We start from the raw sequence: 224,658 nt of genomic DNA, 5'->3' as shown, positions 1-224,658 counted from the left end.
TTCGACGATAACACCGTCTCGACACAGTTTGTCGACGTACCCAGTGACTTCCCGACCGAATGGGATATTACTGGATGTAATAGCTGTTATGAGATAGCGCGACTGACTTGTCGCTACCTTTGTGGTGCAGCCGGTGGTTTCGCCTGTGGTGTCCTGGGGATTACGGTCGTCGGTGGAATCGGCTGTGCAACATTCGTGGCTGGCGTCTGCAGAATTGCCGACGCTGCAAGCGGTTGCGGTGATGACCTCGCAAAAACAATTTGTACTCACGATGCTATCGGCGCGTGTGATGACGATGCACCGGGGCGGATTATAAATGTTGACATTCCTGATTTTGATGATATTGTTTAGTTACAGTTGACGTCGTAGTCCACAGACGCTCAATTCACACTACCTTATATTATTTAAAAGACATTATCTCTGTAGTGAGGCGGGATCTATCGCCAATGAATACAAACCCCAAATCCCTTAGCGGTGCCACACATATCCCCGCGCAATGGCCACGTGCGACGTGTGTGGGAAAGACGAAAGCATGCCCTACAACTGTCGGCACTGCGGGGGGACGTACTGTGGGGAACACAGACTCCCGGAGAACCACGACTGTACGGGGCTGCAGAACTGGAACGACCCGAACGCCGTCTTCGACAGCGGGTTCGACGAGAGCGTCAACGGCGGGGGAAGTACATCGCGGGCCTCGAGTGTGATGGAGAAGATCCCCATCGACACGGGAGTCGGCGGGCCACTCGCCTACTTCCGCGGGAACATGACCTACACGTTCCTCGCGATAATGTGGATCACGTTCCTCCTGCAGTACATTTCGTTGTTGATCGGTGGGCCGGCACTCCATAACGCGCTCTTTACGCTCTCACCGCTCAACCCGGAGTACGTCTGGACGTGGGTAACCTCGATTTTCGCTCACAGCACCGCCAACTTCTTCCACATCATCTTCAATAGCATCGTGATTTTCTTCTTCGGACCGCTCGTCGAACGGTACGTCGGTTCGAAGTCGTTCGCAGTACTGTTCATCGGTGCAGGCGCACTCGCCGGACTCAGCCAGATCGGTCTCACCGCAGTAGAGGGCGGAGTGACCCCCGTTCTCGGTGCCAGCGGTGCCGCACTCGCGATCATGGGCGTCATTACGGTACTGAACCCGAACCTGACGGTCTACCTCATGTTCATGATCCCGATGCCGATCTGGATCCTGACCGGATTGACGGCGCTCATCAGCGTGTTGTTCATCGGAACTGGCGCAGGAGGCGGCGGCGGAATCGCGCACATGGCTCACCTCGTCGGACTCGTCATCGGCCTCGCCTACGGCGAGTACGTCAAGCGAACGCAGAACATTCGGGCTCCGAGCCAACTGCAACTCGGCGGTGGCGGCCCCGGCGGTCCGGGTGGCCCCGGTGGCCCCGGCGGACGCCGTCGATTCTGAGGCTGCGTTTCCCACCACAATCCGACCACTGATTTTCGTCCCGACCCAACGCTCGAGCACCCATGCCTCCCACTCGCCCCGACCTCGCACCCGACAGCTCCCTCGAGCGCGAGGAGATGGAAGCGATGCAACGTGAAATCGGCGACGCTGCGGTGTTCGACGACGAGTTCGCGTTCGATCCGTCGACGCTCGGGGATCCGCTCGCGACGGCCGCAGGCGGGGCGGAACCACCGATCGTCGTCGGCGTGGACCAATCCTTTTTGCGCGACGAAGACGGCGAGTTTGACCGTGCGCTGAGTGCCGTGGTCGCGATGCGAGGCGGCGAAGTGATCGAACGCGTACACGCCGTGACACCCCTCGAGATCCCCTATATTCCGGGATTGCTCGCATTTCGAGAGGGTGGGCCGATTCTCGAGGCGCTCGAGGTCCTCTCCGTCGATCCTGATCTCGCGTTGTTCGACGGCAGCGGCCGCATTCACTTTCGGCAGGCCGGAATCGCGACGCACGTCGGCGTCGTCCGCGACCTGCCGAGTATCGGCGTCGCGAAGAGCCTCCTCTGTGGGACGCCCCGCGAATCCACCGAAAATCTGCCGGCTGGAACTCGAGTGCCGATCGAGGCCGACTCGAGCGTCGACGCGCCCGACGGCGACCTGATCGGCTACGCCGTTCAGACCCGACAGTACGAGTCCCCGGATCGCTACATCAACCCACTCTACGTGAGTCCGGGCCACCGCGTCGGTCCCGAAACGGCGGCCGATGTCGCGCTGGCACTCGCGTCGTCGTATAAACTCCCCGAACCGGTGAGGCTGGCCGATAACTACGCCGAAACGGCGAAACAGGAGATCGGCGACTGACCAGAACGAGTGCGGACCGTCAGCCGCGTCGTCAGTGACGGCACCTCAATTCGGCGCTAGGTGAGTGCCGGCCACTGCTCGAGTAGGGTTCGGAGAGTGTACTCAGTGAGAGTTCACCCGCAATTGAATTTACGAGCAGCGCGACAAACCGTCGATACTTAGGTATCGTCTCTCGAACATCGCACGTATGGCCACTGCTGAGGATCTCGAGGGAGCCGACGACGAGCCGGCTGGCACCGGCGAGGGAGACCGTGAGAGCGAATCGACGACGACCGAGACGGACGCACCGGGTGACGCCGATGATCGCTACACGCGAAAGCGATCCGTCCTGATCACCGGCTGTTCGTCCGGCATCGGCCACGCGACAGCCGCCGCGTTCCTCTCCGACGGCTGGCAGGTGTTCGCGACCGCACGCAACGCTGACGATATCACGGAACTCGAGGAAGCAGGGTGTACCACGTTCGAACTCGACGTGACCGACCCCGACCAGGTCTCGCGAGCGGTCGAACGCGTCGTCGAAGTCGCCGGCGCGATCGACTGTCTCGTCAACAACGCCGGTTATGCCCAGATGGGGCCGCTCGAGGACGTGCCGACGGCAGACCTCCACCGTCAGTTCGACGTCAACGTCTACGGACCACATCGTCTCGCTCGGGCCGCACTGCCCCACATGCGCGCACAGGGTGCCGGCCGGATCATCAACGTCTCGAGCGTCATCGGTCGCATTTCGGTGCCGGGGTCGGGTGCCTACGCCGGTTCGAAACACGCACTCGAGGCGATGAGCGACTCGCTGCGCGCGGAAGTCGACGAGTTCGACATCGACGTCACCGTCATCGAACCCGGCCCGGTCGAGACGAATTTCACCAACCGCGTCGACGAGGAGCTACCCGAAAACGAACGCACGCCAGCGTACGAGACGCTCTACGAACTCTACGACGAGATGCAACTGATCGGCGGCGGGAGCGGCGGCCCGTTTGCATCGGAACCCAAAGACGTCGCGCGGGCGATTCTCGAGAGCGCGACGACACCCGAGCCGCCAGCCCGCTATCCAGTCGGTCCGCTCGCTCAGTACGGCGTCTATGCTCGATTCCTACCGGATACGCTTCGCGATGCCGGCTATCGGCTGCTCCGAAAACTGGTCTAACTCTCTCGTAGACGACCTCGCCTCCAGCACGCTCGTACCGCAGCCGATTCGACTCTACGAGACGTACCATAGTGTTTCTCGAGACGTTTTTGGCAGTAGATAGTAGCACCATTTCGGTATTCAGAATTGAACCCGAAACCGAATCGCGGTAATTCGGTCACTCCACTAGCCAACCTTTTGCGCTGCGCTCCCTCGCTGGCACTCGGTCGCTCGGCAAAACGTTGATGAAAAGCACTCCTTCCTCCCCGACGGGTCGGTCGTCGGCCCGCTCGCTCACTCCGTTCGCTCGCGGTGAGTGCACACGTCTCCGCCTGTACTGACCGTGGCATTCTACTCAAGACCAGCTACAAAGACGGGTGCTGATTTGCTCAGTACACGTGCGAATCGAACACGAGCATTCGCGCGAACGAGCGGTCCGAAGGACCCGGTAGTGAGCGCGATTCGCCGGTCGAGCGAAGCGAGACCGGCTTTTTGGCATGAACGGGTTTTCGTCGAGCGGTGCGCCAAGCGCACCCGAGGCGAAAAGAGGTTCGCCTGTACTGCCCGCGAGTTTCACAAGCTACCCTGAATAACGAAACCGGATTCCCGACTACTGGTACTGATTCGACGCCTGACGTGGTGGCGGCTCTCGAGGAAGCTATTTCGAAGTACGATATGAGTCGGCAGCCAGCAGTGGAAACCGGATCGATTGCGCCGTCCGGCTTCGCGGTCGCGTTCTCGAGCGTCGGAACCGGAGATCGTTGCTATGGGACGACCGATTCGCTGACGCCTCGAGGGACGACCTCAGTCGGCAGGGTTGGTCGCGGTCGCGTGGCTGTCGGCGAGACTGGTTGCCGGAGCGTCTTCGCCGCGTTCGGCGAGCGTGTACATGCCGCCGGTACACTGGCGAATGGAACCGTTTCGCTGCAGCGTTTGGCAGTGACGTTCGATGGTCGCGGGGTGAGAGTCGAGGGCGGTCGCCAGTTCGACGACGGTCGTCGGACTGGACGTCTCGAGCGCCTCGAAAACGTCGCGCGCTCGGGGTGGATCTGTGTGCTCGTGGTCTGGCATACCGTCTCATTCAGTACAAGCCAACTTGGATATATCAACCACTCCGCCGGTTCCCAGCGAGTTAGAAAGCGATTACCAACGGTCATACTGGACGGGCAATACGCGAGTTCGAACGGTGTGAGTGGCGTTCTCAGCTAACAGCGATGGCCACGGTCGGTGTGGCCCGCGAAGAATAGTGAACGAGAGACGGGGTTAGTCCCAGGCCTCTGCGAACTCGGTCGGGAGCGTTCCGATGTCGATCCCCCACGCGATCGGTAACCACGCGAGGGCGACGACCGTAATCAGGATGATCCCGATGACGTTGAGCCCGAACCCGACGCGGACCATCTGTGGCAGCGTGATGTATCCGCTGCCGAAGACGATCGCGTTCGGCGGCGTCGCGACGGGGAGCATGAACGCGAAGGACGCTGCGGTCGCGCCGGCGATCATGAGGCCGTAGGGATGGACGCCGATTCCGACCGCGACGCTCGCGAGGATCGGCATGAGCATCGCCGTCGTTCCGGTGTTCGACGTAACCTCGGTGAGCAAGACGGTCAGGACGACGACGGCGAGTAAGATGACGACCATCGAGACGCCCTCGAGCAACTGGAGTTGCTCGGCGAGCCAGGCCGCGAGGCCCGACTGATCGAATCCGGCGGCGATCGCGAGGCCGCCGCCGAACAGGAGGATGACACCCCACGGAATTTTGACGCCGTTGGTCCAGTCGAGCAGGAAGGTATGTTCGCCGTCTTCCGTTTTCGTCGGCAACGTAAAGAGGACGAGCGCACCGGCGATTGCGACCACCGTATCAGGGTCCGAGAGGCCGATGTATTCGAATTGCTCGAGGAGGCTGGCGGAGATCCAGGCGAGTGCCATTCCGACGAAGACGACGAGCACCATGCGTTCTTGCTTGCTCATCGCGCCGAGTTGCTCGAGTTGTCGATCGATCGTGTCGTCGCCGATCGGGAGCTGGTCGAACTCGGGTGAGATGGCGAGACGCGTCACGTAGAAGTAGACGGTTGCGAGTCCGATGAGTGCGATCGGGACGCCGTAGAACATCCACTCGGCGAAGCCGATCGATTGGCCGAAGAGTTCCCCTGCTTGCCCGGCGAAGAGGATGTTCGGCGGCGTACCGATGAGTGTCGCGACGCCGCCGACCGACGCCCCGTAGGCGATACACAGCATGAGCGCGACGCCGAAGGAGAAGTTTCCTTCACCGGTTTCGATGTCGAGTCCGGCGTCGTCGATGAGGTCGCTCGTTTTGTAGATGACCGCTAGCGCGATGGGCACCATCATCATGACCGTCGCGCTGTTCGAGACCCACATCGAGAGGAACGCGGTCGCCAGCATGAACCCGAGGATCAGTCTCGAGGGCTCGGTACCGACGGCTTTGATCGTCCGCAACGCGATGCGCCGGTGGAGTCCCCACCGTTGCATCGCCATCGCGAGGAAGAATCCACCCATGAAGAGGAAGATGAGGGGATCGCCGTACGACGGTGTCGTCTCGTCGGCCCCGAGTGCGCCAGTCATCGGAAACAGCGGAATCGGCAGCAAGGAGGTCGCGGGAATCGGAATCGCTTCGGACATCCACCAGACGGCGACCCACGCCGTCACGGCGGCGACCGCTTGCCCTTCGGGGGCGAGTCCCTCCGGCGTCGGAGAGAACATGATGAGGCCGAACAGGATCGGGCCGAGAACGAATCCGATCTTCTGTCGAAGCCCGTAGGACCCGCCGACGTCGAACGGGTTCTGGTCGTCGTCTCGCCCGTCGCCGTTGCCAGATCCGCCGTTCGACCCGTTGCCGTTCGGGTCGGCACCACCGTCGGTGAACGCCTCGCGCGCCACCTGCTTTTCTTCCTCCGAGACGGAGTCCATGTCCTCGACGATCTTCGCCCCATCGAGACGGACATACGCTTTCGTCTGCTCGTTGAGCCGCCAGAGATACGTCCAGAATCTTCTAATAAACTTTTGATAGGTTTCCAGGCGGTTATTCACCATTTTTCCCTCTGTTTTGAATCCAGGATATAAATGGTAACGATCCGTTAGTCCACGATTTTAGTTAATGATGTTTTCTCGCTGCAGTATCCGGTTTTGTAAACTCGTAAACTGTTCCTATCACCATACTGATATTCATAAAGACCATCGACCATGTTCGGTAGGCCCATTGATATCACCCATCATCACCGCGAGAAATTCAGTGGCGTCGACGACAGAACTAGTCCTTCCCAAGACACAATACCCAACTCAGCGGACACTCGAGAAGAACACATGCCGTTACTCCAATTCGAGACGACGTGCACGCTCTCGGCCGACGAAAAGCGCGCCATCGCCGACCGAGTTACCGATCTGTACACGACGACGATGGCGACGACAGCCGGTCACGTCGCGATTTCGATTCGCGAACGAGAGCCGACAGCGCTTCACCTCGGACGGAGCGTGGAGGGGCCGCTGGTCTTTCTCGACGCCGAAATCCGACAGGGCCGGTCGCTCGAGCGAAAACGTACCTTCGCGCTCGAGACGTTCTCGTACTTCGGCGAGACGTTCGACGTCCCCGACGAGAACATGAAGGTCGTGTTCACGGAACACCCCGGCGAGCACATGATGGGCGTCGACCGAGTCGGCGGTGAGTGGGACGGATCGGACCCTGACGAGGCCGATGAGTAAGACGGCGGCGGGACTCGAGGTCTCAGGTTGCGAAACCGGACGCTGAGGAATGACTCGCCGACGGTCGACGATGACCCGTCGTCGACTCCGGCTAACTCACCGGTGGCGAACCCGAAGAGGGTACCACCTGCTGGCGATTTTGTACCGACCCCGACCCGGAACGTGTCTCCGGCATCGGGACAGTAAAGCCCACCCTCGAGAAAGACCGCGACGTTCGATGGATCGGTCGTACTGGCGGACTGTTTCGCTCGTCTCACTGTGGCAAGTGTCGGCAAGTATCTGTTATTACGCCGTTTTCGCGGCGACGCCGTTCTTCCGGGACGAGTTCGGGCTCTCTCGGTTTTCCGTCGGCTTCGTCGTGACGGCGTTGACGCTCGGCTACGCGCTCTGTTTGTTGCCCGTGGGCGCGTTGATCGATCGCTTCGGCGAGAAGCGCTCGCTGACGCTCGGTCTCATCGGCTTAGCGTCCGGGGCACTACTGGTTGCCGGCGCGCCGACGTTCGCGTTGTTGCTCGCCGCGGCCTTCTTCCTCGGGTCGATGTACGCGTCGGCGATTCCTGGGACGAACAAGGCGATTTACGACGGAATCGAGGCGGGTCGACAGAACTTCGCGCTCGGAATCAAGCAAGTCGGCGTCACCGCGGGCAGCGGGATTAGCTCGTTGCTCGTCACCGGACTCGCGGGAATCCTCTTCTGGCAGGCCGGTTTTCTCATCGCCGCCGGCTTCGGGATACTCGTCGCGGTCGTCTTTGCGATATTCTACAGCGGTGTCGGCGACGGCGGAACCGCAGAGTATCCCGACTTTCGGGCGCTGTCGGAAAACCGGCCGTACCGCGTCCTCGTTCTCGCGGGTTTCTTCCTCGGAGCGGCGTTCTTTACGACGACCGGCTACACGGTTCTCTACGTCGAGGAAAGTATCGGGGCCTCAGTCGCGTTCGGCGGCGTCGTCCTCGCACTCGTGCAGTTGTTCGGGAGCATCGGTCGAATCGTCACGGGCTGGCTCAGCGACGCACTTCCCGGCGATCCGCAGGTTCGAATCGGCTCGATCCTGATCGTGCAGGCGTTCGTCGGTGCCGTGCTCTTCGTGATCGTCGCCGCGACCGACACCCCCGTGAACGCGGCGATCGCCTTCTCCGTTCTCGGCTTCTTCATCCTCGGTAACACCGGCGTCTACTACTCCTATATGGCCACGCTAGTCTCCTCCGACGAGATGGGCGGGGCAACCGCAGGCGGGCAACTGTCGCTCGTCCTCGGCTCCGTCGTGGCCCCGCCTGCGTTCGGCTTCCTCGCTGACAACGTCGGCTATCAGGGCTCGTGGTGGCTCCTCGCCGGCGGGACGCTCGTCGCCGTCGCCCTCCTGTTGTACGCGATTCGCCTCGAGCCGCCGACCGACGAGCCAGCGATGCAAGAGTAACCCCGGTTTGCGCCCCGTCGGCTGGTGTGTGGGTCATTTTTAGCCTCCGAGCCCGAAGCTTCGACTATGTACCGCGTTCTACTCCCGATCGACGAGAACGAGGCTCGAGCGCGCACGCAGGCAGAATCGATTCTCGATCAGCCGGGATCGAGCGAGTTCGCCGTCGATATCTGTCACGTCCACGACGACGTCTCCGCCCCCGATGCCGAGTGGGCCGCGGGCGGCTTCTCTGAAACCTACGCTGAGGAGATGGCCGAACAGGTCGGCGAGGCAGACCGACTTCCCAAGTCGGTCGCGGCCGCAGTCGACGTTCTCGAGGCGAGCGACGTCGAGTGTACGCTCTACGAGGAGAGCGGTGACCCCGCCGAGACGATCCTCGAGCGAGCCGAAGACCTCGACAGCGACGTGATCGTCCTCGGCGTCGGCAAGCACTCCCCGGTCGGCAAGGTCCTCTTCGGGAGCGTCGTCCAGGCTGTGATCCTCGAGAGCGATCGACCCGTCACGGTCGTTCCAGCCGCTTCCGAGTGAGAAACGAGTGGCGGCTGACCCCCAACGGCCGCCGACGGAGGGTGTCCACAACACTCAGCGCAAACAGGCGGCGACGACCCCGAGCATCGCTTCACCCCGGACTTCTTTCGCGAAAAGCGGCACGCGCCTCACGTCGGGGCCGCGAAAGAGATCCTGTGCTTCAGCGAGCGCGTCCTGTTGGACGTCCCAGCGTCGCTGGCAGAACTGACACTCCTCTAAATTCGGCTGCAGGAACTCCCCCTCGACGTCGTCGGTTACGTCTGAGAGTGGCTCCATGACGCGGTTGACGACGACCGTGCCGACCGGAATCTCGAACTCCTCGAGTTGTGAGCGCAGGCGCTTGGACTCGAGGACGCTCATCTCCTCGGGGACCATGACGATGCGAAAGTCCGTCCGAGTGGGATCACGAAGGAGCCCTCGAAGGCGTTCGATTCGGTCGCGAAGCTCGTTCAGATCCTCGAGGTCGTCTTCTTCTGGTTGTTCCTGCCCGCCGAACATGCCTTTCATTCCCTCGAGCATCCCGCTTATTCGCTGACGAAATTTGAGGATGCGCCCCATCATCGTATCCATCAGTTCGGGCAACTTGAGGAGCCTGAGGGTGTGTCCCGTCGGTGCCGTGTCGACCACGACGCGCTCGAATCGCGGATCGTCGATGTACTCGAGGAGGAGTTGCATCGCGGCGGCTTCGTCGGCACCGGGCATCTCGCCGCCGAAAAGGGCCTCCATCGGCGACTCACCGCCGAGCATTCCGCCCAACCCGCCGAGGTCACCCATCGGACCGCCTGCGGCGCCCTCGCCAAGTCCCGACCCTTCGGACGCGTCGTCGAATCCGCCTTTCCCGCCGGATCCGTCAGCGGCGCTTCCCCCGAGAAACGCGGCCTGTCCGCGTTCCATCGCGGCCTCCGGGTCGATCTCGGCTGCGTAGAGCGGGATATCCTCTCGGAGTCGGGCCGGCTCGGTTGGAACGTCAGTCTCGAACGTATCGGAGAGTGAGTGTGCCGGATCCGTCGAGACGACGAGCGTACTCGTTCCGGCGCGGGCGCTGTCGAGTGCGGTCGCCGCAGCCATCGTCGTCTTGCCGACGCCGCCCTTGCCGCCGTAGAGGATGTAGTCGGGGCCGCCGATCGGCCCGTCCGCAGGCTCCACGTCGATCGTTTCGCGGCCTTCCTCCGAGACGGAGTCGGTCGGCGTCACTTCGATCGTGTGCTCGTCCTCGTCGCCCTCTGGCGCGTCCGAATCCGCGTCCTCGACGGGATCGACGTCTATTCCACTCATACGGACCGATTCTGCGCCATCACACGAGTACCCGTCGGTCTCGAGTGACTACACGAGAAGGGGATCGCCGGGCAACCGCCAGCACCGAGGGTGAATGCCCAGAATTGACCCTCGCTCGTGCGCGGGGTTCCGTCCTTAATCGCGTCGAACACGATTTCGCCGGTCAACAGCCCGAGGAGTACCGTCACCGTTCCTCAGATAGCCTCTCGACGACGCCAACGATTGCACCTACCAGAGGGCCGCTGCGAGAACCCAACGACCAGTCCAAGCAGTTTCCATGGAGTGACTGGACACCCTTTCGCTGCGAGTGCTGGGAAGACGGGCCGAAGTCCCCTCAGATTGTCCGAGGGGTGACGACAGACGCCGTCACTCGAAAAACGCTGCCAGTCGGGACGCTGCTTCTGTTACCTGTGGCGTGACGAGCGCGAACCGGAACCAGTCGTCGCGAGAGTCGCCGAAGGCTTCCCCGGGCATCCCGGCGACGCCCGCCTCGTCGATGAGTCGCTCGACGTTCTCGAGGCTGCCGTCGAATCCCTCGAATCTGGCCATCACGTAGAACGAGCCCTCCGGGGTTGTGTACTCGGCACCCGCCGCGTCCAGCGCGTCGGTAAACGCCGTGATGCGGTCGCGAAGCAACTCGCGGTTCGCTTCGTGATACGCTGGATCGGTCTCCCGAAGCGATCTGAGCGCCGCGTACTGTCCCGGCCGAGTCGTCGCGACGTTGACGAGCATGTGACGGCTTCGCGCGTTCTCGATCAGGTGTTCCGGGAAGACGGCGTAGCCGACGCGCAACCCGGTGCTCGCCATCGACTTCGAGAAGCCGTTCGTGACGATGCAGTGGTCAGACTCGTAGCGCAACGCACTCGAGAACGTTCCCGAGAGGTCGAAGTGATCGTACACCTCGTCGCTGACGAGTATCGCGTCGTTTGCCTCCGCAACGTCGACGAGCGCTTCCATCGTCTCCGCTTGATACACCGCTCCGGTCGGGTTGTTCGGCGTGTTGACGACGATTACGCCGGTCTCCTCGCTCGCCGCCTCGCGGACGACAGCAGGGTCGAGTTGGCCGTCCTCGTCGGTCTCGACGAAGCGCTGGGTTCCGCCGAGCATCGTCGTCTTCCCCGGATAGTAGGGATAGACCGGATCGGTCAGGATGACCTCGTCACCTCGTTCGCGCTCGAGCGCGCGGGCCATCGCGAGGTAGTTCGCCTCGCCCGTCCCGTTCGTGACGATCACCTGCTCCGTGTCGACGCCGCGTCGCGCGGCGATCTCTTCGCGTAGTTCGCGCAGGCCGTCACTTGGCGGATACTCGAATCGATCCGGCTCGAGGTCGGCGTACTCGCGAAGACCGTCGCGAAGCGCTTCGGGTGGCTCCCAGTCTGGGTTGCCACTGACCATGTCGATGACGTCGCGATCCGCACGGTCTGCGTACTCCATCACGTGAAAGAACAACGGCGTCTCGTACTCCATGGCGGATAGACGGGAGTCCACACCGACGTGTGTTTCGTTCCGCGTGTCCTTCTCGGTCACCTCCGCTATCCTGTCAGCCGGTATCGAACCCGTCCATTGACGGGTTCGCGTCCACTAGCTGGACATGATGAACGACGATATCGACCGTGAGCTACCGATGGCGATTGCCGACACGCTCCGGGACCGCGAGCAGACCCTCGCCGTCGCCGAATCCTGTACGGGCGGCCTGATTGGGGCCGCGATCACGGCCGTCCCCGGGGCGAGCGATTACTTCGATTCGGGGCTGACGACGTACGCCTACGACGCCAAACGTCGCCACCTCGGCGTCTCTCGAGAAGCACTCGACGAACACGGGGCCGTCTCCGAACCCGTCGCGCTCGAGATGGCACGCGGCGTTCGCGACGTCACGGACACAACGTGGGGAGTTGCGACGACCGGCATCGCAGGACCGACCGGCGGAACCGAGCAAAATCCCGTCGGGACGGTCTACATCGCCGTCTCCTACGCCGGTCCCTGGGGCAGCGAAACCTCGTTCTCGTCGGCCTCTCGCTACGTCTTCGACGGCGACCGAGCAACCGTGCGCGCACGGACGGTCGATCAGGCGTTCGAGGACCTCCTCGAGGCAATCGACGGTCAGCCACTGCGCGAATCGACCGAGCCGTGAGTAGGGACGACTCGAGAGAGATTCCAGTCAGTAACTCAGGCGGTAGCGAACGGCTGGAGGCGTACACTCGCCGCATCGCCAGATCGACCACCGCCGGCGGATCGACTTTCGACTACTGAACCAGAACCGGCTTTTGATCATGTTCGGCTAGTACCCCTATGAACCGACAACACGCTGTCTTTCTCGCCGGTGGACTCGCACTGTTCACCGCGATCGTTCATCTGCTCTTTGGCGTTCTCGACCTCCTCGATTGGGCCGTCAACGGCGGGTCCGTCTCGATTATGCCGTTTGCCTTCGTGGCGTTCTCGCTGGTCGTCTTCTTGCTGATCTACACCTACTCGAAGGGGCTGCTCAGAGAGGCACAGGCGTACGCGACTGGCGCGTTCGTCATGTTTCTTCCAATCGTCGGCTATGCAGACTGGCACGCCGCAGGCTACACTGAGTCCGCGTTGAACCTCGACGAGTACGGCCTGGGTCATGAACACGATCACGATCATAACGGGGACGGTCACGACCACAACGGAGACGACGACCACGCACACGGCGACGATGATCATAGCCACGATCACAATGGAGACGACGACCATTCACACAACGGTGATGACGATCATAGCCACGACCACAATGGCGATGACGAACACGCACACGGCGACGACCACGACCACAACGGTGACGACGACCACGCACACGGAGACGACGACCACAGCCACGATCACGACCACGACGGCGGCGTGATCGAGGTGACCGTCGACCACCTTCGCGACGACGTAATCGCCCTGACGACTAAACTCGCGGAGCTCGGTGCCGGCTTGCTCTTCACGGGGCTCGCACTCACCGAACGATAATGTCCAAAAGAAAGCTATTCATCACTCGATCGGTCAGTGATGAATAGATGAACAAAAAGGGACACGTTCTCAATGCGGTTCTTCTGAGTCTCGGAATTGGCTACCTGCTCGAGCCGGCAGGCGACCTCGAGACGTTTCGAACGATCATCATGATCGGCGTCCCGGTCACGCTCGGTGCTCTCTTTCCCGACGTCGACACGGCGTTTGGCAAACACCGCAAAACGTTGCACAACCTCCCGATTCTCGCGGCATTTCTCCTCTTTCCGTTTTACTTCGGGAACCTCGAGTACGTCTGGATCGGCATCGCGACCCACTACGTCCTCGACGTTGCGGGGAGCAAACGCGGCATCGCGCTCTTTTACCCCCTCTGGAAGCGGGAGTTCGGACTCCCGATCGGCGTCGCCGTGAGCAGCAATTACGCGACGCTCGTGACGATCGGCGTTACCATCCTCGAGTTGTTCCTCATCGGACTGGTCATCTACCAAGTGCCACAACTGGGACTCGAGTTTGGCCAACAGGCGTTCGGGCTGTGACCTGCTCGTCGGCGACATCGCGAAATCCGTGAAAAGACGACAAAGACTCCTGAACGGTGCTCGAACGCGATTTCCTTAGCGATTCACCGTCCACTCCTCGCAGGCGTCCATGTCGTCCATGGCCCCGTCGTGGTACCCACAGTAGGGGACCATGCCGTTCGACGAACGAACGTACTCGAAGTGCGTGCAGTTGCCACAGTAGCGATCCGTCGGCTTCGACGGTTCCGGCTCCGGCGAATCGACGATTTCTGCGTCGTGTCCATCCTCCTCGAGTGGCGAGGAGAGATCCGACGCGGCCGTCCCGCCGTCGCTCGTCGGCGTTCCGGGGGTCGCTCTCCGACCCCGACTCGACGCGGTGGATCGCTCTCGTGACAGCGACCGAGACGTCGACCCGCCGGATCGAGACGTGGTCCTCGAGTTCTCAGCGCTCGAGGATTCGGCGTCGTTCGTCTGCGTTTCGACCTCGCCGTCCGGGGTGCCACCGAGGAAGCCGACGCCACCGAGGCTGCCCGACTCCTCCGATTCGGTGACCTCGAGGACGGTCTGATTGTGCCGGGTGACGTTCATCTCGAGTGCGCCGCCCGGATCGTTTCGGACCTTGAAGTTGACGACGGCCGTGAACAGGCTCCAGAGTGCGATGAACAGGCCGAGCAAGTAGACCGCGGAGACCGGGAGCGTGTGATCGGCACCGTGGGCTCGCCAGTCGTGGGGATACGCGCTCCAGAACAGGATCACGCCTAGAACACACAGGCTCACGCTGATCGCGGCGGCAGCCTGAATGCGTCTGTCTGCCGGCAACACGAGAAAGACGCCGACGAGTGCGATTGGCACGCCGAGTCCGGCCAGCACGCCGGCGACGCGAATGGACGCATAGTGTGCGTCGATACCCTGGGAGAACGAGGCTGCGACACCACTGAAGAGATCAGTCGTCGCCATGAGGACGGCGACGACCGCCAAAATCGCGCCACACAGAACGAGTGTCGTTCCCGTGTAGAGGCGCTGGGGGCTCGCTACCTCCCCCGTGCTCCCGTCGTAGGCCTCCGTCAGGCTTGTCATGCACAGCGCTTGGGCCTCCCACCACAAAACGATACGTCAGACACATTTCTGGAAAGAGAAAGGTTTCCGCACTCGGTTCTCGCGACACCCCACACCGCATGGAGACGACCTCGAGAAGCGAAAGCTTGAATCGATGGGCTTGCAAACGCCCTGCTATGAGCGACGAGGACGACGAGGAGCCAGCCGTGACGCTCGGAACGCACACGCCCGTCGAGGGCGCACCCCTCGCCCGCGTGACGTCCCGCCTGACCTGGCCCATCGAAGCGAGCGAGATCGACCGCCTCGAGGGCGAGAGCACGATTCGGACGGGTGACGGCCCCCGGGAGCTCTCGAGTGTCATCGACGCCGTCGACGAGACGTACTTCGAGCGCCGTCAGGAGTTCGAAGCCCACGTCAGGTCGGTTATCGACACCGGGCCCGTTCCCACGGCGGACGAGTAACGAGCCGTGGCGACTGAGGATGCCCGACACGGCGGTCGCTGGCTTCGCGAGCAGTTCGATCGTCTTTCGTGGGTCCAGAAGTCGCTGCTGGCCGGCGCACTCCTAACGATTCTCTGGATGCAGTTCGTCCCCAGCGAACTCGAGCGACGGGTCTGGGTCGATTCGGCGATTCTGATCGGCGGGCCCCTCGCACTCGGCCTCACCCACGGCAGGCACATCGGCTGGAACGTCAATCGCGTCGCGATTCGAAACGCCGTCTTGCTCTCGCTGTTCGTCTTGCCCTTCTACCTCGTCGGATCGACGCTACCGACGATCAGGGAGTTCTACCCCATGTGGCATACCTCGAGTGCCCTGAGCGAGTTTATCCCCCACGCGGTTCAGTTGTTCATCCTCGCGCTGGCGGCTGAAACGTACTACCGGGGCCTGCTCTGTGTCGGCGTCAAAGAGATCGGATTCAAGGCCGTGCTCATCAGCCCCGTCGTCTACATGATCCACCACGCGGGGAAGCCGCCGATCGAGTTCCTCTTGTCGGGACCCACGGACATCCTCTTCGGAGCCGTCGACTACCAGTCGAACTCGATTCTCCCCTCCGTGATCGCCCACGGTGCCGGGTTGGTCCTCCTCGATTGGCTCGTCGTTCACGATCCGTTGTTCGATCCGACCAGCATTTTGCAGTCTCTCGAGTGGCTGCCGGTTCCGCTGTGAGGAGTGGCCACGTCCCGGGGTGTCGGAGAATTGCTCTCGTTCCTATTACGGCGATTCGACGACCGGACGGGACAGACCAGACGGCTATCTGTGGAGTGATTTTCACGCTGATAGTTGCTAAGAACAGTGCTCTGGCAAGAAGGCATCCGTTCACCCGTTGTTTTCGAAAGCCCCGAGCGTAGTAGTCGAATCTATCAGTTAGTCCGCGAAAAACACCGGTGGTTGTTTCCGTCCGTTCAGTCAGTTGGCGAAAGTAGCCAGCTCTTCGTTGATTTTCTCCGTTTCGTCGGCGACGAGGCCGTGACCGCTATTTTCGAATCGCACCAGTTCGGCATTCTGGATCCCCTCTGTGAGTATCTCTCCGGTGGTCTCGATAGGGGTGACTTCGTCGTGGACGCCGTGATACACCTTCGTCGGGACGGTGATGTCGTTCATGTCTGGCCGGAGGTCAGCATCACGCCAGGTCTTGGCGGAGGCGACCGTCGCCTGCCCGGACGCCTTCATTCCGAGGCTCCAGATCCAGTTCATCATTTCCTCACTCTGGTCCGTGTAGAACAGCATTTCGTCGAAGTCGGCGTTCATCTTTGCTCGGTCGGTCCGTGCACCCTCGATAAGCGGGTTCACCTCTGCTTCGTCGAGGCCCTCGGGGAAGTCCGGTTTCTCGGTGATAACCGGACTTGCAGCACCCAACAATGCGAGTTTATCGACGTAGGCCTCGTCGTGGCGACTCATGTAGTGAGTCGCAGTAGCGCCGCCCATCGAGAACCCCGCTAGCGTCACTCCCTCGACGTCTAGTTCGTCGAGAACCGCGCGCACGTCGTCGGCGAAGCGGTCGTAGCTGTAGTCGCCGTACGGTTTATCTGACTCGCCGAAACCTCGAAGGTCGATACCGATACAGCGAAAGCCCTCGTCGAGGAGGTACTGGTACTGGTACTCGAACATTCGGTGGTCGAGCGGCCATCCGTGCAGGAAGACGATTGGGTCGCCCATACCCATATCACGCACGAACACCTCGACGCCGTCTTCTACTTCGATGGAAGTCATACACCGATCGGACCCCGTCTAACGGCATCAAGGTGGGCCTTTCATTACTCGTCTCCACTCGACAACGGAATACTGGCGGGACGGAGGTTCGAAGACGATTCCTCTTCGTCTCTACTCGCGGATAACACAGGGCGAGGTGATGTCGCTGTGGTCGAGTCACGAGCGCTGTACCCGCAAGCGACCGAACGGAGCGAGCAGTCTTTGTAGCGTTGGTTTTTGCCTCGATCTTCCCCGAACTGCTCGGAACCGCTCGGAACTGCTCGGAACCGCTCGGAACTGCTCGGACTGCTCAGAACTGCTCGGCGCAAAAAGGGACGCACACTGTTTCAGTTGTTACTAGCGACGGCAGAGAGGTTGGTGTCGAACCGATGACGCTGGGGCTTTAGTACGTTCGCGTTGATGAGTGTCGTATGAGCCTTCCAATCGACCCGGCAGCGATCGATCCGGACGACTTCGGCGAGAAACAGGCCGTTCTCGAGATGGACCACGAGGAGGCGATCGAACACGTTCGCGAGGTCTGTGAGGACGTGGGATTCGGCATTCCTGTCGAATTCTCGCCCTCGGAACTACTCAACGAGAAGGTCGACGCCGACCGAGACCCATACTACGTCCTCGGTGCCTGTAACCCCGAAATTGCGAATCAAGCGCTCGACGAGACGATGAAAATCGGCGGCCTCTTCCCCTGCAACGTGATCGTCTGGGAGGAAAAACCGGGGCGTCAACGCGTCTACCACGTCTCGATCATGAAAATCGCGCAGTTGCTCGGCACGGCACCGGAGAACGACGCGTGGGACGACATCCTCGAGACGACGGGAGAACTCACCGAGGAGGCGTTCGAGCGCTTCGACGCGGTCGAAACGACAGTTTCGGACTGAGACGTACCGCGATCAGCCTTCCTGCTCCGGCAGTCTTCGCGAAACCCCAGCGCTTTCGCCAACCCAGTTATTCATCGTAGCACCCCATCGGATCTCCCCAATAAGTCAAAATTTTGTACTGTCTATATTTATATACTGTCAGTGCCACTGTCCGGTATGGACGTTCGAACTGCGTTCTTCGCCCTCCTCCTCGTCGTTCTCGGGGCAATCGCGACGTTGATGATCGCGCCGCTCCTCCAGTACGTGCTCGCTGCTGCGCTTCTCGCATTCGTTCTCCATCCGGCCTACGAGCGATTAGCGGAGCGAATGGGCCCACGACCCGCCGCACTTTCGTTGACAATCTTCGCGATCGTCGCTGCCGTCGTCCCGCTCCTCATTATCTCCATCATCGTCCTCGACACGGTGCTCTCGTTTTTGGACGGCTTCGACGAAGAACAGGCGATCGAATCCGTCTTCGCCTTCCTCGTCGACGACCTCGGCGTCGAAGACGGTCAACTCGAGGCGATCGAGACCGCCGTCTTGACCGAAGTCGAAGCGTCGCTCTCCCAGGCCGTCGAGTTCGTCCTGCTCGAGGTCATCGGCTTGCTGAACGCGAGCATCGAAATGGGGCTCGGACTGATCGTCTTCGTGTTCCTCCTGTACTACCTGCTCGTCGACGGCGACAGACTCGTCGCGTGGCTCTCCGACGTCGCCCCGATCGATCCGTCCGTGCGCGAAGAACTGTTCGACGAGGTCAGCACCGTGACGTGGGCCGTCATTTACAGTCACGTGCTGGTCGCACTCGTCGAAGGTGTCCTCGGCGGACTCGGGCTCTACTTACTCGGCGTCCCGAACGTCGCCTTCTGGACCGTGATCATGATCGTGGTCGCCTTCCTCCCCGCCGTTGGCGTCTGGCTCGTCTGGGCACCCGCCGTCGGCTACCTCGCGATGACGAGCGGACCACTTCCAGCCGTGTTGCTCTTGCTCTACGGAATTACCGTTCTCTCGCTGGTCGACAACTACCTGCGCGCGGTTTTCGTCGACCGCGGATCGGGCCTCCACCCGGCGGTCGTCATCGTCGGTGTCATCGGGGGGATCTACCTCCTCGGCATCATGGGCCTGTTCCTCGGTCCCGTCTTACTCGCGGTCTTCAAAGCTGGACTGAACGTCTTCAACCGTCTGTCGCTCGAGGGCGAGGCCCGAGCCTCATCGACCGATAGCGAACCGAGCGCCCCACCGAAACCACAGGCGGGTGTCGAACGAGGCGTCGCCGATTCGGACGGCGCTGACTGAGCACTCGAGTTTCTTCCGTGACTTTCGGCCTCTCGAGACGTCGGAGTTCAAAAATTGTCGTCACGTTCAGCGTCGGCCTTCTCGAACGACTCGCCTCCCTCACCTTCCTCGGGTTCCTCGAGTTCCTCGAGACGACGCTCGGCGTCGAAGCGAATGTAGCCGGAGGCGACCGCGATGACGGCGACGACGAACAGTGGGACGCCTATGAGTAAAACGAAGATCGAGACGAGAGAGAGCGCTTCGGTGCTGAGAACTGCGAGCGCCATAGCCGACTGGAGGGGGCCGAGTGGTTTGAACGCTCGGGTTCTCGCCGGTAGCCACGCCCGCTGGAACAGTTATTCGCCGCTCGAGAAGGCGCTAAGGTTCGCCTGAAGGCCCGCAGCGAGTTCCGATTTTCGTCTGAGTCTGGCATGGGAGACGGGAAGCTGGGTCGAAATTTCCCCGATTGCGTCGTGGAAGGTTTCGGCTTCGCCGTAGGCTCCGTCGAACGCGTTCCGGACGCTTTCGCGGACTTGCCAGACGCCGACGGGTGCCCAGTAGTCGTCGGAGACCTCCCGGAGGACCAGACACTTGGCCTGGCGACCGATCGACTCGAGGTGTTCTAAAGCGGCGAGACGTGCGGCGTAGTACGCGCCGGCGGTTTCCTCGACGTAACTCGTCCGCCCGTCGTAACCCTCGCTCGCACTCTGAAGCCAGATGTCGTCGTTCGGGTTGGGGTTCCAGATGCTGCCCGGCGCTTTCATCTCGACGAGTTCGAACTCCCAGTTTCCGGGAGCCAGGACGATCCAGTAGCGATTCCCCATGTACTCGTTCGCCCAGACCTGCACCTCGTCGATGCTCGGTTCGCTCTTGATCCGGCCGCGCAGGTACTGACCGACGGTGTCGTCGACGGCCGTGATCGACCACCGGGTCGGCACGAGACGCCGCTGTTTCGCTTCGCCGAGCGCACCAGCCGAGAGGATCGAGTTGATGTCGTAGACGTCGAAGCCGCGACGATAGAGGTATGTCATCGCCCCCTGTGCCTGCCAGTCGTCGTCCTCTAAGGTCTTCTTGACCTGTTTTGGAACGTAGGGGTTCTCGCGCAACTCTGCGTTGCGTGCGTTGGCGCGCGGTCCACGCGGCGTGGCGACGTCCGTTCCGGCGTCGAGGCCGAGGTCGGGCGTACCGTCGAGTCCGATCTCGAGGTCGACGGGCCGGCCGGCGATGGCGACCTCGCGTTGGACACCGACGAAGCCGTCCCAGGTGTCGTGAACCGAGGGTGCGAGTCGACTCGCGATACTCGGCGAGTCCACGTTCGCCCGCTTGTTCGAGTTCAACAGGTTGGTTCGACGCTGGAGGACGTCCGTGATTCCGTACCCTTCTTGGTACCAGTTTCCGTCGGTGACGTACTCCTCGGCAGCGTCCTCGTCGCCGACGGGAGAGAGCAAGCCGACCGGTATATCGGGGTAGTTGGACCGACCGACGAAGATAGAGGGGGCCGTCGAGCCGACGAGAGAGTCGCCGCTCAGCGACTGATCGAAGCGCTGCTCGAACTCCTCGAGGTGGTCCGTAATCGCGTAGGACTTCTCTTTCGCGAGTCGGCGTCGCTTGGCTTCTTCGTCGGGCTCTAAGTCCTCGATGTAGTCGTCGAGGCGCATTCACTTTCGGTAGGTGCCCAACCGCTTTGAATGTTGCATGTTGCCGGCAGAATGTCAGAGGCAGAGGTCCGGTCTGGCGTTCACCAACCGAACCTCACTCACTCGTTTCGACCCGTATGTAAAGTAACTTGAAGCGCGTTCTCTGAGCGAGAAAACACTACCGGGAGCCCGCGGAGGGCTGGCAGACGCACGACGTGTGTCTGGCTATCACACACTGGCTTCCGACCACGCGACGGTCTCGAGGTGATCACGGGACTCCTCAAAAGAAACCGTTAAAACCGGTGGGCGGAAAGGAAGGGGTATGAGTACGACGGACGAAACGCGAGCACGATCCTGCGTCTCCTGTGGGATCAACATCTCGGGCACGAACGCTGCTGCCTTCAAGTGTCCGGACTGTGGGGTACAGATCTTCCGCTGTGCGAAATGCCGAAAGCAGAGCAACCTCTATGAGTGTCCCGACTGCGGATTCACCGGACCATAAGGTGTTACAATGGGGAAAGTAGCTGCCAAAATCAAGGTCATGCCGGACAGCCCAGAAATCGACCTGGACGCCCTCCAGGAGCGCCTCGAGAGCGCCCTCCCTGAAGGCGCGAAGATCAACGGTGTCGAGCGCGAAGACGTCGCGTTCGGCCTGATTGCACTCTACCCAACCGTTATCGTTCCCGACGGCTCGGGTGGAACGGAAACCGTCGAAGAGAACTTTGCAGACGTCGACGGCGTCGAAAGCGTCGACGTCGCCAACGTCGGTCGCATCTAACGCGAACGACGGCTGATTCTCCTGTCCGTTCGCTTCGCTCTCGCTGAGCTACTGCGTTCGCATTTGTCATCTGAGGGTTCCTCGATGAGAGTTGTCCATCTGAGTAACTCCCCTTCACGCGTGCACTGACACTCGTTCTCGTCTCGCAAATCTTACCATCACCCTCGAGAAACGGCATACGCGTGAACGTTCTGTCGGACCCGAGAAAACGACGGTGGCTGGCCTGGGGAGCGCTCGTGGTCGTCTTCTTACTCGTCAACTTACACCGGTTGTCGACGGCCGTCTTGTCAGAGGAGTTGACCAGCGATTTCGAGACGACGGCCGCCCAACTGGGTACGTTACACGCCTCGTTTTTCCTCATTTACGCCGCGATACAGATTCCGACCGGGATACTCGCCGATCGAGTCGGACCCCGGTACGTCGGTTCCATCGGGGGGCTCACACTCAGTATCGGCGCAGTCGGCTTCGCCCTCAGTGACGGGTACTTGGGCGCGTTCGCCGCCCGCGGGCTCATCGGCCTGGGGAGTGGCGTAATCTTCGTCTCGATACTCCGATTCTGTGCGAACTGGTATCGCGCCGACGAGTTCGCGACGATGACCGGGCTTACGGGAAGCGTCGCCGGACTCGGGGCGATTCTCTCGACGACGCCCCTCGCCGTCTCCGTGGACGTCTTCGGCTGGCGCGAAACTATCTTCGGCCTCGCACTCGTCGGATTTATCGCCGCGGCGTCCGTCTACGTGCTGGTTCGACAATCACCGAGTGACGCCGGACTCGAGCCGATTTCGGGCGTCCCGGAGCAACCGATGGTGACGTTCGATCAGACGAAAGACCACCTGCGGACCCTCGTCGGTGACGTGGATCAGTGGCTCTTGTCCACCATCTTCTTCGCCGGAAACGGGGCGGTGCTGACGTTGGTCGGACTGTGGGGCATTCCGTATCTCGTCGTCGTGTACGAACTCGACGTGACGACGGCGTCGTACTTCACGCTCCTCGGTTCGGTCGGGTTGCTCGTCGGCCCGCCGGCAATCGGCTGGATCTCGGATGCTCGCGGGCAACGACTCTTGCCGATGACCGTCGGAACCGGGTTACTGACGGTCGCGTTCAGCACGATCCCGATTTTCGGAGAGCCCCCGCTCGCCGTCATCGCGTTCTCGTATCTCACCTGTGGATTCCTCTTCGGGGCAGCCATGCTCTCGCTGTCGGTCATCAAGGATCGCTACCCCTCCGGTGCCAGCGGCGTTGCGACGGCCACGGTCAACACCGCGGGATTCGTCGGCGCGACGGTCCTCCCGGCCATCATGGGCGTCGCACTCGATGCGTACCAGATGGACGAAACCGTCGAGGGAACTGTTGCGTACTCCGAATTCGGGTACCGAATGGCGTTCGGTATTCTCACCTGTGCCGTCGCAGTGGCGTTTCTGTGTTCGCTCTGGTTGCTCGTGCGCGACCGTCGAAACGGCTACGGCGCGAGGTGAGAGCTTCGGCGGGGCAACGGTTCTCGAGGGATATTCTGGCTCGAGGAGCCGTCTACGACGTTCGAAAAAGAGGTGTACAGCTAGAACGACGCAAAATCAGGGCTGTTTCTCGGGGTCGGCACCGAGACCGGCGGCGGAGATGATCTCTGCGCCTTTCGAGGAGAGGTCGACGGTGACGTCGCCGGGTACGGCCTTGCTGATCTCGTCGACGTTCCCCGCGAGCACCGTCAGAATGTCGTCCGGATTCGCGTAGAGGAGCATGTTTCTGTCCTGGCCTTCGGCGACGAGTTGCGTGTCGTTCAACACGATCTGATCGTTCTGAATCGTCGCCGCGACGACGGGCAACGCCTCGGGTTTGCCCTGCTCGTCGTCTCTGACTTTTCGGATGTGGACGGCCTCGAGGTCGAGGGCGTCCTTGTGTTCTTGGATCACTTCGGCACAGCCGACCATGTCCTGTAGGAGTGCCGCCTTCTGTTGGCCGCCGTGGCCGTCGTCGCCGTCGAGACAGTGCTGACAGACGCGAAGTTCGAGTCGCATTGTCCGTCGATTGGCACTCGAGCCCGATGAGAATTCCGTTTCGCACACCTACGAAGAGGACACTGATTTCAGTCGTCTCAGCGGTCGTGGCCGGTGTGACTGTCGACGATCTCTCGTATTTGTGCAGAACCGTGATCGACGTATCCACCGTGATAGCACACGACGTGATCGATCTCGAGCGCTGCGAGCTGTGACACGGACTCGAGCGCTCGGTCCATATCGGGGGTGAACTCGGGCTTCGGACCGGAAAGTGGGTCGTCACCGTCTGCGACGAGCGCATCGCCGGCGATGAGGAGGTTCCCCTCCGGCAGGTGGATCGAGAGGTGGCCCGGCGTGTGGCCGGGTGTCGCGAGACACTCCATCGGGCCCGCGAGCGTCGGGATCCGGACGCTGTCCGTCAACTCGAGGTCGACTGGCACCGGTGGGTAGCGATCGCCGTCGCTCTTGATCGGCATCCGGTCGCCGCGGACGTACGGCGCTTCTTCGCGGTGGGTCGCGACGACCGCGTCGACGCGCTCGAGGAGTTCTGCGAGTCCGCCGGCGTGATCGCCGTCGTGGTGCGTGAGGAGGACGAGCCAGATGTCCGTGAGGTCGTAACCGAGCGAGGTGAGGTGGGTCCGGAGCCCCTCGAGTGCGCCACTCGGTCCGACGTCGATCAGGACGAGGCCGCGCTCGGTTTCGACGACCGTCGGTGTGATCGTGATGGTTCGACCACCGTACTCGACCGTAAGCGGCAGCGTGTGAACGCCAGCGTCGCGATCTTCGTTCGTTCCCATGCCATCCACGTTCACCGCGAGAACGAAAGGATTGTCCGTTTGGTCGGGCTCGAACCGCTGCTCACCAGCGAGTACATCTTTGTGAGTAAACTGGAGTAGTGAAAGATATATATTCAAGTGGAAAGTACATTCATATAATGAATAACGAGACTGGTTCTGTCACACTCGGGGTCGAGACTGATCCGTTCGCTGACGCTGGAACGCAGCCCCTATCGCCTCGCGTAAAGCCACTCGCAGACGCCTACGACGAACGAATCGGTGACCGAGATCGTTCGCTCTGGCGGTGGTTCACCCGGTCAACGGCCGAATTTCAACTCTCGTGTGTCGATCCAGAACAGGCACAGGTTGCTCGAGACGCGAAAGTGCTCGCGACGATGTTCATCACGGTTATCGACGATGTTGCTGAGTGTCACGGCGACCGAGAGACGGTCGCAGAACTCCTGAAAGTGCCGTTCGAGCACCAACGGGCGGATCCCACACGGGCGGGCGTTGCAAGCGAGTACGTCGAATACCAACAAGAGTTGTGGTCAGCGTTGCTGGACGCCTACTCCGACGGCCCGCGCGCGGAGGAATTCGTCGAACTGTTCTTGTTCGATATTCGACAGGCGTTTCAGGCGGTCGAGTACTCCGCGTTGATGGCGCAGTATCCAACACTCGCTACGGAACGCGAACTCTGGACGTACGACGCTCACAACATGATGGTGTGTTGTTTCGCCGATATCGACCTCGCGAACGCCTCGTCGTTCGACATCGACGACCTCTCGATCGTGAGGCGCGTCGTGTTTCGCACCCAGCGACTAGCGCGCATCGGCAACTGGATCGCGACGTGGGAACGCGAACTCACAGAAGGTGACTGTAGCTCCGCGGTCGTCGTCCGCGCCCTCGAGACGGGTGTCATCGACGCCGCACAGCTACGAGCGATTCAGGAACGTCCGAGCGAGGCATCCGTCGATTCGGTCGTCGCAGCGATTCGTGAGTCCGCCGTCGAGGAACACTTCGTCGATCGCTGGGACGACGAGTACGCCGCGGCAGCCACGTTCGCGTCGGCCGCAAAAAGTGTCGACCTTCGGGCATACCTCGAGGGATTCGAGACGATCTTCCGCGCCCAACTCGCAAACCGATCGTCGTCGTAGCGATTGCGAACCGAGTCGAGGCTGTCGCCGTCGGTTCGAGGATTCACTCGCGTGAGCGATCCGCGTGAATGTGGTGTCCAGATTCTGGGCGAAAGACGTGCGTTTTATAACCGTCACCGATCAAGAGCGTCGTACGACTATGCCGAACTCTAATGGCCCTCGTCAGGGAACTCGGAGAAAACTCGCAAACGATCCTCGAGACCGCGGAACGTCCCCGCCACAGCGAGCGATTCAGGAGTACGAAGAAGGCGAAAAAGTGCATCTGAAGATCGACCCGAGCGTGGCAGACGGTCGATTCCACCCTCGCTTCGACGGACAGACCGGCGAAGTCATCGGGAAGCAAGGCGCTGCGTTCAAGGTTCAGATCGACGATCGCGGCAAAGAGAAGACGCTGATCGTCACCGCAGCCCACATGCGCGCTCAGAACCAAGAGAAGAACCGGATCTGAGCCAGGAATGACGATCTTCAAAGAGATCGTCGACGAGGAGTTCCTGACGGTCTCGGAAACGAAGGAACTGCTCGCCGACATCGAAGCCGAACGCGCACTCGACGAGGACCGCGAGCTTCGCTACGAACTCGCGCGAGCGATCGAACACGTCAACCGATTCGCCGTCTTGGATCCCGAAGACGCACAGGCGCTCGTCGACGACCTCGAGGACCTCGAGAAGGTCGACGAGGCGACGGCGTACAAGATCGCGAACCTCCTCCCACGAAACCGAGACGAACTCCGCTCGGTGTACGCACAGCAACGCTACTCGCTGTCGGGAGACGAACTCGACGAGATTCTCAACGTCGTCGCGCAGTACGAATAAGTCGACACTGTTCGGCGCTGTTCTTCGGTCCGTGGCTTTGTGGTCGAACTGGCGGAGTGACGACCTCGAGCGGCCGGCTACTTCGCCTGGTTGGAATACTCATCGAAGACCGCATCGGCGAGCGTATTCCGGTGGACGTCGTTCGGTCCGCCAGCGATCGTCAACAACTGTGCATCTCGGAGGTAGCGTTCGACGTGGTGGTCCGTCGTATAGCCGCGGCCGCCGAGGAATCTGATCGCGTCGTTCGCGTTTTCGATCGCCGCGTCGCTCGCGTTGAGCTTTGCCATCGCGAACGCTTTCGTCACGTCCTCGCCAGCGTCGGCTTTCGCGGCGGCCCGGTACGTGTGGAATCGCGCCGTTTCGACTCGCTCGGCCATCTCTCCGACAGCCCATCGGACCCCCTGGAAATCCCCGACCGGCTGTTGGTACTGCTCTCGCTCTTGAAGGTACGCGACCGTATCCTCGAGGGCGGCACGGGCGATGCCCACGCCGCGGGCCGGCACGTTCACGCCGTTGTGGAGCGTTCCCCGCTGGACGTAGGCTTCGCCGACGGCCCCGACTCGAGCGTCGTCGTCGACACGAACGTCCTCGAGACGGACGCGCGGCGATTTGACGCTCCACGCGCCGAGGGTCCCCCAGACCTCCTCGACGTCGAACGCCTCGGTGGGTACGAGAAACGCCGAAATGTTGTGCGGGGCATCCTCGTCGGGACCCGTCTTCGCATACGTGAGCACGTAGTCGGCATCGAAGTAGTTCGTCACCCACTGTTTGTGTCCCTCGAGGACCCACTCGTTGCCCTCGCGGGTCGCGGTCGTCTCCATCTCGAGTTTGTTCGCCCCGGCCCCGGCCTCGCTGAGGCCGAGCGCGCCGACGGTGTCGAACGTCGCCATCTCGGGGAGGTACGTCTCGCGTTGGTCGTCCGTTCCGAACTGTTCGATCACGCCTGCGACGCCGAGGTGGAGTGCGAGCGAACTCGAGACGGACATGAGCGCCGTCGAGAACTCCTCGATGAGCACGACCAACTCGAGGTGCCCCTCGCCCATTCCGCCGTAGGCCTCGGGAATCGTCAGCCCGGTGAGGCGGCGGTCTCCGAGTTCTGCGAGGATGTCCGCCGGATACGTCTCCGTCTGGTCCAGTTCGATGGCGTTCGGTCGGATTTCCTCCGCGACGAACGTTCGGACGTCGTCGCGAAAGGCCAATTGGTCTTCGGTCAGGTCGAGCATTATCGACTCTCTCTCTCTCATCCGAGGCGATAAACACTGTTACCGGATCACACGGTGAAGGGGGAGAGCACCGACCACTCGAAACTGACGGCAACCGTCCGCTTGGTAATCTGGGAGTCGACGGGGCGAGTAGGCCACTGGTGTGCCTTCCGTTCGTGACGCAGGGCCGACTCTTTAAGTGTTCCCTCGCCGTACCATCCCGCAATGAGCGAAGCCGACAACGATGGGACGGACACTCGCCGCGCAGTCGTGTTGGACTATCTCGCACACGGGCTCTCCGGCGATGGTCGTCCCCAGTACGAGAAGTCCCCGGCAGGCTACGCCCTCGGGGTCGACGACTTTCAACTCTATCAGGTCGCCTTCGACGAGGACGAACGTCTGACCATCGGTAGCGAGGTCGTCGTCGAGCCATCTGACGAGCGCGACATCGTCACCCAGTCCCACCGAGTTGAATACTCCGACCTCTCTTCAGGTGCGCAGTCAGAACTCGAGTACGTGGTCGCCGACCTCGTCGAGGAAAACGAACAGCGCTTCGTCGACTTCTACAACGACGCCCAGCCGATTACGCTGCGACTCCACCAGTTGAATCTCCTGCCGGGAATTGGAAAGAAACTGCGAAACGGTATCCTCGATGAACGCAAGCGAAAGCCCTTCGAGAGTTTCGAGGAACTCTCCGAACGCGTCTCGGGTCTGCACGACCCCGACGAGATCCTGGTCGAACGCATCATCGAGGAACTGCGCGACGACGACCTGAAGTATCAGACGTTCGTCGGCCGGACCGAGCAAGAGCAAAATCAATAGCACCCCCCTCGTCGCTTCTGAGACGGTGCGTTTACACCTGCCCCCACCAAAACGCCGGCAATGAGAGATCCAGACGGGCTGATCGCGCGGGCAGGCGTCCGCGGTGACCCCAATCGCGACCAGCACTTTCTCGTCGACGATCGCGTGCTCGACAGACTACCGACGTACCTCACGGAACTCGAGGCCGACACCTCCCACCTCCTCGAGATCGGTGGCGGAACGGGTGCGCTGACGGATCGATTGCTGGCGGTGGGGGAGGCGGACGAGGAAGTTACCGTCGTCGAACGAGACCCCGACCTCGCCGACTTTCTGCGTGAGGAGTTCGCCGACGAAATCGCAACAGAGCGACTGACCGTGATCGAGGGCGACGCTCTCGAGGTCGATCTGCCAGACTTCACGGCTTCGGTCTCCAATCTTCCCTACGGTGTCTCGAGCGAGATTACCTTCCGACTCCTCCCCGAACAGCGTCCGCTCGTCTTGATGTTCCAACAAGAATTCGCCGAGCGAATGGTCGCCGAACCCGGCACCTCGGAGTACGGTCGCCTCTCCGTCTCGACCCAACACTACGCCGAACCCGAACTCGTCGAATCGATTCCGAAAGAGGCGTTCTCGCCTCCACCGGCGGTCCAGAGCGCTGTCGTGAGCCTCGAGCCTCGAGAACCCGACTACGAGGTCGACGACGAGGCGTTCTTCCTCCGATTCGTGAAGGCGCTGTTCACCCAGCGACGGAAGACGATCCGGAACGCGATTCGGAACACGGCACACATCTCGGGACTCGAGCAACCGGATGCGGTCGTCGAGGCGGCCGAAGAAGAAATTCTTCGAAAGCGTGCGGACGCGATGGCACCGGCGGAGTTCGCCGCGCTGGCGACGCTCGCACAGTCGGTCGGTGAGCCAGGGCCTGGCCAGTAAGTGCGGTCAGTCGACGGATCGCTCGAGAACGCCGGGAGCGAACCATTCACAGGGTCGCGAACGACCGACGGATACTCGTAGTTGCAGCGTCCACTCGCTCAAGAGACGCACCTTCACTATGTTCCCACTGACCGTCCTCGAGCGGCTGTCGGAAGCCACTGGGTTCAACGCTCAGATTGGCGCGACGATCGCAGCCATCGGGTTCCTCGTGGCTATCCTCCTCTCGTATCGAAAGATAAAGGGATGGTTCAGCAACCGGACGAAACCGCTCTACGGGGATATCCTCGCGACAACGGTTCTCATCGGCTCGTGTTTCCTCACTCTCGCGATTATCCTGGGTGTGTGGGACCTTACAGACGACGTGCAGACGCTCTATACCGAAGACCTCGGACTCAGTGACGATGTTGTCTTGCAAGCGTCAGTCACGTTCGTTATCGCCGTCGGGACCCTCATCTTCACGCGATTCGTCAAGCGACTCATCGACGAAGTGTTCGGATCGGCATCGGCCGTCACGGACCACCAGCGGGAGATCACACAGCGAATTTCGCAGGTCGTCGTCTGGGCAGTGGCGATCGTCGTGATCCTCGGCGTCTGGACCGACGACCTCGCCAGCCTGCTCGCTGGTGCCGGTTTCCTCGGGATCGTCGTCGGCATCGCTGCCCAGCAGACCCTGGGGACGGTCCTCGCTGGGTTCGTTTTGATGTTCGATCGGCCGTTCGAGATCGGCGACTGGGTCGAAATAGAGGACGAAGAGGGCATTGTCACCGACATCTCGATCGTCAACACCCGAATCCAGTCGTTCGACGGGGAGTACATCATGATCCCGAACGACGTCGTCTCCTCCGAGATGGTGACGAACCGGTCGAAACGGGGTCGCCTCCGCGTCGAAGTCGACGTCGGTGTGGACTACGAGGCAGACCTCGAGCGAGCATCAACGCTGGCAAAGGATACGGTCGAGGACCTCGAGAAGTCGCTCAACGCTCCATCGCCCCAGGTCGTCACCAAATCCTTAGACGACTCGGCGGTCACGCTCGGCGTCCGATTCTGGATCGACAACCCGAGTTCGCGACGGTTCGTTCAGGCCCGGACGACTGCCATCCACGAGATCAAACGGGCGTTCGACGACGAGGGGATCAAGATTCCGTACCCACAACAGGAGCTCTCCGGTCGGGCCGAAACGGGTGGCTTTCAGGTGACTGGCGAGGGGCCTCGAGCGACTGATTCGTCGTCAGCGGACGATTCGTCGACGGATGCACCGGAATCGGCGTCGTCAGCAGACGGATCGGAGTTGGATTCCGGAGGGGAGACGAACGCGGACTCAGCGCCCGCAGACGCGGCGACCGACGATGCAGACGACGACCCAACCGAACAACCCCACCAAACGACGCACAACCTACCATCGGAGGACGACTGATGGGGCTCGAAGACAGACGCGACCTCGAAACCGAGGTCTACCAGCCCGCGGAGGACTCCCACCTGCTGGCCGAAACCGTCCTCGAGCACCTGCCAGTCGACGAAAACGATCTCGTCCTCGAGGTCGGCACGGGCTCTGGATACGTCGCGGGGCGAATCGACGCCGAAACGGACGCACGCGTCGTCGCCGCGGATCTGAATCCACACGCCGTTCGACAGGCTCGAGCGGACGGACTCGAGGGGGTTCGTGCCGACCTCGTGTCGCCCTTCGCGGACGAGACGTTCGACGCCGTCGTCTTCAACCCGCCGTACCTGCCGACGGACCCGGACAACGAGTGGGACGACTGGATGGAACGCGCGCTCTCGGGCGGCGAGGACGGCCGCGCCGTTATCGATCCGTTTCTCGATCGAGTTGGTCGCGTGCTCGCGCCTGGCGGCGTGGTCTATCTGCTCGTCAGTAGCCTGACCGGCGTCGACGAGGTCGCAGCGCAAGCCGGCGAGGCTGGGTTCAGCGCGGTTAGTGTTGCGGACGAGTCGTTTCCCTTCGAGACGTTGACGATCCTCGCGCTCTATCGCTAAGAGTGGTCGCGGCCCAAGACTTTTCAGATGTCTTATCGAACGATTGGTAATGAATCCAACACGCCGAACACTCCTCGCGAGTGCGGCGGTCGGCAGCGCTGGTCTCGCCGGGTGTGGAGCGTATCAGTCCGCTTCGCCGGACGAGCCGCCGGACGCTGGTGTCGACGAACTGCCGAATCCCGACGACCACGTCTTCGGCGCAGACGGGAGCTGGTCGAGTTTTGGTTGCAACGCGTCGAACACCCGGGCCGTCGCCGACGGGGAAGCTCCGGTCGACGGCGTCTCCGAACGCTGGCGCGTCGAGGTCGGCGAACTTTCCAGGGGAACCCCGGTCGTCGCCGACGGCCGAGTCTACCACCCCGATCACGGCAAGTTGCAGGTAGTAGACGCCGACGACGGGTCAGAGCTGTGGACGCTCGAGGACGCACGACGGGCACCGATCTGTCGGGGTGACGTCGTCTACGCCGCAGTCGACAGCACGATTTACGCGCTCGAGCCCGATACCGGTGACGTGCTGTGGGAACACGAGTTCGACGCGTCGGGAACGGTGATGGTACTCGCACACACCAGAACGGGCGTGGTCTGTGGGATCCGCGAGGAAGTCGTTTGTCTCGAGCCCGACGACGGGTCAGTGGAGTGGCGACGGGACGTGTTCGGAAACGTGCTCGAACACGGGGCGACGTTCGGACCGTCGGGACTCGTCGTCGCGACGGCAGCCGGTATGGTGTACGTCTTCGACGAGGTGACCGGCACTGGCTGGTGGCGCTGGCAGCTCCCGACGGAACTGACGTGCCCGCCGACTGCCGGTCGCGACGCGATCTACGTCGCCTGTCGCGACGGAACGACGTACGCCCTGACTCTACAGGAGCGGGATCCGGTCTGGTCGGCGGAGACCGGCGTGGTCAATCACGGAATCGGGTACGTCGACGACCTCGTTCTCGCTACCGACGGACAGGAGTTGCACGCGGTAGATGCGGAAACCGGGGCGCACCACTGGGACCACGAGATCGGCGACTGGAACCACACTGCGCCCGCGTACGGTCGAGAAACGGTTTTCGTCGGTGGCGATCGGCTCTGGGCGTTCGATCCCACGCCGGGGGACAGCCCAGAGGGTGGCCCAGCCGTTCGGTTCGATCGAGAATTTGCGGGTCGCGTCGGCGCTGGGCCGGTACTCGACGACGGCAGCATCTACGTCGTTGCAGAAGTCGAGGACGACGAGCACGCGCTGCTCGCACTCGAGTGATATCGTGTCGTCGAAATCGTCGGAGAACGGTCAGTACGACGGCGTTCGGTCTTCGAGAAAGGCGGCGACGCTCTCGGCGAAATCGGGGTGGCGAACGCACTGTTCGTCCAGCGCGTGGCGGTAGGCGGAGGATCGACCGATCGCCTCCGATCGGTGTGCGACCATCGCGCGTTTCGTCTGGGCGACGGCGTTCGGACTGCGCGCTTCGACCTGCCGAGCGAACTCCTCGATCACGGCGTCGAGTTCCTCGGGCGCGACCACGCGAGCGAACAGATCCGTATCGGCGACGTCTTCGGCGGAAAGCACTCCACCCGTCAAACACACCTCTCGAGCGAGTCCGTCGCCGAGTTCTAACACGAGTCGCTCGAACGGCGGGACGATCCCCATCCTGAGTTCGGCGGGACAGAGTTCCGCGGTCGTCGACGCGAACCGAACGTCACACGCCATCGCGAGTTCGTACCCACCGCCGTAGGCGGGGCCGTTCACGCGGGCGACGACGGGTTTCGAAGCCGCCTCGATCCGCTCGTACAGCGCCGTGAACGCATCGAGGTACTCGAGTACCGCGTCGGGGTCGTCGGCCCGGTCGGCGAATACGTCGACGTCTGCCCCCGCGGAGAACGTGCCGTCTGCGCCGGTGATCACGATCGTTCGGCACCCGTCAGAATCTGCGAGGTCGTCGATCGCATCGCCGAGTTCGGCGATCACACCGGGCGACATGGCGTTGCCGGACCCGGGTCTATCGATCCTAACCGTGGCGTAGTCGGGGTTCTGGGCTCGTTCGATGACAACATCCGTCATAGAGGCACGCTCAACGGGGGGCCGTAAATATTCGAGGCTGCGGGCATCTCAGGCAGATATCACTCGGAACCGAGACGACGGAAAATTACTACTGGGAATTAATGGAGATGGAAAATATTAAGCGTCGGTATAGCCTAGCCGCGAGTACGATGACTGAGTACGTTTCGACCACGCCGGGGCTCTTTCCGCTCCCCGACTGGGCGAAAGACGACCTCTCGGATCTGAAGGGACACCAGAAACACGACCTCATCAGCGGTGAGGAAGGTGGGGAGATTGCGACGGCCTACCAGGAAGCCCGCGAAGAAGTGCTCGAGGGCCAACAGGAGGCCGGACTCGACCGGATCGTCGAGGGCCAACTTCGCTGGGACGACATGCTTGCACACCCCCTCGCCGTCCACGACGCCGTCGAGACGGAGGGTATCGTCCGCTACTACGACAACAACAACTTCTATCGCGACCCCGTTGTGAGCGGCGACCTCGACTTCTCCGGCGACGTCGCGAACGAACTCGAGGCCGCGAGCGAACTCGTCGACGGCGACGACCTGCAGGCCGTCCTCCCCGGCCCGTACTCGCTCGCCGACCTCGCCACCGACGACCACTACGGCGACGACGCCGAGTTCCTCGGTGCGGTCGCTGACTTCCTCGAGGGCGAAGTCGACGCCTTCCCGGACCACGAGACGCTGTTCTTGCTCGAGCCGTCGCTCGTCGAGAACGCGCCAGACGATGGCGAGGACGAACGCGCAAGCGAAGCGATCGATCAGGTCGCGAGCGCCACGGACGCCGACGTCGTCGTCCAGCCCTACTGGGGCGCACTCGAGGAGAAGGTCTACGCCCATCTGCTCGACGCCGATATCGACGCGGTCGGCTTCGACTTCGTCGCGAACCAAGACGACAACATCTACAACATTCAGGAGTACGGCGCGACCGACGACATCTCGCTCGGCCTCGCAGACGGGCAGAGTACGCTCGTCGAGGATGCCGAAGCGATTCGCGAGCGCGTCCAGTGGGTCGAAGACCAACTGCAGGTCACCGACTTCGAGACGGTCTACCTGACAACGAACACGGAGACGTTCTACCTGCCCTACGCCAAGTATGCAGAGAAACTCGCCGTCCTTGCAGAAGCCGCGGACCTCGCGGAGGTGAAAGCACTATGAGCAACGAGAACAAGAACCAATTCCGACCCGACGATCACGACAACGACCACTTCCTGCTGACGACCGTCGTCGGCAGCTATCCGAAGCCAAAGTGGCTCAACCGCGCGAAAGAACTCTACGAAGACCCAGACCACGGTTTCGACGACGGGGACTACGACGAGGCCAAAGACGACGCTGCCCGTCTTATCACGCAAGAACACGAGCGTGCAGGTCTCGACGTCGTCGTCGACGGCGAGATGCGCCGTAACGAGATGGTCGAGTTCTTCGCCCACCGCATCGAGGGCTACGAGTTCAACGGCCCGGTCAAAGTCTGGGGCCACAACTACTTCGACAAGCCAAGCGTCGTCAGCGAGGTCGAGTACGACGAGAACTGGCTCGTCGACGAGTACAAGTTCACCGCGAGCGCGACCGATCGCCCCGTCAAGGTCCCGATCACCGGCCCGTACACGCTCGCGAGCTGGTCGTTCAACGAGGCCTACGAGGACGACGCCGAACTCGCCTACGCGCTGGCTGACCTCGTCAACGAAGAGATCGAGAAACTCGTCGACGCTGGCGCACGCTACATCCAGATCGACGAGCCGGCACTCGCGACCACGCCGGACGACCACGCCATCGTCGGCGAGGCACTCGAGCACATCGTCGAGGACATCCCCGAGGACGTCCGTATCGGCCTGCACGTCTGTTACGGCGACTACTCGCGAATCTACCCCGAGATCCTCGAGTTCCCGGTCGACGAGTTCGACCTCGAACTCGCCAACGGCGACTACGACCAACTCGACGTCTTCAAAGACCCCGAGTTCACGAAGGATCTCGCGCTGGGTGTCACCGACGTGCACGTCGGCGAAGCCGAATCCGTCGAGCAGATCGAGGAGAACATCCTGAAAGGACTCGAGATCGTTCCGCCGGAACAACTCGTGCTCTCGCCGGACTGTGGTGTGAAATTGCTCCCACGCGAGGTCGCCTACGGCAAGATGGCGAACATGGTCGAAGCCGCGCGAAACGTTGAGGAGCAACTCGACGCGGGCGAAATCGACGTCGAGCGCGGTGCGCCGACACCCGCCGACGACTGATTTCGAAACCGTCCACTGGTTCTTTTTCCGCTGACGACGTAGTATGAAGGCGTAGCGGTGTGAACTATGACGCTCGAGTTCCAGCGGGGTGCGTAGCGGATGGTCGTCGACACCTTCACAGAGCTATTCGGTACCGATCCCGTCGTCCACGCCCTCATCGGCGGCCTCGTCATCGCCTCGCTCAACCTGCTGGGTGCGTCGCTGATCTTCGTTTGGCGCAACCCCTCCGACCGGGCGATGAACGCTTCGCTCGGCTTCGCCGCGGGGATCATGCTCGCCGCGAGCTTTACGAGTCTCATCATCCCCGGCATCGAGACCTACTCGGACGGGAATCCGATTCCGGTTCTCGTCGGCGTCGCGCTCGGAGCCCTGTTTCTGGACCGTTCCGACGTGCTCGTCCCGCACGCTCACTTCCTGCTCACGGGCCGGCGACGGCGGGACGCGGCGGATCCCGGCACCGACCTCCCGGTCGACGACGAGCGACTCGCGGCCGTCGTCCTCTTCATCCTCGCGATCACCCTTCACAACATGCCCGAAGGGCTCGCCGTCGGCGTCGGCTTCGGCAGCGGCGACCTCGAGACGGCGATTCCGCTAATGCTCGCGATCGGTATCCAGAACGTTCCCGAGGGGTTTGCGGTGTCGCTGGCGGCCGTCAACGCCGGCCTGGACAAGCGATTCTACGCGGTGTTAGCTGGGATCCGGGCTGGTGTCGTCGAAATTCCAATGGCCGTACTCGGCGCGTACGCAGTGCATTCGATCTCCGCACTGCTGCCGTACGCGATGGGGTTCGCCGCAGGTGCGATGTTGTTCGTCATCAGCGACGAGATCATCCCGGAAACGCACACGAAAGGGTACGAACGCGTTGCCACTCTGGGAACGATTCTCGGGGTGATCGTGATGCTCTTCCTCGACATCTCGCTCGGGTGAGACACCACGGCAAGTCAAGCGTGAACACGAGACGACGACGTGACTGTTACCAGGTAACTGGTCTGTCCGGAAACATACTGGTGTCTCGAGTACGTTCGACCAAACAATGCAAGAAACTGTCCAGAACCGCGAACTCGACGAGGAAGTCGCCGAACACCGCGACCCCGGTCACGAAATCGACCCGCTGTTCGTTAACCGCTGGTCGCCACGCGCGATGACCGGTGAGACCCTTGCGGACGACGAGTTCCTCCCACTCTTCGAAGCCGCTCGCTGGGCACCCTCCGCGTACAACAATCAACACTGGCGGTTTCTCTACGCGACGCCCGATGACGACGAGTGGGAGACGTTCGTCGACTTGCTCTTCGAGGGCAACCAGTGGGCGACCGACGCCGGCGTGCTCGTCGTAATCGTCTCGAAGACGACGTTCGATCACAACGACGAACCCGCACCGGTCCACTCCTTCGACACCGGTGCAGCCTGGCAGAACCTCGCGCTTGAGGGCGCGCGTCGCGGACTCGTCGTCCACGGAATGGCCGGATTCGACTACGAGCGCGCGGCCGAGGAACTCGCGGTTCCCGAGGAGTACGAGGTCGAAGCGATGGCGGCGATCGGCGAGCGCGCACCGCCCGAGTCGCTTCCGAGCGATCAGCAAGAGCGCGAGGTGCCGAGCGGCCGGAAACCCCTCGAGGAGATCGTCCACCGCGGCGGCTTCGAGTAACTCACTCGTCGGTTGCAGGCCCCATTCGAGACGCCGACTGCGATAATCGGAAGCTTTCTCACCTGTGCGAGGGAGTACCAACCGTATGGCTGAAGAGCCCACAGTCTCGAATCGGTGGGACGCCGACGAGTACGACGGAAATCACTCGTTCGTCCACGAGTACGGATCTGACGTCCTCGAGCTTCTCGAGCCGAAGGCGGACGAACGAATCCTCGACCTCGGGTGTGGAACGGGCCACCTGAGCGCCCGAATTGCGTCGACCGGAGCCGAGGTGGTCGGCGTCGACGCTGCACCCGAGATGATCGAACGAGCCCGCGACACGCACTCGAGTCCGACGTTCCGACGGGTCGACGCGCGAGAGTTAACGGTCGAGGACCCCTTCGAGGCGGTCTTCTCGAACGCGGCCTTACACTGGATCGACGACGAGGACCAGGACGACGTGCTCGCGTCCGTTCGAGATGCGCTCCGACCCGGTGGCCGGTTCGTCGCCGAACTCGGCGGGACGGGTAACGTCGAGCGAATCGTCGAGGCGACGATGGCCGCCCTCGAGGAGCGTGGGTACGACATCGACCACCCGTGGTACTTTCCGAGCGTCGGCGAGTACGCCAGTCGCCTCGAGTCACACGGCTTCGAGGTCCGGTTCGCACGGCTGTTCGATCGACCGACGGAACTCGAGGACGGTGAAGATGGACTCCGAAACTGGCTCGGGATGTTCGGTGATAGCTTCTTCGCGGACCTCTCGGATGACGAGCAAGAGTCGGTAATCGCCGACGTCGAGCGCGACCTCGAGTCGACTCTCTACGACCACGACGACGAGACGTGGACGGCAGACTACCGACGGCTGCGGTTTCGAGCGGTTCGTGTGTGACTCGGGTCTCGGACGGGCCGACGCCTCTGCCACACCCTCGTCGGGCCAACGCCTAACTTTCTGCCCGGCGTTCGTCCTCCCATGACGCTTGAGGTCGGCGTGCTCGGCTATCGGTTTATGGGTAATGCACACGCGAACGCCATGGCGCGGCTGCCGATGTTCTTCCCGGACGCGCCAGCGATCGAACGTAGCGTCCTGGTCGGACGGGACGAAACCGCGCTCTCGGAGGCTGCAGACCGGTTCGGGTTTTCCTCGACGGCGACCGATTGGGCCGACGTCGTCGACGAGGTCGACGTCTTCTACAATCTCGGTCCGAACCACGTCCACGCGGAGCCATCGATTGCGGCGCTCGAGGCCGGGACGCCAGTCTTTTGTGAAAAGCCACTAGCACCGACGCTCGAGCGAGCGGAGTCGATGGCCGACGCGGCACGCAAGGCGGGCGAGGACGTCCCCGCCGGCTGTGCGTTCAACTACCGATTCGTGCCGGCGATCCAGTACGCGAAGGGCCTGCTCGAGGCGGGCGAACTCGGCGAGATTCGACACGTCCGGGGGCGATATCTTCAGGACTGGCTGGTCGACCCCGACGCGCCGTGGTCGTGGCGAAACGACGAGGAACTGGCGGGGTCAGGCGCGCTCGGTGATCTCGGCTCGCACACGGTCGATCTCCTCCGGTTTCTGGTCGGTGGCGACGACCTCGCAGGGAAGATCGAACGGGTGAGCGGGCAGTTGCAAACGTTCGTCGACGAACGGCCCGTTCCCGGTGAGGAAGAGGAGATGCGCTCGGTGACCGTCGACGACGCCTACACCGGCCAACTCGAGTTCGCTAACGGGGCGACGGGCGTCCTCGAGGGCACCCGCGTCGCGGCCGGCCACAAGAACGATCACACGGTCGAAATTCACGGCTCTGAGGGGAGTCTCCGGTTCTCGCTCGAGCGGCTGAACGAACTCGAGATTCTCCGGACCGACGAGAATCGAGGGTACGAGACGGTGTTGGTCACCGACGAGGACGATCCCTACGTCGACCACTGGTGGCCACCGGGGCACGTCCTCGGCTGGGAGCACACCTTCGTCCACGAAAATTACGAGTTCTTACGCGCTGTTGCGGAGGGGAGAGCGTTCGAACCTAGCTTCGAGGACGGACTCACAGCCCAGCGCGTCCTCGACGCAATCGAACGAAGCGACGAACACGGCGAGTGGATCACGCTCGAGTGATCACAGGATTAAGGGCCACTATCCGGCGTCTCGTCGTCCGTCTGGGCGCGAATGACGGTGTCGATTTCGTCGTAGCGAACGCTCTTTTCCTCGGGTGAGTCCCCCTCGAGTTCGAGGTAGCCCGTCTCGAATCCCGTCACCACACCCGAATGTTCGGGATCGTCGGCGTCCGTTCGTTCTCGCCCCCAAATTTCGACGGTGTCTCCGACCGAGACGTGTTCGCGGACGAGGTCGGCGGTGCGCTCTTCGTCGGCATCCGGCGGGACGGTAAGTTCAGTCATTCCGAGCCAACCTGACGAGACCAGTGAGGGTAAGTTTCGACGCGTCAGGTGACGGCAGCTTTTACGTCGACGACGGTCGCTCGCTGCCTGCCGTCTGCCAGTAGCGTCTCGACTCGAAAGTGCCGACGTATTCTGCACACGATACTTTTTGTGCGAGAGGGCCAAAGACGGGCTATGACGACGATCAAGGACAGTGTCCACGATCACATTCAGATTGACGGCGTGGCGCGCGATCTCCTCGATACGCCAGCCCTCCAGCGCCTGCGGAATATTCGCCAACTAGGGACGGTTTCGCTCGTCTACCCTTCCGCGAATCACACGCGCTTCGAGCACAGCCTCGGCGTCTATCACCTCGCCTGCGAGGCCCTCGAGCAACTCGGTGTCGACGGAACGCAGGCCGAGCGCGTTCACGCCGCAGCACTCCTCCACGACGTCGGCCACGGGCCGTTCAGCCACAACCTCGAGTCGCTCACCCACCGCCGGACGGGACGCTATCACGACGACGTCCACGACGTGCTTTCGAATGGGGGGGTCGGGGAGGTGCTTCGCGAGCACGACCTCGAGCCGGACGCCGTCGCGGACCTCGTCGCGGGGGACGGCAGGTTCGGCCAACTCGTCTCGGGTGAACTCGACGTCGATCGGATGGACTACCTGGTCCGGGACGCCCACCACACGGGCGTTCCCTACGGAACGATCGACCACGGTCGCCTCGTTCGCGAACTCACCTTTACCGATGAGGAACTCGTCCTCGACGAGGGGAACGTTCAGGCCGCAGAGAGCCTGCTCGTCGCCCGGGCACTGATGAATCCGACCGTCTACAGCCACAGCGTCGCCCGGATCAGCAAGGCGATGCTCCGACGGGCGGCCGAGCGCCTCCTCGAGTCGCCCGAAAACGCGACCGACGGCGAGGCCCTCCAGCGGATGGACGACCACGACCTGATCGTCGCGCTTCGCTCGTGTGAGGCGACGAGTACGTTCTCGAGGCGACTCGACCAGCGCGATCTGTACAAACGTGCGGTGTGGGCCGAAATCGACGACGTTCCCGGCGGGATCATCGAGGCCGACCACGACGAGATTCGCTCGTTCGAACGCGAAATCGCGGCATCCGCAGCCGTCGATCCCGAGTGCGTCATCCTCGACGTTCCGGGTCGACCATCGATGACGGAGTCCACGACGCGCGTGCTGGTCAACGGCGACGTTCGCCAACTCGGCCAACAGTCGCCACTCGTCGACGCGCTTCGGGGCGCTCAATATTCTCAGTGGCGACTCGGCGTCTACTCGCCGCCGGAAATGCGCGATCGAATTGGCCGGGCAGCCGTCGACGTACTCGGATTAGACATCGAGGGCGCACTGGTGCGCGAGGTTCGAAACGGAATGGATACGACGCTCGATCAGTTCCTCGAGTGATCGTCTGCCCGAATGTATTGTGACGTGCCTGTCACGATCGGTTGAACCCGGTGTCGCGTATTGATCTGATAATTTCCCGAGGCGTTCGCGAGAGCGGAACGCGGTGGCAAGGAAATGCCGACGATTGGCGTGTGGGTTCGAAAACACTCGTCTCGAGTGTTGATATCGTCTCACATAGCACTGTTCACCAGTAACCTGTTCTGCGTAGTGGAACACCAGAGAAGAGAAGTGCGACTACTGAGAGCTCATCTACGAACGGTTTGAGCGTATTGTTCCCAATTCGTCCAAATTCGCGACGACGGGATGGAAATATTCGAATTCTCATGGAAGCATTTATGATGGATAGATTGTATGCTAAAAACCACCATGTTAGAAACCTACTTGTGGGTCGGACTCGGGCTCTTCTTGCTCGTGGTCCTCGGACTCGCATACCTCGGATGGACACAGACGCACAACATGTCCGATTTCGCAATTGCAAGTGAAACACTCGGACCGTACACGCTCGGTGCTGCGTTCGCAGCGACCTTTTTCAGTGCGGCAACGTTCGTCGGCTACGTCGCTTGGTCGTACGACTACGGCCTCGCGAATCTGTGGCTGTTCCTGACGCTGATCGGCGCGTCGCCGATTGCACTGGTCCTCTTCGCCAAACGCGTTCGTGAGATCAACGTCGAGCAGGGCTCGCTCTCCTTGCCAGACTGGCTCGGCGCATTCTACGGCAGCCAGTTCGTCCGCGTCTGGGCAGGCATCGCGGTTATGTTCAACGTCTTCTACATCGCGGCGCAACTCGACGCCGGGGCGTTGTTCTTCACCGTGTTACTCGGCTTCGATCAGACAACTGCACTGGTAATCATCACGTCCCTCGTCGTCTTTTACGTAATCGCAGGGGCGACGTACGCCGACGTCTACACCGACGCCATTCAGGCGGTTCTGATGGCCATCATGGGCCTCATCGTCTTCTTCTCGGCGTTCTGGATATTCGGAACCGGGCCGCTCGAGACGTTTGACTTCCTCGGCACCGAACTCGAGTCCCACGATCAGACGCTCGTCGAACCGATTAACGAGAATTCGCCGATCTACTACAGCGGGTTCGCGATCCTCTCGATATTCATCCTGCAGTTTGCCTTCTCGGCTCAGCCGCAGTTGTTCAACAAGGTGCTAGCACTCGACGATCCGCGGAACCTCCGCAAGATGATCGGCACGTACCTTGTGTTGACTATCTGTTTCCTGTTGACGTTCTTCGGCGGTTACTACATGTTCGCGTTAGATCCGGGCCTCGAGGTCGCGGACGAAGCGATCTTCATCTACACGATGGAGTACATGCCAGCGATCATCGCCGCGTTCCTCGGGCTGGTTATTCTGGCTGCGGCGCTGTCGACGACCGACGGCCTCTTCATCGTCCTGTCGACGGCGATCGCGAACGACATCTTCCTCAAGTATCTCGTCGCGGAGGACTACGTCGATATGGACGAAGACCGTGCAGATGTCTTCTCGCGATATCTTGCTCAAGTAACGGTGTTCGGGATCGGTGTCGTCTCGTTCGCCATCGCGCTCACGGCTCCCTGGAACATCGGCGAACTCATCTGGATCGGAATCTCCGGCGTCGCCGCGGCGACCGTTCCGCCGGTGATGCTCGGCATCTACTTCCCGAACTTCGTGACCCGAATCGCCGCGCAGGTGTCGATGGTGGTCGGCGTCTTCGGCTACATCGTCATTCACTTTACGGCCAGCACCCCGAGCGTCTTCGTTCGCGGGACCTACGCGTTGTTACTGGCGACGGCGGTGATGATCGTCGTCAGCGCACTCACGGAACAAGAAGACGGCGTCGCACAGATGGACGATCCAGCGGTTACAGACGAACGCGGTGCACAACTCGAGGACCAAACTGACGCCCCCCTCGGAGGTGACTAACCATGGCAACACTCATGTGGACGATCTGGCTCGTCGGCACGCTGCTCTCGCTGAGCACGATCTACGTGCTATTGCGGGTACTGTACGATGCGGACAACTTCGACGACGACTCAGCGGCCGGAGGGCAATCGTGAGCGACGATATCGAAACGATCGCCGAGTCGCTGGCGTTCGATCTGAACGACGACGATATCGCGGACTGTCGTGAGTCGGCCGACCGACTCGCTGACATCGCTGCGGGCGTGAGCGACGACTCCGAACGCACCGTCGAGCGGACGGGGTCACTCCTCGAGGACGAGTACGGAGCGCTCCTCGACGGCTTCGAGACACCACGAACGCGCGAGACGGGTGGCCCACTCGCCGATCAACGGATCGTCGTCAAGGACAACATCGCCGTCGAGCACCTCGGTCTTACCTGTGGCTCCGCGGGCTTCGAGTACGTTCCCGGATTCGATGCGACCGTCGTCGAACGACTGCTCGAGGCCGGCGGCGAACTCCTCGGGAAGGCTAATATGGACGCCTTCGCGTTCGGGCCGACCGGCGAGTTTAGTGGCCGAGCAGACGTGGTGAATCCGATCGCGGCCGATCGCGTTCCGGGTGGCTCCTCGAGTGGCAGCGGCGTCGCCGTCGCGACAGGATTGGCGGACGTGGCACTTGGGACGGACACTGGCGGCAGCGTTCGCATTCCGGCCGCCTGCTGTGGCGTGGTCGGCGTCAAGCCGACGTTCGGGCACGTCTCGACGCACGGCGTGGTCCCGTTCGCACCATCGCTCGACACCGTCGGCCCACTCGCTCGCTCCGTCGAAACGGCTGCCGATGCACTCTCCGCGATCAGCGACGAGAGGACTGCCGATTCGTTCGGACAAACCTCGAGCCCGAGCGAATCGCAGGCAGTCGCCGCTGACTCGGACGAGACGTTCACCGTTGGCGTCGTAACGGAATTTCTCGAGGAGTGTTCGGAGACCGTTACACGTGGCGTTCGCTCGTTGTGTGGCGAAGTCGAGTCCGCTTCCGAACTCGAACTCGAGGAGGTCTCCGTCGACCTCGGCTCCATCGAAGACGCCTACCTGCTCGTCGGGGCCACGGAGTTCGCGTGGTACCTTCGACAACGTGGGCTCGTTCGCGGAAACGGGTCGACGTACGCACGTCGCTGGTCGCGTGCGCTCCGGGAATTCGTCGACGACGACGGGTTCAGCGATCACGTGGCAAAACGGGTGCTCCCCTCCGCGACGCTCGATGCGGAGACCGACGGCGACTCGTACGTCGCGGGTCGTCTCGAGGCAGAGGCCTTTGGACGCCGTCTCGAGGCTGCGTTCGATCGCGTCGACGTGCTTCTCGTCCCGACGCTTCGCACACTTCCGCCCGAGCGGGGGGACGTATCCGCGCACGATCGATTGTTCGACGTACTCGGTAATACGGCACCGTTCAACCTGACCGGAAACCCGGCCGTCACGCTCCCCGTCGACGGGGCCGACGGACTGCCGATTAGCGTGCAGGTCGTCGCGCCGCGTCACGACGATGGGGTTGCGATCGATTGTGCAAGGGTATTCGAAGAAATCGTCGCGGAGTCTGCGTCACTCGAGCCGCCAGCACTACCCGCATAGCCTACGACCGAACGGTATTTTCTGCTCAGGAATCCACCGCATCGCCGTATCGAATGTTCAACTCGAGTTCGTTCGTCGTCCCTTGCAGGATGGTGATGATTTCGTCCTCTTTCCCGCCGTCGTAGCGGTGTGTCGGCCCGGAGATACTGAACGAGCCGATAATCTCGTCGCCGGGGCCACGAACCGGTGCGCCGAACGCGGTCAACCCGTCGATGTGTTCGTTCCGGTTGATCGCGTACCCACGTTCTTTCGTTTCCTCGAGTTCGGTTCGGAGCGTCGCTTCGTCGGTGATCGTCTCTCCGGTGTAGGCGGGGAGTCCCTGTCGCTCGAGTACTCGCTCGAGTGCGCCGTCCGTATCGAATGCGAGGATCGCTCGACCGGCAGCCGTGGCGTGTAGGGGCATTCGCGAACCGACGCGTGGTTCGGTATCGACGGCCTGATCGCCTGACGCTCTGAAAACGCAGATACCGTACCCTCCCTCTTCGACGATGAACTGGGCTCGTTCGTTCGTCTTGCGTGCGAACTCGTCGACTTTCTCCGCGGCGAGTTGGTACTCGTCCTCGCGAGTTCGTGCCGTCTCGCCGAGTTTCAAGAAGCGAAGCCCGACGTGCAACTCGTCGCCAGTCCGCGTGAGATACCCCAGTTCCTCGAGGGTTCTCACGTGTCGGTGGACGGTGCTCTTTGCCTTCCCGAGGTCGTTTGCGACCGTCGACAACGTTGCACCCTGATGGGCCTGAACACAGTTGATTACCTCGAAAGACGTTTCGGTCGCGCGGACGGTTTCAGGATCCCGACCATCACCAGGGGGCATGCGTACGTAGTGGTGAACCATGGGTCAAGTAGGTTTGGGACCGTTGTCTTCGACGTGTCACGGGCGTGAAAGGGTCGTATCTTCATTCCCAGAACGCGCCGGCCCGACCTATTTCAACCCACTCCGTGTCTATTTCGGTAATGACGACTATCGCCATCACTGGTGCATCAGGTCGGGTCGGCCGAGAGACCATCGAGGCCTTCGAAGACACGGACGTCGAACTCAGCCTGTTTTCACACAGCGAAAGTGAGGACCTCGAAACGACCCCGATCGACGTCGCGAACCGCGAGGCGTTCGTCGGCGCCCTCGAGGACGAGGACGTGTTGATCCACCTCGCGGCGAATCCGGATCCGCGGGCCGAGTGGGACGCACTCTCCGGGCCGAACATCGAGGGAGTGTACAACGCCTTCGAAGCCGCCGTCCAGAACGACGTCCAGCGAGTCGTCTTCGCGAGTTCGAACCACGCGGTGAACATGCAGAACACGGTGTCGTCCGTCCGTCCGGAGTCCACCGTGGGTTCGCCACGAACCGTCCGACCAGCGGAAGCGATGGATCCCGATACGTACTACGGCGTCACGAAGGTTTTCGGCGAGGCAATGGGCCACTACTACGCGAACTGCCACGGACTCGACGTGATCAACCTGCGAATTGGCTGGTTGCTCTCCGAAGACGAACTCGAGGACGAACTCGCCGACCGGGACGCCTCGGGCGAACGCTACGCGCGAGCGATGTGGCTCAGCCCCGACGACTGTCAACGGCTGATGGACGCCGCGGCGACGACGACCCTCGAGTCCTCGCCCCTGACCGCACACGGAATCTCGAACAACGCCGAGCGGTTCCTCTCGCTGACGGAGACAATGCTCGAGTTGAACTATCGACCACAGGACGATTCGGCTACAGTGCTCGAGGATTGAACGAAGTGAGCAGAGTGTGCGGAGAGAGCGGAGTGTGTGGGGAGAGCGGAGTACGCGAACGGGAGGCTTCGGTAGGTTCCCGGTCGATAGCACGGGGTCTCGAGACCGCAAGACCGAATAGCGACTGGTTCGAACTGTAACGTATGTCTACACGAGTCGGCGAGTCGACGGGCTACGGGCCGAACTTCCAGATGTCGGCGTTCGGGTACATCATGGCCGCGATTCTCGTTATCCTTGCACTGCCGCTCTTGCCGGTGATCGTGCCCGCCTATCTCGTCTGGCGCATTTTCTTCCGCGAGGACGAAACACACAGTTTCGAATCGTGGCGTGAGGAGTCCGGCCGACCGCCGAGTGACCCGTAAGCACTCGGATTCGATGGTCGACTCGAGGCTTTCCCATTCTCGCTGAACCCACTGTTTCTGACGCACTCGAAATTTGGTTCTTTGGATGCATTCGCTTTTGGGACTACCGTTCATTTAAAACACATACCGTTCAACGTTGTAACGATCTTACGTCCCGAAATCGCCATCGAACGGTTCTTCGATGAGGATAATCGATGGCTCTGCTCACACCCGTCAATTCGACGCCAAATAAAAAGCTCACCCGGATTCAAATTTTATATCCTAACGCCTCAAGCCGGTCATTTATGGTTTCTTGACCCAATCTCTCTGTTTTAACAGGATCATCATTAGATATCTTCCTCCGAATGTCTCCCTCAATGATATGCCATGGTACAGTTTGAAGTTCTCTCATTTGGATACCGTGTGGGTGTGAAAATTGTCGGACAGTGAATGGATGAAGACGTTCACCTAGCAATTCACCATGATCTGCGGTGATTACACTCCGGCCATCAATCGAATTGATTAACCTATCAGCCTCTCCTAATACAATATCTAATGTTTCAGAGTATGCTTGGCGTAGTTCACTAAGACTTACTTTACCACTTTTCACAGCACGCCACATATGGACGCCTGTACGCTCATAATCTTGTCCGTCTAATCCTCGGTCGCGATCATATCCTCTTAGGTTTACGCGTTCACGCAATTGGTCTGCAGTTGGTCCCAGATAGGGGCGATGAGGCTGCATGAAATGTACAATCAGGCGCTTTTCGGGGAACTCATTGTTAGCCTCTATAGCCGCATCCACAACTTCTTTAGGTCGAACTGTCCCAATTTCACTGTCCCATTGGTCAAGAACGGTCTTTATTGAATAGAACGTATCACTATGCAGTTTTCGAGCATGAGGATTAGCAGTCACGTAGACAGTGTCATGAAATTGACTTCCTTCAAAGTTTGATTTCATAAATTCCCAACTGTGTCCTCCTTTAGAGATAACTGGTTCAAGACTACCATCGATGTTGTTTTGTTCCTCAAAGAACCCATACCTACACGCATCTAAAATAATCAAGTTATCCCAATCTCTCTCCATCACATCTATTCCTTCACCATTTTCTTCGAAAAATTGTTCGTTATGTCGTTTATGGAATGGTGAACTTAAAATTCGGTGGATTTCCCATAGCATTAATCTAGGGTTTTTGAAACCGAACTTCAAATCATCAATAGAATATGGAAATGTCATGGTATTCTATTAATGGTTCTATTACTTAACAGTCTCGAAAGGAATAATGTAGTGGAACTGAACGAGACGATTTACTGCCACTTTTCACCTAATTTTGTGGTGTTTTGGTGCTGAGAAAGCCAAAAACATCTACTATATATGACCGTCGTTATTGTGTGGACTGTCCTCGTTCCGTCAACCTCTGCTTTGCGAGTGGCATCTCTGTTCTCAGTCGGGGTAATTACGACACTTGCTTCCCCGTACACTGCTTTGGCAGTCAATGAGTCAATCACCCGCGAGCTGTTCCTCGACTGCCTCGAGGAACGCTTCGGCGGTCATCTCGTATACCGTGTTCCCGCTTTCGTCGCGATGCCGTCCGATCTCGAGAACGAGAGTTCCGTCGACACGGACCTCCCAGTCGTCGGGATAACGGGTGTCCACGCCGACGAACTGGATTCGACAGTCGTGGGCCTCCTCGAGCGGGTCGATGACCTCGTAGGTGTACACCCCGTCGGCGAACCGTGGGGGTTGGTACTCCGCAAGCCCCATCTCCTCCCGGAGTCGATCGTTATCGCGCCACCACGGTGGTTTGTCGGCCCCGGTCACAGTTCGACGACGATCTTTCCGTCCTCGATTTCGACCTGGTACGACGGGAGCGTTATTCCGTTCCTGGAGAGGCAGTCGCCGCTGGTCAGGTCGTACTCCCAGCCGTGCCACGGGCAGTTGAGAATCTCGCCCTCGCGCTCCCAACTGCGCTCGACGTCGCCGCTCTCCCGGTCGTAGGAGGCGATTTCGGTCCCGGTGAGCGGGCCTTCGCCGCAGGGCCCTCCCTGATGGGCACACCAGTTCAGGTAGGCGTAGTACTCCCCGTCCTGGTGGAAGACGGCGATCTCTCGTCCCTCGAGTTGCGTCACGACTCGCTCACCGTCGGCGATTTCGTCCGCTTCGGCGACGACGTGGCGCTTGGTTGGTGTCCCCGACATCTTAGATCGAGAGGTCGAACGCCTCGATTGCGGTTCCCGAGAGAATGCGTTCTCTCGTCTCCTCGTCACCATATCGGCGAATCTGCCTGTCGAGAGCGTCGGGATGATCGAAGTCCCAGTGAGGGTAGTCCGTCGAGAGCATGAGCGACTCGGGACCGAGCACGTCGATGATCTGCTGGAGGTGTGACGGGTCGTTCGGCTCTCCGACTGGCTGGGTCGAGAAGTAGAACTGGTCTCGGATGTACTCCTCGGGGCTCTTCTCCAGGAGCGGCGCCTCGCTGCGTCGCATCGAGTACTCCTTGTTGAATCGGAACATCATGTAGGGAACCCAGCTAACCCCCGCCTCGAGGAACGAGAAGTTGAGGTCGGGAAACTTCGCCGGAGTGCCGTTGACGATGAGACTGGACATCGTCATCATGTGCGCCCAGGGGTGGGCGAGCATGTGGTTCTCGAGGAATCGATTGAACTGCGTGTCCTGCACCGGGAAGTCCTTCGCGAAGGGCGCGCCGGCGGAGGCGTGGTAGGCTACGTGGAGGTCGTTATCCGCGGCGGCCCGATAGATCGGGTCGTACACGGGATCGCCCAGTGGTGGCTGGGCCCCGCTGTTGAGCAGGTACAGTCCTTCGATACTCTGTTCCGATCCCATTCGGTCGATCTCTTCGGCTGCGGCCGCCGGGTCCTGCGTCGCGACGGTACAGAGCCCGAGGAACTGCTCGTACTCGTCGAGATAGTTCTCGAGCAAGTAGTCGTTGTAGGCGGACATCAATTCGACCGCCCGGTCGTCTTCGGGGACCGAATTCAGTACGGGAAAGGCGTTGATGAGCGGGAAATCGATTCCGAACTCGACGCAAATCTTCTCGTACAACGCGTCCGCGCTCCGGACGTTCTCCTTTTCGGTTTCGATCTTCCCACCCATGTAGCGGTTCCACCCGCCTCTGTGAACGGGTGTGTAAGTCGGGTGCTTCGTGATCGACCGGTACGGTTCCTCGCAGTACTCCGCTAACTCGTCGAACGGAATCGAGAGGTGAACGTCCGTATCGACGACCGTCGTCTCCTCGAACGCACCACGCTCGTCGGCCGTGCTAGTCATACACACCCAGGTCACTCGAAATCAGAAATACCTTCGGCTCGGGTGCAACGTCTCCCAACTGTCTCTCACCCTCGAGTGAGTACTCGGCCTCGAGTGTCCGTGAGTTTCCTCACCGACTCCGCGAGTCGTTCCCGCTACTCGAGTCGACGTCCTCGGGCGGGTTCCCCGGTAAGTCATCCCGGTCGTGCGGTGCCTCGAAGTCGAGATCCGGGCCTCGAGCGACGATTCGGTGGGGGTTCACGTCGGGGTGGGTCGTGTAGTAGTGTTCTGTGATGTGGTCCATCTCGACCGTCTGTGCGAACTCGGTCTGATACAGATCACGGAGATACGGCCAGAGATTGTCGTATTCGCGGATGTACTGGACGTTGCACATGAAGTGGGTGTGGTAGACGGAGTCGAATCGGACCAGCGTCGTGAACATCGCGATGTCGGCTTCCGTCAGTCGGTCACCCGCGAGATACCGCTGGTCGGCCAGCACCTCGTCCCAGTGATCGAGCGCGCCGAAGAGGTCGTCGACGGCCTCGTCGTAGGGTTCCTGTTTCGTCGCGAAACCGGCCCGGTAGACGCCGTTGTTGATCGGCTGGTAAATTTCATCGATGATCCGATCGATCTCGTCTCGATAGCCCTCCGGGTAAAGATCGATGTCTCGCGAAGCGACGTCGTCGAACTCGGTGTCGAGCATCCGCATGATCTCCGCGGATTCGTTGTTGACGATCGTCTCCTCCTGACGATCCCACAACACCGGTACCGTCACGCGACAGGTGGCCTCCGGGTCGGCCTGCACGTATTGCTCTCGGAGGTACTCTGCGTCGATGATCGGATCGTCCGTACAGCCCTCCTTTTCCGGCGTAAACTGCCAGCCGTCTTCGTCTCGATACGGATCGACCACCGAGACAGAAATCGCGTCCTCGAGTCCCTTCAGCGCCCGAACGAGGAGCGTTCGGTGGGCCCACGGACACGCGTAGGAGACGTAGAGGTGGTAGCGACCGGCTTCTGGCTGGTGAGTCGCATCGGAGTCGTCGCGGACCCGGTCGCGAAACGTCGTCTCCTGGCGCTCGAAGGAGCCGTCGTCGGTGGCGTCGTCTCCGTCAATTATCCATTCGCCGTCGACGAGTTTGTTCATAGTTCCACAACGGACTCGAGACTGAAAGCACCCCGCTAACACTCGTGTTACTTCCGTCGGCGACTGAGATGGTCGTCTATCAACTATCGCCGGTCACACCGAGTCGTCGTTCGGTAGCTGATGAATATCAAACAGATTAGGGTCGGTAGACGGCATGGCGTACAGTCGTTCTAACCCACATAATTGACACTGAGAGTCCGTCTCCTCGGTAAGACTTATCAGTCACGGTTTGATTATACAGGTCGTGCAATTACGATGAGTGAGGTCAACGATAATTCAACGGATGGGGATCCGACGGATTCGTTCGTTCAGGGAGGTGACGACGACCCGCGAATAACGTTTTACGGCGGTCGTGGGATGAGCGCACTCCCGATCGTATTCTTCATCGTCTGGGCGATCGTCCAGACTGCGCTGTGGCGAGTCTCAGATGAAGGCGGATTGATCGTTGGGATTCTGATCGGTCTGATTCTCGGGATGTTCTTCGTTCGCGGCGACTGGGCGACGTATGCGAACACGATCTTCGAGGGGATGACCCAGCCTGTCGCCGTGACGGCGATCGTCGCCTGGATCTGGGCCGGCATGTTCGCCGAGTTGCTCCAGGACGGCGGATTCGTCGACGGACTGGTCTGGCTCGCCGACGCCGCGGGTATCGGCGCGACACTGTTCCCCGCCGTCACGTTCGTTCTCGCCGCACTGTTCACGACTGGAATCGGAACCGGGTACGGGGCGGCAGTCGCGTTCGTCGTCCTCTTCTTCCCGGCAGGAATCTTGCTCGGGGCAAACCCCGTCCTCATGTTCGGCGCGATTCTCTCCGGGGCGATCTTCGGCGACAATCTCGCACCCGTCAGTGACACGACGATCGTCAGCGCCGTCACGCAGGACTCCGACATCGGGGGCGTCGTTGCCTCCCGTTTCAAGTACGTGATTATCGCCGCAATCTTCGCGTTCGTCGGCTACCTCGTCGCCGGCTCGATGCTGTCCTCGCCACTCGACATTGGCGTCGACGGGCAAGCGATGCTCGCCGAGGAGAGCAATCCGATCGGACTCGTTCACTTGCTCTCGATGGGTGTCGTTATCGGGACTGCCGTCGCCGGCCGCCACATCGTCGAAGCGATTTCGTGGGGGATCGTGACCGCGATCGTCGCGAACCTCGCACTCGGGTTGATGACGCTCGGCGACATCGTCGTGTTCAACGCGCCGTCGGACGCGCCGGTCGCCGAACCGCTCGAGTTCCTGCCCATCCTCACGATCGTCGAAGACCCCGACGCCGTCAGCGTCGGCGGGAGCCTGATCAACGGCGCGGCAGGCTTCTTCGAACTCGCGATTCTCGTCTTGTTGATCATCGCCGCGGCACAAATCATGATCCGCGGCGGCGCGTTCGAGGCGATCCTCGAGTGGTCGATCGAGAATCTCGCGACGAACGTTCGCAACGCCGAACTGACGATGGTCGGTTCCGCGGCGCTGATCAACGGCGTGATCACCATCAACACGGCTGCAGAGGTCGCAATCGGGCCGTACATCTCGAAGATCGGCGAACGGTTCAATCTGAACGGCTACCGCCGGGCGAACATTCTGGACGGCCAGACCGCCGCACTCGGCTACATCTTCCCGTGGTCCGGAGGTGTCCTCGCGGGCTACACGGCGATGCAGGACTTACCCGAGGCTCACGACTGGCTCGAGTCTGGCATGCTCGTGACGCCCATCGACGTCGTTCCGTTTGTCTTCCAGGGCTGGTTGCTGGTGGCGGTGTTCGTCCTCGCGGCGATCACCGGATTCGGACGCGAGTACGTAACTGACCGCGAAAGCGAGGAGGTGGCACGACTATGAGTCTCTTCAGTAAGTACCTCAAAGGCTGGACGTTCCGGAGTACCACGCCGTCGTTCGACGTGAACGACGAAATCGACGTTTTCGTCGCCGAATCGAACAGCGACGGAAACGGCCACGCCTACATCGGCGACACGCACCTGATCGTCGAGGACGCGGGGCCAGAAACGGTCGAAAAACGCGTTCGGGTCCGAATCACCGAGTTTGACGAGTCGAACGCGACCGGTCGAGGCGAGTTCCTCGAGGTCGTCGGCGAGAGTTCCTACTCCCAGTAGAGCTCTCCGTTCGATTTCTGTCGGTACGTGCGTCGAGACGAGCGCCGAGAGCCACGCCTTTATGCGATCAGAGGACACACCCGAGGGTATGACAGACGACGGGGATCGACACCGACAGAGTCGGTTGGTGACGGACGACGACGGCGAATTCGATGCCGACCGGGCTCGAGACGAGTCGCTTCCGGTCGAAGACGGCGAGGTGATCGACACCGACGAACTGGCCGACCACCAACACTACGTCGAGGGGCGCGGGATCTACGACGAACGAAATCGAGTCAACGACCTCACCGGCAAGGAGTGGAAGTTCGCGACGAAGTCGGTGATCGCGGAGAGCTACCCGCCGGACGTCCAACACGACCTGCGAAGCGAACACGGCGGGCAGAAGCCTCCCAGACTCTGTGCGGAACTAATCGGCCGTTTTTCCAAAGCTGGTGACACCGTCCTTGACCCCTTCGCCGGCGTCGGCGGCACCTTACTCGGCGCGAGTTTCTGCGAGCACGAACACTCGGGACTCCGCGAGGCCATTGGATTCGAACGAACCGAACGTTGGATCGAGGTCTACGAAGAAACGCTCGAGCGCGAGAACAAGGAGCGACTCGCTTGCGGGGAGCCCCCACTCGCCGAACAGGACCTCCGCCACGGCGACTGCGCCGAGTTGATCGCGGACGTGCCCGACGACTCGGTGGACCTCCTGTTGACCGACGTTCCCTACTGGCACATGGACGAACTCGAGCAGACGCGAAACGAACGGGCGACCCGGGAGAGCAAACTCGGTTCGTTCGACGCGAACGACGGAACGGACGGAACGGACGGAACGGCCGACAGCGATGCGGGGAGCGAGGCCGCCACTGAAACGGACGGTGGGGACGCTGACGTAGCCGCGACGCCGTCGAAAGCCGACTGGCTGGCCGACATGGGCGAGAAGTTCGATCGATTCAGCGACGCGGTCGCTTCGGACGGCCACGTCGTCGTCTTCATCGGCGACATGTACCGCGAGCGCTCCTACGAGTTCCTGTCGGCCGACCTCGCTCGAGCGATCGAGTCGAGTGCGCCGCTCACGCTCGTCGCGAACCTGATCTGGTACGATCCGACGAAAGACCTCCACGTCTACGGCTACCCGTTCTCGTTCGTTCCGTCGATGGTCCACCAGAACGTCCTCGTCTTCCGGCCCGACACGCCAGCGTGATTTGGGTCTGACCAGCGTCTTTCAGGCGTCTGACGCGGTTTTATTGACTCTCATCACGATTGGTACAACTGGCGCGCACTGGCGGAATCGCTCCCCAATCCACTCCACTCCACCCCACCCCATCCGCGCGCCAGCATTCCTCTCCCCCCTCGCTTTCGTACGCCGGTTACTCGAGACGAGTCGATCGACCTCTCGCGACGACAGCCCTCCGATCCGGTCCTCACAGCGTGTGACCGTTCGCGACGCACGCTCACGTTAGGAACTGGCCGTCTGCAACGACGCCCGCACGTCGTCCGCCCGATCAGTTTCCGTGATGATCGCGACCTCGTCGCCGGCCTCGAGTTCGATTCCCGGTAGTGGGATCGTCAGCGATCCACGCTCGCGCCCGTGGGCGTAGATCCGTGCGTCCGCAGGCAACTCGATTTCGCTGATCCGCTTGCCGATGGCCGGCGAGTCGCTTGCAATCTCGAGGACGGTGAGTTGTAAGTTCGCAGCGAGATCGGCGACGACGTTGAAATCCCCACCCAGCATGGCCGTCTTGGCACCGGCGGCCCCGAGTCGCTCGGGGTAGATGATCTCGTCGACGTCCGCGGCGTACTTCTCGTAGATGTCCTCGCGGTAGTCCTCGTCAATTCGCAAGACCGTTCGACAGCCGTGGTGCTCGCCGACCATGCAGGCGGCGAAGTTGACGTTGAGGTCGGGGGTGAACGCGCCGACGGCGTCTGCTCCGTCGATGCCAGCGTCGAGTAAGACCTCCTCGTCAGCGCCGCTCCCCCGAACCGTCTCGAACCCGTCGCTTTCGGCTCGTTCACACCGGTCGGCGTCGTCGTCGACGACGACGACCTCGTGACCCTCCTCGGCTAAGATCCGGACCGTTCTCGAGCCGACGCGGCCGTACCCTACGATAACGAACATCATGGTACAAATGGACGTGCTCCGGGGTGAAATACGTTCCCTCGAGTCACCCGTCGACGCGAGGCTCGCTCACTCGAGGACGATAACGCGGAGGTCGTTGAGGTTCGTCCCGGTTGGTCCCGTGTGAATCACCGCGTCGCACTCTGCGAGATACGGCGAGACGTCGTTGGCCTCGAGTGCGTTCGCTGCGAGCGTTCGATCCTCGACGGTCGTCGCGTCGACGAGTGCCCCCGCCGCGGCGCTGGTCCCGTCGACACCGTCCGTATCGATCGCGGCGACGGCGGTAGTGGTGGCGCTAGTGGGTGCGTTTAGCGGACCCGTCGCGAGTTCGATTGCTGCACGCGTCGCGAACTCCTGGTTCGGCCCGCCGCGACCGTCACCGTCGACCGTCACGGTCGTTTCGCCACCCGAGAGGATCACTGCCGGGGCCGACACCGGCGTCCCCGTCGCACGGGCTTCTTCGGCGATTGCGACGTGCGTGGTCGCCGCCGCTCGAGCCTCCCCGCGGATGCGCGAGGAGAGGACGAGCGTCTCGTAGCCCCGTGCCGTTGCAGCGTCTCGAGCAGCCTCGAGGACAGTCATTCCGTCGGCGACTACGTGGGTTGAAACGGCGTCGAACACCGACGCTTCGGGGCCGGGCGTTTCGGGCTGTGCTCCGGATTCCCCGGCCTCGAGTCGGTCCGTGACGGATAGGGGAACCTCGAGGCCGTATCGCTCGAGGACGGCGAGTGCGTCGGCGTACGTCGACTCGTCGGGAACGAAGGGGCCGCTCGCGACGACGCTCAGGTCGTTGCCGACGACGTCGCTGCAGACCAGCGAGACGGTGGTCGCCGGGTCGATCCGGCGCGCTAACTGGCCGCCTTTGAGCGCCGAGAGGTGCTTTCTGACGGCGTTTATCTCGTGGATGTCGGCTCCGCTCTCGAGTAACGCGGTGGTCGTCCGCTCGAGGTCCTCGAGCGAAATACCGTCTGCGGGGGCAGCCATAAGCGAACTCCCGCCGCCGGTGATCGCCGCGAGAACGAGCGTTCGGTCCCCGCAGGCGTCCGCTGTCGCGAGGAGTCCTCGCGTGTGCTCGACCCCACGTTCGCTCGGGACCGGGTGATCCCCCTCGAGCACCTCGACACGACTCGTCTCGGCCGGATCGTCGGTGACGACGACGCCACCGTCGATTCGCTCGCCGAGAATGCCCTCGAGCGCGCTCGCGACGTGTGCCGCTGCGTTTCCGCCGCCGAGGACCAGGATCTCCTCGTACGCTGTGAGGTCGTACGTCGCGTCCTCGACGCGGAGCGTTTCTCCCTCGAGTGTGACCGCGTCCCGTATCACTCGCCTGGGATGGCCCGCCGCGAGTCCGGCTTCGAGGCACTCGAGTGCCGTCTCTCGTGCGTCGCTCGTCGCCAACCGCGTCCGGTTGTCGATCATGCCCGCTCACCACTCGATACCGGTTCCGCTCGAACCATCGAGGATTCGGAGTCAAAACTCGCCGTCCTCGAGCCAACTACGGACGTTCCGCCGTTCATAGTCAACCATTCGCGTCGGTCCGTGTAAAATTCGAGGGCCACATACAGGATGTCGCGCGGGTTTCCTCACATTCGTCCGGGGTGAGGAACGCTCGAGCGGGTAGATATTATGCAAGAACGTGGTTACTTCGGCGACGAACTCGGACGGGAAGTTTTAACTAACCGCTGTTGTTATGCTCGATCGTCCAAAATGGGGGCTTCCGATACACTCGCGGACTACTTCGGATTCGACGAACACGAGACTGACTATCGAACGGAAACGCTCGCCGGCGTGACGACGTTCCTGGCGATGGCGTACATTATTCTGGTCAACCCGGTGATCCTGAGCGACGCGATCGTCATCGACGGCTACTCGGAGGAGGCCGTAATGCAGATGATCGCCGTTTCGACCATCCTCTCGGGCATCGCGGCGATCCTCGTCATGTCGCTGTACGCCAATCGACCGTTCGCACTCGCCTCGGGAATGGGATTGAACGCCTTCTTCGCGTTCACCGTGGTTCTTGGCCTCGGCGTGCCGTGGGAACTCGCGCTTGTCGCGGTGTTCGTCGAAGGAATCATCTTCATCGCGCTCACCGCGGTCGGGGCGCGAAAGTACATTATCCAACTGTTCCCCGAACCCGTCAAGTACGCCGTCGGGGCCGGTATCGGTGTCTTCTTACTCTTCATCGGATTGGAACAGATGGGAATCGTCGTTCCGGGGCCTGAAGACGGAGACATCGTCGAGTTAGCGAATCTCTTCACGAGTCCGGCTGCCACGCTCGGAATCGTCGGACTCGTCGTCACGTTCATGCTCTACGCTCGCGGCATCACAGGCGGGATCGTACTCGGCATTCTGGGGACCGCAGTCAGCGGCTGGCTGTTGACCATCGCCGGTCTCGTCACACCCGACGTGCTCACACCCGAAGGCGCGTACGACGACGTGACGAACGACGGACTCGCGTCGGTCGTCGGCGGCACGCACTACGACATCACGCCGCTGATCAGCGGCTTTTTCGACGGCTTCGGCATGGTCGCCGAAGATCCCCTCGTCTTCTTACTCGTCGTCTTCACGTTCTTCTTCGTCGACTTCTTCGACACCGCGGGCACCCTGATCGGCGTCTCACAGGTCGGGGGCTTTCTCGACGAAGACGGTGACCTCCCCGAGATGGAGAAGCCGCTGATGGCCGACGCAGTCGGGACGACCGTCGGTTCGATGATCGGAACCTCGACCGTGACCACGTATATCGAGTCTTCGACCGGGATCGAAGAGGGCGGCCGAACCGGATTCACCGCACTCGTCGTCGGTGGCCTCTTCGCCGTCTCCTTGCTCTTCGTTCCGTTGCTCGAGCTCATCCCTGGCTACGCGACGTACGTCGCGCTCGTCGTCGTGGGAATCATCATGCTCCAGGGCGTCGTCGACATCGACTGGAACCACCCCGCGTGGGCAATTGCCGGCGGGTTGACCATCACGATCATGCCGCTGACGATGTCGATTGCGAACGGCCTCGCCGCGGGGATCATCAGCTACCCGCTGATCAAAGCCGCGATGGGCGAACGCCGAGACGTCTCGCTCGGCCAGTGGGCACTCGCCGTCTCGTTCATCGTCTACTTCGTCGTCTACTTCGCCGTCGAAGCCGGCGAAGTTGCGTTCTGACGCGCGCAAACATCGCTTTCTCGTTTTTCGCGCCCACTGTCGTCACCGGACTGCCGAAACCAGTGTTCTCTTGAGCCTGTGCCCGCTACACACACGTATGGCAGACATTACGATGTACGAACTCCCCGGCTGCCCGTTCTGTGCGAAAGTGCGAAGCAAACTCGACGAACTCGAACTCGAGTACGACGTCATCGAAGTGCCTCGGTCCCACGACGACCGAACCGAAGTCGAACGAGTGAGCGGTCAGACCGGCGTTCCGGTCATCACCGACGAGGCCAACGGCGTCGAGGGAATGCACGAGAGCGACGACATCGTCGAGTACGTAGAAGAGACGTACGCCTGATTTCCGACGGCCCGGTAGGGACGTCGCTCCGCGTCCTCGAATCGCCGAGTGCCACGCGAACACGAGAGTTGGAACTCGTCGTGGTGCAGTAAATAATAGTCGCGCCGATCACGTACTGCCGTCGATTCAGGCCGCTTCTTCGTGTTCGGCACGCTCGCGGATGACCTTCTGGAGTTCGGCGACGTCGCCGAGTTCCGCGAGTTCCTCGCGTTCGACCAGTGCGGTGCCGTCGACGGACTCCTGTTTCGCTCGCTCGACGACGTACACCGACCGCGTGTGGGTGACGCGACCGATCGAACTCATGATTCGAGCGCGCTTCTTCGCTGCCTTCGTGAACTTCGAGTGGCCGGTGAGCACGACGTCGTTGTTGCCGTCGTCTTCGTCACGACTAACGGCTTTAAACGGCGATCGAAGCGTCGGGTGGACGCTGTAGCCTGCTTTCGTCAGGACGGCGACGACCTGTTCGTCGTCCGGATCGGCGTCCGGATCGTCCGGCGTCGTCTCCGTCTCGTGAACGTCGTCTGCGCCCTCGAGAACGTCGACCGGGCTCGTCAGGGGTGTCTCGAACAGTTCCTGAAGTGCCATCGCCACCTCGACGGAGGCGTTCATGCCGTCTTCGTACTTCGAGACGGTGCGACGGGAGACGCCGAGTTCGCTGGCGAGTTGCCCGAGACTCCACTCCCTGTCTTCGCGCTCGTCGGCGAGCAAGTCGCCGTCGATATTGACGTAGAGGCCGCCGGGTGCGGCGTAAATTAGCGGCGGCACGTCCTCGATGAACAAGTTGTACGCCGTATCGGGGCTCAAGACCGGGACGCCGTGACGGAAGTACGTCACGTCGGGTTTGAGATCCTCGTCGCGACTGCGCAGGCCGATGACCAGCGGCGTCGCCTCGAGGTAGGTGCCGAGACGACGCATCTCGTGGCCCGTGGCCTCATTGAACGCGTCGATGTTGCCGAGGATCTTGACCAAAATTAGATCGTCGCCACGGCGGGCGGCGATATCGAAACTCTTCGGCCGAATCGCACACCGGTCACTGACCACGAACCCCGCGTCCTCTAGCATCGCGGTCACGTTGCCGACCAGTGCCGAGCGGGACATAGAGGGATATAAGCGATTCCTCGTATAAGACGTTTTCCCCGATGCCTGTCCGCCGTGTCGCGGTTCGATCGGAGGCGGGAGTAGCCTTATGTAGCACACCTCTTTACCAGCGGTAACCACGCTGCCACGGTGATATTTTTGGCGACGGTAGACATTGGAGGCCACTGATGGGGAGGACGGGGGTGAGCATTAGAAGCCACTGATGGGGAGGACGGGGGGTGGACACTCGAGGCCGCTCCGAAAGCGGTTACTCGCCTCCATCCTAACGCTCTCCCGATGACCGTCGTCGGCCTCGACGATACCGACTCGAGAGAGCGCGGCATGTGCACAACGTACGTCGCCGCCCAGATCGCGGAGCGGTTGGCTCGCGAACCGGCGAGCGACAGTTCCCCTTCAGGTCCGGTCTCACGCGTCTGTCTCGTCAGACTCAACCCCGCCGTTCCGTACAAGACGAGAGGCAATGCTGCACTCGCCATCCACGCGGACGTCGACCCCAATCGAGCGTTCGCTATCGCACGAGACCGACTCGAGTCGCTCGCGGAGACGGCCGACGACCGGACGAATCCCGGACTTGTCGTCACCGGGGACGAACCCGAAACCGTTCCGTCGGATGTGAGCGCGTTCGCCAGCCGAGCGATCCGCGAGCACCTCGAGATCGCCGACGCGACGGCCCTGATCGACAAACACGACTATCGGTCGTGGTCGGCGGGGAACGGCCGTGGACAGATCGGTGCGCTTGCTGCCATCGGAAGCTGGCGGGCACGCTCGACGTGGACCTACGAGTACATCTCCTATCGTGACTCGAGTCGCTGTGGCGACCCGCGCGAGGTCGACCACGAGAGCGTCTTCGACGCGGCGGCGTGGGGCTACCCCGACGTCTGGGACACGGTCGACCGCGGTGAGGACGAAACAGTGTGTGTTCCACACACACCCGGCCCGATTCTGTACGGGATTCGGGGCGACGATCCGGATACTGTCCGGGAGGTTGCAAAGCGAATCGACAGCGAACCCGTCGCCTCGAGCCACCTCTTCGTGACGAATCAGGGAACCGACGCCCACCTGCGGGACGGAACAATCGAGCGCGTTTCGGACGGCCGCGCCTACCGTCTCGACGGGCGGGTCGCGAGCGAACCGGAAACACGTCGCGGCGGCCACGTCTTTTTCACCCTCGAGAGCGAGCCAGCGGGCGAGTCACGACTCGAGTGCGCTGCCTTCGAGCCGACGAAGCGCTTTCGTGAGCACGTCCGAGCGCTTCGCGCAGGCGACCGACTCACCGTCTGCGGCGAAGTCGCTGACGGGACGCTCAAACTCGAGAAGTTCGCGGTTCGAGACCTCGTGCGGACGGAGCGAACCACGCCGACGTGTCCCGACTGCGAGCGGACGATGAAGAGTGCTGGGCGGAATCAGGGCTATCGCTGTCGTGAGTGTGCAACGAGTGCCGAGGGAAAGGTCGAACGAGCACTCGAGCGTGACCTCGAAAAAGGGTGGTACGAGGTGCCGCCGTGTGCGAGACGACACATCGCGAAGCCGCTGATTCGCGGTGGCTTCGACGCGCCGACGCAGTGTGAACGGTAGTCTCTACGTGGATTACTCGAGGGCGATTCCGCGACGCGCGAGGTAGTCGCTTGCGTCGTTGATTTCGACCGGGCTGCCGATGACTCGGTAGTAGTCATCGCCCTCGGGAACGATCGTCACGGTAAACGCCTCGTCCAACGGCGGCTCGAGGGCGTCGACGATCGATCGAGTGAGCACGAGTTGCGTGCTGTCGCGCAGCTGCGCCGCGTTCGACATACGTACTCGAAGCCGTGCATCCGATTTATGGGTGTCGTATTACGTTTTCACGGCGTGACGGCGGAAGAAACGAGTCGCTTGCGTCGCGTTCTCCGCGTCGATTGCCGTTCGCGTTACGTGCCGATGATGGCCGACTAAGTCGCTCATAGCCACGGTTTTCGTGCGTGCAACGATCGCGGGACGATCGATTTTCGACGAACGATCACCGGCGATTAATAGCGACGTGGTGGTCGCGAGACGTATGGCCGAAGTACTCGCGAAATCGCTGACGACGAAATCCGTCGTCGGCGTCGACGGCATCGAGTTCGGAACCGTTCACAACATCACGCTGAGTCCGAAATCCGGCACGCTACACGACCTCGTCGTCACGCCAGCCGAGAAGATCAAATCGCGATCGATCGACTTCGAGACCAACGGTGAGGGACGGCTCCTGATTCCGATCGACCGGATCAAGGTCGTCAAAGACACGATCATCGTTCAGTAGTGGGTTCGACCGGGGCGGGTTGTCGCCCGCTCGCGGAGGGGTCGAAAGGGTTTTTCGGCACGGACGGTAGAGTACAGACAAATGGGGCTCGAGGAGGAAATCGAGGACATCGAAGAGGAAATCGCCAACACGCCCTACAACAAGTCGACTGAGGCCCACATCGGCCGGCTAAAGTCGAAACTCGCGGAGAAAAAAGAGAAGCTGCAGAACCAGTCGTCTGCCGGTGGAGGGACCGGCTACGACGTCGAGAAGACGGGCGACGCGACCGTCGCGCTGGTCGGCTTTCCGAGCGTCGGGAAGTCCTCGCTGTTGAACTCGTTGACCAACGCCGACAGCGAGACTGGTTCCTACGAGTTCACGACGCTGGACGTCAACCCCGGAATGTGCAAACACCGCGGGGCGAACATGCAACTGCTCGATGTCCCCGGATTGATTCAGGGGGCAGCGACGGGCAAGGGTGACGGCAAACAGGTCCTCTCGGTCGTGCGAAACGCGGACCTCATCCTCTTCGTCCTCTCGGTGTTTGAGATCGAACAGTACGAGCGACTCCAGGAGGAACTGTACAACATCAACATCCGCGTCGATCAGGACCCGCCGCGGGTGACGGTTCGACCGAAGATCAAAGACGGGATCAAGATCACCTCGAGTGCGGATCAGGATCTCGACGAGGAGACGATCTCGGACGTGTTGCGCGAACACGGCTACGTCAACGCCGACGTGAACCTCGGCGAGCAAGTCGACATCGATCGGTTGATCGACGGGCTGATGGAAAATCGCGAGTACATTCCTTCGATCACCTGCGTGAACAAGGTCGACCTGATCGAACCCGACTACAAGGAAACCGTCGACGAGCAACTCCGCGAGCGAGGGCTCGACCCGGAGGAAGTCACCTTCATCAGCGCCGAGGCGGAGCGAGGGCTCGAGTCGCTCAAGGATGATCTCTGGGATAACTTGGACCTCATCCGGGTCTACATGGACAAGCCGGGCCGTGGCGTCGACTACGAGGAACCGCTCATGTTAGAGCGCGGGTCGACCATCGAGGACGCCGTCGACAAACTCGGCGGCGAGATGAAAGAGCGATTTCGGTTCGCCCGCGTGTCGGGGCCGAGCGCGACCCACGACGAACAGCAAGTCGGTGACCAACACGTGCTCGAGGACGAAGACGTGTTGAAACTCATTTTACGGCGGTAAGACGGGTTTTCGGATCGGGTCGGAGCGGCCGGCGTGGAGCGTTCTCGAGGGTGCTCGAGAGCGTGTCGGCTTCGGTCGGTTTTGCTTCATCGTCCGATAGCGGGTTATTCCTCGAGGAGGCGGCGAACACCCATCCTCTCAGATCAGCGGCGACTCCAGCATCGGTTAGATTTCCACACTTTCCCACTCGTATTGTTCTATCAACAGCATTATCAGCGCGTTCGACGAGTGAATAGCTATGTCGGACTTTGGAATACTCTCGGTCGTTCCGCCATTGCTCGCAATCGCGCTCGCGATCGTGACGCGGCGACCGATGCTCTCGTTGTTCCTTGGCATCTGGTCGGGGGCGATCATTTACACGGAGAGTCTCGGACTCGGACAGACGTTCGAGTGGATCACCACCGCGATCATCTACGACGAAGGCTTTCACGTCCAAATCCTGTTGTTTACGATCTTACTCGGCTCCGGCGTCGCGTTGATCTGGCGACTCGGTGGAGCTCTCGCCGTCAGGAACTGGGCGACGAATCGCCTCGAGACCCAGCGAAACGTCGGGCTGACGACGTGGATCCTCGGGATGCTCATGTTCTTCGACGACTACGCCAACACGGCCATCGTCGGCTCGACGATGCGCGAGATTTCGGACCAACTGCGCATCTCCCGTGAGAAGCTCTCCTACATCGTCGACTCGACGGCCGCCCCCGTCGCGACGATCGGACTCTCGAGTTGGGTCGCGTTCCAGCTCTCGTTGATCGCGGGTGCGTACGAGGACCTCGGTGCGGACGGCGAGGCACCGACGGCGTTCGAGACGTTCGTCTGGTCGATTCCGTACAACACCTACGCGCTGTTGGCGATCGTGATGGTCGGAATCATCGTCTACACGGGTCGGGACTTCGGTGAGATGCTCGACGCCGAACACCGGGCCTGGCAGACCGGGAAGGTCAACCGTGAGGACGCCCAGCCGTTACAGGAAGTCGAGAAGGATCTCGGTCAGCCGATCGAGAAGCAGCCGATGCTGCGGACGTTCTTCGCCCCCGTCGTTGTCCTGGTCGCGGTCACCTTGGCGGGCGCGTTCTGGACGGGCTACGACGCGTGGGTCGACGAACAAGCCGAGGAGGGTGCGCCGACGGCACTCGACGCTGCTGTCGCCGAAGATGGGACACTGCAGGTACTCGTCGACATCGTCGGGGCTGGCGACTTCGCCGGGGCACTCGTCTGGGGGTCGTTCGCGATGGTCGCCACGGCAATCGCCATCGGCGTGGTCTACGACCTCTTTGATCTCGGTGACGGCGTCGATACCGTCCTCGACGGCTTCCGTCTGATGATCACCGCCGTGACGATTCTTGTCCTCGCGTGGACGATCACCGAGGTCGCCGAGGTCCTCGAGACGGGCGAGTTCGTCGCCGGCTTCGTGGGCGAGGCGATCCCGCTCGAACTCTTGCCGATCGCCGTGTTGTTCGTCGCCGCCTTCGTCGCGTTCACCATGGGGTCGTCGTGGGCGACGATGGGGATCGTGACGCCCATCGCGATTCAGGTGACCTACGAACTCACCGGGACGTTCGACATGATGCCCGTCATCGTCGGCGCGGTGTTCTCGGGGGCTATCTTCGGCGATCACACCTCGCCGATCTCCGACACCTCGGTGCTGTCATCGACGTTCACCGGGGCCGACCTGATTGACCACGTGCGCACGCAGTTGTACTACGCGGGAACGGTCATGCTCGTGGTCGTGGGCTGTTACCTGCTCTATGGCTACCTGAGCGTCCCGCCGATCGTCTTCGTACCGATGGGCGCACTCGCGCTGGTCGGCCTCGTCTACGGCCTCTCAGAATTCGACGCTCGTCGCCGAGGCGTCGAGCCGAAGGCGTCCTCCGTCGACTCCCCGCTCGAGGACGGCGACTCGAGTTCCCGCTCGGATTCAGGGACGGATCTCGACGAGTAACGAACGCCCGCGTGGCTCGACTTTGACTGCGGTTTTCGACTCGGTGAGCTGATTCAGAGGTCGCTATTCCGGAGTACCAACGCTTATAGTCGACGTGTCGAAACGGTTTCACGATGCAGGGGCTTCCCTCGTTGACGCCGTTCCGTCGTGACCTGTCGCTCGCGCTTCTCGCAGTTGCGCTCCTGACGGTCCCCCTCTGGGGAGCCTCCTACATTCCGCCGACCACGTCCTATCAGTACGATCACACAGAAGTCGTCGCGACCGAGACGTCCATCGAGTACGTCGACAGCGCCATGCCGTCCACCGTTCCCATCAGCGACGAAATCGCCTGTGCGGACCCCTGGGAGATTCGAACGTGCACGCTCGAGGGCCAACTCGAGAACGAGACCGTGACCACCGAGTATACATCGACTAATCCCGACTCCGACGCCGAGACGCTCTCCGATTGGGATCGCTACGGGTACGTCCTCCTCGATGAGACGCTCTACGAGACGACCCACGCGGCCAACGAGTCCGCACCGTCCGACGACGGCGGGTACCGAATCGATATCGGCCTCGAGCCCGCCTCGACGGACGCCGCGCTCGCGGACGTCGCGGTCGACAGCACGGAGGTCTCCTCGGAGGCCGCGACGGTCGCGAACGAGGGCCACCTCGAGACCGACGAGGAAATCGACGTTCCCGAGACGCCGATCGAAACCGACGACGGGAGCTACTATCGCGTCTACGAGAGTGGCTCGACCAGTCGTTCGGTCCTCGTGACGCCAGTAATCGACGCGTTGCTCCCCTTCGTTCCCGCGGGAGTCGGACTGTTCTTACTGATCGGACTTTCGCGGCAGGTCGAGGTCGCTTACACCGGGTCGGACGCCGAGGACTGACCGGTTTCGTGTGTTCGCGGCGTCGTCGATGGGCTCACGGAACGCGAGCAAACCACCGGCTTCGCCACGCTTTTTGAGTCTCTGCCCGTTGTGTCGCGTATGGACGGCACTGTCGACCACACGATGATCCGCGTCTCGGATCTCGAGGAATCGCTCGAGTGGTACCAGACCCATCTCGCGTACGAGGAGAAAGATCGCTTCGAGGGTGACGACTTCACCATCGTCTATCTCGGGCCCGAGCAGCTACACGAGGACGGCGCACTGCTCGAGCTTACGCACAACGAGGGCGAGGACATCGAAATCGGCGACGCGTGGGGGCACGTCGCGGTTCGGGTTCCTGACGGCGAACTCGAGGAACACTACGAGCAACTGATGGACCAGGGCGTCGAGGACTACCGTGATCCCGAGAGCTGTAACGGTCGGTACGCGTTCGTCAAGGACCCGGACGGCCACGAGATCGAAATCGTCCAGCGGGACCCGGAGGAGGGTGCACTGTGGTCGCTCGACCACACCATGATCCGCGTCGAGGACGCCGACGAGGCGCTTGGCTTCTGGACTCGGAAGTTCGAATACGACGAGGTCGGGCGCTGGGAGTCGGACTCGTTCGCGAACTACTTCGTCGAACCGAGCGACGCCGCGCCGGAGGCGATGTCGGTCGAGTTGACCTACAACTACGACGGTCGGAGTTACACCCAGGAAAACGGCTGGGGTCACCTCTGCGTGCGCGTGGACGACCTCGAGGAGGACTGGGAGCAACTGCTGGTTCGGGAGGCCCCCGACTACCGCGACCCCGAGAGCAACGACGACATGTACGCCTTTACGAAAGATCAAGACGGCCACGAAATCGAGTTACTCGAGCGGGATCCGGACGCCGACTCGCTGTTCCCGTTCTGAGCGTTTTTGGTCCAGATTTTTCGAGCGAGAGCCGCGGACGCGGCGCGAGCGAAGAAAAAGGTGGCAGCCGACGGCTACGAGATCGAGTTACTCGAGCGAGATTTCGAGACTGACTCGCTGGTCTCGTTCTGCGTGGGCGATACCCGTGCGTTTCGTGGCTGTTCGCCGTCGACACAGACTCGCCGACGCGACCTCGAGCGGCCGGTCAGAGTTACTCGAGGGTCTCGTTGTCGGCGTCCCACGTCGCCGAGGCCGACACCCGTCCGGCGTCCCTATCGATATCGAGCGTGACGTCGTCAGCTGAGGAGCCGACGTCGGCTTCGAGTTCGGACTCCGTCTTGTCGTCGATCGAGTCGAAGGTCGCTGCGAAGTCTCCGTTCGCACTCTCGTCTTCCTCGAGCGAGAGCGAGGCGACGAGGCCGGTGGAATCGTCGAATTCTTCGTCGCCTGCCGCGTCCGGTTCCTCGAGGTCTTCGTCGTCGGGGGCCGTCGTCTCGTCGTCTTCGTCCTCGCCGTAGCCGCCGAAGACGATGTGTCCCTCGCCCGCCGTCTCGAGGAGCCACTCGAGGTCCGCTTCCGCGTCGCTCGCGCGCTCACCATCGCCCTCGACGCCCTCGAGAACGGGGGTGAGGCTGTCGATGCCGTCGTCGGTCTCGCTGCCGGGTGCGAGGACGATCGCCTCGGCACTGACGGCGACGGCGTCGCTCGTCGCCGTGGAATCTGCGTCGTCTTCCGGTTCCGATTCGTAGACGGTGAACTCGCCGTGCTCGTCGGTCTGCTCGAACGTGGCCGCGTCCATCAGCGGGTCGTCGTGTTCCTCGAGGAGTGCCGTTTCGACCTCCTCGACGTCGACGTCACCCGTGAACACGTACGCGTCGTTGACGAGGAGGAGTTCCTCGAGCGTGGTATCGGCGTCGTCGGCTGCCAGGGCGTCGCCTTCCATGTCGATCACGGTATCCAATCCGGTGCCCACGGTTCCGAACGATGCGCCCATCGCGACCGCGAGCATGCCCGCCATCGGGACGGCAATCATCGGATCTTCGTCCTCGTATTCGTCGGGCGCGTCGTCTTCCTCGGGGTCCGTCGGATCCGCTTCGTCATCGTCGGCGTCGTCCTCGAGTTCCTCGAGGCCAGCCCAGTCGATGTACGCGAAGGTTGCGCGTTCGTCGTCCATGACTACCCACGACTCGTACGCGGGGAGCGCGTCGGACTCGGAGCCATCGTCGTCATCGTCGCCGTTTCCACCCACACAGCCAGCGAGTCCCGTCGTCGAGAGCACCGCTGCCGTTCCCGCCGCCTTCAACATCGTTCGCCTGTCGACTATCATCGAGTGCTGTATTGACAACCACTCTTCAAATTAGTTCCGGAGTGCTGAGGCGAGGATTCACGGCTTTCGAGCAGGTAGAAGCGTCAGCGGCGACGTTCACGAAATACAGATTCTGTATTTTGATTGAATGTATGGGGAGATGGTAGGTCTCGAGTTTCACTGGTGAGCTGTCGCAGTCCAGTGGTGCTCGAGTAGGGCCAGCCAACGGGTCCGGTCGGTTGCTGTAAGTGGCACGTACTCGAGGGAGTCCCTAAGCGGTCTCGAGGCGTATTTCTATATCCGTAAACAGATTTGTCGGAGCGAATTTCTCGAGATAGTACGACTCGCCCGAGACATTCACTCCTGCTTGAACGGAGAATTCGGCGCCATTAGCCCATTCTACCCTCTCTTTCACTATATCGATTATTCAGCCTACAGTGAATAAATAGCTGAATGAAGTATCCAGAAAACTTATTACGGGATGCTTTATAGTTTCTCTTACCCCTACCCGGTGCGGGTCAGTGCAATCGTTGCGCTGTACACATACTCGCACTCCTGGTGAATCGCGCGCAAATCAACAATCAACACAAACACAAACACAACACAAATGACAAACGAAACAACCTACCGCGAAAAGGGACGCGCACTGTTCCTTGCCGCGATGATGGTTCTCTCCGTTGTTGCCATGTCCGCAGCGTTTGCGGGGGCGGCGGCGGCGGATACCAATTCCGACCTTGCAGAGGAAACCGGTGCGGACGTAGCGTATGATGATTACTCTGCCCTTAGTGATGCTTGGATTGGCCAAGAAATCACTGTTGCAGGATTTGATGATGACTCGGTCAATGGCAATGGAGAGTTAGGTGACGATGCTGACGGTGAATATATTGAAATCCGTGAAGGTGCTGACACCTCTGATGGCGATGCAGAGACCATCACGAGTCAGCAAATTGAGGAATACGAAGATGTCGATGGTGAGGACCACTACGCTGCCACCTTCAATACAGACGAGCTTGAAGATGGTGAGCCATACCACATCGTAAACCTTGGCCTGTCCGGCGAGGACCGTGAAAACCACGCTGAAGTCTTTAACGCTGAAACAGAAGATCTCGAAGTTACACTAGACTCGGCCACTGTTCAGCAAGAAAATAATGAGGATCTGATCGAAATTGAATCCGATCGTTCTGAACAAGACCTCAATGTGACTGCTGAAGACTTCGACGCAGATGACCTCGAAGATATCTTCGATGCTGATGATGAGAATGTCGATGACGATAACGATGTCGTCACAATCGAAGATGTAACTGATGATGACTCCCTGGATGCTGATTTCTCTGATGTCGACACTGGGGAATACGAGTTTACCTTTGAAGTAACTGACACCGGAACGTCAGATGATGTAGTCATTCCAGTTACTGATGAGGAGGCATCGTGGAGCTTCGACGATATTGAACACGTCGAGCAGGGTGAAATCGCTGAAATCCCTATTGAAACTGAAAACACCGACGAAGCTATCGTCGAACTTGGTGAAGACACGGACTCGATAAATTGGACTGTCCCCGTAGAGAATATCGAAGATAACAATGCCACCCTCGAGTTCAACACAGCAGATGTTGATAGCAATGACAACGGTTGGAGTGTTGCCGATGACGACGCAGATATTGGCAACGTAGAGACAGAAGGTGTCGGTAGCCTCGACGATGACCGACTACCGGTCTACACGTGGGAACTCGCAATTGGTCAGACTGCTGCTGACGACGACGAAGTGTTCCTTGCCGACGACTTCAGCACCCTCGAAGTGGGTGAAACCGAACCTACCGGAAACATCTCGCTCCAAACCGCACCAAGTGGTGAGGTAGAGTCCTACGAGGACTACAACGATTCGGATGACATCACGGAGACTGATACCCTCGCAAACGAGGATCAGCTCTTCATCAGCATCGATGACTACGGCATCGAGGGTGAAGTAGAGTCACTGCTCGACGGTGAAGTTACTGATGCTGGAGACCTTGAAGAAGAATTAGGAATCAACATTGAATTGAGCGAAGAATCGTCGGGTCCTGTTGACTCGTCTACCACTTGGTTCTCCAATGATAGTGCAGATGGTGACGATGACCAGGAACAAAGCCTCGACCTAGAACTCCTCAATACAGAAGCTGAGGACTACGATGGCGAGTTCATCCTCAAAGTCAATGTTGATGATACTACTGACTTTGGTGATGAAGAAAACGAGGGTACCAGCTACGATGGTGAGATGACCATCGACGATGGACACCCTTACATCGAGGATGAAGACGATTCCTTCTCGGAATCGTTCTCCCTTGACTTCGTTGAGCGGACCCTCGAATTCGATGATATCGATACGATGGCCGCAGAAGATGATGCAACATTGACCGGCACGTCATCCGTTGCACCTGGAACTAACCTAGATGCTACCGCACAATCGCCCGGCGAAGAAGGTGGCTTCTACGTGGTTGGTGACGGAGAAGTAGTCGCTAGCGACGAAGATGACCACACAGCCGAAATTAAATTTGATCTCGAAGGAGAGGATGTTGGAGCTCTCTTCGACATTCAGGACATAGAAGCCGATGATGGTCCTGAAGCAGATGATATCGAGGATATCGAACTGACTGAAGGCGACGAAGAGCCTGAACAAGACCTCGATGTCGACGTTGACACGCCAACCCTCACCGACGAGGAATCCGGCGCTGTTGACGTGACGGTCTCCAATAACCTCGACGACGATGTCGGTGCAGACGTTACCTTCACCCTCGACGGTGAAGATCACAGCGAGGAACTCAGCATTGACGCCGAAGGCGACGATGTCGCGTCCTTCGACGTTGACGGTGAAGACCTCGGTGCTGGCGATCACGACATCAGCATTAACGTGACCTCCGACGATGCCGAGGACCCAGGGGAGGAAGAGGGTACCCTGAGTATCTCCGAAGCCGGAGATGACGACGATGACGATTCGGACGACTCCGATGACTCTGACGACGACGGCGACGACGACACGCCTGGCTTTGGCGTTGCCGTCGCCGTTGTCGCCCTGCTCGGAGCCGCCATGCTGGCACTCCGACAGCAGAACTAACGTCAGCTAACTAACCCACCGGAACGCTTCCGGTTTCGCAGCACTTTCCATTTCTTTCGCGCGCTACACCACCCAGCGACAGCACTACCGCGACGATTCTGCTATTCGAACTGTCGTACAACGGTGGTTCCGAGCCGCCTCCTGAATAGTCTCAGCAACACTGATTCGCTGAATACGTCTCGAGGCCGATTTCCCGACCGACGATACGCTCGTCACTCCGGGAGATTACCGCCGTCGATACAAAAACCGGTTTAGTCTTACTCTTGCTCGAGGTCGCTCGCGTCGACGTCACCCTCGAGATACGCTTCTCCAGTCTCACTGAGTTGATACAGGCCGGTATCGACGGACTCCAACAGTCCTGCTTCTGTCAACGCACTGCACCGCCGACTCACGTATTGGCGGTCGTATTCGATATTGACCGCGAGTATCCTCGGAGAGAGCAGGATTGGATGGTCCTCGAAGAAGAGGAGAATCTCGTAGTCTACAGGTGCCATCCAGGGAACTCGCTCGACCATCTGTGAGTGAGTGACCACCATCAGGACGGAAAAGTTAGCACTATCTGTCAAAGACTCGTATACGGACATTGCTCTATTTAGACAACGTACGTTGTCAATATTTATGTCACTCGAGCGTATCGTTCCTACTGCGGAAGCTCGAGAGCGACTCACAGAAAACCCAAGCTGGTGTCACAACCACCAGCTCGGACGACGCTTCCGTCTTTCCCAACAGAAGCATGCCCACCGACGAGACACACCGTACTAAACCCCTCGACAGCCAGACCGAATCGCTACGTCGACCAGCCTATTGTCGGATGCTCGAGACGCTCGAGACACAGATCACCGTCCTTCTCGAGGCCGTCACCGACGACGAAACGCTTGAGGCGGACGCTCGATCGACCGCCACGCGCCACTGCCGGGAGTTGCACGCGGAACTCGAGTGCGTCCGGCGTGCCCTCCCCAAGACAGCGACGAACGACCGATGGAACGTGCCCCCGGAGCCGCCGAACGAGAACCAAGAGCTGGCTGCTGACAGGCTCTCGAGCACCCACCGTCTCACCGGAGTGACGACAGTCACTGACCCGATGGCGGCCCGTTACGAGGCTGCACGCCACAGCCGAGATGGTCGGAGATAACTGGTGTAAACGCTTTTGCGTATGGGTACCCATACGATACGTATGAGCAAGAATATCGCGATCTCGGACGACGTGTACCGAGATCTCAAACGCGAAAAAGGGGATCGAAGCTTCAGCGATGTCATTCGCGACCACCTCGAAGATCGCCGGGAACTCGCAGACGTTACTGGAACGGGGATTCTCGATCACGACGTACACGACGATGTCAAAGACGATATTGAACAGTTGAGTCGGGGAACGATGACGAGGCTCGACGATGAAACTCTGTGACACGTCGGTGCTGGTCGATATCGACCGGGGTGGTGTCACAGAGCGCGTCCGAAAACTCGACGACGAAGGACGCCACGCGATTAGCGCCGTCACGGTCACTGAACTCCGCCACGGTGTCAACAAGCGATACGAAGATGAAGCGTCTCGGCAGGATGCACTCGAGGAACTCGAGCGACTGTTGGCCCGATTCGACCTCGTCGATATCGATAGAGCTGTGAGCACCGCAGCGGCGGACATCATCACGTCGTTGCAACGACAGGGGAAGCCACTCCACGACCTCCACGATGTGTACGTCGGTGCGACAGCAACGGTCGAACAAGTACCGGTCCTTACCGCGAACGTCGATCACTTCGAACGGATGGATGCCGTATCCGTCGCCGATTGGACGACCTACTGAATAGGAGGGCTGATTCCTGCCGGGGAGTAACGTGCGCTTTCCGAGTGCCACTCGTGTCGAGCGATCAGGTGTCGACGACTGTGCCCTCTCGGACAACGTCTGCAGACACGTCGGCAGTGCCGTCGCCAACGCGTCACTCGCCAATGGAGGGAACTGTCGCCGTACCAGAATCGTCGGGACCGCCACCGAAACCGTCGCATGTGATACTACTAGCGACGGAGAGAGTAAACGAGCGCGTCATCAGCACTGCAGTGCCAGTACCGTGCTCAAAGTGTCCCTGTCTCTTTGGCGTCGGCGAGGTCGTGACGCGAGCGGACGAGCCTCCGCGATTAACTACTCGACGGTCACGCTCTTCGCCAGGTGCCGTGGCTTGTCGATCGATCGACCTAACTCGTGGGCGATCCAGTACGCGACGAGTTGTAACTGGACGTTCGCCGTGATCGCGGTCCCGATGTCGGTCGACGGCGGCACCTCGAGGACGTGATCGGCGTACCGGTCCACGTCGCTGCGCCCGTCGGTCACCGCGACGACGGGTGCACCGCGGGCTTTGACCTCTTTAACGTTGCTCACAGTCTTGCGGGCCTGTTCGTCGTCGCCGGTGACGAGTGCAAAGACCGGCGTCTCCGCGGTGACGAGCGCCAGCGGCCCGTGTTTCAACTCGCCCGCGGCGAACCCTTCGGCGTGCTCGTAGGAGATCTCCTTGAGTTTGAGTGCGCCCTCGAGTGCGACGGGATACTGGGAGCCACGACCGATGAAGAAAAACGCGTCCGAGTCGACGTACGTCTGTGCAATTGAGGTGGCTTGGGAGGTGTCGAGGATCGTCTGAATCTGGTCGGGGACGTCTCGCAGCGCGCGAACCAGTTCGTGAGTAGCTTCGCCGCCGAGGTGACAGGCGAGCAACGTCAGGGCGACTTGCTGGCTCGCGAACGTCTTCGTCGCTGCGACGCCGATCTCCGGGCCAGCGCGGATGTACAGCGCGTGGTCGCACTCGCGAGCGGCCGAGCTGCCGACGGTGTTCGTCACGGCGACGGTCTCCCCACCGGCCTTGTTTGCCTCCCGAAGTGCCCGCATCGTGTCGGCGGTCTCACCGCTCTGGGTGACGCCGACGACGAGCGTCGAAGAATCGACCGGCACCCGTTCGCTCGAGTACTCGCTGGCCAGCATTGCCGTCGCGTGAACGCCGCGATCGCAGAGCAACGACGCGCCGAAGACGGCGGCGTGATACGACGTTCCACACGCCACGAGTTGAACGTCTGAAACCGACCCAACGGAGTCGAGTTCCTCGAGCGTGACCGTCCCGTTCAGTTCGTCGACGCGCCCGCGTAGACACTGGCGAAGGGCCGTCGGCTGCTCGTGAATCTCCTTGTGCATGTAGTGGTCGTACCCGCTCTTACCGGCGTCCTCGGCGTCCCACTCGAGCGTTTCGACCGTCGTCTCGACGGGGGAGCCGTTCGCGTCCGTGACGGCGATTCCGTCGGCCTCGAGGCGAACGAACTGTCCGTCCTCGAGGTAGCACACGCGGTCCGTGTACTCGACGAACGCCGGTGCATCGCTCGCGAGGTGGTAGCCCTCGTCGCCGATCCCGAGGACGAGCGGCGACGCTTTCCGGGTCGCGTAGATGGCGTCCGAATCGGCGAAGACGGCCGCGATAGCGTAGCTCCCCTCGATGCGATCGATCGCGGCACGAAACGCGGCTTCGGGTGAGCGTCCCGCCTCCAGCGCGCGACCAATCAAGTGGGGGACGACCTCCGTGTCCGTCTCGCTCGTGAATGTCACGCCGTCGGCCGAGAGCTCGTCGCGAAGCGACTGGTAGTTCTCGATAATTCCGTTGTGGACGACGGCAACCCGATCCGACTCGTCTGCGTGTGGGTGCGCGTTCCGGTCCGATGGCGGTCCGTGCGTGCTCCAGCGCGTGTGACCGATGCCACAGGCTGGCCCGCGGAGATCCGCCGTCGGAACCGCGGACTCGAGGGCCGAGAGCTCTCCCTGTCGTTTGTAGATGTCGAGTGGATCGCTCGCCAGCGCGACTCCCGCCGAGTCGTAGCCCCGATACTCGAGGCAGGAGAGGCCGTCGAGTAGGACGTCGATGGCGTCGCGTTTCGTCCCGACGTAGCCGACGATTCCACACATCAGGATCGAACCTCCGTCTCGGAGTCGATCGTCCCCCTCACAGTAGTGCCTGCCTCGAGTATCGCGTTCGAGCCGACGATCGTTCCCGGCTGGTACGTGACGCCGCCGCCGTCGCGAACGCGATCGGCGAGTAACGCACCGAGGCCTTCGTTTCGGTGGATACGATCCTCGACGTGAACGTCGCCAGGCCCGCCGACGACGGTCGACCCCGGGCCGACCCGGACGCCGCGACCGCTCACGCAGTCGATCAGCGTCGCGTTCGGACCGATTCGCGTGTCGGCGTCGATGACGCTGTGCTCGCAGACGACGTTCGACCCGACGGTGACGTTTTCCCCGAGACAGACGTTGGGTCCGACGACGGCACCCGGCCCGACGACGCAGTCCTCGGCGATCACGACTGGACCACGAATCGTCGCACTGTCGTGTATCCTGGCGGACGACGCGATTCGGTGGTCGACACCACCCGCACTTGCCTCGAGCAACGCGTCGGCGACCTCGAGGAGATCCCACGGGTAGGTCGCGTCGATCCAGAGACCACTCGAGCGGACGCCGCGAACGGTCTCGTCGCCCTCGATCAACGTCGCGAGGCCGTCGACGAGCGAGTGCTCACCGGGTCGCGAGTTCGCCCCGCAGATCGCGTCGATCGCCCGTTGCTCGAGGACGTAGACGCCGGCGTTGAGGAGGTACCCGCGGTCGTCGCGCGGATTCTCGACGATTTCGCGGACGAGCGGCGATCCGCCCGTTTCGTCGCGCTCGAGGAGGACGCCGCCGTAGTCGGTCACGTCGCCGTGTTGGATTGCGCCGATCGTCGCCACAGAATCGTCGTGTCCGTCGACGACGTCACGCAGAATTTGCGTGTCGACGAGTTGATCGCCGTTGACGACGAGGCAGGGCGAGGGCGTCGCCGAATCGGCAACGCGCAGGGCGTGACCGCTTCCGAGTTGTTTGTCCTGCGTGACGTACGTTATCGGAACTTCGCGATAGGTCGACCCGAACGCAGATTGCACTCGGTTGCGTCCGTAGCCGACGACCACGACGATCTCCGTGATCCCGCTTTCGACCAACGCGTCGAAGACGTGCGCCAGAATCGGTCTGGTGGCGGCGGGAAGCATCGGCTTCGGCCGGTGTTCCGTCATCGGTCGAAGCCGTTTTCCTTCCCCTGCGGCGAGGACGATTGCAGATCGAACAGCCATTGCACAGGTGTCGTGACACAGTCGGTGTATGTCTTCCGGTCCGAAAGTATTTGTTGTCGAACAGGGATGGACGTGTCACAGTCATCTTCAGCCCACTGATTAATGGCAAAAATGATCGACGAGAGATTTTCTGGTAGCTACGTATGTACGACGGTTCGGCAGAAAGTCCAATAATGTGATATTCGTTCGCAGGGTTCGACTCTCGAAAGCGGTTGCACGCCGATTACGTCCACCGAAACAGCGCTCACTCGAGGGTCGTGAACCGAGAGCGTGCACCCTCGAGAGGCAGTCGGTGTGCGAGACGTGGACGTCGTGAGCAGCCAGTTAGTCGTCCGCGGCGACGGCATCAGCCTCGCCGGCGGCCTCCGCTCGCTCGAGATCCTCGAGGTACTCATCGGCGTCGAGTGCGGCTTTCGAGCCCATGCCGGCGGCGGTCACGGCCTGCTGGTAGTGGTAGTCGACCACGTCGCCGGCGCCGAAGATGCCGGGCACGTCGGTCTCGGTCTGGCCGCCGCCGTCGCCGCCTTGCGTTCGGAGGTAACCGTCGTCGTCCATCTCGACGCCCGTTCCCTCGAGGTAAGACGTGTTCGGCGTGTGGCCGATGGCGAAGAAGACGGCACCGACGTCGAACTCGAACTCGTCCGTTTCGGGGTCGTCAAGTCGGTCGGTTGGGTGGCCCTTGTCGTTTTCGACGAGGGTGACGTGATCGACGCCCTCGGCCTGCGAGCCGTGGATCTCGGTCACTTCGGTGTTCTTCATGATTTCGATCTCGCCGTCTTCGACCTTCTCGTGGACGCGATTGACCCAGTACTGTTCGGCGCGGAACTCCTCGCGACGGTGGGCGATGTAGACCGTGTCGGCGAACTTGGTCAGGAACGTCGCCTCTTCCATCGCGGCGTCGCCGCCGCCGACGACGAGCATGTCCTCGTCGCGGAAGAACGCGCCGTCGCAGGTGGCACACGTCGAGAGGCCGTAGCCCATGAGTTCGTCCTCGCCGGGAATGCCGAGCGTTCGCGCGCTCGCGCCGGAGGCGGCGATGACGGCGTCTGCGGTGTAGACGTCACCGTTGGTCAGTTCGACGCGGAACGGGCGCTGGTCCGCGTCGACGGACTCGATGATTCCGTTTTTCAATTCGGCGCCGAACTGCGTGGCCTGCTCTTTCATGTTGTTGACCAGTTCGGGGCCGCCGATCCCCTCGGGGAAGCCGGGGTAGTTCGCGACGTCGGTGGTCAGGGTGAGCTGGCCGCCGGGTTCGTCGCCTTCGATGACTAACGGCTCGTTGTCGCCGCGGCCGGCGTAGATTGCCGCTGTGAGGCCGGCGATTCCGGTTCCGGCGATAATCAGTTGACGGTGTTCGAGCACCTCGCCAGCCTCGGTGTCGCTTTCGATGCCGAGTTTCGCGTCCAGTTCACCCGTTTCGTCGAGTGCGCTGGTCTCGTCCCAGCCGCCGATGAGTTCGTCGTCGATGAAGACCTCTGGCGCGGTCTTGCGACCCTCAGCTCGCTCGACCATCTCCTCGAAGCGGTCCTCGTCACCAGTCACGTTGTACGTTTCGTACTCGACTTCCTTCGCGTCGAAGAGGTCCTTGGCCTTGTCGCAGTACGGACAGTCCTCTTTGGTATAGATCTCGACTCGAGGCTGCTCGCTCATGATCCCAAGTTTGGGACACAGCGCCTAAACCCCTTGCGTTCTCTGCCACCCATCCGCCTCCACACGACCTGCCCACATCGATAGTTACGTCCTCGGTAGACCCCACACGATGGCGACGGACTTAGGGTACGGACGCCAAAGGACAACCCATGACTGCAGACCTCGAGGAGAAGACGAATCGCTACGGGGAGTTACTCGCGGAGGCACTCGAGGCGGCGTCGGTTGCGCCGCCAGCCGGGACGCCGATGGAGAGGGCTGCCGAGGAGTGTTATGAAATGGCGTCGTCGTACCTCGAAGACGGCCGTCACTTCCGCGAGGAAGACGACCTGGTCAACGCGTTGGCGTCGTTTTCCTACGGCCACGCGTGGCTCGACGCGGGTGCACGCGTCGGGTTATTCGACGTCCCGACTGACGGGCATTTGTTCACCGTGTGAGTATCCGCCGACGAGTTGTCGATCGGCTCTCCGTCTAGCGATCGGCGAGAGAATACCAACGTATGTGGCCACAACTATTCTAACGCCTCCGTCCCATGGGTACGATGGTTCGGTTGCGTTCAATCCCAGAAGTCGAACCACGACCACCGGAGATCGGTCGAGTACCCGGCCACTACCCGGATGATTAATCAGCATATATTCGAAACATATATAAAAGAAAATCCAGTTAGTTTATACCGTAGGCGAAATCTTTATATGGCTTACGGCCTAACTATATGTTAGCCGAGGCGACCGGGTTTCTTCTGGTTACCCCACCCGGGAGCCCCGAGTAACCATCCCGATACACCATGACAGATACCACAATTAGAAGCTATACGGGCGAGACGGAAGAGGAAGAATCGACAGAAACGTCGGGTGAGAAAGAACAGTGTCCGGAGTGTGGCGGCCGACTCATCTCCGACGCCGAACACGCCGAGACCGTCTGTAGTGACTGTGGCCTCGTCGTCGAGGAAGACGAGATCGACCGCGGCCCCGAGTGGCGCGCGTTCGACGCCGCCGAGAAGGACAAGAAGTCCCGCGTCGGTGCACCGACGACGAACATGATGCACGACCAGGGCCTCTCGACGAACATCGGCTGGCAGGACAAAGACGCCTACGGCCGTTCGCTCTCGAGTCGCCAGCGCCAGAAGATGCAGCGCCTGCGCACCTGGAACGAGCGCTTCCGAACGCGTGACAGTAAGGAGCGCAACCTCAAGCAGGCGCTGGGCGAAATCGACCGAATGGCCTCCGCGCTCGGTCTCCCCGAGAACGTCCGCGAGACGGCCAGCGTTATCTACCGTCGCGCACTCGAGGAAGACCTCCTCCCCGGCCGCTCGATCGAGGGTGTCGCGACGGCCTCGCTGTACGCGTCGGCTCGCCAGGCCGGTACGCCCCGCAGCCTCGACGAGATCTCGGCCGTCAGCCGCGTCGAGAAGATGGAACTGACCCGCACGTACCGCTACATCATTCGGGAACTCGGTCTCGAGGTCAAGCCTGCTGACCCGGAACACTACGTGCCACGCTTCGTCAGCGACCTCGATCTCTCGGACGAAACCGAGCGCATGGCTCGAGAACTCCTCGAGTCGGCCCGTCAGGAAGGCGTTCACAGCGGCAAGTCGCCAGTCGGCCTCGCGGCCGCAGCCGTCTACGCTGCGGCACTCTTGACGAACGAGAAGGTCACCCAGAACGACGTCAGCGAAGTCGCGAGCATCTCCGAGGTTACCATCCGCAACCGCTACAAGGAACTGCTCGAGGCGTCCGACACGGCGGCACCGGCGTAAATGTCACTTTTCGACCGTCGCCAGCGAACGGTGTGACGTCCTGTCGGGATGTGCGATTCGACTCGGTTTTTGCGTTCCCAGGCGACAACACTTTTGAGGTATGGTGTGTAATGGCGTAGCATGGATCAGACGACCGTGCAACTATTGTGTCCCGAATGTACCAAAGAGTGGCAGATTACTCCTAACGACCTACCGGCCCCCGCATCGATGTTTCACTGCCCAAACTGCCACGCGTCGCGTCGCCTCTCGGAATTCATGCGAACGGACCGGGACCTCCAGACGCTCAAACAGCTCGGATAACAGATACTTACCGTGGTGGTCTCCGTTCTTCCCTCCGGTAGGGGCTGTGTAGGCATCGATTGGACTGTGCGTACAATTCGAATTTGTGAATTCACAACCGATAGTAACCCACTCTTGATCGGGGTTTCGTCGGGTGGTTTTCACTCGGTAGGGAGAGCCTTCGTTTCCTGACAGGCCGTGACATAGTCTGTTTCAGCCTCAGGGCGCGTGTTAACGCGACTCAAGATAATAATATAACCCTGCAGTGGGTAGGATTGGATGGTTATGAAGAAGCAGGAGCTCATTCACCTTCACGGCCTTCTTGCGGAGGTATCGAACCAGTGTGCAGCTTGGGAAGACTGTCAGATCAACCTCGACGAGTACGAGTCGCGCGGTATTCGACCAACATCGATCCACAAATCGAAAACGGACCACAAGGCCGCTGTTTTTGCACTCGCTGGCGGAATCACGATGAATATGCGTGAGGGAGAGCAAGAAGCAGTCGCCGCTACCGCAGACTGAAAGAGTACGTCGCTTCCTTCGAGTACAACGCTTCACACTGGCGAGACTCGAGAATTCGCCCCCGGCCGTGGGGCAGACTCCTGTCACTTTCCCGATTACAGTACCACAATGTGGTCGTATTTACGCTCGTAATCGCTCGATAGTAAACGCAATCTCCAGTTTCAGTTACTCGACGAGGTCTTCGAACTCGGGGAGAATTTCGTCGTCGCTGTTTGCGTCTTCGTCGGATTCGGCGCTGTCTTCCCTGCTCGAGTCGCTATTGTTCTCGCTCGTCTCCGTCCCGTTGTCGTCATCGTCAGCGTCGGCGTCGTCTGCCGTGTCTTCGTCGGCTTCTCCGTCTTCCTCGTCTTCATCTTCGTCTTCGAACTCTTCGATTTGGATCACTTCGAGTGGGATGTTCTCGAGGCGTTGGCCGATTTCCTTGCGCGCGATCCGCGAGGCGTGTTCCTCGCGCTCGACGTTGAAGACGGTCATCTCCAACTCGAGTGCGACGAGTGCTTCGTCGGCGGCGATAAACGCGGGTGGGAGTTCCTCGCCTGATGGAGAGGTTCGCTCACCCATGTTGATCTCGACGTAGTTCAAATCAGGGTTCAACATCTCGCCCGTCTTCGAGATGGCGATCCGGATGGCTTCGTCTTCCGTCTCGACGTCGAACACCGGCACCGCGGCTTCGACAACAACCCTGCAGTGCATACCATGGTATTGTGTCGCCTGCGGTATGAAGGTTCGCCTCGTTCGAACGCCCACCTCGAGAGACTGTCTCGTACGGGGTAAGAGGCGAGAACGGGACGCGTGTCGAAAGGCACACGGCGTCGCGTCTCGAGGGATCGATCAGATGGAGACAGGCACGATTCCGATCGACGAGCTTTCAGGCGGACTCGACCTGTATCGAACGCTCGAGAGCGGCCAAACCTACTGCTGGCGACGCAGTGACGGTGCCATGTACACCGAGACGCCACCGGGCGAGGCGTGGTACTACACCGTCGTCGACGGGAGCCCGATTCGCGTCCGAACGACTGACCGAACCCTCGAGTGGCAATCGCCAATCGACGCCGAGTCGCTCGTCCGGCGACTGCTGCGATTGGACGACGACCTCGAGGCGATCGAAGCGGCGTCGCCGGACGATCCGCTCCTGACCGAAGCCTACGAGGCACACTCGGGCATGCGACTGGTCGAAGATCCCCCCTTTGAGTGTCTCGTCTCTTTTATCTGTTCGGCACAGATGCGCGTCAGCCGAATCCACTCGATGGTGTCGACGCTGGCTCGCGAGTACGGCACGCCACTCGAGTGGAACGACGAGACGTACCACTCGTTTCCGACGCCAGCTCAACTCGCGACGGCAACGGAAGCCGAGTTGCGCGACCTGGGCCTTGGCTACCGAGCCCCCTACGTTGTTCGAACGGCCGAGATGGTCGCCGACGGCGAGGCCCATCCGGCCGACGCTCGCGACCTCGAGTACGAATCCGCTCGAGAGTACCTGACGCGCTTCGTCGGCGTCGGCGACAAGGTAGCCGACTGCGTCCTCTTGTTCTCGCTCGACTTCGACGAAGCCGTACCACTCGATACGTGGATCAAGTCGGCGATCGAAGAGCACTATCCCGAATGCTCTCAGAACGGATACGCGGCTACCTCGAGAGCCATCCGTGAGGAACTCGGCGGACAGCACGCGGGGTACGCACAGACGTACCTCTTCCATCACCTTCGGACCGGCGCGTAACCCAGATTTTTGCCGCCGGCGCTCGAGTGACCAGCTATGGCAGAACGGACTCGCGTACACGTCTTCGTCACCGGCACCGTCCAGGGCGTCTACTACCGTGCGAACACCCGCGACACGGCTCGCGAGAAGGGAGTCGACGGCTGGGTGAAAAATCTCGAGGACGGGCGCGTCGAAGCGGTTTTCGAAGGCGACGAGAGCACCGTCGAGGAGATGGTCGAGTGGTGTCACACGGGTAGCCCGGCGGCTGCGGTCGACGATGTCGACGCGACGTACGAAGAACCACAGGGAGCGGACGGATTCGAGATTCGCTACTGACTGGCCGGGAGTCCTCGAGTGGTTTCGAGTCGACCGACACTGCGCTCCGTGCAGTTCGGTGAAAACAGATCGTGAGAATTGGGGATTCTAGACGAAGTGGCAGCCGTTTTCAGCGTGTGAGCGTCTTGATCGCGACTTCGATGTACTCGAGGAACGACGCGGTCGGCGTTCCGGGGAGATAGACAGACGGGTCGGGCTGTTCGGCGGGTAGCTGGGGGTGGTCAGCGTGGGTCGATTCGGCAGTTGGCTCAACAGTTGGTTCGGCGTCGATTGCGTCCATGATCGTTGTATGGGCCGCGAGGATTTAGGTATTTGCAAATATAGTTCTCGTATCCAAAACCAACAATCGTTATTGAGTAACTTTCGCACGGCATACGGACTCACTGAGCAGTGCTCACCGACCGCTGAATGCACGCGGGATTCGACCTGTCGCGTCTACTCGACGTCGCTGGTGTTTACTCGAGTTCTCGTCACTGCGTCTCCAGCCACGGCGGTTTTTCGGTGTACTTCCACTCGGCCCACTCGGCCTTTTCGCCGGCGTAGTAGGCTCGATAGGCGCTGACGGGATCGTCGGGACAGCAATACTCGTCGGGCATCGCTTGGGGCTTTGGCGTGGGCTCTGCGGACGGAAACTCGATTTCGCTGGGATCGATGCGCTCGATTACCTGCCAGGATGCGTGTGGCTCGTCCTTCTCGTATCGTTCGACGAACTCCTCGTTGAGCGCCTGTGCGTGCTCTCGCAACTGACGCCAGTTCGCTCGAGACTCGCGTGCCCAGATCGTTACGGGATGGTCAGCGTGCGTCGACTGGTAGAGAAAATCCGCCTCGTACCCGTTCTCTCGAGCCGCCGTACAGAGGACCTGCGCGGCCTCGAGCAGGAGCTTGTTGACGTGCTGGTCGCAGTGATAGCGAGCTGCGAGCCGTGGGTCGTCGTCGAGCCAGAAGACGTTCACACGGCAATTTGGGGCCGAGGAAGATTGAGTATGTTGGTCCGTCGAAGCGGAGATCCACACCCAACCGTCCACATCGATCGTCTCCGCTCCTGCCGTCTACATTCCCGATGTCCATACACCCCGGCATTCTCATCCCCAGTGTCCACACACACCGACATCCTCATCCCCGATGTCCACACCCCGACGTCCGCAATCTTCAACGGTCGTCCCGTCGAACGCTCGCGTATGATTACTGGCGAGCGAATGGCTGTCGTCGACGAGAACGCCGCGGCGCTCGGCGTCTCACAGAAACAGCTCATGGAGTCGAGCGGACACGCACTCGCCCGCACGATCCGAGCGGTCGCGGACACTGGCTCGACCATTGCCGTCGTCGCCGGTCGCGGAAACAACGGCGGCGACGCGTTCGTCGCCGCTCGATTCCTCGAGGACTACGACCTCACGATTAGCTTGCTCGGCCGCGCCGAACGCATCGGCACCGACATCGCTCGAGAAAACTGGGACGCCCTCCAGCGCGCCGGCTTTGACACGCAAGAAGTGACGGACTCGAGTGAGTTCGACCTCCCGGAGTGCGACGTTGTTGTCGACGCGATGCTCGGGACGGGAATCAGTGGCGACCTTCGGGAACCCGCCGCGAGCGCCGCCGCGGCGATCAACGCGAGCGATGCCACCGTCGTTTCGGTCGACGTTCCCTCGGGATTCGACGCGAACGATGGCGACCACGGGGACGACGGCGTCGACGCCGACCACGTCGTTACCTTCCACGACACGAAGCCCGGTCTCGCGGACCTCGCGGCCGACGTGACCGTCGCGGATATCGGGATTCCTGCCGCGGCCGAGCGATTCGTCGGCCCCGGTGACGTTCGACTCGCGCGACCGGACGGGCGCGAAGGGAGACCCTACATTATCGGCGGCGGCCCCTACACCGGTGCGCCCGCACTCGCCGCACAGGCCGCGTTGCGCGGCGGTAGCGAACTCTCCTTCGTCGCGGCACCCGACGCCGTCGCCGGTGAGATTCAGGGCTACAGCGAGGACCTCATCGTCCAACCCTACGAGCGCGACGACGACGTGCTCACGCCCGAGACGGCTCAGGATCTCCTCGAGACGGCCCAGGAATACGACAACGTCGTCGTGTTGGGGCCGGGACTTGGCACCGCAGACGAGACCCTCGAGGCGGCTCGGCAGTTCCTCGAGTCCTTCGAAGGCCGTGTCGTCGTCGACGCGGACGCCCTGCGAGTCGTCCCCAACCTCGAGACAGATGCGACGCTGGTTTGTACGCCGAACCGTCGCGAACTGGCGGGGATGGGCGGCCCAGATGTCGACGACCTCGAAGCGGCGGCGGACGAGGTCGAAGCCTTCGCGGCCGATCTCGGCCACCTCGTGCTGGCGAAGGGGGCGACGGACGTGATCACGGACGGCGAGCGGACCAGAATCAGTCGCTCTGGGACCGCTGGCATGAAAGTCGGCGGCACCGGCGACACGCTCGCGGGCATCGTCGCCGCGCTGATGACCTACGCGGACCCGCTCGAGGCCGCGGCGGCGGCGGCACACGTCAACGGACTCGCGGGCGAGCGACTGGCCGAAACCGAGGCGTTCGGCTTCCTCGCATCCGACATGCTCAAGGAGATACCCGCAGCACTCTGGAACGAAACCGATGAGTGACACACCCGAGGAGCGCTCGGCCGAGGACCGGGAGGCGAACGCCGGCGACCTCACGCACACGACGGACGACGGTGACGTGCAGATGGTCGATGTCGGCGACAAACCGGACAGTGAGCGTCGCGCGGTCGCCGTCGGCGAGATTTATCTTCAGTCCTCGACCGTCGAGGCGATCCGCGAGGACGAGATCGGCAAGGGGGACGTGCTCGCGACGGCCCGAATCGGTGCCGTCCAGGCCGTCAAACACACCTGGGAGACGATCCCCATGTGCCACCAGATCCCGATCACGAACGTCGACACCGAGTTCGACCTCGCCGATGATCACCTCGAACTCGAGGTCGGCGTCGAAACGACGGGCAAAACGGGCTGTGAGATGGAGGCCCTCGAGGGCGTCACGACCGGCCTGAACGTCGTCTGGGACATGGTCAAGGCCGTCGAGAAAGACGACGACGGTCAGTATCCCGACACGGGAATCGAGAACGTGCGGGTGCTCGCGAAGGAGAAACGACAGGCGTAACGACGAACCGGTGCGTCGGTTCGGGACCCGATTTTGACTGATATTCGACGGGCGGGAAGGTACCGACTCGAGTATGCAGTTCGAAAGCGAGGCGAGTCGCTTTGGGGCCGTCTCCGCCGATCAATCCAGATACTCGAGTAACTCGATTCGCTCGCCTGCGGGTCCCTCGATGAAGGCAATTTTCATATCGCCGAAGACGGTCGGTTCCATGACGAAGGAGACGTCTCCCTCGAGGTCGGCCGCGGCGGCCCCGACGTCGGGGACGACGTAGCCGAAGTGGAGGAAGCCGTAGGGGAGCTCCTCGACGAGGCCGGCAGCCTCGTAGGGTGCCCGATCGAAGACGTAGAGACGCTTATCGCCGACCTGTAACGCGGCGTGTGAGACGTTTTCCGCACCCGTCGCGTCTTCGTCGGGTCGCTTTCGTTTGATGACCTCACCTGCGAGATGGTTCCGATAGAACGCGACGGCTGCGTCGACGTCCGGCACTTTCAGTGCAACATGGTAGAACGATTCCGGCGTGACCATACCGATCGATTCACTTCGTGCATGATAATTCCTAACGTTCGAGTGAAATCGAGACGATGACACGAGCCGAGATGGGATCACGAGGCGACTCGAGCGCGTCGGCCGTCCGGTGAACGGAGCCTCTATAGGTCCATTCCGCCGTTGACGTCGATCACTTCGCCCGTCACGTACGACGAGTCCTCGCTCGCCAGAAAGCGCACGACTGCGGCGATGTCTTCGACTTCGGCCAATCGCTCGAGCGGGATGCCCGAGATGACGCGCTCTAAGACCGTCTCGGGAACGCTCTCGAGCATGTCCGTGCGGGTGAAGCCGGGGGCGACGCAGTTTGCCGTCGACCCACCCTTGGCCAACTCGAGCGCGATCGTTCGCGTGAAGCCGAACATGCCGCTCTTCGCCGCAGCGTAGTTCGCCTGTCCGAAGTTCCCCTGCTTGCCGACGACGCTCGAGATGTTGATCAATCGACCTTCCTCTGCGTTCCAGATGTCGTCGAAGAACGTCTGGGTGCAGTTGAACATCCCGCCTAAGTTGACGTCCATGACTCGATCCCACTCCTCGCGGGTCATCTCCATGAACTGGTCGTCGGCGGTGATCCCCGCGTTGTTGACCAGCACGTCAGCCGGCCCGAACGCCTCGTGGCAGACCTCGTGCATGTGTTCGACCTCGTCTCGGATGGCGACATCGGCCTTCGCGGTGACCGCGTTTCCACCTGCGGCTTCGATTATTTCAACGGCCTCGAGTGCGGGTTGCTCCGACGTCCGGTAGTTGACGACGACGTTTGCACCCTCGTCCCCGAGGTGTTCTGCGATTCCGCGACCGATACCCCGTGCTGACCCGGTGATAACGCACGTCCGCCCTTCCATCGTCATAGTCGCCCGTTCAACGAGCGGGATTAAATAACGGCGTGTCCATCATCAAAAGATACAATTCGGGGGCGAGACGGGTCAAGATACGGAAGGACGGACGTCGCGGAAACAAGTTCGGCGATCTGGCCGGATCGACGGTGCGGGTCCGACCGTTCGTTCGAGGCGGGCTAACGGGATCGTGCCTGTTCGATCCAGTTCTCGAGACGCCCGGGTGAAAGTCCCGTCTCTGTGGCGAGTTCGGTGACAGTCGCGTTCGCGAGTTGACCCGCGGTTTCGATCCCCGTTTCGCGGAGTTGCTCCGCGTACGCCGGGCCGATACCGTCGATTTCCGTCAGGTCGGTCGGACCGGACTCGTCGCCGGCGGTGTCTTCTGCGAGGGCCGCGTCGTCTTCGGCCGGAGCAGGCGCTTCGGGTTCTGCCTCGAGCGAAGCGTCGGCCGACCGCGCTTCGAACCACTCACAGACCTGCGGCCAGAGTTCGGCGTGGCTTCGAGAGGAGACCGACATCCCGATGTGGCCCGTCGCGAACTCGAGGATCTCGGTGTCGTCGGAGGAGACGAGTTCGTTGAACGGCTTCGAGGCTTCCGGCGGGATGAGGTGGTCGTACTCCGCGACGATCTGGAGGACGGGCATGTCGATGTTCGAGAGGTCGACGTGCTCGCCGTTCAGGTGGAGGTCGTTCTCGGCGAGAGCGTTCTCCTGATAGATGTCGCGGATGAACTCCTCGTAGGCGCGTCCGGCCACGTCGATGCCTTCGTCGAGCCAGCGTTCCATCCGCGCGAAGTTCTCGACGAACTCCTCGTCTTCCATGTTGTCGTAGAATCGGACGTACTTCGTGACGTTGTTCGCGACGGGATCCATCAACGCGAAGCCGACGTCCAGAAACTCCGCGGGGACGTTGTCGAACGTGTCGGTGATCGTCTCGGGACTGTAGTACTCCTCGCTCCCCCAGAGTTCGAGCACGCCCCCCTCGCCGTCGAAGCAGAGCCCGGCGGCCATCAACGCGAGATTTTCGACCTTCTCGGGGTAGAGCGAGGCGTACATCGCCGACTTCGTACCGCCCATGCAGTAGCCGAGGATGTTGATCGATTCCTGGCCCGACCGCTCGCGAACTTCGTCGACGCAGTTGTCGATGTAACGATTGACGTAGTCGTCGAGGCCCAGCGATCGATCGAGTTTCGAGGGCTCTCCCCAGTCGATCAGATACACGTCGAAGCCGGCCTCGAGCAGCGTCTGGACGACGGAGCGATCCGGCTGCAAGTCGAGGATGTAGGGTTTGTTGATCAGCGCGTACACGACGAGAATGGGAACGTCGTGTTGGGTCTCTGTGCGTGGCTCGTAGTGGAGCAACTCGAGTTTGTTCTCGGTGTAGACGACCTCACTCGGCGTTGCTCCGACCTCGACAGAGTCGACCGTCTGCGCGCGCTCGGGGGCGACGCCGCTCTTTTCGGCCAGTTCGGCGGAAACCTCCCAGGCCTGTCGTTGCATGTCCAGAACGGTCGCGTATGGGTTATTCATTCGTCTAGGTGTTCGAGGATACGATCGAGTTTCGTTTCGACGGCGTGTTGACGACGCTCGAGTTCGACGAGTCGGTCGCCGACTTCGACGACGTCGTCTTCGGTCGCGAAGCCGAGCGTTCGAAGGGTCTCCTGGGACGCCTCGTCGGCTTGCTGTTGGAGTTCGAAGACGTCACCGACGGTTTCGCCGGTCGCCTGCGCGAACGCCGTCGTCGACATGACCTCTTTGAACGCTTCGTTGGCCGTATCGAGCCAGATGTCGCGAAACGCCTCGACGTCGAGATCCTCGCCGTCGAGCGTCTCGGTTAGCTGTTCGACCATCCGCTGGGACGCGCTCATCCACGTCTCGTAGGCTCGAGCGTAGCCCTGGACGCCCTCGGAGAGTTCCTCGCCCTCGGTGACGTCGTCGACGCTACCGGACCAACTCTCGACGAACTGGGCCTGGGCTTCGACGTTTTGCTCGAGGGCATCGAGGAACTGTTCGTTCCACTGTTCGACGACGCTGTTCCACTGCTGAGCGGGAGGCTGTGAATCGGACATGAGTAGTAACTACGGTAGTCGGCGTGAAAAGACTGCAACCCGTCTTTCAACTAGGCAGAAACGTCAAATTCCGTGGTTGCGTCGTCGACGGTGTCGGCCACGGCAGCGACGTTGCGTTCGACCTGTTCGTGTGCGTCGAGGAACGCGTCGAAGGAGGTGTCGACGACCTCTGCGTAGCTGGCCGAGACCTCTTCGGAGGCGGCTTCGGCTTCCGAAAGTGTCTCGCTGATCGCCTCGAGGGTGGCGAGTTGTGCCTCGGTTCCCGATTCGAAGCCGTCGTCGACGAGTTCGCGGAGGTCGTCGAAGTCGGCAGCCTCCTCGGGCATCGAGGCCTCGAGCGCGTCGAGGGACGCGTGAATCGTTCCCTGGGACAGTTCGGCGTTCGACTCGGTCAACTCCTTCGTTCGGTCGAGGAACTCGCCGAAGGCGCGAATCGTGGACTGCTGGGCCTCGAGACTGTCGTGAGTGAGTGTCTGGGTTCGTTCGAGTGCGTTTCGCTGGGCGGTAAGCATCGCGGTGAATGGATTCTGGGTCATGGGTGGGTAGTGGTTCGTGAGTCAGTCGTCTTCCTCGCGGTCGCGTTTGACGGGGACCACGATCGTCTGAACGATGTCGCCCTCTTCGATGTCGAGGGCGTCTCGTTCCGGTTCGGGAACGCTGATTCGGCCGCCGCTCTGGACGCGAGCCTTGAACGTCGCCGTACCGAGCGTCATCGGTCCGATCGCCGAGGACGCGTCGAACGGTGTCGACTGACTGCTAGCCATCATCGTCTCGAGCAACTCCTGTTGGGACTCGGCCCACTGTTCTCCAGTTTCTTGCATCTGCTCAGCGAACAGTGCGGGCGGGAACCAGCGCGATGGATCGGGGTCGTCCGTCATCACCAGAGTCAACGAGCACAGTCGTGATAAGGGTTTCCGAAGAAAACCATCAAATACCATCTGATGGTATCTAATGGTGCGGGAACGATCTCGACTCACTGACTAGGTGGGTGTGGAGAATGTCCGTTTTCCGTGCATACTGCGTTCGGGGGTGACCGAACAGATAACGTTCAGTTGTGTTCGGTGTAAACGTAGATTGGTGCAGCCAAAGAAGTCATAACCACGTCAGGCTTACCAACCAGTAGATGTCCGACCAGAACACCGCGGCACGAAACGTAACTGCCGTTACCGAGGCGTGGACGTCGATGGCACGGACGTTCGTCGAGAGCGCAACGGCCCTCAACCGATCGATGGCCTCGAGTTTCCTGACGCCGCAGTTTGCGAACGGCACCGACAGCGAGTCCGTTGGCGCGTCCATTTCGTCGGTCGAACACTCGGACCTCGAGTGGCACTTCGAGCGAACGGTCGACGATCCGGACGAGATCGAAGTCGGAGACACCGTCACGTTCGAGAAGACCATCACCGAAGACGACGTTCGCGAGTTCGCCCGCATCAGCGGCGATACCAATCGGCTGCACTTAGACGAGGCGTTCGCCGCGGACACGCGCTTTGGCGAGCGAATCGTCCACGGGACGCTCGTCTCCGGGCTCATCAGTGCCGCGCTGGCCCGCCTTCCCGGGCTCACGGTCTATCTCTCTCAGGACCTCGAGTTCAGCGGACCAGTCGCCATCGGTGACCGCGTCTCCGCCCGCGTCGAAGTCGCCGAGGACCTTGGCAACCGTCAGTACCGCCTCGAGACGGTCGTCCGGAACGAAGCGGAGGACGTCACCGTTATCGACGGCGAAGCCGTCGTTCTGATCGACGAACTCCCTGAGGAATAGGTTCCTTCGATGGGGCGTTTTCGCCCGTTTTCACGCGTTGCTCGCTCGCTTTCACCGTTCGCTCACGGTTCGTACTCGTGTTTCGTGCCCGACCATCAGGTCAGTCCAGGATCGATCTATCCCACCGCTGCTAAGTAGTTCCTCGCGGAACGCCCAGCTATGACGCTCTTTGGAACAGCGGGGATTCGTGGTCCAGTCGAGGCGGTCTCTCCGTCGCGTGCGCTCGCAGTCGGCCAGGCCGCCGGCGATCCCGACACGGCGTTCGTCGTCGGGCGCGACGGCAGAGAGACCGGCCCAGCACTCGCCGCAGCGATCGAAGCCGGCCTCGAGAGCGCCGGCTCTGACGTCTATCGACTCGGAGAGGTTCCGACGCCGACACTCGCGTACGCCTCACGGGGGCGCAAGGGAGTCATGCTCACCGCGAGTCACAATCCGCCCGAAGACAACGGCATCAAACTCTTCACGGACGGCGTCGAGTTCGACCAGACCGCAGAACACGCCATCGAGTCGCTCGTCGTCGGAGAGGAGCCACGCGAACCAGCCGAGTGGGACGAGTGGGGCAAATCGGGCTCGTTCGACGTACTCGAGGAGTATCGCGACGCCGTCGTCGAGTACGTCGTAGATCAGGCGGCCTCCGGGTCGGGTGACGAAACGCCGAGTGACGACTCGCCGCTCGAGGGGCTCTCCGTCGCCGTCGACTGTGGCAATGGGGTGGCCGCCCACGCGACGCCACACGTCCTCTCCCGCCTGGGTGCCGACGTGGTCGCGCTCAACGCGAACGTCGACGGTCACTTCGGCGCTCGCCCGAGCAAGCCGACGCCGGAGACGCTCACCGACTTCGCCGCCTTCCTCGAGTCCGCTTCCGTCGACGTCGGAGTGGCACACGACGGCGACGCCGACCGACTGGTCGTTCTCGGACCCGACGGCGACGTGATTCACGAGGATACGATCCTCGCGGTCGTCGCGGCCCACTACACCGCTGAAAGCGACGCGGACGACCCGGTCGTCGTCACGACGCCGAACGCCTCCGCGCGGATCGACGAACGAGTCCGCGAGGCTGGCGGTCGCGTCGAACGCGTCCGACTCGGCGCGCTTCACGAGGGAATCGCTCGAGAGCGCGAACGGGCGGCCGAAACCGCCGGTGAGACGGCCGTCGTCTTCGCCGCCGAACCCTGGAAGCACATCCACACGCACTTCGGCGGCTGGATCGACGGTGTCGCCAGCGCGGCCATCGTCGCCACGCTCGTCGCCGAAGCTGGCGATACCGAAACCCTTCGCGAACCGGTCACCGAACGGCCGTACCGAAAAGTCAGCGTCGACTGTCCCGATCACGCCAAAGCGGAGACGATGGCCGCCCTCGAGCGAGAACTCCCCGAAGCCTTCGCCGGGGCGTCGGTCGACACCGACTACGGCGTCCGCCTCGAGTTCGAGGACGCCTCCTGGATTCTCGTGCGACCGAGTGGCACCGAGCCGTACGTGCGGATCTACGCCGAGAGCGATACCGTCGACGAACTCGTGGCGGACGCGCGGTCGGTCGTCGAAGCGACGATCGGAACACATCGATAGGGATTCGCGTCGGTCCCGGTAGATTGGCGAAACCGCAGTTGTCCGCTATTTGAACGAGCGGAGAGAGGTGTAATTTAGTACTAGTTATTTGGGATGGGACTGGTTGCCCAGTACACGTTCTCTTACTATTACATTCGTCGATTCCGACGAGTATAAACCGGAGGTCTACGCTAATCTGGTTCATGGCGCAGAATCGACGGCGGTTCCTTGCGGGTGCAAGTATTGCAGGATTGACCACTGTCGCCGGTTGCGTTGGTGGATTCGGTGACGAAGACGAATCCGAGTACCAGGTTGGGATGGTGTACTCCACCGGCGGCCTCGGTGACAACTCGTTCAACGACATGGCGAGCCAGGGCATCAACGACGCGGCGGACGAGTTCGACGTCGGGTACAACGAGTCCGAACCCAGCGAACAAAGCGAGTTCGACAACATGCAACGCGACTACGCCGAACCCGGCGACTACGACCTCGTCACCTGCGTCGGCTACGAGCAAGAAGACGCACTCGAGGACAACGCCGAGGAGTACGACGACCAGAGTTTCATTATCATCGACACCGTCGTCGAAGCGGACAACGTCCGCAGCTACACGTTCGACGAACCCGGCGGCTCGTTTCAGGTCGGCCACCTCGCGGGTCTTTTGACGACCGAAGAGTTCTCCGCTGGGGACAGCGAGACGGACCCGGACGAAACAGTCGTCGGCTTCGTCGGCGGCGACGAATCGCCGCTGATCGAATCCTTCGAGGCCGGTTTCACCGCCGGCGTCGAGTACGCGAACGACGACGTCGACGTCGAGAGTATCTACGTCGACTCCTTCGACGACACGTCCGGCGGCCGTGAAGCAGCCTCGACGCTGTACGAAGATCAAGGCGCGGACATCATCTTCCACGCGGCTGGCGGTGCCGGGATCGGCGTCTTCCAGGTCGCAGAAGAAGAAGGCCGATTCGCGATCGGCGTCGACGCCGATCAATCGGTTCAGGAAGAAGACTATGCGGACGTTATCCTCGCGAGTATGGTCAAGCGCGTCGACGAGGCAGTCCTCACGGCGGTCGAATCGGTCGTCAACGACGAGTTCGAGGGCGGCGAAATCGAAGAACTCGGACTCGAGGACGACGGCGTCGAGGTTGTCCTCGGCGAGACGATCGGCGACGAGATTCCGGACGATATCCTCGACGAACTCGAGGAGTCCGAAGAAGAAATCATCGACGGCGATATCGACGTTCCAGACGATCCAGACGACGTCTAATAGCGTATGAGCGAGCCGGGACCGGGACAAACCGACGATGCGGGTGTGGGTGGCACAGCGTCTGCAAGCGACCTCGCAGTACATCTCGACGGTATCACGAAGCGCTTTCCGGGGGTTATCGCGAACGACGACGTCGACTTGCGCGTCGAACGGGGAACCGTTCACGCGCTGCTCGGTGAGAACGGAGCCGGAAAGACGACCCTGATGAACGTTCTCTACGGGCTCTACGAGCCCAACGAGGGCGACGTCGTCGTCGACGGAACGACGCGATCGTTTTCGTCTCCTCGAGACGCGATCGACGCGGGGGTCGGCATGATCCACCAGCACTTCATGTTGGTCGACACGATGACCGTCGCGGAGAACATCGCCCTCGGCAACGAGCCCCGAAAGTGGTTCGGGTTGGCAGTCGACCGCGAGCGAGTCACTCGTGAAATTCGAGACCTCTGTGATCGGTACGGATTCGACGTCGATCCGGACGCGAAAGTCGCCGACTGCAGCGTCGGCGTCCAACAGCGCGTCGAGATCCTCAAGGCCCTCTACCGTGGGGCGGACGTGCTCATCCTGGACGAGCCGACGGCCGTGTTGACGCCCCAGGAAGTCGAGGGGCTCTACGACGTTCTCGAGGAACTCACCGACCAGGGGAAGACGATCATCTTCATCACGCACAAACTCGGCGAGGCGACCCACGCCGCGGACGCGATCACCGTCCTTCGAGACGGCGAATCCGTCAGCACCGTCGACCCGAACACCACGACGCGCTCGGAGCTGGCCGAACACATGGTCGGGCGAGAAGTCCTCCTCGAGGCCGAAACGGCGGCCAACGACGCCGGAGAGACGGTGCTCTCGGTCGCGGACCTCACCGTCGAGGACTCCCGCGGTGTCGAAGCTGTCTCGGAAATCGACCTGGAGGTGCGTGCCGGTGAAGTCCTCGGTATCGCCGGCGTCGACGGCAACGGGCAGGCTGAACTGGTCGAGGCCATCACCGGACTCCGACAGCCAGAAGCGGGGACGATTTCGATGGAGGGGGCCGAGATTACGGAGTGGTCGCGACGCGACCGGATCGACGCCGGCATGTCCTACATTCCCGAGGACAGACACACGCGCGGGTTGGTGATGCCGTTCGATCTGGTCGAAAACGGCGTACTCGGGAGCCAACGCGCGGAGACGTTCACGCAGTCGAATCAGATCGATTGGAAGGCCGTCCGCGAACACTCAGAAGACATCATTGAAACGTACGACGTTCGACCGCCCAACGCGGACGCGGACGCCGAAGCGTTCTCGGGTGGGAATCAACAGAAGTTCATCGTCGGGCGGGAGTTCGAACGAGACCCGGAACTCGTCGTCGCGACCCACCCGACTCGTGGCGTCGACATCGGCTCGACGGAGTTCATCCACGAGCGCCTCCTCGAGTTGCGTCGAGAGGGCGTTGCGATTGTGCTCATCTCGTCGAATCTCGACGAAGTACGAAGTCTCTCCGACAGATTGGCGGTCATCTACGAAGGTTCCTTTATGGACGTTACTGATCCAGAGTCACTCACCGAAGAGACCCTCGGCCTCCTCATGGCCGGCGAAGATCCAGACGAAGCAGACGAGGCATCGACCACTGCCGAACCCGTCTCCGAGTTCGGTTCTGAGCGCAGAGGTGAGCGATGAAAGCCCGTTTGAAACGCCTCCTCAGGCGACTCGTCCACGCCTCGGTCCTCGAGCGAATCGCGATCAGCGTTGCCTCGCTGCTCGCAGCGATCGTCGTGGGTGGTGTCCTCGTTTTCGTCTCCGGCGCGTACGCGTCATGTCAATCGGGCCTCAACGTGGCCGGGTTCACGTTCTGTTACAATCCGATGCAGGTCTTCTACGAACTGTTCTTCGGAGCGATCGGCCACCCGCTCGAGGGAGACTGGGCGCTTCGTAACTACAACCTCGCGGAGACGCTCGCGCAGACGACGCTGTTGATCTTCACCGGGTTGTCGTTCGCGGTCGCGTTCCGGGCTGGGCTATTCAACATCGGAACGCAGGGGCAACTGATCATGGGGAGTCTCGCGACGGCGGTCACCGTCCTCTACGCGTCGGTGATCGTTCCGAGCGGGTTTATCGGGACCGTCGTCTTGATTCCGCTTGGCCTCCTCGCCGGCGCGGTCGCAGGCGGGCTCTACGGTGCGATTCCGGGGGCGCTCAAGGCGTACGCCGACGCGAACGAGGTTATCACGACGATTATGCTCAACTTTGTCGCTGGCGGCGTCGCGGCGACGCTACTGGCCTGGCAGTTTCAGGACCCGGAAAGTACGAACCAGCAGACCGAATCGATTCCCGCCTACGCAGAGATTCCGAACGTTCCGTTTCTCGGCTTCAGCAGTCGGTGGAACTTCTCACTGCTCGCGCTCGCGTTCGCAATCTTTTGTATGATCGGCGTCGCCTGGATGCTCTCGCGGACCGCCTTCGGCTACGAACTCCGGACGAGTGGCGTCCAGCCAGAAGCTGCTGCGTACAGCGGTGTCGACGAGAAACGCATGATCGTCGGGGCGATGACGCTCTCGGGCGCACTCGGCGGCATCGGGGGCTCGCTGTGGGTGCTCATGGTTCAAGGCGAGTGGATCACGAGCGTCCCCGACCTCGGGTTCGACGGCATCGCCGTCTCGATCCTCGCGGGGAACAGCCCGCTCGGTATCGGGGCCTCCGCGTTCCTCTTTGGCCTCCTCGACAGTGGCTCGCAGTCAATCAGTACCGCGACGGACGTTCCGCCCGAACTGGTGGGCATTCTGAGCGGCCTCATCATCCTGTTCGTCGCCATGCCGGAGTTCTTCCGCATGATCGGCGGTCGATACGTCGACTTCGAGGACGTCCAACCCGTCCAGACGGACGGCGGTGAACCTGTCAACGCCGGAGGTGAGGACGATGCGTAATCCGTTCACCACTCTCCGGGAGTGGTACAACCGTCGCCCGGCTGTCGTGCTCGCCGTCAGCGCCCTCACACTCGTCGTGTTCCTCTGGGCGACTCCACCGAGCTGGCAGGCCGCGACGCTGCGACTCGCCGTTCCGATCGCGCTCGCCGCCCTCGGTGGCATCTTCGCGGAGAAGAGTGGCGTGATCAACATCGGGATCGAAGGCCTGCTCATCGTCTCGGCGTTCAGTGCAATCGTCGCGACGTTCTGGCTCGGCGGCGGCGAATCCACGTTCACCATCTCTCATCACTGGTGGGGGCTGCTCGCAGGCGTGCTCGTGAGCACGCTCTTCGCGCTGTTGTTCGCGATCGTCTGTATCGAGTTCAAGGCTGATCAGATCATCGCCGGCCTCGCACTCTGGCTGATTGCGCTGGGACTCGCACCGTTCGTCTCGCGGCTGGTCTTCGAGAGTCCGAACACGAGCGACGTCGGGACGTTCGACAACGTCACGATCCCGCTCCTCTCGGAGATTCCGCTGTTCGGACACCTGCTGTTCGACACGCCGCCGCAAGTCTACATTATGCTCGGCGCGTTCGTCTTCGGTTGGTTCGTCCTCAATCACACGCGCTTTGGCCGCTGGGTCGTCGCGAGCGGCGAGAACCCCAAAGCTCTCGACACGGCCGGCGTCGACGTGCAACGAGTCAGATATACGGCTGTGATCCTCTCAGGCGTGTTCGCGGGCCTCGGCGGTGCCGGGTTCGCACTCGGCTACCTCGGTACGTTCACCGGAACCGGCGAAACCGTGATCGACGGTCGCGGTTTCATCGCGATTGCGACGTACCTGCTCGCGAACTACCACCCAGTCGGTGCACTGGGCGGTTCGCTCCTCTTCGCCGGGTTGGACGCGATGCAGACCCAACTCCAGGGTGCCGGCATCTCCGTCCCGACGAACATCATCCAGATCATCCCCCACGCGACGGTGATCGTCGTGATCGCACTCGTCGGTCGCACCAGACTGCCCGACGCCGCCGGCGATCACTACGAATCCGGCGAAGACTGACTCTCGTCGGCTCGAGGAATCGAACGAACGCCTCGAGCGCCCGATTCTCCAACGTTGGTTCCACCGTCGCCCATTCGACACCACACGCACGTCCCGAGTCGGTCAGTCGGTCGATGCCTTCTTGCCCGTCCTCGAGCCAGTAGCAGCTATGACAGACTTACTCGAGACTGCCCGCGACGTTCAGTCGAACGCCCACGTTCCCTACTCCGAGTACCCGGTCGGCGCTGCCCTCGAGACGGCAGACGGTGAGGTGTTCGTCGGCTGCAATCTCGAGAACGCGAACTACAGCAACAGTCTTCACGCCGAAGAGGTCGCGATCGCCGAGGCGGTCAAGAACGGGCATCGCGAGTTCACTCGAGTAGCCGTCAGTTCCGGCCAGCGAGACGGTGTGACGCCCTGTGGGATGTGCCGCCAGACGCTCGCTGAGTTCTGTGACGACGACCTCGTCGTGCTCTGTGATCGCGGCGACGACGACCCCCCAGCGGAGTACACTCTGGGCGAGTTGTTACCCGATACGATCACCGAGGAGATGCTCGAATGAAGACGCTTGAGTAAAGACGCTCGAGTGAGGGCGATCGTGTGGAGTCGATCGTGTGAGGTCGATCGTCGACCGCGTCGCTCGAGTCGCTCGCGTTAGAATTGCCGTTCGAACGGAAGCATGTCGGACACGGTGTAATAGGGGCCACCGAGGCGGCCGACAGTATCGAGGTCGCGCATGTCGAGTTTGCCGTCGGTGAGCAGTTCCTCGTCGACGTGCATATACTGGACGTCGCCGAGAATCATCAGTTTGTCGTGAATCTCGATCGAATCGTAGAGGGTACACTCCATCGAGACGGCCGCGTCGGCTACCCGCGGCGCAGCGACGGTTTCACACTCGCCGCGGTCGACCTCGGCGAGGTCGAACTCGCTTTCGTCTTCGGGAATCGCCGCCGACGTGTGGTCCATCCGTTCGATATCGGCTTCCGTGACGACGTTGACGACGAACTCCTCAGTCTCGAGGGCGTTTCTGGCCGTATCTTTTAGTTCGTCTGGCTCGCCGTTCGGCGAGTTGAACAAGACGGTCGGTTCCTGTAACGAGACGTAGTTGTAGGAGCTAAATGGTGCCAGATTCTCGGTGCCGTCCGCGCTTTGCGTACTGATCCAGGCGATCGGTCGCGGCGTGACGACGGTTTTTACGAATCGTGCGACTTCGTCCTGTGTTCGCTCCGATGGGTCGAACGCGTGCATCTCTCTCACATAGTGACCTGGCTGCTGTAACTGTTTGTGTCGTTCGTCGGGGGCGTTCGGTTAATCTAACCGGACTGTGGCGGGATCGAACGAGTCCTGGACGTGGCCCCGCCTCACCTGCGAAGCGTCGATATCAGGGGCCGTCCTGGCAACCACACGGTTACTCGTCGCCGTCGAGTACGTCGCGCAAAATCGTCCGGTGACACCGTTTCGATTCCGTATTTTCGAAGCAGACGAGCACGATCGATTCGCCGCTCCCGAGGCGCTTCTCGAGGTCGCTGCGCGCCTCGCGTGGCTCGTTCGAATCCTCGAGATAGGAGCGATAGCGCACCTCGAAGTCGACTTCCTCCCAGGCGGCGTTGTGGGCTCCCTCCTCGCAGAGGCCGCGCATTTTGTAGTCCTCGACGGTCGTCTGAAACGACTCGAGGAGGTCTGCTGGCGGTCCGAGTTCGGGATAGTTCTCGTCGACGGCGGCGTGAAACCACGACGTCGGCTGGCGAACGACGCCGACGAGCGTCGCCTCCGTGGGGAGCGACGCGAGGTCGTGTTGGATCGCGGCAACGTAGGTGTCCGCGAGCGTTCCCTCCCTCATAGCCGTTTCGAGGCTGTCCGTACGGACAAACCTGTTGGCGGGAAAACGCCGACTGTAGGGTCGAGTCGCTCGCCGATAGGTCGACGTCCGCTCCGAAACCGTCTCGCTCGAGAGACTACTCCTCGAGCGTGCCGTGTGAGAACTTGAAGTGGTGTTCCGGTTCGTCGTCCGCCGCGGTCTCGAAGTAATCGAGCGTGCTGTGGAGGGATTGGGCTTCGCTCGCGAGTTGGTTCGCGCTCGTGGTGACTTCCTCGAGCGAACTCGTCTGCTCTTCGGTCGCAGCGGCGACCGTCTCCGTCTCCGCCGTCACCTGCTCGCTCAGTTCCGTCGCGTTCGTGATCAACTGCCTGGCGTCCTGGGTCGAGTCGGACTGTTGCTGGCTGAGTGACGCGATCTGTTGAACGCCACTCGAGGTCGAGGTCGTGTAGGTTGCGATGCTCTCGAGGGTGTCGACGGTCTCTTCGATCACCGCCTTACTCTCGTCGATCTCGCTTCGCGTTGCCTCGACCTCCCAGGTCGTCCGCTCGAGTTGAGACTCGAGAGAGGCGATGATCGTGTCGATTTCGGCGGCGGACTCTTTCGTCTCTCTGGCCAGTTCTTTGACCTCCGCGGCGACGGTTCCGAACTCCGTCGTCTCCGTCGTCTGTCTCGACGCCTCGATGTTCGCACTCAACGCGAGGAGGTCCGTCTGGGCTGCGTGCTCGGAGATCATGTCGACGATCTCCTCGATTTCGGCCATCTGTTGCTCGAGTTTTTCGATCTCTCGTAGGGTCTGCTTGGATTCCTCGTCGATGCGAGACATTGCCTCCTTCGCATTGCGGGCCGTCGAGCGCCCCTCCTCTCCGGCCGCCGCCGTTTGCGTCGCCGAGTGGCTCACCGATTCGGACAGGGAGGCGATATCGTCGGCCATCTGTTCGATTTCGGCCATCTCCCCGGCCGCGGATCTGAACATCGTGTGTTGGTGGTCGATGTGCGAAGAGATGTCCTGGACGGCCGTCGACACCTGCTCGCTTGCGGCTTGGACCTCCTCGACGTTCGCCGTGACCTGCTCACTGTGGGATGCCACGTCGCCCGCGAACCGTTTCGGATCGTCGATCGTCGTCTCGATCCGCTCGATCATCTCGTTGTACTCGGTGGCGACCTGTTCGATGGCTTCGTTGCCTTCCGTCACGTCCATTCGCTGCGTGAGGTCGCCGTCGGCCGCCCGCTTCATCACCTCACTCGCCTCCTGCTCGAGTTGTTGAACCAATACTTCGAGCGTCTGCTCTCGTCGCTCCGCTCGCTTTTTCGCCGTGTTGACCTCGTGGAGCGTTTCCCGCAACGAATCTCGCATACTCCGGAACGCGGCGTACAACTCGCCGATTTCGTCGATGCGATCCGACTCGAGTTCCGTCTCGAGGTTGCCCTGTTCGACTTCCCGCGTTTTGGCCGTGAGTTCGTTCAGCGACCGAGACATATTTCGGCCAACGACCACGCCGATGGTTCCCAGGCCGAGCAACGAGACGAGCACGAGCGCGATCACCGAACGCGTGACGCTCTGGTGGAGGTCGTAGGCCGCGTCCATCGGCGTGTGGGCCATGATGACCCAGTCTGTTCCGTCGACCGGTGCGTAGCCGAGGGCCATCTCGCTGCCGCCGACGTCGGACTCGAGGTAGCCGGTTTCGCCCTCGAGTCCGCTTTCGATTGCGGCCGCACGCGGATCGTCCTCGTCGTCGACCCCGTGGTGTTCGTCCGTGGCGGCCTCGTCGTCGTGGCTCATGACGACCTCGCCATCTTCGTTGACGATCTGGGTGAACGCGTCGTCCTCGAGCGACGGCGAGGCGAGTTCGCTCGCGTGGTCGTCCTGATCGATGACGAAGACGACCCCGCGATCGGATTCCTCGGGGACCGAACTCGTGATCGCGATCGAGGCGTTATCGGTCACTGGATCGTCGTATGGATCCGTGAGGTGGATCCCCGACTGGCCGTCGTGGAGCGTGTCGTCTGTCGCCCAGTCGACGCCCTCGTCTGCGAAGCTGACGCCTTCGGCGTCGTCGTCGCTACTGATGAGGACCTCGTAGTCGTCCGTATCGATGTAGTGGGCGGCGACGACGCTATCGGGGGCCGAGGACACCTCGCTATTCAGCGTCAACTCGATTTCGCCGTCCGTGCCGCTGTTGATCACGTTGGACTCGGCCAGCGTCCGCACGTGGTGTTGGTAGCGATCGATGCTCTCGGCCAATACGTTCGATTGGAGTTGCGTCGATTGCTCGAGTTCGTCCGCCGTTTCGGCCTCGAGTGCACTGCCCGTTTGCAGGTAGATGACCCCGCCGATCGAGGTGATACAGAGGATGATGACTGCAAAGAGGACGAGCATTTTCCGCGAATACGACCGCCGGATCTCATCGGGAAGCCGGCTTGATAGAGTACTCACCGTGGCCGGACACAAGATTGTGACCAGTAAAAAGGTATCGAGAATATTATTGTTTTAATTTGGACTATCATCCAACGGAACCACTCAGTGAAAATACGTTCGCAAAGTGGGACGAACGGGTTGTCCGACCGATGGGTCTCGAGTCACCGACTCGATGGCTGCGAATCGCCGTTTCGAGCGGTGATCTCGAGTCCGATTAGCTGGCTTCACTGCGAAGCCAGTTTCTCGTGCGGGCGACGAGCGCGGTGACGACGGCGGCAAGAGCCACGAGGACGGGGCCACCGGCCGGAATGCCGTCGTCGTCCGCCTCGTCGGCCGCGGCTTCGACGGTCAGCGTCGACGACGTGGAGTCGGTCTCACCCGCTTCGTTCGTGACCGTCAGCCAGACCGTGTATTCGCCGGGTTCGTCGATGGCTTCCGTCGCCGTTTCGCCCTCGAACTCCGTGTCGTCGATCGTCCACTCGAAGGACTCGAGGTCGTAGTCGCTATCGAGGGAGTCGCCACCGGAGAACTCGAGGTCCTCCCCAGCCGTGACCGTCTCGGACTCGAGGTCGATGGCCGCCGTCGGTTGGCCGACGTGGCTGACGGCGTAGACGCCGTTTTCTTCTGCCGAGGTCTCGGCCTCGAGGACGTGATCGCTCCCACCCTCGCCTTCCTCGACGACGGACGTGCCAAGTGGCTCCCAGCCGTCGTCCGTCGCGGCGAAGATCCGAACCTCGCTCGCGCTGGCACTGTCACTAACGCCCTCGAGATCGGCCGGATCGACTGCCAACTGCATCGTCGTGGACTCGCCCACAGCCGCGTCGGAGACGCTGACCATACTGACCTCGAGTGTCTCACCCGGCGCGTCCCCGTTCGCCGCCGGCTCCTGATTCAGGTCTCGAGCCGCCACCGACCACGACGGATCCGGGTCCTCGAACTCGAGGGACTCGACAGCCGTTTGCACGAACGTCGTCGGCTCCGTCTGGGAGACGGTGCCGGATTCGGACTCCTGGGTAATGACGTCACTTGGGGCTGAGCCGATTAAGTCGTCGCCGCTCGAGCCGGAGTCAGGTGGTGGGAGGGAGATGCCGCCTCCGCCGTCGTCGTCATCTTCGTCTTCGCTGGTGCCGTTCAAACCAATGGTTGTATTAGATTTATCGACAGATGATTCAACAGTGACATCTATGTCCCCCTCCATTGTTACATCTCCGTCTGCCAGTGTCGAGATCGCGGCACCGGTTCCAATGGTGAGCGCAAAGACAATTAGTACTCCAAGAAGGCCAAATACGGCAAGATGGTATGTCTTTGATCCCATTGTAAGGGTGATAGTGGTATGTCAATACTCCACCAACTGTGGTGGACCGTTACACTACTGTTTACTCTAACAGGTTGAAAATACTGCTGGAATGTTTTCTCCCATAGTATTTATTATAAAAATTGAACCACTAACACCTGCCTCAATTGTAAATGAGTGTGTTAGTGATATGTAATAACTTGTTCCTTAGGTCTCGTCGTCGTCGTCAACATCTGATGTAGCGTCTATCGTAATGTCACCAGAAATTTCATCTAAGTTAGCTCCCCCCTGGACTGTGAGCTCAAGATCACTACTAGCGGTTGCTTCCAACTCGCCACCGACATTATCATCGTCGTCAACAGTTACAGCGACCTCCACATCGATATTGAAGGTTTCATCTTCATCAATATCCGCAATATCCTCATCGCTGAGACCATCTATCTCATTATAGAGGTTAACAGCATCGAATACTTCCGATGTTTCACCTGATTCGTAATCGTCATCCTCATCATCTTGGAGAGAAAGTTCATAGCTCTCTCCTACGCTTTCCAACTCCTCCCCCTCATCTGGATCCACCGCAGCACTGATTTCGATATTAGCTGTGGTCTCGGTATCATCGAGGTTTGACCATTCTACAGTAATATCTGGCGTAATCTCAACTGCCACGAGTTCACCGTCTTCATCAGCCCGCACCGAGGTATCGTCCTCACCAAGATCGTGCTCTGCTGCCAAGGCTGATTGAGAACTATAGAACACCGCACCAGCACCCACTGCACCGAGTGCTGCCGCTCCTGCGCCTGATCTGAGAACTGTCCGTCGCGTCAGTAGTCCATTATCTTCTGTCATTGTTGCACTTCAACCACTGGGTAGGGTTGATATCAGTGAATTTGTACGATATATGGTAAAGCTTTCGTTCGTGAATATCGTGTTACCCAATATGTTATTCTATCCAACATGTGGGTGAAAGATACCAGCAAGGGTGCTATTTCCATTCGCTCTACAGACCCTCTCGTCGTCCAAATAGGCCAGAAGACGGAATCAACCAGTGCAGCCATCACCTCGAGTACACATCCAAACAAACCCTTGCAACAGTGTCACACAGTAGTCAGTTGGGCCTATCAGTCGTGATAATTCCCAGAATGGCGATAACTCCAGCGAGAAGTGAAACTAACACGAGAAATCCGAGATTCGAGACGCCACCGACGATTGCATCGAGGGCGATCAGCGTCGGAATGCCCCACTGGACGCCAATCGCGAGCGAGCGAAGCCAGCCGGGTTCGCTGTCCGCCGATCCCTGCGTAAGAATCTGGCCGTAGACGACCACGACGATCGATCCGACGAGCAACGATTGCTGGGCCGCCTCGAGAAACTCCGGCGGGACGCTCTGGCCGCCGTAGAGGACTGGGTCGCGCACCAATTGGGCGTACAACTCCATCGCGAACCACGCCGCGAGGCCGGCCAGCCCCGAAACACGCATCAGGTATCCATTCATTACACTGATCAGATAACTCAGGGAAGATAAGTTTTTAGCTTTGAGTTATCACTGCGACGACGACCCACGACGGCCACGGATTCTCCTACGGAGACAGTGCTCACATACCTGTCAGGAGTATCGAGTTACTCCTCGAGCGCACACGTGCGGACGTTCTTGGCGTCCGGAGGTATTTACACCAGTAGCTCAAACCGCTGTACTCAATGACCGGCGACAGCGAAAATCCCAACAGCGACGTGCAGTACCACCTCGAGGTCAGCGCCGACGACGTGGCGGACACCGTGCTCTTGCCCGGCAATCCCGAACGCCTCGAGAAGATCGTCGACTTCTGGGACGACCACGAGATCGAAGCCCACCACCGCGAGTATCGCACCGCAACAGGGACCACCGACGGAACGCCGATTTCGGTCACCTCCACTGGCATCGGGAGCCCCTCGGCTGCAATCGCCGTCGAAGAACTCGCTCGAGTCGGCTGTGAGACGTTCATCCGCGTCGGCTCCTGTGGGGCGATTCAACCCGAGATGGCCGTCGGCGATCTGGTGATCACGACCGGAGCCGTCCGACAGGAAGGCACCAGCGACGAGTACGTCCGCGAGGACTACCCCGCGACGGCCGATTACGAAGTGGTCTGTGCGCTCGTCGCCGCTGCGGAGCGACTCGGCTACGACTATCACACCGGCGTGACGATGAGCGCGGACTCCTTCTACGCCGGCCAGGGCCGACCCGGGTTCGAGGGCTTCGAAGCCGCGGGAGCCGACGACCTCGTCGACCAGTTGAAGGACGCGAACGTGAAGAATATCGAGATGGAAGCGAGCGCGATTATGACCATCGCGAACCTCTACGGACTCCGCGCGGGTGCCGTCTGCACCGTCTACGCGAATCGCGAAACCGGTGCGTTCCGAACCGAAGGCGAGTCTCGAGCCGCCGAGACCGCGACGCTTGCAACCCATCTCCTCGCGAAGATGGACGCCATCAAACGAGAGCAAGGGGCCGAACGGTGGCACGCCGGGCTCTCGCTCGAGGATGCTTGAGTCGGAATTTCTGAGCCGGAATGCCTGGGTGGAAGCGAACAGACTGAGAGAACGCTGACGAACCGACCACGGCGAAGTTGAGTCGCGCACTGGTCGATCATCCCCTGACTGGGCGCATGGGTTGCGATTTCCGGCTTCACTTGGAACACGCCTCGAGCGTGGCGTCTGGTCCATCGGTTAGTCGCTGCGTTTAGCGCGCCCGTGAAAACGAGGCCTCGAGTGAGAGAAGAAAGAGAGTGAGAGTTAGATGCCTGCGATTACGTTTGCTCGCTCTCGTGAAGTTGGGACATCTGACTCTCGAGGTCGATACCGCGCTTGTTGAAGTAGGCAACGCGAACGCGGTAGAAGATGTAGCCGACGAACATCCAGGCGGTGATAACGCCGGTCATCAGGGGGAGTTGCGTCGTCGTCAGGATCCAGAGGAACGCCGCGGAGACGACGGCACCGATCGCGGTGAATTTGAGCAGCCAGGACGGCAGTTTGTACAGCGAGTACTCGTATCGCTGTGGGAAGACCTTCGGCAGGTTCCACAACGCGATGCCGGAGACCGCGAGGCCGAAGAGGATAGTCAACGAGAGCGCGACAGAGAGGGTCACGACGCCGGGGGAGAACGGTGCGACCAGGAGGGGTGGAATTCCGAGCACGAGCACGGCAACGTGTGGGGAATCGTATCGATCGTGGATTCGGGCAATCGGTGACGGAATGATGTCGTCACGCGCTGCACGCATCAACAGTCTCGAGTACGCTGTGTAGGTCATGTTGATCGACGTGAGCGCACCCATCGCTGCAGCCGACAGGATCAGCGCGGTTATCGGTGCCGGGAAGTTGTCCAGCGAGACCTGTGCGAATGCCGCGTCCATGTTCCCGAGAGCAACGTGACTCGTCGTGCCGATGAGGACGACGATGAGGCCCACCAACAGCGTGATCGAAATCGCAGCCGACAGCCCCAGGACGCGTGGAATATTCTTCGCCGGATCTTTCATCTCCTCACCGAGTTCGACGACGAGTCGGAAGCCGCGCAACGGGAAGTAAAGCGAGACGACGGCGACGATGACCTCGCCACCGCCGTAGGGGAACATCTCCGAGTAGTTGCCGGTGTCGATGATGAACGCACCGGGAACGATGAACGCGAGCATCCCGAGGATGATGACCGCCACCATCAGGAACTGGATAATCGCGACCATCTTGATTCCGAGAACGTTCAGTACGATGAAGGGAATAAGGAGTCCGTAGATCAGTCCGAGTTCTGGAATCTCCGGGATGAACGCGATATTGTCGGCGACGAAACCGGCGTATTCAGCGAATCCGAGCGCGATGAACAACATCCCCGCCCAGACGCCGGGGATCGTAATCCACGGCAGCAAGAACCCCCAGAACGGACCGACGAGTCGAGACGCGTAGACGTACGTCCCACCCGCGACGGGAATCGCACTCCCGAGTTGCAACGACATGATGATTCCAAACGTGAGCGGAATCAACGCGAGTAGCAACGCGAAAATAATCCCTGGCCCTGCATCTCCCGCAAGCTCGCCAGGGAGCACGAACGCACTCACCCCGATGACGTTGCCGATTATCAGTACCGTCGCCCCAATGAGCCCGACTTTTTTGTCGATTATTTTATGATCTGCCATTGTTGCCAACCAGTTGGGTCGTTTACAACGAGACTGGTATCCAATAACAATGTTGCGAATTACCGGCCCACATGGATACATTGGTTGTATATAGTGGAAGGTTTGTTAACATATGGCGCTATGTCTAACCCACCCGGTGAAGACCGAGTCGATGTCACTCGAGTCAGGACCGCTCCCAGTCCGTCTGAGCCAGTCGACGGCTGAGAACTCGAGGCGCGGTTAGCCGCCGTTGAGTCAACGCTCGAGGACGCGACCTCGCTGTGACGGCATCGGTTCGTCCGGTGTGAGGTTCTCCGGTTCGTCCGATGTAAGACGCTCCGGTTCGTCCGTGGGCCAAATGGGAACCAAACAGCGTGGATACGCGAGGACGAATCACCGAGTCCTCAGTCTCGAACCCGGACGATTCCTTCCTCGAAGACCTTCCGGTTGGGGACGATATACTCTTCGGAGTCGTCTTCGATTTTCGTGACGAAGAGGTCGACTTCTTGAACGATACCGGATTGCTCACCGATTTCGACCTGGTCGCCGATCCCGTATGGCTGATTGAGTAACAGATAGATTCCTGCAGCACTCGAGACGAGGAAGTCCTGTGAGGCGATGGCCCCGACGATGACCGCGCCGATGGCGATCACCGTGAGCAAGATGAGCAACGGCGACACGAAGACGCCGATTTGACCGAGTGCGATGACGAACGTGACGAACAAGACGGTGTACTTGACGAGCTTCGGCACCAACGAGACTTCCGGGACCTTGACGCCACGAAGCGACTCGCCCACGACCAACTCGGCCTTGTCGGCGATAATGAAGCCGACGATGAGGACGAGAACGGCGATGAACACTTGCGGGATGAACTCCGTCACCCGCATCCAGAACGCGTCGGTGTCGAGTAACTGTGCGATGTGGATCGCCGTGAGTACGGCAATACCGTAGATGAACCACGAACTTAATCGAGCGACGATTTCGACCGTCGACGTGCCGATCGACTGGGCGGTCCGCTCGAATGGCGTTCCCTCGACCGCGTCCGGAACACCGGATGCCGTCAACAGTTCTTCGTTGAGTCGGCCGACAAGGTAGCCGACGACGACACCGAGTGCCAACACCGCCATGGCTATGACGGCCGGTTCGTCGATGAGGGTCTGCCAGTCCATATCAGTACGCCTCCGGATCGACCTCCAAAATAAGCTCGCCGGCCTTGAACGCCCGGACGAGCCCATCACTCTCCGAGAGCACGATCGTTATCGAGTTCGTATCTCGAGTGATCGCACCCCCGGCCATGTGCCGCGCGCCGAGTCCTTTCGGAATGTCGACGCCCTCGGCCGACGGCTCGAGGTATCGATAGGCGGAGACGATCTTCCCCGCATCGGAGATGACGAACGCACCGTCGAGTCGCGAGAACTCCTTTAACATCACGTTCACGATGGGGTCACCGACGTGGACGTGGGATTTCTCGAACGGATTGTACGACAGCGGTCGGGACTTGTTCATCACCTTGCCCGCGTCGCCGACGACGAAGAGTGCACCGACGGGCTTTCCTTTTTGTCCCTTCTGTCCGAGTTCGATCGCCAACTCGAGTACGGATTTGATCACTTCTGGGTCCGCTCGAGATTTCACGAAGAGGTCGTAGATGCCGGTGTGTGCCTCGCCGTCCGCACGAACGCGCGCGAGCGTATCGGTCTCGCCGCTGAACACACTCGTCGCGCAGATGAGTTCGTCCCCGTCTTCGATGACGTCCTGTTCGAGTGCGCCTTCGAGTGCGAACCGGATTCGATCGGTGAGATCGTCGAACGAGAGTGGGAGTTCGACGAACGTCTCTGCACCCACCGCGTTTTCCGTTCCGACGACGACTACGTCGACATCCTCGATCGCTTTGAATCGCTCGTAATACGAGCCACTCGGCGAGAAGAGGAAAACCCCATCGACGTCCGAATAGAGATCGCCGAACACGTCGTCTAAGCCGTCCATTGATCATATAAGTCGTGTCCGCGCGAATAAACGTTGTGGACCGTCTGACGCGTGTCTGCCACGTTCCGGTCCGACTCTACTCGAGGCCACTCTTACGTCGGGTTTCTGGCCTCGTCCTCGACGTGACACTCGAGCGCTGTCGCTTGCGTGCTTGCTCGCCACAGCAATGCGCGAGACTTGATTCGAACCGCGAGGACTTCGTTCCGCTCGTCCGCTGGGACGCGAATCCGCTTTTGCCCCCTCACTCGTTTTCTCACTTCGTTCGAAAACTCGTCAGTGTGCGGGACCGGATTCGAACCAAAGCAAGAAATGCTCGCTCCCGACGGTCGCTGCGCGTTCCTTCCAGGGTTCGAACCGCTGACCGCATTCTCCGCTCACGGAGTTGTTCGCGGAGAATGCGCGGGACCGGATTCGAACCGGCGGACCCCTACGGGACAGCGTCCTAAGCGCTGCGCCGTTGGCCTGGCTTGGCTACCCGCGCTCACGAACAGATTTTCACGAACTGAGTAAGTACCTGTCGATACGCGTCATCGCTGTTTCACTGGCTCTTCGGGCGACCAGTCCGGTGGCACGATAAACGTCACATGCTCTGCATCCCGGAGTTGGTGGAGTTCCGCCGCTTGTTCGGCCAGCGATCGATTCCGATACGGCATCTCGAGGCCGCAACCGGTACACACGAGCTTGCAGGTTGGCTCTTTCATAGACGAGACGCAGCCGTGGACCGAACCCGAACGACGAGCGTCATCGTATACTGGCGCGCGTACCACGGTTTAGTAGTTGTATCCTAGTGAAATTGCCAGTGAACGGCCAACTTCTGGACTCGTTCGTAGCTGAACGTTGCCCGGGACAGCACCCCATTGGACCACTGTTTCGAGGATTTGCACACCGAATTAGGTCGGATTATCGATATGTATGGCGTGACCCGTAACGTTATCCTCATTGGGGCAATACGTCGGCGTATGCACTCCGCCCGCGACAGACTCGAGTACGATGACTGGCTCGAGGAACTGGACCAGGTGGCCGATCGTCTCGAGCTTACGAGCGACGCCCGTTCGTGTGCGGTCGATCTCTTTCTCGCCGACGTCCCAGACGAAGACCGATCGAAGCAACCCGTTCTCGCAGCGAGTATCTACGCTGGGTCACTCGTCGCAGGTGACGGCCGAACACAGGGTGACGTCGCCGAGGCAGCAGGTGTCTCACGGCTTTCGATTCAATCCAGGTGGAAGGATATCCTCGCGGATGCGGGTCTCGAGCCCCCGCGGTGGTAGCGTGATTGCACTCCGTGACGATAGTTTCACTCGGTCAGTCTCACACTGCGTCAGTGTACGTGGACGATACGGCGGTGAAACTATTCTCGACAGTGTGAAGTACGCACAATCAGACGCTCACGTCGAGTAACAGGTGCTATCGGGAGTCCGTTTCTTCTCCCTCGACCACGTTCCCGTGTTCGTCGATTTCTCCCATCACGATTCGCGTACTCGAGATGATATCACCATCGTCGGCGCGCATGTGCTCGACGACGACGACCTCGAGTGGGTCGTGGCCCTGTTCTTCACGAATCTCGTTGATTCGCTGGCCACCCTCACGGGTCTCAGGAGAGACGACGAGGTAGTCGTACTGGGGCTCCGTAGCGATGCCGGTCGGTTTCTCGAGACACCGAACCTCGAACTCGCGGCCGTGAGTGGCCGCGATCGGCTCGAGTTCCGCCTCGAGAGTCGCTTTTCGCTCGTCGAACGATCTCACGCGTCGCTCGACGTGTCGTGTCTTTGGAGCGAGCTCGTCACTTGTCAGTCCAACGGTCACATCCCCGAGTTCGAACGCCCGTTCGAAGAGCCGGCGATGCCCATCGTGGACGGGGTCGAACGTCCCACCGAGCGCGACGTCCATACGCCACCTCACTTGGGCGGTGCGTATAAAACGGTCGAATCACCGAACGCATTCGCGTCCGAAAACGACGACCCACGCCCGAGGGAATACGTCATCCGTCGAAACTCACCTCCACATTGTTTTTAGTACTCCCCTGCAGTGTCCCCGGTATGGGATTAGACGAGGACTCACTCGAGTATCACCGCACCGATCCTCCCGGAAAAATAGAGATTTCGACGACGAAATCGACGAATACCCAGCGAGATCTTTCGCTCGCGTATTCACCCGGCGTCGCTGCCCCGTGTTTAGAAATCGACGAAGCGGACGACGAAGCCTACACGTACACGGCAAAAGGCAACCTCGTTGGTGTCGTCTCGAATGGTTCGGCCGTCCTCGGTCTCGGCGATATCGGCGCACAGGCGTCCAAGCCGGTGATGGAGGGGAAAGGCGTACTGTTCAAACGCTTCGCCGACATCGACGTTTTCGACATCGAACTCGACGAAGCCGACCCGCACAAACTCGTCGAGGCCGTCAAAATGATGGAACCGACATTCGGCGGGGTCAACCTCGAGGACATCAAAGCCCCCGAGTGTTTCACCGTCGAGGAACGCCTGCGTGAGGAGATCGACATTCCAGTGTTCCACGACGACCAACACGGAACGGCAATCATCTCCGGTGCTGCGTTGCTCAATGCCGCCGACATTGCAGAGAAGGACCTCGAAGACCTCGAAATCGTCTTTTCGGGCGCTGGCGCGAGTGCAATCGCGACCGCTCGGTTCTACGTTTCACTCGGCTGTAAGAAAGAGAACATTACCATGTGTGACTCCTCGGGGATCATCACCGCCGAGCGGGCACAGCGAGGTGACGTCAACGAGTACAAACAACAGTTCGCTCGTGACGTCCCGGAAGGCGACCTCGCCGACGCGATGGAGGGTGCGGACGTGTTCGTCGGCCTCTCGATCGGCGGTATCGTCTCGCCGGAGATGGTCCAGTCGATGAACGCGAATCCGATTGTCTTCGCGATGGCCAACCCGGACCCGGAAATCGGCTACGAGGAGGCGAAAGCCGCCCGCGACGACGACGTCATCATGGCGACGGGCCGTTCGGATTACCCGAATCAGGTCAACAACGTGCTCGGCTTCCCCTTCATCTTCCGTGGCGCGCTGGACGTGCGCGCGACCGAGATCAACGAGGAGATGAAGGTGGCTTGCGCCGAAGCGCTGGCCGACCTCGCCCGTCAGGACGTACCGGATGCAGTCGTCAAGGCCTACGGCGACGACCCGATCCAGTACGGTCCGGACTACATCATCCCGAAACCCGTCGACCCGCGGGTCCTCTTCCGCGTCGCGCCGTCGATCGCCGAAGCCGCGATGGACTCCGGTGCCGCACGCACCGAAATCGACCTCGAGGCCTACGAAGAAGAACTCGAGGCCCGACTCGGCAAATCGCGCGAGATGATGCGCGTGGTCCTCAACAAGGCAAAGAGCGAACCGAAGACCGTCGCGCTCGCGGAGGGTGAAAACGAGAAGATGATCCGCGCGGCCTACCAGATTCAAGAGCAGGGAATCGCCCTGCCCGTGCTCATCGGTGACGAGAGCGATATCCGCCAGACGGCGGCTAACCTCGGATTGGATTTCGATCCGCAGGTCGCCGATCCCACGGTTGGGGACTACGAAGGGTACGCCGACCGATTGCACGAACTTCGAGCGCGCAAGGGAGTCACGCGCACCGAAGCGGGCGACATGATCGAACGCGACTCGAATTACTTCGGGAGCGTGATGGTCGAACAGGGCGACGCGGACGCGCTCTTGACCGGCCTCTCCCACCACTATCCCTCGGCACTTCGCCCGCCGCTGCAGGTTATCGGCACGGCGGACGACGTCGACTACGCGGCTGGCGTCTACATGCTCGCGTTCAAGAATCGCGTGATCTTCGTCGCCGACGCGACGGTGAATCAGGCCCCGGACGAGGAAGTGCTCGCAGAGGTCACCAAACAGACCGGAAAGCTCGCCCGTCGCTTCAACATCGAACCGCGAGCGGCACTCCTGTCGTACTCGAACTTCGGCAGCGTCAACAACGAGGGAACTCGCAAGCCACGCAACGCGGCGCGAATGCTCCAGGACGACCCCGAGATCGACTTCCCAGTCGACGGTGAGATGCAAGCGGACACCGCCGTCGTCGAGGACATTCTCGAGGGAACGTACGGCTTCTCGGAACTCGAGCAACCCGCGAACGTGCTCGTCTTCCCGAACCTCGAGTCGGGGAACATCGGCTACAAACTGCTCCAGCGTCTGGGCGGCGCAGACGCCATCGGCCCGATGCTGGTTGGAATGGACAAACCGGTCCACGTCCTCCAGCGAGGCGATGAGGTCAAGGATATCGTCAACCTGGCTGGTGTTGCGGTCGTGGACGCCCAGAAAGAGTAAGTTCGTTTGGAAGGCTCCGCGACCGAACGAAGTGAGGGAGCGCCCTTTTTTGGTCGTGATTTTTTTGCGCGAGTGGTCAGTCGGAGGCTGGTCCGAGCGGAAAAAAGGCCGGTACAACCTGGGAGGTGGTGCGGCGTCGACGCCCACCAGGAATAGCACTCGCGGACGAAGCACGGTTCGGAGAGCGAAAGCCAACCCAGTCGTTTCCGATCGGTTTTGGTTTCGTCCGAACGGAGTCACTCGAGTCGTGCTGGCGCGTATCTCGTTGCATATAAATATCCGCCGGGACTGGGTGTGGATATGCAAGATCAGGCAGGCTCTACGCGAAAGCGAACTGGTGGCCGACTCAAAAACGTCCGCAAGCGCCGTAAAGACGAACTCGGCCGTCTGCCGACCGAAACGCAAGTTGGCGAGCCACGATTCCGAACCGTCGATGTTCGCGGGAACGGAACGAAGACTCGCGCACTCTCGACTGACGTCGTCAGCGTGAACAAAGACGGCGAGACCGTCTCGGCCGACATCGAAGACGTCGTCGAGAACGACGCCAACCCGAACTACGTCCGCCGAAACATCATCACGAAGGGTGCCGTCATCGACACCTCGGAAGGACAGGCCCGCGTCACCTCCCGTCCCGGCCAGACCGGACAGGTCAACGCCGTTCTCCTGTAGGAGCCACTGCACGTCAGTGCACACCTGATCGCCAGACAATTCGGCGATCAGTCTCTAACCCGTTTGAGTCGGTACTATCGAGCAATCCGGAATCGAACTCGAGGTGCGACTCTCTTCTCAGCCCACGGGCCAACGTGAGCGATGCTGTTCGTGTGGGTCGCCCAACGGGCGATCGGTTTGTCCCGTACCAGGAGTACGAGCGCTCGAGGCCTGGAAAGGTAGAATCGGTCTCCCAAATTGATACCCCCACAGCCATTTGTGAATCGGTGGTGTAGGAGGGCCGGATCGACAATGACTGACAGCACCATCGCCTCACACCGAGAGCTTGGAGTCGAATTCGGTGAGTTAGCGGGGCAACTGGAGGAGCATTCCTATCCGAGTACGAACGAGGAACTCGTCGAAACGTTCGGCGAGCATCTGATCGAACTTCCGAACGGGGCAGAAACGGTCCGCAATATCCTCGGTTCGTTTGCGAACGAAACCTACGAGTCGCCGAGTGAGGCACGGCAAGCGGTGTTCAACATGGTCGATAGCCGAGCGGTCGGCCGTCGGTACTACTCCGATCGCACGCCGCCCGCACTGGGGGAGAGACGAGAAGACGAACAACTCTCGTTCTGAGACTCTCGGTTCGGTCTCTCTCCTCGCAGCTACGTCCCGCTCAGGCCCATCGAAAGGAGCGAACGGCACCGTCCTCGATTCTACCGGGACGGGCCGAAGCCTCTCCCCGTGTGACCCTCGTTCAGTAGTTTCACGGAAATTTCACTCAGGGTCGCGGAGCTGCCTTCTGAAGTGCTGTCTCAGCGATGTTCCCACCGTAGTCTGCACTCCGTGAGAGGGAGTCGACGATCAGCCCGAGCGATTGGGCCTGCACGGGCTCTAAGTCGCGCAACATGTCGTCGATCGTCCGCGTGTGCTCGTCGATTTCGAGAACGGCTTCGCGGGCGGCGTGACCGAGTCGATTCGCCTCACCGCTGTCTTCGGCGACGAGCGCGTCCATCGACTTCTCGAGGACATCGGAGGCGTCGCCGTGGAGTTCGACGAGGGCCGCTGCGACGGCTTCGGGAATTTCCTCGAGTTTGAGCGCGAGGTTCGATATTTTGGCCGCGTGGTCGGCGACGCGCTCGAGTTGGCGTGCGCTCGAGTGGTAGTCGAAGCAGTCCTCGCGCGGCACGCCGAGTTCCTCCGCGGCACGAGGTGAGCGAAGCGTCGCCCGGAAGATTCGTGAAACGACGAGCCAGAGTCGGTCGACGTCGTCGTCGCGTTCGATCACGTCCTGTGCAATGTCGTCGTCGTTCTCGACGAGGGCGGTGACGGCGTCCTCGAGCATCGAACTGGCGATCAGGCGCATGCGAGAGACGGCGTTGACGATCGAGAGTTCGGAGGAGTCGAGGAGGTCCTGAATAACGACGCTATCGGTCGTTTCGGAGAGCACTTCGACGCCGACGAGACTCTGCGTCGCGCTTCGGATCGCACTTCGCTGGTCGGTCGTGATTCGTCCGGCCTCGAGTCGGATGATATCGAAGCCGCTGACGTACATCGTCATGACGGCTCGAGTCAGCCGCTCGCCCTCGAGGTCGTCGATCCCGAGGGTTCCCTCCTGACGATTGGTTTCGCTCTGTGGTGTGAGGAGCAACGAGTCGCTTTCAGGGTAGAATTCCACCGTCGTTCCGGCACTGACGCCGTTGTCGGTCGCCCACGATTTCGGTAACGAGACGGTGTACGTCGACCCGCCAGTTACCTGGACCTTTCGCGTCTCCATACGGATCAATTTCAGCGGTGTGGGTATAATACACCCGGTCTCTATAGACGAGACTCCTCTCGCGTCGGTCACCGAACAGGACGGTAACGGAAGGCGTGCGGACGGGAAGTTGGCGCTGGCGTCCTCTGGTACTCAGTGTCGAACATAGAGATATATAGATAACATAGTAGGGTATTTAGACGGGAGGAACGCTAGAGCAATGCGATGGGTACCGACCCGACTTCCGGTGGTGGCGACATCTCACGTCGTCGCGTTTTACTCGGTGTCGCAGGATCGAGTCTGATGGGACTGTCTGGGTGTATCGTTCACGGCGAGGACAGCGGTCTCGACGGCGAGATCGTGATCGACGGCTCGAACACGCTGTTGCCGAACAGCGCACTCGTCGCGGACCTGTTCAACTGGGAGAACAATCAGGTGAACATCCCGGTCAGGGGATCGGGGACGGGTGCTGGCTTCCAGCAGTTTTGTCGGGGTGAAACGGACCTCCAAAACGCCAGCCGAGATATTTCAGACGACGAGTTAGAACTCTGTGAGTCCAACGACGCCGAGTGGATCCAACTCGAGGTCGTGATGGACGGACTCGCGATCATGAAGCACCCGGAAAACGATTGGTGTGACTGCCTGACGACCGAGGAACTCGAGGCGGTGTGGCAAAACGGGTCGGACATCGAGACGTGGCAGGATATAGACGACGAGTGGCCCGACGAGGACATTTCCCTGTACGGTCGAGACACCGCGTCGGGGACGTTCGACTACTTTACGGAGACGATCAACGGCAGTGTCGGGGACATTCGAAGCGACTACAGTGGCACCCCGGATACGAACCAGATCATCAACGGCGTCAGCGGCAACCAGTACGCGATGGGCTTTGGGGGTGCCGGATACTACTACGAGAACGAGGACGATCTCGATCTGATCGCGGTGGACGACGGCGACGGCTGTATCTACCCCGAACCGGACACGATCGAGATGGACGAAGACGAGGAGGGGGCGTACACGCCCCTCGCGCGACCGATGTACCTCTACGTTCGCGAGGAGTCGTTGCGTCGGGAAGCCGTCCGAGAATTCGTCCGATTTTACCTCGATAATACGCAGGAGACGGCTCGAGACGTCGGGTTTTACGCCGTTCCCGACGAGACGATCGAAGAACAACACGAGAAACTCGACGAGATAACCGAGGAGTACGAATGAACACTGATCGCAGACGGACGACGATACTGTGCGAGTGGCGACGAGTAGGGGGGCTCAAATGAGTACCGAGCCGGTCAATCTCAGTCGGGAGGACAACGACGTCGGGTCGTTTATCGACAGATTTGCGAAGTGGATCTTCTTTTCGTGTGCGCTCGTCACCGTTTTGACGACGCTGGCGATCATCCTCGTGCTCGTCGACGGCGCGGTCGACTTCTTCTCGGAGGTTTCGATCGTCGAATACCTCACGGGAACGGAGTGGAGCCCTCGAGACGCGAGTAATCCGAGCTTCGGTGTCTTGCCGCTCGTCTGGGGGACGCTGGTCGTCACCGTCGGTTCCGCAATCATCGCGCTTCCGGTCGGGACGCTGACGGCGATTTACCTCTCGGAGTACGCCAACGAGCGCGTTCGCCGTATCGTCAAGCCGACGCTCGAGGTGCTGGCCGGGATTCCGACGATCGTCTACGGATTCTTCGCGCTCTCGTTTATTACGCCGGTGATTCAGTACTTCAATCCGGAGGTCGGGACGTTCAACGTGCTTTCGGGTGCCATCGTCGTTGGCGTCATGATCATCCCGATGGTCTCGTCCATCTCAGAGGACGCGATGAGTTCGGTTCCGGACTCACTTCGGAACGCGGCCTACGGACTCGGTGCGACGAAGTTCGAAGTGTCGACGCAGGTCGTCTTACCGGCGTCGCTCTCGGGAATCCTCTCGGCGTACATTCTCGCGATTTCGCGGGCGATCGGTGAGACAATGGCGGTCACGCTCGCCGTCGGGATGTTGCCCCAGATCTCGATGAGTCCGTTCGCCGAGATGCAGACGATGACGGCCTATATGGTCGAAATCGGCACCGGTGACGCCTCCGTCGGCTCGATCGGCTACATGAGTCTCTTCGCGCTCGGCTTGACACTGTTCGTAATGACCTTCTTGATGAACGTCGGTAGCATGTGGATTCGCTCGCGCTACCGGGAGGAGTACGAATGAGTACCCCCACCCACTCGGAAGGACTCGACGTCGACGACTCCTCGATCCGTCGGATGCGGCTGTACGGACGCATCTTCCTCGCCTGTTGTATCCTGGCAACGTTGGTCGGAATCGTCGCCCTCGTCGCGCTCGTCCTCGACGTGGTCAACGAAGCCTGGGGCTGGCTCACGCTCGAGTTCCTGACCCACCCGCCGTCGTACCTCGCCGAGAACTACGATCCGTCGAACTACGGCGATCTCCCGACCGGGCCCGGCGGAATCTACCCGGCACTCGTCGGTTCGGTGTATCTCATCGCGATGACGGCCGTCTTCACGCTGATCCTCGGCGTCGGGGCCGCGATCTATCTCGAGGAGTACGCGAGTGAGAACCTCCTGACGCGCTTCATCGAGGCGAATATCGCGAACCTCGCCGGTGTTCCCTCGATCGTGTACGGCCTGCTCGGACTGGCCGTCTTCGTCAGAGCGATGGGTGCTGGCTCGAGCCTCCTCGCCGGTGCACTCACGCTGACGCTGTTGATCTTACCGATCGTTATCGTCCAAACACAGGAATCGCTTCGAGCTGTTCCGGACTCGATGCGTCAGGCGTCGTACGGTACCGGCGCAACGAAGTGGCAGACGGTCAGAAACGTCGTCCTCCCCGAAGCGATTCCCGGCATCATGACGGGAATCATCCTCTCGCTCTCTCGAGCGATCGGTGAAACGGCCCCGATCATCATGGTCGGTGCGGCGACGTCGATGTTCGCGCCGCCGGAGATTACGGATCCGACCGGTTCGTTCGCCGCGATGCCGATGCAGATCTTCACGTGGGCGAAAGAACCCGAAGGGGACTTCCAGCACATCGCCGCAGCCGGCATCATCGTCCTCCTGACGGTGTTGTTGCTCATGAACGCGGTCGCGATCTACATCCGAAACAAGTACGACCGCCGTTGACGGTCCGGTCTGAAACTAATCCCACCGTTTCGTTTTGGATTCCGTGAGTAAGGAAATCCGCAGACGTCGTCCTATATAGTCGTATAGAGCTCTCACGAGGCGACAAGAGCCATCATAGTATCGTACTTAGTCGGTCGGCTGATGGATTGGTGTATAGATGGCACCGATCCATCGAGTTGAGACCAGAGCGTGTGAGTTACGACTCGAGTGTGGGGGAGATCAAAAGACGACGGTGGGATACGCCCCGACAGATTCACTCGACGACGAGAACAGGTCCTCGTGCCCGCGGAGAAACGCGTCGGAGACATCGAAGCGAATTCCGCAACAAGTAACTGCTCGAGGCTCGAGGATTACGTATCCCAAATGACCGCGAACGGACCTCAAACCGTCACGACATCGGAATCCAGTGATTCCACTGCTGACGCCGCGATGGCCGACAACGCGCCACTTGGCTCTCCGCGGGTCGACGATGCCGTCATCGAATCGCGCAATCTCGACGTCTTCTACGGTGACGATCAGGCCCTTCACGGAATTGATATGGACATTCCTGAACGCGGAGTCACAGCGCTCATCGGGCCCTCCGGCTGTGGGAAATCGACGTTCTTGCGCTCGATCAACCGAATGAACGACCTGATCGACGTCGCGCGCGTCGAGGGCGACCTCTATTTCCACGGAAAGAACGTCTACGACGAGGACGTTGACCCCGTCGCACTCCGTCGGAAAATCGGCATGGTCTTCCAGAAACCGAATCCGTTCCCGAAGAGTATCTTCGACAACGTGGCCTACGGTCTCCGCGTTCAGGGGAAAGACGACGGCGACGTCGAGGCAAAAGTGCAGACGGCACTCGAGCGTGCGGCACTCTTCGAAGAGGTCGAAGACCAACTCGACTCGAGCGGACTCGATCTCTCTGGGGGCCAACAACAGCGTCTCTGTATCGCTCGAGCGATCGCACCGGATCCCGAGGTCATCTTGATGGACGAGCCAGCGTCGGCGCTGGATCCCGTCGCGACCTCGAAAATCGAGGACTTAGTCGAGGAGTTAGCCGAGGAGTACACCGTCGTTATCGTCACCCATAACATGCAACAGGCGGCGCGTATCTCGGATAAGACGGCCGTCTTCCTGACGGGCGGGGATCTCGTCGAGTTCGACGACACGAACAAGATTTTCAACAATCCCGAGAGTGACCGGGTCGAAGATTACATCACCGGCAAGTTCGGGTAAGCGTCGGTGATCGAGGACGTGTTTTCTCGAGTTGCGAAGACAGTCGTACCAATTCGTTCGTGAGCGACTGAATCGGTTGGTTTTACCGGGTTCACCGGACAGTCAGCTCTCGAGTACAATCGCCAGCGCCAGCTATCAGGGGACGCTCGCGTGGTGGGTGTCACTCGCAAGCACCCGGTTTATCGAAATCAGTCTGTTACCTACAGTGTCAGTAACTACCAATGGTACACGAGGATCAATGCGGTGTTATTCCCTGGGGTGAGGAGCCACGATGAGTTCGGACGAGGAGCGCTCGGACGACGAGCCGTTTCACCCCCTCGGCGAGTCGTGGCAAACCAGCCTCGAGGAGGCACTCGAGGAGACTGAGTACGACGCGGCGTTGGGGATGGAGATGGCGGAAGACGCCATGCGCGTCACGGAGGGAACGCTCTCCGAAGAGGCGTTTTACGAACGGTATCACGAGGACGTCCTCGAGGAGTTCGGCGAAGACAACCGGCCGATAGCCGACGGCACAGCGTCGTCGGCGGAGGGCCACGTCGACCGCGCTCTCGCTCAGGTCGGCGTCGGCGAGGAGTCACGTCGCGGCGTCCTGAAGAAGATGGGCGGTGCTGGTGCGGTCGGAATGAGCGCGTGGGGCGCCTCGAACAGCGACGGAAACGCGGAATTGGCGTTTACACAGGACGACGAGCAAGAAGCCGACGAACCGGACGAGTCGGACGAGGAGGGCGTCCAGTGGGGGATGGCACTGGACCTCGAGCACTGCGACGGCTGTCTTGCGTGTGTCACCGCCTGTGCCGAGGAACACAACTGGGAGCAGGGCGCGAACTGGATGTACGTCCTCTACTTCGAGGACGATACGCCGGGAGAGGCGAACAACGCGTTGATTCGCCCGTGTCAACACTGTACCGACGCCCCCTGTGAGAAGGTCTGTCCGACGACGGCCAGACACACCCGTGACGAAGACGGCCTCGTGCTGACGGACTACGACGTCTGTATCGGCTGTCGGTACTGTCAGGTCGCCTGTCCCTACGGCGTCAACTACTTCCAGTGGGAAGACCCGGACGTGGGCGAGGGCGAACTGGACGAGGACCACATCTACGACGGCCGAGACCGGCCAGTCGACAGTCGCGGCCCCAGAGGCGTCATGGAGAAGTGTACGTTCTGTCCGACTCGACAGGACGGCTCGAAAGACGAGGACATGATCGGGTCGACCGCCTGTGAGGAGGCCTGCCCGCCGGAAGTCATCCAGTTCGGAAACATGAACGACCCGAGCAGCGACCCACAGCGATACATCGAAAACACGGCGAAGAGTCGCACGCTGGCACGGATCTCCGGCGACCTGCCGTCTCCCGACGAGGTCGAAGAACAACTCGAGGACGAGGACATAGCGGACGAAGACGACCAACTCGAGGCCGTCACCGACGCCGTCGAGGAACTCGACGAAGAACTGATCGGACTCGCGCTCGCGATCGACGTTCTCGGCGAAGACGGCCACCCCGAAGTCGAAGCGGACAGTACCTTGGCCGAACAGGAAGCAGACGCGATAGAATTGGTCGAGATCCTCGACGACCAGGGCCTCGATACCGAGGACGAAGACCTGCTCGTCGAACTCGAACTGGCGGACGAACCCGATGAAGACGACGAGTTCGACGGACCGAGCGACGCGATGGCGCAGGATCGACTCGAGGCCTACACGGGCGATTCGCCGTCGACGTTCAAACTCCTCGATAACATCGGCACGGACCCGAACATCGTCTATCTCGGTAACGAACCAGGACCGAACGCAGAGCAGGTCGAGGGGCCAGTCGCGTACGACGATATCGGGCAGACCGACGATCGAAAAGACGTTCTCGACGAGGGAACCGTCGGTGTCGACGGCCCGTCTATCTGAGGCGGAACGAGAACGCCGCCGGTCTGGAACGACTCATCGGGCCGTGGAAATTCATCAGTCCGTGGAGACTCGTCGGCTTTAGTACGCCTCACTCGAAAGGCGACGTATGAGCGTTCGTCAGCGGCTAATCGTCGGCAGTCTGTGGATCGGCGTCGCAGCGGTGATGGCAACGACACTCGAGCCCGGTCTTCCATCGACACTCGGAGAAGGCGCACGCCTGTTCGTCGTGGTCATGGCACTCTTTCTCGCCGTCGTGTACCTCTTCGACCCGTGGGATATCCACGATCGAGAGTACTTCGAGTAGTCGGGTAGCGAGCGCGTGCTCGAAGTCGGGAACCGAAACAGTAGATAGTAGCACAGTTTCGGTCTTCAGAATCGAACCTGAAATCGAATCGGGGAAATTCCACTCGCAGCGAATCGTACACCGCCCTCGAGTGTCAGTCGTCGGCCGGTGTGAGTGGTTTGGTGTCAGCGGCGAGCAGTCGGTCGAGTGAGTCAACCATCGCCTCGACGCTGGCGCGGGTGATGTCGGCCTCGCTGCGGGCGACTGTGACCGACCGATCGTTGCGGACCATCGTCACTTCGACGGTGACGACGGCGTCCGTGCCGCCCGTCACGGCGTTGACGTGGTAGGACTCGAGTTCCGCGTCGGCCATCGAACCGAGCGCTTCGCGGACGGCGGAGACGGCGGCATCGACCGGACCGGAGCCGGTACCGCTGGCGACGCGTTCTTCGCCGTCGACGGCGAGTCGAATGCTCGCGGTCGGAACCGCGCCGCCACTGGTCGCCGAGAGATCCAGGAGTTCGACGACGCGTTCGCGGTCGTCGCCGGTCACGTCTTCGGCGATGGCGAGCAAGTCGGCGTCCGTGACCCGACGGCCGCGGTCGCCCAGTTCCGTGACGCGCGTCGCGATTTCGGCGATCGAATCGTCGTCGGCCTCGACGCCGTGTTCCTCGAGCGTGGCCTTGACGCCTGCACGCCCGGTGTGTTTACCGAGTGCGAGGCGTCGTTCCCGCCCGACCGTCTCGGGTGCATAGGGCTCGTACATCTTGTCGTCTTTGAGCGTCCCGTCGGTGTGGATGCCGCTCTCGTGGGTGAACGCGTTCTCGCCGATGACGGCTTTGTTCGGCGGGAGCTGGACGCCCGTCGCTCGCGAGACGTTCTGGGCGACGTCGTACAGTTCCTCGAGTTCGAGCGTCTCGACGTCGTAGACGTGCGAGAGGGCGATCGCGACCTCCTCGAGTGAGACGTTTCCGGCGCGTTCGCCGAGGCCGTTTACCGTACAGTGGACGAGGTCGGCACCGGCGGAGACGGCCGAGAGCGCGTTCGCGACGCCTAACCCGAGATCGTCGTGCGTGTGAGCACTGACGGGGCCGAGTTCGGCGAGTCGCGAGACTGCCTCGGCGGTGCGTTCGGGACCGGTGTGGCCGACGGTGTCCGCAAAACAGACACGGTCGGCTCCGGCCTCGAGCGAGGTCGCCATGAGTTCCTCGAGGTACTCGAGGTCGGCTCGAGAGCCGTCCTCGCCGATGACTTCGACCCAGAGGTCGTGATCGGCGGCGTAGCCGACGAGTTCGGCGGTCGTCGCGAGGTTGTCCTCGCGAGAGGTGCCGACCTTGCCTTCGACGTGACGATCGCTCGCGGGGACGACAAGGTGGACGCCGTCGACGTCACACTCGAGTGCGAGGTCGATGTCGGCTTCGATGCCGCGACAGAAGCTGGTGACGCGCGCATCGAGATCGAGGTCGGTTACGCGAGAGATCGCCTGTCGCTCACCCGCACCGGTACAGGCGCTTCCGGCTTCGATGACGGAGACGCCGGCACGCTCGAGGCCGCGAGCGATGTCGACTTTTTCGTCGGGCGAGAGCGAGACGCCCGGCGCTTGCTCGCCGTCGCGAAGTGTCGTATCGAGCAGGCGGACTGTACGGTCTGGGGAAATCGTATCTGCAGCGGAGTGAGTCACAGGTAGGAGTGAATCGGTAGTTGGAAGCTGTTCATCGGAGAATTTCACGCCCAGCCGGGTTGCCCCGACTTCCTCTATCCTCGGACATGGTATGCGATGCTATCGCAGTATCCGCTCTTAAATCCGCCGGTCCCGCTCGAGTGTGGATCACACGCGGGCACCACGAACACGTTCACAGTGCTCGAATCACCCGAACAACCTTGCACTCGCGCGCTGTATCGTCTCTCGAGTATGGATCCAATTCTGGAGCCGCTGGCCCGATCGGTTCGCGAGGCCCCGGTCGTCGACCGCGACGGCTACGAGTACTTCGTTCACGGCGTCAGCGATGGCGTTCCACCGATCGAGCCGACGGTGTTGCGAGCGATCGCCGACGGGATTCGCCAGCGGGTCGATCTCACCGACGTCGACACGCTCGTCGCGCCCGAAGCGATGGGCATTCACCACGGAACGGCACTCTCGCTCGCGAGTGAGCTTCCCCTCGCTGTCGTCCGCAAGCGTTCGTACGGCTTTCCGGACGAGGTCGCCGTCCACCAGGAGACCAGTTACGGCGAGAGCGACCTCTTTCTCAACGGCGTCGACCCGGGCGACCGTGTCGTCCTCGTCGACGATGTGCTCTCCTCGGGCGGGACGATCGAGGCGGTCTGTGAGGCGCTCGAGGCTGCCGAAGCCGAAATCGCGGACGTGGTCGTTGTCCTCCGGCGCGTCGACGTTCCACACGAGGACCTCTCTCGTGAGGTTACCAGCCTGCTCGACATCCGAGTGCGGGATGGGGCGGTCGAAATCGTCGAGTGACGGGGCGGTTGCAAATCGAGTCGGTCAGCACGGTCGGGTCGGGTCGAGTCGGTCAGCACGGTCGGGTCGGGTCGAGTCGGTCAACACGGTCGAGTCGAGTCAGCGATCGCTGTCGGATGCAGTCGTCTCGAGCACCAGCCGATCTCCAGCTACGATATCGTCGGCGGAACCGGCCGGAAGCTCGAGGAGCAAGTCACAGCGCGCTCGAGCGAAACTCCGCCACGGGCGCATCCGTTCGACGCGCTGAACGTTCCCGTCGGCAACCCAGATGGCGTCGATGGGGAAGCAGACGAACAGCATGTGGATATCCCGCGTTCTGGTCGTGTCGAATCGGAACGCGAGTGCGTAGTCGTCGGGGATCGACCGGCGAAACATCAATCCACGGGTCTGGCTCACAACGGTGTCGGCTACGTCGACGGTCGTCGCAACGACGTGGTGAGCGCGCTCCGACGTGGCTGGGTCGGTATCGTCTCCATCGGCTGTGTCGTCTCCATCTGCCCTGTCGCTTCCATCGGCTGTGTCGTCTCTCTCCCCTTCTACCGGGTAGTGAACCAACCGCACGTCCTCGAGTCGGCAAGCCGATTGCAAAAGTCTTCTCGCTCGAGGACTCCTCCCACATCGCATCGGGGTGGGCTAGGGCCGTGAGATTCAACTGCTCGCCACCCGAACGAACGACGAGCGCGAATGGAGAAAACGCCACGGGGAACGTCGGTCGGCGTCGACGACCCCTACGAGTTCGCCGGCGTTTGTGACTACCTCACCGGCGAGGGGACGTGTCGCTACGCCTTCGACCACTACGAGCACGACCCCGAATTCGCCCGCGAGCGTGCGAGCGAGGACTATGCCTGCCCCGTCGTCGACCCCGAAACCGACGAAACGTGGGGCAGTTGTCCCCACTTTCGGTCGCGAAACCACGACCGGGAGTGCGTCCGCTGTGGACTCGAGGAAAAACGCATGGCCCACGACGACGAGCGACCGCTGCTCGAGGAACACCACTTATCCTATAGCCGCGACGGCGAGACACTCTCTCACGAGATCACGATCTTCCTCTGTCGATGGTGTCACGCGAAAGTCCACAACTCGTGGGCGCGGATCACCGACGACGCCTCCCCCGACACCGACGCGATTGCCGCACTCGAGGAGCGCCGCGGCCGCGAGTACGACGAGTTGGGATTCGAATCGGCCGCCGAACGGTACGGCGAAGACACCGAGAAAAGTTAGCGCTCGAACCCGAACCGAGACGGTCAGCCCGTGTTCTTCATTCCCGCCGCGATCCCCTTCACCGTCAATCGGAGTGTTCGCTCTTCGATGTCAGTTCGATGGTTTCGGTCGAGCAAGTGGACCTGTAACAGGTTCAGCGGATCGACGTAGGGATTTCGTCGCGCCAGACTCTCGCCGAGCCAATCGCGAGTGTGGAGGCTTTCGCGCTGGCCGATGTCGGTGATTAGGGCCATCGCTCGCTCGTACTCGTCGCTGATCCGGGGGAAGAACCGCCCCTCGAGGTCGTCGTCCGCGAGGTCGGCGTACAGGTGTGCGATCTCGAGTTCGGTTCGCGAGAGCGAGAGCGCGGCGTTGTCGAGCGTCGTCCGGAAGAACGGCCACTCCTCGTACATCTCCTGGAGCGTGTCCAACGAACCGCCGTCGCGTCCGTCTTCGGCCTCGGTTTCTCCCTCGAGGTAGGCGTCGATGCCGGTCGCGAGGGCGTACCAGCCGGGGATGATACACCGCGATTGGGTCCAGGAGAACACCCACGGAATCGCTCTGAGGTCCTCGACGGTTCGCTCGCCCGAACGGGAGGCGGGACGCGAACCGAGATCGAGGTTCTCGATGACCGTGATCGGCGTCGCCTGCTCGAAGTAGCGGACGAAGCCCTCGCTCTCGAGGAGGTCGCGGTACTCTCGACGGGCGGCGTCTGCCATCGTCTCCATCGCCTCGAGCCACTCCTCGGGAATGTCGGCCTCGGGTTGGTCCATCGCGTACAACCGCGCTCGAAGCTGGGCGTTCAGCATCTGTTCGATGTTTCGCTCGGCAATGCGTGGATTACCGTACTTCTCTGCGATGGCTTCGCCCTGTTCGGTGAACTTGACCTGGCCCGTGACGGTCGAGTTCGGCAGCGCGAGCAGGGCTTCGTTCATCGGCCCGCCGCCGCGAGAGATCGAGCCGCCGCGACCGTGGAACAGTCGCATCGTCACGTCGTAATCGTCGCAAATCTCGCCGAGTCGGCGCTGGTTCTTGTACAGCGACCAGTTCGCCGCTAAAAATCCGTTTTCCTTGTTCGAGTCGGAGTACCCGAGCATGATCTCCTGCGTTTGGCCGCGAGCCTCGAGGGCCTGCGCATAGGCCTCGTTCTCGAAGAGCGTTCCCATAATCCGGCGGGCCCCCGAAAGGGCGTACTCGGTCTCGAGCAGCGGCACGACGTCGATGCCACAGTGTTCGGGCACGGAGACGACGCCCGCTTGATCGGCGAGGAAGAGCACCTCGAGGACGTGACTCGGCTCCTCGGTCATCGAGATGCAGTAGGTGTCGATGGCGTGGACGCCGTACTCCGTCTGCCAGTCGCCGAGTTCGTCGAACAGGCGGAGCACGCGGGCCGATTCCTCCGAGAGCCCCTCGGTGTCTGAGAGGTCGACAATGGGGTCGTCCTGGAGAACTGCGTCGGTCAGTAACTCGACGCGCTCGTCTTCGGACAGCCGGTGATAGTCGATTCCCTCGCTCTCGAGTGCCGCTGCGATCGCGTCGGTGTGGGTTTGCTGGTGTTCGCGCAGATCCAGACTCGCGAGGGAGAAGCCGAACGTGGCGACCTGCCTGCGGATGGGGTCGACGTGTGCTTCGGCGACCGTTTCACCGTTGTTGTCCCGAAGGCTCTGAGCGATGACCTCGAGATCCGTCTGAAGTTCTTTGGCATCTGTGTAGCCGTCCGGGCGAACGTCACCGACGCGCTCGAGACGCTCACGCATCAGTTTGAGCTTCTGTCGGTAGGGTTCGCCGGGGTAGCGCGTCTCCGCAGTTTGTGCGCTGCCGGGCAGTCGCTCACGATCCGCTTCGAGCGAGGCTTCGAACGCCGCGCCGACGTCGATCCGACTGCCGTCTTGACTGAGGACGCCGGAGAGACGCTTGAGTTGCTCGCGGTACTTCTCCAGAATGACCGAACGCTGACGCTCGAGGGTATCCGCGGTCACGTCGGGGGTGACGTAGGGGTTTCCGTCCCGGTCGCTTCCCGCCCACGAGCGGAACTCGAACAGTTTCGGCACGTCGATCGTCCCCTCGAGTTCGTCGTCGAGGGCGTCCGCGAGTTCGTCGTACACTTCCCCGACGACGTCGAAGAGCGTGTTCTCGAGGTACCACTGGACGTTTCGGGCTTCGTCTGCGGGTTCGGGCTGTCGATTGCGAACCTGTGGCGTCTGCCAGAGGCTCGTCACTTCGGCGTCGACATCGCGCCAGTGCTGGGCGTCTTCTTTCGTCGTGAGCGAGCACTCGTCTACGGTCTCGAGGTGCGTCGAAATCGTCCGCAGCTTCGATTTGACCGTTTTTCGGCGGGCCTCCGTCGGATGGGCCGTAAACGTCGGTTCGATCAGGACGTCGTCGAGCACCTGTTTTGCAGTCTCTGTGTCGGCTTCGGCCAACTCCTCGGCCGCGGTTTCGAGACTGTGCTCGAGGGCCCCGTCGTCGGACGCACTCCGAATCGTCCGTACTCGTTCGCGCTCCTCGGCGAGATTGATCAGTTCGAAGTAGGTCGTAAAGCCACGCGCGACGATTCGCTGTTGTTGTGGCGAGAGTCCGTGAAGCTCGGAGATGAGTGGCTCTCGGGACTCGAGATCACCGCTCCGGTACTCGATCGCGGCTCGTCGACACGACTCGACCGTCTCGAACGAGCGTCTCGAGGTCTGTTGCTCGAGGACGTCCCCCAACAACGCGCCGAGTTCTCGCACGTCCTGACGGAGCTCTCTGTTGTGTAGTCCCATACCGTACCCGTACGACTCGCATCCAAAAAACCCCCGTATAGGGGATCTATCTGCTATATTCATGCTTTTCTGTGATAGTTACTGGCGCTGTCGTGACGGAACGATTCCGTCGGTACGGGCTCTCGGAGAGCGTCTCCTGTCGTCGCCACAACGTGTCCGCGAAGGGGTGACTCGAAGCGAGTTGTCGGCCGTCGAGCCGATATAAACACCTGCTCAGTCCCAGACGTTGTATTATGCGTCCAGAGCACCAATACAAGGGTAATGACTGAACAAATACTCGTTCCATACGACGGCTCGGGGCCGGCGAAGAAAGCCCTCGAGTACACGTTCGAGACGTTCGACGACGTCGACGTGACTGTCCTGTACGTCGTGCCAGTCCCGGAGGGGTACTGGGAGGCCTTCGAAAATCCGGAGGATCGAATCCCTGCCGCCGACGAGGCGACCGAGCGCGGACAGACCATCTTGGACGAGGCGGTCGACCGAGCCGAGGAGTCCGGACACGAACTCACGACCGAAATCGAGACGGGACGCCCGGGAACGGTGATCGTCGAACGGGCGACAGAGGGGTACGACACCATCGTCATCGGAAGTCACGGCCGACAGGGGGTCTCCCGCATTCTACTCGGCAGTGTCGCGGAATCGGTTGTCCGCCGGGCACCGACGCCGGTTCTCGTCGTCCGATAAGACCTCACACGTCTCGAGTTTCGGTGAGGCGCTCGTCCATCTCGAGTTTCAGTGAAGTTCTCACACGCGTCGAGTCTCCCGTGGTAGTTTTACGACCACGAGTGATGTACGACGACCGATGGGACAATCGATTCTCGTCGCACACGACGGCTCGACGCACGCACAGGACGCCTTCGAGTACGCACTCGAGACGTATCCCGACGCGGAACTCGTTCTCTTCCACGCGATCGACCCGTTCGCCGTAACCCCGGATGCGACCGACGCGTTGGCACCCTTGTCCGAAGCGTGGCTCGAGGAACACCGCGAGGACGCACACGAACTCTTCGAGGCCGCGCTCGAGGGTCTCGAGACGGGTGACACCCGGATCGAAACCGACACCGCGGTCGGCACGCCGGCACCGACGATCGTCGCGTACGCCGCAGACGCCGGAATCGACGGGATCGTCGTCGGGAATCGCGGTCGCAACGACGCCGTCGACGTTCGACTCGGGAGCACGGCCGAACTCGTCGTCAGGCGCGCCGACGTTCCGGTCGTCGTCGTCCGGTAGGCAAACGCCCTGACCGGCACTTACACGACGAGCCCACAGCCCAGGTCAGCTGTCGGCACCAGTCGCTCCGAGGGCGGCGCTCGCTCGCCGTGCACTGTCCCGAAGCAACACCTCGTCGTCCGTGAATACCTCGACGGCGACGGTTCCGTCGAAGTCCCTGAGGTGTGACCCAACGAGGTCGTAGTCGATTTCACCAGCTCCGATCGGCAGGTGGGTATCGCCACGCGACCGGACGTCGTGGACGTGCACGTGTGAGACGAGGTCGCCGTAGCTCGAGAGGAATCGCTCGATTCCGTCGTGTCCGTCTTCCATGTACGCGTGACCCACGTCGAAGCAGACCGCGGTGTCCGCCTCGCGAGCCAGTTTGCCGACCACCGACAGGGGATAGCCCCGGCGCTGGTGACCGACGTTCTCGAGGACTAACTCGATCCCAGCCTCATCCGCTGCGGCACCGATTTCGGTAAGCTGGGAGGTGAACAGCGGACGCAGTGACGTGTCGTGTGGGTTTCTGGCTGTCGCGTGTATCACCGCCTTCTGTGCGCCGACGGAACCGGCCCACGCGAGGAGCCGACTCAGGTACGCACTAATCGCGTCGTTGAGTTCCGGAACCGGCGTGACGACGACCTGATCGTACGGAAGGTGGACGCACAGGTCGGCATTGGCTGTTGTCAGTGCCTCCTCGAGGCGAGTCGTATCGAAGTCGTCGGTGCCAGCCGACTCGCCGATCGATAGCTCCGCCAGGTCGAACCCATCGAGCGTCGCCTCGAGTCGATCCAGCGAGTCGCCGACGGTGAGTCCAACGTCCATACGGAGACGACGACGGCCACCCGCTTATACCGACGGACCATCGGCTGCAAGGAACGCACCAGCGGGAACTCTTGAAAACGTGGCGGAGATGTCGCCGGTTCATACCCACCAACGTTCACTGTTTCGACAACCATTTTTCCACCGAACGGGTTCCTCGCGCGTGAAATGCTACGTGCTCGAAATCGCAATAGAATGTGATGTGTTACTATCAGATTCCATTGTGTGAACTATTTTACCACATTTCTGGCACGTACACTATGAGTGGGTTAACAGGCCGAGACGATGGGGGAAGCGCCTCGAGTGATGGGGATGACGGCTCAGATTCGGCAGAACGTGTTTCCGACAGCCGAAGAACTGTACTGTTCGGCATCGGTGTGACACCGATTCTGTCGCCGCTGTTAGGTGAGTGGTGGCCACCCTGGAGCGGACGTGCGAACGAGACGGAAGAAACGGACGAACGAGGCGACACGTCGGGAACGGACGGAGACGACGCGGGAAGTTCTGCCGGATCGCTCGAGCGTCTCAGGCCGCCAGACCGTGACCTCACCGTTCAGCCGGGGACCCAGATCATGTTCGAGGTGAGTGCGGAGGCGGGGCTCGGACAAACGACGGAGTGGTTGCTCGACGGTGAACGGGAGGATATTTCGATGGGGCCGTGGGAGAGCGCGTACATCGACCACCAGGGTGCAGATATTTGGCTGCACACCGTCGAATCGGAGGGTGAGATCGGTGCGGAGGTCGACGACGACGGCGACGTGTACACGACGTCGTGGGACGTCAGCCTGGATTCAGACGGTGTCGGCTCGCCGAGTATCACCGATAGTAGCCCACCCCAAGACGAGTTAGGGGATCTCGACGAGTACGAGACGATCGAGTTCGAGGTCTCCGTCTCCGATTCGGACGGGAATTTAGATCAGGTCGTCTGGTGGGTGCGTGCGGCCGACGTCGTCTACGACGTCACGTCGGTCAGCGGACGCGAAGACACCGCGAGTATCTCCCCGGACGCGGACGAGTTGGTTCCGGAGGGCGTGGTTGCCTGGGTGCTCAACGAATCTGGCGGCATGGTCGAATCAGAAGTTTGGGAGTTCGGCTTTCCCACGCCCGAGTCGGAATTCGGGATCGAGACGGTCGACACTAACTCCCCCATCTCGAGTGGTGAAACGCTTGAAGTCGAGGCGACCATCCAGAATACGGGTGACTCGACTGGGACGACCGACGTCGACCTCGTCGTCGGCCACGATCCAGAACTGGCCGACAGTGAGTCCGTCGAACTCGATTCCGGAGACGCGGCGACGCTCACGCTGACGTTCGAGGCGGGCGACCCCGCTGGGGAGAGCGAAGAGTTCCCAGGGGTGATCGAAACGGCCGACGACGAATCCGAGTTTCAGATCGTCGTGGAAGACGCTGAACCCACACCAGCGACGTTCGACGTACAGGAGCTGTCGACGAACGCACCAGTCAGTGCTGGAGAGACCATCGAAACCGAAGCGACTGTTCGTAACGTCGGTGACGAAACCGGGACGACCGACGTCGAACTCGTCGTCGGCCACGATCCCGTCGTCGAGGACAGCGAACTGCTGACGCTCGAGCCCGAGGAAGAAGCGACACTTCGACTCCCGTTCGAGGCGGGAGATCCCGCGGGCGAAAGCGAGTCGTTTCCGATCGAAGTCGACACCGGTGCAGATTCGGCGACCGAAATGGTCGTCGTCACGTCGTGACCACAGCAAGCGATTTCGTCTCCGTCACTCGGTCGTCGAAACTCCGCGCTGGCGCTCGAACGCGCTTCGAACGTCTTCTGGGTCGTCATAGGCCGATAATGCCAACCCGAGTTTGATTCGAGCCTTCCATGGAGGCAGCTCTCCCGCCGGGATCGTTCCGTGTTCTCGAAGCGTCCGGCTGCCACCAGGTCCCCCGTATCGAGCTGCCACGGCCCCGTCGTGACACCGCGTCGAAACGACGACCGGAATCCCGGCATCGACGGCGTCGGCGACAGCATTGCCGATTTCGGGTGTCGTGTTCCCGATTCCACTCCCTGCCAAAACGAGTCCGTCGACATCGTTAGCGACGGCTCGCTCGAGTTGCCGGCTGTCGACGCCCAATCCGCTGGGAATTACGTCGACTCGAGCCGTCATGTCGGTACTGGGAAGTGACACCGACTCGCTCCCGGGTTCTCGCCGGAGCCCGATCCCATCGGCCGAAATTTCTGCGACGGGACCGCCCGCCGGCGAGGCGTAGGCGTCCGGACGACCCGCTCGAGCCTTCGTCACCCATCTGGCCGCGTGGACGAGATCGGCGAACGCGATATAGGCCCCCTCTCGAAAGCGCTCGTCTGCTGCAACACGGACCGCTTGCAGGAGGTTCGCGAACCCATCCGCACTCGGATGGTCTGCCGGCCGCTGGGCGCCGGTGAAGACGATCGGTATCTGCGCGTCGGTGACCAAATCGAGGTAGTACGCCGACTCCTCCATCGTATCCGTTCCGTGCGTCACGACGACGCCGTCGACACCGTCTGTCGCCGCCGCTTCGACCGATTTGACGAGCGAGGCGACATCCGACACCGAGAGGTGAAAGCTGAGTTCGTCGGAGACCGACTCGACGTCAATATCCGCGACCCCTTCGAGTTCAGGTACGGCTCCGATCAGGTCGCCACCGTCTTTCGACGGCGTCGCCCCGTCGGGCCCACTCGTCGACGCAATCGTCCCGCCAGTGCTTAACACGCGAACTTGTGTCATGGTCTGGTGTTCTGACTGAATATACTTGACTTATTACCCCCTCTTCGGTCCACTGATGAGTGCAGTACGAAACGTCGCTCTTTCCTCGAGAGTGTCTTCCGTATCGCTTCTGAAACAACCTTTGTGTGCTGTAGTCGGATTCGGAGTGAGCAGTGATCGTTTCGTAGCTGTTTACTTTCGCTTTGGTTGGCAGAGGTATATGTGGGACTGACGGTTACTCTCGAGTGCAACTGAGAACGATCACTGCCCACTGAACCCACGAACTCCACTATACTCCCACTTTGTACGAACTATGATACGAGTTTTGAAGCGAATGGTTGGGCTCACATCGACAACAACAACAATTATATTCGAATGTCGGCGGTGTGGCACCTGCTTTTCATCGGACGAAGAGTCGTGTACCGAGTGCGGAACCAGTAGCATCGTGAAGTACAAGATTTGATACGAATTGCTCGTGTCAGTAAGTTACCTGACGTTTCACTCGAGGAGCAACTCTATGCGCTGTTCCCTTTAGAAGCAAGTACCTTGACGTGGGAGATGGAAGCACATGACGAGCCTGCTCTCGGAGAAGACGGCCATCGTGACCGGCGCATCGAGCGGAATCGGACGGTCGATCGCGCGGACGTTCGCCGAACACGGCGCTGATGTCGTCGTCGCCGATGTGCGCGAAGAACCGCGAGAAGGCGGATCGCCGACCCACGAACTGATAGAGCGCGATACCGACGCATCGGCGACGTACGTCGACTGCGACGTCTCGAGCCTCGACGATCTCGAGGCGATGATCGACGAAGCTGATCGATTTGGTGGCGTCGACGTGCTCGTCAACAACGCCGGCATCTTCCGACCGGAGGAGTACCTCGAGGTGACACCCGACGACTACGAGACTCTGATGGATGTGAACGTGAAGGGGACGTTCTTCGGCTCGCAGCTCGCGGCCGAGCGAATGATCGAGAACGACGGCGGGCGTATCATCAACGTCTCGAGTACCGCCGGTCTCGTCGGAAACGGAGGTTACGTCACCTACTGCGTCTCCAAGGGTGCACTTCGGCTGTTGACGTACGCGCTGGCACACCGTCTCGGCCCGGAGGGAATTCACGTGAATGTGATCCATCCGGGCGGTGTCGAAACGTCGATGATGGAAGACGCCCAAATGGGACCGGAGGCGCTCGGCGAGTTCGTCCAGGCGATCCCGACCCGACGGATCGGCGAGCCCGACGATATCGCGGGGGCCGCCCTCTTTCTCGCGAGCGACCTCGCGAGCTACGTCAATGGCGAGTCGCTCGTCGTCGACGGCGGGTACACACACACCGGGTGACTGTAGAAAACGTGGACTCACCGTTTTAAAGAAAGAAGTCTCGTTCGAGGGGATCGAAATCTCGAGTAGCTAGTATCCCGTTTAGATGTGTAACCGCTATGGCGACGACACACTTCGGAGACGAACAGGAACCCGAGGAGTACGAACGGATCTTTGTCGCAGAGAACGGGTGGGTCGCCGTGTCAGGTGCCGAAACGCACCCCGTGATGTAGTCTCCAGACAGGCTTGCCACGCTCGAAGGGAACGAGGATATTTTCTACGACACACTCCGTTCTCACCGACGAATTCGGACCGAAGCGGCGGGACGATCAGGGGCGAGTAGTTCTGGGTCCCGGGTCCGTGTCGCAGATGACGTACGAACTCGACATCGACTGATGTGAATCGGACCCTTATTCGTTTAGCCACCGTCACCACTTTCTCAGTGACGCGGGAGGTCTTGGACAAGAACCATCCGCCGTTTCCCGCTTCATCTCTCTAGTTCTGACGGATCGGGTCGGCGCTGTCTTGCGATTCACCAGAACCAGCACTCGACAATTGACCGCCAGTCGAAGTGCTCAATCAAACGTGTTTAGTCTAGTAGTGCGACGTTCTGATACATATTCTACCCCCGACATGTTTGTGTATGCTTCTAATCGAATACGTCCACCAGGCGTCCGTTCCCCCCGCAACTGATACCGCCGGTCGTTGTACGATGGCTAGGACGATGCACGCGCCATCACTTCCGGACCGAACGATCGACGCGTACACCGACGTGACGGGTCCTGATCGTCTCGAGCGGCTTGGATCGCTCGCCGATACGCTGGCCGACGATCGCATCCTGCACATCAACTCGACCGCGACTGGCGGCGGCGTCGCTGAACTGCTTCGATCGATCGTTCCGTTGTGCAACGATCTCGAGATCGACACCGACTGGCTCGTCATGGACGCCGACGACGACTTCTTCGAGGTGACCAAGGCGATGCACAATGCGCTCCAAGGAAACAGCCTCCCGCTGACCGAGGCAATGAAAGCGATCTATCGGGCCGTCAACGAGGAAAATGCGATCGAACTCGAGGACGAAGACGCGTACGATCTCGTGGTGATCCACGATCCGCAACCGCTGGGTATGCTCGAGCACTTCGAAGAGACGATGCCGGAGGCCGCGATTGTCTGGCGCTGTCACATCGATCTCACCGACCCAGCCCCGGAGTATCTCGCGTTCGTCTCCGAGTATACGGCGCGGGTCGACCACGCTATTTTCAGTCGATCCAGCTACGTCGGTGAGACTGCGGTTCCGGAAACGAGCATCATCTACCCGTCGATCGATCCGGTAACGGAGAAAAACCGGTCGCTCGACGCGGAGGCGGTCGCAGACGTGTCCGACCGGTTGGACCCCCTCTCGTTCGAGGACCCGCTCGTCACGCAGATCTCCCGGTTCGATCCGTGGAAGGACCAATTCGGCACGCTCGAGGCGTACCGTCGGGCCAGCGAGGACGTGTCTGACCTCCAGTTAGCACTGGTCGGTGGGATGGCCGGCGACGATCCGGAGGGGCTGGAGTTGTACGAACAGGTCGCCGAGGAGGCGACCGCCGACCCGAACGTCCACGTGCTGACCGATCTGCCGGACACTGGCGTGAACGTCCTCCAACGCGAGTCGGACGTCGTCGTCCAGAAGTCGCTGCGTGAAGGGTTCGGTCTGGTCGTCTCGGAAGCGCTCTGGAAACGGACGCCGGTCGTGGGATCCAACGTGGGCGGCATCCCGTTACAAATCGTCGACGGGGAGACCGGCTATCTGGTCGATCCTGACGACGCAATAGGTGCCGGCGAGCGCGTCGTCGACCTGCTCGAGGACGATGGTCGCCGAGCGAAGTTCGGCGAGAACGCCCGCGAACACGTTCGCAAGCAGTTCCTGTTGCCCCGACAACTCGTGGAGTTGCTCGACGTACTCGCCGACGAACTGGACCACGGCCAGTGACCACGCGGACGAGGCCTCGACTACCACCGATGTTCTGTGCCCCCCTACAATTATCCGCTACAGCGGTGAAGTCACGAAGGACAGCTATGAACCGGCTTATCGATTCGATACTGATACCGACGGACGATAGTGAGGGTGCCCTCGCGGGAGCGAAACACGCGATTGCGCTCGCGTCACGGACCGGGGCGGACGTGCACGTGCTCTCGGTTGTCGCCGTTCACAGCGATTGGGAGGGCATCACCGACGCGGCGGAGTCGATGTACGCATCGTTCGAAGACGACGCAGAAGATGCAGTGGAGACCATTGCGGACATGGTACGATCCCACGACTCGGAACTCGAGGTGACGACGACCGTCAAGCGCGGGACGCCGTTCCAATCGATACGGGAGTACGCCACGCGACGTGAAATCGACGTCATCGCCATGGGAACAAAAGGTCGGGATGGACTAGACAGGGTTCTCCTCGGCAGCGTCACGGAGAACGTCCTTCGGACGGCGCGCACGCCCGTCCTCGCCGTTCCGCCGACCACGGACACGACCGAAGTAGATGATATCGCCTTCGACGAGTTCCTCCTCCCGACAGACGGCAGTGACGGAGCCGCCGTCGCGGCCGACTGGGGGATCGGACTCGCGGGTCGACTCGAGTCGATGATCCACACCGTGTACTCCGTCGATACCAGTCGTCTCTCCAAACGGAACGCACCGGACGAACTGCTCGAGGCCCTCGAACAAAGCGGAGAGGATGCTATCGACGGCGTTCGAACGCAAGCCACCGAAGCCGGCGTCAGCATCACCGGAGCGATCACGACCGGCTCGCCGGCGGACGTCATCCTTACGTCTGCGACCGAGCGCGACGTCGACATGATCGTCATGGGAACGCACGGTCGTACCGGAATTGGGCAGTGGTTTCTCGGGAGCGTCACCGAAAATGTCGTTCGACAGGCCGACGTTCCGGTGTTCTGTGTCCCGGTTAGTGCCAAGTCACCGTGAGGACAGTCGCGAAGTCACTCCCGTGATCGGTCCGGAATCTGCGTGTACGCACCAATCATCGCGTCATGGAGATCGAGCCCCTCGAGAGCTGCCCCCTCGTCGACGATTGATCGGCGGGCGGTCGTCGCCTCCAACGTCGCGTCCGGGAAGATCACCGCTCGTTCGACGTCGGTATCGACGAGCGTCGCGTTCGCCATGACGTGGACGTTCGGTCCGATCGACGCGTCCTCGAGCGTCGCCGACTCGGCGACGTGCGAGTCGCCGTCGAGGGTCCAGGCGACGGCATCGAGATAACTGTCCCGCGTGCCGATGTCGAACCAAGCCCCGTCGAACGTGTACGCGTACGTCGGCTCCCGCGACTGGAGCCACTGGACGAACCAGCCCGGCTCGTCGGGATCGGTATCTTCCTCGAGGTACGTCGACAGTTGCTCGAGCGTTTCCGCTGGAAATGCGTAACAGCCGATCGAGACGCGCGTCCCAGGCGGATCGTCGGGTTTTTCCTCAAAGTCGACCACACGGTCGTCCTCGAGGTCGACGACCCCGTAAGCGCTCGCCCGCTCCGGCGAGGCGACGTCGTAGGCGGCGATCGTCGGTGCGTCCCTTCGATCGTAGTGCTCGAGGAAGTCCTCGATCGCGAACTCGAAGATGTTGTCGCCGGCGATCACCAGCAGGTCGTCGTCGATCCCCTCCCGATCGACGAGCTGGGCGAGCGCGCCGACGACGCCGAGTTTCTCCGCTTCGGCACGAGTCTCTTCGATCGATAGTTGGGGCTTCTCGTAGCCACTGTCGGCCAACTGTGCCTCGAAGTCGGGGGCGAATCGTTCGTTCGTGCTGACGTAGACCTCCTCAATCCGATCTACCGCCTCGAGTTCGTCGTAGATGCGCTCGACGACGGTCGTCTCCCCGAGCGGGAGGAACATCTTCGGCCGGTGTCTCGTGATCGGCCACAGTCGCGTGGCGTACCCACCGGCGAGGACGACGGCTTTCATCGACTCGTCTCGCCCCCGGCAGGCGGCGTTCGACACCGATATGGTCTCTCGGTCGGCGGGATCGCTTGTCGGTTCGTACTCATACGAATCTGGCGCGGTTTCGGGTGCGACCTCCAACGACGCTGGTGGTAAAGCTTTCACCCGCATAGCGAGTCGAGTCGACCCGTTCACCGATCGCTAGAATACATATTTCGGCGTTCGTACCGACAGTATTTGCAAATGGTCGAGTCCGTCCTGGTGATTGGAGTCGCCGTATCGGTTTTCGTCGGATTCAACATCGGCGGGTCCTCGACCGGAATCGCCTGGGGACCCGCCGTGGGTGCGGGATTGATCGGGAAAGCGACGGCGGCAGCCATCATGACAGGATTCGTCTTTCTGGGCGGCTGGACCGTCGGTCGGAACGTGATGGAGACGCTGAGCGACGGGATCATCACGATCGAAATTTCGCTCACGGCGGGCGTCGCCATTCTTTTTTTCATCGGTCTCGGAATCCTCGTCGCCAACATCTTCGGCGTGCCAGTTCCAACGTCGATGACGACCGTCGGCGCAATTGCAGGGCTTGGACTGGCGACGGACACGCTCAACCACGAGACCGTCGCGTGGATCCTCTCGTGGTGGATCTTTACACCCGTCTTCGCGTTCATGATCGGTGCGATCATCGGCAGGTACGTCTACGCGGGGCTCAGTCGTCGCGTCCAGATCGAGAACTCTGACGGTCCGCTCGTCGTTCTCGACGGTTCCGGCCGGTTTCCGACGCCCGCCCTCGGGCCCAACACGACCTGGCGTGAGATCGGTGGGACGACCGTTATCGTCGTCCTCGGGTGTTACATGGCGTTCAGTGCGGGTGCGAGCAACGTCCCGAACGCCGCCGCGCCCCTCGTTAGCGGGGGGGCGCTGGCAGCCGAACCGGCGATCGTCGTGGCGGCGGCTGCGATCGGCCTGGGCGGGTTCACGATCGCCCGGCGGACGATGGAATCGGTCGGGAGCGATATCAGCGACATTCCGTTGCTCGGCGCGCTGATCATCATGCTCACGGCTGCCTCGATTACGACCGCGCTCTCGTACATCGGGATTCCGATCAGCCTCGTGATGGCGTCGGTCGGCGCGATCGTCGGCCTCGGCTGGGGACGGGCAACCAGACCGATCGCCGCCCGCGAGGCGATCTCGAGGGAGCCGACAGACACCGAGATCGTGATGGGTGCACTGACCGCCGAGGACGCGATCGACGACGTCGCACCGATCGGCGAGGACGAGCCCGAGGACGTCCGCGAGGCCGACGAACTCTTCAAACCGGAGGCCGTCATCAGGTACGTGACGATGTGGATCGTCGGGCCCTCGATGTCGACGATTCTCGCGTACGTATTTTTTGTGTCGGTTCCGGGTGCCGTCTAACGTGGGGTTTCAGCCGTCGTGTTCGCGTGGCTTCGATCTCGTGATCACGCGTCCTCGCTCTCGGAGACCGTCAACAGCGTCTCGACCGCCACGTCCGGGGACACGGAGATCGAATCGATCTCCGAATCGAGCAGGAACTCGACGTACTCCGGAATCGTCGACGGCGCGTCCCCGCAGATGCCGACCGGTCGATCGTGGCGGTGGGCCTCCTCGATCAACGACGAGATCGATCGCGTCACCGACTCGTCGCTCTCGTCGAACAGCGGCGCGAGCTGTTCGGAGTTCCGGTCGACGCCCAACGTCAGCTGAGTGAGGTCGTTCGAGCCGATCGAAAAGCCGTCGAAGAGCTCGGCAAAGCGATCCGCGAGCACGATGTTCGAGGGCAGTTCGGCCATCACGTATACGTCCAACTCGTCCGGCGGGAGACCGTACTCGGCCATCAACTCGAGAACGCGTTCGCCCTCCTCGGGCGTGCGACAGAACGGTACCATCACGGTGACGTTGTCCAGTCCGACGTCCTCGCGAACTTGGCGTAGCGCCTCACACTCGAGGCCAAACGCCTCGCGAAAGTCCTCGTCGTAGTACCGGGAAGCCCCGCGCCAGCCGATCATCGGATTCGACTCCTCCGGTTCGTGCTTCCAGCCGCCCTCGAGGTTGCGGTACTCGTCGGTTTTGAAGTCGCTGAGCCGAAAGCGGACGTCGTCGGGGTAGAACGCGGCGCCAATCTTCGCGATGCCGGTTCGCAGGGCATCGACGAAGCGCTCCTCCTCGCCCCGCTCGAGTAGTTCCAGGGGGTGATAGCCGACGTGGGAGGTTACGATGAACTCTTCGCGGGCCAGCCCGATGCCGTCGACGGGGAGGGAAGCGAGCGCGAACGCCCGCGCGGGATCGCCGAGGATGAGCTTGACCTCGGTGTCGGTCTCGGGCAAATCGTCTACCACCTCCTCGCGGACCTCGTACTCGAGTTCGCCCTCGTAGACCCGGCCGACGTCGGTCGAGCAGTCGACCGTCACGGGGTCGCCGTTCGACAGCGTCTCGGTCGCGTCGCCGGTGCGAACGATGGCGGGAACACCGAGCTCTCGCGAGACGATCGCCGCGTGAGACGTCTTGCCGCCCCGATCGGTCACGATCGCACTCGCCCGCTTCATGACGGGGACCCAGTCCGGGTCAGTCATCTCGGTGACGAGAACGTCGCCCTCCTCGACGCGGTGCATCTCCCGGTGGTCCTCGAGGACGCGGACGGAGCCACTCGCCACGGCGTTACCGATAGCGATCCCGTCGAGAATCTCTTCGGCGGTTTCCTCGAGACTGTACGTTCGGAGGACGTTCCCCTCGACTGTCCCGTGGACCGTCTCCGGCCGAGCCTGGACGACGAACAGCTCCTCGAGTTGTCCGTCGACGAGCCACTCGATATCCTGCGGAGCATCGAAGTGATCCTCGATACGGGCCGCGTACGTCGCGAGCTCCTGGATTCGGTCGTTCGAGAGGGCGAAGGCGTTCTGTGCGTCCTCGGAAACCGACTCGAGTTTCGTGCCACCGTTTCGCCGGACCATTCGCTGGGTCTTCCCGCCCAGCTGTTTCTCGACGATGCCGTTGGTCGGCTTGAAGACGACGTATCTGTCGGGATCGACCACGCCCTGGACGACGGGCTCGCCGAACCCGTAGGCCGCTTCGATGACGACGACCTCCTCGAAGCCGGTGTCGGGATCGAGGGTGAACAACACCCCCGAGGAGGCAAGGTCGGCTCGCCCCATCTTCTGGACGGTACAGGCGAGTTTCACGTCGAGGTGATCGAAGTCCGTGTTCTCGCGGTAGACGATCGCCCGGTCGGTAAACAACGACGCGAAGCAGTGTTTGATCGACTCGAGCAGATCCGTCTTTCCCGAGACGTTCAGAAACGTCTCCTGTTGGCCCGCGAAGGAGGCATCCGGCAGATCCTCGGCAGTCGCGGAGCTCCTGACAGCGACTTCAGGATCGTCGATCCCGACTCGGTCAGCCAGTTCCTCGTACTGCTCGAGGATCGCGAACTCGAGTTCCGACGGCATCTCGGCGTCCGAAATCAGGGTTCGAACCCGCTCGCCCCGGCGCTGTAAGTCCGACACGTCCTCGACATCGAGGTCGGCAAGTTCCGACTCGATGGCCTCGCGGATGTCGGTCTGCTCGATATAGTAGTCGTACGCGTCGGCCGTCGTCGTGAACCCTGGTAATACGGGCACCTCGAGGTCGGTGAGTTCGCCGAGGTTCGCGCTTTTCCCGCCGACGATTCCCGAATCCTCGCTACTAACGTCTCCGAGTTGCCTGACGAACGTATCTCCTCGCATCGGTCTGTGGTCTCGACCACGTGAATGCCAATAAGTCACCGGGGCTGGACAGGTCCTGGGCGTGACGGACGAGTCGTCGTCCGCACCGATAGCACGTCGTCGACACCAGTCTCGGCACACTCGAGCCGGAACGACGAGTGGTCGACACACTCGAGTTCGAGACAGCCCGACGAGCCGATCTTCTGACCCACCACAAACAGTATATAGCTCCTCGGTGGAGCACTCGGCGAATGATACCGATCGACGACGCTCCCATCGTTCGGAATCGGCGGCTCCTGATTCTCGCGATGGATCGCGGCCTGACACGGGCCGGTCGATTTCGCGGACGGTCCGAAAACACTCGGTTTGGCGGCCGTCGAAGCCGTGATGGACACCGGCGCGACGGGCCTCGCCGTCGGCCCCGACGTCTGGCAACGCGAGGACCCGGGCTAAGTCCTCGACACCCTCGACGGAACCTCGACGCCCTCGAAGGAATCGGCTCCGAAGAAACGACCGCCGACGAAGTACTCGAGATGTGAACCCATGATAAACACGAATTCACCCTCCGAAACCGCCGTCGCGACGATCGCTCGGACAGCGAGTGAAATTCATCAGGGTTTGGTCGGTCGGCGGGTGACGGCCGACGACGAGAATCCGAGCGGCGAAACGCAGTTCGAGGCGGACCTCTTCGCAGACGAATTGCTCGCCGACCGACTGTCGTCGGTCGACGGCGTCGCCCAGTACGCAAGCGAGGAGCGAGCCGAAATCGTCGACTGCGGTGACGGCGCGCTCGCCGTCGCCGCCGATCCCGTCGACGGGACGTCTAACCTGCCCTCGAACAACACGCTGGGAACGGTATTCGGCATCTACGACGCGGCGCTCCCCGCGCCGGGAACGGCCCTCGTCGCCGCGGGGTACGTCCTCTACGGACCGATCACGACGATGATGGTCGCTCGAGAGGGTGCCGTCACGGAGTACGAACTCGCCGGCGGCGAACGAACCGTCGTCCGCGACGATGTCTCGATTCCCGACGATCCCGCCGTCTACGGGTTCGGCGGCCGGGTTCCGACGTGGACCGACGACTTCCGCGAGTTCGTCCGCACGATCGAGATGGACGAAGCGCTCGGCCTCGAGATGCACTACAGCGGCGCGATGATCAACGACATCAACCAGGTCCTCACGCACGGCGGTGTCTTCGCCTACCCCGCTCTCGAGGACAGCCCAGAGGGAAAACTTCGGCTCCAGTTCGAAGGGAATCCGATCGGCTACATCATCGAGACGGCTGGTGGGCGCTCCTCCGACGGGAGCAAATCCATACTCGAGGTCGAGCCGACTGACCTCCACGATCGAGTGCCACTTCACGTCGGTAACACCGAGTTGATCGAGCGTCTCGAGGCCGCGCTCGCGGCTGATTCGGGGTAGCTTCAGGGTAGTATCGCCGAGTCACGCATACCATTAACTCACTAGGTCTGGGAGCACCCCACCATGGTGGACGAGCACTCCCAGTTACAGGCAGATATCCGAGCATTGGAGGGACTACCGGTGTTCGTCGCGTACAACGCAAACGTCGATGCGATCGTTCGGGTCGACGGGGACCTCGAGGCGTTCCTCGAGCGGCCGGCAGATCCCGGCGACCGCCAGCCACCGAGTCCGCTGGCGTCGAAACGGGACCTCGCGACGGCGATCACGCACACGATGGCGGCCGGGCGGGGCGACGAGGTCGCGATGACTGACGAATTTTCTGCCACGCTCGAGGCGGAGTTCGAGCCCGACAGCCAGCAGATGGGGGGCCAGACGGGCATCATGACCAATCTCGTCTCCGCGCTCGGTGCGTCGCCGGTGACGTACACGTACCTGCTCTCGGAGCGACAACTCTCGATGTTCGACCACCCCGACGCCGTGGAGTACCCGAAGGTCGAGGACGGAGAGGTCGAGTTCATTCCGTTGCGCGAGGCGGTCAACACTGACCGGACGAAAATCAATTGGGTGTTCGAATTTCGCAGCGGCGATGAATTGTTCGGGGTCCCCGCGACCGAAGATACACGATTCATCGCGGCCTCTCGGCCACCGGAGTTCGACCTCGTCGCCGGCGACCTCGACGCCCACGTGGACCAGGTCGGCGAGGTTGTTGACGGGGCGTTGCTCGCCGGCTATCACAACCTTACGCCCGACCACGTCGAGGAGGGATACGAGCAGGCCCACCGCCACGCTCGAGACGTCATCCGTCGGCTTCGGTCCGGGAGCGAGGACGGCCTCCAGGTCCACATCGAGTACGCCGTGACACACGACGAGGCCCTCCGGGAGAGCATGTACGAGTGGATCCTCCCGGAGGCGGACGTCGTCGGCGCGGATACCCACGAACTCACCCTCTTACACGACGACGCCGAACTCGAAGCAGTCGGGACGCCCCCTACAGAAGCGACACCGTTCGAACCCGAGGAAATCCTCACGCACTATCGCATGCTCGAGGCCATTCGAGACGAACTCGGCGTCGGGTGCGTTCAGTTACACGCGATGGAGTACCACCTCGCCGTCATGTCGTCGTATCCCCATCCCGAGGCGGTCGCACGCGGTCTCGAGTTTTCGGCCGTCAACGCGGCGACGAAGGCATCACTGGGCGACATCTCGTCGCCGGCGGATCTCGAAACCGGCCTGGAGTACGAGCCTTCAGCGAAGGGTCGGGAGGCGATTTCCCTTCTCGCGGACCACCTCGATGAAACGGCCGAGGACGGTGTCCTCTCGACCCCGACGGTCGCCGCTTGCCCCAATCGCGTCGTCGAGGATCCCGCGGGAACGGTCGGCATCGGCGACATCGTCTCCTCCTCGAGTTTCGTCCTCGAACTCGCGATTGCAAACGAACACGACGAGACAGGAACTCGAGGCTCACCAGCAACGTGACACGGCCGGTTGTCGCCGGTCACGCACCGATACTCGAGTCGACATCGACTACGACGACTCGTGTGGCCACGATTGAATCTCGTCGTAGTCGCCCGGCAGGACGGGTCCCTCGAGGAGCGGATCGTCAGTGTCGTCCATCCACTCGTACAGTTCTCGAGAGAGTTCCTGCCGGACGTCCTGATAGCGGGGTTCGTAGACGACGTTGTCGTCTTCCTGGGGCGCATCGCGGAGGTCGTACAACTCCTCGTACCGACGCAGCGGAACACCATCTGTTTCACGAACCTCGCGGCCGGATTCGCTCGCGAACACGTCGGCGGGCAGGTAGACGGTCGGGAGGTGCCAGAAGCTTCGTATGTACTTGTATCGATCAGTTCGGATGGCCCGGACCGGGTTGTACATATCGTGCCAGGTCATCTCGGCGAAGATTCGGTCGCGTTCCGTATAGGCGTCCCCAGGGTCAGCGGAGGTGCCCTCACTCTCAGTTGGGGTGTCCCCACGGTCGGAGATCAGTCCGGCGACGCTCCGCCCGTCGACCCTATCGGGAATCTCGACATCGGCGAGATCGAGGACCGTCGGCAAGACGTCGACGTTGCTGACGAGTTCGTCGTACCGTTCGTCGGCGTCGATGACACCTGGGTACCGCATCACGAGCGCGGCCTCGATTCCCGCGTCGTAGCACGTTCCCTTCGCACGCGGGAACGCGATCCCGTGTTCGGTCGTCACGAGGACGAGCGTGTCATCCTCCAGCCCGTTCTCGGCTAACGCATCGAGAATCGCCCCAACGCCTGCGTCGAACGCGTACATCATTCCGTGCATTTCTCCGAGATCGTGACGAAGGCCCCGTCTATCGGGCAGGTACGGAAGCGGACGGACGTCGTCTGGATCGTCGGCCTCGTAATACTCGGCGTCGAACCCGAATCGCCCGTCGTCTTCTTCGGCCCGATGGCACTCGAAGAAGCCGATCGACGCGAAAAAGGGTTCCTCGTACTCCGAGGCGTCCAAGAACGACGAGACGACCGACGCCACGTTACGGGCCCGATTCGCCTGATGGACCGCCGGCGAGACGCCCGGGTAGAGGTTGCCTTCGGAGTGGACGCGATCGTACTCGAGACGATCCGTATTTTGGGTAATGTGCTGGAGTCCGAACAGGTGCGTCTCGTAGCCAGCGTCGCTGAGGTACTGCGGGAGGATCCGCTCGTCGTCGTGGAGTTCCCAATCGCCGTGGGCGAGTCCCATGAGGCCGTTGACGTGTGGGGCGCGCCCGGTCATGAGGCTCCCGCGACTGGGCGAGCACTGTGGTGCGGTCGCGAAGTGGCGTTCGAACAGCGCCCCGTCGGCTGCGAGTGTGTCGACGTTCGGCGTTTCGATATCGACGCCGTAACAGCCCAGATACCGGCCGATATCGTGTCCGTGAATCACGAGAACGTTTGGTCGCGACGAATCCATGTCTCCGAAGAACCAGGGCCCGAGGAATAACTATTGACGAATTGATCGCCAGATGGGCACGTATACGACGGCGTTACTGGTCTGAGCGCCCGAGAAACGAGCGATTACGTCTGACTCGGGGACGAGGACAGTTGTACCAACACCACGCTGGCTCTGCACTCGTCGAGGCGAACGGTGTGAGTCATTCGGGGACACTCTTTCGACCCGACAGCGTCTCGGGAGCGAGTCGAAAATCCCGAAACTCGAGTTCCTCGCGCGGTCGGTCGAAGATGTCAACTGTCGGAATGTCGATCGCCCACATCCCCTGTACGGCGACCGATTCGTACGGCATGTCGGCCAGTTCCTCGAGGGTGCCGGTTGCGACGACGCTTCGCCACCCGTCGTCCGTTTCGGCGTGCACGACGAACGACACCGGGTTGTCGACGACGTCGGTCTTGGACGATCCGGGGGGAAACGAGAGGCGAAAGTAGAAGGCCTCGTCATCGGCGTAGTATCCGTATGAGACGGGAAGTGACGCCGGCGGATCGTCTCGGTCGGTTGCAAACGAGAGAACGCCGGTCCCGCCGTTGCTCAGAAACTCGTTTCGCTCGTCTTCGGTCAGATTCGTCCAGCGAAGCCCCGGCATCCTGACTTGCTACGACTCCAACGACGAAAAAACCACAAGGGGACATCGCAGGGGTCGAGGTGCCGACCGAAGACGACATCGAGGACAGTAATCCTGTATTGAGATACGTGACGTGGCGAGACACCAACCGTTACCATTGACTGTACGAGATAGTATCGAGGTGTCTTTATCGGCATTCCCATGGAAGCTCGATCGGGCGGAAACTCGCCACCGATTCGTTCGCACGCATCCATGCCACAACACGTCCTCGTTCCGATCGATGGATCGGATCACGCCGACGCCGGACTGGAGTATTGCTTCGCGTCGTTTCCAGATGCAACACTGACTGCGCTGTACGTCGTCGATCCCACGCACGATCACGAGACAACCGTCGGATCACAACTCACGTCGAGAGAACACGCTGAGGATCGCGGTGAGCGCGTTCTCGAGCGGGCTGTGACACGCGCTGACGACCACGGCCGAGAAATAGAGACCATTCTCAAAACCGGGACTCCACACACAGAAATCCTCTCGCTCGCAACCGACGACGTTGACCACATCGTTCTGGGAAGCCACGGCGAATCGCCGATCACGAACCCGTTTCTCGGCCGCGTGAGCGAGGCCGTTGTCCGACGGACGCCGGTTTCGACCACGATCGTTCCCGAGACGATGGCGACCGTTCGTGACCGCGAGCTCCCCGGCGACGTGTTGATCCCGGTCGACGGGTCGCCACAGGCCGACGCCGCACTCGCGTACGCACTCGAGACATTTCCGGAGGGGTCCCACACCGTCTTTCACGCGCTGTCGCTGCCGTTCGACGGTCCTCGGTCAGCGGTAACCGGAACGTATCTCGAAGCGGTCGTGGACGACCGAGAAGAGCGCGCAGAGGAGATACTCGAGTCGGCAACCGACGTGGCCGACGAACGGGAACTGGCCGTCGAGACGGAAATCGCGGACGGGACGCCGGCGCAGTCGATCGTCGAGTACGCCGAACGAAACGATTGCGACCAGATCGTGATGGGAAGCCACGGCCGCTCGCTCGGGGCGCGACTGCTTGGCTCGGTCGCGGAACGCGTCGCTCGCCGATCCGCGCGTACCGTGACGCTCGTCCAGGGCGATCTGACGGCCGCGTAACCCTCACTGGTCCGCTTCCGGTTCGTCGACCAGTTCGAACAGCGGATCGAAGCCCTCGGGAAGCTGATTATCCGCCTTCTCGATGTTACCGGGCGGAACCACGTCGGCGCGATAGCGACGATCTGTTGGGCGTGGTAGTTGGCGTCGGAGCGATCGACGTTCGCGCGGTCCGCGACGCGATCGAGAAACTCCTGATAGTCGAATCGCTGTCCGTGTTCGGCTTCGGTCAGGTACCGATCGATCTCCATCGGAAGCGGGCTCGCGAGGTCGGACGCTTCACCTTCGTGTAGCCGTTCGCCGAGCGTCGTCAACACCGCTCGAGTCGCCCGGACGGCCTGTCCGAACTGTGCGAATTCGAGCCTGTGTTGAACCTGGCCGATGAACTCCTTGGAATTCATAATCAGTGGCGTTGGCGTCTCCACTCGAGCGATCGACGTGGTGATGGTGATTCCAGCGACTCCGATATCCACTCCATCGACTCGAGCGTGACACGCTATCGTCTCGACCACGCAGCCACATACATTCGGATGGGCACACCGGAGACGAGTCGAGCCTCGAGTTGCGACGAGCGGGGGGTGGTGTGAGGATTATGCCTTCTGGGAACATAATACACGGCACAAATGACAGTCGACGAACTCACCGAATACGGGATGGAACGAATGGACGACGACGACATCGTACGTTTCCTTTCGACGCACAGCCTCGGGGTTCTCGGTCTCCCGGCCGAGGAGACGCCGTATCTGATCCCGATGTCGTACGGGTTCGACGGAGAGTCGCGGCTCTACTTCGGGTACGTCGTGGGATCTCAAAGCCGAAAGGCGGATCTCTCCGAGCAGACGGACACCGCGACGTTTCTCGTCTACAGTGCGGAGACGATGTTTCACTGGCGAAGCGTTCTCATGACCGGAACGCTACGGGAACTCCCGCCCGATGAGACCTCGAAAGCAACAGCGGTCGAAGGACCGATGTGGCGTCCCGAACTCCTCGAGACGGTAAGTGAAACGAGGGGGAATCACTATTACGAGTTGCAAATCGAGGAGTGGACGGGCCTTCGACACGCGATCGAACCGCCGGCGTTTACCCAGCGCTCGAGTCGAGATCAGCCGGAGTGAGACGAAAGCCCCGTGGGATCTCTTCGGCCCGTCACTGCCGTGCGGCCGAGAGTACGGGCGCCGCGAGCGGATTGGTCGGGGATTCGACTCGCGAAAGTTCACGTCTCCTTCCCGCCTGCGACGACGTCTTCCTGTCTCCTGGGGTGCCTTCAGTTGTGGTCGGACAGCCGGCACTGTCAGTTGTCGTCCAGATAAGCCGTATCAGTACCGGTCGAAGTAGCGGTCCTGGACCTTTACGAATCCTGCCATCAGTAGCGCGAAAACGCCCGCAGCGACGGCGATCTGTATCCAGTGAACGACGGCGAGCGGTTCGACATCGAACAGTAACTGGCCGGTCGACGTGTAGAGGACGAGCAACTGGAGTGTCACGGCAACGACCACCGCGATCACGAGCCACCGATTCGTGAAGATGCCGAGCCCGTACCGGTAGCGGATCGCCTGAATGCGGACGATCTCGAAAACGACGAATCCAGTGAACACCATCGTCTGGGCGAGTTCGCGGCTCGGTTCGTAGCCGGGGCTCCAGCCGACGATTGCGCCCAGCACGTCGTATCCCGGCACGAGTTCACCGTAGAAGTTGAGCGTAAAGAGCGGCAACAGACAGATCGTCATGAAGGCAGCGATGCCGACGACCGACGTGACGATCCGGTCTGTGATAACACCTTCCTCCGGCGGCCGCGGATCCCTGTCCATGATGTCTTTCGCAGGGGGGTCGACGCCCATCGAGAGTGCAGGAATGCCGTCGGTGACGACGTTGATGAACAGGATCTGGATCGGCGTGATGACGAGTCCGAAGCCGAGCATCGACCCGGTGAAGACCATCGTCACCTCGCCGCCGTTTCCCGACAGCAGGTAGTTGACGAACTTCCGGACGTTGTCGAAGATGCGCCGCCCGCCCCTGACCGCGTCCCGAATGGTCGCGAAGTTGTCGTCCAGCAAGACGATATCCGACGCCTGTTCGGTGACGTCGGTCCCGCGAATCCCCATCGCGACACCGACGTCGGCGTTTTTCACCGCCGGCGCGTCGTTGACGCCGTCGCCGGTCATCGCGACCGTGTGCTCCTTTGCCTGGAGCGTCTGCAGGATCCGCGTCTTGTGCTCCGGCGACGTCCGCGCGAAGATGTCGACGTCCTCGACGACCTCCGCGAGTCGGTCGTCGCTCATCTCCTCGAGTTCGGGACCCGAGATCACTGTCGTCGAGCGGAGGCCGATCTCCTCGCCCACCGCTCGCGCGGTGACGGCGTTGTCGCCGGTGATCATCACGACGTCGATCCCAGCGTCAAGACAGCCCGCGAGCGCGTCAGTGACTTCGGGTCGCGGCGGATCGAGCATCCCTTGCAGGCCGAGAAAGACCATCCGGCGCTCGACGGTCTCGTCGGGACGCTCCGTCTGGTCGTCGGGGACGTCGGGCCGGAAGGCGAACCCCATCACGCGCAGGGCGTCTTCGGCGAAGTCTTCATTTCGAGCCTCGATCTCGTCGCGACGTTCGTCCGTGAGCTCGACGAGTTCGCCGTCGACGAGTTCACGATCACAGCGCTCGAGGACGGTCTCGGGTGCACCCTTCGTGTAGGCGACGGGGCCGCCGTCGGGCGTCTCGTGGACGGTCGTCATCCGTTTTCGAGCGGACGTGAACTCGACCTCGCCGAGGCGGGGGTACTCCGCGGCGAGGTCCTCGTGGTCGAATCCGGCCTTCTGGGCGGCGACGAACAGCGCGATTTCGGTTGGATCGCCGAGGTACGTCCGTTCTCCCTCTTCAGCGCCAGTGGCGGCCACAGCCCCCGTCCCGTCACCGGCTGCGTCGCGTTCACGGGTCCCGAGATCGACGTTGTTACAGAGCATCCCACAGCGCAACACCTCGGCGATCCGCTGTCCGTCTACGGGCTCGCCGTCGTACCGGAACTCCCCGTCGGTGTCGTAGCCGGTGCCGGTGAGTTCGTAGACCTCGCGGTTGGCGGCGGCCCGTTGAACCGTCATCTCCTCTTCGGTGAGCGTCCCCGTTTTGTCGGTGCAGATGACGTCGACCGAGCCCAGCGCCTCGACGATCGGCAGCCGGCGGACGAGGGCGTTCTGCTCGGCCATCCGGCGCGCGCCGAGCGCGAGCGAGAGCGTGACGACTGCCGGCAATCCTTCGGGAACAGCGGAGACGGCGATGCCAACCGCCGTCAGGAACACCTGTAGCGGCTCGGTCTCGCCGACGACGAGTTCCGCGATTGCGATCACCGCGACCGCAACGATGACGACGCCGGCGATGATCTTCCCCAGACGATCCATCTCGGATTGAAACGGCGTATCTCGCTCCTCGGCTTCCTCGAGAGCCGTCGCGATCTGGCCGATCTCGGACGCTGGGCCGGTCTCGACGACGACCGCCACCCCGGAGCCTCGCTGGACAACCGTATCCTTGTAGATGGTGTTCTCCCGTTCGGCCAGCGATGTCTCCTCGTCGACCCGACCGACCTCCTTCGAGACACCGACGCTCTCCCCAGTCAGCGCCGCTTCGTCGACGCTCAAATTCGACTCCTCGACGAGGCGTGCGTCGGCAGGAACGATATCGCCCGACTCGACGAAGATCACGTCACCGGGGACGAGTTTCGTCGCATCGACCTCTCGTTTCTCACCGTCACGTCTGACGAGCGCGTAGGTCGTCGCCATCGCCTGCAGCGCTCGGATGCTCTGCTCGGCTCGATAATCCTGGACGAAGCCGAACAGCGTGATCAAGACCACGATCCCCGCGATAACGGCCGCGTCGATCGTGTGGCCAACGGCGGCCATCACGATCGCAGCGGCGATTAGCACCCAGATCAGCGCCGACGAGTACTGTTCGACGAGAATCCGCAGCGGCGACGTTCCCGCTTTCGCTTCGATCTCGTTCGGCCCCTCGCGCTCGAGTCGTTCACTGGCCTGGGCGGCTGTTAGCCCCTCCTCGGACGTCTCCAATTCCGCGTAGACGTCCTCGAGTGGCCGCGAATGCCAGTCCCGGTCAATGTCCGATGTGATTCGCTCGGTGTCTGCTCGTGACACAGATTTGCTGTCGAGAGAGTCGTTTCGTATTCGTTCCCCGGTCGCCGATACGTGGGACTTACCTATCGTTCGTCACGCGAGACGACGGCGACCCACTCCACGGCGTCTCGAACCCGTTCGAAGCGAACGGTTCACAGAGAGATGAGTTGGAGCAAACGCCAAGTGGCGCGTTGACGATGCCAGTGGTCTGAACGCACATGCGACGGCCCTACGACGATTTGGCAGTTAATACCCCAGTTAACGAGTGTGCTAATTGATTGGTCACTGGTCACGACCCATCGCGTATCGGGAATTCGACTGAGACGAACCATATCGTCGATTTCCGCCGTAGAACGGGGCGAGACGGTCAAACCAGAGAGCCGAATCGACCAATCGTACAGTGCGCCCGGGTCTTGGTCGTCGTCAGGTGAAGTGCGGAGCGAACGCGGTCTCGTCGGATTTCTGCTCGACGGTTGTTGCACCCATCGCCCGAGACGCGCAGCCAGCCCACCATTTCGTTTCGGCACGCTCGGCGCTTGCCGCTTGGCCACTACGAAGTGGTCAGCGAGCGCGAGGATACGGATTGAGAACAAACGCCCCCCGGTATTATACGAACTGCCGTCGGACGGACACCCGGACTATGCCAATAGATAACCTTGCCCGCAGTGACGTCGTCACGGCAACCCCCGATACGTCGATCCAGGAACTCGCGACGACGATGGACGACGAGAGTGTCGGTAGCGTCGTCATTGCCGACGGCGACGAGCCGGTCGGCATCGTCACAGATCGCGACCTCACGCTCAGAGTAATCGGTGAGGGCCAGAGTCCCGATGACGTCACCGCCGAGGACGTGATGTCGACGGAGCTGTGCACCGTCGAGCACGATGCCGGCTTCTATCAGGCGACGGAACTGATGAGTGAGCACGGCGTCCGTCGGCTGCCGGTCACCGACGGCAACGGGCAACTGAACGGGATCATCACGACCGACGACCTCAACGAACTGCTCGCCGACGAACACCAACAACTCGCGAACGTCGTGCAGGCACAGCGACCGCCGTACTGATCGGTCTCGAGCCCGCCCGCACCAGCGCCAAATTCCGGGACCGGACTCGCATCCGAACCCGTGTCGATTCACCCTCGACGTTTCTACGACGCGACGTTCCGCAACCCGCCGGTTCCGACGGCCGATACACGGGTGGCGGGGGCGGCAGTCGTCTATCACGGGACGCTCGCCGCGCTCGCGTTTGCCGCGTTCTTCTGATCGACGCTCGGCGTCCTCCGGCACGCGGATCGAGAGAGCGAAGCCCCGGCGTCCATTCGAACGCACCGCGATTCGAGTAGCCGACGGCGAACTCGAGGACTCGAGATCGCGTCACGCCCGGGGCACCCCTCGAAACTATTGGGATCGGCGTCGGAACGTGGGGTATGGCATTCGTCGTCCCGTTCGACGGCTCGGAACTGGCCGAAGCGGCCCTCGTCAGGGCGACCGAATACGGCGACGCGCTCGACGAGGACGTCGTGGCCGTAACGGTGGTTCCGGAGCGAAAGCGCTACGCACGCGAGAAGGGCTGGATCGAGGGGGACGAGGCGCTCGAGGTCGACGCGATCGCCACTCAGTTGCGCGATCAAGTCGAGCGTCTCGCTCCCGCGGCGTCGTTCGAGTACGAACGCATCCGAGAGTTTCCACCGGAGTCCCAACTCGCCGGACACATCGAGCGCCTCGTCGAGGAGTACGATCCGAGCGTCGTCTTCCTCGGCAGCGAGAACGTCGGGCGCGTGGTCACCCCCCTGACGAGCGTCGGCGTCCACGTCGCCGCCGACCGTTCCTACGACATGTTCGTCGTCCGACACCCCACACCGCCGGCCGTCGACGCCGTCGAACCGCACGCGGAGTTCTACGACGAGGACGCGACGTGACGAACGCCTGCGAATTGGTGTCGTTCGTCGTCGGGCGGCCGAAACTGCGTGTGAAACGTATCAACGAGTAATCCAGTAGGAGGCTCAGAGCTGACACGTCACCCTCGAGAGCCGCGCTCGAGCGCGTCAATTCCCGCGAGGGACTCGCCCGTCAGGGCGCGGACGTATGCACCACCGGCGATCGAAACGCGCGTAAAATCGTCCTCGTCGAGATCGTACAGTTCGATCGAGTGAGCCGTATCGCCACCGCCGACAACCGATACGCAGTCGGCGTCCGCAATCGCCGAGAGTATTTCGACGGTGCCGTCGGCGAAGCGTTCGTCCTCGAAGACGCCCACACCACCTTTGACGTAGACTGCTTCGGAGTCCGCGATGCGTTCGGTGTAGCGATCGATCGTCTCCGAACCGATATCGAGATACGAGGTCTGCTTCTCGATACCCGCTACTGCGGTTTCCGCTCGATCTCCGTCGGCTTCGTACGCGAGATCGGTCGGGAGCATCACCTCGGTGGCGTCCGTCTCGAGCGAGTCTCTGATCGTCTCGCTGTGAGCCTCCCACTGGTGGTCGAACAGTTCCGTCCCGTCGACGTCGTAGCCCAGATCGTATCCGTCGGCACGCAAGAACAGTTCGCCGATGACGCCGCCCAGACAGAAGTGATCGACGATGTCCGCGAGTCGCTCGATAACAGGGATAGTGTCCTCGGCTTTCGTTCCACCGAGAATCATCGTCACGGGGCCGTCGAACGCTCGTTCCCGGATAGCGGTGTTTGCCCGGTACTCCTGTTCCATCACGCGCCCCGCGTAGGCGCCTACGACGAGTGGAAAACCAACGATCGACGCGTGCGAGCGATGTGCCGTCGCGTACGCGTCGTTTACGTACGCGTCGAACTCCGACGAAAGCGTTCGTACCAGTTCCGTCTCAGCCTTTATCTCCGGCTCTTCTTCGGGCAGTTCACCCTCGCACATTCGCACGTTTTCGAGGAAGAGCACGTCGCTACGCTCGAGGCTCTCGATCGCCAGCAGAGCCTCGTCACCATACGTATCGGCGACGAATTCGACGGGGCGATCCAGGTGGTCGGCGAGGATTTCGGCGTGTTGCTCGAGAGAGACGAACGTGTCCCGTCCCGGTCGCCCCTGGTGGGCGAGCACGGCGATCGCGTGGTCGTCTGCACGGAGTTCCCGAATCGTCTCGGCGTGGCGAGCGAACCGCCGGTCGTCCTGTACGACGCCGTCTTCGACAGGGGCGTTGACGTCGATGCGGACCAAGAGCCGTTGTCCAGGTTCGAGGTCATCGATGGTCTGAAAGGATGTCATGAGTGTTCGTATCGAACGTCGTCGAATCCGTTTGTGAGCCCGCTACGTCAGTGGACGGTGGTCTCCGTGGCATCGATAGTATCAGTTTCCGCGGCGACGTAGCGTGCGAGATCCAGCATCTGCGTCGAGAAACCGTACTCGTTATCGTACCAGGCGAGCACCTTGACGATGTCGTTGGCGACGACCATCGCGGACTCCAGGTCGACGTAAGAGGCGAATGGGAGTCCGACGATGTCTCTGGAGACGATTTCGTCGTCGGTGTAGCCTAAGACACCCGCGAGACCGTCATCGGCTGCACTACGGATGGCCTCGAGGAGTTCGTCTCGGGTAATATCGGCGTCGACGTTGACGGTGATGTCCGTAATCGATCCGTTGGGCACCGGAACTCGCATCGCCATCCCATCGAGTTTGCCCTCGAGGTCTGGGAGAATTTTGATAGTGGAGTTCGCGGCGCCGGTCGTCGTCGGCACGATGTTCTCGGCGGCTGCGCGTCCACGGCGTCGCTTGTCCATCGGGCCGTCGACCAGTCCCTGGCTCCCGGTGTAGGCGTGGACGGTCATGAGGACGCCCGAGACGATGCCGAACTCCTCGTCGAGTATCTGCAGGACCGGCGCGACGGAGTTCGTGGTGCACGAGGCATTCGAGAGGACGGCTTCGCCTTCGTACTCCTCGTGATTGACGCCGTAGACGAACATCGGGATGTGCTTCTCGCCCTTCGGCGGGGCCGAGATGATCACCCTGTCGGCACCGGCGTCTAGGTGCTGGGCAGCCTCATCGTAGGTGCGGAACAAACCTGTTGCCTCGAATGCGACATCAACATCGAGGTCATCCCACGGAAGTTTTGCGGGGTCGCGCTCGGAGAGTAACTGCACCTCGTGGCCGCTAACGTAGAGTCTGTCGCCCTCCCGGGAGACGCCGGGCAATCGCCCGTGAACCGAATCGTACCGGAACAGATACTCCATATCGTCGTCGTCCATCACGTCGTTGACAGCGACGACGTCGATCGCATCCTCCGTCAACGATGCACGCAGAATGCTCCGTCCGACTCGTCCGAACCCGTTGAGTCCAATTCGAATCGACTCAGTTAATTCGTCACTGGCGGAATTCACACCCATGGTCGAGCGGGCCACCGCTAGTGAGTTATTTGTTTGCCCTGAAACGATGATCGTGTTCAGATAAGCTGATTCCATGCGAGGGCGAATGATTTGAATTACTGACCGGCAGCTTCTGCGTAAGCGTTGGTGAAGCAGTTTGAAAATGAGGGATTCTGCCGTTTTGCCTCTCGAAAGATACGTTCGACGCTATTCTGATTTTCATGTCGTTCGTATATGATACCGAGACCATGCTACCGGAAGACATCGTTCAGCGTCTGATTTCTGGCTCCCACTTGTCTGCACCGCGTTGATGATACCGCCACTTGTAAAGCATCATCAGGGCCTTGCGACACGAATTCTTGTGCGCGTTTGACTTCCCTCTCAAACGTTAACAACCGGTCTAGACAGTGTTCTCGCTCGCTCGAGTAGTCGAGGTACTGTCGTTCGTTCAGTACCTTTTCGGTTGGACCAGAGATAAGCGTGATCCGATCGAGGGGTCGGTTGCCTGATCGGCGTCTTTCATTGCCTGCCCTCCGAGGCGGGAACCTGGATGAGTGCCCCCGATTTCGACAACCGCAAGACGGCGGTCGATTTTTTCCGTGAACCGCATTGCCTCACGAGAAACCCGGATTGCAAGACTTCGTCGGGGTTGATGCACCATTCGAGCCACATTACCCGTGAACAGACGGTTACCGATGGTTAGTTCACGGCGAAAACCACAAGAAGGCGGCGGGGGAGGATGCTCCGTCAGGGATTCGAACCCTGGTCATTGCCGTGAGAGGGCAATATGATTGGCCGGACTACACCAACGGAGCCCGTTTACACTGTGCTCGCTTCGTTCTACGACGGGTCAACGGCCGCCTCGTCACCGAAGCAAGTACACTCATTCGTTACGCGGTGGACAGTTTAAGGATTCCGTTTCGAAGCGCCACTGTCCGGCACTGTCACAGATACGAGCGCTGACAGGTGCGTTACTCTTCGAAGGGTGACTTCGTCGCCTCTGGTTCGAACCCTTCGAGACTGATGATGTTCTCTCGACCGACACGGAGTTTGCTAATCGCACCGTCGTCTTCCATCTCCGAGAGAAGCATGCTCACTTTGGATTTCGACCAGCCAGTTTCGTCGACGATGTCGACTTGCTTCATCCGGCCGCCGTTTTCGCGGATGAGTTTCATCACGCGGTCTTCGTCGGTAAGGAACTCGTCGCTGGAGGCCGGTTCCGGGTCGGCCGAGTTGTGACTGGATTGGACGGCCGTCGTCGTCTCAGCTGGTTGTTCCGTCGGTTCTGCTGGTGACTGTTCAGACGCTGGCCTGGTCCCGGGAGGTGGTGACGCGCTATCCCCGTCGTTTCGAGGGAGGCCGTCGCCCTGTCGATAGTACCAGATGGCACCGACACTAACTGCGAGGGCAAAAAGAAGGCCAAGGCCGAGTTCCCACGGTGTCTCCTCGGTATCTATGAGTGCGGAGGTACCGGGGTTGCTTCCGTCACCACCGCTCCCAGACGTGTCAGCATCTTCTGGTGCGAGGACGGCCCGTGGATTGCCATCGAGAAACTGTTGTTCGCCACTCCACTGAACGGCGCTTGCGTTCTCGAGCGAGCTGTGTGAGTGTTCGACTTCGTCGTCGGGTTCGACGTGCTGGAAGACGAGGTCGTCCTCGGCAACGATGACGATCGATTGACTCTGTCCGATGTACATGTTCTCGAAGACGTCGCCGACTTCGACGGTATCGCCGTCGGTTTCGGCGAACGCCTCCCACGTGAAGGACATTTCGACGATACCGCGTTCACCGAAGCTGTCCTCGATCGTTGCAGAGCGTTCGAAGTCCGTTGCGTTCATCTCCCGGTCGGTAGCTTCGTCGCCGCTTTCAGTCATTCGCTCCGCTTGGTCGGTAAAGCGCTCGTACAGGTCGGTTTCCTCGGATTCGAACTCGTCGGCGAACTCCTCGAACGCCTCGCGTTCCTCGGAGTCGTTTTCGTCGAAGTAGTGGACGTGTTGGAACGTCCACGTTGCACTCCCGTCTTCGTGAACGGTGATCTCGAACGTCGTCGTATCGAAGTCTTGAGCCTCGGAGAGCATCGCAGCGGACTCACTCGAGGTGTACTGAGACGGTTGTGTATCCGCTGTCGAAGACGTCGACGCGGATGTGGCGCGGTCATCGACACCGGTATCGGCCATCGCTGCCGGCGCAGCGACGCTCCCCATACTAACGAGAAAGACAGTGACGATGAGCACAACGATGCCAACGGGAGCCGACCGATTCATTCGTCTATCACTACGTGGCGGAGGTAAAAATGCTTGTGAATACGAGAGGGTCACCCGTCCGAACAAGGAAGTCGTCGTCGTTGATAGCTTACTCCCCGATTTTCGACAGTTCGAAGAACGAGCGATTCAGTTCACATCGCCCCACATGAACGGCGGGCGTCTCTCTCGTCGTGTCGATACGCACAAACCACTTCGACGCGTAGCGACCGGCATGATCTCGAACCTCGCACAGGGTGTCCAGGCTTTCACCAGTAACGTCTATCTCGTCGCCGGCGACCGAACGGTCCTCATCGATACGGGAGCGAACTTCGACGTCGTCGAATCGATTCACGAACGCGTCGACGACCTCGACGCGGTCGTGCTAACACATACGCATCGGGATCACGTCGGTAACCTCGAGGCTGTCACGGACGCCTTCGACGTCGACATCTGGGGGTACGATACCGATATCGACGGTGTTGACCACGCAATCGGTGACGAGGAACACGTCACACTCGGCGATTACGAGTACGTTGCCCTCCACACACCGGGGCACAAAAACGACCATCTCTGCTTTTACTCGGCGGATGCTGGCGTCCTCTTTGCAGGGGATCTCGTCTTCCAGAACGGCAGCTTCGGTCGCACCGACCTCGAGGAGGGCGACCGCGAGACACTGATCCAGAGCATCGATCGACTGCTCGAGTGGATCGATGGCGACCTCAAAGCGATGCACACGGGACACGGTCCGAGCGTGACGAACGAACCGGCCGATCACGTCGAACTCTCGGCGCAGATGGCGCGTCGTGCCTGAAACGGAATCAGTCGTCGGGTTGGTCAGTGACTCGAGACGCGATTGGCTGCGGCGAGAAGTTCGTCGTAGGCCGTCTCGTACGCTCGTGCAACCCTGGCCGGAGCGCTTCGAGTGTCACTTCCCAGCGGCGGGAGTCGGATCCGTTCGAGGGGATCGAGCAACTCGAGCACGTCGGGAACACGTTTCTCGAGTGTGCCGTCTTTCGGGCTCGAACTGGCGACCTCACAGGCGCGACAGTACCGATCACCCGGGTAGATTCGCACGCGGCCGGGTTCGACGGCTGCAACGGCACTGATTGCTGCGTGGTCGAGTGACTGGAGTGGTTGCGCGATATCGCTGTAGGACTCGACGACGGCGACGCTGGTCGATTCGATCTCGCGTGCGAGGTCCTCGAACGCGGGGACGTACCGTTGATCGGCAATTTCGTTGAATTCCTCGACAGTCTCGACCGGAACGGCGTCCTCGAGTGGCAGGGACTCGACGACGCGCTCGGGAATCGTCGCCGTTTCATTGTAGACGAACGTCGGATCGTCCTCGGCCCCAGGTCGTCCGATTCGATCGACGAGGAACTCACGGTCCGTCTTTCCGAGTAAACCGGTCCCGTCGTCGGGAGTGGGTCGCCACAGTCGATGGACGGGATTGAGCGATTCCGGTTCCCGACCTCGAGATTCTGCTCGAGCCAGTTTTTGTGCGTCTTTTCCGTAGAGACGCCCCTCGGTGAGGGCACGCTGACAGTCGTCGTGATCGAACCAGTAATCGTTACCCGCGCGTGGCTTGTACCCCACCGCGCCGGTCCGCTCGAGGAGGCCGACAGAGAACGTCGTCTTGCCGGCATCGACTCGATCCGATCCGACGACGAGGAGGATCATTCGGATTCGTCTGTGGCCCCGTCGTCGGTGTCGGTCCCTTTGAGGCCGTAGTAGCCCGGTTCGTCGTCGTTTCGCGGTTCGGCGACGACGAGTTCGTCGGCGTTCGTCATAACCCACGGGATGGCCCAATCGAGGAGAATGTCCTCGGTATTTCGATCGAGGTCGGCATCGACGTCGACCCCCTGAAGGAGTCGGGCAATCTCGTAGACGGTGTACATCTGATCGTCCTCGAGTAGTTCCGCTGGGGTGTAGAAGTCACACGGCGGAAGCTGATCGAATTCCGATTTTGAGACCGGCATAGAAGGACATACTGTCGGCCAACGCCTAAATCGTTCGTTCGACTCTCGTCATACTACAACACCAGCAGTAAACAGACACGGAGTTCTCTTTCGTACCCAACGAACTGTCTCGTCCGGGTGCTGGTCGAAGAAGCGTATTTCAGGGGTCGCAAAAACTGCCACAAGATTTTATACGGTTCGCTATTCACGTAACGTGATGGTTTTCGGCTATAACGTGATGCTGGTGATTTACGCCACTGCGACACTCGTTGGTCTTGTACTCGGTGTCTATCTCCTCCAGTATCGAGACAAGCCAGGCGTCGTCCCGCTGGCTGGCAGTCTGTTCGCCACCGCGTTTTTGTCGGGGCCGGTGTTCGTCGCAACCGCTTCCGATTCGCATCTGCTCTCGTCGCTGATGATCCGGTTGCTGTTCGTTGGTGTCTGTACCAGTGTGTTGTTCATTTTCCTCTTCAGTCTCGAGTACACCGGTCGAGAGCACCTCGTGACGCCCAAAACAGTCGGTCTCCTGTCGATTCACCCGATCGTGGTCGTCGCGCTCGCATTTACAAACCCTGGAAACGTCTTTTTCACAACGTTCGAGTACGACCCAGCCGCACCGGCCGATATTTACTTCGAAACCGGCGTGGCATTCGTTCTTCACACGCTGTACTCGTACCTGCTGTTGGCCTGCGTCACCGCATTGATTCTCGAGTTCCTCTATTCGACACGAGGCCTGTATCGAGGGCAGGCGATCGCACTGTTGGGTGCGACGACGATTCCGTGGTTCGCAAACATGGTGTACGTGTTCGGTCCGGTCTCATACGATACGACGCCGATTGGGTACCTTCTCACAGGGGTGTTATACACGGTTGCAATCGTCCGATACCAGTTCATCGACGTCGCACCGATCGCCCGAAATCGGGTCGTAGATACGGTTTCAGAAGGCGTCTTCGTGATCGACCACGATAACCACCTCATCGACGTCAATCCCGCGGGCCGTGAGATGCTCGCCGTCGATTCTGTCTCCTCGGCTATCGGTCACAGTGTGCAGACGCTCTTCAAAACTGATCCTGCGATCGTCGACATGCTCGAGGAGTTAACGGAGACGCCCGTCGAGTCGACGGCGGAGTTCTCCCTCGAGAATCGTCACTTCGAAATTCAAGCAACACCCATTACGGACGGACGCGACCGCCACGTCGGCTGGTTGATCCTCGTATACGATATTACGACACGAAAACGCCGTGAATCCGAACTCGAGCGACAAAACGAACGGCTCGACCGATTTGCTGACCTCGTCTCTCACGACCTCCGAAACCCCCTTTCTGTTGCCTCGGGGTACCTCGAGATTGCTCGAGATACCGAAGACGAAGCGGATACTGCGGCGTATCTCGACCGGGTCGAACGCTCGCACGAGCGAATGGAAGCGATCGTCGACGACGTGTTGACGCTCGCTCGAGGTGGGGCAACCGTAACTGAACCACAACCCGTCGACGTCGCTGCTCTCGCGAGACGTGCGTGGAACAGCGTCGAAACCGACAACGCGACACTCGAGGTCCACTCGTGTGAGAAGATCGTTGCCGATCCGACACGGTTCCAGCGGTTGTTCGAGAATCTGTTTCGCAACGCAGCCGAACACGGGATAGAGGACGGAGGCTCACACACCCCAGAAACCGGTGTTGCTCACCATTACGCGGATGATCCGTCCAGTGAATCACCGGATACATCGACTGAACTTACGGTTACCGTCGCCCTCGAGGATGGGGGCACTGGGGAACCCGTCCTTACGGTCGAAGACGACGGTCGAGGGATCCCCTCGAGTATTCGCGAACGAATCTTCGAGGAGGGAGTCACCACGGCGGAGACGAACACTGGACTCGGCTTGCGCATCGTCGAGCAACTCGCGCAGGCCCACGGGTGGTCGATCACAGCGGCGACGAGTTCGACGGGTGGGGCGAGATTCGAACTCCGAGGGATCGAACGTGATGAGAGCGGGAGTCGAGAGTCGCCACCTGAATTCACCTCGAGTGGTGAGTCGCGCAAGTAACCACGTTCGTTGCCAGTCGCTGTTGGCTGTCCAATCACGGCGCAAAAAAGAAGCAGGATTGACGTACTCGTCGCTTACTCGAAGTGGTCGAGGCACTTCTGGTACTCGTCTGCGGCCGAGTCCCAGTTGACGACCTCGAAGAAGCCGTCGATGAACTCGCCGCGGTCTGGACCGTAGTCGTAGTAGTAGGAGTGTTCCCAGACGTCCAGTGCGAGGATTGGGTGGGAGCCCCACAGTGCGCCCTGGTCGTGTTTGTCGACCGCGACGTTGCGCAGTTGTTTGGCAACCGGGTCGTAAACGAGCAGTGCCCAGCCACCGGCAGCGCCGGCAGCGGCCTCGAACTCACCTTTCCAGCCTTCGTAGGAGCCAAAGTCTTCTTCGATTCGGTCGGCGAGGTCACCCTCGGGTTCGCCGCCACCGTTTGGCGACATGTTCTCCCAGAACAGGGTGTGGAGGTAGTGTCCACAGCCGTTGTGGGTGACGTTGCCCAGTGCACCGGGCGTCGAGCCGAAGTCGCCCGACTCGCGGTTGTCCGCGAGGGTCTCCTCAGCGGAGTTGAGACCGTTGACGTAGCCCTGGTGGTGGGTATCGTGATGCCAGGTCACGACCTGTTCGGAAATCGATGGCTCGAGTGCGTCGTAGTCGTATGGGAGTGGTGGAAGTTCGTGGTCAGTCATTGGAATTCACCTGTGTATTGTATCAACATCTCGGTTGTTAAGTTTTGAGGAGAGGGACGGTATCATGTCTCATGTCTCGCCCCGATTTCGGTGAACGATTCGCTACCGACGGTACTCACACCACGGGGTTCGAGTTAAAACTTACAACACCCACCAGTGCTGATGAGAGTCTCTCTTAGAGCTGTTCTTTGTGTTTGGCGTGTTCGAGCCACTCTTCGAGTGACGCTTGCGTCCAGTAGCGGACGGTGTCGCTTCGCTGATCGTACTCGAGAATACCGATATCGTCGAGTTTCGGTAGATGAGTGTGTTGAAGTTCCATCCGAATTCGCTGGCGTTGTTCCTGTCGTTCGGACTCAAAATCACTCGAGTTGGCCGTTTCAGTCGTATTATCCCCCGAAGACTGGGCTGTAACCGTGTTTTGAAACGTGGCAATTGCGTCGGTCAGTTCGTCGACAGTTGCAACGCCATCAGCCTGATCGTACAGGTAATAGAGGGCGTACCGGCGACACCTGCTCGAAAGGATGTCGAAGAGGACACTCAGTGACGGCGTCACTTCGGCTGTGAGTTCGGCTGGGCCTTGTTCGGTTTCACGCATTCACGAACCACCTACCCTGTGTTACCATTCGAAACCACCACCAATCGCTACCACTGCCGCCACATTAGATGTTGCGTTTATCTAGAAAAACACATGTGCGAAATATGTAATACGGAGGTCCGACGCTGGTTCGTTTTACCGTCGTTCGTGTGTCACCGGTCAGCGTTCGACCAGTCGACTGTATATCACGTTTCGCCACTCGAGGGAAATCTGTCGGTAGTAGTACTGAGGAAAATTCGCGCACCCTGTTCGCAGAAATACCAGTTCGAGGAACGGTTGGATCGTGACGACGTCGTTACTCGTAGAGCCACTCGGCGTCGTGTTGCTCGTAGTCGATCAGTTCGTCGTCGTCGAAGTGAATCGCGATCTCGCGTTCGTTCGCGCCCTCGTCTTCGTGGTCGGCGGCGTGAACGACGTTTCGACCGAGATCGAGTGCGTAATCACCGCGGATGGTTCCTGGTTGTGCCTCGAGCGGATCGGTCGCACCGATCATCTGGCGAACCTGGCGGGTCGCGTCCTGACCTTCCCAGACCATCGGGACGACGGGACCAGCCGTAATGAACTCGATCAGGTCGTCGAAGAACGGCTTGTCCTCGTGTTCGCTGTAGTGTTCTTTCGCTCGCTCTTCTGGCATGTTGATGACCTTGATGCCGGCGAGTTTGAGACCGCGGTCCTCGAGTCGCGAGACGACGTCGCCAACGATCCCGCGTGCGAACGCATCGGGCTTGATCATCACGAAAGTGCGTTCGTGATCGCTCATTGGTCGTCCTCGTCGCTCGCGTCGTTTTCGTCCGCCGCTTCTTCCGCTTCGTCGGATTCGTCGGCGTCGGTTTCGACGTCAGCGTCACCGTCGTCTTCGGTCTCGTCGACCGATTCGTCACCGGCGGAGACGTCTTCATCTTCGTCCTCGTCTTCGGTCTCGAGGTCCTCGTCTTCGCTCGCCTCGACGACGTCGTCCTCGTCGGCTGGCGTGTCGGCCTGGGCTGGGCCCTTGCCGGCACGACCTTCTTCGGTCCACTCGAGGTCGCGTGGTTCGCGTCCGAGCTTGTAATTTTTCTCTGCCTTCGAGTCGACGAAGTGGAGCACGGTGCCGTCGTTGCGGACGTACATGATGCCCGTGCCGGGCTCGATGTCTTCGCCCGTGTAATCACACGTTCGTTTCTCGACCATTGGTTATTGTCCTCCGATGGAGTCGGCCTCTCGAGCGGTCTCGCGAAGCTGGAGTACGTCCCCTTCGCGGACCGGCCCGAGGCAGTTTCGGGTAATGATTCGTCCCTGATTCTCGCCCTCCTTGATTCGGCATTTGACCTGCATGGCTTCGCCGTGCATGCCGGTCTTGCCGACGATCTCGATGACCTCGGCGGGCGTAGAGCCGCTTTCTTCCTCTTCAGCACTCATCTCTGATCACCTCAGTCGAGGTCCTCGACCTTGTCAGCGATGTCTTCGACGTCGCCCGAAGCCTCTCCAGAGTCGACGATGGCGGCTGCAGCCGAGCCAACCTCGAGGCCGGCGGCGTGACCGACGTCGTCTTGGGTCTCGATGAAGACGACAGGAATGCCCTTCTCGTCTGCGAGTTCTGGCAGGTGCATGACGATTTCTTCCGGGGAGACGTCTTCTGCGACGTAGACGAGGTCGGCGTTGCCGCGCTCGATCGCTTTCGTGGTTTCGTTCGTTCCTTTCTTTACTCGTCCGGTGTCTCGTGCGACCTCGAGGGCCTCGAGAGAGTCCTCGGCGAGGTCGGCTGGGATATCGGTTGTTACGTAAACTGACATTGGTTGTTCACCTCTCCTACACGTGGGCTCTCGCTCCCCTGCCGTCCGGGGCGCTGGACACCCCGTTCCGGAAGCGATTTCCGGCGAAAGTCCTGTGGGGCTAGGAGCATCATCAACCCCGCGTAGGGTGTACTACGTCTGTAGCGTTGCCCCCCTTAAAAGCGTGTTCAAACGAATAGAGCCGTGCGATTATTCCACACAGAATTTCGTCAGGGGATCTCACCGGTCGTGTCTGGTTTCTCCGATGGCTATTACTCTCGAGAGCCAGAGTCGGTTACATGGACGCGACCGCCGCCGACCTCGCAGCGTCGTTGTTCGAGGAAGCGACGCGAACGAACGAGCGACGGCTCCTGGTACTCGCTGGCGAGCGTGAACGCGGATACGAGACGCTCGCGTCCGTTCTCGAGAGCCTTCCGATTCCGATCACGGCCACGACGCTCGTCGGTCCCGACGACCGACTCCGCTGTGAACAGCTCCCGCAGTCGAACGCGAGCGAACTCCTCGGAACGACTCGAGACGCGATCGTTCTCGACGCACACGCTGGGCTCCGTCCGAACGCACTCGGTAAGCTCGTCGGTGCGGTCGACGGCGGCGGGTTACTGATCTTCCTTACACCATCGCTCGATGAGTGGCCCACTCATCGGGGCGAGTTCGCCCAGTCCCTCGCCGTTCCACCGTACTCGCTGTCGGACGTGACGAGCAACTTTACACGCCGGCTGGTCGACACCCTCCGCACCCACCGGGGAATCGGCATCGTCGACCTCGAGGAAGAGCGGATCGTCGACAGCGGATTGACCGAGCCCTCGCCGAAGCTGATCGATAGCAGACGACCGGACCGAGCACAACCACCCGACGGAATATTTCCGACTGCCGTTTACGAGGCGTGTCTCACGGCAGATCAGTCCGACGCCGTCGCCACACTCGAGTCGATAGACCCACGACCAGCGTCGAGTGCCGAGGAAATGCAGACGGCCGACTCGACGTCCGTGTCACAGCGTCCGCGCGCCGTCGTTCTCGAAGCCGACAGGGGACGAGGAAAGTCGAGCGCCGCGGGACTTGCAGCGGGGGCGATGGCCGCCGCGGGACACTCGGTCCTCGTTACGGCCCCACGCAGTCGAAACGTGAGCGAACTCTTCGAGCGTGCGACCGCGCTATACGAGGCGCTCCCGGGGGTGACAGTTACCGGCGAAACGCCCCGTCGCCTCGAGACGAGTACCGGAGGGCGAGTGCAGTACCTCGAACCGACCGAGGCGACGGCTCGACTCGAGCCCTGGGACGCCGTCATCGTCGACGAGGCGGCCGCGTTGCCCGTCTCGAGACTCGAGTCGTTTCTCGCTGCCGACCGAGTCGCGTTCGCGACGACGATTCACGGCTACGAGGGTGCAGGAAGGGGCTTCTCGGTTCGTTTTCGAGACCGACTCGCAGACGCCGATCACGAGGTGGTCGAACGGACGCTTCTCGAGCCGATCCGTTACGCTGGAGGCGATCCAATCGAGGTCTGGGCGTTCAACGCATTGTTGCTCGACGCTCGGCCACCCGTCGAGTCACTGGTCGACGACGCCCGGCCGGAAACCGTCGAGTATCGTCGCCTCGAGCCGTCAGCGCTCGTCTCGAACACCAGCGACGACTCCAACGGGAACGAACGACTGCTCAGGGAGGCGTTCGGACTCCTCGTCCTCGCACACTACCGGACCACACCCGACGACCTCGCGAGGCTGCTCGATGCACCGAACCTCGAGGCTCGTGCGCTCGTTACCGATCCGGACGCCGCCGGATCGAGACACGTCGCCAGCGTCGCGTTGCTCGCTCACGAAGGGAACCTCTCTGCAGAAACGCGGAGGACGATGTACGAGGGCGGTCGCGTTCGCGGGAACATGCTTCCAGACGTGCTCACGAGCCAATTGCGAGACGAAGCCGCCGCGTCGCCGTCGGGGCTCCGCGTCGTTCGCATCGCGACACACCACGCCGTCAGATCCAACGGCCTCGGCTCGCACGTCCTCGAGTGCATCCACGACGAGTTCGCCGACTCGCTCGATTGGCTCGGAACCGGTTTCGGCGCCACGCCCGACTTGCTCTCCTTCTGGCGGACGAACGGCTATCGAACGGTTCACCTCTCGACGACGCGCAACGAGGCCAGCGGCGAACACTCCGCCCTCATGCTCGCGCCGACGAGTGACAGTGGGCGCACACTCCACGACCGCCACGCCGAGTGGTTCACGAGTCGAGTGCACGCGTTGTGTACCGATTCGCTCGCCGGCCTCGATCCCGATACCGTGTGCGAAGCGTTACGATCCGTCGACGATGGCCCAGCCCCATCACTCGCACTCTCCGCTCACGAGTGGCGCATCGTTGCCAGTGCAGCCTACGGGCCAGGTCTCTTCGACGTCGATCCCGGTCCGTTCCGTGACCTGATCGTGCAGTATTTTGTCGAGAACCCGCCGAACATCGAGTTGACGGAGCGCGAAGAGCGACTGCTCGTCGAGAAAGGGCTTCAGGCTCGAGACTGGGAAGCAGTTACGACTCGTCTCGAGTACCACTCGACGGGGCAGTGCAAACGGGCCCTCGGCGACGCGATTCGCCCGCTCGTCGACCACTACGGAACCGACGTTGCTCGTGAGGTGCGAGAGCGATTCCGTGACCCGTGAACGCGCCTATCGTCGATTGATCACAATTCAAAGCAGTCGCTGGATGATTCTCGAGGGAACCAGTTCGAAGAACCACGCGATCAAACGCCAGCGCCGGGTAACGTAGACGTGCGTTCGTCCCCTCCGAATCGCTCGAGCGATCTGCGTCGCCGCCGTCTCGGGTTGGCAGTCCCAGAACGTCCCGTAGGCGAGGTCGGTATCGACGAATCCCGGCTCGACCGTGGTGATCGTCACGTCGCTCTCGCGGCCTCGTTGGCGACTCCGAAGTCCCTCGAGATAGGTCGAGACGAACGCTTTCGAGGCGTTGTACGCCTGCGTTCCGCCGGTTCCGAAGCGGGCTGCGACGGACGAGATGCCGACGAGGTGACCGTCGCGTTCGCTCGTCGAATCCGACGTCTCCTCGAAGTGCGCCACCGCAGCGCTCGCAATGGCGGCGAAGCCGCGCACGTTGACGTCGATCGTCCGTCGTTCCGTCTCCCACTCGAGATCGTGGTTCGCGTCCCCGACGCCTGCACTAACGACGACCAGATCGACCGACGGCATGGCCTCGGCGAGTTCGACAAAGCCCGCTCGAGCGTCTTCGGGGTTCGTGACGTCCATCGTCGCGACGTACGACTTCGTCGGGAGTTCCGTCCCGATCTGTCGAAGTCGCTCGGTTCGGCGGGCGGTCAATCCGACCTCGTAACCCTCCTCGGCGAGCGTTCTGGCGAGCGCTTCGCCGATGCCCGACGACGCGCCGACGACGATTGCACCGCGAATTTCCGTCATGTGGTGACGTTCGAAGGGACACACCTAATGATATGGGTAGCAGTGATGACGGACGACTCACAATCAAAATGACGGCCGGACGCACTCGAGTGAGTGCACACACGGCGTCGGTGTGAAGACGCTACGCCTTTACCCCACCCCATTGTGGACCAGATATGGTCGACGCGGTCACCATGGTCGCAGTTGCCTTGCTCGTGGGTGGCGTCGTCGGAACGCTCGTCCCGATCGTTCCCGGCGGATTGCTCTCGCTCTCCGGCGTCTATCTCTACTGGTGGGCGAGTGGCTTTGCCGAACCCGGAACGATCACACTCGGCATCCTCACGGTTCTCGGAGTAGTGACGCTCTTCGCCGAGTTTTTCGCCGGGGCCCTCGCCGCTCGAGTCGGCGGTGCGTCGTGGACGACGACGACCATCGCGGGGGTCGTCGCTATCGTCTCGTTACTCGTCGTCGGTCCCGTCGGCTTGCTTATCGGGCTCTTTGGAACGGTTTTCGTCGTCGAGTATCTCCGTCGAGGCGACGCCAACCACAGCGCCCGTTCTGCACTCTTTGCGACCGTCGGGACGCTCGCCTCGAGTGCGATTCAGGCGATGTTGACCGCGACGATGCTCTTCGTGTTCGTCGTTTCCGTCTTCGCCCTCTGAGCGCACCGGCGCAATCCACTCGAGTCGACCGTCGCCGAAACCGATGAGTCACTTGCCGTCGTAGGTGTGCGTATGAACTGTGCGGAAGACGACTGTGACCGACCAGTCGCCGTCGAACTCCACATCCCCTGGCGCGACAACCGACTGGTCTGTGCCCCCCACGCTCGAGTGTTGGGCCAGCAAGATGGCGTCGTCGCAGATCCAATCGTCGAACACGGTGATGACCTCCTCGAGAGCGATCGCTGAGCTGCCTCGAGGATTCGAGCCAGCGAACCGACGACACTTCTCGCAGCGCTCGCACTGAATACGTGCGCGTCTTTTCTCGGCGGTGGAATTTATCCCGCTGTGGCCCGATTGCATCGCTATGAGCATGTTCGAACGGCTGGGTGAGAAGGTCGAGCGATTCAAACAGGAAGCAGTCGCCGCCCGTGACGACAGTGCCGAGTACCGGTGTCGAAACTGTGGGGCAGAAATCTACAACGAACAATCGTCGTGTCCCGAGTGTGGCAGTACCAAAATCGAGCCCGTCAGCGACGGGCCCACGGCAGACGAGTCGGACGGTTCCACGAGCGAAACGCCAAACAGCGAGGGAGAAACCGACCGAGAACCTGGCGAGACGGCCTCCGATTCCACTGGTGAAAGTGGCCCCGGCGACACCGACACCGGCGACGAAGAGTAAGTTCTCAGCCCTTCTTCGAACCTAGCGCGAGTTACTCGTGCGTGAAGTACGCGACCGTCTCATCCTCGTCCTGTCGATCTATTCTCGCGAATCCGACCCGGACGAACTGGACGAGTTCGTCGGGTTCGAGGTCGCCGACGCCGGGTTCGGCGTGACCGCGAACGTCTCCGTCTGGCGTTCGCATTCGAAGCGAGACGCTCTCTGTCGCTGGAACCCAGTGAATCACGTCGACGTCCCCCTCTCGAACGACGTCGATGTCGTCGCCGGTGTACTGGAGCGTGTCTCGAGTGTACTGGAAACAACCCAGTCCCTTGAGCCAGATGCGCTCCTCGCGCTGTGGGAGGTCGTCGGGTTCGAGCAACACCGAGTCGCCGACGGGAATCTCGCGCACGCCTCGATCCTCGTGATTCGGGTGACGCAGTGGATCCGCTTCGTCGGGTGGACTTCCGCCCAATGGGATCTGGTTACCATCGCGGACGAAAAAGCGCCGGTCCGTCTCCTCGTCGATCAGTTCGCGGTTGTTCGCGTAGATCGTGCTCATCGCGAGGTCGACGTCGCTGGTCGAGGTTCCGAGCCCCACCATGGACTCGACGATTGCTTCGCCTCGAATGCCGCGTCGTCGCAGGCTCTTGAGCGTCGGCACGCGCGGGTCGTCCCAGCCCTCGAGTTCGCCGTCCTCGATGAGTTCCGAAATCGTCGAGGTGCTCATCTTCACGTCGTAGGCGTCGATCTGAACGTGTCCCCAGTGGACGACCTCCGGATACTCCCAATCGAAGTAGTCGTAGACGAACCGCTGGCGCTTCGCGGAGTCTTGCAGGTCGATTCCGCGAATGATGTGCGTGATGCCGATTAAATGATCGTCGACGCCCGACTGGAAGTCGAGCATCGGCCAGCAGCGATACTCACTCGCCTCCTCGCGAGGGTGTGGCGTGTCGATCATCCGGAAAGCGACCCAGTCTCTGAGTGCCGGATTCTTGTGTTCGATGTCCGTCTTCACGCGCAAGACCATCTCGCCGCTTTCGTACTCGCCGGCGATCATGTCTTCGAACTCCTCGAAGACGGTTTGGTCGTCCTTGTCGCGGTGAGGACAGGCCTCGCCCGAATTTTTCAGTTCCGAGAACTCCTCGCCCGAGCACGAACACGTGTAGGCTCCACCGAGGTCGATCAACTCGCGAGCGTGATCGTAGTAGGTCTCGAGTCGGTCACTCGCCCGGAACACGTCGTCCGGCTCGAAGCCGAGGTACTCGAGATCCTCGAGAATCGAGTCGTACGCCGTCAGGTCCGGGCGTTTCGTCTCGGGGTCGGTGTCGTCGAAGCGGACGCAGAACCAGCCGTCGTAGCGATCTCGATACGTTCCGATCACGGCCGGCATGCGAGCGTGGCCGACGTGCCACGGGCCGTTCGGGTTCGGCGCACACCGCATTCGGATCTCGTCGTACTCGTCGGCCCGCGGAAGGTCTGGCAGGTCGTGCTCGTCTTCTTCGTCCTCGGCTTCGATCTCTGCCAGTTCCTCGGGGGCGAGTTCCTCGAGTCGCTCGCGCTTTTGTGCGTACTCGAGGTCGTTGACGCGACCGATGACACCGCCGATAACGCCCGGAATATCGTCTGCGTGCTGGCGGAAGTCTGGGTTATCGCCCATCAGCGGCCCCATCACGGCACCGACGTTGGCGTCGCTTTCGTGTTTGACGGCGTTCAACAGCGCGTGCTTTTCAGCCTCGCGCTCGACGCGCTCTCGTAACTCGTCGTCCATTACAGGGACGTATTCACCCCCTGTTCAAAACCTCAGCGGTGTCTGCTCGTCGATGTTTTCGACCCGCTATTGGCCGATTCGATAGTCGATTCGAGAACTCGCGAGTGACGCCGATCGGTACCGTCGCTCCCCGTTCGTCTGAATCCGTCGAAAAACGGCGTTTCCCGCGGCTTCACTCGCGTCAGTAGCCGCGCTCGATGAGGTAATCCGCCAGTTCGCACAGAAGCTGTCGAGCCTCGTTGTCAGGCAACACCTCGAGTCGAGATTTCCCCTGTTCGACGAGGTCTTCCGCCGTCTCCTTCGCGTAGGTGATCGAGCCTGCTTTCTCGAGTTCGGCGAGGGCAGCGTCGATTTCGGCTTCGGTAACGGCCTCGACGGTGTCTGAGTCGACCAGATCGTCGATCACGACACCCTGTTCTCGAGCGTGGACGGTAATCAGCGTCTGTTTGTTTTCGACGAGGTCGCTCCCTCGTTGCTTGCCGAGTTTGTCACTCGGAACCGTCAAGTCGAGCACGTCGTCTTGGATCTGGAACGCGCGACCGATGTCGAGTCCGTAGCCATAGAGGGCCTCGATCGTCTCGTCGTCGCTTCCCAGCAAGACGGCCGGAAGACACGCCGACGCGGCGTACAACACGGCCGTCTTTTGCTCGACCATCTCCAGGTACTCTTCGGGAGAGACGTTGGCTCGCTCTTCGAACGTAACGTCCAACGATTGGCCCTCACAGATTTTCGTACACGTCGTCGCGAGGATGCCGAGCGCTTCGACCATTCGGTCGGGGTCGGCACCCGTCTCGAGCATGATCTCGAACGCCTTCGAGTAGAGCGTGTCACCCGCGAGGATAGCCGCCTCGATATCGTACTCCTTGTGTACGGCAGGAACGCCGCGTCGAAGGTCGTCGTCGTCCATGATGTCGTCGTGAATGAGCGTAAACGACTGAATCACTTCGACGCTGACTGCGGCGTTCATGATGTCGATCGTGCCTCCATCGAGTGACGGGAATGCACGATAGTCAGTCGACAGTGGCTCGACATCGACGAGTGACTCTGCCGTCGTGAGCAACACGGTCGGGCGCAGTCGCTTACCACCTGCGTCGAGCAGGTAGCGTGAGGCTTCATAGAGCCGTTCGGGCCGCTGGACTGGCAATTCCTCCGGGATCGCGTCGTTAACCCGCTCGCGGCGCTTCCGGACTGCCTCGAGCACCGCCTCTTCTCGTGCCTCTGGGGTTGTCATATCAATCGACAAGCTGGATGAGGTTGCCATTTCTCGAGACGTGGATGTCTCGGCCCATCTTGTACCCCTCGCTCTCACAGAGATTGACGTACCCCGAGAGGCCCTTGAGATCCTGGTGGGCCGGGATGATGTGCTGTGGCTGCAGCGCATCGAGCATCGCGTAATGACCCTCCTGGTTCAGGTGCCCGGAAACGTGGATATCGTCGTAGACGCGAGCGCCCTGCATACCCAGGAGTTTCTCGGCCTGGTAGCGCTGGCCCTCGTTCGTCGGCTCCGGAATGACACGGGCGGAGAAGACGACTTTGTCGCCGTCGTCCAGTTGATACGGTGTCTCGCCACGGGCCATCCGCGTAAGCATCGCTCGAGGCTCTCCCTGGTGGCCGGTTACGACTGGGAGGAAGTCCTCTTTGCCTTCGTTCATGATCCGCTTGAAGGTTCGGTCGACGGACTTGCGGTGACCGAACATCCCCAGGTCGTCCGGGAAATCGACGAAGTCGAGTCGCTCTGCGGTCCCGGAGTACTTCTCCATCGAGCGTCCGAGTAGGACTGGCTGACGGCCGATGTCCTTGGCGAACTCGACGAGACTCGTGACGCGGGAAATGTGACTCGAGAACGTCGTTGCGACGATACCACCGTCGTAGTCCTCCATGCTGTAGAGGACGTCACGGAGGTGTTCGCGAGCGACGTTTTCGGAGGGAGTCCGGCCCTTCTTGTTCGCGTTCGTACAGTCTTCGATGTAACAGAGGACGCCGTTGCCCTCGCGACCGATCTCACGGAACCGATCCATGTCGATCGGGTCGCCGATGACCGGGGTGTGGTCCATACGCTTGTCCAGTCCGTAGACGACAGCGCCTTCCGGCGTGTGCAACACTGGGTTGATCGCGTCGATAATCGAGTGGGTGACGTTGACGAACTCGAGGTCGACCTTACCGGAGTCGCCGATCGACATCGTCTCGCCGGCGTCCATCTTGATCAGGTCGTTCTCGACGCCGAACTTCTGCTCGCCTTCGATCTGCTGTTTGACGAGTTCGATCGTAAACGGCGTCGCAACGATGGGTGCGTCGTAACGGTGTGCGAGTTTCGAGATAGCACCGATGTGGTCGAGGTGACCGTGCGTCGGGACGATCGCCTGAACGTCGCCCTCGAGGTCGCTCATGATCCGATCGTCAGGGATCGCACCCATGTCGATCAGGTCGAGACTGTGCATCCGTTCGGTTTCGACGTTGTCGTGGATGAGAACCTGCGAGAGGTTCAGGCCCATATCGAAGATGACGACGTCGTCACCGGCGCGGACGGCAGTCATCTGCCGTCCAACTTCTTCGTAGCCGCCGATTGTTGCAATTTCTATTTCCATGGTTCGTTGTACTGAAAGCCGTGTGAATTGACTCTCATCGAAACGGTCCGCGGACTCCCGGTTATTCGGCCCCGGCGTCTTTCAGCGCGTCGGCCTCCCGCTATGCGCACGAGGAGGTAAACCGCCTCCACGTGTACAACGTTTGTACACTCCGTGCGCACTTGCCCGCGGGTTTCGCTAGTGAAGTATACATCCCGGGGTGTTAAAAACACAGTGGGTTAGCTGTCTCCACACTCGTTCACTCTTACAGATCAGACAATAGACGAACGAGCACCGTTGCTCCGCAGAGAACTCGAATAGCTACTCGATCGTCGTCCCTGGGTTCTTCCCTTCGAGAAATGACGCCAATCCGTCGAGTCCGAAAATCGACGCCGCCACCTCGAGTTCGAGTAACCCGTTGACTTTCCCAGCCATTCCACCAGTGACGTCGGTCGTCTCACTAGCACCCAGTACGGACTCGACGGCTTCGTAGTTCGAAATCCGGTCGATCACGGCGTCCTCCTCGTCTAGCACGCCCGGAACCGTCGAGCAAAGGCCGATTCGGTCGGCCTCGAGGGCTTGAGCCAGTTCGACGACCAGTTCGTCGCCACTGACGACGGTTGCCCCGCGGCCCGTCTGTGCGATCACGTCGCCGTGAAGGACCGGAACGAACCCCTCCGCGAGCATCGACTCTACCTGGCTGGTCGGAAGCTCGAGGGCCCCGTCCCCATCCCGGCACGCTGTCGAAAACGGATGTACCGGAACTGCCTGTACGCCGCGTTCGAGCAGCCGCGTCAACACGAACTGATTCAGCGTCTTCATCGCCCCGTGAATTTCGAGGACAGCACCCGCGTCGTTCGTTCCTGCCGTCGTGCTCACACCGTGTTTGCTGGCGTTGTGGTGGCCGAAACTGCCGCCACCGTGGACGAGGACGAGTCCACCCTTGAGTGCATCCTTCTCGTTTCCGAGGGTCTGTGCAATCGAATCAGCCGCTTGCTCGAGAGACTCTCCATCGAGGGTTTCAGCCCGGTCCTTGTGAGTGATGACACTCCCCCCGAGTTTCAATACGATCATTCGATTCTCCTCACTCCGGTTTCGGCAAGTTCCGCACGGAAGGCGTCCCGGCAGCCGGGCGTATACGACAGTGCAGTCTCCGTTTCGTCGCTCGGATCGAGCGCGACGATACACCCGCCACCGCCAGCACCGGTCAGTTTCGCGCCGTGTGCCCCCGCGTTTCGAGCAGCCCAGACCATCGAGTCGAGCGACCGAGAGGAGACACCGAGTGCCCCGAGAAGCCCGTGATTGAAGTTCATCAACCGGCCGAGTTCTTCAATATCTCCCCTCTCGAGTGCTCGTTCACCCTTTCGAACGATGTCGCCGATCGCTTCGACCGTGTCCGAGGCGAAGGAGTACTCCTCACGAAGCGAACGGACGCCAGCAACGAGTTGCCCCGTGTCACCCGCCCCGCCGTCGAACCCGACGACGATCGGTAGATCCGGGGCCTCGAGCATTCGACAATCGTCTCCTTCGACTCGAACGGCACCGCCCGTCGCCGAACAGAAGGTATCGGCTCGTGAGGCCTCGCCGCTTTGAACCGCTGATTCGGTTTGATACGCTCGTTCGGCCAGTTCGTCGATCTCGAGTGTCGTTCCGAGTTCTCGAGTCCCGGCATCGATGGCCGCAACCACGACAGCGGCTGACGATCCGAGGCCTGCACCGAGTGGAATATCGCTCTCGATAGTAACGTCGAACCCAACGTCGTCTTCACCCGTCACGTCTCTTACGTGCTCGATCGCGACGTCGACGTACCCCATCGCCGCCGTGAGAAGAGACTCAGAGACGTCGACATCCGGTGGCGAGCCTGCTGTACCACCGTATTCGACGGTAAAGCCATCCAAACTGAGGTCCTCGGCGTGTATCCGAAGTTTGCTATCCGACCGTTGTTCGACGCCGACCTGCGCCCGTACCTCGATCGCGCACGGAACTGCGGGTTCGCCGTAAACCACCGCGTGCTCCCCGAACAGATACACCTTCCCGGGAGCGCTCGAAACTGCCATGTTCGAGCGTTCGTACGACGATGGTTAATACCTATCCTCTCGAGTGCGAATCTGGCACCCCCACCGACGACCCGTTCGAATAACGGTAGTCGGATTTAAGCCAGTGTCTACGCTACGCGGTCGTATGTCCCTCGTCTTACCCAGCGAACTCGTCGTCGATCGGTTTCTCCCGACGGTTCGGGCCATGCTCGCGACCAGACTAGCTGAACGCGGTCTGACCCAACAGGAGATTGCAACGAATCTCGGAGTGACACAAGCTGCCGTCAGTAAGTACATTAGCGGTGACGGCGGCGGCGACGATCGCTTTCGAGAGCACCCTGAAACAGTTGCTACCGTCGATCGTCTCGCCAATGGACTCTCGAGTGAAGAGATGGACGGCTACGACGCGCTGTCCGAGCTACTAGCCCTCGTGCACAGTCTCGTTGATCGCGGGCCAATCTGTGAACTCCACGAAGAGGAAATGCCGGGACTCCAAGGGCTTGGATGTGACCTCTGCGTGCGCGGACTCGATTCCGACGTCCGCGCCGAACGCGACGTGCTCGCCTCCGTTCGAACCGCTGCGCGGACGCTTGCAGCCATCCCTGAAATGGTATCGTACGTCCCAAACGTTGGAACCAACGTCGGGATGGCACTTCCGGACCCATACGACAAGACCGACATCGCCGCAATACCCGGCCGAATATACGCGATGGGAAGACGAATCGAGATTCCCGCAAATCCCGAATTCGGTGCCTCGAAACACGTCGCCACCGCCATTCTCGCAGCGAACGATACCGACCAGGCGATCCGCGGGGCGACTAACATCGCGACCGATGACGCGTTGCTCGAAACCGCTCGAGAGTTGGGGTTAGATCCACTCGAGTTCGACGCGGAGTACGAAAACCGCGGCGATCACCTCCGGTCTCGCTTCGACGAACGGGGTGGTGTCCCACCGGTCGCGTATCACCGTGGTGCGTTTGGCATCGAGCCAACGACGTACGTGTTCGGAGTCGACGCAGGGGCAGCAACTGAACGGGTTCGGACACTCGTTACTGAATCGTCGGAGAGCCAATTTTCGTCGCCCACGTGAGTGTGCGAAAACTGACGTGCCTGTAGTCTCAACGCAGGATTCTGATCACGCTTTTCGCTGCTATTCACTTCCACCGTAATTGGTTGGAATCGCCTGCTGCTTTCGAATCGATGTTAGCGAATGAACCCTATCTACGCTACCCTCATTTTAATAAATAGGATGGAAATTCAGAAGATATTTAGTTAGATATTATATAGTATTGGCTGATGGAAAAGCGTTGGAATCAATCGCGCCGACAATGGCTCGGTGCCTGTGCAAGTCTTGGAAGTGCAACCGTCCTTGCAGGGTGTTTCGGAAGTGACAGTGATGATGACTTAAGCCCTGAAGAGGAAAATGAGACAGGTGCAGATTGGCCGATGTATGGCGTTGATCTGCAGAACACAAACTATCAGCCGAATGCAACAGAGGTAGAGGAAGATGAATTAACCAAAAGTAGTGTTATTGAATTGGATGGGATTAGTACCCATCCAGTTACTATTTCTGAGGGACATATTTGTGGCCATAGTACCGGCGGGAAAATGTTCACGATAGATATCGACACTGGAAATATATTGTGGGAAAGAGAGAATTTTGGCAGGCCTATTATTCATGATGACACTGTTTACGGCCCAACAACAGATGAACGAATTCACGGGTATAATATAAAGAATGGCGACCACTGGGAATCACAAACAATTGATCCTATTGATGGACTTGGTTATCCATTACCAACTGAAGAGGCGATCTTCGTTTTTAGTTCGGAATTACTTTGGAAGGTTGACTATGAAACAGGAGAATACACGAAAGTTATTGAATTACCACCATATATTGGCGGTTATAGTGAGTGGCCAGCATTTCAAGATGATATCATCTATATGTCTCGATCGTCCGAAATGCATGCAATAAACGTAAAAACCCCCGAAATTCTGTGGACTTTCGAACCTGAGGGAGGGGGAAGTATGGCAGATAGTAATCCGACAATTGGTAACGGGCTAATTTACACAACAAGTCGCGACCAAAATTTGCACGCTATTGAGATAGAGTCCGGAAACGAAGTTTGGTCAATTGACACAGACACACGTGCTGAAACCAGTCCCGCGTTCGCAAAAGACATTGTTTACCTCGCAGAATCAGGGCGTGCAGTTGCTGTTGATGCTGATTCCGGTGAAATAGTGTGGGAAGATGCTGAAACAATCATCGGAAAACCACAAGATATGGTAATTGTGAGTGGAACGTGTTATACAGCAACTCGATTTGGTATCTGGGCTCATGACGCGTCTACAGGCGACCTCAATTGGGAATATCGTATTCCAGACGAGAGTGATGTAGGCTTCATTGCTTCCCCAACTATTTCGGATGGTCAAATATACATCCCATCTAGCGATGAAAAGTTGTATTCTATTGGGGGTTCATGATATGATTGCCTGCAAAATCCAATATATCGAGTGTAGACTCGATTTGGCTCGTAGTGGTTTTATGTTGATGTAAATTTATTCATTCGACTACATTATATAATAATGGAATATGAACCTAACCAGACACGCCGAGAGTGGATCAATGCTTGTGCAGTTGTCGTAGGTGGAACTGCAGTTGCAGGATGTATTGAGGAAGACAACAATGATGATAGTAATGGAAAGGATAGTAATCAAGACTCAAATTGGCCAATGTACGGGATTGATGTGCAAAACACTGGGTATCAACCGAATGTATCTGGCCCAGAAGGCGGTAATATCGAGCTGAGAGAAGTTTACGATATTGGTGGTGGAAGTTCGTATCCAGTCGTAACTGCTGGCGACCACATCTATGTGACGAGTCGCGATGGTATCGTATTAGCATTAAATCGTGAAACAGAGGAACTCATCTGGGAAGCAGAAGGTCATGGCCCACTAATGGTTTTCGAGGACCGTGTCTATGGTCCGCGTGGAAGCCACCGTATATACGGTTACGACAGAGAAGATGGGGTGCGATGGGAATCGGATGAAATTGACCTTCAGCGAAGTCTCAATCTAAACAACGAGCCAATTGTGACGGAAGACGGTATTTTTGTTATCTCTGATCACAACGTTTGGAAGATTGATATAGACACTGGAGAGTATACCAGTGTCCGTGAATACCCTCGAGATTCGCGTGATCTTACTGGAACTACTGATATTCCTGCATACAATGATGGTGTACTCTATCATGCTATGGGGATCGAGTTATTTGCATTAGATATTGAAAGTGGTGAGCATAAATGGAGTGTCGAGAGTGAAAACGTCCTACACATTGGTAACCCATCAGTATCTAACGATACCATCTATATTCCTGGTGGTGGAAAAATGATATACGCTTTTGATATTGATTCTGGTAAGAAATTATGGGCGGTCGAAATGTATGATAGTGTTGGAGAACGTCCTACTGTTGCTGAGGGGCTGATATATATTGATGATGGTCAGAGGTTAACTGCAATCGATTCACACACGGGTGAAATTGATTGGGATGTAGAGACACCTGCGGGAACTAACGAGGTTATTGTAGCAAATGGGACAGTATATAGTTCGGACATTTTCGGACTCCGTGCTCACGATATGCATTCCGGAACCCTCAAATGGGAATTCGAAATTGAGGAACCAACTGAAGACGGCTTCTCAACACCACCAGCGGTGTTCAATGATGCTATATATTGCATATCAGCTAATGGACATCTGTATTCTCTTGAAGACACCTAAACTACTTTTTGATGGTTTTTGCCACTCTACTGTATTCTAGAAGCAATTTTCCCCAGAGTTAGTCTTTGCATCTGCCCCAACATCATTCCAAAATTCCGAACATGCTTCACCAGGGGCTTCGCCATATTCATTATCACCAACACCTGGCGCACCTTGTGGCATAAACTGTGGAGCAGGCACCACAGCCATGATTGTTTGACTATTTTCGTAGCTAATAGCGTCACTCGAACCCAACTCGAGTTCGCTTCCACTTGGTGTTTCTAGCGATACGTCCTTGTCTTCACGAACATACGTCGTCGTGCCAGTCGAGGAAGGATCACCACTCGTTGCCTGAACTTCAAACCGTGTGTACTCTCCCTCGAGTTCGACTTCCCAGGCATCGACTTGCAGGTAGAACAGAGGCGGCCACGGAATCAAGGGAAAACCAGGGAATCCAACTTGATTCTCGTAGGCAGCACCCATCGGAGCAAATTCAGCGTTTTCGTCAATATCGAGTGGACCATCACCCTCTTCTCGAACTGCTGGCACTTCTGTTTGGTTGACCGTCGTTTGTGAGGAGTGATACGTCGGAGAACCATCGACATCGATGTGAACGTCGTTGAGTACGTCCGGAGTGTCGACTTCAGAGCCACCCTCGTCTTGAAGCAGTTCTTCACCTGAGCCGAGCATCTCATCGAGGAGGTCCATCGGCCCACCGATGAGGTCGTTTGCAGAGTCGAGCATTCCACCGAGCAAATCGTCGATGAGATTCCCACCGCCGGTCGAAATCTGTTCGTGATGGGTCGCCAATTCATCGACGTAGTCGTACATGCTATTAAAGTACACCTGACGAGCCTCCATCGTAGCGACATCTGGTGCGTTCTCGAAGTCGTCAGTCTCGGTTACGTACTGTCGTTCTACCTCTTCGATGTTCTCCTCAATCTCGCGCATCGGACTCTCTTCGGCGGTGAGCATCTCCATAATGTCTGCCTTGACCGGTTCAATTTCTTGGACTACCTCGAGGTGAACGTCCATGAGATCGTCGTGTACAATTTCTGTCTGAAGTTCGTCAGCGCTTCGGGGCGACAGTTGAACTTCTTCGTCGAACCCTCTCTCGAAATTGATCGCATCCTCAAAATCGTCGACGGATTCGATGGTATCCGATCTCGATTCAACCCATTCTTCTAACTCTGCATCACTATCGATACGTTGTCCGAAGTACTCTTCAGTTACGGCTTCAGATGCACCCTCCCAATTTGTCGGTGATCCACCGACGTATGGATCTGGTGTCCCACCACTATCGAGAACGTGTTCGACGCTGTGTGGGGTAATTTCTATGTCTGGTGCAATCTCGCCATCTAATTCGAAAGATGTCGTGTAGTTCGTTGTCGTAAAATCTGACCTTGTAACATCTGGCGAAGAATTCGTGTTGGTGTCGTTCCACCGGCCAGTCGTACCATATCTCATTTCGACGTTAATATCTACATCGACTAGTGACCGTTCTAAACTCGAGTCACCATTATCCGAACCAACCTCGTTGATATTGGCGCCCACATCCTCAACAGAAGACGTGTACGTCGGGTCCATCTCAGATAAGTTGTCGATGTCATACTCATCTGGATTAAGTGTAGGTGTTGGAGGATAAGCGGGGCCATCTCTACTTGGACTATTATACCCTTCCCCGATACCTGTGTCAATAGAATAGATGCTTTCAACGACGTTTTCCGTATTATCTACTTCTTCAATACTAGTCTCCCGAATGCTTTCCAAATCGTTTTGAATGTTTCCAATATTGGCAATAGATTCGTCGTCATGGTCATCTTCATCAATGTTTTCAGACCTTTCACTATTACCATAGTAGTCCTCGAGATATGCTTCAGTAAACGTAGACGTATCGTTGAGCGGCTCTCGCATCTCGCTCTCGAGGTCACCCTCATTAAGATCGGCCTCCATCTCGTGCATAGCCATATCTGCAAAGACGTGTCCCTGAATCTCCCCTTCCATGTCAACTCCCTCGAGCATGCCGACAATGAGCTCCTCGATGGTCGGCATGTCAGGAAGTTCGCCATCCGGTGAAACGATCCCTTCCTCACACAGCGCATCGACGGTGTCGACGTCCTCGTCAGGATGCAGTTGGGCCGCGATATTGTCGAAATTGTAGTCTAAATCGAGTGCATCCTCAGAGAGGTCGTAAGCCATACACAGTTGCGGGCCGGCCATGACACGATTGGCGTAGTCATCTTGCGTACCAAATGCCTCCTGTTGGGCTGTAAACCGAGCATCGTTGGCCATCACTTCCGTGTGGTCGTTCGGTGTGACGTTTTCGAACGCTCGGTCCGCTGGATCACCCAATAACCGATCGTAATAGGCTTTCCCCCAGGTGAGTGGCCACATTCGCTTCGCCAAATCGTAACCATAGCCTTCTCGGTCGTCGATGCTCTCGATCATCCCCTTGTTGAGGTGCTCCTCGTAGTCCTCGACGTGTTCGTGAAGTTCCATCATGGTGGTCCCGACCGACACGGTAATATCGCGGGAATGTTCCGCCGCTACATTGCCATCCTCGTCTCGAACAGTGATCTCGACATCGTTGATCGTTACATCCATGATGCCGTCCTCCGCCTCGATGTCGACGGCTTCGAGTGCACCCTCGAGGTCGGTTTCATCGGTCCAGTCGTCGACTGCTGGGAGCGATATCGAGACCGTCTGTCCCTGCCCGACGTCTTGGTGTCTGCCCTCGAGGGACGCGGTGGCTTCGGCGAGAATGGTGAGTTTCGTCTGGTCTTCGAACGCATTCTCTTCGTCTATCACATCCTCTAGATCCGAATCAACGGTCGTGAGTGGAGATTGAACGACGTCGTCACTCGCGCGTATGGTTGCGTGACGGATTTCGCTAGTCGCATACGCCTCGCCACGGTCGATTGCCCTCTCCGTGCTGGTGTCGATTTCCGGTTCGTCTCTGGTCTCGAGTATCGCGACGATCATGATCGAACTCACGAGGAGTAAGACGCCGATAATCGCGAACGGAATCCGTGCTCTGTCGTCTGATGCAATCGAAATCGTCTGGGAGCGAGTGCGTCTCATTCGTTCCAGGTCTGAATCGTAATCGTGACCGTATCGGTCGATGTTTCATCGAGAATTGCCTCGAGTTGCTTTTCGTCGCGGTCGGTTTCGTCGTCGTTGTCGTCGAGTTCCTCGAACTCGGATTCGAACGCGTCCTCGAGGTCTGACGCGAGCCACGCCCCAAAGGCGTCGGCGTCGGTAGCATCGTACCCGCCTTCCTGCCCGACGAGGAGATTTCGATTAGCCGCTTGTGCGTTTGCTTCGGTGCGCGTCAATGGTGGGTGGGTGTCCGGGCTGCGAAACGAGAACTCACCGACGGCTCCGGCCATCGATTGATACTGATAGACCGTTTGTTCGCGGTTGATGCCTTGGTCCTCGAGGGCGTACTGGGACGATTCTGGAGGGAAGAAACCATCGACGATTTCTTCACCGATGACTGTTGCTGTGACGGCAGACGATTCGTTGTCATCGATTTGATAATCTTCGAAGTGTGCGTCGTCGATTGGAGAGAAGCCACTCGAAACTGTCGTCGAGGTACTCGACACGTCAGCATTTGCAGGCGGTTGGGTGCCAGCTGTCGCTGTGCCGTTGATTGTCGCATTGTCGTACGGTTCCCACTCGGCGACGATGTAGAAGTCCTGTTCCGTTCCAACGAGATTCTCACGAATCGACCAGTCGACGGTCTCCTCGTATGCATCACTGTAGGCTAACACGGATTCCCCGTCGATCTGGTAATTCATCACGGCTGCATCAGCGAGCAACCCGAGGGGTGAACCGTGATCGGTTCGCGAGTAAGTATTGTCGTTCGTAATCACTGGCTCAGAAAATTCGTCTTCGTCGCGTATGTCTTCGATACTGTACGTGACGGAAATCGTGGATTCGCTCAGCACATCCGTCATGTGCGTCGCAGAGAGACTTTCGCCGCCGTGAGTTTGCCCTGCACCTGTCGTTTCGTGTCCGTGGCTATCTACTGGGGATTCGTCTGCTGTCGTTGCGAGATAGTAGCCGACGATCATCACGCTCGCAGAGATGAGGAGGAGTGCGAGTGCAACGTCGATGACCGTACTGACGCCACGTTCAGACGGAAAGTCGGTCACGATTACCAGGCCTCCACGTGTACGGTCCCACCTCGGACGTCGGCTTCCGTGACCTCGATAGAGATTGGCCGCGTGGAAATGTCCGTCTCATCCGGTTCACCGGCCGCTCGAGGCGGGCCGAAGTCACTGTGGGTAGACTGAAGTTGTCTGTCACGCAGGTCGTCGCCGTCAGAATCGAAGTGTGCAGCAGCGAAGACGGTCGATTCACCGTCATCGTAGGCCCTGACCTCTATGTATACGTTCTCGCCGTTTGGCAACGAGTTGGATTGGATTGCTTCGAGCATCTCTTGGTCCATCTCGGATTCGTACTCGTAGGCCGGGAAGGTGCCACGCTCGGCGTCCTCGAGGTCGTCCCAAACGTTGTCGATGGCGGTATCTGTGACGGTGCGATCACTCGTTCCCGGGAGGACATCGCTCACGTAGACGGTGTACAATCCGACGCCGGCGATGAGTGCCATCACGGCGAAGAGTGCGGCGATTGGTTCGGTCTGGCCTCTAGACGCTGACGAGTGTGACATGATAGTGATCAGTCTCTGTATTGTAGTCGACGAACGGTTCATCATCGTCGAACGCTGCTGTTCGTGGGATCGAATTCGTACACGTTTTCGTCGTATCGAACCCGAGTTCACGTTCGCACGTCTCGCCGTCGTCGAACTCGAGTGTCGCATCGACCGGTTCGCTACCGGGGCGGTTGATGTTCGACGATTCGATATCTACGTCGAGTGTTCCAGTTCGGCCGGGGATCAACTGTGACGCGCTCGCGTCGCTGATGGACTCACCATCTGGCCCAACGTACTCGCCGTCGACGTGTAACTCGAGTTCGTTGCCGGCGACCCCGTCGTACGATGCAGTGACGGTGCCGATCCCGGTAACGGATGCGCCGCCGATCCCGAATTCGGACGTCGTCGTCTCGAACTCGACAGTTTCGACCAGCGGATCGAGCGAATCGCTATCCGGTTCGACACTGATCTGTCTGGTGACTAACTCACCGGTTGCGGTCAGTTCCGTGCCACTGTTTTCGTCGTATCGGTCACCGGCGTCCGCGAGGAACTCGCTGACCGCATGTGTATCGCCGTCGGCGAGTTCCGCTTCGTATTCGTCTTCGAACGCGACGCCGTGCGTAATGTTTTCTAACCGATCAGACCCGCTTACCGGGACGACAATGGCGTCGTAATCTACACTCGCGTGTGAGGTGCCGTGATCGTTCGCTAACTCGAGCGTCGAACCGTCGATAACGATGGTTTCGGCGTCGTACTCCCACGACGAACTCGATTCGCTGTCGCTCGCGGCAACCGGTTCGATTGCGTTGGCTGCTTCGGGCGCGTCTGGTGGTGGTCCCGTTGGAAGGCCGAGAACCAGACCAGCAACCGCGATGCTGACGAGGGACACGGCCAAAAAGACGTACCATCCGTCGAGAGGGGCCTCCCAATCCATAGCCAGGTTGGCCGCGCTTTCGTATATAAATGTCCGCAGGTATCAGCTTCGACCTATCAGGTGGCGACGATAGATTGCCAGTTCGATTCGTGAGATCGAACGTCCGGCCATACCATCACAGTGATGTCTTACATCCGACGATCGTTACGTCCTCGAGGTCGATTTCACAGAGTCGGACGCTTCTATGGATTCGATAATAATGGCTGCGTAGTGGGAGTTCCGAGACGAGCCGATCGTATGGATATCATCATCACGATTCAACATGCAGCGAACGTGCACTTTTTCAAACACGTTGTCTGCGAGCTCGAGGCGGTGGGACACGACGTGCACGTGTTTGCTCGGGAGAAGGGTGTGACGACGCGACTGCTCGACGCCTATCGGATCGAGTACGAACTCCTGTGTGAGGAACCCGACGGGTGGTTCGGATTGGGGCTGACGCAGGTACGATACGAATATCGGTTGCTTCAACGAGCACGTGAAATCGAGCCAGCGGTTATCGTCTCCAGTCACGGAATCGCAGCGACACACGTCGCGACACTCGTCGGTGCGACGAGTCACGTCTACATCGACACCGAGACGGCAATCAATGGTGGGAACCGTCTTACGACTCCGTTTGCAGATACGGTATACACACCGGAGAGCTTCCGTGAGGGATACAGTGGGGACCACGTCACCTACCCAGGATTTCACGAGCTCGCGTATCTCCACCCGAATCGATTCGAGCCGAACGAGTCGATTCTCAGACGACACGGTGTCGACCCCGACGACCGATACGCCGTGCTCCGATTCGGTGCGTGGAGAGGCAATCACGACGTCGGAAAGAACGGTATCTCGCCCGAATCCCGACACGAGATCACCGACATGCTTGCAGCGAACGGCGACGTGTACGTCTCCGTCGAAGGTGACGATGAGATTCCGATGGGCGGTGAACCCCTTCCCGTTCCACCGGAGGCGTTCCATCACTTACTCGCGTTCGCCGACATCGTCGTCGGCGAAGTCGCGACGACAACGCTCGAGGCCAGCATTCTCGGCACGCCAACCGTTCGGATCAGCCCGTTTGCTGGCCAGAACGAAATGGGAAAATTCCGCGAACTCGAGGACCGAGGGCTTGTTCGATCGTTTCGGACGAGTCGAGAAGCCGAGGCGCTCGAGGTCATCGAACGAATCGATCGTGATCCGACTGCTACAGCGACCTGGGCGGATCGACGTGAGACGCTCCTGTCGGAGACGACAGACGTTACGGCGTACGTGATTTCCCAACTTCACGAGCGTGGCGTTTCGACGACGGACCGTCTCACACCCCAGACATCGGAGGCAACGAGGGACGAGCGCAACGACTCGATTCCAAACTAATCAGGAATATGCACGTTCTCAGCCTCACCACGACTGATTGGCGCAGTTTCTATCAAACACAGATGACCGCTCTCGAGCACGCCGGTATCGAGGTGACGACCGTTCCAGTTCCCGGAGAGCACCGTGCTCGTGAGGACGCAGTCAGTCGTCGAACGCCCTTCGATTACGTGAAGTATCTGCCACAGGTACTGCGCGAGTCGAAAGGTGAATACGATCTCGTTCACGCGAATTACGGCCTCACCGTTCCCTTTGCCGTCGCAGCAGCGTCGCTCCCACGAACCGAGTTACCAGTCGTCTCGACTCTCTGGGGTGGCGAGTATCGAGACAACCCCTTCGCGTCGATCATCGAACGGTTCACCGCTCGAAGCGATCGGATCGTCGTTCCCTCGAACACGATGGCAGATCGCGTCGACCAACCGAGCCACGTCGTCCCATTTCCCGTCGATACGACTCAGTTCCGACCGGTTCCTCGAGCCGAGGCGCGTGAACGCGTTGGTTGGCCCACCGACGAACGGATCGTCCTCTTCCCGTACGCACCGTCGCGCGAAGAAAAGAACTACCCACTGGCACGACGCGTCGTCGACGGACTCGAGCACGATGTGACCCTCCGAACGGTCGCCAACGAGCCCTACGACGAAATGCCGTCCTATCTCAATGCCGCTGACGCCGTGTTGATCACCTCCCGGTTCGAAAGCGGCCCGATGTCGCTCAAGGAGGCTGCCGCTTGCAACACGCCAGTCGTCTCGCGCGACGTCGGCTTTGCCCAGGAGGTACTCGAGGACGTATCAAACTCTGCAATCGCGAACGACGTGGACTCACTCCGCGAGGAACTGGCAGCAGTCCTCGAGTGTGGTGAGCCCTCAGACGGGAGAACGCGGGTGACTGAGTATACGACCGCCGAGATGGGGACGCGTCTCCGCGGTGTGTACGAACGGTGTCTCGAACGCGCCTGAGTTCGATTGCCAGCGACAGTACCGAGCGAGAGTCTACCCGAATCCGAGTACCACGCGGATTGGAATCCCAACGGCAAAGATAGCGATTAGTGCCGCTGTCGCAGCCACAACTGGAAGCGGGATTTTCTCCGTTTCGAAGTCGAACAGCGACTCGAGCATACCTGTCGTTGCCCCGGACGCTACGTAATTCCTTTGTTCGCACTCGCTGGGAACGGTGAGCGCCAGTACGGCAATACAGAGTGTCGAAAACGAACAGCGTCGATTACAACGGATTAGACCATGCTCTCGAAGTCCTCGAGCGAGTACGACGGCTCTGCGCCGCGGCGGTCGAGGACTTCGTTGGCGAGCAGCCAGTAGACGACCGAGAGGGCCTTACGACCCTTGTTGTTCGTCGGGACGACGAGGTCGACGTTGCTGACCTGGTTGTTCGAGTCACACATCGCGATGACTGGGATCCCGACCGTGATCGCCTCTTTGACTGCTTGGGCGTCACCGATTGGGTCCGTGACGACGAGAACATCAGGCTCGATGTACCCGTCGTACTTGGGGTTCGTCAGCGTTCCCGGGATGAAGCGACCGGTGCGGGCACGAGCGCCCACGGCTTCGGCGAACTTTTCCGCTGGGAAGCGACCGTACTGACGACTCGAGGTGACCAGAATCTGTTCTGGGTCGTAGTTCGCGAGGAAGTCCGCGGCCGTTCGAATACGGCCGTCGGTCTTCGAGACGTCCAGTACGTACAGACCGTCGGTTCGGACGCGGTGGATGAACCGCTCCATGTCGTCGGTCTTTTGCTGGGTCCCGATGTGGACACCGGCACCGAGGTAGTCCTCGACGGGAATGAGGAGATCCGCTTCCTCGTCGGACATTACGTCGTCGTCGAGGGTTGGACCGGCGTCGTCGGCGTCCTCGCCAGTGACTGGTTCTTCCGAAGCGTCGGCCGCGTCGGCCTCGGCATCGGTGGACTGTTCGTCGGCTGGCTCGACGTCGTCGTCGGGGTCGGCGGCGGGACCAGCACCTTCTGCTGGCTCCTCGTCGATCTCCGACTCGGCAGCGTCGAGCCCTTCCTGGGTTGCGTCGTTATCTGTCATGTCGCGTCGTCTGCGATTCTGATGAGCTCGTTGAGTTTAGCGGTTCGCTCGCCGCCGACGGCACCCGTCTTGATGAAGGGTGCGTCGGTCGCGACGGCGAGGTGTGCGATCGTCGCGTCCTCGGTCTCGCCCGAACGGTGGGAGACGACCGAATCGTATCCGTTCTCCGTCGCGAGTTCGATCGCGTCGAAGGCGTCGGAAAGCGTTCCGATCTGGTTGGGCTTGATCAGGATGCTGTTTCCAGCCCCTTGGTCGATGCCCTCAGTGAGTCGATCGGTGTTGGTGACGAAGAGGTCGTCGCCACAGATCAGCGTCCGGTCGCCGACTCTATCGGTGAGATCGGCGAACGCTTCGTAGTCGTTCTCGTCGAGTGGATCCTCGACGTAGACGAGGTCGTATTCACGGACGAGGTCGGCGATGTACTCGATTTGCTCGTCGGTGTCACGGTTGATGCCCGCAGACTCGTACTCGTAGGTTTCCGAGTCGGCGTCGTACATCTCGGCGGCCGCGACGTCGAGACCGAATCGAATCTCGAAGCCGACGTCGTCTTCGACCTGCGAGACCGCCTCGTCGACGACCTCGAACGCCGCTTCGTCGTCGATCGACGGTGCCCACGCACCTTCATCGCCCTTGCCCGATGGAACGTCACGTTCCTCGAGCAAATCGGCGACGACCCCGTGGACGGCGGCGTTCGCGAAGACGGCGTCTTCGATACTGGGTGCGCCAACTGGTGCGACCAAAAACTCCTGAATGTCGGTCGCATCGGCAGCGTGTTCGCCACCACCGACGACGTTTCCGAGCGGGACCGGGAAGTTCTCGCCGCGAAACGCACCACCGAGGTGCTGGAATAAGGGTGCGCCGAGCACGTCGGCACCAGCTTTTGCGGCGGCCATCGAGATGGCGACCGCACTGTTCGCACCGATTTTCGAGAAGTCGTCCGTTCCGTCTGCAGCGTGTAGAATGGTGTCGACTTCTCGTTGGTTCCCGGCGTACGCCTCACCGACGAGTCGCGGCACAGCGTGTTCACGGGCCGCGGCAATCGCCTCCGCAGGCGGCCGTTCGACGGCCTCGTACTCGCCCGTACTGGCACCACTTGGTGCGCCAGCACGGCCGAATCCGCCGCTTTCGGTGACGACGTCAGCCTCGACAGTCGGGTTCCCCCGCGAGTCGAGGATCCGTCGGAGCCGAACGTCGGTGATGAGCGTCATTTTCGATCGTACCCCCGCTTGACGGTAAACGGCAACGCGTCAGCGTCGTACTCCTCGGCGGCGATGAGGATCGGTTGGGTCTGCTCCGATTCGATCAACACCGGTGCGCCATAGGACACCTGCAGCGCTCGTGCGCCGAGAATGCGTGCCTTCTCGTAGCGGTTGTGATGTTCCTGTTGCATGTTACTGGTATGGGGAGACCACGTCGACGAGGTCGGTGTGACTCACGAGCATGCGCCGACAGCAGTAGCGCTCGACGCCGAGTTCGTCCAAGACCTTCTGTGGGTCTTCGTCGCCCTCGTTCGCTCGTTCGTCGAACTCCTCCCAGTGTTCGCCGACGACAGTGCCACAGGTGAAACACCGGACCGGTACCATCATACTTGAATCACCTTAGCGGTAGGACTTCTGGTAGCGCGCCCGAGCGCCCGGGCCGCCCCACTTCTTTGGTTCGGACTGGCGAACGTCGTTGACCAACAGCGAGCGATCGAACTCCATGTACGCATCGCGGAGTTCTGCATCGTTCGTATGCTGGACGATTCCGCGAGCGATAGCGGTTCGGACGGCGTCTGCCTGTCCGCTGATTCCGCCACCTTCGACGTGAACGTCGATATCCACCTCGTTACGGAGTTCGTCGCCAGCGATGCGAAACGGCTCGAGCATCTTGAGCCGCGACATTTCGGGTTCGACCAGTTCGACTGGTTTGGAGTTGATTCGGACACGACCTTCGCCCTCGTCGACGGTCGCGCGGGCGACGGCGGTCTTTTTCTTCCCACTCGTATTCGTTACCATGTGACGTTAGCACCGAGTTGATCGGAGACTTCGCCCAGGTGGACGAAGCGGATGTTCGACAGGCGGTCCAACGACGTGCCCTCGAGGACTTCGGCCTCGCGGTCATCGTCATCTTCGTAGGGGTTGCCGACGTAGACGCGGACGTTGTCGAGCGCGTCGCGACCGCGTGGCTTCTTGTGTGGCACCATTCCGCGAACGGAGCGCTTGAAGATCGTATCCGGTCGCTTCGGGTAGTAGGGGCCACGGTCGGAGCCGAGTTCGAGGCGTTTTCGGTAGGTTCCGAACACGTCCTCTTTGTCCCCGGTGATGACGGCGTCTTCTGCGTTGACGATGGCGACGCGCTCGCCGTCGAGCGCTCGCTGTGCGACTTCGCTGGCGACGCGGCCGAGGATACAGTCACGTGCGTTGACGACGACGTCTGCGTCGAATTCTGCGATACTCATCGAATCACCCGCACGTCGGATCCTTCTGGGTTCTCTTCGAGCAATTGCTCGAGCGGTACTGGCTCGCCGACCTGATCGATCTTCGTCTCTGCTGACGAAGAGAAGTTGACGGCGGCCACGGTGACATTCTTCTGTAGTGCGCCGGATCCCAGCACTTTGCCGGGAACGACGACAGTCTCTTCTTCGCGTGCGTATCGCTCGATGCGGCCCAGGTTCACCTCAGCGTGGGTGCGACGGGGCTTTTCGAGTCGATCCGCAACGTCTCGCCAGACGTCGGCGTCCGCTTCGCGGGACGTCGACTTCAGCTCGGCGATGAGATCGTTGAGCCTCGGATTGGTTTTGCTACTCATTGATTTCCTCCAAATACTGCGGGCTCGAGCACACGATTGGTCGTGTCTCGAGTACTGTTGGAATCGATATACTGCCGATCGAACTCCGACAGTGATCGACTGACTGTCGACTCGTCGTCGGATCGTGATCGGCTGAATAGAAGTGGATGCAGGGAGCAGGATTTGAACCTGCGGACTCCTACGAGACAGCGCCCTGAACGCTGCGCCGTTGGCCTGACTTGGCTATCCCTGCTCGCACTTCTGTCTATCCGTCGCCCCTTCAAACCCCTTTCGATTCCAGTGAACGAGGCTGTACCGGTCTCGTCGCTCACGGCGCCGGTAGCGGTCTCGTTCGCGTAGGTGTTGGGGCGTCGGATCATGTTTACAGCTGTACTGCGTCTTCGAGTTCGGTCGCACGCGCCTCGATCGAGTCAGCGGCTCGAGTAACGATCTCCTCGACGGAGAACGAGCCGTCAGTCTCGACGCGGAAGACGAAGGCGTTTGGCACGTCTTCGACCGTCACTTCCTTTCCTGGATAGCGCTGGGAGAGGTCGTGATCAAATTCGCTCGTCGGAATAAGCTCGCCATCGTCTTCGATGACGCCGCGAACGATCTGTGGTTCTTGCTCTTCAAACTCGGGGATATCGTCGCCGACTTCGACACGCTGGAGGTGTCGGTAGCCGACGGCGACGCCACCCTGGTGTTTCGCGTGATCTTTGCCACGCTCGAGTACGGCGTCGGCCTCGGCCTCGAGACGTTGGCCGTCCTTGAGGTCGATGATCGGGACGTTCTCGTCCGCAGGCTGGACGAGGTCGTCGCTCGACACGAGGTCGCCCGAATACGCGGTTTCCGGCCCTTCGACGTCGATCGAGAGCGTGACGGCCTCGTCCTCGCCGAACTCTCCCTCGGGTGGGGTCGTCAGCGGAACGAGTCCGAGTCGGAGCGCGAGTTGCTCGTCGAACATGACCGACGAGTTCTCGACGAACCGAACGGTGTCGATCGCCATCGTCGGGACGTCGGCGAGCATCGCGCGACGGATCCCGTTAGCGAATGCGGGTGTTACACCGCGGACGAGGAAGCGTGCGTCACGATCCTCGCGTTCGACGAACTCGACGTCGTACGATTCAGTCATGGTCTAGTAGCCGCCCTTTCCTTTTGGTGCGCGCGATCCGTCGTGTGGGATCGGCGTGACATCTTCGATGCGTCCGATCTCGATGCCCGAGCGGGCGAGTGCGCGGATCGTCGCCTGTGCACCGGGACCGGGAGATTTCTGCAGATTTCCACCGGGACCGCGCACGTTGACGTGCAGGCCGGTGATACCGGCAGCCTTGACCTCCTCAGCGATGGACTCGGCCATCTGCATCGCCGCGTACGGCGACGCTTCGTCTCGGTTCTGTTTGACCGCCGTCCCGCCGGAGGACTTAGCGATCGTCTCTGCACCCGTGAGATCGGTCACGGTCATGACGGTGTTGTTGAACGATGCGTGCACGTGGGCGATTCCCCACTTGTCGTCGTCTTGGCTCATGTTATTGACCCTCCGCTCGTTCTGGGTGGAGATCGTCCGCGAGTGGACTCGTTTCGTCGAATGCGACGAGGTCCTCCTCGTCGACGTCGACGACGTACGATGGGATGCGCTGGCGCTGGTCACCGACCACGACGTGGCCGTGGACGATGAACTGTCGGGCCTGCTGTGGCGTGTTTGCCAGTCCCTTGCGGTAGGCGACCGTCTGAAGACGGCGCTCTAAGACGTCCTCGATTTCCAGGGAGAGGACGTCGCCGAGTTCGTCGGCTTCGTCGAGAATGCCGACGCGTTTGAGTCGACCGAGGAACTCCTCGGAGCGGCGGATGACGGTCTCGTCGTCCTGGGCCTGACCGAGCAGTTCTCGAGCCTCGCGCCGGTAGGAGCGAAGTTCGGACTGTGCTCGCCAGAGTTCCTCTTTGTTCGAGAGGCCGTAGCGGTCGAGCAGGGAGTGCTCGGAGGCAATGCGTTCACCCTGATACGGGTGATTCGGTGTCTCGTACTGTTTGGTATCGGTTCCGAGGGGCATTATTCGTCATCCTCCTCTTCGGCGGCAGCTTCCTCTGCCTGTTCTTCGCGGATTTCTTCGACGTTGACTCCGATGGTACCTTCCGTACGACCGGTGGATTTGGTACGCTGGCCACGGACCTTCTGGCCGCGCTTGTGGCGCGAGCCCTTGTAGGAGTCGATCATCTTCATCCGGTTGATATCGTGCTGCCGGGTCAACTGGAGATCGTTTCCGATCTCGTGAGTCGTCTCGCCGGTGTAAAAGTCCGACTGGCGGTTGTTGAGCCAGTCTGGTACTTCAGCAGCGTAGTTCTCTACGATCTCGACGACCTCGTCGATGACGTCGTCGTCGAGTCGACCGAACGTCGCTGTTCGGTCGACACTCGCTTCGTCGGCGATGAGTCGGGCGGTTCGTCGACCGATCCCGTTCATCTCCGAGAGCGAGCGCTCGACGGACTTCGTCCCATCGAGGTCAGTCTGCCCGATGCGGACGAAGTACTGGAGATCTTCGTCGTCCTGTTGTTCTTGAGGTTCTTCCTCGCTCATGTGTCGTGTATGTCTGTCTGGTATGCGCGCGTTGCAAACCGACCGGCGAAAGTCGCCGGTGTAGTGATTACTGACGTCGTGTCGCCAGCATATCCGACGTTGTGGCGGGGATTTGAACCCCGGAGGCTTGACGCCACATGGTTAGCAACCATGCGCCTTGGGCCGCTTGGCTACCACAACACCGTGATCTATCATCGCCCTCACGGACTCGGGGACTGCTCCCCTACACGTATTGCAGCCAAACCTACCGCCGACGGGTACTTAAGCGCAACGAAAGGTGGCGACGTCGGGTTGGGCCCGCTTTGGTAGTTTGGCCCGTGTTTCGTCGTTATCCCTTCCGCCGCGGTACCACAGCACAATCCATGGATCGTCCGATCCGCTTCGATGGATTACCGGTGGTACAGGCGAGAGTGCAACCGCATCGATTTATTATCGTCCGACGACACGATAGCGACAACGACAGCGTGGGGATACCAAGTGGCTGACTCTCTCGCGATCCGTCGGATTGCAATCGCGTGCTGTGCCATCGTCGCGACCGCGCTCGTCGCTGCGACGATTCGCACACCGCTCGAGTCCGGGAGCGACGGGTCGGGGTCCGGAAGTGACCCCGGAGACGGCGAGGGAACCGGTCAGCCGATGACCCCCGAATCGGCTGGTGACGGTGGGGTTCCACCGTTTCTCGAGTACCTACTCTACGCGCTTCTCATCGTGTTGGCAATCGCAGTCGTCTGGTACTTTCTCGCACACAGACGCGAAGCCGTCAAAATCGCCGCGATCACGCTACTCGCCGTGTTTCTTCTCGTAGTGATCGTATATACGCTCCTTCAGTTCGTTTCCGTTTCCGGGAGTGAGGTCGAACCGATAGAAGAGGTACTGGCAGGTGGTGATGACGGCTCCGACGGGGCGGCGGGTTCGGCGGACACCGATACTGCCATCTCCCCCGGCCCGTTGCTCGTTACACTCGCGTTGACTGCGGCGATTTTCCTCGGCGGATTGTTCCTCACCCGCGGCCGCTCTGCCAGCGAGACGGAACGTTCTGGGCTCGACACGAATCACCGAACCGACGCGGAATCCCCAGTGGACGTGAGCGCTGCCGTCGGAACCGCTGCAGGCGTGGCGGCCGACCGACTCGAGTCGGCCGACGAGTTCGACAACGAGGTCTACCGCGCCTGGCGGGAGATGACCGAGTTACTCGAGGTCGACCGGCCGGCCTCGAGCACGCCGCGCGAATTTGCTCGTGCGGCGACCGATGCCGGATTGGATCGAGACGACGTCGACGAACTGACGCGGTTGTTCGAGGACGTCAGATACGGCGGTGAAGCGACGACGCAGACTCGAGAACGCCGAGCGATCGAGGTGCTTCGGCGGATCGAAGCCGAGTACGCCGACGAACGCGAGGGATCTGACGCCCGTGGCGGACGAGGTGAACTGTCGTGAGGAGACAATCCATCACGACGGCACTCGGCGTCGCGACGTTCCTCCTCGGAGTCGGTGCCATCGTCGTCGACTCACCGGGGTTCGGGCTGACGGACGAGACGATCGTCCTCGTCGGAGTTGCCACGGTCATACTTGGTCTCTCGATACTCTCTCGAGGGTACAATTCGCGAAGTCACACTGAGACACCCGATCCTGAGCGCCGACTCACCGTTCCGACTCCCGGCTACTCCATCTCGACGGTCCTCACCGACTTCCGTGCGTTGATGAGCAGGTCTGCAGACCTCGGTCCTCGCATTACAGCCGGTTTACGTGGCGCCGCCATCACTAGCTTGACTCGCTTCCGGGGACTTTCCACGGACGAAGCTACCACACGAGTCGCGAATGGGTCCTGGTCGTCAGATCAGATCGCGACGGACTTTCTGAAATCGCCCCAAGAGTTGCCGAGTCGTTCGATTCGAACGCGACTCGAGTCCGTCGTCACTCGGACTGTCGAGAGTCCGTTTCGACTCGGCGTTCGACACACGGTCGCGGCGATCGTCGCACTTCGTGATGACGATCCACTCGAAGACGATGGGAGAACGCTCCGTACGGAGGAGTCGCGACCCACCTTCGAGTGGTCATCGTCGTCGGCGACCGACTCACTCTTGAGCGACGAACTCACGACATCAGTTCACGCAACTGCCGACCCTGAGGGTCTCGTCCAGCACCGTCGCCACCCGACTAATCACTGGATGGGTGTCGGTGCAATCGCACTGCTCGCCGTCGGCAGCGGGGCCCTCGCCGACGCACCCGCACTCGTCCTCGCCGGCGTCGTCGGGATCGGCTACGCCGGCTTCGCTCGCGCGCTCGAGCCCTCGAGACCCGATCTGGCGCTCGAACGGACCCTCAGCGACGACGATCCCGAACCCGGCGACGACGTGACGGTCTCGCTCACGATTACGAACGAAAGCGACGGATTCGTTCCGGACCTTCGATTCGTCGACGGCGTCCCCGACGGGCTGGCCGTAACGGGCGGCTCGAGTCGACTCGGTACCGCTCTCAGGCCGGGTGAATCACTCGTTCACGAGTACACTGTAACCGCCCGCCGGGGCCGACACACGTTCGACCCGGCCCTCGTGTTCGTTCGTGACCTGTCTCGGTCGACGGAACTCGAGTGTTCACTGTCCGCGGAGACGACGCTCACCAGCGAGCCATCGATGCGTCCGCTTGCCACGCAGATTCCACTTCGAAACGAGACGACGACCGCTACTGGGCGGGTACGAACTGCCAAAGGGGGGGCTGGAACGACGATCCACTCCGTCAGAGAGTACCGAAGCGGCGATTCGCTCAACCGAATCGACTGGAAGCGGCGAGCGAAGACGGGCGACCTCGCGACGCTCGAGTTTCACGAAGAACGTGCGGCTCGCGTCGTGGTTCTGGTCGACGCGCGTAAAGCGTCTTACCGAGCACCGGAGGCGGACGCGGCCCACGCCGTCGACCGAGCAGTCGATGCCGGTGGCAGAATCGGGGCGACGCTCTTCGACACGGATCACACTGTCGGGCTCGCTGCGATCGGTCCCGTCGCTCGAGACGGCGTCGACTCGAAGGGAGTCGAGGCGTGTTGGCTCCCACCGGGCTCGGGTCGCCATCACGAGGCGCGGTTCCGCTCGCAACTCGCGACGCACCTCCAATTCGACACCCGCCCGCCGACCGCCGAGTGTCGATGGCGACGGCAACTTCGGTCGCTTCGTCGTCGACTGCCCGCCGACAGCCAACTCGTGTTGGTGACGCCACTTTTGGACTTCGAGGCGGCCAAACTCGCGCAGACCCTCGAGGCCCACGGCCACCCGGTGACCGTCGTCAGCCCCGATCCGACGGCCGACCGAACCGCCGGAGAGCAACTCGCGAGTGTCGCCCGATCGATCAGACGGCTCGACCTCCAGCGAGCGGGCATTCCGGTCGTCGACTGGCCCGACGACGAATCTCTGGATGCGGCGCTCGCACGATACTCGAGGGGGCGACGATGACGGACGACGACGCGATTACGCGACGACCGACCGTCGCGTTACAGACCGTTTCGATCGTCGCAGCCCTCGTTTCGGCGCTCGCTGCGAGTGGCTCGTTCAGGGCAGTCCCAGTTGCGGTCGCCGGCTTCGCCGCGTTCGCGGTCGGCTTCTCTCGATCGCAGTCGACGGCACTCTACCTCGGCGGCGTACTCCTGTGTCTCGCTGTCGGAATCGCCGCCCTCGAACAGCCTCCCATCGAACAGACCGTCGTCGGCGCAATTGCAGCCATCGTCGCGTGGGAGCTCGGACACAGTGCAATCGTCCTCGGCGAGCAACTGGGGCGAGAAGCAACGACGATCCGACTCGAGGCCGTCCACGCGGTCTCGAGTCTTCTCGTCGGGTTGGTCGCTGGAACGGCAGGATTCGTCGTCTACAGCGTTGCAGGCGGCGGGCAGCCCGTGACGGCAATCGTCGCGTTACTCCTCGCGATCGTCCTCCTCACTCTCGGTCTCGGAACGCGTCCCGAACGAACGGGGTCGTAATCGACGACAACCGCTCGGGGGTATTTCGTTCTCCGTCGGAAGGATTCAGGGCTCGGCGTACTCACCGACGTACTCGTCGTTGATCTCCCACTCGCCGGCGTCGTTTTGGACCATGTACTCGCCGTAGTAGGGAACGCGATTCTCGACGACGTCGCGGTAGGCGTCGCGAATCTCCGGTTTGGTCATTTCGCCCATCGATTTGAGGTCGTCGTTGCGATTGAGACAGCCCTTCAGGTAGCCTTCGTGGGTGACGCGAACGCGGTGGCAGTTCGCACAGAAGGTCGGATTCTCGACCGGATCGACGATTTCGACCATTCCCCTGCCGTCGCCGTCGTCGTTTTCGATCCAATAGCGCTTCCGGTCGTGCATCTCGCGGTGTTCGATTTCGACGGCCTGTTCGGCCAGCCAGTCGTGGACGCGCTGGATATCGATGTTCCACTCCGGTTTGCCGGTCAGCTCCGGCATGTACTCGATTAACTGCAACTGCAGCCCCTCGTTTTCTGCGACGTGATCGACCATCTTCGGCACGTACCCTGCCGTGTGCTCGAACACGACCATGTTGAGTTTGACCGGATCGAGACCCGCCTCGAGCGCCGCGTCGACACCCTCGAGAACCTTCTCGTACGCCCCACTCTTCGTGACGGCGGCGAAATCGTCCGCGTCGAGTGCGTCCTGAGAGACGTTGACGCGCTCTAAGCCGGCGTCGACGAGGTCCGGAGCGCGACCGGGGAGGAACGTTCCGTTCGTCGTCAGCGAGACCTCCATCTGGTCCGGCGTGCGTTCGATGATCTCTTCTAAGTCCTGTCGGAGCATCGGTTCGCCGCCGGTGAATTTGACGGAATCGACGTCGAACTCGGCTGCGACCTCGAGAAACCGAACGACGTCGTCGGTCGACATCTCGTCGTCCTGTGGGTCCATCGGCCCGCGGGTATCACCGAGCCCTTCGTTGTGACAGTAGACGCAATCGAAATTACACCGATCGGTCAGGGATACCCGAACCCCCGTCACGTCCCGCCCGAACTCGTCGGTGAGCATGCCACCTGATTGCAGACGGAACCGCTTAAACTCGCTGGGTTCGCGGACCGTTATGTAACTCATTTTGGTTTCGAAAACGGCCGTATTGGTGTGAAAGGTAGTTGCAATTGGCCGGCGGAAGACCTACCCGACTGACTCGCAAACGCAGGAGTATGGACGACGATATGCTCGAGGACCAACGAAAGTTAGTCGAACTCGTCGAAGCGGAGGGCTGGGACGTCACCGATCTCGAGATTTCGGCGTACGATAGCCCCTGGGCGGACGAAGACGACCCCGAGGCGACGGTGACGATCACGGCACGAAAACCCTACGAGGGGGATGACGACGGCGACAATGGGTCGGACGACGGGAATCCGTATCGCGTACAGTAGTGTCGACTATTGTGTTTGCTCCTCGATCCGGACTCGCTCAGACTACCCGTCATATGCACCTTCGCTAGAAACAATTGGTGGGTCACCGGATGTGACGAGGTGCAGGGCCTCAAGTGGAGTAAAACCGTCATCTTCGACATAGTTTGCAGCAAGTATCTCTTCAGTATCTCCATGAATAGTAACGAGCGATCGAGTTGCTGTTACTGTTCGAAGGACATCCCATCCGTCCCGGTACAAAACAAGCGTTAGCTCGGTGTGCTGAATCGAGGTACTGTCTCCTCTCCCTGATCGCGTCTTGCATTCGGTCGGTGCTCGCTGAGTGAGGGGGCTTAACGCCTCAATTCAGTTAAAATGGGCTCTCAGATCAGAATGAGGCGGTGCGGTTCAGGCCGCATCAGGAATTGTGATGAGTGTACCGACGATCACGCTGGCGAGTCCGCTCAATCCGGCCAGAGTGACGAGGTCGAGTGGGCTGGGTCCACCATTGCCGCCAGCCCCCGACAGGCCGACGAACATCCCGGCAGCAAAGACCAAGAGTACGGCACCGACGAAACAACCGACACTGACCAACACGACTCCGCTCCATGTTGATAGTTTACGACCCTCGAATAAACCGACGATGCTAGCGACGATGGGCGCAGCGAGCGCGGCAGCGATCAGAAAGACCAATGGCGTGTACCCCTCGACGATTTGGGCCTCAGTGCCACTTTGCTCCGGCAGGATCGCTGATTCAATCCAGAACCACGTCAGCAAACTGGACATACCGATCCCGACGCCGACGAGCAACATCGTCCCAACGACCCGTCCGAGCGTCCACAACGCTTCGTACGACAACGGCAACTCGACAGTTTCTGTTGACTCTTCTTCCTGAAAGGAGTGGTCAACTGGCTGACTTTGTGGCTGTGCTTGCTTGGCCTGATTTTGTGGTAATGCCAGTGGGGGATCATCTTGCGCACCGGATTCAATCGAGGATCTCGGTGACGATTCATTTGCCATGGTGTGACGTGGTGTTCACAATCATGTGTAATTAAAGCGTTGGTGATATTTTTCACGTTACGGCACAGAAGTGACTGAACCGGTCGACTCGGGTAGTTGATGCAAACGTTATCGCATCGATTCCAGCCTAAGATATTGCTATTTACACTATGAGGTAACTAATTTGTCTTCGTCTTACTCACGACGGACGAGATACGGAGGACCACGATGACGACGAATAACTCCCAGACGGAAAAGCGATCGTCGGAAAGAAAGACGATTTCATTGACGCGGATATTCCTCTAACACGGGATTAAACTTGTAGCTTGTTTAACTGAGCCAGTAAATTAGCAATTCGATCGGGACTTCGACACACATCCCCCATTATCTAGATCGGCCTAGATATCTGTTTCTAGAGCATCTAAGCCGATTATTTCTACTAACCGATACTGCCCAAATCAATATGGGTGAAAGTCACCAATACAAATAAAACCGTGTGTGTGAATGTATCGTGCAGAGATGAAACTGACCACCGATAGCCAGCGTACCTTAGATCGGCGACACCAACGCCGATCTATTGTCGTCACAATAATGGCAGTACTCCTCATTACCTCGGTGCTTGGGTTGGCTGGCGGGTCCGTGATGGCGACCGACAGCGCTGCGGAGCCAACCGATCGGACGGCCGCGCTCGAGTCATCGCACACGTCGGCGGGTAGCGTCGGTGCACTATCAGCATCGGGATCGGCAGACGCCGATCACGAGGTCACACCGGAGAACACCTCGACGGAAGCAGGTGAGCGAGTAAGCGTCGATATCGAGGCAAACCAGTTGGTTGACGACGATGAGGACGCGGAGATTACCGGCTTTGAACTCGACATCGACTACGACGACGATCAGCTCGCGTTTACCGACGCCGAGACGTTGCTCGCCGACGATGAGGACCTCGAAGTCGAGACTGGCGACGGAACGGTCGCCGTCGAGTGGGTGCCGAGCTTCCTCGAAACAACCAGCGACGAAGGTGTCGACAAAATTATCGGTGACGGCGATGGAACGCCAGCGATGGACACCACGGTCGCGACGGTCGAGTTCGTCGCCGTCGGCGACGGCGGCGAGACAGCGACGGTCGACGTCCAGGACGAGTCGACGATGTGGTGGGGAAAAACGGGACTCTCGGAGTACGACGACGACGAGATTCATTGGGGGTCGGACGAAGTCGAAATCACCGAACCCAGCGACGAGTCACCGACTGAGGGCGCACAGGTCGGCGAGTTTACGACGGAGAGCCAAGGCGGATTCATCGCGTTCGACGAGGACGGAACGGCTGCCGACGCGGAGGATGATGGCGTTTCGTTCCCGGTCGCAGACGACGGTGACGATCCGATCGAGATCGAGGGCGCCGTCTTCGACGACGGAACGTGGGAGTCGACCAGCGTTTCGTTCCCGACGCTTGACGCAGGGGCGGCCGATGCCGAAGTGGAGGCTCGCGACGGACTATCGGGCGAGATAGACGACGGCGAGATGATGGCGACCGAAGGTGAACTAACGGTTCTCGTCGATGGGGACGAGGACACGTCGTTCCAGTTCGAAATTGGTAGCACGACGGACGATAGCAACGAACTTAGCGGCGACGACGATTTTGACGAGGATGGCGGAGCGGTGACGCTCGTCGACAACGAGTTCCTCGTTGAGGACCGGACTGGCGACAGCGTCATCGACAGTTCGCTCGGACTACCCTCGACCGAGGAGGGAACTAACTGGTTCGAACTCGACCTCGATCTCGATCTCGACGAAGTCGAGGCGGCGAGTGGAACAGTCGAAGGCGTCGTCGAGAACGAAGACGGCGAGCCGATCGAGGATGCCACCGTCGAATCGGCTGATGGCGTCGGCTCTACGGAAACCGACAGCGACGGGGCGTACGACGTCGCGCTCGATCAGGGTAGCCACGATCTTCAGGTCGATGCCGACGGCTACGCCGAGTCAACCGTCGAGGTAGACGTGTCTGAGGGCGAAACGACCGAACAGGACGTGACCCTCGAGGAAGGCGACACCGAATTCGACGTTGACATCGACGCCGACGACGGAGAACCGGGCGAAACGCACGAAGTGGCTGGCACCGTCCACAACACCGGCAGCGACACTGGGGAACAAGATGTCACGGTCTCGCTCGGCGACGAGTCGACGAGCGAAACCGTCGAAATCGAGGCCGACGAGGAAGAAACGGTATCTCTCGAGTGGGAGCCCGACACGGACGACACCGGCGAGTACACGGCGGAGATCGAAAGCGAGGACGACAGCGAAACGACCGATATCGAAGTCAGTGAGTCGAACGAATCGGGTGACGACGAGGAGGGCGCTGGTGACAACGAGGAGGGCGCTGGTGACGACACGTTCATCGCACACAGTCAGGGCGGTTTCATCTCCTTCGCCGAGGACGCGGATCGGGACGAAGCGTTCGAAGAAGGCCTCGAGTTCCCGGCACAGGGTGAGGACGACGAACATATCCAGATCGTCGGCGAGATCGACGGCGACTCCTGGGAGTCAACGGGCGTCACGTTCCCTAACCTCGAGACAGACTCGGGCATCGAAGCTGAAGTCGACGCCCCGGACGGTCTCTCCGGTACGATCGACGACGAAACCGGCGAGATGACGATCGAAGGCGAACTCGAGGTTGCGATCGAAGGCGACGAAGACAGACAGTTTGCGTTCGAAATTGACACGACCACCGGTGAAAGCGGCTCGCTCGAGGGCGCGAGCGACGCCTCGGATGAATCCGGAGCGGCCACACTGGTCGACAACGAGTTCGTCGTCGACGACACGACCGGCGACAGCATCATCGATTCGGAACTCGACCTGCCGTCAGTCGACGAGGGGACCAACTGGTTCGAACTCGAATTGGCCCTCGAACTCGACGTCGACGATGACGCGGCTTCAGAAGCGTCCGAAGCAGAAGACGAAGGCGACGACAGCGACGGGGACGAAGATAGCGACGGTTCGACCGCAGCGACGATCGTGAACGGGGTCGGACTGCTCTTCGGGCTCGCAGGACTTGTCTCGGGCGGGAGTATCCTCTCGGCGAACGTCGTAGCGCGGTTTCAATCGTAGTGTTAACGCGACAGACAGTCGGTTCGATCGGCTGTCTCGAGAGTGTGAGTTAGGCAGTGTGATATCTGCTTGCCGGCTGTTTACAGCCAACAGCGATGCTCGTCGGATCAAATCATCGCTTCCTCGAGCGCAACGCGGTTCTCCGTTGTCTCGGTAGGTAACTGTTAGTGTGGGATACCCTTCCGGTACAACCGCGCCAGTAGTAACCGAAGACGAGAACGGCAACACAGCGCTACCGCGTCACTAGCCCTTGATATTACACACGGGGAACGTCCGCGCAACCTTGTCGCCAATCCCGAGTTCGTCCGAGACGCGGACGACCTCGTCGACGTCCTTGTAGACGCCGGGTGCTTCCTCGGCGACCGTCGCACCCGACTGTGCTTTGACGTAAATCTGGTCTTGTTCCTCGAGTTCGTCCTGCACGTCGCCGCCCCAGAACTCGTCTTTCGCCTGCGTTCGACTCATTAGCCGCCCCGCGCCGTGGGCCGTCGAGCCGAACGTGAGATCCATCGAGTTCTCGCCGCCGCGAAGGACGTAGCTACCCGCGCCCATGCTGCCGGGGATGATGACCGGCTGGCCGACGTCGCGGTACGCTTTCGGCACTTCGGGGTGGCCAGCGGGGAACGCTCGAGTCGCGCCCTTTCGGTGGACGAAGAGTTCCCGCTCCTCGCCGTCGACATCGTGCGTCTCCTTCTTCGCGATATTGTGGGCCACGTCGTAGAGCAGGTCCATCTCCATCGCCTCCCACGAGCGCTCGAAGACGCGTTCGAACACCTGCCGCGTGCGATGCATGATCAGCTGTCGGTTGACCCACGCGAAGTTGATCGCCGCGTTCATCGCCGCGTAGTAGTCCTCAGCGAGTTGAGAGCCAGCGGGCGCTGCGGCCAGCTCTTTGTCCGGGAGCTGATTCAGCAAGCCCTGGTGTTGTTTCTCGATCTTCCGGAGGTAATCGTTACACGTCTGGTGACCCAGTCCGCGCGAGCCACAGTGGATGAGAACCACGATCTGGTCTTCCTCGAGTCCGAACGCGTCGCCGACCTCGTCGTCGAAGACGTCAGTCACCCGCTGGACCTCGAGGAAGTGATTCCCCGACCCGAGCGAACCGATCTGGTTTTTCCCGCGGTCTTTGGCCTTCTGGGAGACCTTCGAGGGATCCGCACCCTCTCGCATTCCCTCGTCTTCACAGTGGAGCAGATCCGCTTCGACGGCGTGGCCGTTCTCGAGGGCCCAATCGACACCACGTGCGAGGATCTCGTCGACGGTGTCGACGTCAGCCTCGACGATGCCACCGCCACCGAGTCCCGACGGGATGTTTGCAAAGAGGGAGTCGACGAGTTCCTCCTCGCGGCCCTGGAGGTCGTCGTAGGTCAGGTTCGTTCGCATCATCCGGACACCGCAGTTGATGTCGTATCCTACTGCTCCGGGGGAGATACAGCCGTCTTCGGCGTCGAGTGCACCGACGCCGCCGACCGGAAAACCGTATCCCTGGTGGCCGTCGGGCATGCAGATCGCGTGATTCGTGATCCCCGGCAGGTGGGTCGTGTTCGAAATCTGCTCGAGCGTTTTGTCTTCCGTGATCTCCTCGAGAAGCGCTTCGCTCGCCAGGAAACGAGCGGGCGCGCGCATGTTCCCCGTCTGTGGAACCTCCCAGACGTACTCACGCACCTGCTCAAGCGTGATTCCGTCGGCGTCGAACGTGGCGTTGCTCATACGTGTACGTCGGTTCCCGACGGTGAAAGGGCTTCGTATCGTCGCTCGAGCGGACAGTTACCGTCGTTCAGACGTCGAAGACGACGTACGCTTCCCAGCCGTCTCCCCCGCCGTCATCGTCGAACCGCTCGAGGCGCATCTCCGAGTACGTCACCGCTTTGATCTCTCGAGCGTGGATATCCGCGAGTGAGACGCCGCGCGCGCTGGCCTCGAGCACCCACTCGTCGGCAGCAGCTGTGTCGGTGTCGTCGGTCGTCCCTGTCGCGTCGGCCGCAGATTCGTCCTCTGGCCCTCGAATTTGCTCGACGTGGTGGTCGACCGGGAGTTCCGCTCGCACGTCTCGCAGGTATATCAGTTCGTCGAGATAGTCAAACAGGAGGGCCTCGAGACCTTCGGCGCTCACCTCGAGGGAAAAGCGCTCCGTCGCCTCCTCCGGAATCGAATCACAGGAGGCGGCTGCGAGTCCGTCGGCGACGGCACCGAAGACGTCCTCGAGGGAGTCGCCGGTCGCTTCGACCGCGATGTCAGCCGTGTGGTCGCGGAGTTCGAACCGCTCGTCCTGTGATCGTGTCATCACTCGATGCGTTCGGATTCGACGACGATGGTGGTATGCCCGTCGGTTTCGATCACGTCGTGTCGATCCGACACGATCGACCGTGTGGTCGGTGGCTGCCGGTGGAATTATATTGACCACGCTGGTAGAACCAGCTAGTGAGCGTCAACATCGACAGTCGTGTCGTCCCGCCGGGCAACGACGACCTCGTCGACGCGGCCTGGCAACTCAAAGAGGAGATCAATCGCCAGGAAGGCGTACTCAAGCAGCGACGCAACTTCTTCTCCGATGCGTTTCGTCGTTCGACGGTCCACTGTTACGTTCAGGAAGGCGAGCTAGTCGGATTTGCAGCCGTTCGTCGCGACGGATACATCCTCTTTCTAGCAGTGTCGCCCAAACTCCGCGGCGAGGGAATCGGCAAGCAACTGATCGCCCGCGTCGCAGCGGACAACGATACGATCACCTGCCACGCTCGAACGAGCAACGAAAACGCCCTCCAGTTCTACGAACATCTCGGCTTCGAGATTAAACGCCGAATCGACGACTACTACGAGGACGGCGGCGACGCCTACTACCTGAAACTCGGCTCCGACGTCGGCATCACCGACAAAATCTCGGATCTGATGCGACGCTAACACGCGACGGTCGCTTCTGGTCGGTTCCTGACGGTTAGCGAACGACGCGCGACGTGTCACACGGCGTCAGCACTCGTCTCAGCGAACCTGTCGAATCTACCGACACCCGCCAGCGTCCAGAACAGTCCGGCACAACTATAGTCCCGTATCGATGACTACGTCAGGTGCATGGAGGAGCGAACGAGAGCCTATCTTCGGGGTCGATTTCGTGATCACTACCGACGGACAGAGATCACGCCGCCACCCGCGGCGAACGAACGCGAGTGGGGATTCATCCCCTGGACCGACGGCCCCGACACGACCATGGTCCGTCACCGGTCGCTCCTCGAGTTAGGCGATATCTCGGAGTTTCTCGTCCGAAAACGACCGCGCCACGTCTACTTCTCGGCGGGGCGCTTTCGCGATCCCGGCGCGAGTTCGATGAACGAGAAGGATTGGCAATCGGCCGACCTCGTCTTCGACCTCGACGCCGACCACCTGCCGAGTGTAACCCTCGGCGAGGACTCCTACGCCGAGATGCTCGCGAAGTGTAAAGACGCCCTCATGCGACTCCTCGAGTTCCTCGAGAACGACTTCGGGTTCGAGGACCTCGAGATCGTCTTCTCCGGCGGTCGCGGATACCATGTTCACGTCCGAGACGAGAATATTCTCCACCTCGAGCGCGAACATCGCCGCGAGGTCGTCGATTACGTTCGGGGCATCGGCATGGACTTCGAGGAACTGATCGAGGCCGAAACCGTCGCCGGTCTCGGCCGCAAGACGCCGACGGAGCGACGGACGCTCGAGGTCGACGGCGGCTGGGGCGGGCGCACGCACGACCACCTCATGGCGTTCGTCGACGAGTTGCTCGAACTGGAGGAAGAAGCCGCCCTCGAGCGACTCCAGGCGTTCGACGGAATCGGCGAGGGGAAGGCAACGGCAACGCTCAACGCGGCCCGAAACAACCGCGAGCAACTCGAGGCGGGCAACGTCACCGTCCACACGGCCGTCGCACAGTTGGCCGAGCGATTCGCGAAGCAGGCCGTCGAACGCGACAACGCCCCGATCGACGAGCCCGTGACGACCGACACGAATCGACTCATTCGGCTTCCGGGGAGCCTCCACGGCGGGAGCGGACTGAAGACGGTGCGACTCGGACGCGACGAAATCGCGGACTTCGATCCGCTCGACGACGCCGTCCCAGAGACCTTCCGCGAGCACGAAATTGCCGTCGACGTGACCCAGGGTGGCGAGATCGAACTCGGTGGGGATAGCTTTACGGTCTCGGAGGGAGACCAGTCACTAAGAGAGTACGTTGCCGTGTTCCTGATGGCACGCGGCAGAGCCGAAAAAGAGAAAGAATGAATTTAGACGAGTTGCGTTCGGTCCAGAGCAAGGAGCGCCAGAAGGACAGCCTCCAGAATCTGCGCCCCTCGTTCTATCAGGAGGTCGGCGAATATATCGCCGATCTCGAGGACGAACGCGATCGCGTCGCCGAACAGGCCGACGATCCCTTTTCCTCGCCCGAAGTCGGCCGACTCACCGACGAGATCGAAACCGCCAAAGACGTCGTCGAAGCCATCTACGAGCGACGAATGGGCAAACTCGTCAAACAGGCGAGTCTCGCCGCGGCCGGAATGCCGGCTAACGACGAAGGCCTGACCGCGGAGGAAGTCGACCTCTTCGACGACCTCGTCGAGCGAATTTCCTCGAACAAATCCCGCGTCCTCGACGTGCTCGAGGGAGTCGACACCGACTCACCGGCGAGCACAGCCAGCGACTCGAGTGTCTCGGCCGCTGGCGACGGTTCGCCCGGTACCAGCGACCCGGCCCGATCGGACTCGAGTGGGGCCGATCACGCTGTCCCCGAGGACCCCGGCGACGACCCACCGCCGGTGCCGCCCCAGGACTCGCCGGCAGCGTCGACGGACGATGAGTCTACTCAAGTGGCGAACGCGGATGGTGTCGACAGTGGCGTCACACCAGCGGACGTAATGGGCGGTGACGGCCCGACGGTCGACGACGAAGACACCTCACAGCCATCCGCGGAAACCGAAGCGGAACGCGATTCGGACGGTTCCACGACTCCCAACGAAGACGAATCGTCGCCCGTCGAACGCGTCACCGTCAAAATCACTCGAGACATCGGACAGATTCTCGGCGTCGACGAGCGCGAGTACTCGCTGTCGACCGACGACATCGTTACGCTCCCCGAACAAAACGCCACACCGTTGCTCGAGCAAGAAGCCGCCGAATCGCTCGAGTGAGCACTCGTTTTGCGGAGGGACGTTTTCAAGGGAAACCACAATGCCTACATCGACCGTCGCGAACTCACGGCCATGCTCGACGTTGGCGATGACGCACCCGAGTTCGAACTGCCGAATCAACGCGGCGACTCCGTCCGCCGATCCGATTTCGACGGCCAGCGACTCGTCGTCTACTTCTACCCGCGTGCGAACACCGACGGCTGTACGACCGAGGCCTGTGAGTTCGACGACGCCAAACCGGCGTTCGCGGATCTCGACGCGCACATCGTCGGCATCAGCGACGACCCGGTCGACGACCTCGAGTCCTTCGCCGGAGAGTACGACCTCTCGTTCGACCTGCTCTCGGACGAGTACGGCGAGGTTGCCACCCTGTACGAATCCTACGGCGAGAAGCAACTGTTCGGAAACACGTTCGACGGCGTCTTCCGGAACACCTATGTCGTCGGTCCCGAGGGCCGAATCGAGGAAGTCTACGAGGGTGTGTCGCCCGAGGGCCACGCCGAAGCCGTGCTCGAGGACCTCGAGTGAGGGCATTTCAGCACGCCTAACTGCGACGCCGAGAATCTCGCCGTAGTGGCTACCGAATCGACCGACGTGATCGCCGTAGTGACGAACCCGTACGACGAGATATGGAACGCGACAGTCGTGAGGACGGAACTGAGGGCCGATGAGGTGGTGTAGCCGTGGGACTCGATGAGAACGACAGCGCCATCGCCTCGTTCACCATGCTCGCCCACGGAATCGTCCACTGGTTCGAACTGGCGATTCCGATTTTGCTCGTCGTCTGGCTCGAGGCCTTCGACGCGAGCGTCGCGCTCGTTGGCGTGATCGTCGCCCTCGGCTACGCACCGTTCGGACTCGGCGCGTTGCCCGCCGGCGTCCTGGTCGATCGCTACGGCCCGCGAAAACTCGTGTTAGTCTGTCTCACCGGGATGAGCGTCGCGTTCGCGACGCTGGCGATCGCACCGTCGATCTACGCCATCGCGATCAGTCTCCTCTGTTGGGGTGTTCTCGCCAGCATCTACCATCCGGCGGGGCTCGCACTCATCAGTACGGGTGTCGAACGCCGCGGGACGGTTTTCGCCCGGCACGGCATCGCCGGCAACGTCGGGATCGCACTCGGGCCGTTTGCGACGGCGACCTTGCTGCTCGCGTTCGATTGGCGACTCGTCATCGTGATTCTCGCGATACCGGGGATTCTGGCGACGCTCTACGGCCTCCGCCTCGAGTTCGATCCGACTGCTGCACTCGATTCGACGAATCCAGAAGAGCGTGCCTCGACTGAGGGTCGAAACGAATCTGGCGGCGTGAGCGAGTTCCTCACCAATTCGCGAACGCTGTTCGCGAGTTCGTTTCTCCTCGTCTTCGCGATCGTCACGTTCGTCGGCCTCTACTACCGCGGGGTGTTAACCTACCTTCCAGAGTTACTCCACGGACTGCCGGCGATGGACGGGATCGAGCCGCCGGGCGGCCTCGAGGAACTCTCCCTCGGCGATTACGTCTACGTCGGGTTGCTCGTCGCGGGAATGGCTGGACAGTACGTCGGCGGGAAGTTGACCGATCGCATCGCCGTCTCGAGGGGGCTCGTCGTCGTCTTCCTCGGGTTGGCGATTCTCGCGCCAGCGTTCGTCCCGGTGTCGTCGATGGGGCTGCTCGCCGTCGTCGCCTACTGTCTCGTCCTCGGCTTCTCGCTGTTCGCCATCGAGCCCTTCTATCAGGAAGCCGTTGCGGTCTACACGCCGCCGGAGACGCGCGGGCTTTCCTACGGCTACACGTATCTGGGTATGTTCGGACTCGGGGCGCTCAGCATCTCTCTGGGCGGGTTCTTGCTCGATCACGTCTCGGTCGCCGCCCTCTTCGCGACGCTCGCGTTGTTCGCCCTCGTCGGTGCAGCAATCTCCGTCAGGCTGGTGATTCGCCCACGTCCGTCCGGTGGCGACTCGAGCACCCACTCGAGTAGCGGTGCTGACGATTGATAGTGCGTCGACGTATCGGTCTCGATACGCGCCGTTACCGTTCGTCTCTGGGACAAACAGCAAAATAATGGAACGAACGGGAGCGGAGAGACGCACTCGGCGTCACTCGGACGTTACTGGAACGTTCGACCGAGTTGGTCCTGTTCCTCGGCTGGCTCGGCTTGCTGGAACTGCTCTTCGATCTCTTCGTAGCGTTCGCGCGTCTCCGGAGTCACGCTCGGTTTGACCTCTTCGAGTGCGTGCTCGAAGTGCTCCGTGCCGATCCGGACGTTGCCGATGGTGTCATCGATGTCGTCGGGATCGACGGAGTTGATGAACTCTCGGCTAGCAGCCATCGAGGCCTCGCGAGTGACGGCTTCGATGTCTGCACCGACGTAGCCTTCCGTCTCTGCGGCGAGCTGATCGAGGTCGACAGCGTCGGCCAGTGGCTTGTCACGGGTGTGCACCTCGAAGATCTTCCGGCGTGCGTCCTCGTCGGGGACGGGCACGTGGACGTGCCTGTCCAGGCGACCCGGACGGAGCAGCGCTTTGTCGATCAGATCCGGTCGATTGGTCGTCGCGATGACGACGACGTCCTCGAGTTCCTCGAGTCCGTCGAGTTCGGTCAGCAGTTGGGAGACGACGCGTTCGCCGACGCCGGAGTCGGCCTGTCGTTGGCCGCGTTCGCCAGCGATCGAGTCGATTTCGTCGAAGAAGATCACAGTCGGTGCGTTCGACCGGGCCTTCTCGAAGATTTCGCGGACTCCTTTCTCGGACTCCCCGACGTACTTGTTCAGCAGTTCGGGGCCTTTGATCGAGATGAAGTTCGACTCGGCCTCGTTGGCGACGGCCTTCGCGAGCAGCGTCTTCCCGGTACCGGGTGGACCGAACATCATGACGCCTTTGGCCGCTTCCATGTCCATGGCCTCGAAGACCTCGGGGTAGTCGAGTGGCCACTGGATCGTCTCACGGAGGCGTTCTTTCGTGTCGCCGAGTCCACCGACGTCGTTCCACGTGACGTCGGGAACTTCGACGAAGACCTCTCGCATCGCCGAGGGTTGAATGCCCTTGAGCGCCTCCTTGAAGTCGCCTTCGGTGACCTCGAGCGACTCGAGGACTTCGGCGTCGATCTCGTCTTCCTCGAGATCGAGATCCGGACGGATTCGACGGAGCGCGTTCATCGCGCCCTCGCGAGCGAGGCTCTCGAGGTCGGCACCGACGAAACCGTGCGTGTTCGTCGCGTAGTGCTCGAGGTCGATCCCCTCCACGAGTGGCATTCCGCGGGTGTGAACCTGCAGAATCTCCTTGCGACCGTCCTTGTCCGGCACCCCGATCTCGATTTCGCGATCGAATCGGCCGCCGCGGCGGAGTGCGGGATCGATGTCGTCGATACGGTTCGTCGCAGCGATGACGGTAACGCGACCGCGTTCCTCGAGTCCGTCCATCAGCGAGAGAAGCTGTGCAACGACGCGGCGCTCGACGTCGCCACCGGCTTCCTCGCGTTTGGCGGCGATGGAGTCGAGTTCGTCGATGAAGATAATCGCGGGGGCGTTCTCCTCTGCTTCCTCGAAGACCTCACGGAGTTGTTCCTCGCTCTCGCCGTAGTACTTCGACATGATCTCCGGGCCGGAGATCGTCTCGAAGTGGGCGTCGATCTCGTTGGCGACGGCCTTCGCCATCAGCGTCTTGCCAGTCCCTGGTGGACCGTGCAAGAGGACACCTTTCGGCGGCTCGATACCGAGTTGCTGGAATAACTCGGGATGGCGCATCGGCAACTCGATCATCTCGCGGACCTGGTCGAGTTCGTCGTCCAGCCCACCGATGTCCTCGTAGGTGACGTTCGGGACGCCCTCGGCGGAGGTGCCGGGGCCACCGGAACTGACCTGCTCGGCCGGCGTCTCGGAGATATCGATGTTCGTCGAGTCCGTGATGACGACGGTTCCCGACGGCGACGTACTCGCGATCTTCAGCGGGACCGACTGACCAGAGCTAGCCATCGGGCCGAACGAAAGCGAGAACGGAACCGTTTGCCCTTCGGTGACGGCCTGTCCGCTCAGCTTGTCACGGACGAGCGGACCGATGTCACCGCGGATTCGGAGGTTCTGTGGAAGCGCGACCGTCACCGACTTGGCGGGTTTGACGTCCGCTGGCTCGATCGTCACGCTATCGTCGATGCCGACGTTCGCCTCCTGTCGAAGGCGACCGTCGATCCGAACGATCCCACGACCCTCGTCTTCGGGATAGCCGGGCCAGACGCGCGCGACGGCCTGATTGTCGTCTTTCCCTTCGATGAGGATGTAATCGCCGTTCTCGAGGTCGAGTTCGCGCATCGAGACGCGGTCGATCGCAGCCAGTCCACGGCCTGCGTCCTTCTGTTTCAGTGGTTTGACGGTGAGTTTCATAGATCGCCCTCCAGTTCGACAGTGAGGACGCCGTTTTTGATAAACGTGTGCGCCTCATGTGCCGTCTCGGGCAGTTCGAATTCGTACTGGTCCTCGCCGATGACGACGATAACGGTTTCGTCGACGAGATCGACCGAGGCCTCGGGTTCGCTGGCCCCGAAGTCGACGGCGAACACCACTGCATCGTCGTATTGGAAGCGACGAGCAACCTGTCCCTCGTTTCGGGTGAATTGTTCGAGACTCATGTTCAACTAACCCAAAGTAAGCACTCCTACTATATAAATTTGACCCCAATGAGGGCGGGTACGTGGGGGTGTTCTCGGAAAGAACGTTGTTCGTAGTTCACACCAAATCGAGTTCGAATCCCTTCCCGACGGCCCTTCGCCTCAGTGACGGGCCATCACTCGCGTTCGTCTCGAGAATTTAAGCCGCTGCCCCCCGTTCGAACTGATATGGACTTGGTAACACATCACGGACGGGAGACGGCGTACGACGTCGCCGACCGCGGCGGCGACGGGCCACCGATCTGTTTCGTCCACGGGAGCGGTGCCTCACGAAACATCTGGCGATCACAGCATCGTCTCGCCGATCGACATCCGATCGTGGAGCTCGATTTGAGCGGTCACGGCGAGTCTGACGACATCGCCGCCAGTGTGGGGTACACGACGCTCTCAGCGTACGCCGACGACGTACTGGCCGTCGTCGAGGAGACCGAGAGTCGGGTACTCGTCGGCAACTCGCTCGGGGGAGCCGTCGTGATGCACATCCTTCTCGAGCGCGAGTACGACCCTGACGCCGTCGTCCTGACGGGAGCCGGCGCGCGACTCGGCGTCCTCGACGACTTACTCGAGTGGCTGGCGAACGACTTCGAGAGAGCCGTCGAGTTCCTTCACGGGCCAAACCGGCTCTTTCACGACCCCGATCCGCGACTCGAGGACGTATCGAAACAGCAACTCAACGACACCGGTCAATCGGTCACACATCGAGATTTCCTCACCTGCCACGGGTTCGACGTTCGAGACGAGCTTTCGGAAATCGAGCCACCCGTCCTCGCAATGTATGGCGAGTACGATCAGCTCACACCACCCTGGTTCCACGAGTACCTCGCCGAGGAGATTCCCGACGCCTGGATCGCCGAACTCGCGGATGCGGCTCACCTGGCGATGCTCGAACAACCCGAGTCCTTCAACGGTGCCGTCGGCGAGTTTCTCGACATCGTTTATAACTATCGCTCGCCTGAGTGACACGGCTCCCGACACGTCCGGAGAGCAGTCTGGCCGAGGCCCGTCTCGGTTGGAGTATCGGCGAACGTGGACCGGAGACGGAGAGGCGAGAATCAGTACAACTCCTCGAGGTCGCTCTCCTCGTGACTATGCTCTTCGGCTGGGAACGAGCCGGATTCGACGGCCGAGACGTAGTCGTCGACGGCCGACTCCATCTCCGCGCGGACGTTCCCGAACTGCTCGGAGAACGATGGCGTCCACTCGCTGATGCCGACGGCGTCGTCGAAGACGAGAACCTGGCCGTCGCAGTCGGGTCCGGCCCCGATTCCGATCGTCGGAATGTCGAGCGCGTCGGTGATTTCTGCGGCGAGATTGGCGGGAACGTGCTCTAAAACGAGCGAGAAGGCCCCCGCCTCCTCGTGTTCGAGCGCCAACTCGAGCATCCGCTCGGCGGCCTCCTGATCGGTTCCCTGCCGTGGGTAGCCGCCGTACTGGTTGACGTGTTGTGGGGTCAATCCGAGGTGAGCCATCACCGGAATGCCGAGTTGGACCATCTTCTCGGTGAGGGAAACGGTGTGTGGGCCGCTCTCGAGTTTGACGGCCTGTGCGCCCTCCTCTTTGAGCATCCGTCCGGCGTTCTCGAGACTCTGGGCTTCGTCCACGCCGAAGGAGAGAAACGGCATGTCGGCGACGACAAGCGCCTCCTCGGTCGCACGAGCGACTGCACCGACGTGGTGGGCCATACCATCGACGGAGACGGGAACGGTCGTCTCGTGGCCGAGGACGACGTTGCCGACGCTGTCTCCGACGAGGATGATGTCGACCCCAGCGTCGTCGACGATCCCTGCCGTCGGAGCATCGTAGGCCGTTAGCATCGTGATCGCTTCCTCCCCTGCCTTCGTTCTGACATCCCGCACGGTAGCCATACACACACGTTCGTCCGCGACAAGTAAACGTCACCGTTCTTCGGCCCGCTCGAGCGTACCGGCTATCGACGACGAAATCTGCGGACCACGAACAGGAACTCGGAGAAATTAAGGGGGGCGGGTAACGACTGCTAGTCGTGCCAGAACCCGTCGAAACGACCGCTCCCGAGGGCGTCGACTACGGTTGGGTGATGCAGGTTACCTTCGTCGTCACCATCCTCGTCGGTGCGCCCATCGTCGCTGTATTCTCGCTCTCCGCCGACCTCCCCTCCTGGGGCGCTCGAGCCGAGTTCGCGATTCGTGTGGGTGCCCCAATCTGGTTTTTGACCGCAATTTCGGTCTTCGCGTACGCGAAGCGACACCAGGAGTGAGGCGACCGGAAGATCGGATTTCGAGACCTGACACTCAGACGCCCGATGGACCCTCACCGACGAATTCGAAGGCGACGCCCGCTCGCTGGGCCGTTAGCTGATCTCGTTTCGAATCGCCGACGAACAGCGACGACCCTGGCTCCGCCTCGAGCGCGCGAACGGTCTCGAGCAACGGCTCTGGGTGGGGCTTTCGCGTTTCGACGGTGTCTCGCCCGACGACTGCATCGACGGCGTGAGCGAGGTCATGGACCTCGAGGGCGATTCGGCAGGCAGCCTCGCAGTTGAGTGAACAGACACCGACGGGCACTGATCGCTCGAGGAGTTCCTCCGCGTGAGCCAGCCGTGGCGCAGTCTCGGCACCCTGTCGCTCGTGTGTGGCGATTGCCGACTCGACGTCCGGCCCCAATCCAACGTCGCTTGCCCCACCGAGAAGATCCCAGAGATCGCTGCTCGGCGGTTCGACGTTCGCCCGTTCGTACACCTCGAGGACGTCGGTCGCGACGAGATCCCAGTTCACGTCCAGATCGACGAGGGTTCCGTCCATATCGTAGACGACGGCGTCGTATTCGCTCATACCGTTCGAAAGGAGCGGGAGACGAATAGTGACTTCGGTGCTGAGAGACCGCGACCCCAAATTGCCGATACCGTGTTCACTCGAGTAACTCCCGTGCGATCACCGTCTTCTGAATTTCCGTCGTCCCTTCGTAGATTTCGGTGATCTTTGCGTCCCGGTAGAGTCGCTCGACCTCGCCCTCGGTGACGTAGCCGTAGCCGCCGTGGATTTGCACGGCCTCGTTGGTTACGTCCATGGCCGCCTCGCTGGCGAAGTACTTCGCCATGCTGGCCTCGAGTGCCGCGCCGCCGTCCGCCTCGTGTCGCTTCCGAGCAGCGTCACGCGTGAGCAAACGTGCCGCTCGAGTTCGGGTAGCCATCTCGGCCAATTTGTGCCGGATCGACTGAATGTCGGCGATGGGGCCACCGAACTGTTCGCGTTCCTGACTGTAGGCGAGGGCTTCCTCGAGTGCACACTGTGCGAGACCCACCGACTGAGCGGCGATGGCGATTCGGCCGCCCGTGAGGATGTGGAACGCCGCGGAGAGCCCGTTTCCTTCCTCCGTGAGTCGGTTTTCGACGGGGATACGCACGCCATCGAAGGTCAGACTCGTGGTGTCACTCGCCCGCAGCCCCAACTTGTCCTCCTTCTCGCCGACGGAGAGACCGTCGACGTCGCCGGGGACGAGAAACTGGGTGACGGAGCCGGGATCGTCGCGGTCCGTCTTCGCGAAGCAGATGTAGACGCCTGCGCGCTCGCCGTTAGTGATCCACTGCTTCTCGCCGTCGATGACGTACTCGTCGCCCTCGCGTCTCGCCACCGTCGACATTTCGGCCGGATTCGAGCCAGCGTGGGGTTCGGAGAGGGCGAACGCGCCGACCGGGCGTCCGTCCGCCATTTCGGGCAACCACCGTTCTCGTTGTTCCTCGCTCCCGAACTCGGCGAGACACGAGGTCGCGAGCGAGTGGACGGACAGCGCCGTCGCGACCGCGAGCATGCCGGAGGCGACTTCCTCGTAGACGATCGCCGACGTGAGCGGGTCTGCGTCGTACCCGCCGTAGGCTTCGGGGACCGTTAGCCCCGTCAGATCGAGATCCGCGAGACCGTCCCAGACCTCCTCCGGAAACGACTGCTGATCGTCGGCCTCCATCGCCGTCGGGCGAATCTCTTCGTTCGCGAACGCTCCTACCGTCTCCTTGATCGCCGCTTGCTCCGCCGAGAGCTCCATACAGTCGTCCACGGTATCGTTCCACAAAGGTGCTCACATCGCGGCCGAACCGAACGAGACTACCGCGACAGGTCGATCGAGTCGATCGACTCGAGTCGTTCGCGCAACTCGGCCGCCGACTCGGCGTCTTTTCGCCGCAGCGGATCACGAAGCGGTCCGGCGTCGAACCCGCGTAATTCGAGTGCCGTCTTGACGCCGGACATGTACGCGCCACCGGCTTTGAACGCGTCGCGAACGTCGAAGACGTGACTCTGGAGCGTGCGTGCGCGTTCTTCCTCGCCCGCTTCGAAGGCGTCGTAACAGTCGACGACGAGTTCCGGAAAGACGTTTGCAACGGCGCTGACGAGCCCCGAACAGCCGATGGAGAGGCCCGTGAACAGGAGCGAGTCCGACCCGGCGAGGAAAGTGAGTTCGGGGTGGCCGTCGATCGCCTGGGCGAGCCACGGCACGTCCTTGCTCGAGTCCTTGACGCCGGCGACGGCGTCGATCGCTGCGAGGTCGGCGAGCGTCTCGAGGCTGAGTTCGTTCCCCGTCTTGCTCGGAATGTGGTAGATGTAGATCGGCACGGAGACGGATTCGGCAACGCGTCGGTAGTGGGTCAGGGCAGCCTCGTGGTCGAGTGGATAGTAATAGGGCGTGACGACGACGATGCCGTCGACGCCGACCGACTCCGCGTGTTCTGCGTGTGAGATGGTCTCGTGTGTGCTCGGCGCACCGACGCCGGCGATGACTGGAACGTCGTCGACTTCCTCCACGACCGCTTCGACGACGCCGCGGCGCTCCTCGCCCGTCAAGAGCGGGAACTCGCCGTTCGTCCCGAGCGGAAAGACTCCGTGTGCGCCGCGGTCGACGACGAACCGAGCGTGGTCGGCCGTCGTCTCGTAGTCGACCGACTCGTCGTCGTAGAAGGCCGTAACGGTCGGCGGGACGACGCCGTGTAAGGACAGCGGATCGGCCGTACCGGAATCGTGAAACGCCATAGGGGATGTCCGTCGCGGACGCGCATAAAAGTCGGCCGTGGCTGCGTCGGATGGCTACTCCGTCGCTAGTTCACCCGTCGGATTCTCGAGTTGTTCGCTCGCGAGCACGCGATTCGCACGACGAAGCCGTTCGGAGAGCGCCTGATGGGAGATCCCGAGTTCACTCGCCAGTTCCTCGAGCGAAATCTTGCGCGGCACGTCGTAGTAGCCCTGGCGGTAGGCTTCGGCAATCGCCTCCTGTTGTGGATCCGTGAGTGCTGCCGTCGTCTCGAGGTCGTCGTCCTGTCCGGCTTCGACCATCCGACGGACATCGACGCGCACACCTCGATCTTCCATCGCGGAGACGGTCTCCGAAAGTTCCACTCGGTGAAGAAAGAGTAGTCGGAGCGTCCACTGGCCGTCCGTTACCTGTGCGTCGAGAACCGTCCCCCCGTTCTCGTAGACTGCACAGCAGACGGAGCCGACGCCCTCTGCGTATTCCAGCCGATAGAACCAGTCCCCACCCTCGGTCGCCTCGAGCAACCGTTGGTAATCGTCGACCGTCTCGTCGGCCTCGAGCGTCGCCTCGAGTTCCTCTCGTTCGACGTTCGAGAACCAGACGAGTGGCATTGTGCGCGTCGGTCCTTCGGCGACGACGCTTTCGACGGAAATCGACACGTCTGGCAATTGTGCCAACGTCTCGCCGAGCGCGAACTCGTCGGCACCGAGCGAGAGTTCTGCGATCGTCGTCATCGGTCGATCACGTCCGGAAGGAGACTCGAACTCGGTCGATACCGATCTCTCGATCGACGCAACTGCCACTGAGGTCGATCGGAGAACACTGATCGATCGATCGGCGGACCTGCGCCCAGTTTGAACATCATTCGACCGTCGTCGGGTGAGGGTTGGGACTCTATTCTGCGCATAGTATCAGACACTCCGTGACCGTGACACACCCACGTGGCTCGTGGTATCACCCCGTACTGCCTCGTATCGGTTGATGTGCTGGCCTGTGTGTTCCGGCCGTTTACCACAGCCCATCACGAGCGATGGAACTCACGAAATCGGTCTCTTCGAGGAGTACCCGGAGTCCAGAATTAGCCGAGTCGAGCCAACCGATTGAGCGCGTACACCGTCCGCAACACGTCGACGCTCTTTCCGCGATCGAAGACGAGTTCGTCCGTCTCGAGGACGTGCTCGAGCGTGTCCTGTGAGGCGTGTTCGGGGGCTGCTGAGATTCCTGCGTCGTTTTCGTCGACCCACCGCATGACGCGTAGATCGCTCTTCGAGTCCCCCATCACGAGTGAAAACGGGTCGTCGACACCGAGCACGTCGAGCGATCGTTCGACACCGACGACCTTGTTCAATTCGAGGCTCCCGATCTCGGCCGCGTCAGCTTCGTAGTAGGCCACGTCGATCCGCTCTAAGACCGACTCGAGCGTGGCGGGTAGCTCATCAGCATCGAGGTCGGGGTATCCGCCTTCGCTCTCGAGAACCGCTCTGATCTCGGGATCCTGCGCGGCGTAGAACGCCCGCGTCCAGTCGACCACCGTTTCCTCGCTTTCGATATCATCCCCGAGATGGGTTCCGACGGCGTCTGCGAGCAAGTCGATGAGGTAGACCAATGCTGTGTCGATGGTCTCTCTGACCTTGCTCGAGCCGGTTTCGTAGTTCGGCTTCATCGTGACGTTGAACTCGTTGCCCTGCAGATGACAGCCACGTCGCAGATCTCCCGGAGCCTCGGGCAACACCCGCGAGCGGATGTCGTCGAACACGTTTCGAATCGTCTCGTCGAGTTCCTCGTAGAGCAGTTGCTTCGTCGCTTCGCCGTGGCCGGGCGTGAACACTCCCGTCCCAGCCTCGTAGACGATCGAGAGTTCCCCCGAGTGAACGATTTCGCTCCCTAATCCCTGAATCGCGAACCCCTTGACGTTCTCTAAGGTCTGGCCCGTACAGATGACGATCGGCACGCCGGCTTCGTGAAATTCGGTCAGTACGTGCAACGTATCGCGTGGGATTTCGTTGTCCGTGCCACCAGCCGACCGAAGCGTCTCGTCGACGTCGAGGACGAGCACGTTCACCGCGCGGCCGTACTTCGCCTCGAGATCGAGCGCCGTAAACGCCTGATCGCGAGAGGCACGTGAGGCGATTTCGGCGAACGTCTCTCCGGCCGCGAAATCGGCCCGGATCTCGTTCTTCCGTCGCTCGAGTTCCTCGTTCGCGTCCTGCCAGTGCTCGAGGGCGACCCGGGAGTCGACGGCCGGAAACACGTCGACGAACGCCTGATACTCCCGCAACGTTCCCGTGTCGTACTCGTCGTAGAGCTGGTAGACGAGATCGTACCGTTCCATGATCCTAGCAGCGAGGAGCAGGCAGATAATCGTTTTCAGGTGGAGACAGGTCGGTGCCCGACTGCTCGAGCGGACGGGGTTTTCCGATTCGTCGGTGAACGACGACACGACTATAAAAACGGCGCTCGAATTTGCGAGTATATGAAAAACGTCGACGACTTGATCGAGAGTGCCGCCGAGCTCGCCGCTCGTGGCCTCTCGAAGGGTGAAATTGCGGACGAACTGAACGTCTCGCGGGAGACGGCGAGTTGGCTCGTCGAACGAAGCGGCGCGACGACTCAGCAATCGAATCAGTCGGGACAAGAAGCAACCGCCAGTCCCGCTAGTGGCCCACAGGACATTCACGTCGATTGGTCCGCCATCGGTCGAGATAGTAAACGAATGGGGGCGATCGCGGAGGCGATGGCCGATCTGCTCCTCAAACACGGCAAGGACGTCGACCTCACGATCGGAATCGAGAAGGCAGGTGGCCCAATCGCGACGCTGATCGCGCGCGAACTCGAGACCGATCTGGCGACGTACACGCCGGCGAAACACCAGTGGGAGGAAGGTGACATCGAGGATCTCGGCGGGACGTTCAGCCGGAACTTCGCGAGCATTCGCGACCGAGAGTGCTACATCGTCGACGACACCATCACCAGCGGCACGACCATGCGCGAGACGATCGAAGCAATTCGCGCAGAGGGTGGTGAGCCACTGGCGTGTGTCGTCCTCGCTGACAAACAGGGACTCGAGGAATTAGAGGGCGTGCCAATTTATTCGCTCTTACAAGTAATCAGCGTCGGAAAGGACGAATAACGATTCAGTACGTGTTTCGCCCCGTATCGCGCCAGAATCAATCCGTAGTAAAACCGAATCGAACCGGACGGCGTCGAGTAATTGTTTGTTTTCATCAACTTTGTTCGGCCGTCCGGGCTGTGGGTTTCGTTCGTACGCCTACAGCCGCTTAGTCGTCTCGAGGACGAGCGAAACGGTATGCCACTGTCGTTGAACTCACGAAATGACGTTCCCGATGTAACAGCCGGTTGTGCATTGGAATCTGATACTAGGCTGCGAATTCTCTTGACCGTCACCGACCCAGTCTCGAGTGGGATAATGACGGATCGATTAACACGCAGACGACTGCTCGCGCTGAGTGGCGCAGTGAGCTTCGCAGCTATCGCTGGATGTAACGACAACGGTGAAGATCCAGAAGAAGACCCTGAGGACGATCCTGCCGAGGACGATCCTGAAGACGAGGAAGACGATCCGATGGACGAGGAGGATCCTGAAGACGAGGAAGATCCCGAAGATGAAGAGGATCCGGAGGATGAAGAGGATCCTGAAGACGAGGAAGACGATCCGATGGACGACGAAGAAGATCCTGAGGATGAAGAAGACCCTGAAGCCGAAGATGAGGACGAAGAAGATCCCGAGGACGAGGAGGACCCTGAAGACGAAGACGATCCAGAGGATGAGGATGAGGACGAGGACGAGGACGAATCATAATCGTCCACAGCCTCGAGACCCTCAATCGGACGTATTGCCCTCCAAACTACGATTTTTCGGGTGCCGAACGTGAACGCGAGAGCGACCTGCGTACCGTCTTGGTCGGATAGTGCGAACTCGCGTCCGTAATACGAACTGCTGTCAGTCAGTTCCGGCGCAATCGCGACCCGTCCTGTGGTTGCGCTGGTAACTCGTGACAGCAGTCCATAGGAGTCAGTGCTCGGTGGTGCTGAGGTCGATCTGCCGGCACCTTCACGGACGGGGATTGCGACGAGCGCGAGATACGGATACGGACGTTGCAGTGCGGATACGTCGTCTCCCTCGAGACTACGTGCTCATTGACGGCAGTAGCATCTCTCGAGGGGGCGACATCGTCAAAAATAGCGAATTGTGCGTGTACTTAGCCGTGAATTCCCATCGCTTCGATCTGCTCTTGATACCGATTTCGGATCGTCACTTCAGTGACCTGGGCGACGTCGGCGACTTCACGTTGCGTTTTCTTCTCGTTGCAGAGCAACGACGCAGCGTAAATCGCGGCGGCAGCGTAGCCGGTCGGTGACTTGCCCGAGAGGAGTCCTTCCTCGGCCGTTTTCTCGATGATTTCGTTGGCCTTGGTCTGGACTTCTTCGGACAGTTCGAGTTCAGAACAAAAGCGCGGGACGTACTTTTTCGGGTCGACGGGGCGCATCTCGAGGCCGAGTTCCTGTGAGATGTACCGATACGTACGACCGATCTCCTTTCGTTCGACGCGTGAGACTTCCGAAATTTCCTCTAAGCTCCGCGGGATGCCTTCCTTTCGACAGGCAGCGTACAGCGCAGAGGTCGCGACACCTTCGATGGATCGTCCACGGATGAGGTCTTCTTTGAGCGCACGTCGATAGATGACCGACGCGACCTCACGGACG

General features: G+C 60.8%; 222 protein-coding genes, 4 tRNA genes and 3 pseudogenes (2 of these 229 running past the window's edge). 119 read left to right on the top strand and 110 right to left on the bottom strand.

All coding sequences use genetic code 11. From position 1 onward, the window contains the following. From BLW62_RS10895 to BLW62_RS10880, 4 genes are all read left to right on the top strand, one after another. Positions 1-351: the 3' portion of a halocin C8-like domain-containing protein gene (locus tag BLW62_RS10895; RefSeq protein ID WP_175459731.1), read on the top strand. It extends 519 nt beyond the left edge of the window; the window shows 351 of its 870 coding nt (coding positions 520-870); its start codon lies beyond the left edge, outside the window; it ends in the stop codon at positions 349-351. Positions 352-496: 145 nt separating this feature from the next. Next, positions 497-1,432 carry a rhomboid family intramembrane serine protease gene (locus tag BLW62_RS10890; RefSeq protein ID WP_090507067.1) on the top strand — a complete coding sequence of 312 codons (936 nt, stop codon included), beginning with the start codon at positions 497-499 and terminating at the stop codon, positions 1,430-1,432. 62 nt (positions 1,433-1,494) lie between these two features. After that, the gene (locus tag BLW62_RS10885; RefSeq protein WP_090507066.1) at positions 1,495-2,286 is read left to right on the top strand and encodes an endonuclease V; all 792 of its coding nucleotides are present in this window, start codon (positions 1,495-1,497) and stop codon (positions 2,284-2,286) included. 187 nt (positions 2,287-2,473) lie between these two features. Next, positions 2,474-3,427, top strand: a complete 954-nt coding sequence (locus tag BLW62_RS10880) for an SDR family oxidoreductase (RefSeq protein WP_090507065.1) — start codon at positions 2,474-2,476, stop codon at positions 3,425-3,427. Between the two features lie 783 nt (positions 3,428-4,210). Here the strand turns inward: BLW62_RS10880 and BLW62_RS10875 are convergent. Then, positions 4,211-4,477 carry a helix-turn-helix domain-containing protein gene (locus BLW62_RS10875; RefSeq protein ID WP_090507064.1) on the bottom strand — a complete coding sequence of 89 codons (267 nt, stop codon included), beginning with the start codon at positions 4,475-4,477 and terminating at the stop codon, positions 4,211-4,213. A 192-nt stretch (positions 4,478-4,669) separates the two neighbouring features. Continuing rightward, positions 4,670-6,454, bottom strand: a complete 1,785-nt coding sequence (locus BLW62_RS10870; RefSeq protein ID WP_090507063.1) for an SLC13 family permease — start codon at positions 6,452-6,454, stop codon at positions 4,670-4,672. Positions 6,455-6,724: 270 nt separating this feature from the next. Between BLW62_RS10870 and BLW62_RS10865 the strand changes: the two genes are divergently transcribed. The 3 genes from BLW62_RS10865 to BLW62_RS10855 all read left to right on the top strand — a co-directional run bounded on the left by BLW62_RS10865 (position 6,725) and on the right by BLW62_RS10855 (position 9,062). After that, positions 6,725-7,120 (top strand): tautomerase, encoded by a 396-nt coding sequence (locus BLW62_RS10865; RefSeq protein WP_090507062.1) that lies wholly within the window; start codon positions 6,725-6,727, stop codon positions 7,118-7,120. Positions 7,121-7,337: 217 nt separating this feature from the next. Further along, positions 7,338-8,534 carry an MFS transporter gene (locus BLW62_RS10860; protein WP_090507061.1) on the top strand — a complete coding sequence of 399 codons (1,197 nt, stop codon included), beginning with the start codon at positions 7,338-7,340 and terminating at the stop codon, positions 8,532-8,534. A 66-nt stretch (positions 8,535-8,600) separates the two neighbouring features. Further along, on the top strand, positions 8,601-9,062 hold the full coding sequence (locus BLW62_RS10855) for a universal stress protein (protein ID WP_090507060.1): 462 nt from the start codon (positions 8,601-8,603) through the stop codon (positions 9,060-9,062). A 54-nt stretch (positions 9,063-9,116) separates the two neighbouring features. Here the strand turns inward: BLW62_RS10855 and BLW62_RS10850 are convergent, their stop codons facing one another. Next, positions 9,117-10,337: an ArsA family ATPase gene (locus BLW62_RS10850; RefSeq protein ID WP_090507059.1), complete on the bottom strand. Its 1,221-nt coding sequence runs from the start codon at positions 10,335-10,337 to the stop codon at positions 9,117-9,119. A 366-nt stretch (positions 10,338-10,703) separates the two neighbouring features. Next, positions 10,704-11,804, bottom strand: coding sequence for a pyridoxal phosphate-dependent aminotransferase (locus BLW62_RS10845; RefSeq protein WP_090507058.1), 1,101 nt, complete (start codon positions 11,802-11,804; stop codon positions 10,704-10,706). Positions 11,805-11,931: 127 nt separating this feature from the next. Here BLW62_RS10845 and BLW62_RS10840 point away from each other — a divergent pair, with 127 nt between their 5' ends. The 3 genes from BLW62_RS10840 (at position 11,932) to BLW62_RS10830 (ending at position 13,846) form a co-directional block, all read left to right on the top strand. Then, on the top strand, positions 11,932-12,468 hold the full coding sequence (locus tag BLW62_RS10840; protein ID WP_090507578.1) for a CinA family protein: 537 nt from the start codon (positions 11,932-11,934) through the stop codon (positions 12,466-12,468). Positions 12,469-12,626: 158 nt separating this feature from the next. Continuing rightward, positions 12,627-13,313: a hypothetical protein gene (locus BLW62_RS10835; protein ID WP_245726713.1), complete on the top strand. Its 687-nt coding sequence runs from the start codon at positions 12,627-12,629 to the stop codon at positions 13,311-13,313. 47 nt (positions 13,314-13,360) lie between these two features. Next, positions 13,361-13,846, top strand: coding sequence for a metal-dependent hydrolase (locus tag BLW62_RS10830; protein WP_090507057.1), 486 nt, complete (start codon positions 13,361-13,363; stop codon positions 13,844-13,846). A 75-nt stretch (positions 13,847-13,921) separates the two neighbouring features. On the opposite strand, the gene BLW62_RS10825 is transcribed toward BLW62_RS10830, so the two are convergent. Further along, the gene (locus tag BLW62_RS10825) at positions 13,922-14,902 is read right to left on the bottom strand and encodes a cell division protein CdpA domain-containing protein (RefSeq protein ID WP_090507056.1); all 981 of its coding nucleotides are present in this window, start codon (positions 14,900-14,902) and stop codon (positions 13,922-13,924) included. A gap of 155 nt (positions 14,903-15,057) precedes the next feature. Here BLW62_RS10825 and BLW62_RS10820 point away from each other — a divergent pair, with 155 nt between their 5' ends. Continuing rightward, entirely contained in the window at positions 15,058-15,342 is a 285-nt protein-coding gene (locus tag BLW62_RS10820; protein ID WP_090507055.1) for a DUF5789 family protein, read from the top strand. A gap of 6 nt (positions 15,343-15,348) precedes the next feature. Then, positions 15,349-16,047, top strand: coding sequence for a CPBP family glutamic-type intramembrane protease (locus BLW62_RS10815; protein WP_090507054.1), 699 nt, complete (start codon positions 15,349-15,351; stop codon positions 16,045-16,047). Positions 16,048-16,287: 240 nt separating this feature from the next. Here BLW62_RS10815 and BLW62_RS10810 read toward each other — a convergent pair whose 3' ends face one another. Continuing rightward, positions 16,288-17,091, bottom strand: a complete 804-nt coding sequence (locus tag BLW62_RS10810; RefSeq protein WP_090507053.1) for an alpha/beta fold hydrolase — start codon at positions 17,089-17,091, stop codon at positions 16,288-16,290. 410 nt (positions 17,092-17,501) lie between these two features. Here BLW62_RS10810 and BLW62_RS10805 point away from each other — a divergent pair, with 410 nt between their 5' ends. Both BLW62_RS10805 and BLW62_RS10800 read left to right on the top strand, forming a co-directional pair. Next, positions 17,502-17,966, top strand: a complete 465-nt coding sequence (locus BLW62_RS10805) for a DUF302 domain-containing protein (RefSeq protein ID WP_090507052.1) — start codon at positions 17,502-17,504, stop codon at positions 17,964-17,966. A gap of 156 nt (positions 17,967-18,122) precedes the next feature. After that, positions 18,123-19,238, top strand: a complete 1,116-nt coding sequence (locus BLW62_RS10800) for an AI-2E family transporter (RefSeq protein ID WP_090507051.1) — start codon at positions 18,123-18,125, stop codon at positions 19,236-19,238. Between the two features lie 47 nt (positions 19,239-19,285). On the opposite strand, the gene BLW62_RS10795 is transcribed toward BLW62_RS10800, so the two are convergent. Continuing rightward, the gene (locus tag BLW62_RS10795) at positions 19,286-19,504 is read right to left on the bottom strand and encodes a hypothetical protein (RefSeq protein WP_090507050.1); all 219 of its coding nucleotides are present in this window, start codon (positions 19,502-19,504) and stop codon (positions 19,286-19,288) included. A gap of 69 nt (positions 19,505-19,573) precedes the next feature. After that, positions 19,574-20,875, bottom strand: coding sequence for a DNA repair protein NreA (gene nreA / locus BLW62_RS10790; RefSeq protein WP_090507049.1), 1,302 nt, complete (start codon positions 20,873-20,875; stop codon positions 19,574-19,576). A 301-nt stretch (positions 20,876-21,176) separates the two neighbouring features. Between nreA and BLW62_RS10785 the strand changes: the two genes are divergently transcribed. From BLW62_RS10785 to BLW62_RS10775, 3 genes are all read left to right on the top strand, one after another. After that, on the top strand, positions 21,177-21,356 hold the full coding sequence (locus BLW62_RS10785) for an HVO_2753 family zinc finger protein (protein ID WP_076580508.1): 180 nt from the start codon (positions 21,177-21,179) through the stop codon (positions 21,354-21,356). A gap of 9 nt (positions 21,357-21,365) precedes the next feature. After that, positions 21,366-21,632: an elongation factor 1-beta gene (locus tag BLW62_RS10780; RefSeq protein WP_076580506.1), complete on the top strand. Its 267-nt coding sequence runs from the start codon at positions 21,366-21,368 to the stop codon at positions 21,630-21,632. Positions 21,633-21,814: 182 nt separating this feature from the next. Beyond that, on the top strand, positions 21,815-23,107 hold the full coding sequence (locus BLW62_RS10775; RefSeq protein WP_090507048.1) for an MFS transporter: 1,293 nt from the start codon (positions 21,815-21,817) through the stop codon (positions 23,105-23,107). Positions 23,108-23,203: 96 nt separating this feature from the next. Here the strand turns inward: BLW62_RS10775 and BLW62_RS10770 are convergent, their stop codons facing one another. Both BLW62_RS10770 and BLW62_RS10765 read right to left on the bottom strand, forming a co-directional pair. Further along, a complete protein-coding gene (locus tag BLW62_RS10770; protein WP_090507047.1) occupies positions 23,204-23,644 on the bottom strand; it encodes a hypothetical protein in 441 nt (146 codons plus the stop codon). A 77-nt stretch (positions 23,645-23,721) separates the two neighbouring features. Then, entirely contained in the window at positions 23,722-24,420 is a 699-nt protein-coding gene (locus BLW62_RS10765; RefSeq protein WP_090507046.1) for an MBL fold metallo-hydrolase, read from the bottom strand. 137 nt (positions 24,421-24,557) lie between these two features. Here BLW62_RS10765 and BLW62_RS10760 point away from each other — a divergent pair, with 137 nt between their 5' ends. The 3 genes from BLW62_RS10760 (at position 24,558) to BLW62_RS10750 (ending at position 26,365) form a co-directional block, all read left to right on the top strand. After that, positions 24,558-25,553, top strand: coding sequence for a hypothetical protein (locus BLW62_RS10760; protein ID WP_090507045.1), 996 nt, complete (start codon positions 24,558-24,560; stop codon positions 25,551-25,553). A 139-nt stretch (positions 25,554-25,692) separates the two neighbouring features. Further along, positions 25,693-26,001: a 50S ribosomal protein L21e gene (locus BLW62_RS10755; RefSeq protein WP_076580496.1), complete on the top strand. Its 309-nt coding sequence runs from the start codon at positions 25,693-25,695 to the stop codon at positions 25,999-26,001. A 7-nt stretch (positions 26,002-26,008) separates the two neighbouring features. Beyond that, positions 26,009-26,365: an RNA polymerase Rpb4 family protein gene (locus BLW62_RS10750; RefSeq protein WP_090507044.1), complete on the top strand. Its 357-nt coding sequence runs from the start codon at positions 26,009-26,011 to the stop codon at positions 26,363-26,365. 77 nt (positions 26,366-26,442) lie between these two features. Here BLW62_RS10750 and BLW62_RS10745 read toward each other — a convergent pair whose 3' ends face one another. Then, positions 26,443-27,588, bottom strand: a complete 1,146-nt coding sequence (locus BLW62_RS10745) for an acyl-CoA dehydrogenase family protein (protein ID WP_245726712.1) — start codon at positions 27,586-27,588, stop codon at positions 26,443-26,445. A gap of 204 nt (positions 27,589-27,792) precedes the next feature. Between BLW62_RS10745 and BLW62_RS10740 the strand changes: the two genes are divergently transcribed. The 5 genes from BLW62_RS10740 to BLW62_RS10720 all read left to right on the top strand — a co-directional run bounded on the left by BLW62_RS10740 (position 27,793) and on the right by BLW62_RS10720 (position 32,536). After that, the gene (locus BLW62_RS10740) at positions 27,793-28,389 is read left to right on the top strand and encodes a DUF655 domain-containing protein (protein ID WP_090507043.1); all 597 of its coding nucleotides are present in this window, start codon (positions 27,793-27,795) and stop codon (positions 28,387-28,389) included. Positions 28,390-28,449: 60 nt separating this feature from the next. Then, positions 28,450-29,301, top strand: a complete 852-nt coding sequence (locus BLW62_RS10735; RefSeq protein ID WP_090507042.1) for a 16S ribosomal RNA methyltransferase A — start codon at positions 28,450-28,452, stop codon at positions 29,299-29,301. A gap of 118 nt (positions 29,302-29,419) precedes the next feature. Continuing rightward, positions 29,420-30,715, top strand: a complete 1,296-nt coding sequence (locus BLW62_RS10730) for a mechanosensitive ion channel domain-containing protein (protein WP_090507041.1) — start codon at positions 29,420-29,422, stop codon at positions 30,713-30,715. Beyond that, positions 30,715-31,293: a HemK2/MTQ2 family protein methyltransferase gene (locus BLW62_RS10725; protein ID WP_090507040.1), complete on the top strand. Its 579-nt coding sequence runs from the start codon at positions 30,715-30,717 to the stop codon at positions 31,291-31,293. The genes BLW62_RS10730 and BLW62_RS10725 overlap by 1 nt, the downstream gene beginning before the upstream one ends. Positions 31,294-31,342: 49 nt before the next feature. Continuing rightward, positions 31,343-32,536: an outer membrane protein assembly factor BamB family protein gene (locus BLW62_RS10720; RefSeq protein WP_090507039.1), complete on the top strand. Its 1,194-nt coding sequence runs from the start codon at positions 31,343-31,345 to the stop codon at positions 32,534-32,536. 30 nt (positions 32,537-32,566) lie between these two features. Here the strand turns inward: BLW62_RS10720 and BLW62_RS10715 are convergent, their stop codons facing one another. Further along, entirely contained in the window at positions 32,567-33,334 is a 768-nt protein-coding gene (locus tag BLW62_RS10715; protein WP_090507038.1) for an enoyl-CoA hydratase/isomerase family protein, read from the bottom strand. A 149-nt stretch (positions 33,335-33,483) separates the two neighbouring features. Between BLW62_RS10715 and BLW62_RS10710 the strand changes: the two genes are divergently transcribed. From BLW62_RS10710 to BLW62_RS10685, 6 genes are all read left to right on the top strand, one after another. After that, positions 33,484-34,488 (top strand): 5-methyltetrahydropteroyltriglutamate--homocysteine methyltransferase, encoded by a 1,005-nt coding sequence (locus BLW62_RS10710; protein WP_090507037.1) that lies wholly within the window; start codon positions 33,484-33,486, stop codon positions 34,486-34,488. After that, complete coding sequence (locus tag BLW62_RS10705) at positions 34,485-35,558, top strand: methionine synthase (RefSeq protein ID WP_090507036.1); 1,074 nt, start codon at positions 34,485-34,487, stop codon at positions 35,556-35,558. The genes BLW62_RS10710 and BLW62_RS10705 overlap by 4 nt, the downstream gene beginning before the upstream one ends. Before the next feature lie 99 nt (positions 35,559-35,657). Further along, a complete protein-coding gene (locus tag BLW62_RS10700) occupies positions 35,658-36,485 on the top strand; it encodes a ZIP family metal transporter (protein WP_090507035.1) in 828 nt (275 codons plus the stop codon). A gap of 106 nt (positions 36,486-36,591) precedes the next feature. Further along, positions 36,592-37,203, top strand: a complete 612-nt coding sequence (locus BLW62_RS10695) for a nitroreductase family protein (RefSeq protein WP_090507034.1) — start codon at positions 36,592-36,594, stop codon at positions 37,201-37,203. 85 nt (positions 37,204-37,288) lie between these two features. Further along, complete coding sequence (locus tag BLW62_RS10690) at positions 37,289-38,071, top strand: class I SAM-dependent methyltransferase (protein WP_090507033.1); 783 nt, start codon at positions 37,289-37,291, stop codon at positions 38,069-38,071. 81 nt (positions 38,072-38,152) lie between these two features. Then, positions 38,153-39,283 (top strand): Gfo/Idh/MocA family protein, encoded by a 1,131-nt coding sequence (locus tag BLW62_RS10685; RefSeq protein WP_090507032.1) that lies wholly within the window; start codon positions 38,153-38,155, stop codon positions 39,281-39,283. A gap of 8 nt (positions 39,284-39,291) precedes the next feature. Here BLW62_RS10685 and BLW62_RS10680 read toward each other — a convergent pair whose 3' ends face one another. After that, positions 39,292-39,564, bottom strand: a complete 273-nt coding sequence (locus BLW62_RS10680; protein WP_090507031.1) for a hypothetical protein — start codon at positions 39,562-39,564, stop codon at positions 39,292-39,294. A gap of 174 nt (positions 39,565-39,738) precedes the next feature. Here BLW62_RS10680 and BLW62_RS10675 point away from each other — a divergent pair, with 174 nt between their 5' ends. The 4 genes from BLW62_RS10675 (at position 39,739) to BLW62_RS10665 (ending at position 44,482) form a co-directional block, all read left to right on the top strand. Then, positions 39,739-40,971, top strand: a complete 1,233-nt coding sequence (locus BLW62_RS10675) for an HD domain-containing protein (protein WP_090507030.1) — start codon at positions 39,739-39,741, stop codon at positions 40,969-40,971. 366 nt (positions 40,972-41,337) lie between these two features. After that, positions 41,338-42,879 carry a sodium:solute symporter family protein gene (locus tag BLW62_RS10670; protein ID WP_090507576.1) on the top strand — a complete coding sequence of 514 codons (1,542 nt, stop codon included), beginning with the start codon at positions 41,338-41,340 and terminating at the stop codon, positions 42,877-42,879. Between the two features lie 2 nt (positions 42,880-42,881). Next, a complete protein-coding gene (locus BLW62_RS19105; RefSeq protein ID WP_281246642.1) occupies positions 42,882-43,013 on the top strand; it encodes a hypothetical protein in 132 nt (43 codons plus the stop codon). Beyond that, positions 43,010-44,482 (top strand): amidase, encoded by a 1,473-nt coding sequence (locus BLW62_RS10665; protein ID WP_217630534.1) that lies wholly within the window; start codon positions 43,010-43,012, stop codon positions 44,480-44,482. The genes BLW62_RS19105 and BLW62_RS10665 overlap by 4 nt, the downstream gene beginning before the upstream one ends. A 25-nt stretch (positions 44,483-44,507) precedes the next feature. On the opposite strand, the gene BLW62_RS10660 is transcribed toward BLW62_RS10665, so the two are convergent. Beyond that, entirely contained in the window at positions 44,508-45,293 is a 786-nt protein-coding gene (locus BLW62_RS10660) for an IclR family transcriptional regulator (RefSeq protein ID WP_090507574.1), read from the bottom strand. Between the two features lie 140 nt (positions 45,294-45,433). Between BLW62_RS10660 and BLW62_RS10655 the strand changes: the two genes are divergently transcribed. Together BLW62_RS10655 and BLW62_RS10650 are read left to right on the top strand one after the other, a co-directional pair. Then, positions 45,434-46,207, top strand: a complete 774-nt coding sequence (locus tag BLW62_RS10655; RefSeq protein ID WP_090507029.1) for an NAD-dependent epimerase/dehydratase family protein — start codon at positions 45,434-45,436, stop codon at positions 46,205-46,207. Positions 46,208-46,350: 143 nt separating this feature from the next. Next, positions 46,351-46,569 (top strand): DUF7535 family protein, encoded by a 219-nt coding sequence (locus BLW62_RS10650; protein ID WP_090507028.1) that lies wholly within the window; start codon positions 46,351-46,353, stop codon positions 46,567-46,569. A 247-nt stretch (positions 46,570-46,816) separates the two neighbouring features. Here BLW62_RS10650 and BLW62_RS10645 read toward each other — a convergent pair whose 3' ends face one another. The 5 genes from BLW62_RS10645 to BLW62_RS10625 form a co-directional block, all read right to left on the bottom strand. After that, on the bottom strand, positions 46,817-47,785 hold the full coding sequence (locus tag BLW62_RS10645) for a hypothetical protein (protein ID WP_245726711.1): 969 nt from the start codon (positions 47,783-47,785) through the stop codon (positions 46,817-46,819). A 264-nt stretch (positions 47,786-48,049) separates the two neighbouring features. Next, on the bottom strand, positions 48,050-48,370 hold the full coding sequence (locus tag BLW62_RS10640; RefSeq protein ID WP_090507026.1) for a hypothetical protein: 321 nt from the start codon (positions 48,368-48,370) through the stop codon (positions 48,050-48,052). Then, positions 48,367-48,747 carry a Rieske (2Fe-2S) protein gene (locus BLW62_RS10635; protein ID WP_090507025.1) on the bottom strand — a complete coding sequence of 127 codons (381 nt, stop codon included), beginning with the start codon at positions 48,745-48,747 and terminating at the stop codon, positions 48,367-48,369. Before BLW62_RS10635 ends, BLW62_RS10640 begins: the two co-directional genes overlap by 4 nt. Position 48,748: 1 nt before the next feature. Next, complete coding sequence (locus tag BLW62_RS10630) at positions 48,749-49,837, bottom strand: amidohydrolase family protein (RefSeq protein ID WP_090507024.1); 1,089 nt, start codon at positions 49,835-49,837, stop codon at positions 48,749-48,751. Positions 49,838-49,946: 109 nt separating this feature from the next. After that, on the bottom strand, positions 49,947-50,960 hold the full coding sequence (locus BLW62_RS10625; protein WP_090507023.1) for a glutathione S-transferase family protein: 1,014 nt from the start codon (positions 50,958-50,960) through the stop codon (positions 49,947-49,949). Between the two features lie 255 nt (positions 50,961-51,215). Between BLW62_RS10625 and BLW62_RS10620 the strand changes: the two genes are divergently transcribed. From BLW62_RS10620 to BLW62_RS10610, 3 genes are all read left to right on the top strand, one after another. After that, entirely contained in the window at positions 51,216-52,787 is a 1,572-nt protein-coding gene (locus tag BLW62_RS10620; RefSeq protein ID WP_090507022.1) for a Na+/H+ antiporter NhaC family protein, read from the top strand. Further along, complete coding sequence (locus tag BLW62_RS10615) at positions 52,784-53,059, top strand: DUF7513 family protein (RefSeq protein WP_090507021.1); 276 nt, start codon at positions 52,784-52,786, stop codon at positions 53,057-53,059. Before BLW62_RS10620 ends, BLW62_RS10615 begins: the two co-directional genes overlap by 4 nt. Positions 53,060-53,147: 88 nt before the next feature. Next, positions 53,148-54,245, top strand: a complete 1,098-nt coding sequence (locus tag BLW62_RS10610; protein WP_090507573.1) for a DNA methyltransferase — start codon at positions 53,148-53,150, stop codon at positions 54,243-54,245. Between the two features lie 255 nt (positions 54,246-54,500). Here the strand turns inward: BLW62_RS10610 and BLW62_RS10605 are convergent, their stop codons facing one another. Both BLW62_RS10605 and BLW62_RS10600 read right to left on the bottom strand, forming a co-directional pair. Further along, complete coding sequence (locus tag BLW62_RS10605) at positions 54,501-55,163, bottom strand: potassium channel family protein (protein WP_090507020.1); 663 nt, start codon at positions 55,161-55,163, stop codon at positions 54,501-54,503. A 66-nt stretch (positions 55,164-55,229) separates the two neighbouring features. Beyond that, on the bottom strand, positions 55,230-56,579 hold the full coding sequence (locus BLW62_RS10600; RefSeq protein ID WP_090507019.1) for a glycerate kinase type-2 family protein: 1,350 nt from the start codon (positions 56,577-56,579) through the stop codon (positions 55,230-55,232). Between the two features lie 288 nt (positions 56,580-56,867). On the opposite strand from BLW62_RS10600, the gene BLW62_RS10595 reads away from it, so the two are divergent. Together BLW62_RS10595 and BLW62_RS10590 are read left to right on the top strand one after the other, a co-directional pair. Beyond that, positions 56,868-58,310, top strand: a complete 1,443-nt coding sequence (locus tag BLW62_RS10595) for an NCS2 family permease (RefSeq protein WP_090507018.1) — start codon at positions 56,868-56,870, stop codon at positions 58,308-58,310. 97 nt (positions 58,311-58,407) lie between these two features. Next, positions 58,408-58,653, top strand: a complete 246-nt coding sequence (locus BLW62_RS10590) for a glutathione S-transferase N-terminal domain-containing protein (RefSeq protein WP_090507017.1) — start codon at positions 58,408-58,410, stop codon at positions 58,651-58,653. 126 nt (positions 58,654-58,779) lie between these two features. On the opposite strand, the gene BLW62_RS10585 is transcribed toward BLW62_RS10590, so the two are convergent. After that, positions 58,780-59,751 carry a transcriptional regulator gene (locus BLW62_RS10585; protein ID WP_090507016.1) on the bottom strand — a complete coding sequence of 324 codons (972 nt, stop codon included), beginning with the start codon at positions 59,749-59,751 and terminating at the stop codon, positions 58,780-58,782. A 276-nt stretch (positions 59,752-60,027) separates the two neighbouring features. Here BLW62_RS10585 and BLW62_RS10580 point away from each other — a divergent pair, with 276 nt between their 5' ends. Then, a complete protein-coding gene (locus tag BLW62_RS10580) occupies positions 60,028-61,326 on the top strand; it encodes a tRNA(Ile)(2)-agmatinylcytidine synthase (RefSeq protein ID WP_090507015.1) in 1,299 nt (432 codons plus the stop codon). A 12-nt stretch (positions 61,327-61,338) separates the two neighbouring features. Here BLW62_RS10580 and BLW62_RS10575 read toward each other — a convergent pair whose 3' ends face one another. Beyond that, the gene (locus tag BLW62_RS10575) at positions 61,339-61,542 is read right to left on the bottom strand and encodes a VNG_1110C family protein (protein WP_090507014.1); all 204 of its coding nucleotides are present in this window, start codon (positions 61,540-61,542) and stop codon (positions 61,339-61,341) included. A gap of 241 nt (positions 61,543-61,783) precedes the next feature. Between BLW62_RS10575 and BLW62_RS10570 the strand changes: the two genes are divergently transcribed. The 5 genes from BLW62_RS10570 to BLW62_RS10550 all read left to right on the top strand — a co-directional run bounded on the left by BLW62_RS10570 (position 61,784) and on the right by BLW62_RS10550 (position 66,925). After that, the gene (locus BLW62_RS10570; protein ID WP_076580438.1) at positions 61,784-62,026 is read left to right on the top strand and encodes a PRC-barrel domain-containing protein; all 243 of its coding nucleotides are present in this window, start codon (positions 61,784-61,786) and stop codon (positions 62,024-62,026) included. A gap of 81 nt (positions 62,027-62,107) precedes the next feature. Beyond that, positions 62,108-63,217 carry an OBG GTPase family GTP-binding protein gene (locus BLW62_RS10565; RefSeq protein WP_090507013.1) on the top strand — a complete coding sequence of 370 codons (1,110 nt, stop codon included), beginning with the start codon at positions 62,108-62,110 and terminating at the stop codon, positions 63,215-63,217. Between the two features lie 238 nt (positions 63,218-63,455). Continuing rightward, positions 63,456-65,156, top strand: a complete 1,701-nt coding sequence (locus tag BLW62_RS10560) for a Na+/H+ antiporter NhaC family protein (protein WP_090507012.1) — start codon at positions 63,456-63,458, stop codon at positions 65,154-65,156. A 113-nt stretch (positions 65,157-65,269) separates the two neighbouring features. Further along, a complete protein-coding gene (locus BLW62_RS10555; RefSeq protein WP_090507011.1) occupies positions 65,270-66,031 on the top strand; it encodes a DUF8127 domain-containing protein in 762 nt (253 codons plus the stop codon). A gap of 99 nt (positions 66,032-66,130) precedes the next feature. Further along, entirely contained in the window at positions 66,131-66,925 is a 795-nt protein-coding gene (locus tag BLW62_RS10550; RefSeq protein WP_090507010.1) for a VOC family protein, read from the top strand. Between the two features lie 211 nt (positions 66,926-67,136). Here BLW62_RS10550 and BLW62_RS10545 read toward each other — a convergent pair whose 3' ends face one another. After that, complete coding sequence (locus tag BLW62_RS10545; protein WP_139305404.1) at positions 67,137-68,252, bottom strand: hypothetical protein; 1,116 nt, start codon at positions 68,250-68,252, stop codon at positions 67,137-67,139. A gap of 586 nt (positions 68,253-68,838) precedes the next feature. Between BLW62_RS10545 and BLW62_RS10540 the strand changes: the two genes are divergently transcribed. Beyond that, on the top strand, positions 68,839-71,319 hold the full coding sequence (locus BLW62_RS10540; RefSeq protein WP_090507008.1) for a PGF-CTERM sorting domain-containing protein: 2,481 nt from the start codon (positions 68,839-68,841) through the stop codon (positions 71,317-71,319). A 257-nt stretch (positions 71,320-71,576) separates the two neighbouring features. On the opposite strand, the gene BLW62_RS10535 is transcribed toward BLW62_RS10540, so the two are convergent. Further along, positions 71,577-71,834 carry a phage repressor protein gene (locus BLW62_RS10535; RefSeq protein ID WP_090507572.1) on the bottom strand — a complete coding sequence of 86 codons (258 nt, stop codon included), beginning with the start codon at positions 71,832-71,834 and terminating at the stop codon, positions 71,577-71,579. 296 nt (positions 71,835-72,130) lie between these two features. Between BLW62_RS10535 and BLW62_RS10530 the strand changes: the two genes are divergently transcribed. Genes BLW62_RS10530 through BLW62_RS10520 form a run of 3 tightly spaced genes read left to right on the top strand, consistent with a single transcriptional unit; the run spans position 72,131 to position 73,118 of the window. Continuing rightward, positions 72,131-72,451, top strand: a complete 321-nt coding sequence (locus tag BLW62_RS10530; RefSeq protein WP_090507007.1) for a hypothetical protein — start codon at positions 72,131-72,133, stop codon at positions 72,449-72,451. A 42-nt stretch (positions 72,452-72,493) separates the two neighbouring features. Continuing rightward, entirely contained in the window at positions 72,494-72,721 is a 228-nt protein-coding gene (locus BLW62_RS10525) for an antitoxin VapB family protein (protein WP_090507006.1), read from the top strand. Next, complete coding sequence (locus BLW62_RS10520) at positions 72,708-73,118, top strand: type II toxin-antitoxin system VapC family toxin (protein WP_090507005.1); 411 nt, start codon at positions 72,708-72,710, stop codon at positions 73,116-73,118. Before BLW62_RS10525 ends, BLW62_RS10520 begins: the two co-directional genes overlap by 14 nt. Positions 73,119-73,451: 333 nt before the next feature. Here BLW62_RS10520 and glmS read toward each other — a convergent pair whose 3' ends face one another. The 3 genes from glmS to BLW62_RS10505 form a co-directional block, all read right to left on the bottom strand. Continuing rightward, entirely contained in the window at positions 73,452-75,248 is a 1,797-nt protein-coding gene (glmS, locus tag BLW62_RS10515; RefSeq protein ID WP_090507004.1) for a glutamine--fructose-6-phosphate transaminase (isomerizing), read from the bottom strand. After that, positions 75,248-76,441 (bottom strand): sugar phosphate nucleotidyltransferase, encoded by a 1,194-nt coding sequence (locus BLW62_RS10510; protein WP_090507003.1) that lies wholly within the window; start codon positions 76,439-76,441, stop codon positions 75,248-75,250. The genes glmS and BLW62_RS10510 overlap by 1 nt, the downstream gene beginning before the upstream one ends. A gap of 324 nt (positions 76,442-76,765) precedes the next feature. Continuing rightward, positions 76,766-78,091: an FAD-dependent oxidoreductase gene (locus BLW62_RS10505; RefSeq protein WP_090507002.1), complete on the bottom strand. Its 1,326-nt coding sequence runs from the start codon at positions 78,089-78,091 to the stop codon at positions 76,766-76,768. A 149-nt stretch (positions 78,092-78,240) separates the two neighbouring features. On the opposite strand from BLW62_RS10505, the gene BLW62_RS10500 reads away from it, so the two are divergent. The 4 genes from BLW62_RS10500 to BLW62_RS10485 all read left to right on the top strand — a co-directional run bounded on the left by BLW62_RS10500 (position 78,241) and on the right by BLW62_RS10485 (position 80,645). Further along, positions 78,241-78,525: a DUF357 domain-containing protein gene (locus tag BLW62_RS10500; RefSeq protein ID WP_090507001.1), complete on the top strand. Its 285-nt coding sequence runs from the start codon at positions 78,241-78,243 to the stop codon at positions 78,523-78,525. Positions 78,526-78,872: 347 nt separating this feature from the next. Continuing rightward, positions 78,873-79,844, top strand: coding sequence for a transcription initiation factor IIB (locus tag BLW62_RS10495; RefSeq protein ID WP_090507000.1), 972 nt, complete (start codon positions 78,873-78,875; stop codon positions 79,842-79,844). Positions 79,845-79,964: 120 nt separating this feature from the next. After that, positions 79,965-80,144 carry a DUF7836 family putative zinc-binding protein gene (locus tag BLW62_RS10490; protein ID WP_090506999.1) on the top strand — a complete coding sequence of 60 codons (180 nt, stop codon included), beginning with the start codon at positions 79,965-79,967 and terminating at the stop codon, positions 80,142-80,144. Between the two features lie 264 nt (positions 80,145-80,408). Further along, positions 80,409-80,645 carry a UPF0058 family protein gene (locus tag BLW62_RS10485; protein WP_076580378.1) on the top strand — a complete coding sequence of 79 codons (237 nt, stop codon included), beginning with the start codon at positions 80,409-80,411 and terminating at the stop codon, positions 80,643-80,645. A gap of 165 nt (positions 80,646-80,810) precedes the next feature. Here BLW62_RS10485 and BLW62_RS10480 read toward each other — a convergent pair whose 3' ends face one another. Further along, on the bottom strand, positions 80,811-81,338 hold the full coding sequence (locus BLW62_RS10480) for a DUF555 domain-containing protein (RefSeq protein WP_090506998.1): 528 nt from the start codon (positions 81,336-81,338) through the stop codon (positions 80,811-80,813). A 142-nt stretch (positions 81,339-81,480) separates the two neighbouring features. Here BLW62_RS10480 and BLW62_RS10475 point away from each other — a divergent pair, with 142 nt between their 5' ends. Both BLW62_RS10475 and BLW62_RS10470 read left to right on the top strand, forming a co-directional pair. Then, entirely contained in the window at positions 81,481-82,362 is an 882-nt protein-coding gene (locus tag BLW62_RS10475) for a DNA-3-methyladenine glycosylase family protein (protein ID WP_090506997.1), read from the top strand. A gap of 36 nt (positions 82,363-82,398) precedes the next feature. Then, positions 82,399-82,677 carry an acylphosphatase gene (locus BLW62_RS10470; RefSeq protein WP_090506996.1) on the top strand — a complete coding sequence of 93 codons (279 nt, stop codon included), beginning with the start codon at positions 82,399-82,401 and terminating at the stop codon, positions 82,675-82,677. Between the two features lie 109 nt (positions 82,678-82,786). Here BLW62_RS10470 and BLW62_RS18710 read toward each other — a convergent pair whose 3' ends face one another. Beyond that, positions 82,787-82,957, bottom strand: a complete 171-nt coding sequence (locus tag BLW62_RS18710) for a hypothetical protein (protein ID WP_175459701.1) — start codon at positions 82,955-82,957, stop codon at positions 82,787-82,789. A gap of 190 nt (positions 82,958-83,147) precedes the next feature. After that, positions 83,148-83,630: a hypothetical protein gene (locus tag BLW62_RS10465; RefSeq protein WP_090506995.1), complete on the bottom strand. Its 483-nt coding sequence runs from the start codon at positions 83,628-83,630 to the stop codon at positions 83,148-83,150. 225 nt (positions 83,631-83,855) lie between these two features. Here BLW62_RS10465 and BLW62_RS10460 point away from each other — a divergent pair, with 225 nt between their 5' ends. Next, entirely contained in the window at positions 83,856-85,289 is a 1,434-nt protein-coding gene (locus BLW62_RS10460; RefSeq protein WP_090507571.1) for an NAD(P)H-hydrate dehydratase, read from the top strand. After that, positions 85,282-85,803, top strand: a complete 522-nt coding sequence (gene moaC / locus BLW62_RS10455) for a cyclic pyranopterin monophosphate synthase MoaC (protein ID WP_090506994.1) — start codon at positions 85,282-85,284, stop codon at positions 85,801-85,803. Before BLW62_RS10460 ends, moaC begins: the two co-directional genes overlap by 8 nt. Before the next feature lie 120 nt (positions 85,804-85,923). On the opposite strand, the gene BLW62_RS10450 is transcribed toward moaC, so the two are convergent. From BLW62_RS10450 to BLW62_RS10425, 6 genes are all read right to left on the bottom strand, one after another. After that, positions 85,924-86,328 (bottom strand): VOC family protein, encoded by a 405-nt coding sequence (locus BLW62_RS10450; RefSeq protein WP_090506993.1) that lies wholly within the window; start codon positions 86,326-86,328, stop codon positions 85,924-85,926. 122 nt (positions 86,329-86,450) lie between these two features. After that, the gene (locus BLW62_RS10445; RefSeq protein WP_090506992.1) at positions 86,451-87,194 is read right to left on the bottom strand and encodes a beta-ketoacyl-ACP reductase; all 744 of its coding nucleotides are present in this window, start codon (positions 87,192-87,194) and stop codon (positions 86,451-86,453) included. Between the two features lie 164 nt (positions 87,195-87,358). Continuing rightward, positions 87,359-88,708 (bottom strand): class III poly(R)-hydroxyalkanoic acid synthase subunit PhaC, encoded by a 1,350-nt coding sequence (gene phaC, locus BLW62_RS10440; protein WP_090506991.1) that lies wholly within the window; start codon positions 88,706-88,708, stop codon positions 87,359-87,361. Next, entirely contained in the window at positions 88,705-89,247 is a 543-nt protein-coding gene (locus tag BLW62_RS10435) for a poly(R)-hydroxyalkanoic acid synthase subunit PhaE (protein ID WP_090506990.1), read from the bottom strand. Before BLW62_RS10435 ends, phaC begins: the two co-directional genes overlap by 4 nt. 50 nt (positions 89,248-89,297) lie before the next feature. Continuing rightward, the gene (locus BLW62_RS10430; protein WP_090506989.1) at positions 89,298-89,783 is read right to left on the bottom strand and encodes a hypothetical protein; all 486 of its coding nucleotides are present in this window, start codon (positions 89,781-89,783) and stop codon (positions 89,298-89,300) included. Positions 89,784-89,804: 21 nt separating this feature from the next. Then, positions 89,805-90,125 (bottom strand): AbrB/MazE/SpoVT family DNA-binding domain-containing protein, encoded by a 321-nt coding sequence (locus BLW62_RS10425; RefSeq protein WP_090506988.1) that lies wholly within the window; start codon positions 90,123-90,125, stop codon positions 89,805-89,807. 245 nt (positions 90,126-90,370) lie between these two features. Here BLW62_RS10425 and BLW62_RS10420 point away from each other — a divergent pair, with 245 nt between their 5' ends. The 7 genes from BLW62_RS10420 (at position 90,371) to cdd (ending at position 98,293) form a co-directional block, all read left to right on the top strand. After that, entirely contained in the window at positions 90,371-91,006 is a 636-nt protein-coding gene (locus BLW62_RS10420; protein ID WP_090506987.1) for a MaoC family dehydratase, read from the top strand. Positions 91,007-91,165: 159 nt separating this feature from the next. Beyond that, the gene (locus tag BLW62_RS10415) at positions 91,166-92,572 is read left to right on the top strand and encodes a phosphohexomutase domain-containing protein (RefSeq protein ID WP_090506986.1); all 1,407 of its coding nucleotides are present in this window, start codon (positions 91,166-91,168) and stop codon (positions 92,570-92,572) included. Positions 92,573-92,754: 182 nt separating this feature from the next. Next, positions 92,755-93,816 carry a BMP family lipoprotein gene (locus BLW62_RS10410; protein WP_090506985.1) on the top strand — a complete coding sequence of 354 codons (1,062 nt, stop codon included), beginning with the start codon at positions 92,755-92,757 and terminating at the stop codon, positions 93,814-93,816. Positions 93,817-93,822: 6 nt separating this feature from the next. Continuing rightward, positions 93,823-95,469, top strand: coding sequence for an ABC transporter ATP-binding protein (locus BLW62_RS10405; protein WP_090506984.1), 1,647 nt, complete (start codon positions 93,823-93,825; stop codon positions 95,467-95,469). Then, entirely contained in the window at positions 95,466-96,713 is a 1,248-nt protein-coding gene (locus BLW62_RS10400) for an ABC transporter permease (RefSeq protein WP_090506983.1), read from the top strand. The genes BLW62_RS10405 and BLW62_RS10400 overlap by 4 nt, the downstream gene beginning before the upstream one ends. Further along, positions 96,706-97,752 (top strand): ABC transporter permease, encoded by a 1,047-nt coding sequence (locus tag BLW62_RS10395; protein ID WP_090506982.1) that lies wholly within the window; start codon positions 96,706-96,708, stop codon positions 97,750-97,752. Before BLW62_RS10400 ends, BLW62_RS10395 begins: the two co-directional genes overlap by 8 nt. 148 nt (positions 97,753-97,900) lie before the next feature. Further along, complete coding sequence (gene cdd / locus BLW62_RS10390; protein WP_090506981.1) at positions 97,901-98,293, top strand: cytidine deaminase; 393 nt, start codon at positions 97,901-97,903, stop codon at positions 98,291-98,293. Positions 98,294-98,385: 92 nt separating this feature from the next. Here the strand turns inward: cdd and BLW62_RS10385 are convergent, their stop codons facing one another. The 6 genes from BLW62_RS10385 to BLW62_RS10360 all read right to left on the bottom strand — a co-directional run bounded on the left by BLW62_RS10385 (position 98,386) and on the right by BLW62_RS10360 (position 104,752). Beyond that, positions 98,386-98,979 carry a flavin reductase family protein gene (locus tag BLW62_RS10385; RefSeq protein ID WP_090506980.1) on the bottom strand — a complete coding sequence of 198 codons (594 nt, stop codon included), beginning with the start codon at positions 98,977-98,979 and terminating at the stop codon, positions 98,386-98,388. 160 nt (positions 98,980-99,139) lie between these two features. Continuing rightward, a complete protein-coding gene (locus BLW62_RS10380; protein WP_090506979.1) occupies positions 99,140-99,571 on the bottom strand; it encodes a DUF488 domain-containing protein in 432 nt (143 codons plus the stop codon). A 115-nt stretch (positions 99,572-99,686) separates the two neighbouring features. Next, positions 99,687-101,927: a methyl-accepting chemotaxis protein gene (locus BLW62_RS10375; protein ID WP_090506978.1), complete on the bottom strand. Its 2,241-nt coding sequence runs from the start codon at positions 101,925-101,927 to the stop codon at positions 99,687-99,689. 253 nt (positions 101,928-102,180) lie between these two features. Continuing rightward, complete coding sequence (locus tag BLW62_RS10370; protein ID WP_090506977.1) at positions 102,181-103,101, bottom strand: PKD domain-containing protein; 921 nt, start codon at positions 103,099-103,101, stop codon at positions 102,181-102,183. 366 nt (positions 103,102-103,467) lie between these two features. Further along, positions 103,468-104,106, bottom strand: a complete 639-nt coding sequence (locus BLW62_RS10365) for a hypothetical protein (protein ID WP_139305403.1) — start codon at positions 104,104-104,106, stop codon at positions 103,468-103,470. A 259-nt stretch (positions 104,107-104,365) separates the two neighbouring features. Continuing rightward, the gene (locus tag BLW62_RS10360) at positions 104,366-104,752 is read right to left on the bottom strand and encodes a hypothetical protein (RefSeq protein ID WP_139305402.1); all 387 of its coding nucleotides are present in this window, start codon (positions 104,750-104,752) and stop codon (positions 104,366-104,368) included. A gap of 203 nt (positions 104,753-104,955) precedes the next feature. Between BLW62_RS10360 and BLW62_RS10355 the strand changes: the two genes are divergently transcribed. After that, positions 104,956-105,783, top strand: coding sequence for a nucleoside phosphorylase (locus tag BLW62_RS10355; protein ID WP_090506974.1), 828 nt, complete (start codon positions 104,956-104,958; stop codon positions 105,781-105,783). A gap of 257 nt (positions 105,784-106,040) precedes the next feature. Here BLW62_RS10355 and BLW62_RS10350 read toward each other — a convergent pair whose 3' ends face one another. The 5 genes from BLW62_RS10350 to BLW62_RS18705 form a co-directional block, all read right to left on the bottom strand. After that, positions 106,041-107,414, bottom strand: a complete 1,374-nt coding sequence (locus BLW62_RS10350) for an APC family permease (protein WP_090506973.1) — start codon at positions 107,412-107,414, stop codon at positions 106,041-106,043. 383 nt (positions 107,415-107,797) lie between these two features. Further along, a complete protein-coding gene (locus tag BLW62_RS10345) occupies positions 107,798-108,562 on the bottom strand; it encodes a mechanosensitive ion channel family protein (RefSeq protein ID WP_090506972.1) in 765 nt (254 codons plus the stop codon). Between the two features lies 1 nt (position 108,563). Continuing rightward, positions 108,564-109,376: a diadenylate cyclase DacZ gene (gene dacZ / locus BLW62_RS10340; RefSeq protein ID WP_090506971.1), complete on the bottom strand. Its 813-nt coding sequence runs from the start codon at positions 109,374-109,376 to the stop codon at positions 108,564-108,566. Positions 109,377-109,772: 396 nt separating this feature from the next. Further along, a tRNA-Leu gene (locus tag BLW62_RS10335) sits at positions 109,773-109,857 on the bottom strand. 46 nt (positions 109,858-109,903) lie between these two features. Further along, a complete protein-coding gene (locus tag BLW62_RS18705; RefSeq protein WP_175459730.1) occupies positions 109,904-110,077 on the bottom strand; it encodes a hypothetical protein in 174 nt (57 codons plus the stop codon). Between the two features lie 258 nt (positions 110,078-110,335). On the opposite strand from BLW62_RS18705, the gene BLW62_RS10330 reads away from it, so the two are divergent. Further along, positions 110,336-110,644, top strand: coding sequence for a transcription initiation factor IIB family protein (locus tag BLW62_RS10330; RefSeq protein ID WP_090506970.1), 309 nt, complete (start codon positions 110,336-110,338; stop codon positions 110,642-110,644). Between the two features lie 136 nt (positions 110,645-110,780). On the opposite strand, the gene BLW62_RS10325 is transcribed toward BLW62_RS10330, so the two are convergent. Then, positions 110,781-111,263 carry a phosphopantetheine adenylyltransferase gene (locus tag BLW62_RS10325; protein ID WP_090506969.1) on the bottom strand — a complete coding sequence of 161 codons (483 nt, stop codon included), beginning with the start codon at positions 111,261-111,263 and terminating at the stop codon, positions 110,781-110,783. Positions 111,264-111,412: 149 nt separating this feature from the next. On the opposite strand from BLW62_RS10325, the gene BLW62_RS10320 reads away from it, so the two are divergent. The 3 genes from BLW62_RS10320 to BLW62_RS10310 all read left to right on the top strand — a co-directional run bounded on the left by BLW62_RS10320 (position 111,413) and on the right by BLW62_RS10310 (position 114,955). Next, positions 111,413-113,668: an NADP-dependent malic enzyme gene (locus BLW62_RS10320; RefSeq protein ID WP_090506968.1), complete on the top strand. Its 2,256-nt coding sequence runs from the start codon at positions 111,413-111,415 to the stop codon at positions 113,666-113,668. A 300-nt stretch (positions 113,669-113,968) separates the two neighbouring features. Beyond that, complete coding sequence (locus tag BLW62_RS10315) at positions 113,969-114,337, top strand: 30S ribosomal protein S8e (RefSeq protein ID WP_090506967.1); 369 nt, start codon at positions 113,969-113,971, stop codon at positions 114,335-114,337. Between the two features lie 291 nt (positions 114,338-114,628). After that, positions 114,629-114,955, top strand: a complete 327-nt coding sequence (locus tag BLW62_RS10310; protein WP_090506966.1) for a DUF5789 family protein — start codon at positions 114,629-114,631, stop codon at positions 114,953-114,955. Between the two features lie 145 nt (positions 114,956-115,100). On the opposite strand, the gene BLW62_RS10305 is transcribed toward BLW62_RS10310, so the two are convergent. Then, complete coding sequence (locus tag BLW62_RS10305; RefSeq protein ID WP_090506965.1) at positions 115,101-116,096, bottom strand: phosphate uptake regulator PhoU; 996 nt, start codon at positions 116,094-116,096, stop codon at positions 115,101-115,103. 204 nt (positions 116,097-116,300) lie between these two features. Between BLW62_RS10305 and BLW62_RS10300 the strand changes: the two genes are divergently transcribed. The 6 genes from BLW62_RS10300 to BLW62_RS10275 all read left to right on the top strand — a co-directional run bounded on the left by BLW62_RS10300 (position 116,301) and on the right by BLW62_RS10275 (position 122,614). Then, positions 116,301-117,287, top strand: coding sequence for a PstS family phosphate ABC transporter substrate-binding protein (locus BLW62_RS10300; RefSeq protein ID WP_090506964.1), 987 nt, complete (start codon positions 116,301-116,303; stop codon positions 117,285-117,287). 58 nt (positions 117,288-117,345) lie between these two features. Then, the gene (gene pstC / locus BLW62_RS10295; protein WP_090506963.1) at positions 117,346-118,269 is read left to right on the top strand and encodes a phosphate ABC transporter permease subunit PstC; all 924 of its coding nucleotides are present in this window, start codon (positions 117,346-117,348) and stop codon (positions 118,267-118,269) included. After that, positions 118,266-119,198 (top strand): phosphate ABC transporter permease PstA, encoded by a 933-nt coding sequence (gene pstA, locus BLW62_RS10290; RefSeq protein ID WP_090506962.1) that lies wholly within the window; start codon positions 118,266-118,268, stop codon positions 119,196-119,198. Before pstC ends, pstA begins: the two co-directional genes overlap by 4 nt. Positions 119,199-119,561: 363 nt before the next feature. Beyond that, complete coding sequence (pstB, locus tag BLW62_RS10285; RefSeq protein WP_090506961.1) at positions 119,562-120,419, top strand: phosphate ABC transporter ATP-binding protein PstB; 858 nt, start codon at positions 119,562-119,564, stop codon at positions 120,417-120,419. A 271-nt stretch (positions 120,420-120,690) separates the two neighbouring features. Then, positions 120,691-122,310, top strand: a complete 1,620-nt coding sequence (locus tag BLW62_RS10280; RefSeq protein ID WP_090506960.1) for a 4Fe-4S ferredoxin N-terminal domain-containing protein — start codon at positions 120,691-120,693, stop codon at positions 122,308-122,310. A gap of 106 nt (positions 122,311-122,416) precedes the next feature. Next, positions 122,417-122,614 carry a hypothetical protein gene (locus tag BLW62_RS10275; protein WP_090506959.1) on the top strand — a complete coding sequence of 66 codons (198 nt, stop codon included), beginning with the start codon at positions 122,417-122,419 and terminating at the stop codon, positions 122,612-122,614. Between the two features lie 133 nt (positions 122,615-122,747). Here BLW62_RS10275 and BLW62_RS10270 read toward each other — a convergent pair whose 3' ends face one another. Beyond that, a complete protein-coding gene (locus BLW62_RS10270) occupies positions 122,748-124,274 on the bottom strand; it encodes a (R)-citramalate synthase (protein WP_090506958.1) in 1,527 nt (508 codons plus the stop codon). Positions 124,275-124,505: 231 nt separating this feature from the next. Between BLW62_RS10270 and hpt the strand changes: the two genes are divergently transcribed. After that, positions 124,506-125,066, top strand: coding sequence for a hypoxanthine/guanine phosphoribosyltransferase (gene hpt / locus BLW62_RS10265; protein WP_090506957.1), 561 nt, complete (start codon positions 124,506-124,508; stop codon positions 125,064-125,066). Between the two features lie 99 nt (positions 125,067-125,165). On the opposite strand, the gene BLW62_RS10260 is transcribed toward hpt, so the two are convergent. Beyond that, complete coding sequence (locus BLW62_RS10260; protein WP_245726710.1) at positions 125,166-125,627, bottom strand: DUF192 domain-containing protein; 462 nt, start codon at positions 125,625-125,627, stop codon at positions 125,166-125,168. A gap of 123 nt (positions 125,628-125,750) precedes the next feature. On the opposite strand from BLW62_RS10260, the gene BLW62_RS10255 reads away from it, so the two are divergent. After that, the gene (locus BLW62_RS10255; RefSeq protein WP_090506955.1) at positions 125,751-126,287 is read left to right on the top strand and encodes a DUF7097 family protein; all 537 of its coding nucleotides are present in this window, start codon (positions 125,751-125,753) and stop codon (positions 126,285-126,287) included. A 23-nt stretch (positions 126,288-126,310) separates the two neighbouring features. Here BLW62_RS10255 and ppc read toward each other — a convergent pair whose 3' ends face one another. Next, entirely contained in the window at positions 126,311-129,028 is a 2,718-nt protein-coding gene (ppc, locus tag BLW62_RS10250) for a phosphoenolpyruvate carboxylase (RefSeq protein ID WP_090506954.1), read from the bottom strand. A 261-nt stretch (positions 129,029-129,289) separates the two neighbouring features. Between ppc and BLW62_RS10245 the strand changes: the two genes are divergently transcribed. Together BLW62_RS10245 and BLW62_RS10240 are read left to right on the top strand one after the other, a co-directional pair. Further along, positions 129,290-129,712, top strand: coding sequence for a universal stress protein (locus BLW62_RS10245; RefSeq protein WP_090506953.1), 423 nt, complete (start codon positions 129,290-129,292; stop codon positions 129,710-129,712). Positions 129,713-129,830: 118 nt separating this feature from the next. Beyond that, positions 129,831-130,259 (top strand): universal stress protein, encoded by a 429-nt coding sequence (locus BLW62_RS10240; protein ID WP_090506952.1) that lies wholly within the window; start codon positions 129,831-129,833, stop codon positions 130,257-130,259. A gap of 45 nt (positions 130,260-130,304) precedes the next feature. Here BLW62_RS10240 and BLW62_RS10235 read toward each other — a convergent pair whose 3' ends face one another. Then, positions 130,305-131,066, bottom strand: coding sequence for a sugar phosphate isomerase/epimerase family protein (locus BLW62_RS10235; protein ID WP_090506951.1), 762 nt, complete (start codon positions 131,064-131,066; stop codon positions 130,305-130,307). A gap of 257 nt (positions 131,067-131,323) precedes the next feature. On the opposite strand from BLW62_RS10235, the gene BLW62_RS10230 reads away from it, so the two are divergent. After that, complete coding sequence (locus BLW62_RS10230) at positions 131,324-132,784, top strand: hypothetical protein (protein WP_245726709.1); 1,461 nt, start codon at positions 131,324-131,326, stop codon at positions 132,782-132,784. Positions 132,785-132,808: 24 nt separating this feature from the next. Here the strand turns inward: BLW62_RS10230 and BLW62_RS10225 are convergent, their stop codons facing one another. Further along, the gene (locus BLW62_RS10225) at positions 132,809-133,798 is read right to left on the bottom strand and encodes an asparaginase (protein ID WP_090506950.1); all 990 of its coding nucleotides are present in this window, start codon (positions 133,796-133,798) and stop codon (positions 132,809-132,811) included. A 547-nt stretch (positions 133,799-134,345) separates the two neighbouring features. On the opposite strand from BLW62_RS10225, the gene BLW62_RS10220 reads away from it, so the two are divergent. The 3 genes from BLW62_RS10220 (at position 134,346) to BLW62_RS10210 (ending at position 138,056) form a co-directional block, all read left to right on the top strand. After that, positions 134,346-135,113 (top strand): SDR family oxidoreductase, encoded by a 768-nt coding sequence (locus BLW62_RS10220; protein WP_090506949.1) that lies wholly within the window; start codon positions 134,346-134,348, stop codon positions 135,111-135,113. 703 nt (positions 135,114-135,816) lie between these two features. Continuing rightward, positions 135,817-137,067 carry a glycosyltransferase gene (locus BLW62_RS10215; RefSeq protein ID WP_090506948.1) on the top strand — a complete coding sequence of 417 codons (1,251 nt, stop codon included), beginning with the start codon at positions 135,817-135,819 and terminating at the stop codon, positions 137,065-137,067. An 86-nt stretch (positions 137,068-137,153) separates the two neighbouring features. Further along, positions 137,154-138,056, top strand: coding sequence for a universal stress protein (locus BLW62_RS10210; RefSeq protein WP_090506947.1), 903 nt, complete (start codon positions 137,154-137,156; stop codon positions 138,054-138,056). Positions 138,057-138,070: 14 nt separating this feature from the next. Here the strand turns inward: BLW62_RS10210 and BLW62_RS10205 are convergent, their stop codons facing one another. Beyond that, positions 138,071-139,045: a nucleotidyltransferase family protein gene (locus BLW62_RS10205; RefSeq protein ID WP_090507569.1), complete on the bottom strand. Its 975-nt coding sequence runs from the start codon at positions 139,043-139,045 to the stop codon at positions 138,071-138,073. 219 nt (positions 139,046-139,264) lie between these two features. Between BLW62_RS10205 and BLW62_RS10200 the strand changes: the two genes are divergently transcribed. After that, the gene (locus BLW62_RS10200; RefSeq protein WP_090506946.1) at positions 139,265-140,437 is read left to right on the top strand and encodes an inorganic phosphate transporter; all 1,173 of its coding nucleotides are present in this window, start codon (positions 139,265-139,267) and stop codon (positions 140,435-140,437) included. 44 nt (positions 140,438-140,481) lie between these two features. On the opposite strand, the gene ppsA is transcribed toward BLW62_RS10200, so the two are convergent. Continuing rightward, positions 140,482-142,758, bottom strand: coding sequence for a pyruvate, water dikinase (gene ppsA, locus BLW62_RS10195; protein WP_090506945.1), 2,277 nt, complete (start codon positions 142,756-142,758; stop codon positions 140,482-140,484). 522 nt (positions 142,759-143,280) lie between these two features. Here ppsA and BLW62_RS10190 point away from each other — a divergent pair. Both BLW62_RS10190 and BLW62_RS10185 read left to right on the top strand, forming a co-directional pair. Continuing rightward, positions 143,281-144,159, top strand: a complete 879-nt coding sequence (locus tag BLW62_RS10190) for a class 1 fructose-bisphosphatase (RefSeq protein ID WP_090506944.1) — start codon at positions 143,281-143,283, stop codon at positions 144,157-144,159. Positions 144,160-144,222: 63 nt separating this feature from the next. Then, positions 144,223-145,635 carry an ADP-dependent glucokinase/phosphofructokinase gene (locus tag BLW62_RS10185; protein ID WP_090506943.1) on the top strand — a complete coding sequence of 471 codons (1,413 nt, stop codon included), beginning with the start codon at positions 144,223-144,225 and terminating at the stop codon, positions 145,633-145,635. A 48-nt stretch (positions 145,636-145,683) separates the two neighbouring features. On the opposite strand, the gene BLW62_RS10180 is transcribed toward BLW62_RS10185, so the two are convergent. Both BLW62_RS10180 and BLW62_RS10175 read right to left on the bottom strand, forming a co-directional pair. Then, positions 145,684-147,081: a sulfatase family protein gene (locus tag BLW62_RS10180; RefSeq protein WP_090506942.1), complete on the bottom strand. Its 1,398-nt coding sequence runs from the start codon at positions 147,079-147,081 to the stop codon at positions 145,684-145,686. A 181-nt stretch (positions 147,082-147,262) separates the two neighbouring features. Continuing rightward, complete coding sequence (locus BLW62_RS10175; protein WP_090506941.1) at positions 147,263-147,706, bottom strand: pyridoxamine 5'-phosphate oxidase family protein; 444 nt, start codon at positions 147,704-147,706, stop codon at positions 147,263-147,265. A gap of 231 nt (positions 147,707-147,937) precedes the next feature. Between BLW62_RS10175 and BLW62_RS10170 the strand changes: the two genes are divergently transcribed. After that, positions 147,938-148,819 carry a universal stress protein gene (locus BLW62_RS10170; protein WP_090507568.1) on the top strand — a complete coding sequence of 294 codons (882 nt, stop codon included), beginning with the start codon at positions 147,938-147,940 and terminating at the stop codon, positions 148,817-148,819. Positions 148,820-148,822: 3 nt separating this feature from the next. On the opposite strand, the pseudogene BLW62_RS10165 reads toward BLW62_RS10170, so the two are convergent. Beyond that, a pseudogene (locus tag BLW62_RS10165) lies at positions 148,823-149,217 on the bottom strand (DUF2267 domain-containing protein). Between the two features lie 222 nt (positions 149,218-149,439). Between BLW62_RS10165 and BLW62_RS10160 the strand changes: the two are divergent. After that, entirely contained in the window at positions 149,440-149,931 is a 492-nt protein-coding gene (locus tag BLW62_RS10160; RefSeq protein WP_090506940.1) for a pyridoxamine 5'-phosphate oxidase family protein, read from the top strand. Positions 149,932-150,132: 201 nt separating this feature from the next. On the opposite strand, the gene BLW62_RS10155 is transcribed toward BLW62_RS10160, so the two are convergent. Beyond that, the gene (locus BLW62_RS10155) at positions 150,133-152,949 is read right to left on the bottom strand and encodes a cation-translocating P-type ATPase (RefSeq protein ID WP_090506939.1); all 2,817 of its coding nucleotides are present in this window, start codon (positions 152,947-152,949) and stop codon (positions 150,133-150,135) included. A 619-nt stretch (positions 152,950-153,568) separates the two neighbouring features. Here BLW62_RS10155 and BLW62_RS10145 point away from each other — a divergent pair. The 3 genes from BLW62_RS10145 (at position 153,569) to BLW62_RS10140 (ending at position 154,845) form a co-directional block, all read left to right on the top strand. Beyond that, entirely contained in the window at positions 153,569-153,991 is a 423-nt protein-coding gene (locus tag BLW62_RS10145) for a CBS domain-containing protein (RefSeq protein ID WP_090506937.1), read from the top strand. 60 nt (positions 153,992-154,051) lie between these two features. Continuing rightward, entirely contained in the window at positions 154,052-154,189 is a 138-nt protein-coding gene (locus tag BLW62_RS18700) for a hypothetical protein (RefSeq protein WP_175459729.1), read from the top strand. Positions 154,190-154,353: 164 nt separating this feature from the next. Further along, positions 154,354-154,845: a universal stress protein gene (locus tag BLW62_RS10140; RefSeq protein WP_090506936.1), complete on the top strand. Its 492-nt coding sequence runs from the start codon at positions 154,354-154,356 to the stop codon at positions 154,843-154,845. Between the two features lie 98 nt (positions 154,846-154,943). Here the strand turns inward: BLW62_RS10140 and BLW62_RS10135 are convergent, their stop codons facing one another. From BLW62_RS10135 to BLW62_RS10115, 5 genes and pseudogenes are all read right to left on the bottom strand, one after another. Continuing rightward, a complete protein-coding gene (locus BLW62_RS10135) occupies positions 154,944-156,158 on the bottom strand; it encodes a phosphoglycerate kinase (RefSeq protein ID WP_090506935.1) in 1,215 nt (404 codons plus the stop codon). 47 nt (positions 156,159-156,205) lie between these two features. Continuing rightward, positions 156,206-157,273: a type I glyceraldehyde-3-phosphate dehydrogenase gene (gene gap, locus BLW62_RS10130; protein WP_090506934.1), complete on the bottom strand. Its 1,068-nt coding sequence runs from the start codon at positions 157,271-157,273 to the stop codon at positions 156,206-156,208. A gap of 95 nt (positions 157,274-157,368) precedes the next feature. Then, positions 157,369-157,503 (bottom strand): annotated as a pseudogene (locus BLW62_RS19010) (IS6 family transposase); the annotation flags it as partial. 489 nt (positions 157,504-157,992) lie between these two features. Next, a tRNA-Glu gene (locus BLW62_RS10120) sits at positions 157,993-158,067 on the bottom strand. A gap of 156 nt (positions 158,068-158,223) precedes the next feature. After that, positions 158,224-159,516, bottom strand: a complete 1,293-nt coding sequence (locus BLW62_RS10115) for a helix-turn-helix transcriptional regulator (protein WP_090506933.1) — start codon at positions 159,514-159,516, stop codon at positions 158,224-158,226. 211 nt (positions 159,517-159,727) lie between these two features. On the opposite strand from BLW62_RS10115, the gene BLW62_RS10110 reads away from it, so the two are divergent. Beyond that, a complete protein-coding gene (locus tag BLW62_RS10110) occupies positions 159,728-160,306 on the top strand; it encodes an MBL fold metallo-hydrolase (RefSeq protein ID WP_090507567.1) in 579 nt (192 codons plus the stop codon). A gap of 23 nt (positions 160,307-160,329) precedes the next feature. Here the strand turns inward: BLW62_RS10110 and BLW62_RS10105 are convergent, their stop codons facing one another. Together BLW62_RS10105 and BLW62_RS10100 are read right to left on the bottom strand one after the other, a co-directional pair. Continuing rightward, positions 160,330-161,175 (bottom strand): ATPase, encoded by an 846-nt coding sequence (locus tag BLW62_RS10105; RefSeq protein ID WP_090506932.1) that lies wholly within the window; start codon positions 161,173-161,175, stop codon positions 160,330-160,332. Beyond that, positions 161,172-161,474, bottom strand: coding sequence for a DUF5827 family protein (locus tag BLW62_RS10100; RefSeq protein ID WP_076582470.1), 303 nt, complete (start codon positions 161,472-161,474; stop codon positions 161,172-161,174). Before BLW62_RS10100 ends, BLW62_RS10105 begins: the two co-directional genes overlap by 4 nt. Before the next feature lie 196 nt (positions 161,475-161,670). On the opposite strand from BLW62_RS10100, the gene BLW62_RS10095 reads away from it, so the two are divergent. After that, entirely contained in the window at positions 161,671-163,497 is a 1,827-nt protein-coding gene (locus BLW62_RS10095) for a histidine kinase N-terminal 7TM domain-containing protein (RefSeq protein WP_090506931.1), read from the top strand. A gap of 74 nt (positions 163,498-163,571) precedes the next feature. Here the strand turns inward: BLW62_RS10095 and sod are convergent, their stop codons facing one another. From sod to rpl7ae, 6 genes are all read right to left on the bottom strand, one after another. After that, a complete protein-coding gene (gene sod, locus BLW62_RS10090) occupies positions 163,572-164,174 on the bottom strand; it encodes a superoxide dismutase (RefSeq protein ID WP_090506930.1) in 603 nt (200 codons plus the stop codon). 175 nt (positions 164,175-164,349) lie between these two features. After that, positions 164,350-164,769: a DUF7344 domain-containing protein gene (locus BLW62_RS10085; protein ID WP_090506929.1), complete on the bottom strand. Its 420-nt coding sequence runs from the start codon at positions 164,767-164,769 to the stop codon at positions 164,350-164,352. Between the two features lie 295 nt (positions 164,770-165,064). Beyond that, positions 165,065-165,529, bottom strand: a complete 465-nt coding sequence (gene ndk / locus BLW62_RS10080; RefSeq protein ID WP_090506928.1) for a nucleoside-diphosphate kinase — start codon at positions 165,527-165,529, stop codon at positions 165,065-165,067. Continuing rightward, positions 165,526-165,939, bottom strand: coding sequence for a 50S ribosomal protein L24e (locus tag BLW62_RS10075; RefSeq protein WP_090506927.1), 414 nt, complete (start codon positions 165,937-165,939; stop codon positions 165,526-165,528). Before BLW62_RS10075 ends, ndk begins: the two co-directional genes overlap by 4 nt. A 3-nt stretch (positions 165,940-165,942) precedes the next feature. Beyond that, positions 165,943-166,167 (bottom strand): 30S ribosomal protein S28e, encoded by a 225-nt coding sequence (locus BLW62_RS10070; RefSeq protein ID WP_006064297.1) that lies wholly within the window; start codon positions 166,165-166,167, stop codon positions 165,943-165,945. A gap of 11 nt (positions 166,168-166,178) precedes the next feature. Beyond that, positions 166,179-166,541: a 50S ribosomal protein L7Ae gene (gene rpl7ae / locus BLW62_RS10065; protein ID WP_090506926.1), complete on the bottom strand. Its 363-nt coding sequence runs from the start codon at positions 166,539-166,541 to the stop codon at positions 166,179-166,181. Between the two features lie 278 nt (positions 166,542-166,819). On the opposite strand from rpl7ae, the gene tmcA reads away from it, so the two are divergent. Continuing rightward, positions 166,820-169,186, top strand: coding sequence for a tRNA(Met) cytidine acetyltransferase TmcA (gene tmcA, locus BLW62_RS10055; protein WP_090506925.1), 2,367 nt, complete (start codon positions 166,820-166,822; stop codon positions 169,184-169,186). Positions 169,187-169,213: 27 nt separating this feature from the next. Here tmcA and BLW62_RS10050 read toward each other — a convergent pair whose 3' ends face one another. Then, the gene (locus tag BLW62_RS10050) at positions 169,214-169,954 is read right to left on the bottom strand and encodes an SDR family NAD(P)-dependent oxidoreductase (protein ID WP_090506924.1); all 741 of its coding nucleotides are present in this window, start codon (positions 169,952-169,954) and stop codon (positions 169,214-169,216) included. 155 nt (positions 169,955-170,109) lie between these two features. Here BLW62_RS10050 and BLW62_RS10045 point away from each other — a divergent pair, with 155 nt between their 5' ends. The 3 genes from BLW62_RS10045 (at position 170,110) to BLW62_RS19005 (ending at position 171,274) form a co-directional block, all read left to right on the top strand. Further along, positions 170,110-170,595 carry a DUF456 domain-containing protein gene (locus BLW62_RS10045; RefSeq protein ID WP_090506923.1) on the top strand — a complete coding sequence of 162 codons (486 nt, stop codon included), beginning with the start codon at positions 170,110-170,112 and terminating at the stop codon, positions 170,593-170,595. A 72-nt stretch (positions 170,596-170,667) separates the two neighbouring features. Beyond that, positions 170,668-170,841 (top strand): DUF8014 family protein, encoded by a 174-nt coding sequence (locus BLW62_RS18695; RefSeq protein WP_175459728.1) that lies wholly within the window; start codon positions 170,668-170,670, stop codon positions 170,839-170,841. Positions 170,842-170,959: 118 nt separating this feature from the next. Beyond that, entirely contained in the window at positions 170,960-171,274 is a 315-nt protein-coding gene (locus tag BLW62_RS19005; protein WP_245726708.1) for a hypothetical protein, read from the top strand. Between the two features lie 31 nt (positions 171,275-171,305). On the opposite strand, the gene BLW62_RS10035 is transcribed toward BLW62_RS19005, so the two are convergent. The 5 genes and pseudogenes from BLW62_RS10035 to mvk all read right to left on the bottom strand — a co-directional run. Then, positions 171,306-173,024 carry a glutamate--tRNA ligase gene (locus BLW62_RS10035; protein ID WP_090506922.1) on the bottom strand — a complete coding sequence of 573 codons (1,719 nt, stop codon included), beginning with the start codon at positions 173,022-173,024 and terminating at the stop codon, positions 171,306-171,308. A gap of 181 nt (positions 173,025-173,205) precedes the next feature. After that, positions 173,206-174,255 (bottom strand): geranylfarnesyl diphosphate synthase, encoded by a 1,050-nt coding sequence (idsA3, locus tag BLW62_RS10030; protein WP_090506921.1) that lies wholly within the window; start codon positions 174,253-174,255, stop codon positions 173,206-173,208. Between the two features lies 1 nt (position 174,256). After that, positions 174,257-175,609: a ribonuclease J gene (locus BLW62_RS10025; protein WP_090506920.1), complete on the bottom strand. Its 1,353-nt coding sequence runs from the start codon at positions 175,607-175,609 to the stop codon at positions 174,257-174,259. 300 nt (positions 175,610-175,909) lie between these two features. Further along, the gene (locus tag BLW62_RS10020; RefSeq protein WP_090506919.1) at positions 175,910-176,662 is read right to left on the bottom strand and encodes an isopentenyl phosphate kinase; all 753 of its coding nucleotides are present in this window, start codon (positions 176,660-176,662) and stop codon (positions 175,910-175,912) included. Beyond that, positions 176,659-177,648 (bottom strand): annotated as a pseudogene (mvk, locus tag BLW62_RS10015) (mevalonate kinase); the annotation flags it as partial. The gene BLW62_RS10020 and the pseudogene mvk, both read right to left, overlap by 4 nt. Before the next feature lie 121 nt (positions 177,649-177,769). Between mvk and BLW62_RS10010 the strand changes: the two are divergent. The 3 genes from BLW62_RS10010 (at position 177,770) to BLW62_RS10000 (ending at position 181,401) form a co-directional block, all read left to right on the top strand. Beyond that, positions 177,770-178,714, top strand: a complete 945-nt coding sequence (locus tag BLW62_RS10010; RefSeq protein WP_090506917.1) for a thiamine-phosphate synthase family protein — start codon at positions 177,770-177,772, stop codon at positions 178,712-178,714. Positions 178,715-178,920: 206 nt separating this feature from the next. Further along, on the top strand, positions 178,921-180,108 hold the full coding sequence (locus BLW62_RS10005) for an outer membrane protein assembly factor BamB family protein (protein ID WP_090506916.1): 1,188 nt from the start codon (positions 178,921-178,923) through the stop codon (positions 180,106-180,108). A gap of 102 nt (positions 180,109-180,210) precedes the next feature. Beyond that, positions 180,211-181,401: a PQQ-like beta-propeller repeat protein gene (locus BLW62_RS10000; RefSeq protein WP_090506915.1), complete on the top strand. Its 1,191-nt coding sequence runs from the start codon at positions 180,211-180,213 to the stop codon at positions 181,399-181,401. A 36-nt stretch (positions 181,402-181,437) separates the two neighbouring features. Here the strand turns inward: BLW62_RS10000 and BLW62_RS09995 are convergent, their stop codons facing one another. Genes BLW62_RS09995 through BLW62_RS09980 form a run of 4 tightly spaced genes read right to left on the bottom strand, consistent with a single transcriptional unit; the run spans position 181,438 to position 186,971 of the window. Further along, positions 181,438-184,461, bottom strand: coding sequence for a DUF7286 family protein (locus BLW62_RS09995; RefSeq protein WP_090506914.1), 3,024 nt, complete (start codon positions 184,459-184,461; stop codon positions 181,438-181,440). Then, positions 184,458-185,537 (bottom strand): DUF7284 family protein, encoded by a 1,080-nt coding sequence (locus BLW62_RS09990; protein ID WP_245726706.1) that lies wholly within the window; start codon positions 185,535-185,537, stop codon positions 184,458-184,460. The genes BLW62_RS09995 and BLW62_RS09990 overlap by 4 nt, the downstream gene beginning before the upstream one ends. A gap of 2 nt (positions 185,538-185,539) precedes the next feature. Then, entirely contained in the window at positions 185,540-186,055 is a 516-nt protein-coding gene (locus BLW62_RS09985) for a DUF7285 family protein (RefSeq protein ID WP_245726705.1), read from the bottom strand. Continuing rightward, positions 186,033-186,971 (bottom strand): DUF7283 family protein, encoded by a 939-nt coding sequence (locus BLW62_RS09980; protein ID WP_090506912.1) that lies wholly within the window; start codon positions 186,969-186,971, stop codon positions 186,033-186,035. The genes BLW62_RS09985 and BLW62_RS09980 overlap by 23 nt, the downstream gene beginning before the upstream one ends. 237 nt (positions 186,972-187,208) lie before the next feature. On the opposite strand from BLW62_RS09980, the gene BLW62_RS09975 reads away from it, so the two are divergent. Both BLW62_RS09975 and BLW62_RS09970 read left to right on the top strand, forming a co-directional pair. Next, the gene (locus BLW62_RS09975; protein WP_090506911.1) at positions 187,209-188,324 is read left to right on the top strand and encodes a DUF354 domain-containing protein; all 1,116 of its coding nucleotides are present in this window, start codon (positions 187,209-187,211) and stop codon (positions 188,322-188,324) included. A gap of 62 nt (positions 188,325-188,386) precedes the next feature. After that, a complete protein-coding gene (locus BLW62_RS09970) occupies positions 188,387-189,277 on the top strand; it encodes a glycosyltransferase family 4 protein (RefSeq protein WP_394328162.1) in 891 nt (296 codons plus the stop codon). A gap of 272 nt (positions 189,278-189,549) precedes the next feature. On the opposite strand, the gene rpsB is transcribed toward BLW62_RS09970, so the two are convergent. The 13 genes from rpsB to BLW62_RS09905 all read right to left on the bottom strand — a co-directional run bounded on the left by rpsB (position 189,550) and on the right by BLW62_RS09905 (position 195,886). Continuing rightward, the gene (rpsB, locus tag BLW62_RS09965) at positions 189,550-190,365 is read right to left on the bottom strand and encodes a 30S ribosomal protein S2 (RefSeq protein WP_076582430.1); all 816 of its coding nucleotides are present in this window, start codon (positions 190,363-190,365) and stop codon (positions 189,550-189,552) included. Then, positions 190,362-191,573: a phosphopyruvate hydratase gene (gene eno / locus BLW62_RS09960; RefSeq protein ID WP_090506909.1), complete on the bottom strand. Its 1,212-nt coding sequence runs from the start codon at positions 191,571-191,573 to the stop codon at positions 190,362-190,364. Before eno ends, rpsB begins: the two co-directional genes overlap by 4 nt. Beyond that, complete coding sequence (locus BLW62_RS09955; RefSeq protein WP_076582427.1) at positions 191,570-191,755, bottom strand: DNA-directed RNA polymerase subunit K; 186 nt, start codon at positions 191,753-191,755, stop codon at positions 191,570-191,572. The genes eno and BLW62_RS09955 overlap by 4 nt, the downstream gene beginning before the upstream one ends. 1 nt (position 191,756) lies before the next feature. After that, positions 191,757-191,951, bottom strand: a complete 195-nt coding sequence (locus BLW62_RS09950) for a DNA-directed RNA polymerase subunit N (RefSeq protein ID WP_076582425.1) — start codon at positions 191,949-191,951, stop codon at positions 191,757-191,759. 12 nt (positions 191,952-191,963) lie between these two features. Further along, entirely contained in the window at positions 191,964-192,362 is a 399-nt protein-coding gene (locus BLW62_RS09945; protein ID WP_076582423.1) for a 30S ribosomal protein S9, read from the bottom strand. Then, on the bottom strand, positions 192,356-192,805 hold the full coding sequence (locus tag BLW62_RS09940) for a 50S ribosomal protein L13 (RefSeq protein WP_090506908.1): 450 nt from the start codon (positions 192,803-192,805) through the stop codon (positions 192,356-192,358). The genes BLW62_RS09945 and BLW62_RS09940 overlap by 7 nt, the downstream gene beginning before the upstream one ends. Then, the gene (locus BLW62_RS09935; protein ID WP_076582420.1) at positions 192,802-193,155 is read right to left on the bottom strand and encodes a 50S ribosomal protein L18e; all 354 of its coding nucleotides are present in this window, start codon (positions 193,153-193,155) and stop codon (positions 192,802-192,804) included. Before BLW62_RS09935 ends, BLW62_RS09940 begins: the two co-directional genes overlap by 4 nt. Positions 193,156-193,302: 147 nt before the next feature. Beyond that, positions 193,303-193,387 (bottom strand) — tRNA-Leu (locus BLW62_RS09930). A 129-nt stretch (positions 193,388-193,516) separates the two neighbouring features. After that, a complete protein-coding gene (locus tag BLW62_RS09925; protein ID WP_090506907.1) occupies positions 193,517-194,266 on the bottom strand; it encodes a DNA-directed RNA polymerase subunit D in 750 nt (249 codons plus the stop codon). 3 nt (positions 194,267-194,269) lie between these two features. Next, positions 194,270-194,659 (bottom strand): 30S ribosomal protein S11, encoded by a 390-nt coding sequence (locus tag BLW62_RS09920; RefSeq protein WP_076582417.1) that lies wholly within the window; start codon positions 194,657-194,659, stop codon positions 194,270-194,272. Between the two features lies 1 nt (position 194,660). Then, entirely contained in the window at positions 194,661-195,182 is a 522-nt protein-coding gene (locus tag BLW62_RS09915) for a 30S ribosomal protein S4 (RefSeq protein WP_076582415.1), read from the bottom strand. Then, positions 195,182-195,706, bottom strand: coding sequence for a 30S ribosomal protein S13 (locus BLW62_RS09910; protein WP_076582413.1), 525 nt, complete (start codon positions 195,704-195,706; stop codon positions 195,182-195,184). Before BLW62_RS09910 ends, BLW62_RS09915 begins: the two co-directional genes overlap by 1 nt. 97 nt (positions 195,707-195,803) lie before the next feature. Then, positions 195,804-195,886: transfer RNA gene (locus BLW62_RS09905), tRNA-Ser, on the bottom strand. 297 nt (positions 195,887-196,183) lie between these two features. Between BLW62_RS09905 and BLW62_RS09900 the strand changes: the two genes are divergently transcribed. From BLW62_RS09900 to BLW62_RS09890, 3 genes are read left to right on the top strand one after another with little or no spacing between them, the layout of a single operon-like run. After that, the gene (locus tag BLW62_RS09900; protein ID WP_245726704.1) at positions 196,184-197,143 is read left to right on the top strand and encodes a DUF4129 domain-containing protein; all 960 of its coding nucleotides are present in this window, start codon (positions 196,184-196,186) and stop codon (positions 197,141-197,143) included. Next, entirely contained in the window at positions 197,140-199,149 is a 2,010-nt protein-coding gene (locus BLW62_RS09895; RefSeq protein WP_245726703.1) for a DUF58 domain-containing protein, read from the top strand. The genes BLW62_RS09900 and BLW62_RS09895 overlap by 4 nt, the downstream gene beginning before the upstream one ends. Further along, a complete protein-coding gene (locus tag BLW62_RS09890; RefSeq protein ID WP_090506905.1) occupies positions 199,146-199,670 on the top strand; it encodes a DUF7519 family protein in 525 nt (174 codons plus the stop codon). Before BLW62_RS09895 ends, BLW62_RS09890 begins: the two co-directional genes overlap by 4 nt. A 45-nt stretch (positions 199,671-199,715) precedes the next feature. On the opposite strand, the gene moaA is transcribed toward BLW62_RS09890, so the two are convergent. Continuing rightward, positions 199,716-200,705: a GTP 3',8-cyclase MoaA gene (gene moaA / locus BLW62_RS09885; protein WP_090506904.1), complete on the bottom strand. Its 990-nt coding sequence runs from the start codon at positions 200,703-200,705 to the stop codon at positions 199,716-199,718. A 152-nt stretch (positions 200,706-200,857) separates the two neighbouring features. Here moaA and BLW62_RS09880 point away from each other — a divergent pair, with 152 nt between their 5' ends. Next, entirely contained in the window at positions 200,858-201,076 is a 219-nt protein-coding gene (locus BLW62_RS09880; RefSeq protein ID WP_090506903.1) for a hypothetical protein, read from the top strand. A 384-nt stretch (positions 201,077-201,460) separates the two neighbouring features. Here the strand turns inward: BLW62_RS09880 and BLW62_RS09875 are convergent, their stop codons facing one another. Then, the gene (locus tag BLW62_RS09875; RefSeq protein WP_139305399.1) at positions 201,461-202,072 is read right to left on the bottom strand and encodes a hypothetical protein; all 612 of its coding nucleotides are present in this window, start codon (positions 202,070-202,072) and stop codon (positions 201,461-201,463) included. A 570-nt stretch (positions 202,073-202,642) separates the two neighbouring features. On the opposite strand from BLW62_RS09875, the gene BLW62_RS09870 reads away from it, so the two are divergent. Continuing rightward, positions 202,643-205,153, top strand: a complete 2,511-nt coding sequence (locus BLW62_RS09870) for a carboxypeptidase regulatory-like domain-containing protein (RefSeq protein WP_090506901.1) — start codon at positions 202,643-202,645, stop codon at positions 205,151-205,153. 243 nt (positions 205,154-205,396) lie between these two features. Here BLW62_RS09870 and BLW62_RS09865 read toward each other — a convergent pair whose 3' ends face one another. Both BLW62_RS09865 and BLW62_RS09860 read right to left on the bottom strand, forming a co-directional pair. After that, on the bottom strand, positions 205,397-206,863 hold the full coding sequence (locus BLW62_RS09865) for an RtcB family protein (protein WP_090506900.1): 1,467 nt from the start codon (positions 206,861-206,863) through the stop codon (positions 205,397-205,399). Positions 206,864-206,930: 67 nt separating this feature from the next. Continuing rightward, on the bottom strand, positions 206,931-207,437 hold the full coding sequence (locus tag BLW62_RS09860) for an archease (protein WP_090506899.1): 507 nt from the start codon (positions 207,435-207,437) through the stop codon (positions 206,931-206,933). Between the two features lie 137 nt (positions 207,438-207,574). On the opposite strand from BLW62_RS09860, the gene BLW62_RS09855 reads away from it, so the two are divergent. From BLW62_RS09855 to BLW62_RS09835, 5 genes are all read left to right on the top strand, one after another. After that, positions 207,575-208,051 carry a GNAT family N-acetyltransferase gene (locus tag BLW62_RS09855; protein ID WP_090506898.1) on the top strand — a complete coding sequence of 159 codons (477 nt, stop codon included), beginning with the start codon at positions 207,575-207,577 and terminating at the stop codon, positions 208,049-208,051. 168 nt (positions 208,052-208,219) lie between these two features. After that, positions 208,220-209,395, top strand: coding sequence for a DNA primase small subunit PriS (gene priS, locus BLW62_RS09850; protein WP_090506897.1), 1,176 nt, complete (start codon positions 208,220-208,222; stop codon positions 209,393-209,395). Then, positions 209,392-210,297, top strand: a complete 906-nt coding sequence (locus tag BLW62_RS09845) for a DNA replication complex subunit Gins51 (RefSeq protein ID WP_090506896.1) — start codon at positions 209,392-209,394, stop codon at positions 210,295-210,297. The genes priS and BLW62_RS09845 overlap by 4 nt, the downstream gene beginning before the upstream one ends. Positions 210,298-210,369: 72 nt before the next feature. Beyond that, complete coding sequence (locus tag BLW62_RS09840) at positions 210,370-210,825, top strand: peroxiredoxin (protein ID WP_090507564.1); 456 nt, start codon at positions 210,370-210,372, stop codon at positions 210,823-210,825. A 155-nt stretch (positions 210,826-210,980) separates the two neighbouring features. Continuing rightward, a complete protein-coding gene (locus BLW62_RS09835) occupies positions 210,981-212,273 on the top strand; it encodes an MFS transporter (protein ID WP_090506895.1) in 1,293 nt (430 codons plus the stop codon). Between the two features lie 113 nt (positions 212,274-212,386). Here the strand turns inward: BLW62_RS09835 and BLW62_RS09830 are convergent, their stop codons facing one another. Next, positions 212,387-214,654: a CDC48 family AAA ATPase gene (locus BLW62_RS09830; RefSeq protein ID WP_090506894.1), complete on the bottom strand. Its 2,268-nt coding sequence runs from the start codon at positions 214,652-214,654 to the stop codon at positions 212,387-212,389. Continuing rightward, positions 214,651-214,899, bottom strand: coding sequence for a DUF7127 family protein (locus tag BLW62_RS09825; RefSeq protein ID WP_090506893.1), 249 nt, complete (start codon positions 214,897-214,899; stop codon positions 214,651-214,653). Before BLW62_RS09825 ends, BLW62_RS09830 begins: the two co-directional genes overlap by 4 nt. Positions 214,900-215,106: 207 nt before the next feature. Here BLW62_RS09825 and BLW62_RS09820 point away from each other — a divergent pair, with 207 nt between their 5' ends. Next, positions 215,107-215,898, top strand: coding sequence for an alpha/beta fold hydrolase (locus BLW62_RS09820; protein WP_090506892.1), 792 nt, complete (start codon positions 215,107-215,109; stop codon positions 215,896-215,898). A 92-nt stretch (positions 215,899-215,990) separates the two neighbouring features. On the opposite strand, the gene panB is transcribed toward BLW62_RS09820, so the two are convergent. Next, positions 215,991-216,803 (bottom strand): 3-methyl-2-oxobutanoate hydroxymethyltransferase, encoded by an 813-nt coding sequence (panB, locus tag BLW62_RS09815; RefSeq protein ID WP_090506891.1) that lies wholly within the window; start codon positions 216,801-216,803, stop codon positions 215,991-215,993. A 137-nt stretch (positions 216,804-216,940) separates the two neighbouring features. Between panB and BLW62_RS09810 the strand changes: the two genes are divergently transcribed. Continuing rightward, a complete protein-coding gene (locus BLW62_RS09810; protein ID WP_076582386.1) occupies positions 216,941-217,174 on the top strand; it encodes a DUF5822 domain-containing protein in 234 nt (77 codons plus the stop codon). A 34-nt stretch (positions 217,175-217,208) separates the two neighbouring features. Here the strand turns inward: BLW62_RS09810 and BLW62_RS09805 are convergent, their stop codons facing one another. The 5 genes from BLW62_RS09805 to BLW62_RS09785 form a co-directional block, all read right to left on the bottom strand. Beyond that, positions 217,209-217,748, bottom strand: coding sequence for an HAD family hydrolase (locus BLW62_RS09805; protein ID WP_090506890.1), 540 nt, complete (start codon positions 217,746-217,748; stop codon positions 217,209-217,211). 76 nt (positions 217,749-217,824) lie between these two features. Beyond that, positions 217,825-218,955: an acyl-CoA dehydrogenase family protein gene (locus tag BLW62_RS09800; RefSeq protein ID WP_090506889.1), complete on the bottom strand. Its 1,131-nt coding sequence runs from the start codon at positions 218,953-218,955 to the stop codon at positions 217,825-217,827. Between the two features lie 59 nt (positions 218,956-219,014). Continuing rightward, complete coding sequence (locus BLW62_RS09795) at positions 219,015-219,935, bottom strand: dihydrodipicolinate synthase family protein (protein ID WP_090506888.1); 921 nt, start codon at positions 219,933-219,935, stop codon at positions 219,015-219,017. Between the two features lie 54 nt (positions 219,936-219,989). Then, complete coding sequence (locus tag BLW62_RS09790) at positions 219,990-220,667, bottom strand: helix-turn-helix domain-containing protein (protein ID WP_090506887.1); 678 nt, start codon at positions 220,665-220,667, stop codon at positions 219,990-219,992. Between the two features lie 344 nt (positions 220,668-221,011). After that, positions 221,012-222,265 (bottom strand): HAD family hydrolase, encoded by a 1,254-nt coding sequence (locus tag BLW62_RS09785; protein WP_090506886.1) that lies wholly within the window; start codon positions 222,263-222,265, stop codon positions 221,012-221,014. A 141-nt stretch (positions 222,266-222,406) separates the two neighbouring features. On the opposite strand from BLW62_RS09785, the gene gfcR reads away from it, so the two are divergent. Both gfcR and BLW62_RS18690 read left to right on the top strand, forming a co-directional pair. Further along, positions 222,407-223,063: a transcriptional regulator GfcR gene (gene gfcR / locus BLW62_RS09780; RefSeq protein ID WP_090506885.1), complete on the top strand. Its 657-nt coding sequence runs from the start codon at positions 222,407-222,409 to the stop codon at positions 223,061-223,063. Between the two features lie 297 nt (positions 223,064-223,360). Next, a complete protein-coding gene (locus tag BLW62_RS18690) occupies positions 223,361-223,753 on the top strand; it encodes a hypothetical protein (protein ID WP_175459727.1) in 393 nt (130 codons plus the stop codon). A 400-nt stretch (positions 223,754-224,153) separates the two neighbouring features. Here BLW62_RS18690 and BLW62_RS09770 read toward each other — a convergent pair whose 3' ends face one another. After that, positions 224,154-224,658, bottom strand: the 3' portion of a protein-coding gene (locus tag BLW62_RS09770) for a transcription initiation factor IIB (RefSeq protein ID WP_076582376.1). The gene runs 458 nt beyond the window's last position; only the last 505 of its 963 coding nucleotides appear in the window; its start codon lies beyond the right edge, outside the window — the gene reads right to left on this strand; it ends in the stop codon at positions 224,154-224,156.

Source organism: Natronorubrum sediminis, from assembly GCF_900108095.1.
Classification (GTDB): domain Archaea; phylum Halobacteriota; class Halobacteria; order Halobacteriales; family Natrialbaceae; genus Natronorubrum; species Natronorubrum sediminis.
The sequence above is the reverse complement of the archived record's forward strand: the minus strand, read 5'-3'. Positions and strand labels throughout refer to the sequence as shown.

What these genes read in the sequence shown, in the direction of transcription:
- BLW62_RS10890 (WP_090507067.1), top strand. Translation starts at nt 497, where the DNA reads ATGGCCACGTGCGACGTGTGTGGGAAAGACGAAAGCATGCCCTACAAC.
- BLW62_RS10885 (WP_090507066.1), top strand. Translation starts at nt 1,495, where the DNA reads ATGCCTCCCACTCGCCCCGACCTCGCACCCGACAGCTCCCTCGAGCGC.
- BLW62_RS10880 (WP_090507065.1), top strand. Translation starts at nt 2,474, where the DNA reads ATGGCCACTGCTGAGGATCTCGAGGGAGCCGACGACGAGCCGGCTGGC.
- BLW62_RS10875 (WP_090507064.1), bottom strand. Translation starts at nt 4,477, where the DNA reads ATGCCAGACCACGAGCACACAGATCCACCCCGAGCGCGCGACGTTTTC.
- BLW62_RS10870 (WP_090507063.1), bottom strand. Translation starts at nt 6,454, where the DNA reads ATGGTGAATAACCGCCTGGAAACCTATCAAAAGTTTATTAGAAGATTC.
- BLW62_RS10865 (WP_090507062.1), top strand. Translation starts at nt 6,725, where the DNA reads ATGCCGTTACTCCAATTCGAGACGACGTGCACGCTCTCGGCCGACGAA.
- BLW62_RS10860 (WP_090507061.1), top strand. Translation starts at nt 7,338, where the DNA reads ATGGATCGGTCGTACTGGCGGACTGTTTCGCTCGTCTCACTGTGGCAA.
- BLW62_RS10855 (WP_090507060.1), top strand. Translation starts at nt 8,601, where the DNA reads ATGTACCGCGTTCTACTCCCGATCGACGAGAACGAGGCTCGAGCGCGC.
- BLW62_RS10850 (WP_090507059.1), bottom strand. Translation starts at nt 10,337, where the DNA reads ATGAGTGGAATAGACGTCGATCCCGTCGAGGACGCGGATTCGGACGCG.
- BLW62_RS10845 (WP_090507058.1), bottom strand. Translation starts at nt 11,804, where the DNA reads ATGGAGTACGAGACGCCGTTGTTCTTTCACGTGATGGAGTACGCAGAC.
- BLW62_RS10840 (WP_090507578.1), top strand. Translation starts at nt 11,932, where the DNA reads ATGAACGACGATATCGACCGTGAGCTACCGATGGCGATTGCCGACACG.
- BLW62_RS10835 (WP_245726713.1), top strand. Translation starts at nt 12,627, where the DNA reads ATGAACCGACAACACGCTGTCTTTCTCGCCGGTGGACTCGCACTGTTC.
- BLW62_RS10830 (WP_090507057.1), top strand. Translation starts at nt 13,361, where the DNA reads ATGAACAAAAAGGGACACGTTCTCAATGCGGTTCTTCTGAGTCTCGGA.
- BLW62_RS10825 (WP_090507056.1), bottom strand. Translation starts at nt 14,902, where the DNA reads ATGACAAGCCTGACGGAGGCCTACGACGGGAGCACGGGGGAGGTAGCG.
- BLW62_RS10820 (WP_090507055.1), top strand. Translation starts at nt 15,058, where the DNA reads ATGAGCGACGAGGACGACGAGGAGCCAGCCGTGACGCTCGGAACGCAC.
- BLW62_RS10810 (WP_090507053.1), bottom strand. Translation starts at nt 17,091, where the DNA reads ATGACTTCCATCGAAGTAGAAGACGGCGTCGAGGTGTTCGTGCGTGAT.
- BLW62_RS10805 (WP_090507052.1), top strand. Translation starts at nt 17,502, where the DNA reads ATGAGCCTTCCAATCGACCCGGCAGCGATCGATCCGGACGACTTCGGC.
- BLW62_RS10800 (WP_090507051.1), top strand. Translation starts at nt 18,123, where the DNA reads ATGGACGTTCGAACTGCGTTCTTCGCCCTCCTCCTCGTCGTTCTCGGG.
- BLW62_RS10795 (WP_090507050.1), bottom strand. Translation starts at nt 19,504, where the DNA reads ATGGCGCTCGCAGTTCTCAGCACCGAAGCGCTCTCTCTCGTCTCGATC.
- nreA (WP_090507049.1), bottom strand. Translation starts at nt 20,875, where the DNA reads ATGCGCCTCGACGACTACATCGAGGACTTAGAGCCCGACGAAGAAGCC.
- BLW62_RS10785 (WP_076580508.1), top strand. Translation starts at nt 21,177, where the DNA reads ATGAGTACGACGGACGAAACGCGAGCACGATCCTGCGTCTCCTGTGGG.
- BLW62_RS10780 (WP_076580506.1), top strand. Translation starts at nt 21,366, where the DNA reads ATGGGGAAAGTAGCTGCCAAAATCAAGGTCATGCCGGACAGCCCAGAA.
- BLW62_RS10770 (WP_090507047.1), bottom strand. Translation starts at nt 23,644, where the DNA reads ATGCGACTCGAACTTCGCGTCTGTCAGCACTGTCTCGACGGCGACGAC.
- BLW62_RS10765 (WP_090507046.1), bottom strand. Translation starts at nt 24,420, where the DNA reads ATGGGAACGAACGAAGATCGCGACGCTGGCGTTCACACGCTGCCGCTT.
- BLW62_RS10760 (WP_090507045.1), top strand. Translation starts at nt 24,558, where the DNA reads ATGAATAACGAGACTGGTTCTGTCACACTCGGGGTCGAGACTGATCCG.
- BLW62_RS10755 (WP_076580496.1), top strand. Translation starts at nt 25,693, where the DNA reads ATGCCGAACTCTAATGGCCCTCGTCAGGGAACTCGGAGAAAACTCGCA.
- BLW62_RS10750 (WP_090507044.1), top strand. Translation starts at nt 26,009, where the DNA reads ATGACGATCTTCAAAGAGATCGTCGACGAGGAGTTCCTGACGGTCTCG.
- BLW62_RS10745 (WP_245726712.1), bottom strand. Translation starts at nt 27,588, where the DNA reads ATGCTCGACCTGACCGAAGACCAATTGGCCTTTCGCGACGACGTCCGA.
- BLW62_RS10740 (WP_090507043.1), top strand. Translation starts at nt 27,793, where the DNA reads ATGAGCGAAGCCGACAACGATGGGACGGACACTCGCCGCGCAGTCGTG.
- BLW62_RS10735 (WP_090507042.1), top strand. Translation starts at nt 28,450, where the DNA reads ATGAGAGATCCAGACGGGCTGATCGCGCGGGCAGGCGTCCGCGGTGAC.
- BLW62_RS10730 (WP_090507041.1), top strand. Translation starts at nt 29,420, where the DNA reads ATGTTCCCACTGACCGTCCTCGAGCGGCTGTCGGAAGCCACTGGGTTC.
- BLW62_RS10725 (WP_090507040.1), top strand. Translation starts at nt 30,715, where the DNA reads ATGGGGCTCGAAGACAGACGCGACCTCGAAACCGAGGTCTACCAGCCC.
- BLW62_RS10720 (WP_090507039.1), top strand. Translation starts at nt 31,343, where the DNA reads ATGAATCCAACACGCCGAACACTCCTCGCGAGTGCGGCGGTCGGCAGC.
- BLW62_RS10715 (WP_090507038.1), bottom strand. Translation starts at nt 33,334, where the DNA reads ATGACGGATGTTGTCATCGAACGAGCCCAGAACCCCGACTACGCCACG.
- BLW62_RS10710 (WP_090507037.1), top strand. Translation starts at nt 33,484, where the DNA reads ATGACTGAGTACGTTTCGACCACGCCGGGGCTCTTTCCGCTCCCCGAC.
- BLW62_RS10705 (WP_090507036.1), top strand. Translation starts at nt 34,485, where the DNA reads ATGAGCAACGAGAACAAGAACCAATTCCGACCCGACGATCACGACAAC.
- BLW62_RS10700 (WP_090507035.1), top strand. Translation starts at nt 35,658, where the DNA reads ATGGTCGTCGACACCTTCACAGAGCTATTCGGTACCGATCCCGTCGTC.
- BLW62_RS10695 (WP_090507034.1), top strand. Translation starts at nt 36,592, where the DNA reads ATGCAAGAAACTGTCCAGAACCGCGAACTCGACGAGGAAGTCGCCGAA.
- BLW62_RS10690 (WP_090507033.1), top strand. Translation starts at nt 37,289, where the DNA reads ATGGCTGAAGAGCCCACAGTCTCGAATCGGTGGGACGCCGACGAGTAC.
- BLW62_RS10685 (WP_090507032.1), top strand. Translation starts at nt 38,153, where the DNA reads ATGACGCTTGAGGTCGGCGTGCTCGGCTATCGGTTTATGGGTAATGCA.
- BLW62_RS10680 (WP_090507031.1), bottom strand. Translation starts at nt 39,564, where the DNA reads ATGACTGAACTTACCGTCCCGCCGGATGCCGACGAAGAGCGCACCGCC.
- BLW62_RS10675 (WP_090507030.1), top strand. Translation starts at nt 39,739, where the DNA reads ATGACGACGATCAAGGACAGTGTCCACGATCACATTCAGATTGACGGC.
- BLW62_RS10670 (WP_090507576.1), top strand. Translation starts at nt 41,338, where the DNA reads ATGTTAGAAACCTACTTGTGGGTCGGACTCGGGCTCTTCTTGCTCGTG.
- BLW62_RS19105 (WP_281246642.1), top strand. Translation starts at nt 42,882, where the DNA reads ATGGCAACACTCATGTGGACGATCTGGCTCGTCGGCACGCTGCTCTCG.
- BLW62_RS10660 (WP_090507574.1), bottom strand. Translation starts at nt 45,293, where the DNA reads ATGCCCCCTGGTGATGGTCGGGATCCTGAAACCGTCCGCGCGACCGAA.
- BLW62_RS10655 (WP_090507029.1), top strand. Translation starts at nt 45,434, where the DNA reads ATGACGACTATCGCCATCACTGGTGCATCAGGTCGGGTCGGCCGAGAG.
- BLW62_RS10650 (WP_090507028.1), top strand. Translation starts at nt 46,351, where the DNA reads ATGTCTACACGAGTCGGCGAGTCGACGGGCTACGGGCCGAACTTCCAG.
- BLW62_RS10645 (WP_245726711.1), bottom strand. Translation starts at nt 47,785, where the DNA reads ATGACATTTCCATATTCTATTGATGATTTGAAGTTCGGTTTCAAAAAC.
- BLW62_RS10635 (WP_090507025.1), bottom strand. Translation starts at nt 48,747, where the DNA reads ATGTCGGGGACACCAACCAAGCGCCACGTCGTCGCCGAAGCGGACGAA.
- BLW62_RS10630 (WP_090507024.1), bottom strand. Translation starts at nt 49,837, where the DNA reads ATGACTAGCACGGCCGACGAGCGTGGTGCGTTCGAGGAGACGACGGTC.
- BLW62_RS10625 (WP_090507023.1), bottom strand. Translation starts at nt 50,960, where the DNA reads ATGAACAAACTCGTCGACGGCGAATGGATAATTGACGGAGACGACGCC.
- BLW62_RS10620 (WP_090507022.1), top strand. Translation starts at nt 51,216, where the DNA reads ATGAGTGAGGTCAACGATAATTCAACGGATGGGGATCCGACGGATTCG.
- BLW62_RS10615 (WP_090507021.1), top strand. Translation starts at nt 52,784, where the DNA reads ATGAGTCTCTTCAGTAAGTACCTCAAAGGCTGGACGTTCCGGAGTACC.
- BLW62_RS10610 (WP_090507573.1), top strand. Translation starts at nt 53,148, where the DNA reads ATGACAGACGACGGGGATCGACACCGACAGAGTCGGTTGGTGACGGAC.
- BLW62_RS10605 (WP_090507020.1), bottom strand. Translation starts at nt 55,163, where the DNA reads ATGATGTTCGTTATCGTAGGGTACGGCCGCGTCGGCTCGAGAACGGTC.
- BLW62_RS10600 (WP_090507019.1), bottom strand. Translation starts at nt 56,579, where the DNA reads ATGATCGACAACCGGACGCGGTTGGCGACGAGCGACGCACGAGAGACG.
- BLW62_RS10595 (WP_090507018.1), top strand. Translation starts at nt 56,868, where the DNA reads ATGGGGGCTTCCGATACACTCGCGGACTACTTCGGATTCGACGAACAC.
- BLW62_RS10590 (WP_090507017.1), top strand. Translation starts at nt 58,408, where the DNA reads ATGGCAGACATTACGATGTACGAACTCCCCGGCTGCCCGTTCTGTGCG.
- BLW62_RS10585 (WP_090507016.1), bottom strand. Translation starts at nt 59,751, where the DNA reads ATGTCCCGCTCGGCACTGGTCGGCAACGTGACCGCGATGCTAGAGGAC.
- BLW62_RS10580 (WP_090507015.1), top strand. Translation starts at nt 60,028, where the DNA reads ATGACCGTCGTCGGCCTCGACGATACCGACTCGAGAGAGCGCGGCATG.
- BLW62_RS10575 (WP_090507014.1), bottom strand. Translation starts at nt 61,542, where the DNA reads ATGTCGAACGCGGCGCAGCTGCGCGACAGCACGCAACTCGTGCTCACT.
- BLW62_RS10570 (WP_076580438.1), top strand. Translation starts at nt 61,784, where the DNA reads ATGGCCGAAGTACTCGCGAAATCGCTGACGACGAAATCCGTCGTCGGC.
- BLW62_RS10565 (WP_090507013.1), top strand. Translation starts at nt 62,108, where the DNA reads ATGGGGCTCGAGGAGGAAATCGAGGACATCGAAGAGGAAATCGCCAAC.
- BLW62_RS10560 (WP_090507012.1), top strand. Translation starts at nt 63,456, where the DNA reads ATGTCGGACTTTGGAATACTCTCGGTCGTTCCGCCATTGCTCGCAATC.
- BLW62_RS10555 (WP_090507011.1), top strand. Translation starts at nt 65,270, where the DNA reads ATGCAGGGGCTTCCCTCGTTGACGCCGTTCCGTCGTGACCTGTCGCTC.
- BLW62_RS10550 (WP_090507010.1), top strand. Translation starts at nt 66,131, where the DNA reads ATGGACGGCACTGTCGACCACACGATGATCCGCGTCTCGGATCTCGAG.
- BLW62_RS10545 (WP_139305404.1), bottom strand. Translation starts at nt 68,252, where the DNA reads ATGATAGTCGACAGGCGAACGATGTTGAAGGCGGCGGGAACGGCAGCG.
- BLW62_RS10540 (WP_090507008.1), top strand. Translation starts at nt 68,839, where the DNA reads ATGACAAACGAAACAACCTACCGCGAAAAGGGACGCGCACTGTTCCTT.
- BLW62_RS10535 (WP_090507572.1), bottom strand. Translation starts at nt 71,834, where the DNA reads ATGGTCGAGCGAGTTCCCTGGATGGCACCTGTAGACTACGAGATTCTC.
- BLW62_RS10530 (WP_090507007.1), top strand. Translation starts at nt 72,131, where the DNA reads ATGCTCGAGACGCTCGAGACACAGATCACCGTCCTTCTCGAGGCCGTC.
- BLW62_RS10525 (WP_090507006.1), top strand. Translation starts at nt 72,494, where the DNA reads ATGAGCAAGAATATCGCGATCTCGGACGACGTGTACCGAGATCTCAAA.
- BLW62_RS10520 (WP_090507005.1), top strand. Translation starts at nt 72,708, where the DNA reads ATGAAACTCTGTGACACGTCGGTGCTGGTCGATATCGACCGGGGTGGT.
- glmS (WP_090507004.1), bottom strand. Translation starts at nt 75,248, where the DNA reads ATGTGTGGAATCGTCGGCTACGTCGGGACGAAACGCGACGCCATCGAC.
- BLW62_RS10510 (WP_090507003.1), bottom strand. Translation starts at nt 76,441, where the DNA reads ATGGCTGTTCGATCTGCAATCGTCCTCGCCGCAGGGGAAGGAAAACGG.
- BLW62_RS10505 (WP_090507002.1), bottom strand. Translation starts at nt 78,091, where the DNA reads ATGAGCGAGCAGCCTCGAGTCGAGATCTATACCAAAGAGGACTGTCCG.
- BLW62_RS10500 (WP_090507001.1), top strand. Translation starts at nt 78,241, where the DNA reads ATGACTGCAGACCTCGAGGAGAAGACGAATCGCTACGGGGAGTTACTC.
- BLW62_RS10495 (WP_090507000.1), top strand. Translation starts at nt 78,873, where the DNA reads ATGACAGATACCACAATTAGAAGCTATACGGGCGAGACGGAAGAGGAA.
- BLW62_RS10490 (WP_090506999.1), top strand. Translation starts at nt 79,965, where the DNA reads ATGGATCAGACGACCGTGCAACTATTGTGTCCCGAATGTACCAAAGAG.
- BLW62_RS10485 (WP_076580378.1), top strand. Translation starts at nt 80,409, where the DNA reads ATGAAGAAGCAGGAGCTCATTCACCTTCACGGCCTTCTTGCGGAGGTA.
- BLW62_RS10480 (WP_090506998.1), bottom strand. Translation starts at nt 81,338, where the DNA reads ATGCACTGCAGGGTTGTTGTCGAAGCCGCGGTGCCGGTGTTCGACGTC.
- BLW62_RS10475 (WP_090506997.1), top strand. Translation starts at nt 81,481, where the DNA reads ATGGAGACAGGCACGATTCCGATCGACGAGCTTTCAGGCGGACTCGAC.
- BLW62_RS10470 (WP_090506996.1), top strand. Translation starts at nt 82,399, where the DNA reads ATGGCAGAACGGACTCGCGTACACGTCTTCGTCACCGGCACCGTCCAG.
- BLW62_RS18710 (WP_175459701.1), bottom strand. Translation starts at nt 82,957, where the DNA reads ATGGACGCAATCGACGCCGAACCAACTGTTGAGCCAACTGCCGAATCG.
- BLW62_RS10460 (WP_090507571.1), top strand. Translation starts at nt 83,856, where the DNA reads ATGATTACTGGCGAGCGAATGGCTGTCGTCGACGAGAACGCCGCGGCG.
- moaC (WP_090506994.1), top strand. Translation starts at nt 85,282, where the DNA reads ATGAGTGACACACCCGAGGAGCGCTCGGCCGAGGACCGGGAGGCGAAC.
- BLW62_RS10450 (WP_090506993.1), bottom strand. Translation starts at nt 86,328, where the DNA reads ATGGTCACGCCGGAATCGTTCTACCATGTTGCACTGAAAGTGCCGGAC.
- BLW62_RS10445 (WP_090506992.1), bottom strand. Translation starts at nt 87,194, where the DNA reads ATGACGATGGAAGGGCGGACGTGCGTTATCACCGGGTCAGCACGGGGT.
- phaC (WP_090506991.1), bottom strand. Translation starts at nt 88,708, where the DNA reads ATGAATAACCCATACGCGACCGTTCTGGACATGCAACGACAGGCCTGG.
- BLW62_RS10435 (WP_090506990.1), bottom strand. Translation starts at nt 89,247, where the DNA reads ATGTCCGATTCACAGCCTCCCGCTCAGCAGTGGAACAGCGTCGTCGAA.
- BLW62_RS10430 (WP_090506989.1), bottom strand. Translation starts at nt 89,783, where the DNA reads ATGACCCAGAATCCATTCACCGCGATGCTTACCGCCCAGCGAAACGCA.
- BLW62_RS10425 (WP_090506988.1), bottom strand. Translation starts at nt 90,125, where the DNA reads ATGACGGACGACCCCGATCCATCGCGCTGGTTCCCGCCCGCACTGTTC.
- BLW62_RS10420 (WP_090506987.1), top strand. Translation starts at nt 90,371, where the DNA reads ATGTCCGACCAGAACACCGCGGCACGAAACGTAACTGCCGTTACCGAG.
- BLW62_RS10415 (WP_090506986.1), top strand. Translation starts at nt 91,166, where the DNA reads ATGACGCTCTTTGGAACAGCGGGGATTCGTGGTCCAGTCGAGGCGGTC.
- BLW62_RS10410 (WP_090506985.1), top strand. Translation starts at nt 92,755, where the DNA reads ATGGCGCAGAATCGACGGCGGTTCCTTGCGGGTGCAAGTATTGCAGGA.
- BLW62_RS10405 (WP_090506984.1), top strand. Translation starts at nt 93,823, where the DNA reads ATGAGCGAGCCGGGACCGGGACAAACCGACGATGCGGGTGTGGGTGGC.
- BLW62_RS10400 (WP_090506983.1), top strand. Translation starts at nt 95,466, where the DNA reads ATGAAAGCCCGTTTGAAACGCCTCCTCAGGCGACTCGTCCACGCCTCG.
- BLW62_RS10395 (WP_090506982.1), top strand. Translation starts at nt 96,706, where the DNA reads ATGCGTAATCCGTTCACCACTCTCCGGGAGTGGTACAACCGTCGCCCG.
- cdd (WP_090506981.1), top strand. Translation starts at nt 97,901, where the DNA reads ATGACAGACTTACTCGAGACTGCCCGCGACGTTCAGTCGAACGCCCAC.
- BLW62_RS10385 (WP_090506980.1), bottom strand. Translation starts at nt 98,979, where the DNA reads ATGCACGCGTTCGACCCATCGGAGCGAACACAGGACGAAGTCGCACGA.
- BLW62_RS10380 (WP_090506979.1), bottom strand. Translation starts at nt 99,571, where the DNA reads ATGAGGGAGGGAACGCTCGCGGACACCTACGTTGCCGCGATCCAACAC.
- BLW62_RS10375 (WP_090506978.1), bottom strand. Translation starts at nt 101,927, where the DNA reads ATGCTCGTCCTCTTTGCAGTCATCATCCTCTGTATCACCTCGATCGGC.
- BLW62_RS10365 (WP_139305403.1), bottom strand. Translation starts at nt 104,106, where the DNA reads ATGACAGAAGATAATGGACTACTGACGCGACGGACAGTTCTCAGATCA.
- BLW62_RS10360 (WP_139305402.1), bottom strand. Translation starts at nt 104,752, where the DNA reads ATGAATGGATACCTGATGCGTGTTTCGGGGCTGGCCGGCCTCGCGGCG.
- BLW62_RS10355 (WP_090506974.1), top strand. Translation starts at nt 104,956, where the DNA reads ATGACCGGCGACAGCGAAAATCCCAACAGCGACGTGCAGTACCACCTC.
- BLW62_RS10350 (WP_090506973.1), bottom strand. Translation starts at nt 107,414, where the DNA reads ATGGCAGATCATAAAATAATCGACAAAAAAGTCGGGCTCATTGGGGCG.
- BLW62_RS10345 (WP_090506972.1), bottom strand. Translation starts at nt 108,562, where the DNA reads ATGGACTGGCAGACCCTCATCGACGAACCGGCCGTCATAGCCATGGCG.
- dacZ (WP_090506971.1), bottom strand. Translation starts at nt 109,376, where the DNA reads ATGGACGGCTTAGACGACGTGTTCGGCGATCTCTATTCGGACGTCGAT.
- BLW62_RS18705 (WP_175459730.1), bottom strand. Translation starts at nt 110,077, where the DNA reads ATGAAAGAGCCAACCTGCAAGCTCGTGTGTACCGGTTGCGGCCTCGAG.
- BLW62_RS10330 (WP_090506970.1), top strand. Translation starts at nt 110,336, where the DNA reads ATGCACTCCGCCCGCGACAGACTCGAGTACGATGACTGGCTCGAGGAA.
- BLW62_RS10325 (WP_090506969.1), bottom strand. Translation starts at nt 111,263, where the DNA reads ATGGACGTCGCGCTCGGTGGGACGTTCGACCCCGTCCACGATGGGCAT.
- BLW62_RS10320 (WP_090506968.1), top strand. Translation starts at nt 111,413, where the DNA reads ATGGGATTAGACGAGGACTCACTCGAGTATCACCGCACCGATCCTCCC.
- BLW62_RS10315 (WP_090506967.1), top strand. Translation starts at nt 113,969, where the DNA reads ATGCAAGATCAGGCAGGCTCTACGCGAAAGCGAACTGGTGGCCGACTC.
- BLW62_RS10310 (WP_090506966.1), top strand. Translation starts at nt 114,629, where the DNA reads ATGACTGACAGCACCATCGCCTCACACCGAGAGCTTGGAGTCGAATTC.
- BLW62_RS10305 (WP_090506965.1), bottom strand. Translation starts at nt 116,096, where the DNA reads ATGGAGACGCGAAAGGTCCAGGTAACTGGCGGGTCGACGTACACCGTC.
- BLW62_RS10300 (WP_090506964.1), top strand. Translation starts at nt 116,301, where the DNA reads ATGGGTACCGACCCGACTTCCGGTGGTGGCGACATCTCACGTCGTCGC.
- pstC (WP_090506963.1), top strand. Translation starts at nt 117,346, where the DNA reads ATGAGTACCGAGCCGGTCAATCTCAGTCGGGAGGACAACGACGTCGGG.
- pstA (WP_090506962.1), top strand. Translation starts at nt 118,266, where the DNA reads ATGAGTACCCCCACCCACTCGGAAGGACTCGACGTCGACGACTCCTCG.
- pstB (WP_090506961.1), top strand. Translation starts at nt 119,562, where the DNA reads ATGACCGCGAACGGACCTCAAACCGTCACGACATCGGAATCCAGTGAT.
- BLW62_RS10280 (WP_090506960.1), top strand. Translation starts at nt 120,691, where the DNA reads ATGAGTTCGGACGAGGAGCGCTCGGACGACGAGCCGTTTCACCCCCTC.
- BLW62_RS10275 (WP_090506959.1), top strand. Translation starts at nt 122,417, where the DNA reads ATGAGCGTTCGTCAGCGGCTAATCGTCGGCAGTCTGTGGATCGGCGTC.
- hpt (WP_090506957.1), top strand. Translation starts at nt 124,506, where the DNA reads ATGGATCCAATTCTGGAGCCGCTGGCCCGATCGGTTCGCGAGGCCCCG.
- BLW62_RS10255 (WP_090506955.1), top strand. Translation starts at nt 125,751, where the DNA reads ATGGAGAAAACGCCACGGGGAACGTCGGTCGGCGTCGACGACCCCTAC.
- ppc (WP_090506954.1), bottom strand. Translation starts at nt 129,028, where the DNA reads ATGGGACTACACAACAGAGAGCTCCGTCAGGACGTGCGAGAACTCGGC.
- BLW62_RS10245 (WP_090506953.1), top strand. Translation starts at nt 129,290, where the DNA reads ATGACTGAACAAATACTCGTTCCATACGACGGCTCGGGGCCGGCGAAG.
- BLW62_RS10240 (WP_090506952.1), top strand. Translation starts at nt 129,831, where the DNA reads ATGGGACAATCGATTCTCGTCGCACACGACGGCTCGACGCACGCACAG.
- BLW62_RS10235 (WP_090506951.1), bottom strand. Translation starts at nt 131,066, where the DNA reads ATGGACGTTGGACTCACCGTCGGCGACTCGCTGGATCGACTCGAGGCG.
- BLW62_RS10230 (WP_245726709.1), top strand. Translation starts at nt 131,324, where the DNA reads ATGAGTGGGTTAACAGGCCGAGACGATGGGGGAAGCGCCTCGAGTGAT.
- BLW62_RS10225 (WP_090506950.1), bottom strand. Translation starts at nt 133,798, where the DNA reads ATGACACAAGTTCGCGTGTTAAGCACTGGCGGGACGATTGCGTCGACG.
- BLW62_RS10220 (WP_090506949.1), top strand. Translation starts at nt 134,346, where the DNA reads ATGACGAGCCTGCTCTCGGAGAAGACGGCCATCGTGACCGGCGCATCG.
- BLW62_RS10215 (WP_090506948.1), top strand. Translation starts at nt 135,817, where the DNA reads ATGCACGCGCCATCACTTCCGGACCGAACGATCGACGCGTACACCGAC.
- BLW62_RS10210 (WP_090506947.1), top strand. Translation starts at nt 137,154, where the DNA reads ATGAACCGGCTTATCGATTCGATACTGATACCGACGGACGATAGTGAG.
- BLW62_RS10205 (WP_090507569.1), bottom strand. Translation starts at nt 139,045, where the DNA reads ATGAAAGCCGTCGTCCTCGCCGGTGGGTACGCCACGCGACTGTGGCCG.
- BLW62_RS10200 (WP_090506946.1), top strand. Translation starts at nt 139,265, where the DNA reads ATGGTCGAGTCCGTCCTGGTGATTGGAGTCGCCGTATCGGTTTTCGTC.
- ppsA (WP_090506945.1), bottom strand. Translation starts at nt 142,758, where the DNA reads ATGCGAGGAGATACGTTCGTCAGGCAACTCGGAGACGTTAGTAGCGAG.
- BLW62_RS10190 (WP_090506944.1), top strand. Translation starts at nt 143,281, where the DNA reads ATGATAAACACGAATTCACCCTCCGAAACCGCCGTCGCGACGATCGCT.
- BLW62_RS10185 (WP_090506943.1), top strand. Translation starts at nt 144,223, where the DNA reads ATGGTGGACGAGCACTCCCAGTTACAGGCAGATATCCGAGCATTGGAG.
- BLW62_RS10180 (WP_090506942.1), bottom strand. Translation starts at nt 147,081, where the DNA reads ATGGATTCGTCGCGACCAAACGTTCTCGTGATTCACGGACACGATATC.
- BLW62_RS10175 (WP_090506941.1), bottom strand. Translation starts at nt 147,706, where the DNA reads ATGCCGGGGCTTCGCTGGACGAATCTGACCGAAGACGAGCGAAACGAG.
- BLW62_RS10170 (WP_090507568.1), top strand. Translation starts at nt 147,938, where the DNA reads ATGCCACAACACGTCCTCGTTCCGATCGATGGATCGGATCACGCCGAC.
- BLW62_RS10160 (WP_090506940.1), top strand. Translation starts at nt 149,440, where the DNA reads ATGACAGTCGACGAACTCACCGAATACGGGATGGAACGAATGGACGAC.
- BLW62_RS10145 (WP_090506937.1), top strand. Translation starts at nt 153,569, where the DNA reads ATGCCAATAGATAACCTTGCCCGCAGTGACGTCGTCACGGCAACCCCC.
- BLW62_RS10140 (WP_090506936.1), top strand. Translation starts at nt 154,354, where the DNA reads ATGGCATTCGTCGTCCCGTTCGACGGCTCGGAACTGGCCGAAGCGGCC.
- BLW62_RS10135 (WP_090506935.1), bottom strand. Translation starts at nt 156,158, where the DNA reads ATGACATCCTTTCAGACCATCGATGACCTCGAACCTGGACAACGGCTC.
- gap (WP_090506934.1), bottom strand. Translation starts at nt 157,273, where the DNA reads ATGGGTGTGAATTCCGCCAGTGACGAATTAACTGAGTCGATTCGAATT.
- BLW62_RS10115 (WP_090506933.1), bottom strand. Translation starts at nt 159,516, where the DNA reads ATGAATCGGTCGGCTCCCGTTGGCATCGTTGTGCTCATCGTCACTGTC.
- BLW62_RS10110 (WP_090507567.1), top strand. Translation starts at nt 159,728, where the DNA reads ATGATCTCGAACCTCGCACAGGGTGTCCAGGCTTTCACCAGTAACGTC.
- BLW62_RS10105 (WP_090506932.1), bottom strand. Translation starts at nt 161,175, where the DNA reads ATGATCCTCCTCGTCGTCGGATCGGATCGAGTCGATGCCGGCAAGACG.
- BLW62_RS10100 (WP_076582470.1), bottom strand. Translation starts at nt 161,474, where the DNA reads ATGCCGGTCTCAAAATCGGAATTCGATCAGCTTCCGCCGTGTGACTTC.
- BLW62_RS10095 (WP_090506931.1), top strand. Translation starts at nt 161,671, where the DNA reads ATGGTTTTCGGCTATAACGTGATGCTGGTGATTTACGCCACTGCGACA.
- sod (WP_090506930.1), bottom strand. Translation starts at nt 164,174, where the DNA reads ATGACTGACCACGAACTTCCACCACTCCCATACGACTACGACGCACTC.
- BLW62_RS10085 (WP_090506929.1), bottom strand. Translation starts at nt 164,769, where the DNA reads ATGCGTGAAACCGAACAAGGCCCAGCCGAACTCACAGCCGAAGTGACG.
- ndk (WP_090506928.1), bottom strand. Translation starts at nt 165,529, where the DNA reads ATGAGCGATCACGAACGCACTTTCGTGATGATCAAGCCCGATGCGTTC.
- BLW62_RS10075 (WP_090506927.1), bottom strand. Translation starts at nt 165,939, where the DNA reads ATGGTCGAGAAACGAACGTGTGATTACACGGGCGAAGACATCGAGCCC.
- BLW62_RS10070 (WP_006064297.1), bottom strand. Translation starts at nt 166,167, where the DNA reads ATGAGTGCTGAAGAGGAAGAAAGCGGCTCTACGCCCGCCGAGGTCATC.
- rpl7ae (WP_090506926.1), bottom strand. Translation starts at nt 166,541, where the DNA reads ATGTCAGTTTACGTAACAACCGATATCCCAGCCGACCTCGCCGAGGAC.
- tmcA (WP_090506925.1), top strand. Translation starts at nt 166,820, where the DNA reads ATGGACGCGACCGCCGCCGACCTCGCAGCGTCGTTGTTCGAGGAAGCG.
- BLW62_RS10050 (WP_090506924.1), bottom strand. Translation starts at nt 169,954, where the DNA reads ATGACGGAAATTCGCGGTGCAATCGTCGTCGGCGCGTCGTCGGGCATC.
- BLW62_RS10045 (WP_090506923.1), top strand. Translation starts at nt 170,110, where the DNA reads ATGGTCGACGCGGTCACCATGGTCGCAGTTGCCTTGCTCGTGGGTGGC.
- BLW62_RS18695 (WP_175459728.1), top strand. Translation starts at nt 170,668, where the DNA reads ATGAACTGTGCGGAAGACGACTGTGACCGACCAGTCGCCGTCGAACTC.
- BLW62_RS19005 (WP_245726708.1), top strand. Translation starts at nt 170,960, where the DNA reads ATGAGCATGTTCGAACGGCTGGGTGAGAAGGTCGAGCGATTCAAACAG.
- BLW62_RS10035 (WP_090506922.1), bottom strand. Translation starts at nt 173,024, where the DNA reads ATGGACGACGAGTTACGAGAGCGCGTCGAGCGCGAGGCTGAAAAGCAC.
- idsA3 (WP_090506921.1), bottom strand. Translation starts at nt 174,255, where the DNA reads ATGACAACCCCAGAGGCACGAGAAGAGGCGGTGCTCGAGGCAGTCCGG.
- BLW62_RS10025 (WP_090506920.1), bottom strand. Translation starts at nt 175,609, where the DNA reads ATGGAAATAGAAATTGCAACAATCGGCGGCTACGAAGAAGTTGGACGG.
- BLW62_RS10020 (WP_090506919.1), bottom strand. Translation starts at nt 176,662, where the DNA reads ATGATCGTATTGAAACTCGGGGGGAGTGTCATCACTCACAAGGACCGG.
- BLW62_RS10010 (WP_090506917.1), top strand. Translation starts at nt 177,770, where the DNA reads ATGTCCCTCGTCTTACCCAGCGAACTCGTCGTCGATCGGTTTCTCCCG.
- BLW62_RS10005 (WP_090506916.1), top strand. Translation starts at nt 178,921, where the DNA reads ATGGAAAAGCGTTGGAATCAATCGCGCCGACAATGGCTCGGTGCCTGT.
- BLW62_RS10000 (WP_090506915.1), top strand. Translation starts at nt 180,211, where the DNA reads ATGGAATATGAACCTAACCAGACACGCCGAGAGTGGATCAATGCTTGT.
- BLW62_RS09995 (WP_090506914.1), bottom strand. Translation starts at nt 184,461, where the DNA reads ATGAGACGCACTCGCTCCCAGACGATTTCGATTGCATCAGACGACAGA.
- BLW62_RS09985 (WP_245726705.1), bottom strand. Translation starts at nt 186,055, where the DNA reads ATGTCACACTCGTCAGCGTCTAGAGGCCAGACCGAACCAATCGCCGCA.
- BLW62_RS09980 (WP_090506912.1), bottom strand. Translation starts at nt 186,971, where the DNA reads ATGGATTGGGAGGCCCCTCTCGACGGATGGTACGTCTTTTTGGCCGTG.
- BLW62_RS09975 (WP_090506911.1), top strand. Translation starts at nt 187,209, where the DNA reads ATGGATATCATCATCACGATTCAACATGCAGCGAACGTGCACTTTTTC.
- BLW62_RS09970 (WP_394328162.1), top strand. Translation starts at nt 188,387, where the DNA reads ATGACCGCTCTCGAGCACGCCGGTATCGAGGTGACGACCGTTCCAGTT.
- rpsB (WP_076582430.1), bottom strand. Translation starts at nt 190,365, where the DNA reads ATGACAGATAACGACGCAACCCAGGAAGGGCTCGACGCTGCCGAGTCG.
- eno (WP_090506909.1), bottom strand. Translation starts at nt 191,573, where the DNA reads ATGACGCTCATCACCGACGTTCGGCTCCGACGGATCCTCGACTCGCGG.
- BLW62_RS09955 (WP_076582427.1), bottom strand. Translation starts at nt 191,755, where the DNA reads ATGCAACAGGAACATCACAACCGCTACGAGAAGGCACGCATTCTCGGC.
- BLW62_RS09950 (WP_076582425.1), bottom strand. Translation starts at nt 191,951, where the DNA reads ATGATGGTACCGGTCCGGTGTTTCACCTGTGGCACTGTCGTCGGCGAA.
- BLW62_RS09945 (WP_076582423.1), bottom strand. Translation starts at nt 192,362, where the DNA reads ATGGTAACGAATACGAGTGGGAAGAAAAAGACCGCCGTCGCCCGCGCG.
- BLW62_RS09940 (WP_090506908.1), bottom strand. Translation starts at nt 192,805, where the DNA reads ATGAGTATCGCAGAATTCGACGCAGACGTCGTCGTCAACGCACGTGAC.
- BLW62_RS09935 (WP_076582420.1), bottom strand. Translation starts at nt 193,155, where the DNA reads ATGAGTAGCAAAACCAATCCGAGGCTCAACGATCTCATCGCCGAGCTG.
- BLW62_RS09925 (WP_090506907.1), bottom strand. Translation starts at nt 194,266, where the DNA reads ATGACTGAATCGTACGACGTCGAGTTCGTCGAACGCGAGGATCGTGAC.
- BLW62_RS09920 (WP_076582417.1), bottom strand. Translation starts at nt 194,659, where the DNA reads ATGAGCCAAGACGACGACAAGTGGGGAATCGCCCACGTGCACGCATCG.
- BLW62_RS09915 (WP_076582415.1), bottom strand. Translation starts at nt 195,182, where the DNA reads ATGCCCCTCGGAACCGATACCAAACAGTACGAGACACCGAATCACCCG.
- BLW62_RS09910 (WP_076582413.1), bottom strand. Translation starts at nt 195,706, where the DNA reads ATGAGCGAGGAAGAACCTCAAGAACAACAGGACGACGAAGATCTCCAG.
- BLW62_RS09890 (WP_090506905.1), top strand. Translation starts at nt 199,146, where the DNA reads ATGACGGACGACGACGCGATTACGCGACGACCGACCGTCGCGTTACAG.
- moaA (WP_090506904.1), bottom strand. Translation starts at nt 200,705, where the DNA reads ATGCTCACCGACGAGTTCGGGCGGGACGTGACGGGGGTTCGGGTATCC.
- BLW62_RS09880 (WP_090506903.1), top strand. Translation starts at nt 200,858, where the DNA reads ATGGACGACGATATGCTCGAGGACCAACGAAAGTTAGTCGAACTCGTC.
- BLW62_RS09875 (WP_139305399.1), bottom strand. Translation starts at nt 202,072, where the DNA reads ATGGCAAATGAATCGTCACCGAGATCCTCGATTGAATCCGGTGCGCAA.
- BLW62_RS09870 (WP_090506901.1), top strand. Translation starts at nt 202,643, where the DNA reads ATGGCAGTACTCCTCATTACCTCGGTGCTTGGGTTGGCTGGCGGGTCC.
- BLW62_RS09865 (WP_090506900.1), bottom strand. Translation starts at nt 206,863, where the DNA reads ATGAGCAACGCCACGTTCGACGCCGACGGAATCACGCTTGAGCAGGTG.
- BLW62_RS09860 (WP_090506899.1), bottom strand. Translation starts at nt 207,437, where the DNA reads ATGACACGATCACAGGACGAGCGGTTCGAACTCCGCGACCACACGGCT.
- priS (WP_090506897.1), top strand. Translation starts at nt 208,220, where the DNA reads ATGGAGGAGCGAACGAGAGCCTATCTTCGGGGTCGATTTCGTGATCAC.
- BLW62_RS09845 (WP_090506896.1), top strand. Translation starts at nt 209,392, where the DNA reads ATGAATTTAGACGAGTTGCGTTCGGTCCAGAGCAAGGAGCGCCAGAAG.
- BLW62_RS09840 (WP_090507564.1), top strand. Translation starts at nt 210,370, where the DNA reads ATGCTCGACGTTGGCGATGACGCACCCGAGTTCGAACTGCCGAATCAA.
- BLW62_RS09830 (WP_090506894.1), bottom strand. Translation starts at nt 214,654, where the DNA reads ATGAAACTCACCGTCAAACCACTGAAACAGAAGGACGCAGGCCGTGGA.
- BLW62_RS09825 (WP_090506893.1), bottom strand. Translation starts at nt 214,899, where the DNA reads ATGAGTCTCGAACAATTCACCCGAAACGAGGGACAGGTTGCTCGTCGC.
- BLW62_RS09820 (WP_090506892.1), top strand. Translation starts at nt 215,107, where the DNA reads ATGGACTTGGTAACACATCACGGACGGGAGACGGCGTACGACGTCGCC.
- panB (WP_090506891.1), bottom strand. Translation starts at nt 216,803, where the DNA reads ATGGCTACCGTGCGGGATGTCAGAACGAAGGCAGGGGAGGAAGCGATC.
- BLW62_RS09805 (WP_090506890.1), bottom strand. Translation starts at nt 217,748, where the DNA reads ATGAGCGAATACGACGCCGTCGTCTACGATATGGACGGAACCCTCGTC.
- BLW62_RS09800 (WP_090506889.1), bottom strand. Translation starts at nt 218,955, where the DNA reads ATGGAGCTCTCGGCGGAGCAAGCGGCGATCAAGGAGACGGTAGGAGCG.
- BLW62_RS09795 (WP_090506888.1), bottom strand. Translation starts at nt 219,935, where the DNA reads ATGGCGTTTCACGATTCCGGTACGGCCGATCCGCTGTCCTTACACGGC.
- BLW62_RS09790 (WP_090506887.1), bottom strand. Translation starts at nt 220,667, where the DNA reads ATGACGACGATCGCAGAACTCTCGCTCGGTGCCGACGAGTTCGCGCTC.
- BLW62_RS09785 (WP_090506886.1), bottom strand. Translation starts at nt 222,265, where the DNA reads ATGGAACGGTACGATCTCGTCTACCAGCTCTACGACGAGTACGACACG.
- gfcR (WP_090506885.1), top strand. Translation starts at nt 222,407, where the DNA reads ATGAAAAACGTCGACGACTTGATCGAGAGTGCCGCCGAGCTCGCCGCT.
- BLW62_RS18690 (WP_175459727.1), top strand. Translation starts at nt 223,361, where the DNA reads ATGACGGATCGATTAACACGCAGACGACTGCTCGCGCTGAGTGGCGCA.